Below are 227,947 nucleotides of genomic sequence, written 5' to 3'. Positions count from 1 at the left end.
TGTCCTTGTACTACCTGTTCGGCAACCTGGAGATACTGGGCAAGCATGACGGCATCAACGGCATTCCCGTCATCACCATCGGCAGCGTTGAATTCGGCAATGGCGCATCGATGTACCTGTTGATCTGGGTGGTGCTGATCCTGGCGCTGGTCTCGGTGGTCAACTTTCTCGATTCGCGCGCGGGTCGCGCCGTGCGCGCCCTGCGCTTCGGTACCGTGATGCCCGAAGCCATGGGCGTGGACACGGCCCGGCTGAAGATCGTCATCTTCGTCTATGCCGCCGTGCTGGCCGGCATCTCCGGCTGGCTCTACGCCCACCTGCAACAGGCCGTCAATCCCACGCCATTTGGCCTGAAGTATGGCATCGACTACCTGCTCATGGTGGTGGTCGGCGGTGCTGGTCATGTGTGGGGGGCGATCCTGGGCGCGGGCCTGCTGGCGGTGCTGAGCAACTTCCTGCAGGAGTGGTTGCCTAGCGTGCTCGGCACGGGCGGCAATTTCGAAGCCATTGTCTTTGGCATCGCCCTGGTGATCTTCCTGCAGTTCGCCAACGAAGGACTGTGGCCGCGCCTGCAGGCGCGCTTTGGCCGCCGCCGGCCACGCCGCCTGCCCGCTGACGCCGCGCCGCTGGCGCAGATGGCCAAGCCAGCGCGCGGCGAAGTGATCCTCGAGGTCGAGGCGGCGCGCAAGCAGTTTGGCGGGCTGGTCGCGGTCAATGATGTGAGCTTCTCGGTCAAGGCCGGCGAGATCGTCGGCCTGATCGGACCGAACGGAGCGGGCAAGTCCACCACCTTCAACCTCGTCACGGGCGTGCTCTCCATTACCAGCGGCAAGCTCAATTATCGTGGCCAGTCGCTGGCGGGATTGTCTTCCCGCGACATCTCCAGCCGCGGCATCGCCCGCACCTTCCAGCACGTGCGGCTGGTGCCGGGCATGAGCGTGCTGGAAAACGCCGCCATGGGCGCATTCCGGCGCGGCCAGTTCGCGCCGCAGCGTGGCATCCTGGCCAGCCTCTTGCGCGCCAACCGCGAGGAAGAAGCGCGCATCCTCAGCGAAGCGCGGCGGCAGCTGGAACGCGTCGGCCTCGGTGATCTGGTCGACCGGCCTGCCGGCAGCCTGGCGCTGGGGCAGCAACGCATTCTGGAAATCGCCCGCGCGCTCTGCTGCGATCCGGCCCTGCTGCTGCTCGATGAGCCTGCAGCCGGCCTGCGTCTGAAAGAGAAGGAGGCGCTGGCCGCCTTGCTGGACAAGCTGCGCGGGGAAGGGATGGCGGTGCTGCTGGTGGAGCACGACATGGACTTCGTGATGCAATTGACCGACCACATCGTGGTCATGGAATTCGGCACCAAGATTGCCGAGGGCACGCCGGCCCAGATCCAGGTCCACCCGGCCGTGCTGGAAGCCTATCTGGGAGGAGCCCAATGATGACCGTCGCCACCATGATGCCCCATGCCAGCGCCGAGCCCGAGGTGCGCGCCACGACTGCACCGGTGCTCCTGGAAGTCAGCGGCCTGTCGGCGCGCTATGGCAAGGTAGCGGCCTTGACCGATACGGCGCTGTCGCTGCGCGCCGGCCAGATCGTGACCGTCATCGGCCCCAATGGCGCGGGCAAGTCGACCCTGCTCAACGCCATGATGGGAGCGCTGCCCAGCGGCGCAGCGGCCAGCGGACGGATCGCTTTTCAAGGCGAGGACGTGAGCCAGATGGAAGTGGAAGAGCGCGTGGCGCGCGGGCTGTCGCTGGTGCCGGAAAAGCGTGAATTATTTACCAGCATGACGGTGGAAGACAATCTGCTGCTGGGGGCCTACAAGCGGCGTCGCAATGGCGAGTCGGGCTATCTGGACCAGCAGGATTTCGTGTACACGCTGTTCCCGCGCTTGAAGGAGCGGCGCAAGCAGGCTGCCGGTACGCTCTCCGGCGGCGAGCGCCAGATGCTGGCGGTGGGCCGCGCGCTGATGGCCAAGCCGCAGGTGCTGATGCTGGACGAGCCTAGCCTGGGATTGGCGCCCTTGATCACCAGGGAGATTCTTTCCATCATCAGCCAGCTGCGCAGTACGGGCGTGGCGACCTTGCTGGTGGAACAGAATGCACGGGCGGCCTTGCAGGTGGCCGACTACGGCTATGTGCTGGAGATGGGGGAGATCGTCTGCGCAGGGCCGGCGGGGGTGCTGGCGGAGGATAGGCGGATCGTGGAAAGTTATCTGGGGGTCGGGCGGGAGTCGGCGGAGCTGATTCAGCGCAGGGTGAGTTCGTAACTTGTGCTGCGGCCGCCAGCGGTAGAGCGTTGCAGCAGATCCAGCGCAACCAGTTCATTGAGATCGCGCAGGGCGGTGTCGGAAGAGCATTTCGCCAGCGCCGCCCATTTGCTGCTGGTGAGTTTGCCCTCGAAACCATCCAGCAGACGATTGAGTACTTTGACCTGGCGGACATTGAGTGGCGTACCGGCGATCCTTTGCCAGAAGCGCGCTTTCACCAGCACGCCATCCAGCGTGCGATGGGCCTGGTTCACCGCTGCCAGTAGCGTCTGCAGGAACCACAGCAGCCAGGGGGTGACATCCATGTCGCCCTTTTGCGTGCGCTCCAGGATGTCGTAATAGGCCTTGCGTTCACGCTGGATTTGCGCCGACAGGCTATAGAAGCGCTGGGGGCTGCCATCGGCGCGGGCGAGCAGCAAGTCGCCGACGGCGCGTGCGATGCGTCCGTTCCCATCATCAAAAGGATGCAGGGTGACGAACCATAGATGCCCCAGGCCGGCGCGCAGCAGGGCAGGCTCGGCGGGCTTGGCGGTATTGATCCAGTTGAGCAGGCGCGTCACTTCGCGCGCCAGCCGTCGAGCGGGGGGCGCTTCATAATGGACTTTCTGACGGTGCAGTGGTCCGGAGACCACCTGCATCGGTCCCTGGGCGTCATCGCGCCAGTCGCCGACGATGATTTCGCTCAGCCCCGAATAGCCGGTCGGGAACAAGGCCGCGTGCCAAGCGAAGAGACGTTTGGCAGTCAGTGGCTTGTGATGATGCGTGGTGGCGTCGAAGATCATGTCCACCACCCCTTCGACGTGTCGGTCCACTGGCGCCAGCGCGCCGATATCGACGCCCAGGCGGCGCGCCACGGAAGAGCGCACCGAGGCCAGATTCAACTGCTCGCCCTCGATGGCGCTGGTTTTCAGGACGTCATCGGTCAGGGCCAGCAGGTTGGCTTCGTCGCGCAACCCGAGTCCCACATCGGCCAGCCGGCCCAGTAGTAGACCCTGCGCATGGCTCACCTGGGCCAGTGGCTCGGCCAGGATGTCCAGGTCGTAGCGCCAATGGGGCCAATCGGGAGCCTGCCAGAGGTAGGTATAATCACCGCTATTCATGCGGTGATTATGCGGGGGATTCGCCGCAGAGACAAGGGGCTGCAAAGCGGCTCTGGCGGACAGGAATTTCTTGCTGCGCTACCCAAATGGGAACATCCTCGTGAAAAAAAGGACGTCTCGTGAGCGCCCTTGTGTGTTGATGGAACGGAATCAATCCGCTGTCTGCAAAGTCTTTCCCGCCCGCCCGCGCTGCTGCCACAAGGCATACACCCCCATCGACACCACAAAGGTCAGCGGTGCCGACAGTGACTGCCAGAAGCCCGCCATCTCCATCAGCACGAAGCCCAGCAGTACGCCGCAGAACCAGGCGCCCAGACCGCAGCGGTTGATGCCAGGCGCACCGTCTGCGGCGGCGCCATGATCGCCCACGGTGAGGATATGCGCCAGCGCCACGCCGACCCAGGCCACCACGAACACGCCCTGGTAGGCCAGGGCCTTGAGCAGGTAGGAGAACACGTCCGCCAGCATCAGCGCATAGACCACTGCACCGACGACAATCGCCCACACCAGGCGCGATGCATGCAGGCCCAGCAGGTTGCCGACGAAGGCCTGCATGTTGACGGTGGCCAGGTAGTAGTTGGCGGTGTTGATGCGGGTCTGCGTGACCCAGACGAAGAGCAATCCCCAGAAGCCCATCAGCTTGAGAATGGCCATCACCACCGAGACCTCGGACAAGGGACCATCCTGCGGAATGCTGCTGGCCAGGTAGATGCCGGCTGCGCCATTGAGCAGGATGGTGACCAGGTAGAAGGGCATGCCGAAATTGAAGCGGCCATGATAGGCCGCATCTTCAGGCTTGCCGAAACGGGCATAGTCGAAGGTGAACATCATCAGCACCCATACGCCCATGTAATACGTGAAGCAGCTCCACCAGCCATCGGCCGGCGGCATGGCCGGGCCGAAGTCCAGCCACTGCGGCTGGTAGCCATACTGGCTCACCGCCAGCACCAGCGCCATCAGCAGGCCCAGCAGGTAGAACGGCAGCAGCACCCCATTGAACTTGTCCAGCCAGTGCTGCACGCTGCCGAAGACCAGCGGCACGCTGTAGAGCACCACGATGAGCGCGGCCAGCGGATAGAGCAGAGTGGGATAGAGGTGATGCAGCGCCACCGCGATCACCGAACCCTCGAAGACGGCGTAATAGATCGCCGTGGAAAAGAAGATCAGCGTGGCCAGCGAGGCGCCCAGCCGTCCGAACAGGATGCGCGAGAACAAGGCCACCGAGAGCCCGGTGCGCATGGCGTAACGGCTGATGCAGGCATTGATGAGACCATAGCTGATGACCGAGAGGACCATCCCGATCAAGGCATTGCGCGCCCCATAGGCCAGCGCCAGCGATGCGCCCACGACGATGTAGAAGATCGCGCTGCAGACGGCCCACCAGGCCATCGTCAGCGAGAGCTTGCCCATGCGCGCGCTGGCAGGCAGGCTGTGGGTGGAGAGATCGATTTCCTTGTTCTGTGTTTGTGATAGACCGGCCATGTCAGTTTCTCCAGAGACGTTGAAGCGATGAGTCGATGAGGCGATGAGAGGCAAACGTAACTGCCAGGACGAACTGCGACAGCGAAAGGCGCGTCCTGCCCGGCGGGTGCCGGCAGGCAGCCACCGGGAGATGGACATCCAACGGTTGGATGCGCGGGGTGACGGGCTCAGTTGTCCAGGAAACGGTCCAGACGCTGGAAGCGCTGCTGGTATTGGCGTCTGGCCTCCAGCGCCTGCTCCAGCGTCACGCGGACGAACTGCGCCTTGTGGTTGGGTTGCAGCTGCCCGATCAGATCGAGGTCGGCGCTGATGACGGTGCCGATGGTGGCGTACCCACCGCCGGAGACCGCATCGCGCAACAGCACGATGGGCTCCAGGCCGCCGGGGATCTGGATCGAGCCGATGGGATAGCAGGCATCGACGATGTTGGAGGGGTCCGAGCCCGCACCGAAGGGTTGTTCGCGTGGCCTGAATTGCATCGCCTGGCCGCCCTTGAAGCGGTAGCCGATGCGGTCCGCTTCCGACCCGACGGTCCAGGTATCGGCAAAGAAGCGCTCCACTGCCTCATCGGTGAGACGGCGTATATACAGCCCAGGCACCACGCGCAGCGTGGCTTCGCGGTCGTACACCGGCACCAGCGACAGCGGCAGGGCGCGGCCTTCAATGGCCTTCGATGATGCGCGCCCCAGCGGCAGTTCGTCGTCCTTGGCCAGCTTGCGTCCCTGCCATCCGCCCAGCGCGCCGAGAGCGTAGGTAGAGCGGCTCTCCAGCACCACCGGCACATCGATGCCACCCGCGATGGCGATATAGCTGCGCGCGCCAGTCTTGGGGTAGTCCAGGCTCAGTACCTGTCCGCAGCGCACCATGAAGGCGGTATCGAGCGGGCGTTCGCTGCCATCCACGCGGGGCTGCATGCGCGCACCGGTGACGGCCACCAGGGCATCGCACTGGAATTCCAGCTGCGGTCCCAGCAGGCTGCATTCCAGCGCCGAGGTGGCGGCGGCGTTGCCCACCAGCAGGTTGGCGCTGCGCAGGGCGTACTGGTCCAGCGCGCCGGAGGGCGGGATGCCCAGATGGTAGTAGCCTTCGCGGCCACCGTCCTGCACCGAGGTCGCCAGGCCGGGCTGTTTCACCTTAATGGTCATGGAGGGCCTCCTTGAGAGCGTGGATGCAGGTCTGGGGATCGGCCTGGAAGGCATCGAGATCGAAGCTGGCGGGACGGATGCGCAGGTCGAAGCGACCGCTCTCTACCGCCGCGATGGCGGCGTCATACTCGGTGCGGTCGATGGGCTTGAATTGCACGATATCCCCGGCGCGGAAGAACACCATCGATTCCTGCAGATAGGGCAGGCCCTGTTGCGGATCGTAGATGGGTGCGGGGGTGACGCCGAACATCTGGTATCCACCGGCGCCGCGCACCGAGTAGATGCAGCCGAAGCAGCCGCCGTGGCCCAGTGTCAGCTTGGGCGTGTCGGTGCGCGGGCGCAGGTATTTGGGGACTTGCAGCTGCTTGTCCTGTTCGACCATCTGGTACATGAAGGGCAGGCCGGCCACGAAACCGACCATGGAAACGAACCAGGGCGTGCCGCTATGGGCGGCGATAAAGGACTGCACTTGCTCATAGCCATTGACGCGCGCGGCGTATTGCAGGTCGGTGGAGGCAGGATCCTGATGACGGTCGCGGAAGCGCGCCTGCGTTTCATTGGTCCAGGGATCGTCATACAGTACAGGCACTTCGATGATGCGCGTGTCGATGCGGCGCTCGGCGGTGGTGCTGCTCTCCAGTGCCTTGAGTTGTTCCAGCAGAGCGAGCGGATGGATCAGGTCGGGATTGAAGCGGATCTGGAAGGAGGCATTGGCCAGGCATACATCCAGCACGCCGGGCAAGGCCAGTTTCTCCACTGCGCGGGTGATGGCCATGGCGCGGAAGAAAGCTTCCAGTGACATCGATTCGGAGACCTCCGCAAAGAGGTGTTCGTCGCCCGCAATGCTGTAGCGGATGGGCGTGGCAGGCGTGGTCTGTAGGCGATTCATCTCAGGCCTCCTCAAATTGCGCGGCGCGGGTCGCTGCGCGCTCGGCCAGCCAGATTTCGAGGGTGCCGGTATCGAAGCGCGCTGTCTGCAGGCGTGCATCTTCCAGCAGCCACTGGTGCAGCGGCAAGGTGGTGGCCATACCGCTCAGGCGCGTGGCGGCGACGGCGGCCTGGGCGCGCTCGATGGCCTCGCACCGGTCGTCTCCATGCACTACCAGCTTGGCCAGCAGCGAATCGTAGTAAGGCGGAACGCGATAGCCGGCATAGAGATGGCTCTCCACGCGGATGCCTTCGCCTTGTGGCCAGTGCAGCTCGGTCACTGTGCCGGGGCTGGGGAAGAAGTCGCGCTCAGGATCTTCGGCATTGATGCGCATCTCCAGCGCCGCGCCCCGCATGTGGATGTCGGCTTGCTGCAAGCCCAGCGGCTCACCGCCGGCGATGCGCAGCATGGCCTGGACCAGGTCGATGCCGGTGATCATTTCGGTGACGGGGTGTTCGACCTGGATGCGGGTATTCATCTCGATGAAGAAGAACTCGCCGCTCTCATCATCGAACAGGTATTCCAGCGTGCCCGCGCCGCGATAGTGTAGCCGCTCGGCCAGCCGCACTGCGCTCGCGCACAGGGCCTGCCGCTGTTCTGGCAAGAGGATGGGCGAGGGGGCTTCTTCGAAGACCTTCTGGCGACGCCGTTGCAGCGAGCATTCGCGTTCGAACAGATGGACGGCGCGTTGACCATCGCCCAGGATCTGCACTTCGATGTGGCGCGCCCGGCGGATGAAGCGTTCCAGATACACGGCGCCCGAGCCGAAGGCGGCTTGGGCCTCGCCTTGCGCGATCGGGAATTCCCGCGCCAGTTCGGCGGCGTTGCGCGCCATGCGGATACCGCGCCCGCCGCCGCCCGCCGATGCCTTGATCAGCAGGGGATAGCCGATCCGCTTGGCACAGGCCCGCGCTGCGGTGAGATCGTCGAGTTCTCCGGGCGAGCCCGGCACCACCGGCACACCGGCGGCGGCAGCGGTACGGCGCGCCTCGGCCTTGTCGCCCATGCGGCGGATGGTGTCGGCCTCTGGTCCCACGAAGATCAGTCCGGCGGCAGTCACTGCTTCTGCGAAGGCGGCGTTCTCGGAGAGAAAGCCGTAGCCGGGATGGATGGCGTTGGCGCCACTGTCGCGCGCCGCTTTAAGCAAGGCTTCCACGTTGAGATAGCTGCGGTCGGCGCGGGCCGGACCGATGATGCGGACTTCATCGGCCATGCGGGCGGCCAGCGAATCGGCATCGGCCTCGCTGCAGGCGGCGACCGTCGGGATACCCAGGGCCTGGGCGGCGCGGATGATGCGCACGGCGATCTCGCCCCGATTGGCGATGAGGAGCTTGCGCAGGGATGTCGTCATGGTGCTGTCCTCAGTCGTCGGTCTCGATCTCGGCGACCAACTGACCAGGTTCGACCGGGTCGCCGTTCTCGACGTGGAAGGCTCGCAGCTTGCCGCTGTGCTCGGCCTGCAATTCCGTAAACTGTTTCATCACTTCGATCAGGCCGATCACCGTGCCGGCCTCGATGTGATCACCTGCCTGGGCATAGGGCGGGGCATCGGGACTGGACCGGCGATAGAAGGTGCCGGGCAAGGGCGACTGCACTTCGTGGACTGCCATGACTGCTCTCCTTCTTGATGAATTGAATGGATCAGCGTGGTGCGGCGATGGCGATCTCGGCTGCCTCCAGGCTGCTGCGCGTGGCCTGCACCAGCGCCAGCGCGCCGGGGGTGTCGCTATGGATGCAGACGGATTCGAAGGCAATGGGAATGTCTTGCCCCTGGACCGTGCGCACCACCCCGTCGCGGCAGGCCCGCAGCACCTTGGCGGCCACCTGTTGCGGATCGAGCGCGCCGACGCGGCGGGTGAAGACGATGGAACCGCTGTTGTCGTAATCGCGGTCCGCATAGAACTCGCAGACCACCGCTTGCCCCAGTTCTTGCGCGACGCGCCAGACGGCCGAACCGTGCATGCAGAAGAGCAGCAGGTTCGAGTCCAGCTGGCGCAGGGTCTGCACGAAGACGCGCGCGGTCTCTTCGTCGCGGGCCAGGTGCATGTAGAGCGCTCCATGCGGCTTGATGTGCTGCAGGCTCATGCCGTTGAGGCGGGCGAACTCGCGCAGGGCGCCCAGTTGATAGAGCATGTCGTTGACCAGTTCGATGGCCGGGGCGTTGAGATGGCGTCGGCCGAAGCCGACCAGGTCGCGAAAGCCCGGGTGCGCACCGATGGCCACACCGTGCTGCCGGGCCTGCTCCACCGTGCTGCGCATGATGTTGGGATCGCCCGCGTGAAAGCCCGTGGCGATGTTGGCTGAACTGATCAGGGGCATGATGGCCGCATCGACGCCATCGCCGATGGTCCAGGGGCCGAAGCCTTCACCCATGTCCGAATTCAGGTCGATTTTTCTCATCTTGAAATCTCCTGCGCTGCTATCGTCAGCGCGTGAAAATGAGTATAGAAATCGGCAACAATATTGGACAGATGTATTATCAGAGGGGTAGATATCGAAAAATCCGATAGCTTTTGAAGGATTGCAAACATGGCCATCACCCTTCGACAGATCCGCTACTTCGTCGCCACCGCCGAAGTCGGGCAGATCTCGCAGGCAGCGATCCACCTGCACATTTCGCAGTCTTCGGTCACCAGCGCCATCCAGGAACTGGAGGCCTTGCTGGGCGTGCCGCTGTTCATCCGGTCAGCCCAGGGAATGATCCTGACCGACAGTGGCCGGCATTTCCTCAATCATGCGTATTCGATCCTGCGCAGCGTGGACGATGCGATGAAGAGTCCGCTGCCGGACAACACCGCCAGCGGCAGCCTGCGGGTGGCGGCCAGTTATACGGTGCTGGGCTATTTCCTGCCGCATCACCTGCAGCGCCTGTCGCAGTCCTATCCCCGCATCAAGATCCACATCCACGAGAAGGAACGCGCCGAGATCGAGCAGAGCCTGGTCGAGGGCGAGATCGACATGGCGGTGGTGCTCACATCCAACCTGCGCCATCGCGAGATCGCCTATGAGACCTTGTTCGGTTCAGTACGCCGTTTGTGGCTGCCTGCGCGTCACCGGTTCAATGAACGCACCGTGGTGAACCTGGCCGAGGTGGCCAGCGAGCCGCTGATCCTGCTGACCGTGGATGAGGCCGACAAGACCGCCTTGCGCTACTGGAACCAGAGTGGCCGCAAGCCCAACATCCTCATGCGCACCAGTTCCATCGAGGCCGTGCGCAGCATGGTGGCCAATGGCTCGGGTGTGGCGATCCTGTCGGACCTGGTGTACCGGCCCTGGTCGCTGGAGGGATTGCGGATCGAAACCTTGCTGCTGATGGATCACGTGCCGGCCATGAATGTGGGGCTGGCCTGGCGCAAGGGCGTGGAGTTCACGCCGGCCATGGAGGCGGTGCGGGAGTATTTCAGGCAGTCGTTCCTGGCGCCGCAGTTGAGTAGCGGCAGGCGTTGAAGCAGGGACGGGAGCGCGCAGAAGAGCGTGGAGGAGAGGGGCTGGTGCGCGTGAGCAGCCATCGGCGTGCGCACGACGCAAGGATCAGCGGGGCCGTTACGCCCCGCCTTCGCATGCTGGATCAGGATAAGGATCAGAACGAATGCCGGATCCCCAGCATGGCCACGAACTGGCCGCTGCCGCTGGAGGGCGTGCCGTTCTGCGAATCGCCCACCGAGGCCACCGCATTGACGATGCTGCTGCCCACGCCACCAGCGCGCAGTGTCTGTCCGCTGGCGCGCTGGTAGGCCTGGATCGCGTACAGCGCGGTGCGCTTGGAGAGCGAATAGACCTCTTCCAGCGAGAGCTGGTTGTACTTGGCCGGAGAGGAGATGCCGTTGCGCGCCTTTTCGGCGGTGTAGCTGTAGCCGGCTGCCAGCACCAGCGCCGGGCTGAGGTTGTAGCTGCCGATGAGGCCGACGGTATTGAAGACAGCAGTCTGGCTGAAGGCCGACAGCGCGCCCGCCTTGTACTGCACGTTGGAATAGTTCAGCCCCAGCATCAGGTCGCCCCGGGTATAGCGCGCTGCGGTGGCCAGCAGTTGCGTGCTGTCGGCGGATGCATAGCCGGCATTGACCGGCGAGTTGTTGGCGAAGCTGCCGACGTTGCCGAAGCTGCCGGCGGTGTTGCCGTTGGTCAGGTTCTTGAGCCGCGTATAGCCGGCGCTCCACGAGAAGGCCTGGTAGTCATAGCGCAGGGCCGCGCTCACGCTGGAGCCATTCGCTGCGCTGCCAGCCTGCTCGCCCATGCCGTATTGCACGCCCGCCTGCAGACCGCCCAGCGTGGGCAGGGTGTAGGTGATGGAGTTGTTCATCCGCAGCGTGGTATCGAGCGCGTCGATGTCGCCCGGGTGAGCACCGGTAGCGCCCGTGAGCACATTGGTCGGGCCCAGCGCGCCGACGTACTGGAAGTAGGGCGTGTACTGGCGACCCACGGTGACCTGGCCATAGTCCTTGCTGGACAGGCCGACATAGGACTGGCGGTTGAACAGCACGCCGGCAGTCGATTGGGCGCCGGTGTCGGCATTGAAACCATTCTCCAATCGGAACAGCGCCATATTGCCGCCACCCAGGTCTTCCGTGCCGGTCAGGCCCAGCTTGCTGGCCGCCAGTGCGCCGGAGTTCATGTAGGTATTGGATGCACCGCCCTGGTTGCTGCTGTAGGCCAGGCCGAGATCGACTGTGCCATAGAGCGTGACGGACGATTGCGCCGACGCGGGCAGGGCGATGCCGGCTGCCAGCAGCGCTGCGCAGAGGCAGGCTGGCTTGAAGGCCGATGATTGGCGAGAAATGTCTTTTGCTTGCATGTGGGTCTCCTGGTGTTATTGGGTTGTGGTGGGGGCGTGTTCAATGCAGGGGCATCAGGCCGACAGCGCCAGCGTCAGGCGTCGCCAGCCCTGGCTGTGCTGTTCGCTGACGATGCGCGCCTGCGCTGCCTGCACGGGGCGCTGTTCGCTCGCGGGCAGGAAGATGTCGATGGTCTCGGCTGCCACCGGCAGGCGGCCTTCGCGCACTACTTCCAGCGTTACGGTGGCGGCGTCGGAACGCGCGCGGACTTGCCAGCGCCCTTGTTCGCCATCGCGCCAGGCCTGGCTGTGGCCGTCGTCTTCGACACAGGCGCCGCTGGCTTCGCCCTGTTCCTTGTAGGGGACGACCAGGAAAGCGCGCTCATCGGCACGCACGTCGAAGTGTTGTTGCGCCACGTTCATCGGGATCACGGCCCCTTCGCGCAGCAACATGACCGGTTGGTCCCACGGTGCGGGCAGGCAGATATCTTGGTCGCCTTCGTAGCGTTCGCCGCTCCAGTACGACACCCAGCCTGTGCCCGCGGGCAGGTAGACGCGGCGCTCGGTCTGGCCCTGCTCGACCACGGGCGCGACCAGCATGGCGCTGCCCAGCATCATGTCGTCGCACTCGTCCAGGCAACGGCGGTCATGCGGGAACTCGGCAAAGGTCGGACGCAGCACCGGCTGGTAGTCCTGGGTCGATTGCCACAGCAGTTCGTAGAGATAGGGGATGAAGCGGTAGCGCAGCTTGATCAGCGCGGCGATCTGGGCGGTTACCTCCGGATACATCCAGGGTTCGTTGACGGTCTTGTCGTCGTTCCACGAGTGGATGGAGAAGCGCGGCATGAACACGCCGAAGGCGACCCAGCGCACCAGCAGTTCCGGTGCCGGCGCCGGACCCGAGAAGCCGCCGATGTCATGGCCGATGTTGGACACGCCCGACAGCGCCAGCCCCAGTCCCATCTTCAGGTTGTAGCGCAGGGTTTCCCAGGAGGTGTAGTTGTCGCCCGACCAGGTCTGCACATAGCGCTGCATGCCCGCGCCGCCCGACCGCGACACCAGGAAGGGACGCCGTTGCGGCGCCGCTTCCAGCTGTGCCTGGCGCGAGGCCTGCATCATCAGCATGGTCTGCAGCACCTTGGCCTGGCGCACCGGATATTGCTGGCCGAAGCCGTGGGCGTAGGCGTCGCCGGTCCAGACTTCGAATTCATTGTTGTCGTTCCAGGTGGAGCTCACGCCATAGTCCAGCAGGGCTTGCTTGACGTTGGCGCGCCACCAGTCCAGCGTGGCCGGATTGGTGAAGTCCAGGTAGGCGCCCACCTCATCCCAGAACTGCACCCACGCCGGCTCGCCCTGGCTGTCGCAGATCAGCAGACCGGCCTGGCGGGCCTGTTCGAACTGGGGATGGTCGCGCAACAGGCAGGGCTTGATGTTGGCGCACAGGTGGATGCCCGCCTCCAGATAGCTGCGCACGAAGCCGTGCGGGTCGGGGAATTTCTCGGTATTCCAGTGGAACACGTAGCGCTTCGGGCCGATCGAGGTGTAGCCGGAAGAGAGGTGGAAAGAGTCGCAGAGAATATCGTGTTCACGGCATTTGGCAATGAACTGGCCCATCTGCACCTGGGCGTCGGGCGCATCGGTGTAGCTCATGGTCGAGCCGGAATAACCCAGGCCCCACTTGGGCATCCAGGCCGGACGACCGGTCAGCCAGGTGAAGCGGCGGGTCGCGGCCAGCGGGGTGCCGGGCGAGGCGATGAAGTAGTAGTCGAGATCGCCATGCGGGGCCGTGAAGTAACGGTAGTGGCCGTGATAGTTGTCCAGCTCGCGGCCCATGTCGAACCGGCAATCCGAGAGGGTATCGTAGAAGAGTCCAAAGCCCGCGCCCGTCTTGGGCAGCCAGGTGATGTAGAAGGGGATGTGCTTGTAGAGCGGATCGGTATTACGGGCGCTATAGCCCATGGCATCGATGTTGCGCATCTCGTAGGACTGGCCGGCGCGGTTCATGTCGCCGGCGCGCTCGCCCAGGCCGAAATACATCTCATCAGATTGGCGGCGCAGGTAGTGGTAGACCTGCTCGTCCCAGTAACCGAAGTTGTAGGCCTGGGTCGGGCGATCGGCCAGCACGCTCTGCCACTGTCCCTCATGGCGCAGCTCCCATTGGCAGAAACCACCGTCCAATGCGACGCTCAGGCGGATCAGCGCGGTCTCGATCTGCAACTGGCCGGGCGTGTCGCGCAGGGCGAAGGCAGGCAGGCTGAAACCGCTCAGGTCGCGCCGGTCGCGCCCTTCCAAGGGGACATCTTCGGCCCCTGGAGCCACTGCCCAGGAGGCAGGGCCTTGCAGCTTGCCTTCGGGCAGCACCAGCACGCGGATGATGTCTTCTTCCAGCACGAACAATTCGATGACCGCGCCGGTATCGGCCTTCAGGCACAGATGGTTGCCCTCGGAGGACTGGAGCGCAAAGCGCGGGGGATGCAGCATGGACATGATAGGAACCTCAGCTCTAGACAGATGATTGCAGCGAGCGCGCCGCGCGCTCTTCGGTGGACTGGCCGCGGATCAGGATGATGAGCAGCACCGCACCAATCAGATCGAACGCGCCCAGCATGCCGAACAGCGGACCATAACCCACGGTATCGGCCAGCGCGCCCACCAGCAGCGAGAAGCCCAGGCCGCCGATCCACGCCGACATGCCCGCAAAGCCGCTGGCGGTGCCGACCTCCTCGGGATCGAACACATCAGCCGAGAGCGTATTGACCAGGCCCGAGATCATCTGGTGCGCAAAGCCGCCGACGCAGAACAGGGCAATGGCGACATAGGGAGAGGCCACCAGGCCCACGCAGGCCGGACCGATCATCATCACCGCGCCCAGCACCACACCGCACACGCGCGACCATACCAGAGGGATGCGGAAGCGATTGATCAGGAAGGGTGACAGGTAACCGCCGGCCAGCCCACCCAGGTCCGCCGCCAGGAAGGGCAGCCAGGCGAACATGGCGATGGTCTTCAGGTCCAGGTGACGCTCATTGACGAAGTAGAGGGGAATCCAGAAGCTGAAGGTCTGCCATGCCGGCTCCGCGAAGAAGCGCGCCAGGGCGATGGCCCAGAAGCGGCGTGAGCGCACCACATCCTTGACGGGACGCTTGCCCCGGACCGCGCTGACAGGGCGCAACTGGCCTTTGATGATGGTGTCGCGTTCGCTATCGGAGAGCGCCGCATGGTCACGCGGCGAGCGGTAGAAGGCGAACCACAGCGCCGCCCAGACGAAGCCGAGGATGCCGGTCACCACGAAGGCCGACTGCCAGCCGTAGCGGATCTGCAGGAAGATCACCAGCGGCGGAGCCAGCATTGCGCCCAGAGAAGTGCCCGAATTGAACCAGCCCACGGCGACCGACTTTTCCTTGTCCGGGAACCACTCGGCCACGGCCTTCATCCCCGAGGGAATCGCCGCCGCCTCGGTCAGGCCCATCAGCGCCCGGAAGCCAGCCAGCGAGAGCCAGCCCGTGGCCCCCGCATGCAGCACCCCGGCTACCGACCACAGCACGCCGAAGAGAGCAAAGCCGATGCGCAGGCCGATCAGGTCGACGATGAAGCCGCAGACCGGTTGCATGATCGTATAGCCGACCTGGAAGGCCGCCACGACGTAGGAGTATTGCTGGGTGCTCATCCCCAGTTCGTCCTTGAGGGTGGGGGCCAGCACCCCCAGTGAATTGCGTGCCAGATAGTTGGTGATCGTGCCCAGGCAAACGAGCACGATGATCCACCAGCGCAAGCCCTTGATCGTTTTCAAGATTTGTCTCCTGTTGAGGGGGTACTTTTTTGTTGTCCTGCCGTTAGCTTCCATACTGTTCCGGGGTCGGGGGAACGGGACAAAGGCCGGACGGACGACTTGTATTTTTGCTAGATTGGTAGCGCTACCAAATTTAATTGAGTGAATGGTAGCGGTACCAAAATCGCTTGTCAAGGGAAGCGCGGGTCCTGGTGCTGGAAGCCAAGTACGGGTCGAGTGAGTCACCCATCTGCCGAATGGAGTGCCCCCTACGCTGATTCCTTCCGGCGTCACTCAACAGTGAAAAGCTGCTTTGCTAGCGCCCTTCTGGTAGACTTAAAACGATTTTTAACGATTTTCACTAACAAAGGCAGAGCGCCATCGACATGAGCATTGAACCATGGGTTACTGCCGAAGACGTTGCTCAGCATCTGGGTGTTGCCAAAGACACCGTTTATCGCTGGAGGGAACGCAAGGGGCTTCCCGCGCATCGTGTCGGACGGCTGTGGAAGTTTCAGCTGTCCGAAGTGGACGAGTGGGTGCGAGCGGGAGGTGCCGATGAAGAATCGGGCGATGGGAGCCAACAAAAATGAATGCAGCAGGGGAAGGTGACGCGTGAGCTTGGAAGGGCAACTCCTTGACCAGAAGTCCTTGCGGGCCGTGACCGGCAAGACGGTGGACTGGAACGAAATCGCTAAGGATTGCATTGCCTTTGCCAATGCAACGGGTGGCTGCCTGCTGCTAGGGATTGAGGATGGCCAGAGCGAGCCTCCTGCCGATCAGCGTGTCCCTCCTGATCTGCCTGACACATTGCGTCGCAGGTTGGCAGAGCGCACGGTCAACGTGACGGTGCTGCCGGATATCACCATTGCGCCTAATGGTGGCCAATACATCGAATTGCGCATTCCGCGCGCCATGGCCGTTGCATCCACCACGGATGGACGCTACTTCCTGCGCGTAGCCGATCAAAGCAAGCCCGTGACGGGCGATGACGTGATGCGCCTGGCCAGTGAGCGCTCCGCACTGCCGTGGGAAACACAAACCACCTTGCATGCTCCACGTGCCGAGATTGATGTCGCCAAACGCGACAAGCTCCTTGCAGCCTTGCGCGCATCGGATCGGGTCAAGCCGTCCGTGAAGGAGAAGTCTGACGACGAACTGCTCGATCACTATCAGCTCGCGCAAGGGGCGCACCTCACCAACCTGGGCGTGCTCAGTCTCGGGCGCCAGCATCATCGCGCTCAACTGGCCACAGCACCGGTCATCCAGTTCATCAAATACGACGAGCACGGGCAGAAGGTCAACAAGCTGGTGTGGGACGACCACACGAAAAGCCCGATGGAGTTGATCGAGGCGGTCTGGCTGGAGGTGCCTGATTTCCGCGAGCGCTACGAGCTGCCCGATGGCTTGTACCGCCAGAACGTGCCTGCTTTCGATGAAATCGTTGTGCGCGAATTGTTGGTCAACGCCTTGGTACACCGCCCTTATACCCAGCGCGGTGACATCTTTTTGAACCTGCATCCAGACCGACTGGAAGTGGTCAACCCTGGACCACTACCGCTGGGCGTCTCGCCGCAGAACGTGCTCCACACCACGGTTCGCCGTAACGAACACCTGGCACGCCTGTTCCATGATTTGAAGCTGATGGAGCGCGAAGGCAGCGGTTTCGACAAGATCTTCGAGGTGCTGCTCTCACAAGGCCGCCCGGCTCCCGAATTGATCGAGACCTACGACCGCGTGCAGGTGACGGTGCGCCGCCGTATCCTCAAGCCCGAAGTGATCGACTTCATTGCGAAGGCAGACCAGACCTATCAGCTCACGCAGCGCGAGCGGATCGCATTGGGCCTGTTGGCGCAACACGATGCCCTGACGGCACGCGAGCTGGCAACGTCGCTTGAGCTGCCATCCGTTGAAGCACTGCAACCCTGGCTCAAACGCCTGCTGGATTGGCAGTTGGTGCAAAGCGCCGGACGGACCCAGGCAACACGCTACTTTGTTGACCCCAGCCTGCTGCGCAGCCTCCAGTTCACCGGTGAGACCACCCTCAAGCGCATTGAGCCACACCGCTTGGCCGCGCTGATCTTGGAAGACCTGCAACGCTACCCCAGGTCGGCCATTAGTGCCATTCACCAGCGCATCGGCGGCGAAATCCACCTCAAGCAAGTCAAGCGCGCACTGGAAGAGCTGATCAAGCGCGGGGACGTCCGCTTTGAGGGTGACAAGCGCTGGCGGCGGTATTGGGCAGTGGCATGAGCCGCCTATCGGACAAATTACGTTCTATTGCCGATAGATGGGCGATAGCGGATGGGCGATATGCTGGCAACAGTCGCTCGAATCAAAGACTTCTATCGACCAGTGGCGATAGAAAGTGGGCGATAGACCCGCATGCTTGGCAGGGAGGTACGCATGACACCGGAAACTAAAGCGCGTCAACACATCGATCAGAAGCTGGAGCAAGCGGGCTGGGTCATTCAAGACATGAGGCAGCTCAACCTCGGTGCAGCCGCGGGTGTGGTCGTGCGTGAATATCCCACTGATACAGGACCTGCGGATTACGTGCTGTTCGTCAACCGCAGTCCCGTGGGCGTCATCGAAGCCAAGAAGGATACTGCAGGCGAGAACCTCACTGCGACAGAAAGCCAAACCGAGCGTTACGCCACCGCCAACCTCAAGTGGCGCAAGGACGACAGCCCGCTGCGCTTCCTGTTCGAAGCCACAGGCCAGATCGTTCGCTTTACTGACAATGCCGACCCTGCGCCGCGATCACGCGAGATCTTCCACTTCTTCAAGCCTGAAACGCTGGCCTCATGGCTGGCCCAGCCAGCAAGTTTGCGCCGCCGTTTGGCTGAGCAAATGCCGGCGTTGCCTGAGCTCGATCTACGCGGTTGCCAGATCACGGCCGTGACTGGTCTGGAAAAGTCACTGGCGCAGAACAAGCCGCGTGCACTTGTGCACATGGCCACGGGTGCAGGCAAAACTTTTACCGCAATCACATCGGTCTATCGTCTGCTGAAGTTTGGTGGGGCCAAACGCATTCTTTTTCTGGTTGACACCCGCAACCTCGGCAAGCAGGCGCATCAAGAGTTCATGGCTCACTTGCGCAGTGCTATCAAGTGTTATTCCATGCAACGACCTGAAATGCAAAAGCCCCGTATCCACGGGGCTTTGCGTCGTTTTCAGTGATGCGTCTGCAAGCAGATGCAACCGCCTGAAATGGCTTGCTCGAATCAGACGTTAAACAAGAAATTCATCACATCCCCATCCTTGACCACATACTCCTTGCCTTCGGCCCGCATCTTGCCCGCTTCCTTGGCCCCAGTCTCACCCTTGAAGGCAATGAAATCCTCAAAGGCAATGGTCTGCGCACGGATGAAACCGCGTTCGAAGTCGGTGTGGATCACGCCGGCCGCTTGCGGGCCGGTCGCGCCCACCGGCACGGTCCAGGCGCGCACTTCCTTGACGCCAGCGGTGAAGTAGGTCTGCAGGCCCAGCAGCTTGAATGCCGCACGGATCAGACGATCCAGGCCCGGCTCTTCCATGCCCATGTCGGCCAGGAAATCGGCCTTGTCGGCATCGTCCAGGTCGGCGATCTCGGCTTCGATGGCGGCGCAGATGGCCACGATGGGGGCGTTCTGTTCCTGGGCGTAGGCGGTCAGCTGGTCCAGCAGCGGGTTGTCGGTGAAGCCGCTGTCGGAGACGTTGGCCACGTACATCGCCGGCTTGGCGGTGATCAGGCACAGCGGCTTGATCAGCAGCATCTCTTCGGCATCCAGGCCCAGTGCGCGCACCGGCTTGGCTTCGTCCAGCGCCGGCATGATGCGTTCCAGCAGGGCCACCAGCTTGGCGGCGTCCTTGTCGCCGGAGCGGGCCTTCTTCTGCTCGCGGTGGATGGCCTTTTCAACCGTGCCCATGTCGGCCAGCGCCAGCTCGGTCTGGATCACGGCGATGTCGTCCAGGGGGCTGACGCGACCGGCCACGTGGATCACGTTGGGGTCTTCGAAGCAGCGCACCACGTTGACGATGGCGTCGGTCTCGCGGATGTGCGACAGGAACTGGTTGCCCAGGCCTTCACCCTTGGAGGCGCCCGCCACCAGGCCGGCGATATCCACGAATTCGACGGTGGCCGGCAGGATGCGCTCGGGCTTGACGATCTCCGCCAGCGCCTTCAGGCGCGGATCCGGCACTTCCACGATGCCCACGTTGGGCTCGATAGTGCAGAACGGATAGTTCTCGGCGGCGATGCCAGCCTTGGTCAGCGCGTTGAAAAGAGTGGACTTACCAACGTTGGGCAGACCCACGATGCCGCATTTGAGGCTCATGACAGATTCTTCCGAAAGCAAAACCGCCATTGTAGCAAGCCGCAGGCCCCAACCCTATGCTTATGGTCTTGTTAGGGTTTTCGGTTTGCATTGCAGCAGATGAGCTGTTGCAAATGTTTGCCCATTTATTCTCCTTGTGTCGGGAAAATTTCCTATTTGAAACTATTCCGTTGTGTACACGCTACGGAACGAAAATTTTCTTCCACAGGCAATATTTTACTGACTGAATCGTCATTTAGTTGGTTGCCGGAAATAGAGAACATCTTCGGCGAACCGGTCGTTAATTTGTGAAAATCAAGGCTTTCTACAGCTTGCCATTTACAGGCTGTATTGCCTTCTTGAAAGCGATTTGTAAAATTTGCTCTACAATGTCGCTTTTCCAAAGAACACACAGAATCCCCTTGCCTAATATCGTAGAAATCCGCGATCTGCATTTCCGCTATGGCGACCGGCCTATCCTGTCCGGCCTCCATATGGATTTCCCGCGCGGAAAGGTGGTGGCGGTGATGGGCGGTTCCGGTTCGGGCAAGACCACCATCCTGCGCCTGATCGGCGGCCAGTTGCGTCCGCAGCAGGGCAAGGTGGAAGTGGATGGCGAAAACGTCCCCGACCTGGCCACCAAACAACTGTTCCTGCTGCGCCGCAAGATGGGCATGCTGTTCCAGAACGGCGCCTTGTTCACCGACATGACGGTGTTCGACAACGTGGCCTTCCCGCTGCGCGAGCATACCGATCTGGACGAGACGCTCATCCGCGACCTGGTGCTCATGAAGCTCAACGCCGTGGGCCTGCGCAATGCCGCTTCGCTCAAGCCGGCCGAGATCTCCGGCGGCATGGCGCGCCGCGTGGCGCTGGCGCGTGCGATCGCGCTGGACCCGGCGCTGATCATGTATGACGAACCTTTCGCCGGCCTCGATCCCATCTCCATGGGCGTGACCGCCAACCTGATCCGCCGTCTCAACGACGCGCTGGGTTCGACCTCGATCCTGGTCTCGCACGATGTGAACGAATCCTTCGCCATCGCCGACCATGTCTATTTCCTGTCGGCCGGCAAGATCGTGGCGCAGGGCACGCCCGAAGAACTGCGTTCTTCCCCCGACCCCTACGTCAGGCAGTTCGTGCATGCCGAGGCCGATGGTCCGGTGCCGTTCCACTATCCCGGCAAATCGCTGGCCGAGGACCTGGGCCTGGGAGGTGGCGCATGATCGCCGGTCTCGTCAGCGGCCTGGGCCGCAGCATCCGCGAATTCGCGGTGGGCGTGGGCTTTGCCGGGCGCATGTTCGCCAGCATGCTGGGTTCCTCGCTGGGTCTGCTGCGCCGTCCGCGCCTGATCACCGACCAGATCCATTTCATCGGCAACTATTCGCTGGTGATCATCGCCGTGTCGGGCCTCTTCGTGGGCTTCGTGCTGGGCTTGCAGGGCTATTACACTCTCAATAAATACGGTTCCGAACAGGCGCTGGGCCTGCTGGTGGCGCTGTCGCTGACGCGCGAGCTGGGTCCGGTGGTGACGGCGCTGCTCTTCGCCGGTCGCGCCGGCACCTCGCTGACCGCCGAGATCGGCCTGATGAAGGCGGGCGAGCAATTGTCGGCCATGGAAATGATGGCCGTGAACCCGCTGCAACGCGTGGTGGCGCCGCGCTTCTGGGCGGGCGTGATCGCCATGCCGGTGCTGGCGGCCATCTTCAGCGCCGTGGGCGTGATCGGCGGCTATGTGGTCGGCGTGCTGCTGATCGGCGTGGATGAAGGCGCGTTCTGGTCGCAGATGCAGGGCGGGGTGGATGTCTGGAACGACATCGCCAATGGCGTCCTGAAGAGCGTCGTGTTCGGCGTGGCGGTGACCTTCGTGGCGCTGTTCCAGGGCTATGAGGCCAAGCCGACGCCCGAGGGTGTGGCGCGCGCCACCACCCGGACCGTGGTGATCGCTTCGCTGCTGGTGCTGGGCCTGGACTTCCTGCTGACCGCGCTGATGTTCAGCTGATCGCGGCAAAAGAATGTAGTGCGCCCGGGCTTGGGTGCGACAATGAATAAAGAGGGTTGAACTATGCAACGTAAATCACTGGATGCCTGGGTTGGAATCTTCGTCCTGCTGGGCGTGGCGGCGCTAGTGTTCCTGGCGCTCAAGGCCGGCAACATGAGTTCGATGTCCTTCGGCCAGAAGACCTATACCATCAAGGCCAGCTTCGACAATATCGGTGGCCTGAAGTCGCGTGCGGCCGTCAAGAGCGCCGGCGTGGTGGTGGGGCGGGTGGATTCGATCCGCTTCGATGACCAGACCTTCCGCGCCGTGGTGTCGCTGAACATGGACGAGAGCTACAAATTCCCCAAGGACAGCTCGGCCAAGATCCTCACCTCGGGTCTGTTGGGAGAACAATACATCGGCATCGAGCCGGGTGGCGACACTGCTAACCTGGCGTCGGGCGATACGATTAAGATGACGCAATCCGCTATCGTGCTGGAGAACCTGATCGGTCAGTTCCTCTATAGCAAAGCGGCAGAGGGAAAGGATGATTCCAAATGAACAATAAAACCATCAACGCTGCCTACGCCAGCCGTCTGGGCGCCATCGCCCTGGCGGCTGCGGTCATGACCGGCTGCGCCAGCACCAGCAACAATCCCAACGATCCGCTGGAAGGCTTCAACCGCACCATGTTCAGCTTCAACGACACGGTCGACAAGGTGGCCTTGAAGCCGGCTGCGCAGGCCTATGACGCGGTGGTCCCGAATCCGGTCCAGCGTGGCGTGGGCAACTTCTTCGGCAACATCGGCGACCTGTGGTCGTCGGTGAACCAGCTGCTGCAGGGCCGTATCGAGCAGGGCGTCTCGACCTTCATGCGCGTGGCCATCAACACCACCTTCGGCCTGGGTGGCGTGCTGGACGTGGCGACCGAAGCGCGTCTGCCGCGTGAGAAGTCCGATTTCGGCCAGACCCTGGGCAAGTGGGGCGTGGGTTCCGGTCCCTATGTGGTGCTGCCGTTCTTTGGCCCCTCTACGGTGCGTGACACTGCCGGCTTGCCGGTGGACCTCTACGGCGACTTGTGGACCTACAAGCGTCCGACCCGCTGGCGCAATGTGGGCACCGTGGTTCGCATCGTCGACCGCCGCGCCCAGTTGCTGGATGCGTCGACCCTGCTGGAAGATGCTGCGCTGGACAAGTACGACTTCGTGCGTGACGCCTACCTGCAACGCCGCCAGAGCCAGATCAACGGCGCCGGCGGTAGCGGCAAGGACAGGCCGGAAAACGCCATCCAGCCCTGATCGCCGGATGCTGGCAAGCAAGACCGACATGCTGCCTCTGCAGCCATGGCGGTCTTGAAAAGAACCTGATTTGCACAATCTGTAACACCTGTGCCCATCTGTGACCGGGCGGGAACCCCCGCCCCCGGCGCACTTCGAAGAGATGGCCGTGTCTCGTCTGCGCTCCCGGGCGCGAAGGTCCGGCCTCTCCTGCTGACTCGAATGGAACAAGACTTATGAAGATGCTCAATAAACTTTTCGCAATCGCTGCCTTCGCCGTTCACGCTCTGGCCTTCACCGGCGCCGCTTCGGCCCAGGAAGCTCCTGATGCGCTGGTCAAGCGCATCAGTTCTGAAGTGCTGGATACCGCCAAGAACGACAAGGACATCCAGTCCGGCAACAACAATCGCATCATGCAGCTGGTGGAAGAGAAAATCCTGCCCTACGTTGACTTCCAGCGCATGACCCAACTGGCCGCCGGCCGCTACTGGCGCCAGGCGACTCCGGATCAGCAGGCGCAGCTGGTCAACGAGTTCCGCAGCCTGCTGGTGTTCACCTACTCGGGCGCGCTGTCCCAGGTGCGTGACCAGAAGATCGTCTTCAAGCCCCTGCGCGCAGCGCCTGGCGACACCGAAGTGGAAGTCAATTCCCAGGTGATCTCGGATCGTGGCGGCGAGCCCATCCAGCTGAGCTATCGTCTGGAAAAGAAGGGTGATGGCTGGAAGCTCTACGACGTCAACGTCCTGGGCGCCTGGCTGGTGGAAGCCTACAAGGGCACCTTCTCCAACGAGATCAACAAGGGCGGTATCGACGGCCTGATCAAGGCGCTGTCGGACAAGAACAAGCAGTTGGCCGCTCGCGGCAATGGCAAGAAGTAACCTGACCTGACCCACTGGAAAGCGCACCATGTTCAAGCCCGGCGCCTCGCTGACTTTCACCAATGCCAGTACCGTCCTGCGCGAGGGCCTGGCGGCCATCGCCGCGGGCCAGACCGGCATCGACGTCAGCGCGGTCGCTACCGTGGATTCCTCGGCCGTGGCTACGCTGCTGGCCTGGCGTCGCGCCGCTGTCGAACGCGGTGCGGCGCTGGACTTCGGTGCGCTGCCGGCCAATCTGCAAAGCCTGGCCGACCTCTACGGCGTGACCGCCTTGCTGCAAGGCGTCGCCGCTCCCACTTCCGCCACCGACCGACATCACTGATCAGGTCGCGTCCCTGGGCCGCACGGCCCGGAAAATCGAATTCCCCTATAATCGAAGGTTTTTGCAGGCGCCCACGCTGCGTGGTGTAGCGGATTCCCATCCGCTGGATGCAGCGCCCCGGTCGCCGGGCAAAACCGATCGCTATCCCGATAGCACCAACCACAACACGGCTGCGTGACGATCCATCTCCCAGGCAGGAGGAGGGCGGCGCGGCCAGGGCGAGGTGGACAGTGGACCCGCAGGGCTTGCTGTTTCCTTATTTCCTTCTGGCAACAGACGCAATTAACGAATCGAACGGGCGAGGCAATGGCCGCTCTGCAAATCAATGACATCAAGAAACGCTACCAGTCGCTGCAAGCGCTGGGCGGCGTTTCGCTGGCGATCGAGGAAGGTGAATTCTTCGGTCTGCTCGGCCCTAATGGGGCTGGCAAGACCACGCTGATCTCCATCATCGCCGGCCTGAACCGCGCCGATTCCGGCTCGGTCACCATCCACGGCCACGACGTGGTCAGTGACTATCGCGCCGCCCGCATGAAGCTGGGCGTGGTGCCGCAGGAACTGGTCTTCGATCCCTTCTTCACTGTGCGCGAGACGCTGCGGATGCAGTCCGGCTATTTTGGCCTCAGCAGCAACGACAAGTGGATCGACGAGGTCATGGAAAACCTGGACCTCACCAACAAGGCCGACACCAATATGCGCGCGCTCTCCGGCGGCATGAAGCGGCGCGTGCTGGTGGCCCAGGCGCTGGTGCACAAACCGCCCGTGATCGTGCTGGATGAACCGACCGCCGGGGTGGACGTAGAGCTGCGCCAGACCCTGTGGCAGTTCATCGGTCGCCTCAACCGCGAAGGCCACACCATCGTGCTGACCACGCACTACCTGGAAGAAGCCCAGGCGCTGTGCAACCGCATTGCCATGCTCAAGTTCGGCAAGGTAGTGGCGCTGGATTCGACCGATGCCTTGATCCGCCGTATCTCGGGCTCGCAGATGGTGCTGCGCCTGAAGCGCGGCAGCCTGCCGGAGGGATTGAAGTCTCTGGTCACGCATCCCGAAGAACTGTTGTCGGGCAACAAATATACGCTGCGCGTGAACGACTATCAGGAAGTCGAACCCATCCTGGCCGCACTGCGCGCAGCCGGCGCCGAGATCGATGATCTGCAATTGCAGCAGGCCGATCTGGAAGACGTCTTCATCCAGATCATGGGAGATGAAAAATGATCGGTTTCCGTACCCTGTTCTACAAGGAAATCCTGCGTTTCTGGAAGGTCGCCACCCAGACCATCACCGCGCCCATCGTCACGGCCCTGCTGTATCTGTTGATCTTCGGCCACGTGCTGCAGGACCGTGTGCAGGTCTATCCTGGCGTGAACTACACCGGCTTCCTGGTGCCGGGCCTGGTGATGATGAGCGTGTTGCAGAACGCCTTCGCCAACAGTTCTTCTTCGCTGATCCAGTCCAAGATCACCGGCAACCTGGTGTTCGTGCTGCTGACCCCGCTGTCGCACTGGGAGCTCTTCGGCGGCTACGTGCTGGCCGCCGTGGTGCGCGGCCTGATGGTCGGGGCCGGGGTCTTCGTGGTGACCGTGTGGTTCGGCCATCTGGACTTCGTGGCGCCGCTGTGGATCCTGGTATTCGCGCTCTTGGGCGCGGCCATCCTGGGGACCATGGGCCTCATCGCAGGGATCTGGGCCGAGAAGTTCGACCAGTTGGCGGCCTTCCAGAATTTCCTGATCGTACCCCTGACCTTCCTGGCCGGCGTGTTCTATTCGATACACTCGCTGCCGCCGTTCTGGCAGGCGGTATCGCATTTCAACCCGTTTTTTTATATGATCGACGGTTTTCGCTACGGCTTCTTCGGCCAGTCCGACATTGCTCCCATGACCAGCCTCGGCATCGTCGCCGTGTTCTTCGTGGCGCTGTCCACCCTGGCCGTGCGCATGCTCAAGAGCGGCTACAAGCTGCGCGCAGGTTCGCATTGAACACGCTGCGCCCCGCCATCTCCCCCATTCCCGTGAAGAGCCTCAACATGCTACCCACTCCTGAACTCGTCAAAAGCTATATCGCCGCCGGCCTCGACTGCCAGCACCTGGAAGTGGAGGGCGATGGCCAGCACTTCACCGCTGTCATCGTCGCCGAAGCTTTCGCCGGCAAGCGCCTGATCCAGCGTCACCAGCTGGTCTACGCCGCCCTGGGCGACCGCATGCGCGAAGAAATCCACGCGCTGTCGATGAAGACCCTGACCCCCGAAGAATTCCAGAAATAAGGCAAGACGATGGACAAGCTTTTGATCCGTGGCGGCAAGCGCCTCTCCGGCGATGTCACGATTTCCGGCGCCAAGAACGCCGCCCTGCCCATCCTGTGCGCGGCGCTGCTGACGGCCGATGACCTGGTGCTCTCCAACGTGCCGCACCTGCAGGACGTGGTCACCATCACCGGGCTGATGAAGCAGATGGGCCTGCGCGTGCAGGAAAAGGGCGACCAGATGGTGCTCAATGGCAACGACATCACCCGCCCGGAAGCGCCGTACGAACTGGTCAAGACCATGCGTGCCTCGATCCTGGTGCTGGGCCCGCTGCTGGCCCGCTTCGGCCAGGCCAAGGTATCGCTGCCAGGTGGCTGCGCCATCGGTTCGCGTCCGGTGGACCAGCACATCAAGGGCTTGCAGGCCATGGGCGCTGAGATTCATATCGAAGGCGGCTATATCTACGCCAAGGCCAAGCGCCTCAAGGGGGCGCGCATCGTCACCGACATGATCACCGTCACCGGCACCGAGAACCTGCTGATGGCCGCCGTCCTGGCTGACGGCGAGACCGTGCTGGAAAACGCCGCGCGCGAACCCGAGGTGGGCGACCTGGCCAACCTGCTGGTCAAGATGGGCGCGAAGATCGAAGGCATCGGTACTGATCGCCTGGTCATCCAGGGCGTCGAGCAACTGCATGGCGCCTCGCACGAAGTCATCGCCGACCGCATCGAAACCGGCACCTTCCTGTGCGCAGTGGCCGCTACCGGCGGCGACGTGACCTTGCGGCGCACCCGCGCCGGCCTGCTCGATGCGGCGCTGGACAAGCTGCGCGACGCCGGCGCCATCCTCACTTCCGGCGAGGACTGGATCCGCATCCAGATGGCGCGTCGTCCCAAGGCAGTGAGCTTCCGCACCACCGAGTATCCTGGCTTCCCCACCGACATGCAGGCGCAGTTCATGGCGCTGAACTGCCTCGCCGAAGGCACCAGCCACGTCACCGAGACCATCTTCGAGAACCGATTCATGCACGTCCAGGAGCTCAACCGCCTGGGCGCGGCCATTGACGTGGAGGGCAATACCGCCATCGTCACAGGTGTGGAAAAATTCATCGGCGCACCGGTCATGGCGACCGACCTGCGCGCCTCGGCCTCGCTGGTGATCGCCGGCCTGGCGGCCCAGGGCGAGACGGTGGTGGAACGCATCTACCACCTTGACCGTGGCTATGACCGCATGGAAGCCAAGCTGTCGGCCATCGGCGCTGATATCCAGCGTATCAAGTAAGTTTACGGATTCGAGAAAAAGCACAACATCATGACCCAACAACTGACGCTGGCGCTGTCCAAGGGCCGCATCTTCGAAGAAACCCTGCCCTTGCTCAAGGCGGCCGGCATCACCGTGTCCGAAGACCCGGAGTCCTCGCGCAAGCTGATCCTGCCCACCAATGATCCCGACGTGCGCGTGATCATCGTGCGCGCCTCGGACGTACCGACCTATGTGCAATATGGCGCGGCCGATTTCGGCGTGGCCGGCAAGGACGTGCTGATGGAGCACGGCGGCGAAGGCCTGTACCAGCCCATCGACCTGAACATCGCCAAGTGCCGCCTGTCGGTGGCGGTGCAGGAAGGTTTCGACTACGCCAATGCGGTGCGCCAGGGTGCGCGCCTGCGCGTGGTGACCAAGTATGTCAACACCGCCCGCGAGCACTTCGCCGCCAAGGGTGTCCACGTGGACCTGATCAAGCTGTATGGCTCCATGGAGCTGGGACCGCTGGTGGGCCTGTCCGACGCCATCGTCGACCTGGTCAGCACCGGCGGCACCTTGCGCGCCAACAAGCTGGTGGAAGTCGAGCACATCATTGATATCTCCTCACGCCTGGTGGTGAACCAGGCCGCGCTGAAGTTGAAGCGCGAGCGCCTGCAACCGATCCTGGAGGCCTTCGAAAAAGCCTCCAAGGCCAAGTAATCGATGACCACGACCCCAGATTTCCTCGCAGAGCAGGTGAGACCATGAGCATTGCCATCCGAAAACTCGATTCCGCCGCCGCTGGCTTCCGTGAGCAGCTCTCGGCCGTGCTGGCCTTCGAAGCCAGCGAAGACGAGGCCATCGACCGCGCCGCAGCCACCATCCTGGCCGATGTGAAGGCGCGCGGCGACGCCGCCGTGCTGGAATACACGCAGCGCTTCGACCGCCTGCAGGCCGCTTCCGTGGCGGCGCTGGAGATCGGCAAGGACGCGCTGCAAGCCGCGCTGGCCGGCCTGCCCGAGGCGCGTCGTCATGCGCTGCAGACGGCTGCCGACCGCGTGCGCGCCTATCACGAGCGCCAGAAGAAGGAATGCGGCTCCGATGGCTTCCTCTACCGCGAAGCCGATGGCACCGAGCTGGGCCAGAAGGTCACGCCGCTGGACCGCGTGGGCATCTACGTGCCTGGCGGCAAGGCGGCCTATCCGTCGTCGGTGCTGATGAATGCGATTCCGGCCAAGGTGGCTGGCGTGCAGGAAGTCATCATGGTCGTGCCCACGCCCGATGGCGTGAAGAATGAACTGGTGCTGGCCGCCGCCGCCATTGCAGGGGTGGACCGCGTCTTCACCATCGGTGGTGCGCAAGCTGTGGGCGCATTGGCCTATGGCACCGCGACCATCCCGCAGGTGGACAAGATCGTCGGCCCCGGCAATGCCTATGTGGCTGCGGCCAAGCGCCGCGTGTTCGGCGTGGTCGGCATCGACATGATCGCCGGTCCTTCGGAGATCCTGGTGATCTGCGATGGCGCCACCGATCCCGACTGGATCGCCATGGACCTGTTCTCGCAAGCCGAACACGACGAGCTGGCGCAATCCATCCTGCTGTGCCCGGATGCGGACTACATCGCCAAGGTCGAGGCGTCGATCAACCGCCTGCTGGACGACATGCCGCGCAAGGACGTGATCCGCACCTCGCTGACCGACCGTGGCGCGCTGGTCAAGGTGCGCGACATGGCCGAAGCCTGCGAGATCGCCAACATGATCGCCGCCGAGCATCTGGAGATTTCCGCGCAGGAGCCGCAGCAGTGGGCCGACCAGATCCGTCACGCGGGCGCGATGTTCCTGGGCCGTTTCTCGTCCGAATCGCTGGGGGATTATTGCGCCGGTCCCAATCACGTGCTGCCGACCTCGCGCACTGCACGCTTCTCCTCGCCGCTGGGCGTGTATGACTTCCAGAAGCGTTCCAGCGTGATCCGCGTATCGGAAGAGGGCGCGCAGACGTTGGGCAAGATCGCTGCTGAACTGGCCTATGGCGAAGGCTTGCAGGCGCACGCCCGCTCGGCCGAATTGCGGCTGAAGAAGTAAGATGATGAGGTCCGCCACCGACTCCCTCGCAGGCGCCGGCTGGCTGGACCGCGTATTTTGCGAAGATGCGCTTTCCGCCGTGGCCGGCCTGGCGCGCATCCCCGATGGCAGCGTCGATCTGATGATCGCCGATCCGCCCTATGGACTGGGCAAGGACTATGGCAACGATTCCGACAAGCTCGATACCGCTGCCTACCTAGCCTGGACCGAGCAATGGGTCGATGCCGCGCTGCCCAAGCTCAAGCCCAATGGCAGCCTCTACATCTTCCTGACCTGGCGCAATTCGCCGGAGATCTTCGTGATGCTCAAGCAGCGCATGACCATGATCAACGAGATCATCTGGGACCGCCGCGTGCCCTCGATGGGCGGCAGTACCCGGCGTTATTCGTCGGTGCATGACACCATCGGATTCTTTGCGCGGGCCAAGGATTATTTTTTCGACCTCGATGCCATCCGCATCCCCTACGACGCCCAGACCAAGAAGGCGCGCTCGCGCTCCATCTTCGTGGGCGCGAAGTGGCTGGAGATGGGCTACAACCCCAAGGATGTGTGGAGCGTCTCGCGCCTGCACCGCGAACACAAGGAGCGTGCCGACCATCCCACGCAGAAGCCGCTGGAAGTGGTGGAACGCATGGTCAAGGCCTCCTGTCCGCCGGGCGGCGTGGTGCTCGATCCCTTCATGGGCAGCGGCACCACGGCGGTGGCGGCGCGGCGCTGTGGACGGCATTTCACTGGTTTTGAACTCAATCCCGATTATTGCGAACTGATCCGCCAGCGCCTCGACGCCCTCGCGCCAGCCCACCAAGACGATGAAGCCCTCCGTACCCAAGCCTGAATCTGCGTCCATCGACCAGTTGGTCGCCAATGTCATCCGCCCGGTGGTGCGCGGCTGGCAGTCCTATCACGTGCCGTCGGCCGAGGGCATGGTCAAGCTCGACGCGATGGAAAATCCCTACCTGCTGCCCGCCGAACTGCGCGAGCAACTGGCGCAACGCCTGGCCGCGCTGGAGCTCAACCGTTACCCGGTGCCTGCGTACACTGCCCTGAAGGCCGCCATCTGCGAGCGCCTGGGTGTGCCGGCGGGCTACGATGTCCTGCTGGGCAATGGCTCGGATGAATTGATTACCCTGCTGTCGGTGGCCTGCGCCCAGCCGGGCCGGACCATCCTGGCGCCGGAGCCGGGCTTCGTGATGTATGGCGTCTCGGCCAAGATGGCCGGGCTGGAGTACGTGGGCGTGCCGCTGCGCGCTGACCTGAGCCTGGACCTGCCGGCCATGCTGGCGGCCATGGAGACGCACAAGCCCGTCATCACCTGGCTGGGATACCCCAACAATCCTACCGGCACGCTCTATGAGATGGCCGATGTGCTGCGCATCGTCGAAGCCGCCGCACCGTACGGGCTGGTGGTCGTCGATGAGGCCTACCAGCCCTTTGCCGCCTCCACCCTGATGCCGGCATTGCCGCAGCACAACAACCTGGTGCTCATGCGCACCGTCTCCAAGCTGGGACTGGCGGGCATCCGCCTGGGTTACCTGTCAGCGGCGCCGGCGCTGTTGCGCGAATTGGACAAGGTGCGACCGCCCTACAACGTCAATGTGCTCACCGAAGCCGCTGCGCTGTTCGTGCTGGAGCATCTGGATGTACTGCAGGCCCAGGCCGCACGATTGCGCGAGGCGCGCAGCGCCCTGGCGGCCGAACTGGCGGCGCTGGACGGGGTGCAGGTGTTTCCCTCGGCGGCCAATTTCCTGCTGATCCGCGTCCCGGATGCCGATAAAGTCTGCGCCAGCTTGCTGGCGCACAGGGTACTTGTGAAAAATGCCGGTAGAATGCACGTATTGCTCCAAAACTGTTTGCGCATTACCGTCAGCTCGGATGAAGAAAACGCCACGTTCCTGGCGGCCCTGAAGGCGGCGCTGCGCGAACTGTAGAGCGGCCAGCAAGGGCCAGGCCCAGGCCAGCACAACGCATTACATAACGATAGAACTCCGTCTTACCCTGACCATGTCTACACCGAGAACCGCGGAAGTCGTCCGCAACACCAACGAGACGCAAATCCGCGTTGCGATCAACCTGGATGGCACCGGCCAGCAGAAGCTCGATACCGGCGTCCCCTTCCTGGACCACATGCTGGACCAGATCGCCCGCCATGGCCTGATCGACCTGGATATCCACGCCAAGGGCGACCTCCACATCGACGCCCACCATACGGTGGAAGACGTGGGTATCACCCTGGGCATGGCCTTTGCCAAGGCCATCGGCGACAAGAAGGGCATCCGCCGCTACGGCCACGCCTACGTGCCGCTGGATGAAGCCCTCTCGCGCGTGGTCATCGACTTCTCCGGCCGTCCCGGCCTGGAATACCACATCCCCTTTACCCGCTCCATGATCGGTTCCTTCGACGTGGACCTGACCAGCGAGTTCTTCCACGGTTTCGTCAACCACGCGCAGGTGACCCTGCATGTGGACAACCTGCGGGGCGTGAACGCCCACCACCAGGCCGAGACCGTATTCAAGGCCTTCGGCCGCGCGCTGCGCATGGCCGTCGAACTTGATCCGCGCGCTGCTGGTACGATTCCGTCGACCAAGGGCAGCCTGTAAAAACGCAGGGTATTGCTAAATCATCTGGTTTTCCGGCGCGCGAGCGCCGTTCAATGTCGCCATGAATAAAATTGTTGTAGTCGATTACGGCATGGGCAACCTGCGCTCGGTGGCGCAGGCGCTGCGCCATGTCGCGCCTGAAGCCGATGTGCGCATCTCCGGCGAGGTCGCCGATATCCGCGCCGCCGACCGCGTGGTCCTGCCTGGCCAGGGCGCCATGCCCGATTGCATGCGCAGCCTGCGCGAGTCGGGCGTGCAGGACGCCGTCATCGAAGCATCGCGTACCAAGCCGCTGTTCGGCGTATGCGTGGGCGAGCAGATGCTGTTCGACTGGAGTGAGGAAGGCGACACCCCCGGCCTGGGCCTGCTGCCCGGCAAGGTGGTGCGCTTCGACCTGGAAGGCATGCGCCAGGACGATGGCTCCCTGTTCAAGGTGCCGCAGATGGGCTGGAACCATGTTCACCAGACCATCCGCCATCCGCTGTGGGAAGGCATTGCCGACAACGCCTTCTTCTATTTTGTCCACAGCTACTATGCCGTGCCGGCCGAGACCGCCCACGTGGTCGGGCAGACCCCGTATGGCCGCGACTTCGCCTGCGCGGTGGCCCGCGATAATATCTTTGCAACCCAGTTCCACCCGGAAAAAAGTGCCTCGGCGGGTTTGCAGCTGTATCGGAATTTCGTACACTGGAAACCTTGATTTTTGTCTTTACGGCAAGAATCACCCTGCTGAGCTTCGACAACCCTTCTTTTTTTACTGACTAGTCATCCCCTAGCCATGCTGCTCATACCCGCCATCGACCTGAAAGACGGTCATTGCGTACGCCTCAAACAAGGTGATATGGACCAAGCCACCGTTTTCTCCGAAGATCCGGCGGAAATGGCCCTGCACTGGCTCAAGCAGGGCGCGCGCCGCCTGCACCTGGTGGACCTGAACGGCGCCTTTGCCGGCAAGCCCAAGAACGAGGCGGCGGTCAAGGCCATCCTCAAGGCGGTGGCCAGCTTCGCCGAAGAAAACGAAGTCGAGGAAATCCCGGTGCAACTGGGCGGCGGCATCCGCGATCTCGATACCATCGAACGCTACCTGGACGACGGCCTGTCCTACATCATCATCGGCACCGCTGCGGTGAAGAACCCCGGTTTCCTGCATGACGCCTGCAGCGCCTTCCCCGGCCAGATCATCGTCGGCCTGGACGCCAAGGACGGCAAGGTCGCCACCGATGGCTGGAGCAAGCTGTCCGGCCACGAAGTGGTGGACCTGGCGCAGAAGTTCGAAGGCTATGGCTGCGAAGCCATCGTCTACACCGACATCGGCCGCGACGGCATGATGGGCGGCGTCAACATCGAAGCCACCGTGCGCCTGGCGCAGGCGGTGACCATCCCCATCATCGCTTCGGGCGGCGTCCACAACGTGGGCGACGTCGAGGCGCTGTGCCGGGTCGAGGATGAAGGCATCGAAGCCGTCATCTGCGGTCGTTCCATCTACGAAGGCACGCTGGACCTGCGCAGCGGCCAGGATCGCGCCGATGAACTCACGCGCGAACTGGAAGCCAACCGCCTCTCCGGCAGCAAATAACATGGCCCTTGCAAAACGCATCATCCCTTGCCTGGACGTGACCGCTGGTCGCGTGGTCAAGGGCGTCAACTTCCTGGAGCTGCGCGATGCCGGCGATCCGGTCGAGATCGCGCGTCGCTATGACGAGCAGGGCGCTGATGAGCTGACCTTCCTCGACATCACCGCTTCCTCCGATGGCCGCGACCTGATCCTGGACATCATCGAAGCCGTGGCCTCGCAGGTCTTCATCCCCCTGACCGTGGGTGGCGGCGTGCGCGCGGTGGAAGATGTGCGCCGCCTGCTCAATGCCGGCGCTGACAAGGTCGGCATCAATACCTCGGCCGTGACCAACCCGCAACTGGTAGCTGATGCCGCCAACAAGTACGGCTCCCAATGTATCGTAGTGGCCATCGACGCCAAGCGCGCCGGTGACGGCAAGTGGGAGGTCTACACCCACGGTGGTCGCAAGGCCACTGGCCTGGACGCGGTCGAATGGGCGCGCAAGATGGCGCAACTGGGCGCGGGCGAGATCCTCTTGACCAGCATGGACCGCGACGGCACCAAGAGCGGTTTCGACCTCGACCTGACCCGCGCGGTCTCGGAAGCGGTCAGCATCCCCGTGATCGCCTCCGGTGGCGTGGGCGGCCTGCAGGATCTGGCCGACGGGATCACCAAGGGCAAGGCCGATGCGGTGCTGGCCGCCAGCATCTTCCACTATGGCCAGCACACCGTGCAGGAAGCCAAGCGCTTCATGGCCGACCAGAACATTTCCATGAGGCTGGCATGAGCATCAGCGCCAAATGGCTCAACAAGGTCAAATGGGACGAAGTCGGCCTGGTGCCGGTGATCGCCCAGGAAGTCGGCTCCAATGACGTATTGATGTTCGCCTGGATGAATCGCGAGGCGCTGGCGCGCACCGTGGAGATCGGTCAGGCCGTCTACTGGAGCCGCTCGCGCAAGAAGCTGTGGCACAAGGGCGAAGAGTCCGGCCACTTCCAGAAGGTCCATGAGATCCGCCTGGATTGCGATGAAGACGTGGTGCTGCTCAAGGTCGAGCAGGTGGCCGGCATTGCCTGCCATACCGGACGTCATTCCTGCTTCTTCCAGAAATTCGAAGGCAGCGCCGACAGTGGCGAGTGGGTCACCGTCGAGCCGGTCCTGAAGGACCTGCAACCCGGTGCCGGCGGCGGTCCTGCAGCGACTGCGGCCGCGCCGGAAGCCAAGCCCAAGCGCGTGCGCAAGAGCATCCCCAAGCCCGTGGACAGCGACAAGACCCCATCATGAGTGAAACCCTGAAGCGACTGGCCGAGGTCATCGAGTCGCGCAAGCTGGCCAACGGCGGCAATCCCGAGAAATCCTACGTCGCCAAGCTGTTCTCCAAGGGCGACGACGCGATCCTCAAGAAGATCGGCGAGGAAGCCACCGAAACCGTCATGGCCGCCAAGGATGCCCGCGTCTCGGGCGACAAGTCCAAGGTGCTCTATGAATGCGCCGACCTGTGGTTCCATTCCATGGTGCTGCTGGCGCAGTTCGACTTGAGTCCGCAGGATGTGCTCAACGAGCTGGCCCGCCGCGAAGGCCTCTCCGGCCTGGAAGAAAAGGCTGCCCGCAAGGACTGATCGGCCACCGGCCCTCCCAATTCCCCCTTGTTTCCCCAGGAGTACGGCTTTGGATAATTGCATTTTCTGTAAGATCGCTGCAGGCCAGATCCCCTCGAAGAAGATCTACGAGGACGAGGACCTGATCGCCTTCCACGACATCAACCCGGCCGCGCCAGTGCACTTCCTGATCGTGCCGCGCCAGCATGTGGCGACCCTGGCCGATTGTGGTGAGCAGCATGCCGCCGTGCTGGGCAAGATGCTGGCCCTGGCGCCGCGCCTGGCCGCCGAGCAGGGCTGCGGCTACGGCCTGGACGGCGAGGGCAAGCCCAGCGGCGGTTTCAAGACCATCATCAACACCGGACCGGATGGCGGCCAAGAGGTGTACCATCTGCACATGCATGTCATCGGCGGCCCGCATCCGTGGCGGGTACGGTTCGTGCAACAATAAGGATTCGCCAGCCCGGGGGCTGGCCTGTTTCACACTTGTACACAGGGCAGGGATGTCCGCTTAGGAGAAGAGAATGGGTTCGTTCAGTATTTGGCATTGGCTGATTGTCCTGGTGATCGTGATGCTGGTCTTCGGCACCAAGAAGCTCGGCAACATGGGTTCCGACCTGGGCAAGGCAGTCAAGGGCTTCAAGGATGGCGTCAAGGGCGCAGAGGAAGAGAAGAAGGACGCGGCCGCCATTGACGTGCAGGCCAAGGAAAAAGACAAGTCCGGCACCTGATCAGGCAGCGCCCGGTGCGATATTGCGCCGGGCTGCACCGTTTTGCTGTCCGCGCCTGGTGCGGACGTCCAGCCTCCCGGGCAGCTCTGCTGCCCTTGTCCTTAAAGTCCACACAAGCCCATGATTGATATCGGCCTTACCAAGCTGGCCTTGATTGGCGTGGTCGCGCTGGTCGTGATCGGCCCGGAGCGCCTGCCTAAGGTGGCGCGCATGGCCGGCACCCTGTTCGGCCGCGCCCAGCGCTACATCAACGACGTCAAGTCGGAGGTCAGCCGCGAGATGGAACTCGACGAGCTGCGCAAGATGCGCCAGGACGTGGAGTCAGCCGCCAGCGAGGTCAGCGGCAGCATCCACAAGAGCATGGCCGAGACCGAAGCCTCGCTCAATGACGCCTGGAACGGCGGCGATGATGCTTCCGGCTCGGACAGCGCCGCCACCGGCAACTGGACCCGTCAACCCGATCCCTCGCTGCTGGCCATCAAGGCCAAGGCCTTCCGCCGCAAGAAGCTCTCGCGCACCACCGGTGTGCCCGCCTGGTACAAGCACCAGAGCGGCCACAAGACCCGTGTGATTTCGGCCTCGGCCCGGGTGGCCAAGTACCGTCGACCGGTGGGCGCGGGCAAGTCGGCTGGTTTCTTCTAGTTCTTCTAATCTGGCGCAGCGCGTCCCACTTCATCAGAATGCTCCAATTCCATGGCTGAAGAAAACACCCAGGCCGAAGACACCTTCATCTCACACCTGATCGAGTTGCGCAGCCGCATCGTCAAGGCGACTGCGGTGGTGCTGGTGGTGTTCCTGTGCCTGATGCCCTTTGCGGCCCACATCTTCGATGTGCTGGCCGCGCCGATGATCCACGCGCTGCCCGCCGGCAGCAAGATGATCGCCACCGGCGTGATCACGCCCTTCCTCATCCCCATCAAGGTCACCATGCTGGTGGCGGTGCTGGTCTCGCTGCCCTGGGTGCTCTACCAGCTCTGGGCCTTCGTCGCGCCGGGTCTCTACACGCACGAAAAGCGCCTGATCGCACCGCTGGTGATTTCCTCGTCGGTCTTGTTCGTGGCCGGGGTGGCGTTCTGCTACTTCTTCGTCTTTGGCGTGGTCTTCCCCTTCATCAACAACTTCGCCCCCAAGTCGGTGTCGGTGGCCCCGGACATCGACAGCTACGTCGATTTCGTGCTGACCATGTTCGTTGCCTTCGGCGTGACCTTCGAGGTGCCGGTGATCGTGATCGTGCTGGTGCGCATGGGCCTGGTCCCGCTGGCCAAGCTCAAGCAGATCCGTCCCTATGTGATCGTCGGCGCCTTCATCATCGCCGCCGTGGTCACGCCGCCCGATGTGATGAGCCAGCTGATGCTGGCCGTGCCGCTGGTGCTGCTCTACGAAGTCGGCCTGCTGGTGGCGCCTATCTTCGAACGCGCCACCCAGGCGCCCGCCACCGAAGCGGGCAGTTCGACCACGGACTGATGACAGCGCTGCTGATGCAGCAGGGCAGGTCGGATCCGGCCTGCCTGTCTACCTTCCCACCCGCGCCTGTCGTCCCTTCGCGCATCGCTTATACCGTGCCATTCCCGCGCCCCTTGCTGGCCTGACCGTCCCTGACGGTTGCAGAATCGCGTCAAATCCGCTAACCTGTCTGACAGGTAGATAAGTTTATCTACCTGCCTCTTTTGTCCGATCGTCCGCCGGGGCGATCCGGGCGCTGGATATCGACAATAAGAAATTGACTGGAGACAACAGATGGCAAATTCAAGCCAGGGCAGTGCTGTGCAGTTTGACGGGCTGTACAAGAAAGTGACGTGGAAAATCCTACCCTGGCTGCTGCTGGGCTATGTGATTGCCTACCTCGACCGGGTCAACGTAGGCTTCGCCAAGCTCTCCATGCTGAGCGATCTGGGCATGTCGGAGGCGGCCTATGGGCTGGGGGCGGGCATCTTCTTCCTGGGCTACTTCATCTTCGAAGTCCCCAGCAACCTGATCCTGCATCGCGTAGGCGCCAAGATCTGGATCGCGCGCATCATGATCACCTGGGGCATGATTTCTTCGCTGATGGCCTTTACGGCCCCCATCGCCCAGTGGCTGGGCGTGAGCAACGAGACGGTCTTCTACACCTTGCGCTTCCTGCTGGGGGCCTCGGAAGCGGGCTTCTTCCCCGGTGTGATCCTCTACATGACCTACTGGTATCCCTCGGCCATGCACAGCCGCGTGATGGCGGTAGTGTTGCTGGGCAATCCCTTTTCCTACATCCTCGGCGGTCCCATCAGCGGGGCGCTGATGCAGTTCATGGGCAGCGGCGACTCGCTGGCCGGCTGGCAATGGATGTTCGTCATCGAAGCACTGCCGGCCTGCTTGCTGGGCATCGTCATCCTGTTCGTGCTCTCCAATGACATCGCCAGCGCCAAGTGGCTGACACCGGAGGAAAAGGCCGAGCTGGCCCGTCGCCTGGCCGCCGAGAACAAGGAGAAGGTCAACGTCCCGCTCAAGAGCCTGTACGCCTTGCCCATCCTTTGGTTCCTGGCGCTGGTGTATCTGCTGATGATGATCGGCAGCTACGGCATCAATTTCTGGGCGCCCACCATCATCCGCGACGCCGGCGTGAAATCGGTGCTCGACATCGGCATGATCTCTGCCATTCCCTACATTCTCGGCGCGACCGCCATGGTGTTCATCACCCGTCATGCCGAGAAGGCGGGCAAGCATCGCAGCTATTCGGTGGCGGTCTCCATGATCGCCGGCCTGGCCCTGGTGCTGTGCACGCTGTTCCCGCACAACATCTACATCACCCTGGCGGGCATCGCCATCGCCGTGGGCGGCAGCCTGACCTCGATTGCCTTGTTCTGGGGCTTCCCCGGTGCCTACTTCACCGGTGCCACCGCTGCCGCAGGGATCGCGATCATCAATTCCGTGGGCAATCTCGGTGGCTTCGTCGGGCCTTACCTGCTGGGTGCGTTGACCACCGCCTTCGGCTCGCCCCGTTACGGCCTGATGATGCTGGGAGGCGCCTTGTTCCTGGCCGGTGTGCTGATCGCGCTGGGTGGCCGCAAGCGTGGCCCCGCTGCGGTGACGGCCAGCGCCTGAACGGCGGCAGCCATGCTGTGACCGGCCCGGGTCGGGCCGGGCGGGGTGGCGATCACGATGACGATGGAAAGAAGAACGATGGATGTGATCAGCAAGTTGGAAGCCATCGTCGGCAGCAAGCATGTGCTGACCGGCGATGCGCAGACCCGGCGTTTCCGCCAGGGATTGCGCTATGGCGGTGGTGAAGTCCTGGCCGTGGTGCGCCCCGGACGGTTGCTGGAGATGTGGCGCGTCTTGCAGGTCTGCCATGCGGCCAACATGGTCATCCTCTGCCAGGCTGCCAATACCGGCCTGACAGGCGGCTCCACGCCGATTGCCGAGGGCTATGATCGCCCGGTGGTGCTGATCAATACCATGCGCCTGACGCGTCTGGAACTGCTCGACCAGGGCCAGCAGGTGCTCTCCCAGCCGGGCGTGACGCTGGACCAGCTGGAACGCCGTCTCAAGCCGCTTGGCCGCGAGCCGCATTCGGTGATCGGATCGAGCTGCATCGGTGCTTCCATCACCGGCGGCATCTGCAACAACTCGGGCGGTTCGCTGATACAGCGCGGTCCCGCCTATACGCAGTACGCGCTGTTTGCCCGCATCGATGAGCAAGGACGGCTGGAACTGGTCAATCACCTGGGGATCGACCTGGGCGAGGATCCGGAGAGCATCCTGGAACAGCTCGACGCCGGTCGCATCGATCCGGCGCAGGTGCATCACGTTCCAGGCCAGATGGCCTCGGACCGTGAATATGCCGACCATGTGCGCGATATCAGTTCGCCCATCCCGGCCCGCTTCAACGCCGACCCGCGTCGCCTCTACGAAGCCTCGGGCTCGGCCGGCAAGATTGCCGTGTTCGCATTGCGGCTGGACACCTTTGCGGCGGATCAGGTCACCCAGGTGTTCTACATCGGCGCCAACGATCCTGCGGTGCTGGAAGACCTGCGCCGCCATATCCTGGCCAATTTCCGCGCGCTCCCCATTGCCGGCGAATACATGCATCGCTCCGGCTATGACCTGGCCAGGAAGTACGGAAAGGACCTCTTCCTCTATATCCGCAAGGCCGGTACCGACAAGGTGCCGCTGGCCTTTGCGCTCAAGAGCCGCTTCGACGCCATCACCGAAAAGCTCGGGCTGGGACGCAGCCTCAGTGATCGGCTGCTGCAGGCCCTGGCTGAGCGCTTGCCCGCGCATCTGCCGCCGCGCCTGGAGGACATGCGGGACCGATACGCCCATCATCTGCTGCTCAAGATGGGCGATGAGGGCATCGAGGAGGCGCGCGCCTATCTCCATGCGATATTGCCGACGGAGCAGGCAGGCTTCATCGAATGCGATGCCGAGGAGGCCAGCGCGGCCTTCCTGAACCGCTTCGCCATCGGCAATGCGGCCAATCGCTACCGGGCCGTGCATCAGGATACGGTCGAAGACATCGTTGCACTCGACGTCGCCCTGCCGCGCAATACCTATGACTGGTTCGAAGTGCTGCCCAAGGAACTGGCCGAGGAGATCGAGTTCACCATGTATTGCGGGCACTTCTTCTGCCATGTGATGCACCAGGAATACCTGGTCAAGAAGGGCCGTGACTGCGACGCCGTCAAGCAGCGCCTGCTGGCCATGCTGGAAGCGCGTGGGGCGCGTTATCCGGCTGAGCACAACTTCGGCCATCTCTATCATGCCGGACCTGAGGTGGAGCAATTCTATCGCCGCCTGGATCCGACCAATTCCTTCAATCCCGGCATCGGCCTGACCAGCACGCAGCAGCACTGGGGCCAGTCGTGCTGTCCGGCGCACGCGGCCTCAGAACACAGCAAGACGGCCTGCTGAGGTGGTATGGGCGCAGCGCTCAGTCGTAGCGCTTGTAGGCATCCACGTAATGGATATCGACCAGCCTGCGGGCCGCAGAGGCATTGCCGTTGATGATGGCCGCGGCGATGTTCTGATGGTTCAGCAGCACCGAGTCCCATTCCTGCTGGTTGCGCGTATGCGAATGGACCGAGCGCGTGGAGTCGAACAGGATGGGGCTGATGCCGCTGATGATGGCTGACAGCAGGGGATTCTGGGTGGCCTGCCCGACGGCTTCGTGGAAGGCCGCGTCCAGTGGCGAAAAGGCTTCGACATTGCCCAGCGCCGCCGGCATCTGCGCCACGATGGCGTTGAGCCGGTCGATGTCGGCCGACGTGCGGTGTTCCGCCGCCAGCACGGCGGCCTGCAGATCCAGGCTATGGCGCACTTCCAGGATCTGGATCGGGGTGATCTGCTGGGTGGCCAGCCCATGCTGCGCCAGGTTGGAAAAGGGCACCTTGGACAAGGGCAGCACGGTGGGCGACTTGCCGCTGGAGACCGCGATCAGCCCCCGTCCGGCCAGCGCATTGGTGGCTTCGCGCACGGTGGGGCGGCTCACGCCGAAGAGTCGGGTCAGCTCCCCCTCGCTGGGCAGGCTTTGGCCCGGCTCCAGCTTGTGCTCGGCGATGTAGCGCACGATGTGGTCGGCGATCTGGTCCGAAATGCGCACCTGCTGCAATTGCAGGTTGGGCGGCGTCTTCTTGCTCGTCATGGACTCAGTTGCCCGCACGGATCAGCGCGGCGTTCATTGCTCGGCCTCGTCCTGGACCAGCGGAATATCCCGCAGCCACTGCACCAGCGGATAGGCGTCCTTGAATCCTTCCAGCACGCGCTTGCCGAGGTCGGCCGGAATCTTCTTGCGGATATCCTCTTCGCTCCAGACGATGAAGCTCTTGAGCTTCACGTACTCGATATTGGGCGTGTCCGGATCAAATCCCTTGGGCGGGCGCTGCAGCTTGCCCTCGTCCTGCAGGTCGCCATAGGTCGCCACCAGCTTCTTGTTCTTGCGCATCTTGGTGAAGCCGGCAGCATCTTCCACCACACGATTGCGGATGGCCCGCAGGCGCGGCGTGGGCGGCATGTATTCGCCGCCAGCGATGAGCAGTTGGCCCGCTTCATTGATGTGGAAGTAGTAGGCCGGACCACCGCCCTGGCTGGGCTTCTTCAGTCCGCTGGCCGTGATGGCGGCGGAGAAGTGCGTCTTGTAGGGGCGCTTGTCATGCGAGAAGCGCATGTCGCGGTTGATGCGAAACAGCGCCTTCTTCGGATTGCAGCCCGCGATGGCCGGGTCGAACTTGCTGATCTCGGCGATGAGCTTGATGGTCAGCGCCAGGAATTCCTCGCGCAGGATGTCATAGCGCGGCTTGTTCATGACAAACCAGGCGCGGTTGTTGTTCTCGGACAGTTCCCCGAGGAACTGGATCAGGTCACGCACATGCATGGGCTTGGCTCTCCTGGCTCATTCTTCGTCGGCATCATCGTTCCTGGGCGGCGGCGGACGCTTGCCCACGGTGATGTTCAGCTTGGTTTCCTGCGACTTGCGCAGCACCGTCATGGCGATCTGCTGGCCGGGCGTGAGCTGGGCGATGACGTTGAGCATCTCGGTGGTGTCGGAGACCGGCTTGTCATCGATGCTTACCAGGATGTCACCCGGACGCATGCCCGCACGATCCGCCGGACCACCCTTGAGCACGCCGGCGATGATGGCGCCGGTCTTCTTGCCCAGGCCGAAGCTCTCGGCCAGTTCCGGCGTGATGTCCTGCGGTTCCACGCCGATCCAGCCGCGCACCACCTGGCCGTGGCTGATGATGGCTTCCATCACCGTCTTGGCCGTGGACATGGGAATGGCAAAGCCGATGCCCAGGTTGCCGCCGGTACGCGAATAGATCGCCGTATTGATGCCCAGCAGGTTGCCGTTGGTATCGACCAGCGCGCCACCGGAGTTGCCGGGGTTGATGGCGGCATCGGTCTGGATGAAGTTCTCGAAGGTATTGATGCCCAGGTGATTGCGGCCCAGCGCCGAGACGATCCCCATGGTCACCGTCTGGCCCACGCCGAAGGGGTTGCCGATGGCCAGCACGACGTCGCCCACCGAGCTGTTCTCCGGATGGCCCAGGGTGATGGCGGGCAGGTTGGGCAGGTCGATCTTGATGACCGCCAGATCCGTCTCGGGATCGATGCCGACCACCTTGGCGCTGGCCTTGCGGCCATCGGCCAGGGCCACTTCGATCTTGTCGGCCGCTTCCACCACGTGATTGTTGGTCAGGATGTAGCCTTGCGGGCTGACGATCACGCCCGAGCCCAGGCTGGACTGCTTGTCATCCTGTTGCTGCTCGTCGAACTGGTCGCCGAAGAACTTGCGGAAGAAGGGATCGTTCTGGAACGGGCTCTTCTGCGGCCGCGCTTCGGTGGTGGTGAAGATGTTCACCACCGAGGGCATGGCCTGGCGTGCAGCATGGCGGTAGGAGTCGAGGGCGGGCGCGTTGGGCGTCGCTTCCTGCATCTGTACCGTGGACTGGGCCGGCCTTGCGCGCGAACTGGAGGAACCGGACAGCCAGTCCGGCTTCAAGGTCGCTACAATGAACCACAAGGCCAGACCGACCGTCACGGTCTGGGCAAACAACAGCCATAAACGTCGCATAAAAGAATTCTTGGTTTTGATTTGAAATCGGATAGAGGAAGATATGACCCGCCACATCAACAGGGACGAGTTCTCAGCATATCTGGGACAGACGCTTAACGCCGCGCAATATCGCGATTATTGCCCAAACGGCTTGCAGGTGGAAGGGCGCGCCACGGTAGGGCGCGTGGTCACTGGCGTTACCGCCAGCCTGGCCCTGCTCGAGGCCGCGCTGCAATGGCAGGCGGACGCCATCCTGGTCCATCACGGCTACTTCTGGCGCGGCGAGGACATGCGCGTGATCGGACAGAAACAGCGGCGCCTGAAGCTGCTGCTGTCCAACGACATCAACCTGTTCGGCTATCACCTGCCGCTCGATTCACATCCTGAACTGGGCAACAACGCACAACTGGCCCGGCGACTCGACTTTGACGCCACCGGCCGCTTCGGTGAAAACGACATCGGCTGGCTAGGGCGCTGCCACGCACCCTCGGTCAAGACTGCTGCTGACCTGGCGATGCTGATCGAAAAGCGCCTGGGCCGCATGCCTTTGCTGATCGGCGATCCCCAGCAAGCCGTCGGTCAGGTCGCCTGGTGTACCGGCGCGGCGCAGGGCATGCTGGGCCAGGCTATCGAAGCGGGCGCATCGGTCTACATCAGCGGCGAAATCTCCGAACCCACCGTCCATCTGGCGCGCGAGACCGGTACCGTCTATCTTGCCGCCGGCCACCACGCCACCGAGCGCTACGGCATCCAGGCGCTGGGCGAGCATGTGGCGGCCCACTTCGGCATCGAACACCGTTTCATCGATATCGACAACCCGGTGTGATGCAGCGCAAGGCAGGGTTCAGCCCTGCTTCTTGAGCGAATCGCGGATTTCGCGCAGCAGCAGCACGTCTTCCGGGGTCGGCGCCGGTGCGGCCGGTGCAGCCTCTTCGTGCTTGCTGGCCAGGTCGCGCGCCTTGTTGATGGCGCGCACCATCTGGAAGATGATGAAGGCCAGGATCAGGAAGTTGATCAGGATGGTCAGGAAGTTGCCGTAGGCAAACACCGCGCCCGCCTTCCGGGCCTCGGCCAGCGGCAGCCCGTAGGCCTGGCCGTTGAGCGGCAGGTAGTAGTTGGCGAAATCCAGGCCGCCGAAGATCTTGCCGACGATAGGCATGATAATGTCTTCCACCAGCGAGCTGACGATCTTGCCGAACGCACCACCGATGATCACGCCGACGGCCAGGTCGACCACGTTTCCCTTGATCGCGAAGGCGCGAAAGTCCTTGAGCATGCTCATCCCTGGTTTCTCCTTTGACAATTGCAGTTTACATATGAGGCGATCTTACAACGGGTTATATCCTGCCCGCCCTGAAAAGTAAATCAGACAGGCGCTGACGCCGCAGCGCAAGATAACCGACAAAAAGAGCAGATTGACAATGGGTTGCGCTGCGTCAAATGTTCATTTTCGCAAGTCTGTACCATACCCGCCGTTAGCTACAAAACCCTATTCAGCTTATATATAATCAAAAAGTTGCATGAGGGTCACTTAGAAGGTCCACGCTAACTTACATTTGGAGATTGGGGTCTTTATGACTGACGAGAATCAGGTCGACGCGAGTCGGCGAGGTTTGCTTGTTGCGACTTGTGCGGCCGGAGGTGTAGCGGGGTTGGCCACCGCTGGAGCATTTGTCTCCACCCTGCAACCTTCTGAACGCGCCAAGGCAGCAGGCGCACCGGTTGAGGTGGATATTTCTTCGCTTACTCCCGGTGAAATGCGCACCGTCGAATGGCGCGGCAAGCCTGTCTGGATTCTCAAGCGCACGCAGGAGATGATCGATTCCCTCGCCAAGAACGAAGGTGAACTGGCCGATCCTGATTCCAAACGTACTGATTTCTCCGAAACACCCGACTACGCCGGCAACAAGTGGCGTTCCATTCGCAAGGACATCCTCGTGGTGGTGGGCATCTGCCCGCACCTCGGCTGCTCCCCGAGCTCTCGCTTCCAGAGCGGCCCGCAGCCCTCGCTGCCGGACGACTGGCATGGCGGCTTCCTGTGCCCGTGCCACGGCTCGACTTTCGACCTGGCTGGACGTGTGTACAAGAACAAGCCGGCGCCGGACAACCTGCAAGTGCCGCGCTACATGTTTGAAGGCGACAACAAGCTCGTCATCGGCAAGGACGAGAAAGGGGAGGCCTGATCATGGGAGCATTCCACGAAAAGAAGTTGCCTGACGATGCACCCGTCTCGGCCAAGGCGCTGAACTGGGTGGATTCGCGTTTTCCGCTGACGGCCACCTGGAAAGCCCATCTTTCCGAGTACTACGCTCCCAAGAACTTCAACTTCTGGTACATCTTCGGCTCGCTGGCGCTGCTGGTGCTGGTGATCCAGATCGTCACCGGCATCTTCCTGGTGATGCACTACAAGCCCGACGCCACCCTGGCCTTCGCCTCGGTCGAGTACATCATGCGTGACGTCCCCTGGGGCTGGCTGGTGCGCTACATGCACTCCACCGGCGCCTCGGCGTTCTTCATCGTGGTCTACCTGCACATGGTGCGCGGCCTGCTCTACGGCTCCTACCGCAAGCCGCGCGAACTGGTGTGGCTGTTCGGCGTGGGCATCTTCCTGTGCCTGATGGGTGAAGCCTTCTTCGGCTACCTGCTGCCCTGGGGACAGATGTCGTACTGGGGTGCGCAGGTGATCGTGAACCTCTTCGGCGCCATCCCCTTCATCGGCCCGGACCTGTCGCTGTGGATTCGCGGCGACTACGTCGTTTCCGACGCCACCCTGAACCGCTTCTTCTCCTTCCACGTGATCGCCATTCCCTTGGTGCTCATCGGCCTGGTGGTGGCGCATATCATCGCGCTGCATGAAGTGGGCTCCAACAACCCCGACGGCGTGGAGATCAAGGAAAAGACCGACGAGAAGGGCGTGCCTCTGGACGGCGTGCCGTTCCATCCGTACTACACGGTGCACGACATCTTCGGCGTGTCGATCTTCCTGATGGTGTTCTCGGCGGTGGTGTTCTTCGCCCCGGAAATGGGCGGCTACTTCCTGGAGTACAACAACTTCATTCCCGCCGACTCGCTCAAGACCCCGCCGCACATCGCCCCGGTCTGGTACTTCACGCCGTTCTACTCCATCCTGCGTGCGACCACGGCTGACTTCATGGGCTGGCTCATCGCCGGTGTGGCGGCCTATGTCGCCCTGCTGGTGTTCAAGTCGCGCCTGTCGAGCAAGCTCAAGATCGCCGCCATCGTCATCGGCCTGGCCATCATCGGCGGCATGCTCATCTTCGACGCCAAGTTCTGGGGCGTGGTGCTGATGGGCCTGTCGGTGGTGATCCTGGGCGGCCTGCCGTGGCTGGACAAGTCGCAGGTCAAGTCGATCCGCTACCGTCCGAGCTGGCACAAGTACGTCTACCTGGTCTTTGGCATCGCCTTCGTCATCCTTGGCTACCTCGGCGTGCAACCGCCGACGGCCATCGGCACCACCGTTTCGCAGGTGTGCAGCTTCATCTACCTGGGCTTCTTCCTGTTGATGCCCTGGTGGAGCGCAGCCGGCACCTTCAAGCCGGTGCCCGATCGCGTCGTCTATCATCCGCACTAAGCCAGCCGCCAAAGGACAAGAACATGACATTGCTGAAGAAAGTGATTGCCGCGCTGGCGTTGCTGCCGGCGCTGGCCTGCGCCAACGAGGGGACTTTCCCGCTGGACCACGCACCTGACCGCACCAAGGATGTTTCCTCGCTGCAAAACGGCGCCAAGCTGTTCGTCAACTATTGCCTGAACTGCCACTCGGCCTCGTCGATGCGCTACAACCGCCTGCGCGACATCGGCCTGACCGAAGACCAGATCAAGAACAACCTCATGTTCAGTGGGGAAAAGGTCGGCGACCTGATGAAGATTTCCTTGTCGCCGCAAGACGCCAAGACCTGGTTTGGCGCCGCGCCGCCGGACCTCTCGGTGATCGCTCGCGCCAAGGCATCGGAGGCGGGTAGCGGTCCGGACTGGATTTATACCTACCTGCGCAGTTATTATACGGACGACAGTCGCCCCACCGGCTGGAACAACATGCTCTTCCCCAACGTCGGCATGCCGCATGTGTTGTGGGAATTGCAAGGTATCCGCAAGGCCAAGTTCGTCGAGGAGAAGGATCCTCATGATGCCAGCAAGACCATCCACAAGTTTGCCGGCTTCGAGCAGGTCAAGCCCGGCAAGATGACGACAGCGGAATATGACAACAATGTCGCCGATCTTGTTGCTTATTTGCAATGGATGGCCGAGCCGGCGCAGAACACGCGCAAGCGTCTGGGTGTCTGGGTGCTGCTTTTCCTTGGCATCTTCGCAGTATTGGCGTGGCGTTTGAACGCGTCCTATTGGAAGAACATCAAGTAAAAACGTACAATCACGTATCCGCGCAGTTTTTGCGGAATTGCGTATCGGGGTGAGCGTTATGCGTCTCGCCCCCCTTTTGTTTTTAGGGCTCTGAAAAAATGATGGTTCTCTACTCGGGCACGACCTGCCCATTTTCGCAACGTTGCCGCCTCGTCCTGTTCGAAAAGGGCATGGATTTCGAGATCCGCGACGTGGACCTGTTCAACAAGCCGGAAGACATTTCGGTCATGAACCCCTACGGCCAGGTGCCGATCCTGGTCGAGCGCGACCTGGTGCTGTATGAATCGAACATCATCAATGAATACATCGATGAGCGTTTCCCGCACCCGCAACTGATGCCGGCCGACCCGCTCATGCGCGCCCGCGCGCGCCTGATGCTGTTCAACTTCGAGAAGGAACTGTTCGTCCACGTTCATACGCTGGAAAACGAAAAGTCCAAGGCTGCCGAGAAGAGCCAGGAGAAGGCCCGCAACGAGATTCGCGACCGCCTGACCCAGCTGGCGCCCCTGTTCCTGAAGAACAAGTACATGCTGGGCGACGAGTTCTCCATGCTGGACGTGGCGCTGGCGCCGTTGCTGTGGCGCCTGGACCACTACGGCATCGAGCTGTCCAAGACCGCGGCCCCGCTGATGAAGTATGCCGAGCGCATCTTCTCGCGCCCGGCCTACATCGAGGCGCTGACCCCGTCCGAGAAGGTGATGCGCCGTTAAGCGTCATCCGGAGCAGGCCGCGCATCGGGCCCCGAGCCTGAGCAGGCCTGTTCCGCCAGCAGTCCGATTTGCAGTTCCACCCCGGCCCAGCCGGCAGATGCGGGCATGCCGCGCATCGCACACGACACAGTCATGCAAGAAGTCTCCACCAAGCCCTACCTGCTGCGCGCCATCTACGAATGGTGCACCGACAACGGCTATACGCCGCACATCGCCGTGGTCGTCGACAGCCGCACACGTGTGCCGATGCAGTTCGTCAAGAATGGCGAGATCGTTCTCAACATCAGTTTCGAGGCCACCAGCGGCTTGAAGATGGAGAACGACAACATCCACTTTAGCGCCCGTTTCGGCGGCGTGTCGCGGGACATCCTGATCCCGGTGGAAAACGTCATCGCCATCTACGCCCGCGAAAACGGCCAGGGCATGGCCTTCGAGGCCCCCGCGCCGGCCACTGCCGAAGCCGTGCAGGAGTCGGACGCGCCGCAGGAACCAGAGAGCAGCGCACCGGTACTGTCTTCGGTGCCGCTCTCCGAGCCGGAAAAGAAGTCCGCCGACAGCGAGGAAAAGGGCGATGATGATCCTGAACCACCGAAAAAAGGTGGTCGTCCTGTACTGACCCGTATCAAGTAGGCTATAATCGCCGGCTGAAGTTTTGCTGGCTTAGCTCATCTGGTAGAGCACCTGACTTGTAATCAGGGGGTGGCGGGTTCAAGTCCTGCAGCCAGCACCAGTATTTAAAAGGGATTGCATTCGATTGGGCGCAATCCCTTTTTCATTTTCACGTCGTTTTCAAGGCGATGTAACCGCTGCGTATTCCGCAGAAACAAGCTGCCGATTTGGTGTTGGATGCTCGCCCAGAAGTCCGAGTGCATCGGTTCGAGATGCCGTAAAAAAACTGGTGGCGACTGTTCTCTTCATTATTGATCTTCTCCCGATAATATCCCCAGCGCGCCCATACAGCTCCTTAGGCCGTTGGTTCATTCTGGCCAGGATGCGCAACGCAGACGCGGTTGCGACCTTCTCTCTTGGCGATGTATAGCGCATGATCGGCAGCATTGAGCACATCCTCCATGCGCTGATGTCGCGCGCGGTTCATGGTGGCAACGCCGATACTGACGCTGATCACCCCCAGCGGACTGCCCGAGTGGGGAATCCCTCGGCTGTATATTGCCTCGCACAGCTGCTGCGCCATTAGCAATGCACCTTGTTCATCGGTCTGCTCCAGCAGCACTACGAATTCCTCGCCGCCATAGCGGCCTGCCAAGTCGTTCTGACGCTGAAGATGTTCTCGTAGAACCGCAGCCACTGCCTGCAGGACGGTGTCACCCATTTCATGGCCATAGGTATCGTTGTAGCGCTTGAAGTAATCCACATCGATGAACAGCGTCGAGAAACCCACGGTGGGACTGCGCTGGCTACGTTGCCACACAGCGAGCAACGCTTCGTCGAGGCTGCGCCGGTTCAGTAGGCCCGTCAGGCCATCAGTGCGCGCCAGGTCTTCCAGTTGCTTTTCAGCGGCCACGCGCTTGAGTAGCTCCCTGCGCACCAGCATCAGCAGCACGCCGGCCAGTGCGGTGAAGATGATCAGCAACAGCAGCACGGAATAGAGTGTGTCGTACCAGGTCTTGAAGATGAAGCGCTCAGAACGCCGGAGAAGGACAATCAAGGGGGCGTCTGGAATACGTCGGAACGTATAGAGGCGCTCAACCCCATCGGTATGGGCGCGCGCGAAAAAGTTGCCGTCATTGTCGACGAGCATCGCGCGCAGACGCTGGAAGTTCGGGTTGTTGGTGATTTCACGACCAATGGAGGACGGGTGGTAGGGTACCCGCATGTAGGTCACGCCGTCATCCGAATACAATGACATGATGCCGTCCTCGCCCAATGTCAGCCCGGTGAACAAGTCGCGGAAATAGCTCATGTCCAGCGCCATCAGTACGACGCCATCGAACGATCCGTCCTTGCGGGACAGGCGCTTGGACAGGACAACTACCGGGAGCTCGTTGCCTAGATTGGCCTTGATGGGACGCGAGATGAAGAGGCCGGCGTTTGCGCTGTCCCGATGCACTGTGAAATAGGCGCGTTCGGAGTAATTGATGACGACACTCGGTGAAGCGGAGCGACGCGAGGTCACGCGCACATAGCCATCGGCGTCCAATATGGCCAGGGCAGTGATATGGTGCGCGGCGGCGGTGCTGCCGAAAAGGTAGTTATAACGTTCTTCGTCGCTTGCGTGTGCAAGGTCCAGCGGATGCTGATAGCGGTACGCTAGCGTGTCCATGGCCAATGCGAGGATTTCCATGTTCCGGGAAATGGCGCGCTGGACAATGAGCGTGACATTGTTGGCCTCGGTGATCGCCGATATGCGGGTCTGCCGGTAACCCTCGTAGAGTGAAGCAACACAGATGGTGAGAACCATCATGATGATGACGCCCAGGATGAGCGCCAGATACTTCTGCAACCGCCCCATTTTGTTCCCCCCCGTCGAACATGAATGCACTTTACGCACAGATCCCAGGAACGAAATGGTTCCACAAGCGATTACATATCACGCAATAGCTCGCGTGTGGCCGTTTGTGTACCTGCAGCCTTCTTCACGGGCTTTCCAGATCTGTATGCCGCAGCAAGCTTCTACTGTGGCCGCTCGGCCTAGATTAACAGGAGCTGGGGATCGGTTACAGCGAAAAGCGCAGGTGCAGGAAAGCGGAGGACGGGGCGGAAGGGAGGGATACAACGTGGCGACAACGGGAAGCCCGGAGAGACCGGCAATGCTGCTTGTGCTCGTGCAGCATTAACCGATTCTTGCTTCAACATGGCCGCTGATGTGCGGGTTTGAGAGCTTTCGACGCTGGTCAGGCAGATCGACGCGCGGCCCCTTTCCGCCTGAACCGTTGGGCGCTAAGGAGGAGGGCGGGTCCAAGGCCGGTCGCCTGCACTCGAACGAAAAAGGCGCTCCGCAAGGAGCGCCTTCCTTACTTATCCCAGTGCTGCAGGAGCTCACCCCGGTGCGGGCAGCTTGGGCAATGCCGGGCTGGGCAAGGCATGCGCAGTGTTCCGGTCGTCCATCTCCAGAACAGCTCCCGCTTCCTGCCGCAGCTTGAACACATTCACAGCGCGCTCCAACTGCCGCGCCTGCTCCTGCAGCGACTGCGCTGCCGCCGTTGCTTCTTCCACCAGCGCGGCGTTTTCCTGGGTGCTCTGGTCCATATGGCTGATGGCCTGGTTGACCTGTTCGATGCCCAGGCTCTGCTCGCGGCTGGCGGCGCTGATCTCGGTGACCACGCCGGTTACCCGGCGTACGCTCTCCACCACCTGCTGCATGGTATTGCCGGCGCTCATGACCAGCTGGCTGCCGTTCTCGACCTTGCTCACGGAATCATCGATGAGCTGCTTGATCTCCTTGGCCGCCGATGCACTGCGCTGCGCCAGGCTGCGCACCTCGGTGGCGACGACCGCAAAGCCGCGCCCTTGCTCGCCTGCACGGGCGGCCTCGACTGCGGCGTTCAGGGCCAGGATGTTGGTCTGGAAGGCGATCCCGTCGATCACCGAGATGATGTCGGCAATGTTGAGCGAGGAGCTGCGGATTTCTTCCATCGTCGTCACCACCTGCTTCACCACCTCGCCGCCCTCGACCGCAATACCCGAGGCGGCGCTGGCCAGCTGATCGGCCTGCAGGGCGTTCTCGGCGTTCTGCTTGACCGTGGAGGTCAGCTCTTCGGTGGCCGCAGCGGTCTGCTCCAGCGAGCTGGCCTGCTGCTCGGTGCGCGCCGACAGATCCATGTTGCCCGTGGCGATCTGGCTGGAAGCGGCCGCGACAGTGTTGACGCCGGTGCGCACGGTCGCCACGATGGTGACCAGGTTGCGATTCATCTTGGCCATCGCCGCCATCAGATGGCCGATTTCATCGGTGCTGCTGGTGTCGATCTCGCGGGTCAGGTCGCCTTCGGCAATCGTTTCGGCCAGCTCTACTGCTTCGGCTAGGGAGCGGGCGATCTTGCGTGCGATCAGCAGGCCCATGATGGTCACCACGGCAATCACTGCCGCGCTGATCAGGATGGCGTGCAGTTGCGCCGCCGCCATGGTCTCCTGCGCCCGGTGGGCGCCGGCTTCGCTGATCTTTTCGTTGTAGGCACGTTGTTCTGCTAATGCCTTGTTCAACCTGTCGACAATTGGCTGATTGTTGCCCAGCAGGGCGCGTGCTTCATTCCACTGCCCTACGCTGGCCAGCTTCAGCGCTTGGGCTAACGACTTGTCGAACTCCTGATAACTCGCGCGAACCGCCTGGAGCAACTCCTTGTCGGTCTCGTCGGCAAGCTGTTCCTGTTCATACTTTTGCAGGGCGTCTTCGACCCTTTTCTTTGCGCTGTTGAAGCTACTTTCGATCGTGCCGCGATCCACCGAATCGGTCAGCGCAAGATAACGCCAGGTCGCGATGCGCATGCCGTTGATGCCCTGCGTGATCGCGGCCAGGCTCAACAGGCTGGGCACCACGTTTTCGCTGGCGAAGCTGGCGTCGGTATACGTGCGGTTCATCTTGACCATGTTGGCGCCGGTGAGGACGACGCAACCGATGATCACGGCGCCGATGAGGATATACAGCCGGTTGACGATGGAGAGTTTCATTGTTCTTGTTGTCCCGAAGTGATGAGTTGCAAATGGCCGCCGTGCCGCCGTGCAGATGCCATCGAGATTCGTGCTCTCACGGCAAACGACAGCAGAAAGAAGTCAGGTCAGGTGGTCTCGGCTGCGGTTGCAGCTGGTCAGCCTGCATGGAAAGCAAAATAAATGCAGCTTCACGCTGATAGAGAGACTTGGCAGTATATAGAAACAGATCGCCGCTGATTAGCCGCACATTGCCGAACAGTGTGCTCACCATTTCAGGGTAATTGTTGGTCACATGCAATGCCGGGGATCGGCAAACCGCCGTCTTCATGTGGTCTGACCATTTGACATCTTCATACCTGCTCTCTAGAATAAATCGTCATACAACTTGACCTCTGCAGGCGTGCGCCCGCCAGGCTCGAGCGGTTCATAAAGCAAAAACAAAGCAAAAAGCAGGAAAACGCGGAAGTGCAGGATGTCCGCTTTGAAAGCCAACAACGGAGACAATATGAACGCATTTGTACGGCGCCGCGGCGTCGGGCTGCAACTCGCGGCCATCGCAGCAAGCACCATCCCCCTCATGCTCGCCGCTGGTTCCGCCAGCGCCCAGGTCGCCACCGGCGACACCTCGCAAGCCAAGATCGCGCTGTCCAACAACTACGCTGCCAACGCCTGGCGTCAGTCCATGCTCAAGACCTGGGCGGCCACCGCCGATGATGCGGTCAAGCGCAAGCTGGTGGCGGCCGCACCCGCCTTCACCACCTCCGAGAACCAGCCCACCGAACAGGCCCAGCAGATCCAGAACCTGATCCTGCAAGGCTACAAGGCCATCGTGGTGGATGCGGCGTCTCCTACCGCCCTCAATGGCACCATCAAGAAAGCCTGCGCTGCGGGCGTGGTGGTGGTGTCCTATGACGGCGTGGTCACCGAACCCTGCGCCTATCGCGTCACCTTCGACTTCCGCAAGATGGGCGAGCGCCAGATCGATTACCTGGCCGAGCGCCTCAACGGCAAGGGCAACATCCTTGAAATCCGTGGCCTGGCCGGTGTCTCCGTGGATGGTGAAATCCATGCCGGCATCATGGATGGCCTCAAGAAGCATCCGGGCCTGAAGGTGGTGGGTTCGGTCAATGGCGACTGGGCCCAGACCGTGGCGCAGAAGGCCGTGGCCGGCATCCTGCCGACCCTGCCCAAGATCGACGGCGTGGTCACGCAGGGAGGTGACGGCTTCGGCGTGGCGCAAGCCTTCAAGGCCGCCAACCGCGAGCTGCCCATCATCATCCTGGGCAATCGCGAAGATGAGCTGCAATGGTGGAAGACCCAGATCCCCAGCGGCTACAAGACCTATTCGGCCTCCAACCCGCCCGGCGCGGTGACGGTGGCCTTCTGGGTGGCGCAGCAGGTGCTGGCCGGCAAGAAGATCCCCAAGGATGTCGATATCGTCGCGCCGCTGCTCTACCTGACTGCAGAGCAGTTGCCTGAGGCCCTGGCCAAGACCCCGCAGGGCGGTGTGGCCGACATCGGCTTCTCCCAGGCCGATACCGTCAAGCTGCTCGACGCGCCCAAGTCCAAGTAAGTCCAGCTCCGCCGCCGGTGGTGGCCGTCCCGCCGAGGGCGGCGCACCGGCGTTGCGGGCGCATCCACTGCATCAGAACACAGGTGATCCATCGTGAACGCCAGTCATTCCCCCTCGGCGGCCTTGTGCAGCCTGTCGCACATCCGCAAGTCCTTTGGTCCGGTCAAGGCGCTGCAAGATGTCAGCCTCGATATCCTCCCCGGCCAGTGCTGGGGCCTGGTCGGCCATAACGGCGCGGGCAAGTCCACCCTGATGAACGTGCTGGCCGGCGTGCTGGCCAGCGATGATGGCCAGATCGTCCTGGATGGGCAGGCCCAGCCCGCCTATACCACGCAGACGGCCTATCGCCTGGGCGTGCGCTGCGTATTCCAGGAGCTCTCGCTGTGTCAGAACCTCAACGTGGCCGAGAACCTGTGCGTGTTCCACCCGTCCTTGGAGGGCTGGGGATGGCGTCGCCGGGCGCGGCGGCTGGTCACGGCAAAGCTCGATGAGATCTTCCCCGGCCATGGCATCGATCCCGACCGCATCGTCGGCGAACTCAGCATCACTCAGCGCCAGATGGTGGAAATCGCCTGCGCTTTCGTGGTGGTCGATGCACCGGTGCGCCTGCTCATCCTCGATGAACCGACTTCCAGCCTCGATGCGCAGACAGCAGCCCGCCTGACCACCTATATCCGCCATCGGCTCGAGGACGGCATGAGCCTGGTCTTCATCTCGCACATGCTGGGCGAGATCTTCGACTGCTGCAATTACATCGCGGTCATGCGCGATGGCCAGCTGGTGCTGAGCGACCAGAGCGCCAACCTGAGCCGCGAAGCGCTGGTCCACGCCATGGGCCACGCCGACCAGAAGCAGATCGAGCGCCAGGTCGAACAGCAGGTCGAGCACGTCGAATCCACCGCGCAAAGCCTGCTGGAGATCGCCTTGCCCGCGACCTCGGCGGTGCGCACCCTGGCCGTGCGGCAAGGCCAGGTGATCGGCCTGTCGGGGCTGGCGGGGCAGGGCCAGACCGAGATGCTGATCCAGCTCTTCGAACGCTATCGCGGCAAGATGCGGGTGGCCTTCGTGGCGGGGGACCGCGCCCGCGATGGCAACTTCCCCTTGTGGAGCATCCTGCGCAACCTCAGCATCCGCGAGCTGCCGCACCTGGCGCGCGGCGGTGTGGTGGATCGCGCCGCCGAGCGCGAGCTGGGTCGCCAGTGGCATGAACGCGTGGCCATCCGCACGCCCGACCTGAACAACAACATGTTGTCACTGTCGGGCGGCAACCAGCAGAAGGTCTTGTTCGCCCGCGCGCTGTCTTCCGACGCCGAGCTGATCCTGATGGACGATCCCATGCGCGGCGTGGACTTCGGCACCAAGGTCGACATGTATCGCCTCATCCGCGCCGAAGCCGCGCGCGGTCGCAGCTTCGTCTGGTACACCACCGAGAACGACGAGCTGGAATACTGCGACGCCACCTATGTCTTCTACCAGCAGCAGGTCACCCTGAAGCTGGCCCGTCATGAGCTGTCGGAGGAGCGCATCATCGCCGCCTCCTTCGGCAATGCCCGCGCCGCCGCCGATGCGGCCACGGCGCCCCTTGAAGGAGCCCGAGCATGAGCGCCACCTCTGCCGTCACCGTCACTGCGCAGCGGCGCATGGGCGTGCTGTCCCGCCATGAGATCCAGACCCTGCTGCTGCCCATGGCCACCCTGGCCGTGGTGCTGGCGCCGATCTTCTGGATCAATCCCAACACCATGAGCTACTTCGGCCTGGGCTTGCTGCTGAACCTGGCCGTGCCGATGATCCTGGCCAGCATGGCGCAGTTGTGCATCATTGCCGTCAATGACCTGGATCTGTCCATCGGCGCCTTCATCAGCCTGGTCTCCTGCATCGCCGTGACCTGGCTGCCCGAGCGTCCGGTGCAGGGCGTGGCCGCACTGGTGGCCTGCGTGCTGCTGTATGCGGCCATCGGCGCGCTGATCGAATTGTTTGACCTGCCCTCCATCGTGGTGACGCTGGGCCTGTCCTTCGTCTGGGGCGGCTGGGCGCTGATCCTGCTGCCCATGCCGGGCGGGGCCACGCCGCAATGGATACAGGATGTGATGAACCTGGCCCTTCCCGTCATCCCCACGCCCATCGTCTATGCCGCCCTCATTGCCCTGTGCGCGCACTGGTTCCTGATGCGCTCCTCCACCGGCGTACGCCTGCGCGGCGCCGGAGGCAATCCCAAGGCCATCGTGCGCAGCGGCGGCTCGGTGGTGCGCGCCAAGGCCTTGATGTATGGCCTGGCCGGCGTCCTGGGCATCCTCTCGGCGCTGACCCTGGTGGGCATCACTACCTCGGCGGACGCCAACATCGCCCAGCGCTATACGCTCATCTCGATTGCCGCCGTGATCCTCGGCGGCGGCAGCTTCATCGGCGGCAAGGTCTCACCCATCGGGGCCACGCTGGGGGCGATCACGCTCGGTATCGCAGCATCCTTCCTGTCCTTCCTCAACATTGCGCCCAAGTGGCAGATCGGCCTGCAGGGAGCGATCCTGATCATCGTGCTGTCCATGCGCATCCTGCTGTCGGCGCGGGGAGAACGTCAATGAGCCGCCTGCGCAGCACGCTGGAACAGCGTCCCTGGGTCTGGTCCTTCCTCGGCGCGGCCTTGCTGTGGCTGGCCACGCTGGCAGTGGCGGGGCCGGACGCGGCGGTCAACATCGGGCTCTCGGCGTTTTCCTTCGGCGCGCTGATGGTGCTGGTGGGCCTGGGCCAGATGCTGGTGGTGACCACCGGCCCGGGCAACATCGACCTTTCCATTCCCTCCACCATCGCCCTGGCCGGTGCGCTGGGCTTGCGCACCATGGGTGGCGAGGACGGCGGCATCCTGCTGGGCCTGGTGGTCACGCTGGGCGTGGGTGTCGGGATCGGCCTGGCCAATTACCTGTTGATCCGGCTGTTGCAGATTCCGCCTATCATCGCGACGATGTCCTCGTCCTTCATCCTGCAATCGCTGGCCATCCACGTGGGCCAGGGTTTGAAGATCACGCCGCCGCAACTGCTGGCCAGCTTTGCCACCGGCTGGTTGCTGCATGTGCCGCAGCTGGCCTGGCTGGTGCTGGCCGTGGCGCTGGGCCTGGCCTGGATCCTGGGACGCACCCTGTTCGGACGCTTCCTTTCGGCCGTCGGGCAGAACGCCCGGGCCGCCTGGCTGGCGGGCATCGGGGTGGAGCGCATCCGTTGCCTCTGCTATGTGCTGTGCGCGGTGTTTGCCGCGTTGTGCGCCTTGCTGATCGCCGGCTTTTCCGGTGGCGCGTCGCTGGACATGGGCAATGAGTATCTGTTGATGTCGGTGGCCGTGGTGGTCATCGGCGGCACCAGCGTCACCGGTGGCCGGCCCAGCGTGGCGGGCATCTGGGGCGCGGCGCTGTTCCTGTATTTCACCAATACGCTGTTGAACGTGGTCGGCCTGTCGGCTGGCGAGCGGTCGGTGCTGTCGGGGTTGATCATCATTGCGGTGATCGTGTGCTCCGGCCGCCGTCGCCAGTATCGTTGAGGCGTTCCAACCTGATGATGAGGAAATCCTATGTCCCTGCCTGAGACCCCCTTCCAGCACCTCGATGCGCGCTTTCGCCGCATGGTCATCGACACCGCCCAGGTCGATTGCCTCTACACCGGCTGCCGCTGGGCCGAAGGCCCGGTGTGGCTGCCCGCCACCCAGGAGCTGATCTGGAGCGATATCCCCAACAACCGCCTGATGCGCTGGTCCGAGGGCGCGGGTGCGGGGGTGTTCCGCCAGCCCTCCAACTTCAACAACGGCAATACGCTGGACCGTGAAGGACGCATCGTCGGCTGCCTGCATGGCGGGCGCGCCGTGGTGCGCACCGAGCACGACGGCAGCATCACCACGCTGGCCTCGCACTGGCAGGGAAAACGGCTCAATTCACCCAATGATGTGGTGGTGAAATCGGATGGTTCGATCTGGTTCACCGATCCCGACTACGGGATCAACAGTGACTACGAAGGCTACCAGGCGCAGAGCGAGATCGGCGCCTGCAATGTCTACCGCATCGACGGCGACAGCGGCGAGATCAGCATCGTCGCTAGCGACCTGGAGCGGCCCAACGGACTGGCGTTTTCCACTGACGAGCGTCGTCTCTACATCGCCGATACCGGACTGACCCACCGTGCCGGTGGTCCGCATCACATCCGTGTCTTCGACGTGGTCGATGGCGTCAGTCTCAAGGGCGGGGAAGTGTTTGCCACCATCGATCCTGGCCTGGCCGATGGCTTCCGCCTCGACGCCCAGGGCAATGTCTGGACCTCGGCCGGTGACGGTGTGCATTGCTACGCGCCCGACGGCACGCTCCTGGGCAAGATCCTCATCCCCGAGGTGGTTTCCAACGTGGTCTTTGGCGGACTGCGTGGAAACCGTCTCTTCATCACGGCCACGACCTCGCTGTATGCGGTGTACCTGGCCGTCAATGGGGCCGTGCGTCCCTGAACAACGATGTCACTGCTGCGCCGCTGGGCCCCGCCGCCAGGATTCTTTCGGTTGCTGCAATACAGCATTACCGTTGCGACGGTTTTTCCGGGACGACCAGACCGATAACATGGCTGCATAGGAATGAAGCATTGATAAGCGATACGCATCAAGCCGTATCCGCTGGCATTCCGGGAGCAGATCATGAACAGCAGCATCAAGAAATTCGGCCTGGCCGCAACCCTCAGTCTGGCGGCCATCGTTGCCCATGCCGCCAATCAGGCAGAACCATCGCCAGCGCCGGCCAGCCCGGCGCCCGTCACGGCCAGCGCGGCTCAAGGCGGCCTCACCCGCGCCCAGGTGCTGGAAGATCTGAAGCGCTACCAGCGCGAACACGCCAATCCCAGCTACGCCGAGCTGGTCTTCCTGCGCTGAGGCAGGAGCGCGCAGGGACTGTGCAGGGACTTATTGCGGGAGGAACATCTTCTGCAGCAGGCCGATCAGCTGGGCGCGTTCAGCGTCCGAGAGCATCTCGGTGGCCTTGAGCTCCAGCTCGATGGCCGTCTGTTCGGCCTTGGTACACATGCGCAGGCCCGCTGTGGTCAAGGCCAGCACCTGCGAGCGCCGGTCTTGCGGATTGCGCTGGCGCAGCACCAGGCCGCGCTGCTCCAGGCGGTCCAGCAGGGTCGCCAGGTTGGGCGGGGAAACGTTGATCGCCTTGGACAGGCGTTTCTGGTTGATGTCGGGATTGGCCTTCAAGAGGCTCAGCACCGTGAAGTCCACCGGCCGCAATGCGAACTTGGCCATGCGCTTTTCAAACAGCGGCATGATGGTGATATAGGCGCGGCGGCAGTTGTAGCCGACCAGGCTCAATAGCAGCTGCTGGTCCAGCGGCGCGCTGGACGCCGCATCGTCGTCGGAGTCGAAATCAGCTGGCTTCTTGGGCAGCATGGTGATCCAGGTCGGTGGGAAGAGGCGGCAGCCCGGTGGCCAGGCAAGCTTCGATGACGCTGCTCAACTGCTGGACTTCCGCAAACACAAAGGCGAAATGATAGCACGCGGCATCCCGCTTGCCGCCGTACCAGAGCGGGTCCTGCGCGATCACCGAGCGCGCGCGCCGCCCCGCCCGCAGCCACATCCAGCCCAGCGCGACATGGCCAGTCAGGCGCAGCATTTCGTCGGCCACGTAATAGGGCAGCGCGGGCGCCTGCACTGCGGCGGCAGCGATGCGCGAGGCAAAGGCCCTTAATTTATCCACAGCCTCGCCCAGCAATTGCGCTTGTTCTTCAAGTCCTGACCCCTCTGCAATGTCAGCGCGCACAAGCCCGAGGAAATCGTCCAGTCTCCGACCTTCGTCGCCCAGCACCTTGCGCATCAGGAAGTCGATGGCCTGGATTTCGTTGGTCCCCTCATAGATCATGGTGATGCGTGCATCGCGCATGAACTGCTCGATGCCGGTCTCGACCACATAGCCATGGCCTCCGAAGACTTGCAGGGCGCGGCTGGTGCACTGGAATCCCTGATCGGTGAGGAAAGCCTTGATCACCGGCGTGATGAATTCCAGGCGCTCGTGGTGTCGGCTGCGCAGCGCCGCATCGGGATCATGCTCGGCCAGATCCAGCAGAAGCCCTGCCCAGCACGTCAGCAAGCGCGCACCCTCGATGCGGCAACGTTGTTCCATCAACAGCTTCTGCACGGCCGGGTGGCGCACGATGAGATCGTTGCCGGAACTGCCCGGCGCGCGCGACTGGCGGCGTTCGCGCGCATAGGCGCTGGCGCGCTGGTAGGCGGCCTCCGCCAGTCCCAGCCCTTGCGCACCCACATGCAGGCGCGCTGCATTCATCATCACGAACATGGCGGCCAGACCCCGTCCGGCCTCGCCGACCAGCCAGGCCTGCGCCTGCTCGAAATGCAGGCTGCAGGTGGCGCTGCCATGGATGCCCATCTTGTGTTCGATACCCGTGCAATGCACGCCGTTGCGGCTGCCATCGTCCAGCACACGCGGCGCCAGGAACAGCGACAGTCCCTTGCTGCCAGCGCTCGCATCGGGCAGGCGGGCCAGCACCAGGTGGACGATGTTCGGCGTCAGGTCATGCTCACCGCCGGAGATGAAGATCTTGTCACCGCTAAGGCGATAGCTGCCATCGGCCTGCGGCACGGCGCGCGTGCGCAACTGGCCCAGGTCGCTGCCGGCCTGGGCTTCGGTCAGGCACATGGTGGCCAGCCATTCACCGCTGGCGATCTTGTCCAGGTAGCGCGCCTGCAAGGCCGCTGAACCGTGCGCGGCCAGGCAGGCATAGGCGCCATGCAGCAAGCCGGGATACATGGTCCAGCCATGATTGGCAGCACTGAGCATTTCATAGAGCGCGCAGTCGAGCACATGCGGCAAGCCCTGGCCGCCATGCTCGGGCGCACAGGCCAGCGCCGGCCAGCCGCCGGCGCAGAATTGCGCGTAGGCGCGCTCAAATCCGGGTGGCGTGGTGACCGTTCCATTTTCGAAACGGCAACCCTCGCGATCGCCGATACCGTTCAATGGCGCGACCACCTCGGCGGCGAAGCGTCCGGCTTCTTCCAGCACCTGCATCATCAATTCGCCATCGATCTCGGCGTGCGCCGGCAGGGTGCGCAAGACCTGGGGCGCTTGCAGTACTTCGTCGAGCGCGAAGGCGAAGTCGCGCAGGGGAGGGCTATAGCTCATCGTCATTTCTCTCGCAGTGCATTTTTCTTATGTCGTTTTTGCATACGCTGGTGCAGAAAACGCCAAGGCTCAGGAAGCCCCCACCACCTCGGCTTGCGCCTTCTTGCCAAATCCCAGGTAGGCCTGGATCACCTGCGGATCGTCCGCCAGCTGCGCAGATTCACCTTGCATGGTGACCTTGCCCAGTTCCAGCACATAGCCATAGTCGGCGGTCTGCAAGGCTGCGCGCGCATTCTGTTCCACCAGCAGCACCGAGATCCCCGCCGTGCGCAATTCGGAAACGATATGCAGGATTTCCTTGACGATGCGCGGCGCCAGCCCCAGGCTGGGTTCGTCCAGCATCAGCAGTTCCGGCTTGGCCATCATGGCGCGACCGATGGCCAGCATCTGGCGCTCGCCGCCCGAGAGCGTGCCGGCCTGCTGGCTGCGTCGCTCCTTCAATCGCGGGAACAGCTCGAAGACAGTCGCCAACTGATCCAGCGGCTGCGCCTGCCGCAAGCGCAGCCGGCGAAAGCCCCCCAGCAGCAGGTTGTCTTCCACGCTCATGGTGGAGAACAGTTCGCGCCGCTCCGGCACCAGGGCGATGCCCGCCATCACGCGCTGTTCCAGGCTCCAGCGTTCCACCGGCTTGCCTTGATAACGCACCGTGCCCTGCGCCGGCAACACGCCCATGATGGCGTTGAGCAGCGTGGACTTGCCCGCGCCATTGGGGCCGATGACGGTGGCGATGCTGCCCCGTTCCAGCTTCAGGTGGATGTCGTGCAGCGCCTGCACCTTGCCATAGCTTGCGCGCAGTTGCGCGACGTCGAGGACCAGTTCACTCATTCGATTCCACCCAGGTAGGCTTCGATCACGGCGGGATGCCGCTGGATTTCTTGCGGTGTGCCTTCGGCGATCTTGGCGCCGAATTCCATCACCACGATGTGGTCGGTCAGTTCCATGACGAACTCCATGTCATGTTCCACCAGCAGAATGCTCATGCCATCGGCGCGCAATTCCTGCAGCACCTTGGAGAGCGCCTGCTTTTCCAGGTGGCGCAGGCCGGCTGCCGGTTCATCCAGCAACAGCAACAGCGGATCGCAGCACAGGGCACGGGCGATCTCCAGGATGCGTTGCTGGCCCAGCGCCAGGTTGCCCGCCTGTTCATGCATCAGGTGTCGCAGCCCGACGCGATGCAGGGCGCGTGCGGCCTCATCCAGCAGCGCCTGTTCTTCGGCGCGTTCCAGGTGCAGCATGGCGTTGACCGTATTCTTCAGGAAGCCTTGCTGGCTGCGCATGTGCGCGCCCAGCGCCACATTCTCCAGCACCGTCATGCCCGGCAGCAGGCGCACATGCTGGAAGGTGCGGGCAATGCCCAGCCGGGCGATGGCCCGCGCCGGCAGTCCGGCGATATCGCGGCCATTGAAGCCCACGCGTCCGCCGCTGGCATGCAAGAGGCCCGTCACCAGGTTGAAGGTGGTGGACTTGCCCGCGCCATTGGGCCCGATCAGGCCGACGATCTCGCCCGCCTTGACCTTGAAGGACACATCATTGACCGCCACCAGCCCACCGAAGCGCTTGTTGATCTGGTCCACCTCCAGCAGCGGCGCACCGCGCGCCACGGCGGCGCGCTTGTCCATCGCCGTCGCACTGGCCACCCGCAGCGGCGCCGGTGCAGTCGGGAAAGCGCGCAGCCACAGCGCCCGCACCCACGGCCACAGGCCGCCGCCTGCGTACTTCAGCAACAGGATCAGGATCAGGCCGAAGACGATGCTCTCATAACTGCCGCCATCGCCCAGCAGCGCCGGCAGCAGCACCTGCAACTGGTCCGACAGCAGCTTCAATACGCCCGCGCCCAGCAGCGCACCCCAGATATGGGCAATGCCGCCGACCACCACGATGAAGAGATACTCGATGCCCATGGCCAGGCTGAAGGGCGAGGGATTGACGGTGCGCTGCATGTGCGCAAAGAGCCATCCCGAGACCGACGCCAGCAGCGCGGCGAAGACGAAGATGAGGATCTTGTAGCGCCCCGTATCCACGCCCATGGCCTCGGCCATCGACCGCCCGCCCTTGAGGGCGCGGATGGCGCGGCCCGCGCGCGAATCCAGCAGGTTCAGCGAGACCCAGGCAGCGGCCAGCACGATGGCCCAGATCAGGTAGTAGAGGTGGCGCTCCTTGGCCAGGTCCAGTCCCGCCAGTTGCAGTGCAGGGATGCCGGAGATGCCGTCATACTTGCCCAGGAAGTCCACCTTGCCGAACAGGAAGTACAGGCTGATGCCCCAGGCGATGGTGGCCAGCGGCAGGTAGTGGCCCGACATGCGCAGCGTGATGCGGCCCAGCACATAGGCCGACACGCCCGTGATGAAGAGGCCCACCGGCAGCGTCAGCCAAGGCGACACGCCATGCACGGTAGTGAGATAGGCGGTGGTGTAGGCGCCCATGCCCACGAAGGCCGCCTGGCCGAACGAGGTCATGCCGCCGATGCCGGTCAGCAGCACCAGGCCGATGGCCACCAGCGCGTAGAGCCCGATGTAGTTGGCCTGGATCACCCAGAACTGCGGCGTGGGCAGCACCGGGAACAGGGCCAGCACCACCAGCAGGGCGTAGAGAGGGATTCGTTTGTTCATGATCATTCCTCGTCCTCGTCATGCGCCGGTGTGACCAGCGAGCGCCACAGCAGGATGGGCAGCAGCGCCAGGAACACGATCACCTCCTTGAAGTCGCTGGCCCAGAAGGAACTGAAGGATTCCAGCAGGCCCACCAGCAGCGCGCCTCCTGCGGCCGCCGGGAAACTCGCCAGCGCACCGATGGTGGCGGCGACGAAACCCTTCAAACCGATCAGGAAACCCGAGTCATAAAAAATGGTGCTCATCGGACCGATCAATACGCCCGACAGAGCACCGATAAACGCTGCCACGGCAAAGGACAATTTGCCCGCCAGCGTCGTGGAGATGCCCATCAACCGCGCTCCCAGGCGGTTCACCGCCGTGGCGCGCAGCGCCTTGCCATACAGCGTGTGGCCGGAGAAGAACCACAGCGCCACCAGCAGCGCGGCCGCGGCCACCACTACCACCACGGTCTGGGCGCTGAGCGTCAACGACGCCAGGTTCCAGCGGTCATCCCAGAAGGCCGGCGTGCGGAAGCCTTCGGCTCCGAAGAACACCAGCCCCAGGCCGGTCATGGCCAGGTGGATGCCGACCGAGACGATCAGCAGTTGCAGCACGCTGGCATCGGCCATCGATTCATAGACCACCTGGTACATCAGCGGTCCGAGCGCGGTGATGAGCAGCAGCGTCAGCAGTACCTGCACCGGCAGCGCAAACTGCTGGGGCGCGGCCCACCATACCAGCGCGGCAATGACCAGCGGCACGCCCAGCGTGCCCAGCAGCGCGCGCGGCAACAGCGCCGCCTGGCCGGCGCGCAGCAGCGAGGCGGTCTGCATGCCCGCTGCACAAAGCGCCAGCACCAGCAGCAGCCACAGCGGACCCGGGCGCTGGCCTTGTTGCAGCATGGCCAGGGTGAGCGCGCCATAGGCGACGAATTCCCCCTGCGGAATGAAGAGGATGCGGGTGACCGTGAAGACCAGCACCAGTGCAATGGCGATCAAGCCATAGACGATGCCGTTGGTCAGACCATCCAGGGTGAGGATGGCGGCGATGGAGGAGTCCATGTTTCGGGTGTGGTGCAGAAAACGTCAGGCTGGAAAACGGCGGCGCAAGCTGGAGACCTCGCGCCGCCGCGCGGACAGGACAAGGCGGATTACGGATTGACCGCCTTCCAGTTGCCGTTCTGGATGGTCAGCATGATGCGGGCGTCGTCACCCAGGCCGAAGTGGTCCTTGGGCGAATAGTTCAGCGTGCCCTGCGTGATCTGGATCGGTCCCGAGGCTTCCAGTGCCTCCTTCAATGCAGCGCGGAAGGCGGGCGTGCCGGGCTTGGCCTTCTTCAGCGCTTCCGGCACCACCTTCTGCAGCACCAACTGGGCATCATAGGTGTGCGCTGCGAAGAGATTGCGGCTGCCCGCGCCGAACTGCTTTTCGTAGCGGGTGACGAAATCCATGGCCAGCTTCTTGGACGCATTGCTGTCCGGCAGCGCTTCGGGCACCACGGCAGGACCGGAGATGACGTAGGAGCCTTCCACATCCTTGCCGCCCAGGCGGATCAGGTCGCGCGAGGCGGCGCTGTGGGTCTGGAAGATCTTGCCCTTGTAGCCGCGTTCGATCAGGGCCTTGTGCGGCATGGCCGCACCGCTGCCGGAGGCCACCACCAGCACGGCGTCCGGATTGGAGCTGACCACGCGCAGGGCTTGCGCAGTGACGCTGGTGTCCGCGCGGGAGAAACGCTCCACCGTGCCCATCTTCATGCCCGCCGCAGTGGCCAGGCGCTGCACCTCCTTGAGCCAGTTCTCGCCATAGGAGTCCGAATAGCCGAGGAAGCCGATGGTCTTGACGCCCATCTTCTTCATCTGGTTCACCACGCCACCGGCCATCACCGCCGTGGACTGCGGCAGGCGGAAGGTCCAGGCATCCTTGCCCTCGGCGGTCTCGATGGGGGAGATGGCCAGCTGCACCGTCTGGGTTTCCAGCGCCACGTCGGCAATGGCCAGGGTGGGCGGCACGGCGGCCGAACCGATGATGAGGTCAACCTTGTCCTCGGCCACCAGGCGGCGCGCATTCTTGCTGGCCTGGGTCGGATCGGTGGCGTCATCGAGGATGATCATCTTGACCTTTTCGCCCGCGATGGTCTCGGGCCAAAGCGCAAAGCCGTTCTTGGCCGGGATGCCCAGGCCCGAGCCCGGACCGGTCAGCGACATCACCACCCCGATGGTCAGTTCGGAATGCGCGATGCCTGCACAGGCCAGCATCGCTGCCAGCGCACCTGCCTTGATTGCCAGTTTCGTCTTCATCTCCGTCTCCTTTGTATTTATGTATCGAATGCTCGATTTATGACGGGCAGGGCTTATATGTCCTGCCTCGGTTGCTGCTGACTTTCTGGTACCACCAATCCTTTGACTCCCGTTCGGACTGAGTAGCGGCGCAGCCGCGTATCGAAGACGCGCCGAAGATGCGCCGAAGATGCGCCGGAGCGTCTTCGATACGGCCCTTGCGGGCCTACTCAGTCCGAACGGAAGGAGGGTTGCTGTTCAACTGCACATCTCCCTGATATCTTCCGGAATGGGAATGGCCTTGATGCGCGCAGGATCGTCCGGATGACGAATGGCAAAGACGCGCACATCCCGCCCTTCGCACAGCAGTTCGCCATCGCGCTTGATCTCATGCTTCATCACGAAGGTCTTGTCATTCCATTCGACGATGGTGGAATGCACTTCGATGCGGTCGCCATAGGTGGCCGGGCGCACGAAGCGCGAACTGATATCCACCACGGGCGTGCCGATGATGCCGCGTGTCTTTTCGGTATCGCGCCACGGCGGCACGCCGCACTCATGGAAGAAGTTGCGCGAGGCCGCGTCATACCAGCGGAAGAAATTGGGAAAGTAGACGATGCCGGCCGGATCGCAATCGCCGAACTCCACGCGCACTGGATGAATGATGGTTTTGCTCATGCGTGCTCCTCGGTGCTCAACGCGGTGCCAGGCGCAATGCGCCATCGAGTCGGATCACTTCGCCGTTGAGCGAAAGATTGGTGGCGATATGCAAGGCCAGCTGCGCATATTCCTCCGCCTTGCCCAGGCGCTTGGGGAAGGGGATGGACGACGCCAGTGATTGCTGCACCTCTTCCGGCAGCTTGTAGAGCAGTGGCGTCAAGAACAGCCCCGGCGCAATGGTGACCACGCGGATGCCGTATTGCGCCAGGTCGCGCGCCAGCGGCAGGGTCATGGCGGTGATGCCGCCCTTGGAGGCGGCATAGCCGGCCTGCCCTACCTGGCCATCGAAGGCTGCTACCGAGGCGGTAGCAACGATGACGCCGCGCTCGCCCTCGGCCAGCGGTTCTGCGGCAGCCATGCGCGCGGCGGCCAGGCGGATCACGTTGAAGGTGCCGATCAGATTGACGTTGACGATGCGGCTGAAATCCTCCAGCGGCATCGGCTTGCCATCCTTGCCCACCATGCGCTTGGCGCCGCCGATGCCGGCGCAGTTGATGAGGATGCGCGGTGCGCCGTTGGCTTGCTGGGCTGCCTCCAGCGCAGTCTCGACCGAGTCGCTGTCGGTGATGTCGCAGCGCACGGCATGGCAGCGCAGTTCATCGGCCAGGGCCTGGGCCACTTCCATGTTGACGTCCAGGATGGAGACGCGCGCGCCGGCCTGCACCAGCTGGCGCACAGTCTCAGCACCCAGTCCCGAGGCGCCCCCGGTGACCAGGGCGGCTTGTCCTTGCAGTTGCATGAAGTCTGTCCTTGTTGAACGAGTTGATCAGTGGGAAGCCGAGGGATTTTCCAGCAGCAGCGCAATGCCCTGGCCGCCGCCGATGCAAGCCGACGCCACGCAGTAGCGCGCACCCCGGCGATTCATCTCGCGCGCGGCGGTGATCGACAGACGCACGCCGGTCGCCGCCAGCGGATGGCCCAGGGCGATGGCGCCGCCGTTGACGTTGAGGCGTTCGCGATCGATGCCCAGCTCACGTTCCACCGCCACGATCTGTGCGCCTTGCGCTTCATTGATCTCGAAGCAGCCGATGTCGGCCACCGTCAGGCCGTTGCGTTCCAGCAGGGTGCGGATGGCTGGCACCGGGCCGATGCCCATGATCTCCGGCGGCACGCCCGCGACCGCCGCCGCGACGACGCGGGCCAACGGCGCCTTGTCATTGCGGCGCAGGTAATCGCCGGAAGCGACGATGGTGGCCGCCGCCGCATCCACCAGCGCCGAGCTGTTGCCGCCGGTCTGCACGCCATCCGGATAGAGGGTGCGCAGCTTGGCCAGCACTTCCACCGGCGAGGGGCGCGGATGGGTATCGGTGGCGGCCTCGTTGATCTTGCCCTGCAGCTTGATGTGGCGGTCGTTGTAGCCCTCGAGACGGAAGGTCTCATTGACCACCGTTACGATCTCGCCCGCATGAAAGCCCGCTGCCTGCGCCTTGAGCGCGCGCTCGAAGGAATACGCCGCGTATTCATCGACCTCGGCGCGGGTGATGCCGTACTTCTTCGCCAGATTTTCTGCCGTCTGCGGCATGGTGATGCCGGGAGCCGGGTCCACCAGCGCCTCCCACATGTAGTCCTGGAATTCCACCGGCGCACCCAGCTTAAAGCCGCTGCGATGACCGAAGGCGGCAATGGGATTGCGCGTCATCGATTCGCTGCCCACGATCAGCGCCGTCTCGGTATAGCCGCGCTCGATCTGGTCGCCGGCCTGGCGGATCAGTTCGAAGCCGGTGCCGCAGATGCGCTGGACCATGATGGCCGGCGTGCTGATGGGCACCCCGGCATACAGGCCGATGTGACGCGGCAGCATGTACTGGTAGGCGTCGCCGGGGGCCATGTTGCCGGCCACCACCGAGCCGATGTCAGCCGGGGCAATGCCGGTGCGCGCCAATACCTCACGCGCCACCTTGATGCCCATGTCGGTGGGCGAGAGCGGGCTGAAGCTGGTGCAGTAATCCACCATGGGCGTACGCACGCCGCCGACGAGCCAGATGTCCTTGAAGCTGGAGTAGAACGCTGCTTGTGCCATGTCTGATGCTTCCTCAATGAGCGGGTGAGAGCGCAGCCTGTACGGTCAGCACGGCTGGATCGGTACCCGCGTAAAGTGTCTCCACCAGGGCGGCGCGATGGGTCAGCACCGCACGCTGGTTGATGGAGCCCTTGTCGGTGATTTCGCCGCGGTCGAACGAGGGCGGATCGACCAGCACCAGCGCCCGTGTCACCCGGTTGGAGCTGCCGGTGGCGTGGCTATGCAGGCGATCCAGCACGCCCTGGAAGAAGTCCCGCACCGGCGCCGCATTGAGCACCTCGGCGCGCGACGCCTCCGCTGGCAGGCGCGCCAGCTGGCGGCAGCGCTCGATGTTGGGGACGATCAGCATGCCGATTTCCTTGCGGTCCTGGCCGGTGATGACGGCGTCCTGCAGATAGGGCGCGCCTTCGTGCGCGATCAGTGCGCGCAGCGGGCCCACGCTGACCCAGGTGCCGGTATAGAGCTTGAAGTCCTCGGCCACGCGGCCATCGAACATGAAGCCGCGATCCGGATGGGCCGGGTCCAGCCAGCGCACCGCATCACCCGAGCGGAAGTAACCTTCCTCGTCGAAGGCCTCGGCGGTCTGCTCCGGCGCGCGCCAGTAACCGGGCGTCACATTGGGACCGCGATAGCGGATCTCGATCTTGTCGCCATTGGGGACCAGCTTGATTTCCATGCCCGGCGTGGGAATGCCGATCTGGCCGGCCTGCACCTCCAGATCGGCCACGAACAGCGCCGAGGGCGAGGTTTCGGTCATGCCCAGCCCGCAGCACATGACGATGCGCTCGCCGCAGGTCGCTTCCGCAGTGGCGTGCAGCTTGTCCCACACGGGTTGCGCCAGGGCCGCGCCGGCATAGAACTGCATGCGCAGGCGGCTGTAGAATTTCTCGCGCAGGGCCTGGTCCTTCTCCAGCGCGTGGGCGATGCCTTCCCAGCCCACCGGCACGTTGAAATACACGGTCGGGGAGATGTCATGCAGGTTGGCCAGGGTGGTGGCCAGGCCTTGCGGCGTGGGCTTGCCCTCGTCGATGTACATGGTGCCGCCGTTGTAGAGCACGATGCCCACGTTGTGGTTGGCGCCGAAGGTATGGTTCCAGGGCAGCCAGTCGATCAGGATGGGCGGCTCTTCGCCCAGGAAGGGGAAGGTCTGCACGATCATCTGCAGGTTGCTGCACATCATGCGCTGGGTGTTGATGACCGCCTTGGGCATCTTGGTCGAGCCCGAGGTGAAGAGGAACTTGACGATGGTCTCCGGACCGGTGGCGGCAAAGGCGCGCTCGACTTCGTCGCCGGCGCGGGTGGCTTCCAGTTCGGCGTAGAGCGTGCATTCGCGCCCGGCCGGCGGTGCTTCGGTGACGACGAATTCGATATCCGGAGCCACCGCATTGACGGCGGCGGCGAACTTCTCGCCATGGGCGGCGAAGATCAGGCCGGGGGTGAGCAACTGCACTGCGTGGCGCAGCTTGGCGTAATCCTTGGACAGCAGCGAATAGGCCGATGACACCGGCGCATACGGCACGCCCGCATAGTGGCAGCCCAGCACCAGCATGGCGTGCTCGAGGTCGTTCTCGGAGAGGATCAGCAGCGGACGTTCCGCCGACAGGCCCCGCTGCAACAGCGCCTGGCCGATGCGGCGCGCGCTTTGCAGCGCCTGGCCATAGCTGATGCGACGCCATTGTCCATCCTGGTCACGGCGGGCCATGTAGGTGCGGTCGGGATCGACCGTGGCCCAGTGGATCAGTCTGTCGGTCAGGCGCGCCGGATAGGCGTCCAGCGGTTGGCGGGTCTTGACGATGGAGACGCCGTCGGCGCCCGGCACGACGTCAACACCGCCGATGCCGAACCTGAAGCTGCGATAGCGAGGTGGAGTGTTCATACATGTCTCTGTTGTGTGATTCTCCCGGTCATTGCCGGGAGATGTGTTGTTGTCTGCTGCGCTGTATTACTGACTTGCTCAATGCTCGATGCTCACTGCTCACTGCTTTATGCCTGCTGCCCGACCTGCTGCGCCCTGAGCGCTCCCAGGGATCAGACCGGCTTGACCTTGTTCTGCTTCAGGTCGAGGAAGGCCGCCAGCCGTCCCTTGGTATCGGGATCGCTGCCGGCCACGGCGGCCATGAGCGATTCGGTCATCAGGCCGTCCTGGATCGACTGGTCATGGATGCGCGGCAGCACATGCATGACGCCATAGTTGGTCATGGGCGCATTGCGGGCGATGCGTTCGGCCAGCTCGCGCGCCTTGTCCATGCCGGCGCCGGCGTCCACGCTGTATTGCGGGATGCCGGCCTGATGGCCTTCTTCCGCCGAGAGCACGCGTCCGGTCAACATCATGTCGGTCATGCGCGCCACGCCGATGAGGCGCGAGATCCGCACCGAACCGCCACCGCCGACGAAGAGACCGCGCTGGCCTTCCGGCAGGCCATAGAAGGTGCTCGGTTCGGCCACGCGGATATGGGCTGCCGCCGCCAGTTCCAGGCCGCCGCCGATGACGGCGCCATGCAGCACCGCGATGACCGGCACGCGGCCAAAGGCGATCTGTTCGAAGGCGGCGTGCCACATGCGCGAATGGTGCAGGGACTCGGTGGTGTCGCGCTCGCGCAGTTCGGACAGGTCCAGGCCGGCGCAGAAGTGCTCGCCATGGCCACGCAGGATGGCGACCTTCACGCCCTCGGGCAGGTTCTCGAAACAATCGCGGATGGCGCGCACCAGCGGATCGTTCAAGGCATTGCGCTTGGCGGCGCGGTTGAGCGTGATCTCGGCGATCGCGCCATGCTGCTGGATGTCAAGGAGCTCGCTGGGCTGGTTCATTGTCTCTGGTCGTTGGCTTTGATTGTTCTGATGATGCTGGAGGTCGCCAGTCGTGGCGTCGTCACCGGTCTCGAAATTAGTTATAAGTTAGAACTGTTTTTCAGTATAAGTAAATGTCCGGTAAACGCAAGCGCCATCTGTGTTTTTGTCTGTGCGATAAAAATAAAACCGGGCGGTAACCGAACAAAAAAAGCAGGGCTGCCATGTTGCGCCGCATCGCATCGACGGCCTTGCAGAGGTGAAGGCTTGCGTCGGCCCGCGTGCCTGGCGCAGACGCAAACAAAAACGCCGGTGTGCGCTGCATCACCGGCGTTTCCGTGGAGTAAGGAGGGGCGTTTATTTGCCGGTGTCCTTCATGTTCTCGAACTTGTCGAACTCGACGTTGTAGGCTTCATTGCCGATCTTCTCGACCTTGCGCACATAGACCGTCTGCACGATGTCGCGCGTGGCCGGGTCGATGGCGATCGGGCCGCGCGGGCTGGTGAACTTCATGGTCTTGAGGATGGCCATGGCGCGGTCGCCGTCGATCTTGCCGTTCAGTTTCTTGCTGACCTCGTAGATCGCGTTCATGCCGTCATAGGCCGCCACCGCCATGAAGTTGGGCCGGCCCGCGCCCGGATTGGCGGCGGCAAAGCTTTTCAGGAAGGCCTTGTTCTCCGGCGAATCATGCGCGGCCGAATAGTGGAAGGTGGTGATCACACCCAGCGTGGATTCGCCCATGGCGGGCATGACGTGGTCATCGGTGAGATCGCCCGTGGCGATGACCTTGATCCCGGCCTCGGCCAGTCCGCGTTCGCGATAGCCCTTCATGAAGGCAATGCTCTGCTCGCCGGCCGGCACGAAGATGAACACCGCCTCTGGCTTGGCGTCCTTGATGCGCTGGATGTACGGCGCGAATTCAGGATTGCGCAGCGGCACCCGGATCGATTCCAGAACCTGGCCGCCACCGCCCAGCAGATTGGTCTTGAAGGCGGTCTCGGCGTCGATGCCCGGGCCGTAATCGGCCACCAGCGTGACCACCCGCTTGATGCCGTTCTTCAGCGCCCAGGTCGCCATGGGGCCGGAGACCTGCGGCAGCGTCATCGAAAAGCGCGCGATGTAGTTGGACTTGGTGGTGATCACCGAGGTGGCGGCGTTCATGATGATCATCGGCTTCTTGGCCTGCTCGGCGATGGGCGCCACCGCCAGCGCTTCGGGCGTGAGGCCGAAGCCAGCCAGGAAATCCACCTTCTCGCGCACCACCAGTTCCTGCGCCAGGCGCTTGGCGATCTCCGGCGAGGGGCCGGTGGTGTCCTTGATGATGATCTGGATCTTCTTGCCCGCCACCTGGTCGCCGTGCTGCGCCATGTAGGCCTTGATGCCGCCTTCCATCTGCTTGCCGTAGTCGGCGAAGGGGCCGGAGAAGGCGGCGATGAGTCCGACCTTGATGGTTTCCTGGGCTTGCGCCAGCGACGCCAGCAAGCCGCCCGACGCGGCCATCACGGCCAGCAGTGCAATCTTCTTGAACCTCATGTTTGTAGTCTCCTTTGTGATTGTGTTGTGTAGCAATGAGTGAGCGGTTCTGCTGCCGTCCTGATTGTCTCATCGCTGGTCCGACTGTTGCAGGCGGACGACGCATCGATTTCCCTTCCTTGGCTCGCCTTGTTGACAAAGCTTCGGTGCGGACAATAGTATCGCACCATCTGTTCGGTTAACAAACTGATGTGCGATAAACGAACAGCCAATAAAAAGTTATAAAAAATAAGCAAAGAGACGCTTCATCCTGCGACGCCTGATTTGTGGTGTCGATCAATCCGTTTTCTTGACGTGACGCCACTGGCGTTGCGGCAGCAAGCATGCCGATGGCCTGAGCCATGGGGCGGGGTCTTCCTTTGGCCTCCGCCTGCCATATCACTCGCCTTGGCATCGTGGTATTCGCAACAGGCAATATCAGCAGCACCAGAAGGCGTGGGCGTACCCAAGCCCACCCGGCAGGCGAGCAGCGAATCGCCCGCGCGTCATGAGGAGGGATGCGCAGGCAGCAGACCAGCCACTCATCTTTCATTGAAATCAGGAGGAGACAGTAATGACAAGAAAAATCAGCTTGCACGCAGTAGCCTTGGCCGCTGCCTTGTGCGCCAGTTCGGCCATGGCGCAGAGTTCGGTGACCATCTACGGCATCATCGACACCGGCGTGGTCTATACCACCAACGCCAACGCCAACGGCAACTCGGTCTTCAAGATGCCTTCGCTGACCGGCAGCTTCCCGTCGCGCATCGGCTTCAAGGGAACCGAAGACCTGGGCGGCGGATTGCAGGCCATGTTCGTGCTGGAGTCCGGCTTTGCGCCTGACACTGGCGCCATGGGCCAGGGCGGCCGCCTGTTCGGACGGCAATCCTATGTGGGCCTGAAGAACAGCTGGGGCCAACTGATGCTGGGCCGGCAAGTCAACATGACCTATCTGTCGCAATTGAAGACCGACGTCATGGGCCCCAACCTCTTCGCCATCGGCAGCATCGACGCCTATCTGCCCAATGCGCGCAGCGACAACGCCATCGGCTACCTGGGCAACTTCAGCGGCTTCACCGTCGGCGCAACCTACAGCTTCGGGCGCGACGCGGCGGGTCCGGCTGGTCCGGCGGCGACCAACTGCCCTGGCGAAGTGGCCGGCAACAGCAAGGCCTGCCGCCAGGTCACGGCCTTGCTCGGCTACGATGGCAAGGGCTGGGGCGTGACCAGTTCCTATGACATCCTCTACGGCAATACCGGTGCATCCAATGGCATGACCAGCAGCGACAACACCGACCAGCGCGTGACCCTGAACGGCTACTTCATGCTGGGCGATGTCAAGATCGGCGGCGGCGTGGTGGACCGCCGTACCCGTGCAGCGGCCAATACCAATACCGATTCCGATCTCTACTACCTGGGCGTGAGCTATCCGCTGAGCGTGGCGCTGGTGCTGGATGCGCAGGTCTCGCGCCTGGATGTGAAGAACAGCCCCAACGACGTGACCCTGTCGGTTGCGCGCCTGACCTACAACCTGTCCAAGCGCACGGCAGTCTATGGCTCGCTGGGCTACATCAAGAATGGCGGCACGTCCAGCGTCGCCCTCGATGCGGGCGGCACGGTCGGTGCAGGCAAGAACCAGCTGGGCGTGATGACGGGCATCCGTCACACCTTCTGATGGCGTGAATGTCTGCGCGTCTGAGCTGAAACGCTCTTGAGGAGGATGGCGCACCCGGAAGCCAGCGAGGGTGCGCCGACATCCGCAGTATCGCAAGGGCAGTCGCTGCCCTTGCCTTCGGTCCGGCTGCCGCAGGGGAGCCGGACCGGTTTTTTCAGGGCAGCAGCACCGACAGTTCCTGCGCGCCGCGCAAGAGCACGGGAAGGATCTCCTCCTCCATCTGCGCCACCGAGACGCGCGCGGCCTGTGCGCCTACGTTGAGTGCGGCCAGCACATTGCCCGATGCGCCACGCACCGGCACGGCGATGGAACGCAGGCCCACTTCCAGCTCTTCATCGATGACCGCATAGCCATTGGCGCGCACGCCGGCCAGGATATCGCGCAGGCGTTTCTGCGACACCACGGTCTTCTCGGTCAGGGCGCGCAGCTTGACCTTGTCGAAATAGGCCTTGAGCTGATCCTCCGGCAGGTGCGCCAGCATGGCCCGGCCCAGCGAGGTGCAATAGGCCGGCAAGCGGCTGCCAGTATTGAGCGCCACCGACATCACCCGCGAGGCCGCCGAGCGTGCCACATACAGCACTTCATGGTCGTCCAGCACCGCCAGCGAGCAGGACTCGCCCAGGGTGCGGCTGATGTTGTTCAGATAGGGCTGTGCCGAAACGGTCAGCGGGGTGGACGACAGGTAGGAGTAGCCCAGCGTGAGGATCTTGGGGCGCAGCGAGAAATTGTTGACGTCCGAATCGGCATAGCCCAGCTGTTTCAAGGTATGCAGGCAGCGCCGCACGGCCGCGCGCGGGATGCCGGTCTTCTGGCTGATCTGGGCGATGGTCAGGCTGCGGCGCGAATCGCTGAAGGCGCGGATCACCGCCAGCCCGCGCGCCAGCGAGGTCATGAAGCTGGGATCGGTGAGGGCGTCGATCTCTTCGGCGATGGTCAGCTCGCGTTCGGCTTCAGCTTCGGCGGCCGGCTCGGGCGCCGGCTTGCGGGCCTTGCGGACGGGCTCGGCGGCAGCGCGCTTGGGCGCGCTCTTGCGGGGCTTGGCGGCGGGAGTGGTGGGCATGGGCGCGGATGGGCTCAGGTTGGAGTTGGACAAGAGTGCGTCAGGATTCTAACGGTTTGTGCGGCAAGCGAACACATCCTGCGGGTTTTTCTTGACGGCCGTCAAGCCGGATCGCTAAACTCTTTTTGTGCGAAAATCAAACATTAGTTCGGTGATCGAACATCGCGGTGCAGAAAAAGTCAGCCCGCGCATGGCCGCCCACACCGACGCAGACGAGCCCGTAACCCGCCTGGCTGCACCTTCTGAACGCGTGCGACGGGCATCCAGCAGGCGCAGTTGCACGCGCCGCATCTAAAGTGAGAGCAACGTGATCAATAAAATTTCTGACTCCCTGGAGCAGGCGGTGGCCGACATCCATGACGGCGCCACCATCATGATCGGCGGCTTCGGCAATGCCGGCATGCCCTCGGCCCTGATCGATGCGCTCATCGCCCAGGGCGCGCGCGACCTGACCATCGTCAACAACAACGCCGGCAACGGCGAAACCGGCCTGGCCGCATTGCTCAAGACCAAGCGTGTGAAGAAGATCGTCTGTTCCTTCCCGCGCCAGAGCGATTCGCAAGTGTTCGACGCCCTCTACCGCAGCGGCGAGATCGAACTGGAACTGACCCCGCAGGGCAACCTGGCCGAGCGCATCCGCGCCGCTGGCGCGGGCATCGGCGGCTTCTTCAGCCCGACTGGCTACGGCACCATGCTGGCCGAAGGCAAGGAAACCCGCGAGATCAATGGCCGCCACTACGTGCTGGAGTCGCCCATCCACGCCGACTTCGCGCTGATCAAGGCGCTGCGTGGCGACCGCTGGGGCAACCTGGTGTATCGCAAGACGGCGCGCAACTTCGGTCCCATCATGGCCATGGCCGCCAAATGCACCATCGCGCAGGTGAGCGACGTGGTGGAGCTGGGCCAGCTCGATCCGGAAAACATCGTCACGCCCGGCATCTTCGTGCAGCGGATCGTGCAAACCAAGGAGGCACAGCAATGAAGCGCTTTACCCGCGAAGAGATCGCCGCCCGCGTGGCGCAGGACATCCCTGAAGGGGCTTACGTGAACCTGGGTATCGGTCTGCCCACCAAGGTGGCCAACTACCTGCCGGCGGACAAGGAAATCTTCCTGCACAGCGAAAACGGCGTGCTGGGCATGGGCCCCGCGCCCGCTCCCGGCGAGGAAGACGAAGACCTCATCAACGCCGGCAAGCAGCCGGTCACGCTGCTCACGGGCGGCTCCTACTTCCATCACGCCGATTCCTTCGCGATGATGCGCGGCGGCCATCTCGACATCTGCGTGCTGGGCGCTTTCCAGGTCTCGGCCAAGGGCGACCTGGCCAACTGGCACACCGGTGCGCCCGACGCCATCCCCGCCGTGGGCGGTGCGATGGACCTGGCCATCGGCGCCAAGCAGGTGTTCGTGATGATGGACCACCAGACCAAGACCGGTGAGAGCAAGCTGGTGGAAGCCTGCACCTATCCGGTCACCGGCATCGGTTGCGTCAACCGCATCTACACCGACCTGGCCGTCATCGACGTGACTCCGCAAGGCCTGCAGGTGCGCGAGATCGTAGAGGGTCTGTCCTTCGACGAACTGCAGAAGCTGACCGGCGCGCCGCTGCGTCCGGCGGCCTGATCCCGTGACCCGTATCGTTATCGCTGTGAGGAACGCATGAAAGACGTATTTATCTGTGACGCCATCCGCACCCCCATCGGCCGCTACGGTGGCGCCCTCAAGGATGTGCGCGCCGACGACCTGGGAGCGGTGCCGCTGCGCGCCCTCATGGAGCGCAACCCGCAGGTGGACTGGAAGGCCGTCGATGACGTCATCTATGGTTGCGCCAACCAGGCCGGCGAAGACAACCGCAACGTGGCGCGCATGTCGCTGCTGCTGGCCGGCCTGCCGCAGGAAGTGCCGGGCAGCACCATCAACCGCCTGTGCGGCTCCGGCATGGATGCGCTGGGCACGGCCGCGCGCGCCATCAAGTCCGGCGAGACCCAGCTGATGATCGCCGGCGGCGTCGAATCGATGACCCGCGCGCCCTTCGTGATGGGCAAGGCCGACAGCGCCTTCTCGCGCCAGGCGGCGATCCAGGACACCACCATCGGCTGGCGTTTCGTCAACGCGCTGATGAAGCAGAAGTATGGCGTGGACGCCATGCCCGAGACGGCCGAGAATGTCGCCGTCGACTTCAAGGTCAGCCGCCAGGACCAGGACCAGTTCGCCGTGCGCAGCCAGGCCAAGGCCGCCGCCGCGCAAGCCAATGGCACGCTAGCGCAGGAGATCGTGCCGGTGGTGATCCCGCAGAAGAAGGGCGACCCCATCACCGTGAGCCAGGATGAACATCCGCGTGCGACCAGCATGGAAGCGCTGGCGCGCCTGAAGGGCGTGGTCAAGCCCGACGGCACCGTCACCGCCGGCAACGCCTCGGGCGTCAACGATGGCGCCTGTGCCTTGCTGCTGGCCAGCGCCGAAGCAGTGGAAAAGTACCAGCTCAAGCCGCGCGCCCGCATCCTGGGCATGGCCACCGCCGGTGTGGCGCCGCGCATCATGGGCATGGGTCCTGCCCCGGCCAGCAAGAAAGTGCTGGCGCAGCTGGGGATGACCATCGACCAGATGGACGTGATCGAACTCAATGAAGCCTTTGCCTCGCAAGGCCTGGCCGTGCTGCGCGAACTGGGCGTGGCCGATGATGATGCACGTGTCAACCCCAACGGCGGCGCCATCGCCCTGGGCCATCCGCTGGGCATGAGCGGCGCGCGCCTGGTGACCACTGCCACCTACCAGCTGGAACGCACCGGTGGCCGCTACGCGTTGTGCACCATGTGCATCGGCGTGGGGCAGGGGATCGCGATGGTGATCGAGCGCGTGTGATGGACCGATGATGAAGATCACCAATGTCTTCGTGAAAATTGATCAAGCATGGAGTGAGGCAGACGCAGCACAATAGGGAAATAATTTATATCCATTACCAAGCGGCCACAAAAAACAGAGCTGCAGGCCAGAAGGAGACAAGCCGCATCATGCATCTGCATCATGAAGGCGCGCCGCGTACGCGCGCCCATTCTCGCCTTTGCTGCCGGGGAGACGCCTCATGCTAGGCAACTTCCTCGGCGTCCTCTTCGATGGCATTGCCTACGGCAGCCTGCTCTTTCTCATCAGCGTGGGCCTGTCGGTGACGATGGGCATGATGAACTTCATCAACCTCGCGCACGGCGCCTTCGCCATGCTGGGCGGCTATGTCTGCGTGACCCTGCTCAATGGCATGGGCGTCCCCTTCCTGGCGACCTTGCCGCTGGCCTTCATCGCTGCGGCCATCGTTGGCCTGGTGCTCGAGCGTTCGCTTTACCGCCGCCTCTACAAGGCCAGCCACCTGGACCAGGTGCTGTTTTCCATCGGCCTGACCTTCATGGCCGTGGCCGGCGCGACCTGGCAGTGGGGGCCGACCCAGCAACCGGTGGTGCTGCCGGATTGGCTGCGCGGCCAGATCTCGTTGCTGGGGCTGGATGTGGGCGCGTACCGGGTCTTCCTGATCGGCGTGGTGGTGGTCGTCACCGTGGCGCTGGGCCTGTTGATCGAGCGCACCCGCTTCGGTGCGCAGATCCGCGCCTCGGTCGATAACCAGGTCGCCGCCGCCGGTCTGGGCATCAATGTCAGCCGCGTGTTCAGCCTGACCTTCGCGCTCGGCTCGGGCCTGGCCGGTCTCGGCGGCGGGCTGGGCATCGATGTGCTGGGACTGGACCCGACCTTCCCGGTCAAGTACATGGTCTACTTCCTGCTGGTGGTGGCCGTGGGCGGGGCCGGCACCATCAAGGGGCCGCTCTTGGCCGCGCTGATCCTGGGCGTGTTCGACGTGGCCGGCAAATACTATGTGCCGGAGATCGGCGCCTTCGTCATCTATGGCCTGATGGTGGTGCTGCTGATCCTGTTCCCGGCCGGCCTGATGCGGAGGCGCGGATGAAGAGCGTCAACACCCCTATCTCGTCCAGCATGCAGCCTGTGCTGCGGCTGCCCAATGACCGCTGGACGCCGCTGGAGATCGTCTTCTGGCTGTTGCCGGTGGCGGCTTACTTCATCTTCCCCGATTACCTGGTGCTGATCAGCCAGATCATGATCGTGGGCCTGTTTGCGGTGTCGCTGGATTTGATCCTGGGCTATGCCGGCATCGTCTCGCTGGGCCATGCCGCCTTCTTCGGCCTGGGCGCTTACACAGCGGGCCTGTTGGCTGTGCATGGCTGGGGCGAGCCGATCACCGGCCTGCTGCTGGCCGCCGTGGTGGCGGCGATCGCCGGTTTCCTGGTGAGTTTCCTGGTGGTGCGCGGGGCCGACCTGACGCGCTTGATGGTGACCCTGGGCATCGGCCTGATGCTCTTCGAGGCAGCCAACAAGGCGGCCTTCATCACCGGCGGCGTGGATGGCCTGTCCGGCATGGTGATGAGCAAGATCTTCGGCGTCTTCGAGTTCGATCTCAATGGCCGCGTCGCCTATGGCTACAGCTTTGCGGTGCTGTTGGTGCTCTTCGTGATCCTGCGGCGGCTGGTGAATTCGCCCTTCGGCCTGGGCCTGCGCGGCATCCGCGAGGGTGGCCGCCGCATGCCGGCCATCGGCGCCGACGTCAATCGTCGCCTGGTGGTGATCTTCACCGTGGCGGCGGCGGTTGCTGGTGTGGCCGGTGCGTTGCTGGCCCAGACCACGCAGTTCGTCGGACTCGATGTGCTGGGTTTCCCGCGCTCGGCCGAGCTGCTCATCATCCTGGTGCTGGGCGGCACCGGGCGCCTCTATGGCGGGCTGGTCGGGGCGCTGGTCTACATGCTGGCGCAGGATTACCTGTCCGGGCTCAACCCGGCCTACTGGCAATTCTGGATCGGCCTGTTGCTGATCGTGATCGTGCTGTTCGCACGTGGCGGCCTGCTGGGTGGATTGGCCGTGCTGCGTGACAAGTTCTTCAAGGGAGGTCGCGCATGAGTAAGCAGCATCAGGCCGATACCACACTGCGCACCGAAGGCCTGAGCAAGCGCTGGGGCAGCTTCGTGGCCAATAGCGACATCTCGCTGACGTTTGCGCCCGGCGCGCGCCATGCGCTGATCGGGCCCAATGGCGCGGGCAAGACCACTTTCATCAACCTGCTCACGGGCGGCTTTGCGCCCAGCAGCGGCCGGGTCTGGTTCGGTGGCGAGGACATCACCGCGCTGCCCCAGCATGAGCGCGTCAAGCGCGGCATGACCCGCACCTTCCAGATCAATACGCTCTTCGCCGGTCTCACGGTGCTGGAGTCGGTGGTGCTGGCCATCCAGGAACGGCGCGGCCTGCAATACAAGTGGTACCAGACCGTGGCCCGCCAGACCGAGGTGGTGGACGAAGCCATGGCCTTGCTGGCGTCATTGAAGCTGGCCCAGGAAGCCAACAGCCTCACCCGCAACCTGGCCTACGGCAAGCAGCGCCTGGTCGAGATCGCGCTGGCGCTGGCGACCCAGCCCAAGGTCTTGCTGCTGGACGAACCGGCGGCCGGCATTCCCTCGGCGGAAAGCCGCGAGCTCTTCGAGGTGATCGCGCAATTGCCGCGCGAGGTCACCATCGTCTTCATCGAACATGACATGGGTCTGGTCTTCCGCTTTGCCGAACGCATCACCGTGCTGGTGGGCGGCAAGGTGCTGGTGGAGGGGACGCCCGCCGAGATCGCGGCCGACCCGCGCGTGAGAGAAGTCTATCTGGGGGAGGCCGAACATGCCTGAGCTGCTGGCACTGGACAGGGTAAGCGCCGGTTACGGCCAATCCATTGTCCTGGAAGACGTGTCCTTCACGATGCAGGAGGGCGAGAGCGTGGCCCTGCTGGGACGCAATGGCGTGGGCAAGACCAGCCTGCTCATCACCCTAATGGGACTGACCCGCCTGCATGGCGGCAGCATCCGCTGGCGCGGCGGCGATATCGCCCGCGTGCCCACCCACAAGCGCGCCCATGCGGGCCTGGGCTGGGTGCCGCAGGAGCGCTTCATGTTCCCCTCGCTGTCGGTGGAGGAACACCTGACGGTGGTAGAGCGCGGTGGCAAATGGGACCTGCAAAAGATCTACCAGATCTTCCCGCGCCTGCACGAGCGCCGCCACAACATGGGCAACCAGCTCTCGGGCGGCGAGCAGCAGATGCTGGCCATTGCGCGCGCGTTGATGGTCAGCCCCAGCCTCCTGCTGCTGGATGAACCGATGGAAGGGCTCGCTCCCATCATCGTGCAGGAACTGCTGAAGGTGATCCGTCGCCTGGTCAGCGAGGAGGGCATGTCGGTGATCGTGGTGGAGCAGCATGCGCGCATGGCGCTGTCGCTGACCCAGCGCGCCATCGTGCTTGATCGCGGACGCATCGTGCATGCCTCGGATAGCCAGAGCCTGCTGGCCGATGGCGACAAGCTGGACCGGCTGGTCGCGGTGGCCTGAGCCGCCGTAGCCTGCGCCCACCGGATGATGGTCCGCAGTTAGGGTTGGCTAGCAGGAGCGCTGCTGGTCCGCTGCGTCGTCGCGCCGTCGCGCGGTCGGTGCGCATGGGCCGGATCCTGCTGGCGCAGGCGCGTCCATTCTTCATCGCCGCGTCCGATGATGGTGTCCGTGCGCGGCCAGGCCATCAGGTCGAGCACGCCGCCGATGGTGGTCTCATGCGGTCCCTGCAGATGCAGGACCTTCAACACGGGCCGTGTCAGGTCTGCCGGGTTCTGGCGGATTACCACCCCTGATACGCCCGACTCCAGCCGCACCAGCGAACCCACCGGATAGATCCCCAATGTCTTGACGAAGGCCAGCAGCAGGCGGCGGTCGAAGTGACCTTCCCATCGGGCCATCTGCGAGATCGCTTCGGCCGGATCCCAGCCATGCTTGTAGGGCCGCTCCGAGGTCAGGGCGTCATAGACATCACAGACCGCCGTCATGCGCGCATACAGCGTGATCGCCTCGGCCGGCAGCGCATCGGGATAGCCGCGTCCATCCAGGCGCTCATGGTGATGGCGGCAGACATCGCTGGCATAGGCCGGCATGTCCGGCGTCTGGATCAGGTATTGGTAGCCCAGTTCCGGATGCTGCTTGATGAGGGCGAATTCTTCTTCGGTCAGCTTGCCGGGCTTGTTGAGGATCTCGTCATCGATGAAGGCCTTGCCTACGTCATGCAGGTAGCCGCTCAGTCCGGCTTCGCGGCAGGCCGCCTCGCTTAGTCCCAGGGTGCGGCCCAGGCCGATCACCAGCGCGCAGACCGACACCGAATGCAGGTAGGTATATTCGTCATTGAGCTTGAGCCGCAACACGCTGAGCAAGCCGTTCGGATCGCGCAATACCGAGCAGGCGATCTCCTCGACCAGCGCCACGCACTGCGGCAGTTCCACCATCTTGCCCATGCGGGCGGCGTTGAACATCTGGCGGGTGACTTCGCGTGCATGCTCGCGCAGAGCCACGGCGCTGGCCCGATCGGGTTCGGCGCCTGCGGCCGTTGCGGCGCTCTGGTCCGGCATGGCCGGCGTGACTGCTCCATCTGCTAGCGCAGCGCCTGCCACGTCCAGTCCGCGTGAGACATCGATCCAGCAATAGGTAATGCCGCTCTCGCGGGCGCGCTGCAGATCGCCCTGGCGACTGAGCAGGAAACGGGTCTTCCAGAACGGGTGCGCCAGCCAGCTGGCCTCGAAACCGCAGAAATACATTCCGAGGACCAGGTCCCCGACCTTGATTTTCTTGAGCATTTTTTTATCTGTCGGAACCTGCACAGGAAGTCCCGGCGGGTAGCTGGTGAACAAAGGCCTGGCCGGCAGGGCGGGGTGCGTGTGGCCTTGCAGAGCCGGCTGGTTGCCCGGATTTCGCGGTGGCCTGGCCGGGCCGTTGCGGCTGCGCTTGTGGTGGAGCGTCGCCGCGCAATGCTGGAATGTATCCATGCGGAAACTACATCGCGTAATCATACATTTATCAGTTTTTTTGAAAATCCATTAACTACGAATAACGTTTATTCGATATTGGAATTGGTATCCGTTTTCAGGCGAGGTATGTTCGGCATCTTTCATCTGGGGAATGGAGGAGAGATGGCCAATTTCGATCTCAACCTGCTGCCGATCGCCTTGGCGGTCTTCGAAGAGCGCAGCGTGAGTGCGGCCGCAAGAAAGCTGGACATGAGCCAGCCAGCGGTGAGCGTGGCGCTCAACAAATTACGTACTGCGCTGGGGGACCCGCTGTTCGTGAAGACCGGCCGCGGCATGCAACCCACCCCGCGGGCGATCACCCTGATCGGGCCCACCCGCGAGATCCTGCAGCGGGTGCATGCCGAAGTGCTGGCCAGCGACCAGTTCACGCCGGCCACCACCACCAAGCGTTTCGTGCTGGCGCTGTCGGACATCGGCGAGTTGCTGCTGCTGCCCCCGTTGCTGGAGCGCATCCGCGATGAAGCACCACACGCCTCGGTGGTGACGGTGACCATGGCGCCGGCCGAGCTGGTGGCGGCGCTGGAGAGTGGCGAGGTGGATCTGGCGATTGGCTATTTTCCCGACCTCAGGAACAGGAATTTCTTCCAGCAGCGCTTGTTCTCGCAAGACTTCGTCTGCCTGCTGCGCGCCGGGCATCCCTTGCCGGCGCAGAAGATCAGCCTGGAGCACTATCAGGCGGCAGGGCATATCGTGGTCAAGGCCGAGGGGCGCGACCAGCCCATGTGCGAGCGCTTCCTGCTACGCCGCAAGATCCGCCGGCGGGTGGTGCTCTCGACCGCGCACTTCCTGGCCATTCCCTTGCTGGTGGCGACCTCCGATCTGATCGCCACGGTGCCGCGCGCCTTCGGCGAGTTTGTCGTGCGCTTTGCCGGGATCCGGCTGGTCGAACCGGGCTTCGAGATGCCCTTGCTGGACCTGAAGCAGCACTGGCACCGCAAGTATCACAAGGATGCCGGCAATGCCTGGTTGCGTGGCCTGGCGGCCGCCCTGTTCCCTGACGGCACACAGCGTGTGCTGTGTCAGTCCTCGTCGCAGCGCTCGTCCTGCAACCGGGCCAGCGGTGCGCGGCTCTGAGGATTGTTCAACTGCACCAGCTTGTCCAGCAGCGCCATGAACTGCCGCTGTTCGGCCTCATCGAGCGGGGCCAGGAGACGCTTGCGCAGCCGCTGCAGGCCAGGCGTCAGTTCTTCCAGCAAGGCTTCGCCGGCCGCCGTGGTGCGCAGTGCGCGCTGGCGGCGATTGTGCGGGATCACTTCGCGCAGCAGCAGGCCTTTTTCTTCCAGCCGGGCGCAGACCGTCGCGCCGGTGGAGGTATCGATGGCCACCAGTCCGGCCAGCGTGACCTGGTCGATGCCGGGGTGATTGGACAGCATGCGCAGGATCGCATACTGCACCGGCGTGACCACCCCGCCGATCTCGTCATGGAAGATCGATACCGAGATCTGTTGCGCCCGCCGCAACAAGTGGCCGGGATGCTCGTAGAGATCGGTCAGGGGGCTTTCGTCGCTGTGGCTGGGAGGTCTGGACATGGTGGCAAGGATCAGTGCATGGGCCTGGGTAGGGCGGTGGGCGCGGCGCGGGCAGGGCATGCGCAACAGCGTTGCCGCCGTTGCGCTTGCCGGGCATCAATTGATGCGGCGCGCAATGAAAAAACAGCGAAAAACCGGTGTGAATGAGTTTACTTGCAGCGCCGATTGGCGGATACTTTTCTCGTACATTCAGTGCACTGAATATTAAAACAAAAAACCAAGAGACCCGACAGGATCTGGATCAACAGAACTGCGGAATGATCGACACAGAGTTCGATACATCGAGAGACCGAAGACTGATCAAGGCGCCGGCTATGGCCCACGCGCCGATTGAGGAATTCACCCAAGAGGAGACCGTCATGTTCCCCAAGAATGCCTGGTACGTCGCCTGCACGCCCGACGAAATCGACAGCAAGCCCCTGGGCCGCCAGATCTGCGGCGAGAAGATCGTGTTCTATCGCGGCGCCGAAGGCAAGGTCGCGGCGGTGGAGGATTTCTGCCCGCACCGCGGCGCGCCGCTGTCCCTGGGCTTCGTGCGCGAGGGCCAACTGGTCTGCGGCTACCACGGCCTGGAAATGGGCTGCGACGGCAAGGCCATCAGCATGCCGGGACAGCGGGTGCGCGGTTTTCCCTGCATCCACAGCTATCCGGTGGAAGAACGCTACGGCTTCATCTGGGTCTGGCCCGGCGACAAGGAACAGGCCGACCCGGCCCGGATCCATCATCTCGAATGGGCCGACAATCCGGAGTGGGCCTATGGCGGCGGCCTGTATCACATCAATTGCGACTACCGCCTGATGATCGACAATCTCATGGACCTCACTCACGAGACCTACGTCCACGCCTCCAGCATCGGTCAGAAGGAAATCGACGAAGCGCCCGTCAACACCCGCGTCGAGGGCGAGCAGGTCATCACCAGCCGCTTCATGGACAACATCATGCCGCCGCCATTCTGGCGCATGGCCCTGCGCGGCAACGGCCTGGCCGATGATGTGCCGGTGGACCGCTGGCAGATCTGCCGCTTCTCGCCGCCCAGCCACGTGATGATCGAAGTCGGCGTGGCCCATGCCGGTCATGGCGGTTACGAAGCCGGGCCGGAACACAAGGCCTCTTCCATCGTGGTCGACTTCATCACCCCCGAGACCGAAACCTCGCACTGGTATTTCTGGGGCATGGCGCGGCATTTCCGTCCCCAGGACAAGGAGCTGACCGACACCATCCGCGAAGGCCAAGGCAAGATCTTCGGCGAGGATCGCGAGATGCTGGAGTTGCAGCAAGCCAATCTGCTGCGCCATCCCGAGCGCCGTCTGCTGGCGCTCAACATCGATGCCGGCGGCGTGCAATCGCGTAAGGTGCTGGACAAATGGCTGGCGCGCGAAGCCGGCGACGGCCAGCCCGCCGCAGCCTAAGGAGCGGCCATGACGACATTGCAGGTCAAGGTCGCGGCGCGCCGCGAGGAAGCCCATGACATCATCGGCCTGGAGCTGGTCACCGTGGATGGCGCAGCCTTGCCGGCCTTCACCGCTGGCGCGCATATCGACGTGCATCTGCCGGGTGGACTGGTGCGCCAGTATTCGCTGTGCAATGCCCCGCACGAGCAGCACCGCTACCAGATCGGCGTGCTGCGCGATGTCAATTCGCGCGGCGGTTCGGCGGCGGTGCATGAGGCACTGAAGGTCGGCGACATCCTCACCATCAGCGCGCCGCGCAACCAGTTCGCCCTGGTCCCCGCGCAGCACAGCCTGTTGCTGGCCGGCGGCATCGGCGTCACTCCCATCCTCTGCATGGCCGAGGCCTTGGCCGCCGCCGGCGCTTCCTTCGAGATGCATTACTGCGCCCGTTCTCCCGCGCGCCAGGCGTTTCGCGAACGCATTGCCGCGTCGGGATTTGCGGCCCGCGTGGTCCATCATTATGACGACGGCGAAGCGGCGCAGAAGCTCGATCTCGATGCGCTGCTCGCGCAGGCTGATCCTGCCACGCATCTGTATGTCTGCGGTCCCGCCGGCTTCATCGCCCACGTCGTCGATACCGCCCGCGCGCGCGGCTGGCCGGACGCACAGGTGCATTTCGAATACTTTGGCGCCGCGCCGGTCAAGGCCGATGGCAATGGGACCTTTGAGGTCAAGCTGGCCAGCAGCGGCCAGGTCTACACCATTCCTCCCGAGCGCACGGTCATCCAGGTGCTATGCGAGCATGGCGTGGACGTGCCGGTCTCCTGCGAGCAGGGTATCTGCGGTACCTGCCTCACCCGCGTGCTGGAAGGCGAGCCTGATCATCGCGACCAGTACCTCACCGATGAAGAGCGCGCCGCCAATGACCAGTTCACGCCTTGCTGTTCACGCGCCAGAAGTGCCTTGCTGGTGCTGGATCTGTAGCTGATGCAATACGCTGTAAATCATTTATACCAAATAGAACGAGAGGAGACATGATGAGCGAGATGATCAACACCCGGCGTCGCCATGTGATGCTGGCAGGGACTGCGCTGGCCGCAGGGGGAGCGCCCTTGCTGGCGCGTGCAGCCGATGCGCTGAAGGTCGGGCTGATCGTGCCCATGTCGGGGCCGTTTGCCTCTACGGGTCGGCAGATCGAAGCGGCGGTGAAGCTGTACCAGCAGAAATATGGCGACAGCGTGGCCGGACGCAAGGTAGAGATCGTATTGAAGGACGATGGCGGCGTCTCGCCCGATGTGACCAAGCGCCTGGCGCAGGAGCTGGTGTCGCGCGAGAAGGCGCAGGTGCTGATGGGCTTCGGCCTGACGCCGCTGGCGCTGGCGGCTGCGCCCATTGCGACGCAGGCCAAGGTGCCGATGATCGTGACCGCAGCGGCGACTTCGATCATCCCGCAGCGTTCGCCCTACATCGTGCGCACCGGCTTTACGCTGGCGCAGGTGACTGCGCCGCTGGCCTCGTGGGCGGCGAAGAATGGCATCAAGAGTGTGGTGACCTTTGTTTCCGATTACGGGCCGGGACTGGATGCGGAGAAGGTGTTCGTGAAGACCTTTGGTGAAGCCGGCGGGAAGGTGATGGAGAGTGTGCGGGTGCCCTTGCGCAATCCGGACTATGCGCCCTTCCTGCAGCGGGTCAAGGACGCCAAGCCGCAGGCTTTGTTTGTCTTTGTGCCTTCCGGTGAGGGGGCGGCGGTGTTGAAGCAGTTCACCGAACGTGGGTTGGCGGCGGCGGGGATTCGTCTGATCTGTACCGGCGATGTGCTCGATGATGATCTGATGGCGGGCATCGGTGCTGCGGCCAAGGATGTGGTGAGCAGCCATCATTATTCGGCGGCGCATCCTTCTGCGGCCAACAAGGAGTATGTGGAGGCGATGGCCAAGGCGAACAAGGGAATGCGGGCCAACTTCCATTCCGTGGGGGCTTATGACGGGATGCATCTCCTGTACGAATCCCTCAGGAAGACCGGTGGAGATGCGGATGGGGACAAGCTGCTGGCGGTGATGAAGGGGATGAACTGGGAGAGTGTGCGGGGGCCGGTTGCCATCGATGCGGCGACTCGGGATATCGTGCAGACCGTTTATATGCGCAAGGCTGAGTTGCGTGGGGCCGAGTTCTATAACGTGGAGTTTGATCAGGTGGAGAAGGTGCGGGATCCTGGGGTTTGATTTTTATGTTGCAAGCCGCTGCTTTGTTTTTATTTTTTGTTTTGGGCTGCGGCGTATGTTTTGTGGTTTGGGGTAGTCTGCACGGAATTTCTTCCTGCGCTCTAGCTTAATTCTTATCTTTCTCCGGCCGTAGCGGAGCGCCGGGGGCGGCACGGCAGCCGCTCACTTTTCTTGTCTCGCCAAGAAAAGTAAGCAAAAGAAGGCGACCGCTACTGCCCCGCCCTCCTTCGGAGGGTCCCCGCGCCAGCGCGCATAAAAACGGGAAAAATAGAGTCGCTTCGCTCCGACTATTTTTCTGATCCGTTTTTATGCACGCTGACGCGGCGGGTCAGAAGCGGACGGCTGATACGGCTCGCCTTCGGCCTCGTGGGGCTCTTACTCGCCTGCGGCTTCGGATTTCGGGATGTCCAGTTCTGGTTGTGATTGCGCCGTAGCGCGGACTCTGCTGGGTTTAGCCGATCACTACATTGGCGAGGCATCTGATGCTCAATGGTTGATATCTGGAAGTGGTCGATAACTGACTATCTCTGAAAGATAAGGGGTAATGGGTCGGCATGTCGCAATTCAGATTCTAACTCCAGCACCGAAACCATCAGGCGGTCAACAAGATACCGTCGATCAATCACTGAAGCCGGTGATAGGCGGATCGCGGTAACTCTCGTCGATTGCAACGTTTTCCTTCTTCAGCGCATCTTCCGCCTGGTTGCGCAACTTCCTTTGCGCATTGATTACGTTGGCCAGTTCAGATCTCCAGTACAAGCGTTTCATGGGATCGATCATTGCTCTCAACCTATCATCCTCACTTCTGAATGAATAGAAGATCAAGTAGGCGCCCGGTTTGTCTATATCGTTCCGGGTTCGTTCGCGCGTAATGCTGATGTCAAGGTATGCGCGGTCTGCATAGAGGCTCCACGTCGTTTTGTCTTTCAATGCCATCCACTCGTCCAACGGTAAGACATAAGCCGGGTCAAGCGTGTAGGTCGGAGATCGAGTTTTCAGATAATGCAGCGCAGCTTCACCCTTGAGCCGAGGATCAGCCAAGGGAATCGCACGCACCCATCCCGCATCGAGAAATGATTGAAGGATGCCGAAAAATCGCCGCCTGGCTTCGTCATGACCGATCAATCTTGTTTGAGCGATGCCGGTGGCAATTTTCCAATCAGTAATACGTTCGCTGGTAAAGGCGGAGTCCTCTTTTCCCATTACACCGGATACGTCATGAAGTGTTACGGTATGACCTGGTTGCCCGATGATCACCGTGCCACGCGCATCGTTATTCCAGTTGGCGTTAAAAAACCTCAGACTGGTCTTTCCGCTGCTGACGGTAAATAATCCGGGATGCTCTTTTAAAAGTTCATTGCCATTCTGCTTGACGCTTAATTCAATCGGGGCATTGTCTTTCGATCCATCTTTTTGCAAATGCACGTCGCAACCGCTCAATAAGATCAGCGGAAACAGCAAGGAAGGAATAAGTTTTTTGAAATGGGATCGCACGATGGTCGGGAGATTCTCTGGAAAACGATTTCAGGAAAATGGGAAAGCTGGACAGCGGCCCCTATCAGAATGACGCGAAGTGGATAAAGTTGCATATCAATTTGTTTGTCGTTATTGCAACAACGTCGTCGAGCAGTGCTACACCGAAACGCAAATGCGCAGATAATCACTCGCGCCCGTTTCCACGAAGGACTCCATCATGACTATCACCGCTGAACGCTGGGAATCGACCTGGAACAAGCTGGGTCTTGTCTGTCCCGACCCCCGGTTATTTGATTCAGTCATCGAAAACTACAGCCAGCCGCATCGCCATTACCATACCGTTCAGCATCTTGAAGAGTGCTTTGCCAAATGGGAAGAGTTGCGTGCGCAATCGCGCCATCCGGGTGAAGTCGAATTGGCGCTATGGTTCCATGACATCATCTATGACGTCATGCGTCATGACAACGAAGAGAAGAGCGCGCAGTGGGCTCATCGCTGCCTGCGAGGAGCCGGAGCATCGGAAGAGCTGGCGCAGCGCGTGCATACGCTCATCATGGCGACCCGGCGTCATGAAACGAGGGACGATGTGGATCCGACGATATTGGTGGATGTCGACCTGTCTATCCTTGCCGCCCCGCCTGATCGTTTTCGGGAATACGAACGACAGATTCGCGCCGAATATGGATACGTACCGCAGCCATTATTCACGCAAGAGCGAAGCAAGATCCTGCGAGGATTTTTGAATCGACCGAGGATTTTCAATACGGCGACGTTCTTTGAGAGGTATGAGGCGAAGGCGCGCGGCAATCTTGAAGATGCGTTGCAATCGAATCAATGAACATTGGGGGCAGCAAAACGGAACAAGCCGAAGCCGAAGGCGAATAGTACAAAGCGCGATGCCGAAGGCGAGCCGGACCAGCCGTCCGCTTCTGACCCGCCGCGTCAGCGCGCATAAAAACGGATCAGAAAAATAGTCGGAGCGAAGCGACTCTATTTTTCCCGTTTTTATGTGCGCTGGCGCGGGGACCCTCCGAAGGAGGGCGGGGCAGTAGCGGTCGCCTTCTTTTGCTTACTTTTCTTGGCGAGACAAGAAAAGTGAGCGGCTGCCGGGCCGCCCCCGGCGCTCCGCTGCGACCGGAGAAAGATAAGAATTAAGCTAGAGCGCAGGAAGAAATTCCGTGCAGACTACCCAAAAACGGTAAAACATCAAAGCCCATCAATAAACCCACAGACCAGTTCAGCAAACAAACCAGGCTGCTCAACAGCACTGACATGAGAAGCCCCGGCAATGACTTCCAGCCGCGCGCCGGAGATGCCATCCACCAAAGCCTGCGCCATGGCCACAGGCGTCCCCTGATCCAGCTCCCCCGCAATGACCAGCGTCGGCACCCGGATAGACCCAAGCCGGGCCGCAGTATCCACCGTCCCGACCGCATGACAGCACCCCACATAGCCCACCGCATCGGTAGTGACGAGCCGATGCCGATAACGCGCCACAGTAGCCGCCTGTGCAGAACGGAAACCGTCATGGAAGTAGCGCCCCATGACCGCATCGGCAATCACCTCGATCCCCTCCGCGCGCACCGTCGCAATGCGCTGCTGCCAGGCCTCACGCGCCGCCTCAGGATAAGCCGAGGTCGTATTGGCCAGCACCAGCGCCCGCACCAGCCCCGGATGCCGCAAGGCCAGCTCCTGCCCCACCATGCCGCCCATCGACAAGCCCACCCACACCACCGGCCCGCTATCGAGCTCACGCAAGAGCCGCGCCGCATCATTGGCCAGGTCAGCCATGCTGTAGAGCCCATCGGCCTTCTCCGAGCTGCCATGCCCGCGATGATCGTAAGCGATTACCCGGCAGTCGGCCGCCAGCAGATTGGCCAGCCCATCCCACATCATCAGGTCAGTGCCTAGTGCATGCGACAGCACCACCGTATGACGCGGCGCCTTGCCATTGCGCGGTTCGCGCACGGTGTAGTGCAGCGCTGGTGAGGAAGCCGTCCGGCCCTCGCGACCCACGCCCGGATGCACGCTCGCAGCAGGCGCTTGCGGCGCCACTGCGTAACCGATCTGCTCGCCCACTTCACGCAGGATCTTCTGCGCATGCGTGAAGGCGGTATTGCCCGCCGGGACACCCGCATAGACCGCAGCCTGGATCATGACTTCCTTCATCTCGTCGGGCGTCAAGCGTGTAGCCGGATCAGCGGTCAGGCCGGCGCGCACGTGCAGCTCGAATTCTTCCCAGCGGCCCAGTGCAATGGTGATGGCCAGCACGATGATGCGGCGGGTCTTGTGGTCCAGACCGGGACGGCCCCAGATCTCGTTCCAGGCGAAGCGCGTGATCAGGTTCTGGAAATCGGCATTGAAGTTGGTGGCATTGGCCACCGAGCGGTCTACCCATTGGTCGCCCAGCACACTGCGGCGGTTGCGCATGCCGCGCTCGAAATCGTGGTCCAGCGGATCGTAGCTCATGGTGTGTTCTCTTGGTCTCGGTGTAGGGGGTGGAGGTGGAGAATGCAGCGGGTCAGTACGCCAGCATTGTGCGCAAATGCTCAAGCTGCCCTTCGGCGATGCGGCGGGCGGGGCGGGTGGCCTGCACCGGATCGAACAGGCTGCGCAACATGGGCAGGTCGATTTCCTTGCGCAGCTGCGCATCGGCCTGCACGGCATCGACCAGTACATCGACCAGTTGCGCGCCATCGGCCACGGCCTTGCGCGTCAATTGTTCCAGCAGGCTGTGCGCACGCGGACGGCCGATCACGCCGGCCAGAGAGATGGAGGCCGATTCGGCAAAGACCAGGCCCTGCAAGGCATCGATGTTGCGCAACATGCGGGCTTCATCGATGACCAGTCCGGCAAAGGCATCGTTGAGCGCACGCAGCGCGCCATGCACGCCCAGGAATAGCGCCGGCCATTCGGCCAGTTCGGCCTGCCAGTTGCCCAGGCCGCGTTCGTGCTGCTGCGACATCGCAGCCAGCAGGGCGGCTGCCTGTTGCGGGGCGCGTGCGGCAGCGGCCAGCGCGATCATGGAAGACACCGGATTGCGCTTGTGCGGCATGGCCGAGGAACCGCCACGGCCATTGCCCGAGGGTTCGGCCAGTTCGGCGATTTCTCCTTGCGCCATCAATGACAGGTCGGTGGCGATCTTGCCTAGGCTGCCGGCCAGCACGGCCATCTCGGCGCCCAGACGGATCCATTGGTCGCGCTGGGTATGCCAGGCTGCGTCGGGCGTCTTCAGTTCCAGCGCGGCGGCCATGCGGGCCGCCACTGCCGGGCCTTTCTCGCCCAATACCGCCAGCGTGCCGACCGCGCCGCCCAGTTGCAGTTGCAGGGCGCGTTCGGCCAGCGCCTGCAATTGCGCGCGCGAGCGCAGCAGCGGCGCGGCCCAGTTGCAGAACTTCAAGCCCAGGCTGGTGACCTGCGCCGGTTGCATCAGGGTGCGCGCCAGCACCGGCGTGTCCAGATGCGATTGCGCCAGCTCCAGCAGGCGGCGTGAGAGTTGGTCCAGTTCGCCCTCCACCAGGCGCAGCGCTTCTCGCGTGACCAGCACCATGGCCGTATCGAGCACGTCCTGGCTGGTGCTGCCCCAGTGGACGTGGGTGGCGGCTGCTTCGCTGTAGAGGGCGACGGTGCGCTGCAATTCCTTGACCAGTGGGATGGCCAGGGCGCCGGCGCGGCGGCCGGCGACGATCAGGGCCGGGATGTCATAGAGCGGGGCGCGGCAGACGCTGGCAATGGCGCGGGCGGCAGCGTCGGGGATGACGCCTTCGGCGGCCTGGGCCTCGGCCAGCACTTGCTCGAAGCGCAGCATGGCTTGCACCACGGCCTGGTCGTCGAACACCGCGATCATCTCGGAAGTGGTGAGGAAGCTGTCGAAGATCGAAACGCTCATGAAGTCTCCAGTGCTTGCCCGCCCGGCGCGATCCAATGCAAGCGGGATCCGACAGGCCATGGCCTGTGGATCCCCAGGATCGTCACGCCGGATCGGGCGTTCAGATGTAGTCGAAGAATACCGTCTCGCGGGCGCCCTGCATGTGGATATTCCACAGGTAGCTGCCATCGGGTTGCTTGCGGGCGATGAGCGTCTCGCGGCGGGCTGGCGGGACTTGTTCCAGCAAGGCCGATTGCGCCAGCGCCGGATCGTCTTCCAGGAACACGGCGGTGAACTGGTGCTTGACCAGGCCGCGCGCAAACACGGTCACGTAGGCCACCGGCTTGCCGGCCGGCGCCTGCGGCTGCGAGATCGAGAAGGCGAAGCCGCCTTCTTCATTGGTGGGCACGCGGCGGTAGCCGGGGATGGCGTGTGCGCTTTCCACCGGGGCGCTGCCGGGCAGCCAGGCTTCGGCCCAGGCGTCATTGATGGGGACGCCGTCGCCGTCGAGGATGGCGCCGTTGATCTTGACCTGCGGCGCGCTGCTCTCCACGCGGGCGGTCAGTTCCACGGCCCAGGCCCAGGCTTCGTGCGGGAAGGGGCCGATGGTTTGCGAAGTGGTGATATTGCTCATGTGGTCTCCTGCCTCGTTCTCAGATGCCCATGGGCGTGGCGTTGCGGCCGCGCAGGACGATGTCGAATTCATAGCCCAGCATCTTGTCGTCCACCGTTTCTTCCAGCGAGAAACGCGAGATCAGGCGCTGGCGCGCGGCTTCGTCGGGGATGCTCTGGAAGATCGGGTCATAGGCGAACAGTGGGTCGTTGGGGAAGTACATCTGCGTCACCAGGCGCTGCGCATAGACGTTGCCGAACAGCGAGAAGTGGATATGCGCCGGACGCCAGGCCTTGTGGTGATTGCCCCAGGGATACGGACCTGGCTTGATGGAGACGAAGCGGTAACGCCCGTTATCATCGGTAAGCATCTTGCCGAAGCCGGTGAAGTTGGGGTCCAGCGGGGCGTCGTGCTGGTCCTTCTTGTGGAAGTAGCGGCCAGCGGCATTGCATTGCCAGACTTCGAGCAGGGAGTTGCGCACGGGCTTGCCATCTTCATCGAGCACGCGGCCGGTGACGACGATCTTTTCACCGAGCGGCTCGCCCTTGCCCTGCTTGGTCAGGTCCATGTCGTGCGGCAGGATCAGCTTGGGCGAGGCGAACAGGTTGGTGCCGGTGGCGGTCTCGTCGCGCACGCGCAGCGGCGCTTGCGTGGGGCCGCGTTTGACGGTGGACTTGTAGGGGGGATAGATCAGTTCCGGATAGACACCGGGTTCGATGGCATCGAATTGCATGAGGTCTCCTCAGGTCGGTGGTGATGACGCGGCGTCGTCCTCGGATTCCTTGCTTGCCGGAATGTGCGATTGGCGCGCCGTGCTTGGGTGTGGACAGATAGTAGGCAAGCAATGCGCTGCTCTCAAGGCCGACGCAGCGCAGCATATGCGCCCTGCGCACGCTTTGTGCGAGAATCGCACAAATGGCCGATTTTCTGCATAAGACGGGAAACGCGCAGGTCAGCTTGTTTGAGTCAGCTTGTTTTATCCACAGGGCAGGGAAGGAAGCATGCAAGAAGAGCGTATCGATGAAGAGCCGGGCGATGCCGACGAGGGACCTCTCAAGCGCGACCTGGTCGCTGGCCTGGAAAAGGGCCTGCAGGTCATCGAAGCCTTTGACCAGGAGCGCTCGCGCCTGACCATTGCCGAGGTGGCGCAGTTGACGGGCCTCACCCGCGCGGCCGCGCGCCGCTATCTCATCACGCTCACGCACCTGGGCTACATGCGGCACGACAACAAGACCTTCTCGCTCACCCCCATGGTGTTGCGGCTGGGCCAGTCGTATCTGCATTCGGCGCGCCTGCCGCGCATCGTGCAGCCGCTGCTGTACCGGCTGGCCTACTCGCTGGGCGAGGCGGCTTCGTGCGGGGTGCTCGATCATGACCAACTGGTCTGCGTGGCGGCGGTCAGTGCCGGGCAACTGGTCTCGACCACCTTGCAGCCCGGCACGCGGGTACCGGCCTACTGCACCGCCAATGGCCGCATCCTGCTGGCCAACCTGCCGCCGGCGCAGCTGGAGGCCATCCTCGCACGCGCCCAGCCGGAAGCCATTACGGCCCATACCATCACCGATGTCGAACGCCTGGGACTGGAAATCGCGCGCGCCCGCGTGCAGGGTTATGCATTGGTGGATCAGGAGCTGGAACTGGGCCTGCGCACCATGGCCGTGCCGGTGCGCAATTTCCGTGGTGAGGTGGTGGCGGCCATGAATATCAGCGTGCATGCGGGACGGATGAAGCTGGAAGACATGGTCGAACGTTGTCTGCCGGCGATGCTGAAGATACAGGTGGAATTGGGGGCATTGCTTTAGCGGCAGCAGGGAGAGTCATTCCTCCACATGCGTGCGGCGATATTCCTTGGGCGTCACGCTCATGTGCCGCTTGAAGAGCCGGCTGAAGTAGGCCGGGTCCTGGAAGCCCAGTTCATAGGCGATGGTGGCCACGCCCGAGGGCACATAGGTGAGCTTGCGGCAGGCCTCCAGGATCAGCCGCTGCTGCGCCAGGTCGAAGGCGGAGTGGCCGGCCAGCTTCAGGCACAGGCGGTTGAGGCGGCTGGGCGTGATGCGCAGCTTGTCGGCATACACTGCGACTTGCCACTGCTGCTTGAAATGCTGCTCCACCAGGGCGCGGAAGCGGCTGAACAATTCAAAGTCGCCGCGCCCGGTCAGCTCGGCCGAGCGGTGGTCTGCCTCCAGCCGCACCAGCAGCAGCATGACGCTGCGCGCCAGCCATTCCAGCATCAGCGTATGGCCGGTGCGGGGTGCGGCGGATTCGGCGATGAGCAGGCGCAGCAGGGTTTCCATGCGCTCGCGCAACTCCGGCACGCGCCCCAGTTCGATGGCCATGGGCCGCAGGAACAAGGGCGAGAACAACTCGCCATGTCCCTCGCCAGCCCCGGCTGAGAACACCACGTGCGGGTCTACCGTCAGCACGAAGCCCACCGCCTGTTCCGAAAAATCGAAGCCATGTACCAGCGAGGGATGGATGGTGAGCACCACCGGGCCATCGTATTCCCAGACCTGCTCTTCCATCAAGGCGCTGACATGGCCGGACATTAAAAAAAGTACCTGAAACAGGCCGGCATGGGTGTGCGGTGCAATATGCCAGTCGTGCACGCGGCTGCGCGTCTCGATCAGTTCGATATGGACAGACTCGGCATCCTCCGGTCTGGAAGCCTCGCCGTACAAGGAGAATTGCGGCACGTCGCTGGTGCGGGGTTTGCTGCGGGGCAAGGGCATGGGGTCTCCGTCCTGTGCGCGGGGCTCGTGTCTTGTTGTCGTGCGCTGTAAAAATAGTACAAGTATTTGGCGGGATCATCCATTTTTTATTCAGCGGCTGGCGACTAAGATTCCTGCCAGATCAAGAAAAAACAAATGACCTCTCGCCGTTTCCGGGCCTCATGCAATCGGGCGTGAAGAGCGGAGACGGCATGTGATCCTTACCCGGAGACCTCCACCATGCGTACCCAAGTCGCCATCATCGGCGCCGGCCCCGCCGGCTTGTTGTTGTCCCACCTGTTGCACCTCAAGGGCATTGAATCGGTCGTGCTGGAAACACGCAGCCGCGAAGAAATCGAATCCACCATCCGCGCCGGCGTGCTGGAACAAGGCACCATGGACATCCTCACCGAGACCGGTGTGGGCGAGCGCATGAAGCGCGAAGGCGCGCTGCATCATGGTATCGAACTGGCCTTCGGTGGCCGCCGTCATCGCATCGACCTCACCGAACTGACCGGCCAGGCCATCACCGTCTATGCCCAGCATGAAGTCATCAAGGACCTGGTGGCGGCACGTCTGGCGGCGCAGGGGCAGTTGCTGTTCAGTGTCAGCGGCACCAGCATCGAAGGCGTCGAGACCGACAAGCCGCGCGTGCGCTTCATGCACGAGGGCGAGCAGCATACGCTGGAGGCCGATTTCATCGCCGGTTGCGATGGCTTCCATGGTGTCTCGCGCCCGGCCATTCCCGACAGCAAGCGCCAGGATTACCAGCGCATCTATCCCTTCGGCTGGTTCGGTGTGCTGGTGGAAGCACCGCCCTCTTCGGATGAGCTCATCTATGCCCAGCATGAGCGCGGTTTCGTGCTGGTCAGCACACGTTCGCCCACGGTGCAGCGCCTGTATTTCCAGTGCGATCCCAAGGACAGCGTGGACAACTGGAGCGATGATCGCATCTGGAATGAATTCCACACCCGCCTGGAGAACGGCGATGGCTGGCGCCTCAAGGAAGGCAAGATCTTCCAGAAGGGCATTATCGGCATGCGCAGTTTCGTGTCCACGCCGATGCAGCATGGCCGTCTGTTCCTGGCCGGCGATGCCGCCCACATCGTGCCGCCGACCGGGGCCAAGGGACTGAACCTGGCTGTGGGCGACGTCAAGCGTCTGGCCCAGGGCATCGACGACTTCTACCGTAGCGCCAGCGAGGCAGGTCTGGCTTCCTACACCGAGCAGGCCTTGAAGCGCATCTGGCGCGCCGAGTATTTCTCCTGGTGGATGACTAGCATGCTGCATACCTTCGAGGATGCCTCGCCCTTCCAGCGCCAGATCCAGCGCGCCGAGCTGGAGAACGTGGTCAATTCGCGGGCGCTGTCGACCGCGCTGGCGGAAAACTACGTCGGCGCATTCTGAGGTCGGCACGGCGAGGGGCGATGACAGTGCCACTGGATCGCCCCGCAAGGCCTGCTTGCGTCAGGCCTGCTTGCCTCAGGCCAGCGCCGGATAGGTAAAGCCGATGAAGTGCACTGCATTGAGCGCGAAGTGCAGCACGATCGCCGCCTCGATGCGGCCCGCGCGCTGGAACACCCAGCCATAGCCGGCCCCGGCCACGGTGGCCAGCGCCGCATAGGCCAGCCCACCGCCCAGGTGGGCCGCGCCGAATAACAAAGCCGACAAGATCAACGCCATTACCGCGCCGCCGCGCAGCCCCTGCCAGGCCTGCTGCAGGCGATGCTGGATCACGCCACGGAAGAAGGCTTCTTCGGCCACCACCGTCAGCAACAGGTTGATGGCCAGGAATGGCGGCGTGAAGCCAGGCCACTTCAGGTTGGGGCCGACCAGCCCGATGAGCCAGCCCAGGCCCATCACCAGGGCGATGGTGGCCAGACCCGGCAGCAGCGTCAGGCGCAACGCGCCCTGCCATTCCCTCCACGCATGGCAGCGTGGCGCCAAGAGGGCGAGCAACAGCAGCCCGGCCACACCCTTGTCGAAGTTGGCGTACAGCATGAAGGGCCGAGCATCGGTCGTGATGCGCGTGGCGGGCACGACCAGCGTATTGATGAAGCCAGGCCAGCGATGCAGCGCCATCAAAAGTGCCAGCAATAGCGCCAGCGCCAGGAGGCTGCGGCGTTGCCATGCGTGGGGCGCATGGGTCGATCCCCATGTCAGCGTTCCCAGTATCACTATGCCCAGCACCGCGACGGCCTTGAGCTGGCCGTCGAGCCAGCCCATGGTCACGGCCAGCAACAGCAGCGGCAGCCAGGGCGGAATGGACAGGCGGCTGCTGAGGCGCAAGGCCGGCAGCCAGACGGCACAGATGGCCAGCATCAGCACGATGAAGGAAGGCATGGGCGAAAAGACGGGTGGCGGCAAAGCCGGTGTTTTAACATGACGACCATCACGGCGGCCAGCCCCGGCATCAAGGATGCAGCAGAATGCGCAGTTTCGGTCAGGATTTGTGCCGCCAATTCTTGCACAGTACGTCCCGTGAACCGAGGACACCATGAGTGACGACCGCAAAAAAGCCTATCAAGCTCGATTCGAGCGCGTGCTCGACTATATCGAGGCGCATCTCCATGCATCGCTGGAGGTGGAGCAGTTGGCGGGCGTCGCGTATTTTTCGCGGTTCCATTTCCAGCGGCAGTTTGCCGATTTCACCGGCGTGGGGGTGGCGCGCTACATCCTGCTGATGCGCTTGAAGCATGCCAGCCTGCAACTGGCCTTCCAGCCGCAGCGGCGCATCATCGAGATCGCCCTCGAAGCCGGTTTCGAAAACCCGGAATCCTTTACGCGCGCCTTCAGGGCCGCCTTCGGTCAGTCGCCTTCGCAATTCCGGCGCGCACCGGACTGGCCTTCCTGGCACGAGCGTTTCGTATTCCGCATCCCTGAAAGGAAAGTGGACGTGCAAGTCGACATCACCCAAGTAGAACCCATCCGCATCGCCATGCTGGCCCATCGCGGGCCGGTCAATGCGCTCAATGCCACGGTGGCGCAATTCATCGCCTGGCGCAAGGCGTCGGGCCTGTCGCCGGTGGACCGTTGCCGCACCTTCGGCCTGGCCTGGGACAATCCTGATACCACCCCGCCGGAGCAGTTCCGCTTCGGCATCTGTGGCGAGCTCGAAGGCGATCTGCCGGACAATGTCCAAGGCGTGGTGGAATCGCTGATCCCGGGTGGACGCTGCGCGCGCGTGCGGCACGTCGGCGCGCATGAGCGGCTGGGCGACAGCATCTACCCGCTGTATCGCCAGTGGCTGCCGGAGAGCGGCGAGGAGCTGCGTGATTTTCCGCTCTACTTCCACTATCTCAACCTGCTGCCCGACACGCCCCCGGGCGAGCTGTTGACCGATATCTACCTGCCGCTGAAGTAGGTGCAGGCGCTGCGGACATTGCCCTGGGGGAATTCTGGCGGGGCTCAGGAATTTCCCGATGTCAAGGGAGCGGGCAGTCCTGTAAAACGTTTGCTATTGCCATGCCGAAGCTCGCCATGGCCGTTGCGGTACGACAGGGTTTGCCTAGCAGAATGAATTTCCCCAGCATTGTCATGATCGATCCCAGCCCGGAGGCGGCTGAACTGGCGCGGTTCGCCTTGTGGCGAGCCGGCCTGCATTGCGCTTTCCGCGCTTGCCAGGATGTGGCGACGGCGCGCCGCTGCCTGTTGAGCGGCCGGCGTAGCGGCGATTGCGCCACGCCCAGCCTGATCCTGCTGGAGTCCGACATGGAATGCGGCGATGGCCTGGAACTGTTGCGGGAGTTGCGCGCCAGCAGCCATCTTGCAGAGGCGCCGGTGGTGGTTTTCCCCTCCCATGACACCGATGGCGAACGCGAGGCGCTGGATGCGGGCGCCACGGCCTACCTGCCCAAGCCCATCGATGGCGAGCGCTATGCGCGCTGCGTGGTGGAAATGGTGGAGCGCTGGTGCGATGTCAGCGAGGCTGTCGCGCCGGTGCAGGAAGAGCTTACGCGTGAGGCGTTGGACGGCCTGCCCGGTCATCCGCGCCGTCGCCGCGATGACCTCGTGCCGCCAGGGGGGAAACGCTCGCGTTTATCGTAGGCGCCTTAGTGCTTTACTGACCAGTGCCTACCCACTATCCACTGCGGGCTACCGTTCGACCTGAGTAGCGGCGTAGCCGCGTATCGAAGGCACGCCTGCGTATCTGCTTCAACTACCAGGCTCAAAAGCGCCTTCGATACGGCCCAAGGGCCTACTCAGTCCGAACGGTTTCTGATGATGGTGAGAACAGCTTGTTGGCAAAATCGCCGCTGCCGGCTTATCCGGGGCGGCGATTTTTCTTGGGCGCAACGCGATTCAATGTAATTCAACGTGATTCATTGTTACTCGATGGTACAGGCTCTCATCGTTTACCGCCCAGCATTGCCCATGCTCATCGACGCGTCTTGATCTTGGGCGTGGGCAGGGCGGTCTTGTACTTGATCTGCTTGAGCGCAAAGCTGGAGCGGATATTCTTGATGCCGGGAATCTTGGTCAGGTGATCGACAATGAAATGTTCCAGCGTCAGCAGGTCCGGCACCACGATGCGCAGCAGGTAATCCTCGTCACCGGTCATCAGATAGACTTCCATGACCTCATCGAAGGCGCTCACCGCCGTCTCGAACTGGGCCAGTGCTTCGGCGCCCTGGCGCTCCAGGATCACCTTGACGAAGACGTTGACCTTCAAGCCCAGCAGGTGCGGATCGGCCAGCGCCACGTAGCGCGAGATGATGCCTTCCGATTCCAGGCGCTTGACCCGGGCCAGGGTCGGCGAGGGCGAGAGATTGATGCGGCTGGCCAGCTCCAGATTGCTGATCGAACTGTTCTCCTGAAGAATGTTCAGGATGCGCAAATCGGTGGTATCGAGTTCCATTATCGAAATTTAATTCTGTCAGTTTCAGTTTTACAGCACTGGATGCTGAATATTGTAAGGCAACTTCCTGTTTTAAGTGACTCATGCCGGAGCATCCGGCGTATCGTAGTCCGGTAGTCCCATAGTCCCATCATGCAAGCAAGCCCTCAACCAAGATCAGACCGAAAAGGCGTCGGGCGCTAGGAGACGGATGGCGCGGCCTGTGTTTTACCGGCTTTTTGTCTCTTTGCATAGCAGCGATTGCAGTGGCTGCAGTTTTTGTGCCTACCGCGATGCGCCGGCCCGGCGCGCACAGACAGGAGAACAGGAAGTGGACATGTCCCGCCCCAGTGACAGCGATATTGCGCGCGATATCGACATCGATTCCCAGGAAACCCAGGAGTGGCTGCAAGCCCTGCAAAGCGTGCTGGCCGAGGCGGGGCCGGAACGTGCGCGCTTCCTGCTGTCGCGGCTGTCGGCCGCAGCCCAGCAATGGGGCGTGAACTGGCGCGATGCGCGCAATACCCCTTACGTCAACACCATCCGGCCCGAACAGGAACCGCCTTTCCCCGGTGGCTCCGACGCCCAGGCCATCGAGGAGCGTATCGCCAGCATCATGCGCTGGAACGCGCTGGCCATGGTGGTGCGCGCCAACCGCGCCTATGGCGAACTGGGCGGGCATATCGCCAGCTTTGCCTCGGCCGCGGACCTCTTCGAGGTCGGCTTCAACCATTTCTTCCGCGCCCGCGATGAGCAGTTCGCCGGCGACGTCGTCTATTTCCAGCCGCACTCGGCGCCCGGCATCTATGCGCGGGCCTTCCTCGAAGGCGCATTGAGCGAGGATGACCTGGCCTACTATCGCCGCGAGATCGAGGCCAAGCGGGTGGGACGGCAGGGCTTGTCATCCTATCCTCATCCGTGGCTGATGCCGCAGTTCTGGCAGTTCCCCACCGGCTCCATGGGCATCGGCCCCATCAATGCCATCTACCAGGCGCGTTTCCTGCGCTACATGGAGCATCGCGGCCTGTTGCAGGATCAGGGCCGCAAGGTGTGGGGCGTGTTCGGCGATGGCGAGATGGATGAGCCCGAGTCGCTGGCCGCGCTCTCGCTGGCCTCGCGCGAGAAGCTGGACAATCTCATCTTCGTGGTCAACTGCAATCTGCAGCGTCTGGATGGTCCGGTGCGCGGCAATGGCCATATCGTCGATGAGCTGGAAACCCTCTTTGCCGGGGCTGGCTGGAATGTCATCAAGCTGCTGTGGGGCTCGGACTGGGACGGCCTGTTCGCCCGCGACCAGGACGGCGAGCTGGTCGATGCCCTGAACCGCACGGTGGACGGGCAATTGCAGACCTTCGCCGCCAACGATGGGGCCTTCAACCGCCAGCATTTCTTCGGCCAGACGCCGGGCACGCGCGCCATCGGCGCCACCCTCACCGATGAGGAAATCAATCGCCTGCGCCGGGGCGGCCACGACATGAAAAAGATCTATTCGGCCTATCAGGCTGCGGCCCGGCATCGCGGCCAGCCGACCGTGATCCTGGCGCAGACCAAGAAGGGCTATGGCATGGGCGCGGCCGGTGAAGGCAAGATGACCACGCACCAGCAGAAGAAGCTGGATGAAGAGAGTCTGCTGCAATTCCGCGACCGCTTCAAGCTGCCGCTGAGCGATGAACAGTGCCGTGAGTTGGCCTTCTATAAGCCGGCTGATGACAGTCCCGAGATGAAGCACCTGCACGCGCGCCGCGCCGCCCTGGGCGGTTACCTGCCGCGCCGTCATGCGGGACAGGCGCGACGTGCAGTGCCGCCGCTGGCGGCGCACAGCAAGTTCGCGCTCGAAGCCGATGGCAAGGAGATGTCGTCCACCATGGCGCTGGTGCGCCAGCTCGGCAACCTGTTGAAGGACAAGGACTTCGGCCAGTACGTGGTGCCCATCGTGGCCGATGAGGCGCGTACCTTCGGTATGGCCAACCTGTTCCGCCAGGTCGGCATCTATTCGTCGCAGGGGCAGTTGTATGAGCCGGAAGATATCGGCTCCATCCTCTACTATCGCGAAGCCAAGGATGGCCAGATCCTCGAGGAGGGCATCACTGAAGCCGGAGCGATTTCCTCCTGGACCGCCGCGGCCACTGCCTACTCGGTGCATGGCACGCCGATGCTGCCCTTCTACATCTATTACTCGATGTTCGGTTTCCAGCGCATCGGCGACCTGATCTGGGCGGCAGCGGACCAGCGTGCACGCGGCTTCCTGATCGGCGCCACCTCGGGTCGCACGACCTTGGGCGGCGAGGGCCTGCAGCACCAGGATGGCAACAGCCTGGTGACGGCGGCCTCGATTCCCAACTGTGTTTCTTACGATCCGGCCTATGCGTATGAGCTCGCGGTGATCCTGGATGAGGGCATGCGACGCATGATGGAACGCGGTGATGACGTGTTCTACTACATCACCGTCACCAACGAGAACGAGGCCCAGCCCAGCCTGCCTGAAGGCGTGCAGGACGGCATCCTGCGCGGCCTCTACTGCCTGGCGCGCAAGCCGCAGGCGCAGGCGCGTCTGCTGGGTTCCGGCCCTATCCTCAAGGAAGCCGTGGCCGCGGCAGCGCTGCTGCAACAGCACTGGCAGATCGAGGCCGAGGTCTGGAGCGTGACCAGCTACACCGAACTGGCCCGCGATGGCGTGGCCGCGCAACGTGCGCAGCGGCTGGTGGGGCTGGTGGGCAGCGAGGCGTTGCCGTACGTGACGCAGCAGCTGCAGGGTAGCCCAGCACCGGTCATTGCGGTGAGCGACTATATCCGCACCTTGCCCGAGAGCATCCGCGCCTTCGTGCCGGCGCCGTATGTGACGCTGGGGACGGATGGGTTTGGCCGCAGCGATACGCGGGTGAACCTGCGCGACTTCTTCGAGATCGATGCGCGCTGGATTGCGTATACGGCCTTGTGCGAAGTGTGGGGTGATGATCGTGCGCGGCTGCAAGAAGCAGCGCGTACATTGGGTATCGATACGGCCAAGCCCTTGTCGTCCACGGTGTAGGCCGATAGATGAACAACGGCTGGCCGGATTGAAAATCTCTCATCTGGTCGTGCTGCGTGTTTGCTATAGTGAAAACCGCCTGTGCATCACAGGCGGTTTTTTTATCGCCGTTCGTGATGCACCCCGTCCATGAGCCACATTGAGGAGTACACCCGATGGCAGCACCCCAAGCACCCAAACGCATCGCGCTGGTCACCGGCGCAGGTTCCGGCATTGGCCGGCAGATTACCCTGGCGCTGCTGCGCGAAGGCTACGGCGTGGCCCTGGCCGGCCGCCGCCAGGATGCCCTGGAAGAGACCGTCAGGCTGGCCGGCGAAGACGGCCCCAATGCGCTGGTCGTGGCCGCCGACGTGACCGACCCGGCGTCGGTCAAGCAGCTCTTCGCCAAGACCCGCGAGCGCTTCGGCCGTCTGGACATGCTCTTCAACAATGCCGGCATCTTCGCGCCGCCCGTGTCACTGGAAGAGCTGAGCGTGGAGCAGTGGAAGGCCGCCGTGGACATCAACCTGACCGGCGTCTTCCTGTGCACCCAGGAAGCCTTCCGCATCATGAAGGAGCAGTCGCCACGCGGTGGCCGCATCATCAACAATGGTTCCATCTCGGCGCATGCACCGCGTCCGTTCTCGGCTTCCTATACCGCGACCAAGCACGCCATCACCGGCCTGACCAAGGCCACTTCGCTGGATGGCCGCGCCTACGATATCGCCTGTGGGCAGATCGATATCGGCAATGCCTCCACCGACATGACCACGCTGATGAAGAAGGGCACGCTGCAGGCCGACGGCTCCACCAAGGTCGAGCCGACCATGGATGCCGAACATGTGGCCCGCGCCATCCTCTACATGGATAGTCTGCCGCTGGAGGCCAATGTGCAGTTCATGACGGTGATGGCGACCAAGATGCCCTATATCGGGCGTGGTTGATGGGACTTGATGAGGCTTGATGGCGCTTGCCATTGCCAGATGAACAGATGGCCGCAGTGACGAGCTGTGGCCATTGGCATGGAGGGATGAAGAACAGGAACCGGTGCTGGCTAGTCGATGAAGACTGCAGGCCCCACGCCGAAGCGCTCGGCCAGTGCCTTGACCTGGCGCAGGTTCAGTTCGCGCTTGCCACGCAGGATTTCGGAGACCACGCCTTGCGAGCCGATCTCGGGCAGATCGGATTGGGTCAGCTGATGTTGCTCCATCAGGAACTGCAGAACCTGCACCGGTGAGACCTGCTTCAGCGGAAAATGCTTGTCATCGTATTCGGCGATGAGGCTACCGAGGGTGTCGACCAAGTCCGCAAGGGGATGGCCTTCATTGCTGGCGCCGGCATCGAGCAACTGGTTCAGCGTGACGACGGCGCGGTCATAGTCATCATCGGTACGGATCGGTCGCAGCGGAATGAGGGACGACAATGCCGCAAAGTGCGAGGTGATGTCGTCCATCACATGCTTTTCCATCAAGGCTTCCATTTGTCCATGGTTGAGGAGATGCAGCAATGGCCTCAGGCCCAGAGCGTTTCAGTCCGCTCCACCTTTCATGCCCTGCCACTCCGGCGTAAGCTGCATGGAGATCCCGAACATGTCCAGCACGCGTCCCAGCGTATGGTCCACCATCTCTTCCATGGAAGCCGGGCGCTGGTAGAAGCCGGGCAGGGGCGGGAAGATCACGCCGCCCATCTCGGTGACGGCGGTCATGTTGCGCAGGTGGGCCAGGTTGAAGGGGGTCTCGCGCACCATCAGGACCAGGCGGCGGCGTTCCTTGAGCACCACATCGGCCGCGCGGGTGATGAGGTTGTCGGACAGGCCATGCGCCACGGCCGCCAGGGTCTTCATCGAACAGGGCGCCACCACCATGCCGGTGGAAGCGAAGGAACCGCTGGCGATGCAGGCACCCACATCACGCACGTTGTGCACCACATCGGCCAGCGCTTCCACATCCCTGCGCCGCATGTCCAGCTCCTGGTGGAGATTGAGCACGCCGGCTTCGGAGACCATCAGATGCGTTTCGATCTGGCCATGCTTGCGCAGGTGTTCCAGCAAGCGCACGCCATAGATGGCGCCGGTCGCGCCGGTGATGGCGACGATCAGGCGCTGGCGCGGCTGGCTGGAAGAAACGCTCACGGGAGCTTCAGGCGCGAAAAAGATCAGCCCTTGATCAGGGTCTGCAGTTCGCCCGAGGCGTACATCTCGCTCATGATGTCGGAGCCGCCGACGAATTCACCCTTGATGTACAGCTGGGGAATGGTGGGCCAGTTCGAGTACTCCTTGATGCCCTGGCGCACGTCCGGGCTTTCCAGCACGTTCACGGTGACGATGTTCTCGGCGCCGCTGGCCTTGAGCAGCTGGATGGCCTTGCCCGAAAAGCCGCATTGCGGGAATTGCGCAGTGCCCTTCATGAACAGCACGACAGGGTTTTGGGTCACGGTTTCTTTGATCCAGGATTGGACGTCGCTCATGGCTATGCCTTTAAAAATGGGATTGCCGACATTATAGGGAAAAGCCGTCGCGCGCGTTGGAGTCGGACGGGCGACTTGTCTTGCGTTTGCGGAAATATTGTTTTCGGGAAATGCTTTATATCAAATCATTTTCCTGATCCGAAGGGCTGTGGAAAAGATAAGGCCGCCATCTGCTTCTTCAAGCCGGTCCCATGGATGAGGGAAATTATTTATATCCTATGCGGATTTTCTGCCGGGAAATGACCGCCGGTGCGAAGAAATGAAAAAGGGCGCTTGCGCGCCCTTTGCTCATGAAAGGTTGAAGATCAGGGCATCATGCCGCGCCGGCGACCGCGTCGTCCGGGGCTTCTTCAGGCAGGCGCTTGGCCATGGAGTGATGTTCCTGCAACTTGTCCTTGTGCTTGATGACCTGGCGATCGAGCTTGTCGATCAGCGCATCGATGGCTGCATAGAGGTCGTGCGCAATGCTTTCCGCATGTAGATCCTTCCCCTTGATGTGGACGTTGATTTCCGCTTTTTGGCGCTTTTCCTTTTCTGTGAGTTTATCTACGCTCAGGATCACGCTGACGTCGATCACGTTGTCGAAATGGCGCTTGATACGGGCCAGCTTGCTTTGCACGTATTCCCGGATGGCGGGGGTCAGTTCGAGGTGGTGTCCACTGATGGTCAGATTCATACAAGACTCCTATCGTGAAGTCACTGGAGGTTCGTGCAATTCATCCTTGCTGCAGCTGTACCACGGGCACGGTCTTCGTGTCCGATGGCATGGGCATCAGCGGGATGCTTGCCGGAACACAGCAACGGTACTACAGAAAAACTGAGGAAAAACTCAGAGGGACTTGCGGAGATTGACTGGCGGAATCTTCAACACTTCGCGGTATTTGGCGACTGTGCGTCGCGCGACCACCATGCCTTGTTCTGCCAGCATATCCGCAATCTTGCTATCGGATAATGGGGTCTGCGGGTTTTCGGCTCCTATCAACTGTTTGATCAGCGCCCGTATCGCGGTGGAGGAAGCTTCGCCTCCGGTTTCAGTCGCGACGTGGCTACCGAAGAAGTACTTCAACTCAAACATGCCATGCGGTGTGAGCATGTATTTCTGAGTTGTCACGCGAGAGATAGTGCTCTCGTGTAGACCCAGTGTATCAGCAATTTCACGTAGCACAAGGGGGCGCATGGCGACTGCCCCATGTGAAAAGAAGTTTCTTTGACGTTCCACAATAGCCTGCGCGACGCGCAAAATTGTATCGAAACGTTGCCGCATGTTCTTGATGAGCCACTTGGCTTCCTGCAACTGCGAAGACAGCGATCCCTCGCCCTTGGCCTGCTTGAGCGCGCTGGCATACATGGCGTTGACGCGCAGCTTGGGCATGACTTCATGGTTGAGCATGACCTGCCAGCCATTCTTTGTCTGTTTGACAATCACGTCCGGCACGACATAGTCCGAGGCATCGCGGGCGAATTCCGCGCCGGGGTGCGGACGGCACTGGCGGATCACGGCCTGCGCTTCACGCAGGTCTTCGTCGTCGCAATCGAGCGCCTTCTTGATCTTGTTGAAGTCGCGTTGCGCAAACAGCGGCAGGTAATCTTCCACGATCTTCAGCGCCAGCCGGCGCGTGACGAAGGGCACCTTGGGCAGGCGGCGGATCTGCAGGGCCAGGCATTCGCCGGCGCTGCGCGCCCCTACGCCTGCCGGATCCAGGCTTTGCAGCAGCTTCAGTGAAATGGAGAGCTCTTCCAGGTCCACGCCCAGCTCTTCGGGCAGGCGCGCGAGGATGTCTTCCAGCGGCTCTTCCAGATAGCCGCTGTCGTCCAGCGCATCGGTGAGCAGTTCCAGTAGGGCGCGGTCGCGTTGCGTGCGCGCGGTGACGCGGATCTGCTCCAGCAGATGTTCGCGCAGCGTGATCTCGTGGGCTTCCAGTTGGGGACGGGCGTCTTCGTCATCGGGCGACTTGCCGCTGCGGGCCACATCGTCGAAGCTCCAGTCGGAGTCGCCGCTCACGCCCTCGGGGGCGGTGTCCTGGTACTCGAAACTGGATTCGCCATCGGCCGCTGCGGGCGCGGCTTCGCTGCTGGCTTCACTGCCGGTGGTCTCGCTCACGCCGCTTGAGGGCGCGGAAGAGACGGCGCCATCGGCCAGCAGGCGCACCGAATTGTCGAGCGCATCGTCCAGGCGTTCCAGCAGGGGATTGTCGCTCAGTATCTGCTCCAGCTCCTGGTGCAATTCCAGCGTCGACAGTTGCAGCAGTCTGATCGACTGCTGCAATTGCGGCGTCAATGCGAGATGCTGCGAGGTACGTAACTGGAGCGACTGTTTCATCTTTCTTTCTGGAAGCGGCGTGGCCCGCTGGTTGCAATGCCGGTGTGCTGGTCGGTTGCGCCTGTGCCTGGGTTACATGCGGAAGTGCTCGCCCAGATAAACGCGGCGCACTGATTCGTTGGCGATGATCTCTTCCGGGTTGCCGCTGGCCAGCACGGTGCCCTGGTTGATGATGTAGGCGCGATCGCAGATGCCCAGGGTCTCGCGCACATTGTGGTCGGTGATGAGTACGCCGATGCCGCGTTCCTTGAGGAAGCGCACGATGCGCTGGATCTCGATCACGGCAATCGGGTCGATACCGGCAAAGGGTTCATCCAGCAGCACGAAGCGCGGATCGGTGGCCAGTGCGCGGGCGATCTCGACGCGCCGGCGTTCACCGCCCGACAACGACAGGGCCTGGCTCTCGCGCAGCTTCTCGATCTGCAATTCGTGCAGCAGGTTGTTCAGGCGCCCTTCGATCTCGTCGCGGGAGAGCGGCTTGCCGTCTTCCTGGCGCAGTTCCAGCACGGCGCGGATATTGTCCTCCACGGTCAGCTTGCGAAATACCGAGGCTTCCTGCGGCAGGTAGGACAAGCCCAGCGTGGCGCGCTTGTGGATGGCCAGGCGCGAGATGGGTTCTCCGTCCAGATCGATTTCGCCACCATCGGAAGGCACCAGGCCGACGATCATGTAGAACGAGGTCGTCTTGCCAGCGCCGTTGGGACCGAGCAGGCCGACCACTTCGCCGCTGCGCACCTCCATGGAAACGTCGCGCACCACCTGGCGCGCGCCATAGCTTTTCTTCAGGCCGCGCACGACCAGCGAGCTTGCTGCCATCTTACTGATCCTTTCCGGGCTGGGTGGGCTGCGGGGTGGCAGGCTGAGCGGGCTGGCCCGGCTGCGCCGGCGGCGCATTGCGCGGCTGGATCACGGCGGTGATGCGGCCCGCGCCCGGCTTGCTCTGGCCGCTGGCGGTGTTGTTGACCGAATAGAATTCGGCGCGACTGTCGTAGGAGATGAATTCGCCATTGACTTCGTCGGTGATGCGCTTGCCATCCATGCGCTGGATATGGGCGCGCTGGAACAGCTTGGAGACTTCGGTCTGCTCCGAGTATTCGATGCGTTCGGCCTGGCCTTCGATCCACAGGTCGGGGCCGCCGTCACGCTTCTGGCGGAAGGTCGCCAGCGATCCGGGGGCGGCGTAGAGCACGGCGTTTTCATAACCGTACTGGTCGGTGGTGAGCACCACGCGGCCGGCCTTGATGATGAGGGTGCCGCGGGTCATGACGACGTTGCCGGTGAAGGTCTTCACCTGGCGCACGTCATCGTAGACCATCTGGTCGGCTTCGATGTTGGTGGGCTTGGTGGTGTCGGCCTTCTCGGCGCGCGCCACGCCACTGAGGGCAGCCAGCATCAGCAGCGGAAGTAGGAATGAGCGTTTCATAAAATCCTGTCTGGTCGGGTCTTGGCGTTATTGTTCTGACGGAATATCGGGGGGCGCGAATCGGTGTTATCAGCGTTTCTTCGGGGTCGGTTCGTAGTAGCCGCGCACATTGCCGAACAGCTGCACCACCTGGGTCGCATTGTTGGCCACCATGCCGACCCCGTTGAGGCGGGTCGTGCCCATGGTCATGGCCACCGGCTTGTCGGTCTTGACGATCTCGTCGTCCGGCAACAGCAGCAGGTAGTCCGAGACCACCCGCATCTGTTCGCGCCCCTTGTAGGGCGCGCGGATGGCGTTGGCGTTGCCGTACATATGGATCTGGGTCTGCTCATCGGTGACGCGCGCGGTATCGGAATAGAGCTCCATGGGTGGCTTGCCCTGATCCAGATTGTGGACCACCGGCTTGGTGATCTCGAAGGAATCGTCGGTCGGGTAGTGCACCATCTTCACGCCCGACATGTCGTAGCGCGGCAGGCCGTTCGGCCCCATTTTCACGTAGCTGAAGTTTTCCAGGTAATAGTCGGGCTTGCCGCGCGGACGTTGCGCGGCCTGCTGGTCGCCCGCCGCGCGCATGGATTGCAACACCCACACGCTGCCCAGGGCAGCGCCGATGAGCAGCACCAGGATCACGCCGATGCGGATGCGGTCGGCCGCACGTTCGCCGCTGCGCCCGCTCATGCCAGGTACGGCGCCAGCGCCGCCTCGTAATTGCCCTGCGCGGCCAGCACCAGGTCGCAGATCTCGCGCACGGCGCCATTGCCGCCGCTGGCCTGAGTCACGTAGTGACTGCGCAGCTTGACCTCGCGGTGGCCATTGGCCACGCAAGCCTTGAAGCCCACCCGCGTGAGCACCGGCAGGTCGATCACGTCGTCGCCGAGATAGCCGCATACACTGGCGTCGAGGCCGGTGTGCTGCAATAGCTGTTCGAAGGCCTGGCGCTTGTCATGCACGCCCTGGAATACATGGGCGATACCCAGATCGCGCGCGCGCCGCAGCACATAGGGCGACTGGCGCGCGGTGATGATGGCTGCGGCCGTGCCGAACTGCTGCATCATCTTGATGCCATGGCCATCGAGCGCGTTGAAGCGCTTGAAGGCCTCGCCTTCTTCGCCATAGAACAGACCGCCGTCAGTGAGCACGCCATCGACGTCGAAGATCATCAGGTGGATACCGGCGGCCTTCTCGAGGGCGGCTGCCGGCAGGGTGCTGGCGAAGGAGGGCGCGGTCATCAGATCACCTTGGCGCGGGTCAGGTCATGGATATGCAGGGCGCCGGTCAGCACGCCCTGGGCATCGGTGACCAGCAACTGGTTGATGCGGAATTCTTCCATCAGCTGCACTGCGTCCACGGCCAACTGGTCCTGGTTCACGGTGCGTGGATTGGCGTGCATGATCTCGGCAATGCGGAACTGGCTGAAGTCCTGGCCGCGTTCGAGCAGGCGGCGCAGGTCACCATCGGTGAACACGCCGATGGGGCGGAAGTCCGCATCCACCACGGCGGTCATGGCCATGCCCTTGCGCGTGATCTCCATGAGCGCCTGCGACAGCGAGACGTCCGGGCTGACCGCCGGAATGGCGTCGCCGCTGCGCATGACGTCGCGCACATGGGTGAGCAGGCGGCGACCCAGCGCGCCACCCGGGTGGGAGCGGGCAAAATCTTCTTCCAGGAAGCCGCGCGCATCCAACAGCGAGACCGCCAGCGCATCGCCCATGGCCAGCGTGGCCGTGGTGCTGGCGGTGGGAGCCAGGTTGAGGGTACAGGCTTCCTTGTCCACGCCCACGTTCAGATGCACGTTGGCTATGCGCGCCAGGCTGGAATGGTCGTTGCCGGTCATGGCGATGATCACCGCGCCCATGCGCTTGACGATGGGCATGATGGCCATGAGTTCGCCCGTTTCCCCGGAATTGGAGATGGCGATGAACACATCATTGGGCGTGACCATGCCCAGGTCGCCATGGGCAGCCTCGGCCGGATGCATGAACAGCGAGGGCGTGCCGGTCGAGGCCAGGGTGGCGGCGATCTTGCGGGCGATATGGCCGGATTTGCCGATGCCCGAGACAACGGCGCGGCCATTGCACTGCAGCAACAGGTGAACGGCCTGGGCCAGCGGTTCGCTGGCGTCGTCGCCAAGGCGGTTCTTCAGGGCCAGGATGGCATCGGCTTCGATCTGCAGGGTCTGGCGCGCCAGTTCGATGGCGCGGCGGGCGGCCTCGGCCGAAAAAGATGCAGGCGTGGTTTTGTCATCGGTTACACTCATAACCGAAGTATAAACGAATTAGCAAAGCAAAAAACTTGCCAGACAACTGGCCAGATGTAAGGAAATGCTGACATGCGAGTCCGTGGCACCCCGCCGCATCGCAGCGCAGCAGCGCGCCACCGGGGATTGCCGGCCATTGGAAGCGGTGGATGACGACCGTGCCGAGGCCGTCCGGAAGGCGTTGCGAAAATGACGGCTACCCAATGGTTGCATGAAGCAATATGCTTCCGACCTGGACTGGCGATGAAGTAAAGCGCTTCATCCCGGTGCGTGCCGCCGGCAGCCGCAAGGGGGGGGGCGATGGCGGCCGTGCAACAGTCAAAATAATTATCATCGTTACAAGAAACTGAACCAGACATGTTTTCCGGACTGGAACTGACCTTATTCCTGCTGGCTGCCGCGGTGCTCGGCGTGGTGGCCTTCCGCATGATGCAATTGCCGCCGATGCTGGGGTACCTGGTGGTGGGCATCGTCATCGGTCCGCACGGCCTGGGCTTTGCCGAGGACAATGAAACCACCCACGCCCTGGGCGAGTTCGGCGTGGTGTTCCTGATGTTCTCCATCGGCCTGGAGTTTTCGCTGGCCAAGCTCTCGGCCATGCGCCACATCGTCTTCGGACTGGGCGTGGCGCAGGTGGCCACCACGATTGCGGCCACCATGGTGCTGGGATGGGGCGCGGCGACCTTCCTGCCGCAGTTCTTCAATATCAGCTGGCAGGCCGCTTTTGCCCTGGGCGGCGCGCTGACCATGTCGTCCACGGCCATCGTCTCCAAGCTGCTCACCGAACGGCTGGAGCTGGAGACCGAGCACGGTCGCCGCATCCTGGGCGTGCTGCTGTTCCAGGACCTGGCCCTGGTGCCGCTGTTGATCGTGGTGCCAGCGCTGGCCAACGAGTCCGGCAACATCATGGTCACGCTGGGCTGGGCCGCAGCCAAGGCCCTGGTGGTGCTGGCGCTGCTGCTGTTCTTCGGCAGCAAGCTCATGCGCGGCTGGTTCCGCATCGTGGTCAAGCGCCGCTCGCAGGAACTGTTCATGCTCAACCTGCTGCTCATCACCCTGGGCGCGGCGTGGATCACCGAAAAGGCCGGTCTGTCGCTGGCGCTGGGCGCCTTCATCGCCGGCATGCTCATTTCCGAGACCGAGTTCAAGCACCAGGTGGAAGAAGACATCAAGTCCTTCCGCGATGTGCTGCTGGGACTGTTCTTCATCACCATCGGCATGCTGCTCAACGTGCGCACCGTGATCGACCACTGGTTCCTGGTGCTGTTGCTGCTGACCGGACCGGTCTTGCTGAAGTTCGGCCTGATCGCGGCGCTGGCGCGGCTGTTCGGGTCCACGCCCGGGGTGGCGCTGCGGGTCGGCCTGGGGCTGGCGCAGGCGGGCGAGTTCGGCTTCGTGCTGCTGAGCCAGGCGGGCGGCCTCAAGCTGGTCGATCCCATGCTCATCCAGGTGATCCTGGCGGCGATGGTGCTGTCCATGCTGGCCACGCCCTTCATCCTGGCCAAGTCCGACGCCATCGTCATGAAGTTCTCGGCCAATGAATGGATGCTGCAATCGCTGGCCCTCACGCAACTGGCCACGCGCACCATGGGGGTCCAGAAGCACGTGATCATCGCCGGTTTCGGCCGCAGCGGCCAGAGCCTGGCGCGCCTGCTGGAAGAGGAAGGCATCGCCTACCACGCCCTCGAGATGGACCCCGAGCTGGTGCAGGACGCCCGCAATGGCGGGGCCAATGTCTCCTATGGCGACGCCGCCCGCCGCGAGAGCCTGGTGGCCGCCGGCATCCACCGCGCTGCTGCGCTGGTGGTGACCTATGCCAGCACGCCCTCGGCGCTGAAGGTCTTGCACCATGCCGCCGAACTGGAGCCGGAACTGCCAGTGATCGTGCGCAGCCACGATGATGCCGATCTGGAAAAGCTGCTCGCTGCCGGCGCCACCGAAGTCGTCCCCGAGGCGCTCGAAGGCAGCCTGATGCTGGCCTCGCATGCGCTGGTGATGCTGGGCGTGCCGCTGCGGCGGGTGGTGCATCGGGTGCAGGAGGCGCGTGACGAGCGCTATGCCTCCCTGCGCGGCTACTTCCACGGCATGTCCGATGGCGAGGCCGACGGCGTCGGCATGAACGTGCGCTTGCAGGCGGTGACCCTGATCGGTGGCGCCAGCGCGCTGGGCCACACCCTGGCCGAGATCGACCTGGGCGCGCACTGCGGCGCCGAAGTGGCCAGCCTGCGGCGCAACAAGCAGCGTATCGAACCACCTGAAGAGGCCGTCTTGATGGCCGGCGACATCGTGGTGTTGCGCGGCAGTTCGGAAAGCCTGCTGCGTGCCGAGAAACGCCTGCTGAGCAAATAGCCGACAGCGTCGCCCCGTCAGGATGGGTCAGCAAATGTCAGCAAGCTTTCCGCGCCCTTGAGTAATACTCCTTTGGTCATCCATGTCACGACCATAGGAGAGGGTGTTGAACAAACTGTCGATCAAGATTCGGCTGATCCTGGCGATCAGCTTTCTGACCATCATGCTGCTTGCCTCAGGTATCGTCGGTCTGGTCTCGCTCCATTCCACCAACGAGCAGATGCGTTCGCTCTATGAGGACCGGCTGGTTGCCTATTCCTATCTGGAAAAGATCGATGCTACCCTCGAGTCGGCCCGCTCCGGCATCTACGGCATCATCACGCTGGACTCCAGCGAGGGCTGGGATCCCAACGAGATCGACCGGCGCCTGGACCTCATCGTCAAGAACCTGGCGACGGCAGAGCCAGTCATCAGGAGCTACCAGGCCACCTACTTGACGCCGGAAGAGTCCACCCTGGTCGAGCGTCTGCTCAAGCAACGCCAGCACTATGCCGACGAAGGCGTGATGCCGGCGGTGGAGTCCTTGCGCAAGCGCAGCTTCCAGGGTGCTGACGATATCTACGCTGGTGCCATGCGCAAGCAGTGGGAGGCCGTCCATCAGACCTTGGCCGAACTGAAGGAACTGCAGATCCGCGTAGGACACGAACTCTACGAGCACGAACAGCAACACTACCGGCAACTGATCCTGATGGCCTTGCTCGCCATGGGCGCAGGCCTGATCGTGGCCGTGCTGGAAGCCTTCCTGCTGGTGCGGGCCATCTCCCAGCCGCTCACCCAGGCTGTGGGTATTGCCCAGGCGGTGGCCGGCGGCGACCTGAGTCGGCAAATCGAGGTGCACAGCCAGGACGAAACCGGCCAGCTGATGCAGGCGCTCAAGGACATGACCCAGCGGCTGTACCAGATCGTGGCCGTGGTACGGCAAGGCACCGAGACCATCACCACGGCGTCCAAGGAAATCACCAGCGGCAACCTCGACCTGTCAGCCCGCACCGAGCAGCAGGCCGGTTCGCTGGAAGAGACTGCCTCGGCCATGGCGCAACTGACCTCCACGGTGAAGCAGAATGCCGACAATGCCAGCCAGGCCAATCAACTGGCGGCATCGGCCTCGGAGGTGGCGGTGCGCGGCGGCGAGGTGGTGCGCCAGGTGGTCGATACGATGACCTCGATCAACCAGTCGTCCACGCGCATCGTCGATATCATCGGAGTGATCGATGGCATCGCCTTCCAGACCAATATCCTGGCGCTCAACGCCGCCGTGGAAGCGGCCCGGGCGGGTGAACAAGGGCGCGGTTTCGCAGTGGTCGCGGCCGAAGTGCGTTCACTGGCCCAGCGCGCGGCCTCGGCAGCGCGCGAGATCAAGGACCTGATCGACGATTCGGTGGAAAAGGTCGGCAAGGGCAGCGCCCTGGTGGACCAGGCCGGGCAGACCATGGAAGAAGTGGTGACGGCAGTGCGCAAGGTCACTGACATGGTCGGCGAGATCAGCTCGGCCAGCCAGGAGCAGAGCCAGGGTATCCAGGAGATCGACCGCGCCATCGTGCTCATGGACAGCTCGACCCAGCAGAATGCCGCCCTGGTGGAGCAGGCCGCTGCGGCCGCACGTGCACTGGAAGATCAGGCCGAGAAGCTCAGTGTGGCCATGAGCGCATTCCGGCTGGGCAGCGCTCACAGCGTTGAGCGCCTGGGCGCGCCGCCCGTGGCCGGTCAGTCCTCCAGCGGCAAGTCTTCGGAAGCTGCCGAACGGGTGCCGGCCAGCGGAGGATTGCTCGCGCCGTGATAGGCGAACACGGCTGAACACTTGACCTGGTCGCTATCGTTGCGGCCAGCCGCGTGGAACAGACCGCTATGGAACAGCACCACGTCGCCCGGCTCCAGCGACAGTGCGATGCCCTGCGCGAACAGGGCCTGGTTGGCTGCCACATCGGGCCGCAGGAAGTCCAGTTCATCCATCTGCTCCGGCTGCAGCTTGAGCTTGTGCGAGCCGGGGATGAACTTGAGTGCACCGTTTTCCGGCGTTTCCGCACCCAGCGCCAGCCACACCGAAATCAGTTCATTGCGCGGGAAGGACCAGTAACGGATGTCCCGATGCCAGCCAGTGGCCGTGCCAAAGGCGGGGTGCTTGGTCATGACGCAGTTGTGGTGCGCCAGCGTGATGCAGACCGGCTCTTCGAACAACTGGTGCAGGATGGCGACCAGTTCGCGGCTGCCGGCCCATTCACGGTAGACCGGATCGCGCTGCCAGGCCGCGCGCAGCCGCCGGGCGGTGCGGCCACCCTCGGCCTCCAGCGACGCGGGCGCGCCTTCGTAGCCGACCTCGGCTTCGTATTCCAGGGGCGCAACGGCGCGTTGCAGGTGGTCCCGGGTGACGGCAAGCATGCGCTCGCGCAGATCGGCAGGGACCATGCCCTTGAGCAGGAGGTAGCCTTGTTCGCGGAAGAAGGCGACCTGGGTGGGTGAGAGCGGCTTGGACATGGAAGACTTTCGGGGTTGCACGGCAGCCCCCTCCTGGTGGACGGGACGGCCTTCATTGTGCGCCGGATGGCGGCCAGGTGCATGACTGTATGCCATGGCCGGCGCCGCGCAAGATACAGATGCAGGCAAAATCTGTATCGTTTGCGCACGCGCAAGTCCGGACTTCTTTTTTTATTTCGACTTCTTCTTCAACAGCGGCGCAAGATACTTGCCGGTGACGCTGGCCGGATTCTTCGCCACGTCCTCGGGCGTGCCGGCGGCGACGATGCGACCGCCGCCCGCGCCGCCCTCGGGACCGAGGTCGATGATCCAGTCGGCCGTCTTGATGACATCCAGGTTGTGCTCGATGATGGTGACCGTATTGCCCTGGTCGCGCAGGCGGTGGATCACCTTGAGCAGCAGGTCGATATCGTGGAAGTGCAGGCCGGTGGTCGGCTCATCCAGGATATAGAGCGTGCGGCCGGTATCGCGCTTGGACAGCTCCAGCGACAGCTTCACGCGCTGCGCCTCGCCGCCCGAGAGGGTGGTGGCGCTCTGGCCCAGCTTGATATAGCCCAGGCCCACATCCAGCAGCGTCTGCAGCTTGCGGGCGATCAGCGGCACGGGTTTGAAGAACTCGTGCGCGTCTTCCACCGTCATGTCGAGGATCTCGGTGATGTTCTTGCCCTTGTACTGCACTTCCAGCGTTTCGCGGTTGTAGCGCTTGCCGTGGCAGACGTCGCAAGGCACGTACACGTCCGGCAGGAAGTGCATTTCCACCTTGATCACGCCATCGCCCTGGCAGGCTTCGCAGCGGCCGCCCTTGACGTTGAAGGAGAAGCGTCCGGCGCTGTAGCCGCGTTCCTTGGCCATGGGCACGGTGGCGAACAGGTCGCGGATCGGCGTGAACAGGCCCGTGTAGGTGGCCGGGTTGGAGCGCGGGGTGCGGCCGATCGGGGCCTGGTCCACGGCGATGACCTTGTCGAAGTGCTCCAGTCCGCCGATGGCTTCATGCGCGGCCGGTTCGGTCTGCGAGCCGTAGAGGTGGCGCGCCGCCGACAGGTACAGGGTGTCGTTGACCAGCGTCGACTTGCCCGAGCCGGACACGCCGGTCACGCAGGTCAAGAGGCCCACCGGCAGTTCCAGATCAACGTTCTTGAGGTTGTTGCCGGTCGCGCCGCTGATGGTCAGCATGCGCGACTCGTCGCAGGGCGTGCGCTTCTTGGGTACGGCGATTTCCAGCGAACCGTTGAGGTACTTGGCGGTCAGCGACTTCTTGTTCTTGAGGATGTCCGCCAGCGGACCATGGGCGATCACGTCGCCGCCATGCACGCCGGCGCCGATGCCCATGTCCACCACGTAGTCGGCGGTGCGGATGGCGTCTTCATCGTGTTCCACCACCAGCACGGTGTTGCCGATGTCGCGCAGGTGCTTCAGGGTATCGATCAAGCGGTCGTTGTCGCGCTGGTGCAGGCCGATGGACGGTTCGTCCAGCACATACATCACACCGGTCAGGCCCGAGCCGATCTGCGAGGCCAGGCGGATGCGCTGGGCTTCACCGCCCGAGAGCGTATCGGCGCTGCGTTCCAGCGAGAGATAGTCAAGGCCGACGTTGTTGAGGAAGGTCAGGCGCGAGACGATTTCCTTGATGATGCGGTCGGCGATTTCCTTCTTGGCGCCGGTCAGCTTCAGGGTCTCGAAGAAGGACAGGGTCTCGCGCAGGGGCGTGGCAGCGACTTCGTAGATGGCACGCTGCTGCTTGCCGCTGCCCACCTTCACATAGCGCGCTTCCACGCGCAGGCGCGCGCCGTGGCAGGACGGGCATTGCTTCTCGTTGATGAACTTGGCCAGCTCTTCCTTGACCGCCATCGAATCGGTTTCGCGATAGCGGCGCTGCAGGTTGTTGACCACGCCTTCGAAGGTGTGCTCCTTGACCACGGTGCGGCCACGCTCATTGACGTAGGCAAATGGAATGGTCTGGCGGCCGGAGCCATAGAGCACGGCTTGCTGGGCCTTGTCGTCGAGCTGCTCGAAAGGCACATCGAGGTCGAAGCCGTAGTAGGCGGCGATGCTGGTCAACATCTGGAAGTAGAACTGGTTGCGACGATCCCAGCCCTTGATCGCGCCCGAGGCCAGCGACAGGTTGGGAAAAGCCACGATGCGTTTGGGATCGAAGAACTCGATATGGCCCAGGCCATCGCATTCCGGGCAGGCGCCCATGGGGTTGTTGAAGGAGAACAGGCGCGGCTCCAGCTCCTGCAGCGAATAGCCGCAGATGGGGCAGGCGAACTTGTTGGAATAGAGGTGTTCCTTGCCGCTGTCCATCTCCAGCGCAATGGCGCGGCCATCGGCCAGGCGCAGCGCGGTCTCGAAGCTCTCGGCCAGGCGCTGCTTGATCTCCGCCTTGACCTTGACGCGGTCGATGACCACGTCGATGGTGTGCTTCTCGGTCTTCTTCAGCTTGGGCAGGTCGTCGACCTCATACACCTTGGCCGTGCCGGTGCCGCTCTGGATGCGGAAGCGCACGAAGCCCTGGGCCTGCATCTCCTCGAACAGGTCGGCATGCTCGCCCTTGCGGTTGGCCACCACGGGCGCCATGATCATCAGCTTGGTGTCTTCCGGTAGCGCCAGCACGGCATCGACCATCTGCGAGACCGATTGCGCCTCCAGCGGATGTTCGGGGTGGTCCGGGCAATAGGGCGTGCCGACGCGGGCGTACAGCAGTCGCAGGTAGTCGTGGATCTCGGTGACCGTGCCCACGGTGGAGCGCGGATTGTGCGAGGTCGCCTTCTGCTCGATGGAAATCGCCGGGGAGAGGCCCTCGATCATGTCCACATCGGGCTTTTCCATCAGCTGCAGGAACTGCCGCGCATAGGCCGACAGCGACTCCACGTAGCGGCGCTGACCCTCGGCATAGAGCGTATCGAAGGCCAGCGATGACTTGCCCGAACCGGACAGCCCGGTGATGACGATGAGCTTGTTGCGGGGGAGGTCTAGGTTGATATTCTTGAGGTTATGCGTGCGCGCGCCGCGAATGCGAATTTCTTCCATGGATGCCTTCAGCTAGGGGGTTTCCTGCCGCCGCGTGGAATGACGCCTTGCGCGGAGCAGCGGTGGGACAACATGTAACTATAACAGGACTGGGCAGGGCCGACAGGCGCGGCCACAGTGGCAGAAATCCCATGTGGGAACGGCAGTCAAAAATGAAAGCACAGCCATGAAAAAAGCCGGCGCGAGGCCGGCTTGCGGAGTGTTGCCAATGGCTGTCGTCAGTCGGCGCGCCGGTAGACCTTGAGCAGTTGCCCATCGTCACCATCGCGGCGGCCTTCCCAGAACAGCTTCCACTGGCCCTGCGGCAGCGGCGTGTTGCCCGGTGTTTCCAGCAGCACCCAGCGGCACTGGGTCTGATAGACGCCATCGATGGGCTGGTGCAGGATGCCGGTGTAGTAATACAGCATCGGCGCCTCGGATTCGCCCAGGTTCTCGCTGGCCATGCAGTCGCCGTCCTGCCATTGGCCGGCGATCTGCTGCCTCAGGTCGGTGTAGACAAATTCATAACTCTTGCCATAGTCGGCCCAGGGCAAGAGCAGGGTGAAGGCCAGGCCCCACATCAGCGTGATACCGGCAAACCAGCTCAATGCACCGCGCCACTGGCCGGCCAGGCGCAACTGGCCCAGACCCCACAGCCACAGCGTGCTCATGCCGACGGCGGCGGCCAGCGCCAGTGGTTGCAGGGGCGTGACGAAGTTCAGCGGCAGCCACTGGCCCATGAAGTCGATCCAGTGATGATCAGCCGCCGGCAGGGACGAGACCACGTAGATCGCCCAGATCGCCGCCGCCAGCGCACCGAAGGCGATGCGCGAGAACCAGTCCCAGCCCAGGTGGAAGGCGTTGGGCAGCCGCACGATGGCGCGCGCGCCCAGCAAGGCCAGCGGCAACAGCACCGGCAGCAGATAGAGCTGGCGCGCCGTGGCCGAGCTTTGCAGCACCGCCAGGCTGATGGCCGCAAAGGCCAGCGGCAGCGCCACGCGCGGCGAGCCGGTCTGACGCCAGTCGCCGGTGGCCAGCGCCAGCACGGCCAGTACCGAGCCCGGCAGGGCGAAGCCGATCAGGGCGCGCAGGATCACCGTGTGGTCGTTGTCCGAGCCCAGCTTGTAGACCGAGAAACCGAAGAAGCGGCCGACGTTGTTGTCCCAGAACCATTCCATGAAGAGCGGCACCGAATGCTGCGCCAGCAAGGCCGGCCAGACCACGAAGAAGGGCAGCGACACCAGCACGGCTGCACCCACCATCTTCCAGTACGACAGGCTGCGGCAGGGGCGCACCAGCACACCCACGGCCATGGCCGTGGCGGCGAAGGTCAGCGGCACGAACAGGCCCTTGGTCATCTCGGTGATGCCTACCCCCAGGCCGAACCAGAAGGCGGCCGACCACGACGGCCTGCCACGCTCTTCATTGAGGGCAATGGCCAGCAGGCCATAGATGGCCATGACGCCACCGGTGACCAGGGCCACATCGGTGAACATGTCGTGGGCGTGCTTGATCATGCCCGGGGAGCCGGCAAACAGGGCCACCGTCCCCAGCACCGGCAGGCTCAGCACCCGGCGCTCGTTCCACATCAGCTGGGCGATGCGCGCCACGAACACCAGCGTGACCAGGTTGTAGAACACGCTGGCCAGCCGCGCACCCTCGTGATAGGGCAGCAGCGGGTAGAGCAGCTTGGCCAGCAGCATGGCCGTCCAGTAATACAAGGGCGGCTTTTCCATGAAAGGCTGGCCCGCATTGGTGGGGACCAGGTACTCGCCCGAGACCAGCATGTGATGGATGACGCCGAAGGTATAGGTCTCGTCCTGCTTCCAGGGACCGTGTCCGAAGATGCCCGGCAGCAGCCAGGCCAGGCCGGCCAAGACCAGCAGCAGCCAGCCGAAGCGAGCGAAGGTGGCCCGTTCACCGTAGGTCGATGCGGGCGTTGCGCTAACAGATGGGCCTACCTTGTTGATGGCGGGCGATTTGATCAAGAACATACTGGACACTGAATGCGAGCCAACAGAGGGCCCGCGGGAAAAATTGCAATATGGAAAACCGCGGCGACGTAGCACGAGCGTCTAGCTCGCTGCGTCGAACAGGGTCTTCTCCCCCTCGATACACGTGATCGGCTTATTTTTCTTGGCGGGGTGTGTTGCTTTGCGAAAAGTCAATCGTTGACGCCGCAAGCTTTTATAGGAAATGGCAGGAAAAATGAGCAGTTCGATATTTTGGCATAAAGAATCTACTCACTGACAAATTTGTCAGTTCATGCCAGCATAATTCGGCCATGGTTAACCTGTCGTCCCTTGAAGTGTTGGTTTGACGCACCACAATTCACTGAGAACAATCGACCGGGCGGTCCTAGCTCAACCTGACGGCGGGCTGGCCGATGCTGTTACCATAGCGTCTTTGCTCGCCAGTGCCGCCCTCATGAAAGGCGGCACGGCCGCCAACGCCAGTCTTTACCTGTATGTCTCACGCCACGAGTTCATCCGCACAGCCCGCCAAAGCCGGCATGTCGCGCGCCGAAGTGCGCGCCAGCGCCTCCCTGGCTTCCATCTTTTCCCTGCGCATGCTGGGTCTGTTCCTGGTCTTGCCGGTCTTTGCCGTGCACGCCCACAGCCTGCCCGGCGGCGACAACGACACCCTGGTCGGCATCGCCCTGGGCATCTACGGCCTGGCCCAGGCCTTCGGCCAGATCCCCTACGGCATCGCCTCGGACCGCTATGGCCGCAAGCGCATCATCGTGATCGGGCTGCTGCTCTTTGCGCTGGGCTCCTTCGTCGCCGCCGCCGCCACCAGCGTGATCTGGCTGCTGGTGGGGCGGGCCTTGCAGGGTTCCGGCGCGATCTCGGCGGCCATCACGGCCTTCATCGCCGACTCCACCCGCGAAGAGCACCGTACCAAGGCCATGGCCATGGTGGGCGCGTCCATCGGCGTGACCTTCGCGGTCTCGATGGTGGCCTCGCCGCTGCTCTACAAGTCCATCGGCATGGGCGGCATCTTTGGCCTGACCGGCGTGCTCTCGCTGATCGCCATCGCCGTGGTGGTATGGGTCGTACCGGCCGCGCCGCTGGTCCAGGCCCGGCGGGTGCCGCTCAGGGAAGTGCTGCGCCATGGCGAGCTGATGCGCCTGAACTTCGGCGTATTCACGCTGCACCTGACCCAGGTGGCGATGTTCATGGTGGTGCCCGGCGCGCTGGTGCAACTGGCCGGCCTGCCGCTGGGCGAGCACTGGAAGATCTACCTGCCGGTGGTGCTGGCGTCCTTCGTATTGATGCTGCCGCCGGTCTTCGTGGCCGAGAAGTATGGCCGCATGAAACAGGTCTTCCTGGGCGCCATCGGCCTGATGTTGCTGGTGCAGCTGGGCTTCTGGGCGGTGCTGTCCCATCCGCTGGGACACTGGTGGATGCTGGTGGCGCTGCTGTTCCTGTTCTTTGTGGCTTTCAACATCCTGGAAGCCTCGCAGCCCTCGCTGGTGTCGCGCATCGCACCGCCCGCCGCCAAGGGCGCCGCCCTGGGCGTCTACAACACCCTGCAGGCGCTGGGACTGTCCTGCGGCGGCGCCCTGGGGGGATGGATCAAGCAAAATGTCGGGATTTCGGAGGTCTTTGCGTTATCGGCTGTGGTCACGCTGACCTGGCTTATAATCGCGGCTAACATGAAAAACCTGCCGCGCCGCTCTGCGCCGGCGGCGGGTGCAACAGCCTAAACGTATTCAGGAGAAACAATGGCATCGGTCAACAAAGTCATCATCGTCGGTAACCTCGGACGCGATCCGGAAACGCGCTACATGCCCAATGGCGAAGCCGTCACCAACATCGCCGTGGCCACGACCGAGAGCTGGAAGGACAAGAACACCGGCGAAAAGAAGGAACTCACCGAATGGCACCGCATCACCTTCTACCGCAAGCTCGCTGAAATCGCCGGCCAGTACCTGAAGAAGGGTTCGCAGATCTACGTCGAAGGCCGCCTGCAGACCCGCAAGTGGCAGGACAAGGAAGGCGTGGAGCGCTACACCACCGAAATCATTGCCGACACCATGCAGATGCTGGGCAGCCGCCAGGGTGGCGGTGGCGGCGGCATGGATGAGGGCAGCTACGGTGGTGGTGGTGGTGGTGGCGGCAGCTACGGCGGCGGCGCCCCGCGTCAGAGCGCCGGTGGCGGCGGTGGTGGCGGCGGCAGCAGTGCGCCGCGCCAGCAGCCGGCCCAGCGTCCGGCGCCCAACTTCTCGGATATGGATGACGATATTCCGTTCTGAGGTATACCAAGCAGGTTGATGTAATTAAAACCCCATAACTTATTGAAGTTGTGGGGTTTTTCATATGGCTAAGCGAAATTCTGCAAATCGTACGATCTTACGAGAAATCTCTCTGCCTTCGAGCTGGCGGGCTATGCACACCAGAATCATGCGAACACAAGTCATTTCATATTAAGTAAATTGATACCCTACATTTTATTAGGCTATACTTTGACTTATTCGCCGGACTGCAGGGTAAGGCCCAAGGAGTTGCATGATGAACAAAATGGAGGCCATCAACAAACTAGCCGCGCTAGATCGGATGGGGATTTACGTTCTTGCCAAGAGCGATCTAGCTAAGGCATTCCCGGACGAGAAAGAAAAGGCTTTCGAGAAATCCCTGCAGCGCTTGGTCGCCGATGGAATTCTGCAGCGAGTGGCCAAGGGAATCTACGTCAATGCGTTGGCGAGATCCAAGAAGGGCAACGTCATCGAGGATATCGCCGCGGTTTTGCGCCGGGGCCATTACTCCTACGTAACGAGAGAATCCATGCTCTCCGAATACGGGGTTATTTCGCAAGTACCGATGAGTCGCATCACGCTCATGACAACGGGGGCGAATGGTATTTACGATACGCCGTACGGCACCATTGAATTTACCCACACGAAACGTCGACCGGCAGAGCTCATTCAGAGAACGATCACCGTGAAAGGCCGGCCGCTGCGCCTTGCCACTAAGCAGGCCGCAGTCGCTGATCTGGTGCGCGCCGGCCGCAATACCAGCATGATCGACACAAAGGAGCTTGACGATGCCTGAAGACTTCAAAGAGCTCGTCGACGTTGCGATGCAGCAGCCCGGCCGTACGGCCATGCGGCCTGTGGTGGAAAAGGAGATTCTTCACTACGACATCTTCTACGCCCTTGACGCGGCAGGTCTGCTCAAGGACCTGGTTTTCCAAGGCGGCACATCGTTGCGATTGTGTCGAGGGTCCAACCGCTTCAGTGAGGACCTTGATTTCGCTGGCGGACGCGACTTCACTTCGCAGAAGATGGACGCCATCAAAGCGTGCATCGAAAAGCACATCGGCGAACGGTACGGCCTGGTGGTGGAAGTGAAGGAGCCAAAGGAGATGGCCACCTCTCCTAATTATGAAAATGTACGTGTCGACAAGTGGCAGGTAAGTGTCGAGACGTCCCCTCAGCAGAGCGACATGCCGCGCCAGCGGATTAAGCTTGACATTGCAAACGTCCCAGCGCACACCAGCGAGCTCGTTCCTTTGCGGCAAAACTACGATTTCCTACTGGGTTATGGCTCAGTGCTCGTTAATGCCGAGACCATCGACGAGATCCTCGCAGACAAGTTGGTGGCATTCCCTGCATCGATAAAGAACATCCGCTACCGCGATATTTGGGACATTGCGTGGCTCATGCAGCAGGGCGCCAAGCTGGATCCAACGCTCGTTGAACGCAAAATAGAGGACTACCACATCGAGAACTACGAGCAGCTGCTTGATGATGCGATCGAAAGGCTACCTGGCCTCATCGACGGGAAGCCCTTTATCGATCAGATGATCAGGTTTATTGATGCGGAAACTATCGCCAGAACATTGCGTGAGCTGAAGTTTGCAGATTATCTCAAGGGCACAGTGGGGGGCGTACTGAAGGGGATGGCAGCGCATCTCAAGGATGTTCGCGATGACCAAGGGTACAGTTTCAGGATGTAGCACGCGGCATGCCCAATGCTCTTGGGGCAGGATTTCTTGTTTTTCTTGTGTTATTTGCAAAACTGACTAACGCAGCAAAGCTGATTTACCAAAAGTCCGTGGTTGCTGTTCCCTGCAGTTTGGCCTTCCCCCGGCATGACGTCCACTTCCCAGGCAACCCCTGGCTTCCTCCTGGAACGAGGGATTTGTCTTTTTTTCCGGGTGCGCTGGATGTCTGAGGCCAAACGCTAACTGCACCCCACCTGCCGTGCATTGGCGCTGCCCGGCGCAAAGAACTCCACCGCCTGCCAACGTTCCTGGTAGCGCAACAAGGTATAGCGCGGATGGGCATTGGCCCCAGCGGCGTCGAAGCTCAGCGTTCCATGCAGCCCCGCATGGCGCATCCGGTGCAGCGCAGCGGCGATCCTGTCGCCATCGTCGCTGCCAGCCTGGACAATGGCGGCGGTCAGCACGCTGGCGGCATCGTAGGCATAGAAGGAGTAAGTCGTGGGCGCGGCGCCGAAGCGGCGCTGGTAGGTCTGCGTCATGGCTTTCCATTGCGGGCAATGGGGGCGGGCGATTTCGTATTCCAGCACATGCAGGCGTAGTTCCAGCGGCGCTGGCAGGCTCAGGTTGCTGGCGCCGCCGGTGAGCAGGAGGCGCGCCGTCGTGCGGGTCCGGTTGGCTCCGTCGATGAAGGCCCGCGCCTGCGGATACAGGCCCACGAAGACGATGACATCGGCCTGGTGCGCTTGCGCCGCCTTCAGCGCGGCATGGAAATCGGTGCTGCGGCGGCCCACCTGGTAGCGCGCCAGTGCGATCTGCTGGGCGCTGCCGCCCAGGTTCCCGACCAGCGTATCGGCCAGTGCGCGGCTATAGGCCGCGTCGCTCTGGATCACGAAGATGCGTCGCCCCTGCAGCGAACGCGTGGCCACCTCGGCCAGCGTGGCGGCCAGCTCGCGGGTGCCGCCCACGACACGGAAGGGCATGCGGTTGCCCATGCCGGTCCATTGGCTGCTGGTGGCGGTAAAGCCGATCTGCGGAATCTGTGCGCTTTCATAGATCGCGGCAGTGGCCAGGGCGGCATCGCTGCTCCACGGGCCGATGACGCCAGCGACCTTTTCCTTGACGTAATAGCGGGCGATATTGACGGCGAAGTTCTCGTTGCCGTGATCGTCCTGCGGCAACAGCTCGAAGCGCAGCGGCGAGCGTCGCTTTGCCGCCAGCGCATTGGCCTCGTCGATGGCCAGTTGCGCGCCCTGCAGCGCGCTCTGGGCGATCGGCTCGGACAAGCGGCCGGTGAAACCTAGTGCGATGGTCTTGCGCTCCTGCGCCCATGCGGCCTGCATGAACGCACACAGCAACAACACGCCCGCCAGCATCCGCCTTGCTCCGGCTCTGCGCATGGTGTCCCCCCTTGGTCCGCCGAGTTTGTCTGACCCCTCTGATGTTCGTGAACTTTGTGATCTTTGTGAGCTTTATGTGCTCATTCTTCAAGCCAACTGCCTGAGGAAAATATACACATCATTGCTCAATGAGGCCAGCGCACTTCGAAGCAAGCGCCCCCCAGCTCGGAGGAGCGGCAATCGGCCGTGCCATGATGCGCGCTGGCAATGGCGCGCACCACGGCCAGCCCCAGGCCGCTGCCTTTCTGCTGGGCGTCGCCGGTACGCGCGCCGCGATGGAAGGCGTCGAAGATCATCTGTGCATCGCTGGCGGCAATACCGGGGCCGCTGTCTTCCACGCACAGGCTGTGCATGCCGGCGAGGCTGCGCGTGCTGATGCGCAGCAGCCCGGGAGAGGCGTGCTGCAAGACGTTTTCCAGCAAGGCCAGGAGCGCCTGGCGGATGCGCACCGGATCGCAGCGGCTGCGCTGCACGCTGGTCTCCAGCTGTAGCCGGAAGCCCCTCTCCTGCAGCGCCGGTTCGCAGGCCTTGAGCACGGTCATGATGTCGGCCTGCAGGTCGGTTTCCTGCAGCTGTACGCGCAGATGCCCGCTCTCGGCCAGGCCGACGATGCGCAGGTCCTCGATCAGCCGACCCAGGCCTTCGACCTGGGCCAGCAGGCTGGAGAAGAGCGCAGGTTCGGGCTGGAACACGCCATCCGACAGTCCTTGCAGGCGGCCGCGCAGGATTGTCACCGGCGTGCGCAGTTCATGGGCGATGGCGGCGTTCCAGAAGATGCGTTCCTGCTGGACGCGCTCCAGCCGCTCAGCCATGGCGTTGAAGTCATTGATGAGCTGCCAGGCCTCGTCCAGCGGTTGCCGTTCGGCGGCGGCACGCGCCGACAGGTCGCCCTGCGCGACCCGGCGCAGGCTGGTGGCCACCGAATTGAGGGGCGTGAGGATGCGGCGCGACAGCCGCACCGCCACCCACAGCGCGATGGACAGGCCGATCAGGGTGGTGGCCAGGATCCAGCCCCACTCCACCGGCGAGGGCAGCCAGCTGTCCGGCGCCGACATGGCCGTGGGGAAGAAGATGAACATGGTCGAATAGAAGGCATACGAACCCAGCAGCACCATGAGCATGATGGCCACCGCCAGGACCACGACCGCGGTGACGATCTGGCGCGCCAGTCCTTTGCTGCGCCAGATCGAGAAGAAGGTCCCGTGCTTCACCAGCCTCTCCTCAACTGCCTTGCTGGAAGCGGTAGCCCACGCCGCGTATGCTCACCGGGATGCCGGCGATGCCCAGGTCTTCCAGCTTCTTGCGCAGCTTGCTGACGTGGCTGTCCACGGTGCGCTCCAGCGTATCGCCCTCGGGCAGGCAGGAGGCCAGCAGCTCGGCGCGGCTGAACACGCGCCGGGGCGCACGCGCCAGCTGGGCCAGCAGCTTGAATTCGGTCAGGGTGAGCACCAGGGTATGGCTCACCCCCTCGATCTCGGCCACCACCTCGTGCTGCTCGAAGTCGATCACGAAGGGCGGAACACGCAGCACCTGGCGGTCATCGCGCTCTTCGCGCGGCAGGCTGCGGCGCAGGACTGCCTCCACCCGCGCCACCACCTCGGCCGGGTTGAAGGGCTTGACCACGTAATCGTCAGCGCCGATGCGCAGGCCGGTCAGCTTGTCCACGTCCTGGTCCAGGGCGGTGAGCAGGATGACGGGGGTATTGTCGCGCTGGCGGATCTGCGACAGCACCTGCCAGCCATTGACCTGCGGCATCTGGATGTCCAGCAGGACCAGGTCGGGCTTGAGCGCCAGGTGCAGCTCCAGCGCCCTCGCGCCATCGGCGGCATGCACGCTGCGCATGCCATTGCGGGCCAGGTAGGCGGCCAGGATCTCGGCGATCTCGGGCGCATCCTCGGCAATGAGGATCAGTGCGCCAGCCGCTGGGGGCGCTGTGGTCGGGGCCGGTTCACCGGTGTGCATGGGGGGGGACAATCTTTCCTTCTCCATCAAAACTCCATCGTTGTATCGCGCAATCATCACGCTCATCGCCCAGACTCCGCCTTCGCTCGCGATTGTACTGTCGGCTTGCCCAAAGGGGCAAAAATGCTGTCTTCCCCCGAAGCCGGCGCTTACCGCGTGCCTGACTGATGGAGTTTCTGCATGCCTCGTTTTTTCATTGACCGTCCCATCTTCGCCTGGGTGGTCGCCTTGTTCATCGTGCTCTTCGGCGTGATCGCCATGAGCCAGCTGCCCATTGCGCGCTATCCCTCGGTCGCCCCGCCGTCGGTCTCGATCAACGCCACCTATCCGGGCGCCACGCCGCAGACCATGAACGACGGCGTCATCAGCCTGATCGAGCGCGAGCTCTCGGGGGTGAAGAACCTCTTGTACTTCGAATCCTCGGCCGATACCTCGGGGACCGCCCAGATCAGCGTCACCTTCAAGCCCGGCACCGATCCCGAGCTGGCCCAGGTGGACGTGCAGAACAAGCTCAAGGCCATCGAAGCCCGCCTGCCGCAGACGGTGCGCCAGAACGGCGTGACGGTGGAATCGGCGGCCTCCAGTTTCCTGCTCATGGTCAGCCTCACCTCGGTGGATGGCCGCTATGACGAAGTGCGCCTGAACGACTACCTGGCGCGCAACATCGTGGAGGAACTGCGTCGCACGGAAGGTGTGGGACGGGTGCAACTGTTCGGGGCCGAACAGGCCATGCGCATCTGGATCGATCCCTTCAAGCTCAACGCCTACGGCCTGACCGTGACCGATATCAGCACGGCCGTCAGCCAGCAGAACGCCCAGATCGCCCCGGGCCGGCTGGGCGACACACCGGCCGTGCGCGGCCAGCAGATCGCCATGCCGCTGACGGTCCAGGGGCAATTGCAGTCGCCGGCGCAGTTCGCCGCCATCGTGCTCAAGGCCAAGGCGGATGGCTCGCGCGTGCTGCTGGGCGATGTCGCCCGGGTGGAACTGGGTGCGCAGTCTTATGCCTTCGCCAACCGTGAGAATGGCAAGCCCGCGGGCGTGGCCGCCGTGCAGCTCTCGCCCGGGGCCAATGCGGTGCGCACTGCGGCGGCCATCCAGGCGCGCATGGAAGAGTTGCGCCCCAGCCTGCCGCAGGGCATGGCCTTCTCGCTGCCTTACAACACGGCGCCCTTCGTCAAGATCTCGATCCAGAAGGTGGTACAGACCCTCATCGAGGCCATGGTGCTGGTGTTCCTGGTGATGTACCTGTTCCTGCAGAACGTGCGCTATACGGTCATTCCGGCCATTGTTGCGCCTATTGCGCTGCTGGGGACGCTGGCGGTGATGCAGTTGGCCGGCTACTCGGTCAACGTGCTGACCATGTTCGGGATGGTATTGGCCATCGGCATCATCGTCGATGACGCCATCGTGGTGGTGGAAAACGTCGAACGCATCATGGCGCATGAAGGCCTGGGACCGCGCGAAGCCACCATCAAGGCCATGGGCGAGATCACCGGCGCCATCATCGGCATCACCCTGGTGCTCACTGCCGTCTTCATCCCCATGGCCCTGGCCGGTGGCTCGGTGGGTGTGATCTACCGGCAGTTTTCCGTGGCCATGGCGGTGTCGATCCTGTTCTCGGCCTTCCTGGCGCTGAGTCTGACGCCGGCCCTGTGCGCCACGCTGTTGCGCCCGGTTCCTGCCGGTCATCACGACAAGCGCGGGTTCTTTGGCGCCTTCAACCGCGCTTTCAATCGGCTTACCGCCCGCTATGAATCCGCGCTGGGCCGCCTGATCGCACGCGGTCTGCGCATGATGCTGGTGTATGCGGCCCTGTCGGGCTTGCTGGTGGTGGGCATGCAGGCCTTGCCCTCGGCGTTCCTGCCGGAAGAAGACCAGGGCTATTTCATGACCTCCTTCCAGCTGCCGGCTGACGCCACCACCGAGCGCACGGCGCGCGCCGTGGACCAGTTCGAGCGTTATCTGAAGGGGCGCGAGGATATCGGGGCGAACCTGTCGGTGCTGGGATTCGGTTTTTCCGGCTCAGGCCCGAACGCGGCCATGGCCTTTACCGAACTGAAGGACTGGAAGGAGCGCAAGGGCTCTACTTCGGCCGCCGAAGCCATGTCGGCGCAGGCGGCCATGCAGTCCGGCGTGGATGGCATGGTCATGAGCCTGCTGCCGCCGGCCATTGAAGAGCTGGGCAATTCCTCCGGCTTCGCCATGCGTCTGCAGGACCGCGCCAACCAGGGCTATGCCGCGCTCAAGGCGGCCGAGGCCCAGTTGCTGGCGCTGGCGGCCAAGAGCCGCAAGCTCAGCGGCGTCTATTCCGATGGCCTGCCGGCAGGCGCCAGCATCCAGCTGGAGATTGATCGCCACAAGGCCGCTGCGCTGGGCGTGTCGTTCTCCAGCATCAGCGATACCTTGTCGGCGGCCATGGGGTCCTTCTATGTCAATGACTTCCCCAATGCCGGGCGCATGCAGCAAGTCATCCTGCAAGCCCAGGCCAGCTCGCGCATGCAGCTCGAGGATGTGATGAAACTGTATGTGCGCAACCAGAGCGGCGGCATGGTGCCGCTGGCCGAACTGGTCAAGGCTTCCTGGCGCGAGGCGCCCACGCAGTTGCAGCGCTACCAGGGTTTCCCGGCAGTGCGCATCTCCGGCAGCGCCGCCCCCGGCGTAGCCAGCGGCGAAGCCATGGCCGAGATGGAAAGACTGGCGCAGCAGTTGCCGCCGGGCTTTGCCGTGGCCTGGACCGGCCAGTCCCTGCAGGAACGCCTGTCGGCTGCGCAGGCGCCCATGCTGATGGCCTTGTCCATGTTGGTGGTGTTCCTGGTGCTGGCGGCGCTCTACGAGAGCTGGAGCATTCCGCTGTCGGTGATGCTGGTGGTGCCGCTGGGCCTGGTGGGGGCAGTGGCGGCGGTGATCCTGCGCGACATGCCCAATGACGTCTTCTTCAAGGTGGGCATGATCACCGTCATCGGCCTGTCCGCCAAGAACGCCATCCTCATCGTCGAGTTCGCCCGCCAGCTGCGCAGCGAAGGGATGGGGCTGGTGGAGGCGGCGATCAAGGCCTCGGTGCTGCGCCTGCGCCCCATCCTGATGACTTCGCTGGCCTTTGCGCTGGGCGTGGTGCCGCTCATGCTGGCCTCGGGCGCCAGCGCCGAGACGCAGCGCGCCATCGGCACGGGCGTCTTCGGCGGCATGGTCAGCGCCACGGTGTTGGCGGTGCTGTTCGTGCCGGTGTTCTTTGTGCTGGTGCTGGGCTTTGCGCAGCGCCTGGCGCGCAAGGGGCGATGATGTGCCCGCGCGCCGACCTGCGCCTGTATGGCAAGCGCCTGCTCAACGACCGCGAGCAGATCCATCACGCACAGTATCGCGGGCATGACATCCGTGTCATCGGCGTCCAGGGCCTCAATGGCTGGACCCTGGCCCTGCGCATCTTCCATGAGGGCAAGCGGCTGGTGCGGTATCGCCAGGACAGCCCGCTCTACCTCGACTTCGAACATGCGCGCATCGCCGGCCTCCTGCGCGCCTATGAACTGATCGAGCGGCGGTTGGCGGGCTGAGTTTTTCCCTCCTTATCGTCAGCGTTGCGTCAGCAACTGAGGCCGACCCGCCACAGCGCGGGCCGGCTCTTGCATTTTCTTCATCGGCCCCGCGCCACGCCGTTTTCTTCCGCCCTACAATCGTTTGCACTGATGCAGCGGCCCTACCTGGACGGCACGACCTAGCTGCCAATTTGGGTTAAAGAAAACAGCCGCACCTCTCTAGAATGCCATCACCCCTCACGCTGCCCGCCGGGCGCGGAAGACGCCGATGATCGCTTGCCTCGCTGCAAGCACGAGACGATCACGGCGATGACGAGACGCAAGTGTTTTTAGATAAGGTAAGGGTCCGATGAGCCAGGTCGATTGCACTACCCAAGACAAAGAAGAGAATGCGCTGCGCAAGAACGCCCTGGGCGTGGGTTTCATCATCTTCTTCGTGGTCTCTGCCGCCAGTCCGCTGAGCGTCATCGCCGGTGGTTTTCCCATCGGCATCATGCTGGGCAACGGCGCCGGCACGCCGGCCTTGCTGGTGCTGATTCTGCTGCTGTTGCTGGCCTTCTCGGTGGGCTACACCACCATGGCGCGCCACGTCACCAATGCCGGCGGTTTCTACGCCTTCTCCAGCGCCGGCCTGGGCGGCATCGCCGGCGGCGTGGCCGGGGTGCTGGCCATGTTCGCCTACAACATCCTGCAGATCGGGCTCTATGGCATGTTCGGCGGCGTGATGTCGGCCACCTTCTCGGACATCTTCGGCATCCACCTGGCCTGGTGGGTCTACGCCGCCGTGGCCATGCTGAGCGTGGCCGTCCTCGGCTATCGCAACATCGACCTGTCGGCGCGGCTGCTCTCGGTGGTGGTGGTGGCCGAGTACCTGGCGGTGCTGGTGCTGGATTTCTGTATCCTGCGTTCGGGCGGCGATCATGGCGTCAATCTGGATTCCTTCTCCCCCGCCAACGTCATGAGCGGCACGCCTTCCATCGGCCTGCTCTTTGCCTTTGCCGCCTTCATCGGTTTCGAGGCCACCACCATCTATGGCGAAGAAGCCAAGAACCCCAAGCGCGCCATCCCCATCGCCACCTATACCTCGGTGCTGCTGATCGGCGGCTTCTACGGCATCTCGCTCTGGTCGCTCATCATCGGCGCCGGCAGCGACAAGGTGGTCAAGCTGCTCGAGGGCATGCAAGACCCGACCGCCTTCATCTACCTGATGTCGGATCACTACGCGGGACCGGGATTGACAGCCGTCATCCGCATCCTCTTCGTCATCAGCATCTACGCCGGCCTGCTGGCCTTCCACAGTTCGGCTGCGCGCTACTTCTACGCCGTGGGCCGCGATGGCCTGCTGCATCGCCTGCTGGGCACCACCCACCGCACCTACCAGAGCCCGCACATGGGGTCCGCGCTGCAGAGCGTGATTGCTGCGGTGGTCGTCACGCTCTTCGCGGTCTTCGACGCTCATCCCATCCTGCACCTGTTCGCCTGGTTCTCCAGCCTGGCCGCGCTGTGCCTGATGCTGCTCATGATCATGACCTCGGCCGCCGTGATCTGCTATTTCCGCCGCCGCCCCGAGGCCTGCAACAGCGCCTGGCGCGTGCGCATCCTGCCGGCCGTGTCGCTGCTGGCGCTGCTCTACATCCTCAGCACCGCGATCCTGCATTTCGATGTCCTCACCGGCGCCAGTCGGTCCATGTCCTATGCCTTGTGTTCGATGATCCCGCTGGCCATCGTGCTGGGTGTGATGCTGGCCACGCGCCTGCGCCGCTGTGCACCCTTGCGCTTTGCCGCCCTGGGCAGCCACAAGCTGTAAGCGCGCCCAACCGCGTCGTCACAAGAAAGACGGGCCTTGCAATTCAATATTTCAAGGCCCGTCTTGTTGTTGCTGCATCCACACCAACGTGCGTTCACTCAAGGTAGTGACGGCGATAGCGATGGCGCAGGCTGGTCAGGATCTCATAGGCATTGGTGCCGGCCTGCACGGCCAGGGCGTTGATGTCTTGCTGCGCATCCAGCACATCGAAGAGCAGGCCAGGACACAAGCGCGCCGGATCGATGGCGCTGAGGTCCACGGTGATGCTGTCCATCGAGACCCGCCCGATCAGCGGCGCCTCGACCCCCTCCAGTCGCAGCACGCCGCGATTGCTGGCGCTGCGCAGATAGCCATCGGCGTAGCCCAGTGCAATCGTGCCCACGCGGGTCGGTCGGCTGGCTTGCCAGGTGTGGTTGTAGCCCACCGATTCGCCGGCCTGGAGGTCGCGCCACTGGATCAGCGGCGCCTGCAGGCGCAATACGGGACGCATGGGATTGGGTCCCGCTCCGCCCGGATGCACCCCGTACAAGGCCGCCCCTGGCCGCACGCAGCCGAAATGGAAATCCGCACCGAGGAAGATGCCGGAGGAATTGGCCAGGCACCCAGGAATCTCGGGCCAATGCTGGCGTATCGCCAGGAAGCGTTCCAGCTGATGCCGGTTCAGCGGATTGGTAGTTTCCTCGGCGCTGACCAGGTGGCTCATCAGGAAGGTAGGCGCGATGCCCGCCAGCCCCAAGCGCGACCCTGCCAGCTGCGCCACTTCTGCCGGAGCCAGCCCCAGTCGCGCCATGCCGGTATCGACCTGCAGCGCTGCGGCCAGCGGGAAGTCCAGTTGGCGGGCATAGGATTGCCAGCTGCGCACCTGCTCCAGGCTGTTGAGCACGGGCGTGAGGCCGTAGTGCAGACAGAGCAGTTCGTCCCCCGGCAGCGTTCCGTTCAGGATGTGCAGTCGCGCACCCTTGGGCCAATGATCGGCCAGTGTCTGTTTCAGGCTCACGCCCTCGCTGACCAGGGCCACGAAGAACTCGCGGCAACCCGCCGCCAACAGGGCGCGCACCACCATGGTCGCCCCCAGTCCATAGGCATCGGCCTTGACCACCGCACCACAGCGCGCCGGCGCCACCCGTGCGGAAAGCGTCTTCCAGTTGGCCACGATGGCGGGCAGGTCGATGGTCAGCGAGGCAGTGGGATGAGTGGACATGTCAGCAGCAGGGCAAGGATGAAAAAAGGACGCAGCGCAGCTCGCACCGCGTTGCGTCCATCAGGAGGAAGAAGAGGGCAAGGCTCAGGAAGCCAGCAACACGGTCACGGTCTTTTCTTCGGTGTAGGCCAGTGCACCGGCCAGACCGCCTTCGCGTCCCATGCCGCTATCCTTGATGCCGCCCCAGGGCAGGTTGGCGTCCAGCGGGCTCCAGCAATTGACGCCCACCGCGCCCACCTTCACGCCCGCGGCCACGCGATGCGCGCGCGCCAGGTTGTTGGTCCAGACCGTGGCGGCCAGTCCATACTTCGAATCATTGGCCAGGGCGATGGCTTCTTCTTCGGTATCGAAGCTGATGATGGTGCCCACCGGCCCGAAGATTTCCTCGCGGGCGATGCTCATGCCATTGTTGGCGTCGGCAAAGATGGTCGGCTGCACGAACCAGCCCTTGTCCGGACGCGAGACGCCGCCGGCCAGCAGCGTGGCGCCCTCATCCAGGCCTTGCTGGATGTAGCGGTTCACGCGTTCGAACTGCGCCTTCTTGGCCACCGGCCCCATGCGCACACCCGGCTGGCTGGGATCGCCCACCGTGATGCCGGCGGCGGCCTCGGCCAGCGCCTTGGCGAAGCGCTGCGCCAGGCTGCGCTGCACCAGGATGCGCGACCCCGCCGCGCACACCTGGCCCTGGTTGACGAACAGGCCCAGGGTGCAACCAAAGAGCGCGTCCTCGAAGGGCGCATCCTCAAAGACGATCTGCGGACTCTTGCCGCCCAGTTCCAGGGTCACGCGCTTGAACTGTTCACCGGCAATGCGCTGGATCGCGCGGCCCGCTTCGGGGCTGCCGGTAAAGCTGATCTTGGCCACATCGGGATGCTCGCACAGAGCGCGTCCGACGCTGTTGCCATAGCCGGTCACCACATTGATCACGCCATCCGGGAAGCCCGCCTCCTGCGCCAGGCGCGCCAGGTGCAGCGCCGACTGCGGGGTTTCCTCGGCCGGCTTGATCACCACCGTGCAACCGGCCGCCAGCAGCGCCGCGACTTTCCAGCTGGTGATCATCAACGGCGCATTCCACGGCAGGATCGCCCCGACCACGCCAATCGGATCGCGCACCGTATAGGACAAGGTGGGCTTGCCCATATAGCCAGCGGTGGGAATGGTGCGGCCTTCCATCTGGTTGGCCCAGCCGGCGGCGGCGCGCAGGTGGCTGATGGCATTGGGCACATCCATCATGCGCGGCTCCATCGGCGAGCGGCCGATGGCGCGGGCATCCATGTCGGCCAGCAGCTCGGTATCACGCTCGACCAAGGCCGCCAGCTTGTGCAGCAGTTGTCCGCGTTGCAGGCCCGAGAGCTTGCTCCAGGCCCCGCCTTCCAGTTGCGCCTTGGCCGCCGCGACGGCGCGCGTCACATCGGCTGCCGTGCCTTGCGCTGCACTGGCGTAGATTTCCTCGTTGATGGGATTGACCAGGTTCATGCGCTGGCCGTCGGAGGCCTCGGTGGCCTCGCCTGCAATAAAGTGCTGAAGATGGAGAGACATGCTCATTCTCGTGTTGGCGGTTGTCGAGGGATACGGCGTGCGGCAGCTTGCGCGCCGCTTACGCTGGGAGTTACGCAGATGCGCCTGCATGCAGCCAGAATGTAGCGAGTGCAGGGCGGCGCAGTTAGCCCAAATGAGCAATTCGGCGCAGCGGAGCAGCGGGGTATTGCTGCGCAGAAATGATTGACTGCCCAATAGTTGCCCGGCCTGCATTGATGTTGTGCATAAAAAACTAAAGTTGCACTATTTTGAAAAGTGCGTCCCCAAAGCTTGGAAAATTGTAAAAGTATTTGCTAAATTTTGGCTTTGAGATAAATTTGCACAAAACAGATATGCAAGAAGACAAACAAGCAGAAGCCGCACGGCCTCCGGACCCGATGCCATCGTGGTTCTTGATACCGATGCAGGCCACAAGCAAAACAATTAAAAATGCAGGCACGTTAAATGCATAGAGACAGAGCCACGCTAGCCGGGAGCAAGCGCGGTTCACTTGGAGAGAGACCATGTTGCAAAGCATTCACCGTTTTCAGGACGTGCATGTGCATGCCGCCGCCATTGGCGCATGGAAGCAGACCTATGCACAGATTTCCGCGGGCAAGCTGGAGAGTTCGCTGATGCAGTTGTCGACCCGGCGTTGCCACGCCTTCCGCGAGCGTATCAACAAGCGCGTCGTGCAGCATGGCGAGGCGCCCAGGGACCAGATCTGCTTTGCCTTCCCCATCGCCGCCCCGGGTGCCGCGCATGTGCAGGGACGCGAAGCCGATGACAAGAGCATCCTGTTCCTGCAGGGCGGCGAGGAGTTCATGTTCCACATGCCCATGGACACTGACCTGCTCTCGCTGACCTTCGACCGCGACCTGTTCGAAGAGCATCTGCACCAGATGCCCGATCCCGACCGCATCGTCGCCTTGCTCAAGCAGCCCGTCATCAAGGTCCCGCCCAAGGGGCTGCGCGCCTGCCGCGAACGGCTGCTGACGCTGTTTTCGCATGCCATGCTGCAGTTCGACGACGGCCCGCGCCAGGCCGATATGCCGAGCGTGCAGACCCTGCAGCGCGAGCAGGCGCTGGAGTCGTCGTTGCTGGGCGAACTGCTGGGTTTGCTCTCCACCCCCGACTGCGACCCCGTGCGCCAGATGAGCACCACCCGCAGCTATATCGTGGAGAAGCTGCACCGCCAGACCATCGTTGACGCCGCCAATGTGCCCAGCATCTTCGAGGTCTGCCAGCGCCTGCAGGTGAGCCGGCGCACGGTGCAGAACAGTTTCCAGACGGTGGCCGAGACCACGCCGTTGAATTACCTGCGTTGCGTGCGCCTGAACGGCGTGCGGCGCGAGCTGTTGTCCACCACCCACCAGGAAGCCTCGATTGGCGACATCGCTTCACGCTGGGGATTTTTCCACCTCAGCCATTTTGCCGAGGATTATCAGGCCTTGTTTGGGGAGTTGCCGTCGCAGACGGCGCGGCGAGCGCCACAGAAGATATTCCAGTAGGAACGCCTGTTGCCAGGCCAGTAACGCCGGTCGATGGACCGGCGTTTTTTTGTGTGCGCTTCAGCCCGCAATCCGCGCCGTAATCTTGCGCGCCGCATCCGTAATCAGCCCGGACAGAAATTCCCGATTGAAGGCATTGACCCGTTCCGTATTGCCGGCCAGCGTGATGCTGCCCAGGATGCGCTGCTTCTCATCGAAGATGGGCGCGGCAATACCGGTCTTGCCGGGGTCCAGTTCGCCTTCGCTCACGCAATAGCCATCCTTGCGGATCTTCAGCATCACCTTGGAGAAATCGCGCCAGTTGCTGCCCACCAGCCGCAGCTCTTCGGCGCTGGCGCCGTCGAAATGCTTGCGCAACTGGCGCGGCAGCAGATAGGCCAGGATCACGCGCGCGGTGGCGCTGTGGAACAGGTCCATGGGCGTGCCGCGGCCGAAGTTCAGGCGCGCATCGCTGCTGCCCGACTCCTGCAGGATGGTGATCACAGTCGAGCCATACAACTCGCTGATCAATAACTCCAGCCCGGTCTGCGCCACCAGGTCGCCGACGATGTCTCGGCTGGCCGAGAGCAGCGGGTCGAACTGCGTCATGTGGCGATCCAGCTCGATCACCTTGGGCCCCACTGCATAGCCGCGCGGCATCTTCACCAGCAGACCGGCATTGCCCAGCTCCCGTACATAACGATAGGCGCTGGCTGGGGTGTAACCCAGCTGCGCACAGATGAGTTCGATGTCGATGACGGGTTGGCTGGGCTTGAACAAGGTCAGGACTTCCAGCATGCGGCTCAGGCTATTCATGGTCTAGGGCAGTGAAGACGACAGGGCAACAAGGGCAAGGGCGGCAACCGGCAGGCCGGCGGCTGGCTATTGTACGGCCACCCACGTCGCGGGAACGCGCGGCGGCCACCAATTGCCGATTTGGGCTCAAGCCTATTGCACAAATCTCTTATATTCAAAATCAAGCAATAAATCATTAATCCGGAAAAGCCGAATTATGGACAAATTTCGTCTATACGAGAATACATGATTTTATTTCGGATTGATTGCGATGCCGCAAACCAGCCTGCCGCAGCGGCCTGGCTGGTCTGTTCAACCCCGTAGAAGCGCCTGCGCGGCGCTGGCCGCTGGCGGCAAAGGAAGAGAGATGACCCGATACACTGGAGCGCACGCCCTATGGGCCGGTCTGCTGGACCAAGGCGTGGACACCTGCTTCGCCAACCCCGGCACCACCGAACTGGACCTGGTCCGTGGCCTGGAGAGTTTCCCCAAGCTGCGCTGCGTGGTGGCGCTGCAGGAAAACGTCTGCACCGGCGCGGCCGATGGCTATGGCCGCATGCTGGGCCGCCCGGCCAGCACCCTGCTGCACCTGGGGCCGGGCTTTGCCAATGGCATCGCCAACCTGCACAATGCCCGCCGCGCCCGCACGCCCATCGTCAACATCATCGGCGACCATACCAGCTGGCACCTGCCCTACGACGCGCCGCTGAGCTCGGATATCGAATCGCTGGCGCATCCGGTCTCGGGCTGGGTCCACCGCATCACCGGCACCGCCGACATCGCCCCGGCCGCCGCAGAATCGGTGCGCCAGAGCACGGCCGCTGGCGGGCAGGGCAGCACGCTGATCTTCCCGGCTGATTTCCAGTATGCGGAAATGGCGGCGGCGAGCCCTGCTGCGGTCACTGAAAAAGACACCCAGCAAGCCGACGACTACCAACCGGACCAGGCGCTGGCGCGCCTCCAGGGCACGCAGCGCGTGGTCTTCCTGTTGGGCGGCGGCGGTGAAGAGAGCGGCCTGGGCGCGCGCGCCCAGCGCGCCGTGGCGCGCATCGCCGCGCACACCGGATGCAGTGTCTACGCTGAAACCTTCCCGGCGCGCGCCGAGCGCGGCCAGGGGCTGCCTTCCTTCGACCGTCTGCCCTATTTCCCCGAGCCGGCCCGCAAGGTCCTCGATGACGCGGACCTGGTGGTGCTGGTGGGGGCGCTGCCGCCGATCACCTACTTTGGCTATGTCGGCCATCCCAGCGCCCTGGTCGCGCCGGAGCGTCTGCTGACCATCAGCCTGCCGGGGCGTCCTGCTGCCGGGCGCGTAGAACAACTGGCCGATGCGCTGGGTGCGCCGGCCTACGTGACGCCGCAGCACGCGCTGCCGCCGCTGCCCGAGGGCGAGCTGACGCCGCAGAAGATCGCCGCCGTGCTGGCGCGCGAGCTGCCGGAGCGCGCCATCGTGTCGGTGGAGGGCGGCACTTGCGGCTATCCCTTCTATGCCGTCTCGGACGCGGCCCGTCCGCATACGGTGTTGACCAATACCGGCGGGGCCATCGGCCAGGGCTTGCCGGTGGCGCTGGGGGCGGCGGTGGCTTGCCCGGAGCGCACCGTGGTCGGCCTGCTCTCGGATGGCAGCACGCAATACACCATCCAGACCCTGTGGTCGCTGGCGCATGAAAACGCCAGGGTGGTGGTATTGATCGCCGCCAATCACCAGTACGCGATCTTGCGCAACGAACTGCGCCGCGACGGCGCCACCCTGGGTGAGCGCGCCGCGCAGATGACGGCGCTGGACCATCCGCGCATCGACTGGGTGGGGCTGGCGCAGTCCTATGGCGTGCCGGCCTCGCGTGCCGAGACCGCGCAGCAATTGCAGCAGCAGCTGCAGGCGGCCTTTGCCGGCACGGGGCCTGCGCTCATCGAGATGGCGCTGTAAATCATTTTCCTCATCACAGGCATGACCTGGCATTGAACAAGGAGCAAGCATGGAACTGAAACTGCAAGGCAAGGCCGCCGTCGTCACTGGCGGCAGCCTGGGCATCGGACGGGCAGTAGCCGAAGCGCTGGCGCGTGAAGGCGTGCGCGTGGCCATCGTGGCGCGCAGCAAGGGCAAGCTGGAAGAAGTGGCCAGTGAGCTCAGCCAGAGCACCGGCACCGAAGTCATCGCCGTGGCCGCCGACGTGAGCAATACCGAACAGGTGGAAGCGGCCGTGGCGCAGGCGGCGCAGCACTTTGGCCGCATCGACATCCTGGTCAATGGCGCGGCCCATCCGGGTGGTCTGGTGCGTTCGGAAATCCAGCATGCCAGCCCCGAAGGCCTGCTCGAAGACATCAACATCAAGGTGGTCGGCTACATGCGCTTTGCCAAGGCAGTCGCCCCGCACATGCGTGCTGGCGGCTATGGCCGCATCATCAATATCGGCGGGCTGACCGGTCGCGGCAGCAAGCAACTGTCCGGCATGCGCAACGTGGCCATCTGCCATCTCACCAAGACCCTGTCGGACCAGCTGGGTCCGGACGGCATCACCGTCAATGTGATCCATCCCGGCGTGGTCGAGACGCCGCACATCCACGAGCTCTACGAGAAGGAGGCCAAGCTGCAAGGCCTCACCCCCGAGCAGGTCGAGCAGAACTACGCCAAGGCCACGCCGATCCGCCGCGTGCTGCAGGTGGAGGAGATCGCCGATGTCGTGCTGTTCCTGGCGTCCCCGCGTGCGGCGGCCATCACCGGCGAATCCATTGCGGTGGATGGCGGCATCACCCGTGGCATCTACATCTGACCCGATACCGACATTCCGAATGACTGAAGAGGACACCATCATGCAAGGAACCATCCTGGTCGGCACCGCCGGCCAAGGCATCGTGCGCAGCGTCGACAATGGCGCGACCTGGCACCGCCTGGGCCTGAAGGAAGCCATCGAATTCGACGGCGTGGTACGCAGCCTGGCCGTCGATCCCTCTGATCCTGCCCGCGTACTGGCCGGCGCCGATGCGGGCATTTGCCTGAGCATCGACGGCGGCGCGCACTTCAAGCGCATCGCCTCTCCCGCTGACGACCAGACCGTCTGGTCGATCGCCTTCAGCCCCAGCAACCCCAAGCTGGTCTTCGCCGGCACCGGCGCACCTTCGCGCGCCCGCATGTATCGCTCGCGCGATGGCGGCCTGTCGTGGCAACAGCTGGATGTGGAGTTGCCGGAATTCTGCTCGGGCGTGCACAAGCCGCGCATCCTGACCATCTTCGTGCGTCCCGATGCGCCCCAGGAAGTCTGGTTCGGCGTGGAAGAGGGCGGTGCCTGGCGCAGCAATGACGAAGGCGATACCTGGACCCGCATCGATACCCCGGGCCGCGGCATCAACAATTCCGACATCCACGCCATCACCGTGCTGCCAGCGACCGCTGATGCGCCGGTCAAGCATGTGGTAGTGACCGTCAACTCCGTCTGCGAGAGCACCGACGATGCCGCCAGCTTCACGGCCAAGGCCTCCAAGGAACGCTTCGACGGCATGTACTACACCCGCACCATCCAGGCGCTGGACCCAGCGGGCAATCAATTGCTGCTGGCCATCGGCGACGGCACGCCCGGCACGCGCACCCGCATCTACCGCTCGGAGGATCGCGGCCAGAGCTGGCAGGCCAGCGTGCTGCATACCGCACCCAATTCCACGGTGTGGGCCTTTGGCGGCCATCCGTCGGACCCACAACTGCTCTTCGCTGGCACCAAGTACGGCTACCTGTTGCGCTCCACCGATGGCGGCCGCAGCTGGTACAAGGAATGGCGCGACTTCAGCGAAATCACCTCGGTGGCGTGGACGCCCTTCGTGGCGCCGGTGCACGCCCATCCGCAATCGATTGACTAGACAAAGGAGGCGTCATGTCCGCAACCGCCACCCCCACCGCTGCTGCAGCTACGGCGATCAAGCCGCGCATCCGCCGCACCCACCTGGCCCTGTTCGTCAAGGACCCGCATGGCTCGGCGCCCTGGTACGAAGACGTGCTGGGCATGACGGTCACGGCCCGCGCCGAGCGCTGGGTGTTCCTGTCCTTCGGCAAGAAGCACCACGACATCGCACTCATCCGCGTGGAAGAACCCAGCCAGGCCGTGCGCGGCGAGGTCAACATGCAGCACTACGGCCTGGAGGTGGAAGGCGACATGGAGGAATTCCGCCGCCTCTACGGCATGTTGCTCGCCAAGGGCATCGAGATCTTCAAGATCACCGATCACAAGGTCGGCTACGGCATCTATTTCCACGACCCCGACGGACACCGTTTCGAATTCTTCTTCGAGACCACGCACGACGACGAAGAAGGCAAGCGCCTGCTGGGCCAGTACAACGCGCCCAGCGACAGCTTCCATCTGGATCCGCTGTAAGGCCGCGTCCCGTATCCGCGTTCCTGCATCCCATTGCACTGTATTGCATCGTTCAAAGGACATTCCATGAAGAGCCCCAATTTCGCCAACTTCCACATCCGCAAGTGGTTCCTGCAAATCGAAGACACCCTGGCCGGCGAGAGCGGCAAGGAGGCCGATGGCGCGCCGCTGCGCAAGATCGTCATCGCCGCCTGCCTCCACAATCCCTTCGCTGGCAAGTATGTCGAAGACCTGTCGTCCTGGATCGAACCTTCGCCGCTGCTGGGCCAGGAATTCGCCCGCCGCATCCGCGAGGCGGCCCAGGGCCAGGCCATCGAGAGCTATGGCAAGGCTTGCCTGGTGGGGGTGGATGGTGAATACGAACACGGCAATGCCTTGCTGACCAACCCGGCCGCCAACCCGGTGCGCGAAGGCGTGGGCGGGGCCAAGTCCTGGGTGCCGTCGACGGGCAAGCGCGGCGGTCCCGGCACCATCATCGATATTCCGCTTGCGCACAAGGATGCGCTCTATGTGCGCTCCCATTACGACACCGTCAGCGCCCAGTTCAACGATGGTCCCAACCGCGACGAAGTGGTGCTGATCTGGGCCTTTGCTACCCGTGGCCGCCTCAACGCCCGCCTGGGCGGGCTGAAGGCTTCCGAGGTGAAGGGGCAGGACGGCCTGGTCTGAGGACCCTGGGCGCATCCGCTACGGAGACCATCATGCAGCGCAGAGATTATTTGCTGACCCTGTCGGGGTTGAATTTCCACATCACCGAATGGGGTGATCCGCAAGGTTTTCCGCTGCTGCTGCTGCATGGCATCCGCGGCTATGGCGAGACCTTTGGCGACCTGGCGCAACGGCTGCCGCCAGGCTACCGCTGCATCGCCCTGGACCAGCGCGGACGCGGCCAGAGCGACTGGGACGCCGGCGCCAATTACTACACCGACGCCTACGTGGCCGACATGGAAGCGCTGGTGGCGCGCCTGAACCTGCGCCAGTTCGACCTGCTCGGCCATTCCATGGGCGGCATCAACGCCATCGTCTATGCCGCCCGCCATCCTGCCAAGGTGCGTCGGCTCATCATCGAGGATGCCGGTCCCGGCGCCTTCGAGAACAGCCCTGGCGCTACCCGCATCCGGCGCGAACTGGCCACCACGCCCAGCCACTTCGCCAACTGGGACGAGGCCAGCGCCTTCATGCGCGCGCTGCGTCCGTCGGTCACCGAAGAGGCGCGCCAGCAGCGCCTGCACAACATGCTCAAGCCGGTCGAGCGCGGCGGCTACACCTGGCGCTATGACCACGTCGGCATCAGCAGCACGCGGCTCTCGCCGGACCTCAGCCGCGTGGTCGATCTGCGGCCGCACATCATGGCGCTGATGTGTCCCACGCTGGTGGTGCGCGGGGAGCGCTCCGACTATCTGTCGGCCGAGATGGCGGCCGAGATGCGCCAGCTCAATGCGCGCATCCTGACCAGCACCATCGCCGACGCCGGCCACTACATCCATGATGACCAGCCGGAAGCCTTCGCCGAGGTGGTGCGGCAATTCCTGACACAAGAACAACACGAGACGGTAGAGGAGAACCCATGATCCACGAACTGCGGACCTATACGATGGTGCCGGGCGGGGTGCGCGACTACGTGCGCATCTACAACGAATGTGGCCGCGAGCACCAGGTGCGCATCCTGGGCAATCTGGTGGCGATGATGATTCCCGAGAGCGGCGACCTGAACCAGCTGGTCTACCACTGGGCCTTCGATAGCCTGGAAGAGCGTTCGCGCCGGCGCACCGCGCTGTTGGCTGATCCGCAGTTTGCCGAGTTCCGCAAGCAGGTGCGTGGTCTCCTGGTGCAGCAGGAAAGCCGCCTGCTCACCAGTGCGCCGGCCCCCTCGGGCGGGAGTGCTTCATGAGCGCAGTGGCACAGGAGCAGGCCGTGCCAGCACAGGTCATGCAAGCGCAGGTGCTCATCGTCGGCGCCGGCCCGGTCGGCGTGACCCTGGGCAATCTGCTGGGCACCTATGGCATCTCGACCCTGCTCATCGAGCGCAATCTCGATGTGCTCGATTATCCGCGCGCCGTCGGCATCGATGATGAAGCGCTGCGCACCTTCCAGTCCGCCGGCATGGCCGACGCCATCGTGCGTGACGTGATCCAGAACGTGCCCATGCGCATGTACACCGCCGACCGTCGCTGTTTCGCCGAGATCCAGCCGACCACGCGCGAGTTTGGCTGGTATCGCCGCAACCTGTTCTCGCAGCCGCTGGGCGAGGCGACCTTGCGTCTGGGCCTGCGCCGTTTTGACCACGTCAGCCTGCGTTCGGGCGTCGAACTGCTGGACCTGGTGCAGGACGAAGAGGGCGTGCAGGCGAGCATCATCGATGAACACGGCGCGCAGCGCACGCTGCGCGCGCAATACGTGGTGGGTTGCGATGGCGGTCGCAGCACCGTGCGCGAAAAGATCCTCAAGCTGCCCTACGAGGGCAAGACCCATCCGGCCAAGTGGGTGGTCATCGAGTGCGATGGCGATCCGCTGGATGCACCCTATACGGCGCTGCACTGCGAGCCGCAGCGCCCCTATGTCTGCCTGGCCCTGCCCTATGGCGTGCGGCGCTGGGAATTCATGCTGTTCCCCGGCGAGGATGGCGAGCAGATGCTGGCGCCGGAAAAGGTGCGCGAGCTGCTGCGTGAACATGTGCGCGATGTCGATGCGCTCAACATCATCCGCGCGCGGGTCTATACCCACAATTCGCGGGTGGCGGGTTCGCTGGTGTGCGGACGCATTTGCCTGGCCGGCGACGCCGCCCACATCACGCCGCCCTGGATCGGGCAGGGGCTCAATGCCGGTCTGCGCGATGCCTTCAACCTGGCCTGGAAGCTGGCCTGGGTGCTGCAGGGCCGGATGAAGCCCGAGCTGCTGGCCAGCTATCACGAGGAGCGCCATGCCCACGTGAAGGCCATGATCGACCTGGCCGACCTGTTCGGTGCCGTGCTGTCGCAGAAGAACCGCCTGCTGGCCTGGTGCCGCGACAAGTTCTTCCTGGCCATCAAGGATATTCCGCGCGTGCGTGACTACGTGCTGCAGATGAAATTCAAGCCCATGCCCAGCTTCAGCAGCCAGGCCGTGATGCAGGACGATGCGCGCAATCGCAACGACCTGGTGGGACGCATGTTCCTGCAATCGCTGGTGGAGAACGGTGCGGGCGAGGTGATGCGGCTCGATGACCTGTGCGGCGGCCGCTTCGTGCTGCTGAGCTGGCGCTGCGATGTGCTGGCCGCGGCCGAACCTGGCTTGCGCAGCCGCATGCAAGCGTTTGGCTGCGATTACCTGCAGGGTGTGCGTTCGCGTTCTGGTCCGCGTGGGCAGGTGCTGGCCGGCTCGGGCGTGGTGGTCCAGGACTATGAGAACAAGCTCAATGCCTGGTTCAAGGAAAAGGGCGTGGACTGGGTCTTGCTGCGTCCTGACCGTTTCATCGCCGCCGCTGGCCGCGCCGGCGATGCGCCGCAGGTGGTGGCGCGCTACCTCGACCAGGTCGCCGCCTAGGCCGCCTCTTTTTGCCATTTTCAAGGTGATACCCATGTATCCAGATCTACAGCTCTATATCGATGGACGTTTCCATGGCGTCGAAGGCCGGCGCTACCAGGAGGTGCGCGATCCGGCCACCGGTGACGTGCTGGGCCGCCTGCCCTGGGCCGAGCGCGCCGATATCGAGGAGGCCATCCAGGCCGCCCACCGCGCCTTCCAGCAGTGGCGCCAGGTGTCGCCGCTGGAGCGCTCCGACATCCTGCGCCGGGCCGCCACGCTGGCGCGCGAGCGTGCCCAGGTCATGGCGCCGGCCATCACCATGGACAACGGCAAGCCGCTGGCCGACGCCGTGGCCGAGATCATCAATGCCGCCGAACACCTGGACTGGCACGCCGAGGAAGGCCGCCGCCTGTATGGCCGCGTGGTCGGGGCGCGTCATCCCGAGGTGCGCCAGCTGGTGGTGCGCGAGCCGGTCGGTGTGTGCGCGGCCATCAGTCCCTGGAATTTCCCCTTCGGCCAGGCGATGAAGAAGGTCGCCGCCGCGATGGCGGCGGGCTGTACGGTGGTGCTCAAGGGACCGTCGGAGTCGCCGGCGGCCATCGTGCTCATGGCGCAGCTGTTCCACGATGCCGGGGTGCCGGCGGGCGTGTTCAATATCGTCTCGGGGGTATCGTCGGAGATTTCGCAGCACCTGATCGAGTCGCCGCTGGTGCGCAATATCTCCTTTACCGGCTCGGTGCCGGTGGGCAGCAAGCTGGCCGCGCAGGTGGCGCTGCACATGAAGCGCATGAGCATGGAGCTGGGTGGCCATGCACCGGTGCTGGTGTTCGACGACGCCGAGGTGGAGCCAGCGGCCCGTTTGCTGGCCCGGCTGAAGACCCGCAATGCGGGCCAGGTTTGCGTTTCGCCCTCGCGCTTCTATGTGCAGAAGGGAATCTATGCGCGCTTCGTGGCGGCCTTTGCCGAAGCGCTGCTCCAGGTCAAGGTCGGCCCCGGCCATGAACCCGGCGTGCAGATGGGACCGCTGATCCATGGTCGTCGCTTCGAGGCGGTGCAGGGCCTGATCGACGACGCCCTGGCCCAGGGCAGCGAGCTGGTCACGGGCGGCGCGCGCCTCGGCCAGCGTGGCCATTTTTATGCGCCCACGCTCATTACGGGCGTGCCGCCCTCGGCGCGGGTGATGCAGGAAGAACCCTTCGGCCCCATCGCCGCGGTGACGCCCTTCAGCCAGCCGGAGGAAGCCATCGCCATGGCCAATGCCTTGCCGCTGGGACTGGCTTCCTATGTCTTCACGCAATCGCTGGACACGGCGCACCGCGTCTCCCGCGACCTGCAGGCCGGCATGGTCAATATCAACCATTCGGGCATGGCGCATCCCGAGCTACCCTTTGGCGGCATCGGCGAGAGCGGTTTCGGCAGCGAGGGTGGGACGGAAGGTTTCGAGAGCTTCCTGATCACCAAGATGATCAGCCAGATCACCCACGTGCCAGCCTGAACAACGCGCATCCAAGCAGGGGGGAAGGAACATGAGGCAGTGGTTCGCGGGGTTCAGCATCGCCGCCAGGTTGCGGCTGGCGTTTTGTCTGCTGTTGCTCATGCTCATCGGCATGGCTGTCTTTTCCTATGACCGCATGAGCCGCATCAATACCCAGGTGGATCAGCTGGGGCGTATCAATGTCCCGGCCATGGAATCGGTCTCGGGCATCCGCATCGGCATGGCGCAATACCGCATGGGCGTGACGCTGTCGCTGCTGCCCGATGATGGCAGCGGCGGCAAGGCCGCCGAAGAGGCCAGGCGTGATGGCCTGGCCTATGCCGAGAAGTACCTGCAGATCCTGGTCGATTTCGCCAGCAATGACGACGAACGCGCCACCAGCCGGCAACTGGTGGCCAGCTGGAAAGCCTATCGCGAACTGGCCGGCAAGGCCGTGGCGCTGGCCCAGGCTGGCCAGTCGTCGGAAGCCCTGATGCTGGCCGCTGACAGCGCCCAGCCTTATGAGCAGATGGCCAGCATCCTCAAGTTCATCAGCGATTCGGTCTCGCAGGAATCCGCCGCTTCGGTCGTCGATGGCGAGCAGGCCTACCGCTCCGCCTGGCGCGCGCTCTTGGCCGTGAGCGTGGCGGCGCTGCTGTGTACGCTGGGGCTGGCGCGGCTGTTGATCCGTGGCATCGCCACGCCGTTGCGGCGGGCGGTGGAGGCGGCCAACCGCATTGCCGAAGGGGCGCTCGACCAGGACATCGTCGTCCACGGACGTGACGAGATCGCGCAACTGCTCTCGGCCATGCAGCGCATGCAGTACGCGCTGGTGGGCATCGTCGCCGGGGTGCGGCGCGAAGCCGAGCACGTGGCCACGGCCAGCGTCGAGATCGCTTCCGGCAACGCCGACCTCTCGACCCGCACCGAGGCCCAGGCCGCTGCGCTGGAAGAGACGGCCGCCACCATGAACGAACTCAACGCCACCGTCCAGAAGAATGCCGACGATGCCCGCGAGGCCAGCAGCACGGCGCAGCAGGCCAGCGCCGTGGCCTTGCAGGGCGGACAGGTGGTGCAGCAGGTGGTGCAGACCATGCGCGGCATCGAAGACAGTTCGCAGCGCATCTCCGAGATCGTCGGCACCATCGATGGGATCGCCTTCCAGACCAATATCCTGGCCTTGAATGCCGCCGTGGAAGCGGCGCGGGCGGGCGAGCAGGGGCGCGGTTTTGCGGTGGTCGCCACTGAGGTGCGCTCGCTGGCCCAGCGCAGCTCGCTGGCCGCGCGCGAGACCAAGACCCTGATCAATGAATCGGTGGCGCGCATCCAGACCGGTGCGCGCCTGGTGGACCAGGCCGGGCAGACGATGGAAGAGATCGTGGCGGCGGTGCGCAGCGTCTCGGCCATCGTGGCCCAGATCAGCCAGGCCAGCCTGGCTCAGAGCGGTGATATCGCCGAGGTCGAAGGGGCCATCCGGCAACTGGATGACGCCCTGCAACAGAATGCCGCCCTGGTCGAGCAGAGCGCAGCGGCCAGTGAAAGCCTGCGCCAGCAGGCCGGCAACCTGCTGGGGACGGTGTCGGTATTCCGCATTGCCGCCAGCCCGGTGCAGGACACGCTCCCGGCGATGACTCCGGGCTTGCCCTTGCTGGCGCAATGACATGATTTCTGGTGGTTGGATGTGAGTCCACGGCGCTTGACTGTGCCTTTGATGACGGCCTAGGCCGTCATTTTTTTTGCCTTGTCGGGCCTTTTTCTGTGCTTATTTCTCGCCGGAGAAGAGCGCCGCCACGTGCCGCCAGGCTGCACCGATATCGTGCGCCGAGGCCGGGATGGCGGGCCGGCGCAAATTATTTCCGTCCCCGTCCGGCTGCTCTTGATGACTTGCTCATTTGGGCTAATGGCTAATCCGGCGCAAGGGTTTTAATCCAGTCATGCCGCAAGGAGCAGATTGTCCGCCTCCTCGCGGCGCGGTTCCCGGTATCTCGCTTGCCACTGGCGCAGGCGGACACTCTCCCGAAAACGCTATGGAAAGGTAATTGTATGATCGAAGCAGAACTGGAGTCGCTCAACTTCGCCGACGCTCCCAAGATGGTAACGCCCAACTATCCCGGTCCCAAGACCGCAGCGGCGCTGGAACTGTCGGCACGCACCGAATCGATGGCGCGCGGCGGCGGTCGCATGCCCATCGCCATGGACCAGGCCTTCGGCGTGACCTTCAAGGACCCGGACGGCAATACCTTCATCGACCTTTCCGCTGGCGTGGGCGTGAGCAGCGTGGGGCGCTGCAATCCGCGCGTGGTCGAAGCCATCCGCAAGCAGTCCGAATCGCTGATGCACTCGATGGAAGTCAACAGCTCCAAGCGCACCGAGCTGGCCGCCAAGATCTCCGAGATCATGCCCGATGGCCTGCGCGGCGATTGCATCACCTTCTTCACCCAGGGCGGCAGCGATGCCCTGGAAGCCGCCGTCAAGTTCGCCAAGCGCGTCACCGGCCGGCACCAGATCATCGCCTTCCACGGCGGCTACCATGGCATCTGGAACGCCTCCAATGCGCTCACCACCGGCACTGCCTACCGCAAGGGCTTCGGTCCCTTCATGGGCGGCGTGATCCATGCGCCGTATCCCTACGCCTACCGCTTCCCCTTCGACACCAGCAACAAGAGCGCCGAGCAGATCGCCGGTGAATATGTCGATTACCTGCTCAACACCCCCTATACCGCGGCTGATGACGTGGCCGCCGTGATCGTCGAGCCGGTCCAGGGCGAGGGCGGTTACGTGCCGCCGTCGCCGGAGTTCCTGCAGATCCTGCGCAAAGCCTGCGACCGCAGCGGCGCACTGCTGATCGTCGATGAAGTGCAGGCTGGCGCTGGCCGCACCGGCAAGATGTGGGCGGTGGAACATTCGGGCGTGAAGCCCGACATGCTGACCTTCGGCAAGGGCATCGGCGGCGACATGCCCATGGCCGGCCTGGTGATGCGCTCGGACCTGGCCGCCAAGATCCCCGACGGTTCGCAGCCCAATACCTTCGCCGCCAATTCGATCTCGGCGGCGGTGGCGCTGACCAACATCAGCATCCTGCAAGACCCGCGCCTGGACCTGGTCAACCGCGCCCACACCCTGGGCCTGGAAGCACAGGAACGCATCCGCAGCTTCAACAGCCCCTGGGTGGGCGAGGTGCGCGGACGCGGCCTGATGATCGGCATCGAGCTGGTGGAAAACCGCGAAACCCGCGAACCGCTCTCGCGCGAGAAGCTGGGCAAGCTGATGGATTACGTGGTCGGTCATGGCGTGCTGATGATTCCTTGCGGCCGCTATACCAACGTCATGCGCGTGATGCCTTCGCTGACCATTCCGCGCTCGCTGATGTTCAAGGGGCTGGACATCTTCGGCGCGGGTCTGGCTTCGCTCTGAACCTGACAGGCAGGATGCCGGGCCGGGGCCGGGCATCCTGCCGGATTCCTCATCAATCGCAACAGGCTTGAGTCAATTGGAGAAAGTGGTCATGAAGAGAACGATCCTCGGTTTGTCCATCCTGGCGGTGGGCGCGACGCTGGCGCACGCTGCTTCGGTGCAAGATCTGGGCACTACCCTGACACCGCTGGGCGGCGACAAGGCCGCTGGCCAGGGCGTGCCGGAATGGAAGGCGGAAAACGTGGAACTGCCGGGCTGGTCCTATGGCAAGCTGCGCAAGGACTATTTCAAGTACAAGGATGAAAAGCCCACCGAGGTCATCGATGCCTCCAACGTGGACAAGTACGCCGACCATCTCACGCCGGGACAGGTGGCCCTGATCAAGCAGGTCAAGGGCTACAAGATGGATATCTATCCCACCCACCGCTACTGTGCGGCGCCGGACTTCGTGGTCGAGAACACCAAGAAGAACGTGGCCGATGGCAAGATCGGCGCTGACGGCTGGAGCCTGGCCGAAGCCAATGTGCCGGGCATTCCTTTCCCCTTGCCCAAGACCGGCCTGGAAGTGATGTACAACAGCAAGATGCGCTATCGCGGGATCGGTGTGGACTTCCCCAATACCATCACGGCAGTCTCGCCGCGCAAGGGCAGCAATGAGTGGATCAAGGCCAGCCAGCAGTTGACGCTGTTCTATCCCTCCAACGTCAAGGGCAGCACCAAGCTCTCCACGCTGGGCGGGGTCGAGTTCTACACCTACGTCGCCTATTCTTCGCCCACCGCACTGGCCGGCCAGGCGCTGACGGTGACCACCTACCTGAACCGCCCCGGCGCCGAGACCTTCTACTACTTCCCTGGCCAGCGCCGCGTGCGCCGCATGCCGTCGTATGCCTACGATGCACCGCAGATCGGCATGGAAAACCAGTACACCATGGATGAGCCGACCGTCTTCAACGGCACCATGGACCGCTTCGACTGGAAGCTGGTCGGAAAAAAAGAAATCTATATCGCCTACAACAGTTTCGGGGCCAACAACTTCAAGGCCAATTTCGACGACATCGCCAAGCCTGACTTCGTAGCCGAGAACGCCCGCCGCTACGAGCTGCACCGCGTCTGGGTGGTGGAAGCCACGGTCAAGCCGGGTGTGCGCCACCTGGCACCCAAGCGCACCTTCTATGTCGATGAGGATAGCTGGAACCTGGTGCTCTCCGATGACTACGACGCCCAGAACAAGCTGTGGAAGCACCGCGAGGGTTACATCATTCCGGTCTATGAGACCGGCGCCTGCGACCTCGCCGGCTTTGCCCAGTACAACCTGGCCGAAGGCCGCTACCTGATGGATTCGCACTCGGCCGGCACCGGCAAGGACATCCACTGGGAAACCGAGGCCAAGGACAATGCGCGCCTGCGCGACAACTTCTATAGCGCCGACAACCTGCGCGCCATCAGCGACCGCTGAGCCCAGCGCTCCGCTCTTTGACATACCTTACGGGGAAGGGAAAACCATGAAGATGCAATTGCGTAAGAAGCTGCGGCGCACGGGATCGGCGCTGCCACGGATGTTGCCGGTGGTGTTGCCGTTGATGGGGGCCTGTCTGTATTCGGGCAACGCCCAGGCCTTTACCTTCGAGACCGAATCGGTCTCGGGCAACTTTGACTCCACGGTCACGCTGGGCGTGGGCATCCGCGCCGCCAAGCCGGGTTGCAGCAGCATCATCGGCACGGTCAACGGCGGCCAGCCCTCCGGTCCGACCGGCGCCGGTGCGCCGGCGGGCTGTGCTGACTCGCTGTCGCAGTACAACGACCAGGGCAACCTGAACTATGACCGGGGCAGCGCCTTTACCACCTATCTCAAGGGCACCCACGAGCTGATGCTGAAGCTGCCGGACGATTTCAAGTTTCTGGGCCGGGTGAGCTGGATGCGCGACTTCGCCGCCGCCACCAGCACCACCGGCTATGTCAGCGGCGGTGGTGGCAGCACCTTCCCCGGCAATGCGTCCGGCCAGGTCAGCAACAAGACACGCTTGCTGGACCTGTGGGTGAGCAAGGAGTTTTCCATCGGTGACCAGCGCGCCCGCCTGCGTGTGGGTAACCAGGTGGTCAACTGGGGCGAGAGCCTGTTCATCCCGGGCGGTATCAACCAGACCAACGCGCTGGACCTGATGCGCCTGTCGCAACCGGGTACGCAGATGAAGGAAGCGGTATTGCCCGCACCGATGGTCAACTTTGCTACCGGCCTGGGCAAGGGCTTCAGCATCGAGACCTATCTGCAGCAGGGCTGGCAGCGCAACTACTTCCCGCCGGTGGGCAGTTACTGGTCGATTGGCACCATCGGCAACGGCGCGACGGAGCTGGGCGTGCCGACCACCAGTACGCCGCGTTCCAGCGGCCAGTATGGCGTGGCGCTGCGCTATAGCCCCAAGGACAGCGAGATGAACTTCGGCCTGTACCTGATGAACTACCACGACAAGTCGCCGGTGATGTCCACCTCGACCTCGTCGCTGTCGGGCTTCGGCTATTCCTACCTGCAGGACCGCAAGATGATCGGCGCCAGCATGAACTTCCCGGTGGGTAACTGGGCGGTGGGCACCGAATTGTCGTATCGCCCCAAGGACCCGATCACGCTCAACACCTCCACCGCCGGCAACAGCCCCACCACCAACGGCACCGGCTGCCTGGCCAATGGCAATTGCTACGTCGAGACTGCCAAGTACCAGCTGGCCGTCACGGGCATGTTGAGCATGACGCCCAGCGACAATCCGACCATCCTGAAGGCACTGGGCGGGGCTGATACCGCTACGCTGATGGCCGAAGCGGTGGGGATCTACTATCCCAACATGAAGAGCGCCTACCAGGGCATCCCGGTGGCCGCCGGCAACTGGGGCTGGGGTTACGACACCTCCGCCAACGCGCGCGCCACCGGTGCCGGTACGCCGCCCAGCGTCGGTACTGCGCTTTCCTATGGCTACAACCTGGACTTCAGCTGGGTCTATGACGGTTCGCTGATCCCGGGCTGGCAGGTGGTGCCGGAGATCTTCTACTTCCAGGCCTTGCATGGACGCACGCCCAACTTCGCGGGCACCTTCATGCAGGGGGCGAAGTCGGCCAACTTCATCGTCAGCTTCATCCAGAACCCGGCCAAGTGGCAGTTCTCGCTCAACTACGCCATGTTCTGGGGCGGCGACACGATCTTCGACCAGCCGCTGCGGGGTCGCAATTTCGTGGGCGCCACCGCGACCTACAACTTCTGATCCCGGTCGGACTGCGCCCTCTCGGAGGGCGTAGTCCGTTCCGGTCGTGTCATGTCTTTCCTGCTGGACTAGGATCACTATGCGTTTTCTCAACGGCTTTCTCAGCCTGGCGCGCCTGGAGGCGCTGGCGTTCCGCGCGCGGGTCGCCATCCTGCTGGCGCTGCTGGCCTTCACGGCGCTCATGGCGGTGTTCTCGCTGCAACTGCGCATGGACGCCGGCTTCGAGAAACAGATTCCCTCGGACCATGAATACGTCGCCACGCAGCATCAGTACCGCGACGAACTGTTCGGGGCCAATCGCTTGAACATCGTGCTGCGCGCCCGCCACGGCAGCATCTGGACCAGGGAAGGGCTGACGCGCCTGAACGCCATGACCCAGGCCGTCATGTTCCTGCCCAACGTCAATCGCCTGGGCGTGCAGTCGCTGTGGACGCCCAATACCTTCGTCAACGAGATCACTGAAGAAGGCTTTCGCGCCGATCCCGTCATCGCGGGCACTGTCACGCCTGAGAGCTTGACGCCCGAGGTCATCGCCAGCATTCGCGACAGCGCCAACAATGGCGGTTTCGTCGGGACGCTGGTCTCGCGCAAGCAGGACAGCGCCATGATCATTGCCGAGATCAATGAATTCGACGCCAACGGCAAGAAGGTCGACTACCTGGCCTACAACAAGCTCTTGAACGACCTGCGCGCCAAGTACGAGAACGCCGACTTCGAGGTGCAGATCATCGGCTTTGCCAAGCAGATCGGCGATGTGGCCGATGGCGCCCAGGGCGTGCTCAAGTTCTGCATCATGGCCTTGCTGCTGACGGCGCTGGCGGTGTACTGGTATTGCCGTTCGCTGCCCTTTACGCTCTTGCCCATCCTCTGTTCGCTGGTGTCGCTGGTATGGCAGTTCGGTACCTTGCACCTGCTGGGTTACGGGCTGGACCCACTGGCGGTGCTGGTGCCTTTCCTGGTATTTGCCATTGGCGTGTCGCACGGGGTGCAGCAGATCAATTACATCGTGCGCGGCATCGCTGCCGGCATGGGCTGCGAAGAGGCGGCGCGCGCCAGCTTCCGTGGCCTGCTGGTGCCGGGCGTGCTGGCGCTGGTGACGGCCTTCGTCTCCTTCATCACGCTCACGCTCATTCCCATACCCATGGTCAAGGAGCTGGCCATCACCGCCTCCATCGGCGTGGGCTACAAGATCATCACCAACCTCTTCATGCTGCCGCTGGCGGCCTCGCTGCTGAAGGTGAACAAGGCCTATGCCGACGCCGCCATGCGCGCCCAGCAGAAGCGTGCGCGCTGGCTGCAGGTGTTTGCTCGCGCTGCCCATCCGCGCAATGCCCGCGTGATCGTGGTGGTGACGCTGGCGCTGTTTGCGGCCTCGGTCTGGTACAGCAGCGATCGCCTGGTGGGCACCTTGCAGGCGGGGGCGCCCGAACTGCGCGCCGATTCGCGCTACAACCTCGATGCCAAGTCCATCTCGGACAACTATGACACTGGCCTGGACTGGCTCTCGGTGATCCTGGCCACGCCCGAGAATTCCTGCGACAAGGTGGCCTTCGGGCGCTACCAGGAGCAGTTCGATGCGGCCATGCGCCATGTGCCGGGAGTGATGTCGGTGAGCTCCTTCGCCGAGCAGATGAAGATCTACAACGAAGGCTACAACGAGGGCAATCCCAGCATGTATTCGGTGCCGCTGGACCCGGCCAACTATGCGGCGCTGGCGGTGGAGATCGGGCGGGTGCGCGGCTTCCTCTCCAAGGATTGCAGCATGCTGGCCACCCACCTCTACCTGACCGACCACAAGGCCTCGACCATCAACGGCATCATCGCGGCGGTCAAGCAGTATCGCGCCGCGCACCCGCTGCCGGGCCTGACCATCCGCCTGGCTGCGGGCAATGCGGGCGTGATCGCGGCCGTCAATGAAGAGGTGGAAAAGTCGGAGCTGCCGATGATGCTGTATGTCTATGCCGCCATCATCGTGCTGGTGTTCGCGGTCTATCGCGACCTGCGCGCCGTTGTGGCCTGCTGCCTGCCGCTCACCGTGGCCACCTTCATCGGCTATGCCTTCATGAAGCAGTTGCAGATCGGGCTGACCGTGGCGACCTTGCCGGTGATGGTGCTGGCCGTGGGCATCGGTGTGGACTATGCCTTCTACATCTATAGTCGTCTGCAGATGCACCTGGCCGCTGGCGAAGCCATCGCCGTGGCGCTGGAGAAATCGATCCAGGAGATCGGCGTGGCCACCATCTTCACGGCCATCACACTGGCCATTGGCGTAGCGACCTGGTCCTTCTCGCAGCTGAAGTTCCAGGCCGACATGGGCAAGCTGCTGGCCTTCATGTTCATCGTCAACCTGATCATGGCCATGACCGCCTTGCCGGCCTTCGCGGTGGTGCTGGAACGGATGTTCCCGCGCAAGGGCAAGATCAAGGTCAACAGCATGATGAACCATTGAGGCGGCAGGGCAAATGATGATGCACGGGAGAATCGATGTGATGAACGTCTGTAAGACATTGCTGTGGCTGGCGCTGGCGGGTTGCAGCGCGCTGGCGGCGGCGCAGGGAATGGAGCCGGTGCCGGTGCGTGCTGCCGTGGCGGATCGCTTTGCCGATCGCGCCATGATGCTCGATGCCGCACTGGCCGGCGAGCGTGTGGTGGCGGTGGGGGCGCGCGGGGAGGTGATCCTCTCCGACGATGGCGGCAGGCAATGGCGGCAGGCGCGCCAGGTGCCGGTGGATTTCACGCTGACCGCGGTGAGCTTTGTCGATGACAAGGAGGGCTGGGCGGTCGGACATGGCGGCGTGGTGATCCATACCGCCGACGGCGGCGAGACCTGGCAATTGCAGCGCAGCGCCACCGATGTGGACCAGCCCTTGTTTACGGTCTATTTCCGCGACCGCCAGCATGGCTGGGCGGCGGGCTTGTGGTCCTTGCTGTTGCAGACCGAGGACGGCGGCAAGACCTGGACCACCCTGCACCTGCCGGTGGCCGCCGGCAGCAAGCGCAGCGACCTGAACCTGCTGCGCTTCTTCCCTGGCAGCGGCGACACGCTCTATCTGGCCGCTGAGCAAGGCACGCTGTTCCGCACCACCGATGCTGGCCAGCACTGGGACCTCCTGGCTACCGGCAGCAAGGCTTCGCTATGGAGCGGGGCGGTGGTGCAGCCTTCGGGGGCGCTCATCGTGGCCGGCCTGGGCGGCAAGCTCTTGCGCAGCACCGATGGCGGCAGCCAGTGGCAGACCGTGGCGCTGCCCACCAGCGGCTCCATTACGCGGGTGCAGGCCACGCAGGGATTGCTGACTGCTTCCTCGCTGGAAGGCAAGATTCTGCAAAGCCGTGACGAGGGCGCGACCTGGCAGGTCTTGTGGAGTGCGCCGCAGGGCTTGACGACGATCCTGGTGAACCGCCTTGGGCAGGTGCTGCCCTTTTCCAAGGAGGGCGTGCTCAAGCCCGTTGAAGGCGTGGCGGCCAAGCCTTGAGACGCTGCGCATCGTCTTTTGCATAAAAGATATAAGCGATATAAACGGTATAAACGATATAAATAATTTCAATTCTTTGATTGATGGATGACCATGAAACTCCTGCATCTCGACACCAGCATCCTGGGTGAACATTCCGTAAGTCGCCAGCTTTCGGCCGATATCGTGGCGCGCCTGCGCAGCCTGCATCCGGACCTGGAGGTGATCTATCGTGACCTGGCCGCTGCTGCACCCCGGCACCTGTCGACACAGCACCTGGCCGCCTTCGGTGGGGCCGAGGTGGAAGATCCGGCCTTGCGCGCTGACCTGGCGCTGGGCCAGGCCTGCCTGGACGAATTGCTGCAGGCCGACCTGCTGGTGATCGGCGCGCCGATGTACAACTTTTCGCTGCCCTCGCAACTGAAGGCCTGGATCGACCGCGTGGCCGTGGCCGGCACTACCTTCGCCTATACCGATGCCGGTCCGGAAGGCTTGCTCAAGGGACGCCGCGCCTACATCGCCTCGGTGCGGGGCGGGCAATATGCGGAGGGCACGGCCGAGGCGGCGCTGGATCATCAGGAGCGTTATCTGCGCGACCTGCTGGGCTTCCTCGGCATCGTGGATGTGAGCGTGGTGCGCGCAGAAGGGGTGGCCATGGGCGACACCGAGAAGGCGCAGGCGCTGGCAACTGCCGCCGAGCGCATTGCTTCGCTGCGCATGGATTAAACTGGCGCCGCATTTGCGCAGAAGAGGGAAGATCATGCTGAAAAACACCACCGAGCGTTTCGGTTCCATCGCCAAGCTGTTCCATTGGTCCATGGCTGCGGCCTTTATCCTGGCCTACATCGTGGTCTATTACGTGATCTGGTTCATCGATCCGGAGACCAGCATCAAGCCGGCCTTGTTCGGCATCGAACCCAATGGCGCGCTGGTGATTCCCTTGCTCAATATCCACTGGGTGCTGGGCGTGAGCATCGGGGTGCTGGTGGTGCCGCGGCTGATCTGGCGCATCATCAATGTGGAACCGGCGCCGGTGCCGGGCAGCGCCCTGGAGCACCTGCTGGCGCGGCTGGCGCACTGGGCGTTGTACCTGTTCATGATCGTCATGCCGTTGACGGGCTATCTCAATACCTACGATCCGACCAATTTCGGGCTGTTCGTCATTCCGGCCTTCCGCGAGACGGCGCTGTTCGCCTGGATCGCCAGCACCTGGCAGCTCACGGCTGAGCAGGTGGAGACGCCCATCTTCGCGGTCCACAAGTTCCTGGGCGACTGGGTGGTGTGGGTGGTCGTGGCCCTGCATGTGGCGGCGGCGATCTTCCACCACCGCGTGCGCAAGGACGCGACCTTGACGCGCATGCTGCCGGCGGCCTGGGATGGCCAGGCCGGGCAGAAGCGTGACTGAGTGCGGCTGATGCGCCGCTGAGTGCTTGGGACAGCGCTAGTTCAGGCTCCTACGGGCGGCGCGAAATCGCCGTCCTTGCGCGCAGTGGCATCGGCCGTGGCGGGTTGTGACGGTGCGGCGCTGTTGGGCGTGTGCTGCTGGGCGGGAGGGGCGACCATGCTGCTTTCCTGCGCGACGGCTTGCATGTCTTGTTCACCCAGGGTACGCGGCATGCCGGCGTCGGTCTCGGCGCGGCGGCGACGGTTGATGTCGTCGTACTGGCGCTTCACGGGTCGGGCGCAAGCCAGCATGGCCAATGACCCGGCAGCCAGCATGAAGAGGGAGAGCTTTTTCATCGCGGCTCCTGTACAGAGGTAGAGGGAAGGGGAGCCTTGATTATCGCCAGCGGGGCGGTTTGCGCATGTCGGACGACGGCGCAATCGCTCGTCGGTGAGCGCGAGACATTGAGGATGAGCTTGGCGGTGATGCGCAAAACAAAAAAGGGCCCATCTTGCGATGGACCCTTTTTTTACTACATATGGTGCGGCTGGCAGGAATCGAACCCACGACCCCTTGGTTCGTAGCCAAGTACTCTATCCAGCTGAGCTACAGCCGCGAAAGAACGAGATTATAAGGAGCTTTTCTAAAAAGTACAAACATTTTTTCGAGGGCAGGTAAAAAATATCTTCAAGCGCTTCAACAGCCTCAATACACTTCGCGCGCAATGAAGGGATGGTACTGGAACAGCCAGGTCTCGCTCAGCGCTTGCCCCTGGTGGCGCAGGAACAGACGCAGCTCAACGGCCTCTTCTCCTTCTGCGGTGAGATCGAACTGCGCGCGCCAGTGGCCCGGCACGCCATTGGGCAGGGCTTCCGTGTAGACATAGGAAATGCTGCCGCGTGAGGTGCTGATGACGGCCTCGGGCTTTACCCCGAAAGGCAGGGCTTGCAGCGGCGGCCCCTTGAACTCGACCATGAACTTGCGCACCTGCGGCGGACGCGGCTGTCCCGGCTGGCCGCCGCGTCCCAGCCGCGTGGCCACGCAGCGCGCCAGTGCGCTGGGGAAGGGCGTCTCGCTCTGCCAGTGCAGGCGGTAGCGCAGGTGATATCGGTCTCCGGCCCGGGCGGCAGCCTTGGGCACCCACATGGCGACGATGTTGTCGTGGATCTCGTCATCGGTGCGCAATTCGATCAGTTGCACCTGGCCTTCGCCCCAATCTCCCAATGGCTCTACCCAGAGGCTGGGGCGGCGCTCGTAGTGGACGCCGTCGAGGTAATGGTCGAAGTCGCGGTCGCGCTGCATCAGTCCGAAGCCGCGCGGCTGGCGGTCGGCGAAGGTCGAGGCCATCGTGCGCGGCGGGTTGTTGAGCGGTCGCCACAGGTGCTCGCCGGCGCCGTTCCAGATGGCCAGGCCGTCGGAATCATGCACTTCCGGCCGCCAGTCCACGCCGGTGCCTTTCACCGTTTCCGAATACCAGTACATGGAGGTGGCCGGGGCCAGTCCCAGCCGTTCCACGTCGCGGCGCAGGAACAGCTGCTTGTCGATCTCCATCGTCACGCCCTGGCCGCGCTGCATGGCGAAGCGGTAGGCCCCGGTGATGCTGGGGCCGTCCAGCAGGGCATAGACCACCACGGTATCGCTGCCGGGCGCGCCGGGCTCGAAGAAGAACTGGGTGAAGTCGGGGAATTCCTCGCTCTTGCCGGCCACGGCCACGTCGATGGCCACGCCGCGCGCGGACAGGCCGTATTGGTAGAGGTCGCCGATGGCGCGGAAATACGAGGCTCCCAGGAAGGCCACCCAGTCGTTCTTGCGCCAGTCCTTGGCCTGCTGGTCACCCAGCCGGCTTTCCTGGAAGCGGAAACCGGCAAAGCCGCTGCCCGGGGGCAGGGCGTGGGCGGGACTGTCGGCGGGCATGTCGAAGTAGTCGTCGCGGTAGCGCAGCTCGCGCGCCTGGGTTGGCGCCGTGGCGTCGCCCGCTCCCTCCAGCAGGAACATGCGCACCGGGACGCGGAAGAATTTGCCGAGGTGGAAGAAGGTCAGCGGGAAGGGGCCTGGTCCGGTGGCGAAGGCGGCCCGGTCGGGCTTGAAGCGGATCTTGCCGTGGGCGTCGTAGTCGATGCGGTCGAGGATGGCCGCCGGCGCCGCAGGCGCTGGCTGGTAGGGCGTGGCCGCCATCTGGCGGGCGCGTTCGATCAGCTGCGCCAATGAAAAGGGCTGGGGCGCGCTGGTTTGCATGCCCTGCGCGGCCACTGCGCCGGACGGCAGGCCCAGGGCGGATAAGGCGGCAGCGCCGGCAGTGGCGCTGAGGAAACGGCGGCGGCTGGTCATCATCTTCTCCTGTGGTCGTGCTCGCCGGCCTGGCCGGGATAAATTGACTCTGGTGAGTTCTGGCGAACTCTACAGAGTGAGCATGGAGGAGCTTGGTTCCACCCAAGCGGCCGCCCAATAAAAAGCCCGCTGCACAGGCAGCGGGCCGGGACCAGCACGGTGATGCGTCAGGCGCGCGCAGCGCCTGGCCGGATCAGTACTCCCAGAACATCTTCTGGATTTCCTTGGTGTCGGTGGTCTTGGTCAGGGCCAGCATCAGCAGGATGCGGGCCTTCTGGGCGTTGAGGGTGTCGGAGACGACGAAGTCCAGCTTGTCGTCGTCAGCTTCGCCATTGCGCGCCACGATGCCTTGGCCCACGCGGCTGGAACGCACGATCACGACGCCCTTCTTGCGGGCTTCGGTCAGCGACGGCACCACGGTGTTGTTCAGGCTGCCATCGCCCACGCCAGCGTGGATGATGCCCTGTGCGCCGGCGGCCACGAAGGCGTTCAGTGCGATCGGGTTCATGTTGGCGTAGCCGTAGACGATGTCCACTTGCGGCAGCTTGTCCAGGTTCATGATGTCGAACGGGGTGTCGACAGTGTTCTTGCGGGTGGACTGGCGATAGAAGTACGGCTTGCTGCCCTGGATGTAGCCCAGGAAGCCCAGTTCAGGCGTCTTGAAGGTATCCAGGGTGGAGGTGTTGGTCTTGGTCACTTCGCGGCCAGCATTGATCTGGTCGTTCAGGGTCACCAGCACGCCCTTGCCGATGGCTTCCTTGGAGCCGGCCAGCAGCACGGCGTTGTACAGGTTGATCGGGCCGTCAGCGCTGATGGCGGTGGAGGGACGCATGGCGCCCACGATCACCACCGGCTTCTTGCTCTTGACCACCAGGTCCAGGAAGTAGGCGGTTTCTTCAATGGTGTCGGTACCGTGGGTGATCACGATGCCGTCCACGTCGCTCTGCGCCAGCAGGGTGTTGACGCGCTTGCCCAGCTTGAGCCAGGCGTCGTTGTTCATGTTCTCGCTGGCGATCTGCATGACCTGCTCGCCGCGCACGTTGGCGACCTTCTTGAGCTCGGGAACGGCGGCGATCAGGGCGTCCACGCCGACCTTGGCGGCGGTGTAGCCGACCGTGGTGGTGGTGGTCGCGCCGGTGCCGGCGATGGTGCCGCCGGTGGCCAGGATCACCACGTTGGGCAGGTTTTGCGCTTGCGCGGCCGCGGCGGCGACCAGGCAGAGCAGGACCAGGAAGGGTTGGAAGATTTTTCTGATGAGCATGTGTGCCTCTGACTGTGGATTGGATATTGTTGTATGGACTGCGCCAGCCGGTCTGATCCGCTACTGCCCTGGATGGATGAGCCGTTCCACGGCGCAGCGCCCACACGATAGCACTGGCTCGCGTGAGGATCAAAGGTTTTTTTAGAGGGTGAGAAAGCTGCACCGGGAGCGGGATTGCCTGCACCTTGATGAGCCTTTGCGGCACCATTGCAGAGCGTGCCGATGCTGTCTGACTCGCAACTGACAGGGCACTGACGGCGCTCTGGTGCGGCCCTTGCCTTGCACTGCCGGAGAAGTTGCACTCTCGGGTAAGATGGTGCTGCGCACAGCAATTCCGATGAATGACCGGCCACGACCGGCCGCGCCGTGCCAGCGCACGCCACACCGGGTACGGCGCGCGGCGATGATGGAGAATCATGATGTTTGCCACCGAAAAATTTACCGACCCCGACGCCGCCTATGCGCGCGTGCTGGAGATCTACGAGCACAACACGGCCATCCTGCGCGATGCCTTCCGCCAGTTCTCCAGCGGACAGCCGATGGATCAGCAGCGGGTGCGGGCCTGCTATCCCTTCGTCCGCATCACGACCGAGAAGTCCACCCATACCGATACCCGGCAGTCCTTCGGCTTCGTCGCCGGCCCTGGCTGCTACCAGACTACGCTCACGCGTCCCAAGCTGTTCCATCAATACCTGCTGGCGCAGTTCCGCCTGATCTTGCAGAACCATGAAGTGCCGCTGGAGGTGGGCGTGAGCGACATGCCCATCCCCGTGCATTTCGCCTTCCCTGAAGGCATCCACGTCGAGGGCAGCCTGGACCCTGAACACCTGCGCACGCTGCCGGATCATTTCGATCTGCCTGACCTGGCGGCCATGGATGACCGCATCGCCAACGGGACCTATGAGGTGGACAACGGCGCCTGGCGCGAAGGTCCGCATCCGCTGGCGCTGTTCACGGGGCCGCGCATCGATTATTCGCTGCACCGGCTGCGCCATTACACGGCGACCTCGCCGGACCAGTTCCAGCGTTACGTGCTCTTCACCAACTATGCCTTCTATGTCGATGAGTTCGTGCGCCTGGGCCGCCGCCTGATGGAGCCCACCGACGATCCGGACGAGCTGGCCTATCGCCGCCAGTACACCGCCTTTGTCGAGCCCGGCAATGTCACCACCTGGAGCGCCAACCAGGAAGGCGCCGAGACCCGCGCCGCTTCCGGCGTGGCGCCGGCGCGCCAGCCGCAGATGCCGGCCTATCACCTGCAGCGCGCGGACGGTAGCGGCATCACCTTGGTCAATATCGGCGTGGGTCCCTCCAATGCGAAGACGGTCACCGACCACGTCGCCGTGCTGCGTCCGCACGGCTGGCTGATGCTGGGCCACTGCGCCGGCCTGTCGGCCTCGCAGCGCATGGGCGACTACGTGCTGGCGCATGCCTATGTGCGCGATGACCATGTGCTGGACGACGACTTGCCGCTGTGGGTGCCGATCCCGGCGCTGGCCGAAGTGCAGCTGGCCTTGCAGGACGCCGTGGCCAGCATCACCCGGCTGGATGGCTATGAGTTGAAGCGCATCATGCGTACCGGCACGGTGGCTTCGGTGGATGACCGCAACTGGGAACTGCGCGACCATCGCACGCCGTTGTTGCGCTTCTCGCAGAGTCGCGCCATTGCGCTGGACATGGAGAGCGCTACGGTGGCGGCCAACGGCTTCCGCTTCCGCGTTCCCTACGGCACCTTGCTGTGCGTGTCGGACAAGCCGCTGCATGGCGAGATCAAGCTGCCCGGCATGGCCAATACCTTCTACGAGCAGCGCGTGGCGCAGCACTTGCAGATCGGTATCCGCGCGCTGGAGCTGTTGCGCAACAATGGCATCGAGCAGGTCCACAGCCGCAAGCTGCGCAGCTTCGCCGAGCCGGCCTTCCGCTGACGCTTTGCTTCTTGGTGGTCGCTGATGGTCGCTGACGCCCGCACCCCATCGGGGTGGCGGGCGTTATTTTTTGGTGGACGCGGCGGGACTCAGTGGCGTGGCAGGCGGTGGGTGCGCGTGAGCCGATAGTAGAGCGCGGCGCCGATGAGCAGGGTGATAGCCGCCACGCACAGGGAAGGCGTGAAGGAGCCACTCGCATGGACCAGCGAAGTGGCCAGCGGCGGGCCGGCGATCTGGCCGATGCCGTAGGCGGCCGTCATCAGGGCCATCAGGCTGCTGGCCTGTTCGCGGCGCAGGCGACGCGCCTCCCGCATGCCGAACAGGGTGATGGCCGTGAAGGGCAGCCCCAGCAGCAGGCAACTCAGCGCAAAGCCCCAGGCGTTGGGGACGAGGATGGAGAGCAGCACGCCCGCTGCCTGCATCAGGTAGGCTGCCGTGAGCAGCAGGCGTTGGTCAGTGTGGACCGACAAGCGGGTGGCGCTGAAGGCCCCCGCTGCTACCGACAACCCGAAGATGGGCCAGAAGTAATCCGGCCAGGCCGAACCCGGCAGCGCCTGGCGCGCGATCACCGGCAGGAAGGTGGCGGTGATGATGTAGCCGAAGCCGGCGATGCCATAGGCAATGACTTGCACGGTGACTTCCCGTTTCTGTCGGGGGGACTCCTGTGCGCTGGCATCGGGGGTGGTCGCCGTGGCGCTGGCCTGGCCCTGCCCGGCGTCGAAGCGGAAGGTCTGCCAGACCAGGGCGGTCAGTCCCAAGGCGATGATGCCGTAGGCGATCCAGCCGCCTGCGGCCACCCAGCCGGCCGAGATCATCGGTCCGGTCAGCAGGCCCGTGAGCGCAATGCCCAGTCCAGGACCGCAGAAGATCACGCCGCCCAGCTCGGGACGCTGCAACTGCGTGAGCTGGTGCAGGCACCAGCCTGCGGTGTAGACGAAGACGTAGGCGCTGGCCACGCCCGAGAGGAAACGCATCATCAGCCACAGCCAGTTCCATTGCAGCAGGCCCATGCCCAGCGTGAGCAGGATGGTGGCCACCAGGCCGATGCGCAGCATGCGCACGCCACGCTTGCTGCGATGCAGCGCGCAGGCCATGGCGCCGACGAAATAGCCCAGGTAGTTGGCCGTGGCCAGCCACCCACCCATCTGCAGGTTCAGGCTGCCTTCGTGCAGCATCAGCGGCAGCAAGGGCGTGAAGGCGAAACGCCCGATTCCCATCGCCACCGACAAGGCCACCATGCCGGCCAGGCAGACCTTCCAGGACAGGCGGTTGCGCTGCGCCGGCGAGCGCGGCAAGGAAGAGGCTGGGGCGGTGGAAGACTGGGGCATGGCGAGCTGGGCATGAACAATGAGCGACTATGCTATCGTGTTTCAATCATTCGAAAAAATGAATAATAAGGATGAATCCATCTTTATTGGAGATAGATATGGAACTGGCCGAACTGGAGATCTTTCGTACCGTGGTCGCCGAGGGCGGGGTCACCCGCGCGGCCGAGCGGCTCAACCGGGTGCAATCCAATGTGACCACGCGTATCAAGCAACTGGAGCAATCGATGGGGGTGCCGTTGTTCGTGCGGGATCGCCGCCGCATGGTGTTGACCGCTGCCGGCGAGGCGCTGCTGGACTATGCCGAGCGCATCCTCGACCTGGCCCAGGAGGCCAGGCAGGCCGTGGCTCCGCAAAGTCCGCGCGGACGTCTGCGCATCGGTTCCATGGAGAGTGCTGCCGCCAGCCGTCTGCCGGGGCCGCTGGCCGAGTTCCACCAGCGCTGGCCGGAGGTGCGGCTGGAACTGTCCACCGCGCCCACCGACGTGCTCATGGCCCAGGTGCGCGCCTGCAAGCTCGATGCAGCGCTGGTGGCCGGGCCGGTGAGCGATCCGGCCTTCGACGCCACGCCGCTGTTCCGGGAAGAGCTGCTGCTGGTCACGCCGCGCAGCCACCGGCGCGTGCGCGCGCCCGAGGAGGTGATGCTCGATACGCTGATCGTCTTCGAACAGGGGTGCGCCTATCGCCGTCATGCCGAGGCCTGGTTTGCCGGTCACGGGGCCGGCCGCCAGCTGCCGCGTACGCTGGAACTGGCCTCGTATCACGCCATCCTGGCCTGCGTGTCGGCCGGGGCGGGCGTGGCCGTGGTGCCGCGCTCGGTGATTGCCATGCAGATGGAGCCGCACGGCTTCGCCACCCACTCATTGGGTCGCGATGGCCGCATCACCACCTTCCTGATCAGCCGGCGCGAGCGTTACAGTGCATCCTTCCTGGCATTGCGTTCTTTACTTATCGCCAGCGTTTGATATATTTGATTCATAGTGGCGGTTGTAAATATGTGTTTTTTTGCAGCATGCCTGCAGCATATGAAGAGGGTGTAACCATTTGTAAAAAGCGCTGCCTCGGACGTCTGATTTTCTTATATTGAAGTTCCCCCTCCATTCTCCCCCCCGAGAATGGGATTTACCCCACGGACAGCAATGGACGTGGGGTTTTTCTTTTCTCCCGACGCTTTTCATTTCCTCGTTTGCCCGCTTCCCGCCTGGGTTTGCGGCGCACCAATGTCCATTGTCAGGGTTTTGTCAACTTGAGGGTGTCAGCCTTGTCCTGTTGTGTGGGAATGCATTCTCACGCTGGTCTGATCACGGTATCTGTTAGGAAAATGGCCCGCCCTTGTTACAGGCAGCGCAGTCATCGTCCTGCTTTCAGCGGCTCAGCGCACACTGCCCACGATGAGATTGCCGCGCGCGGCCGACTGGATGGCCAGCACGGCGGGATGGGTCAGCTTGCGCTGTACCGAGATGGCGTAGAACTGTTCGCGGATGGCGTCAGTGCGGCCGATCTCCACCAGTCCGTATTGCTTGCGGATCTGCGCCGCAATGGCGGCAGGTGCGGCGAAGATGCCTGCGCCAGCGTCGCCGAAGGCCAGCAGCAGGGCGCCGTCATCGAATTCGCCGGTGATCTGCGGGCGGATCTTTTCCTTCTCGAACCAGCGCAGCAGGCGCGGGCGCACGGCCGCATCTTCGCCGGGCATGAGGAAAGGCGCGCCATCGAAGCTGGCGGGGAAACCCTTGCGGTAGCGCCTGGCCAGCTCAGGGGTGGCGAAGAAGCTGGTGTCGCATTCGCCCAGCAGGTGGTGGTAGCCGCGCACGTCGACATTGGGCGGCATGGGACTGTCGGCGATGATGATGTCCAGCTTGTGCAGCGCCAGATCGGCCAGCAGCACATCGAGCTTGCCTTCGCGGCAGATGATGCGGATCGGGTCCTCCATGGCCAGGGCGCTTTCCAGCAGCAGGTAGGCAATCGCCTTGGGCACCGCATCGGCCACCCCCACCCGCAGTTGCAGGGCGCGGCCGCCCGGGCGCAGGCGCAGCGCCTCTTCCAGCTCCTCGCCGATGCTGAAGATGCGTTCGGCATAGTCAAACACCATGCGACCTTCATCGTTGAGTTCCAGGCGGCGGCCCACGCGGCGAAACAGCGGGTAGCCCAGGCTTTCTTCGAACAGGCTGATCTGGCCGCTGATGGTCTGCGCCGTCAGGTGCAGCCGCTCGCTGGCGCGCGCCACGCCACCGGTCTTGGCGACGGTCCAGAAATAGTGCAGGTGCTTGTAGTTCAGGCCAGCCATCAGGATTCCTTTTGCGCAAGCTTGCGTGATGTCACGCAAATCTGATACTTCGGATTTTCCGATGGATTATCTCAGAATATTCGAATTTTCATTCGTATCGATTTCACCTAGAGTAGCGCCATTGTCCGCAGCCGATATCGCCGCGCATCGGAGCGGAACGGCCACTGTCATGAAAGGAGAAGCCTGATGAAATGTCCCGTCTGTACATCCCAGCATCTGCTGATCTCGGAACGCCAGGGCATCGAGATCGACTATTGCCCGCAATGCCGCGGTGTCTGGCTTGATCGCGGCGAGCTCGATAAGCTCATCGAGCGTTCGGCGACAGCCACAGCGGCACCGGTGCCGGCCCAGCGTCCTGCGGCGCCTGCGCAGGATATGCGCTTCGGGCATGGCGGTCGTGGCGGTGAACACGCGGGCTACGAGCGTCGTGAGCATCACGGACAGAGCCATCATCACGGTGGTGGCTATGGCTACGATGCCAAGCGCAAGAAGAAGGGTTTCCTGGGCGAGATCTTCGATTTCGACTGAAGGCGTCGCCGGAAGCCATCAACACCAAGCTGGATAGATAAAACAAAGAAGAGAGGTCAATCGTGAATGGCGTAGAAAGCTTTGCCAGCTGGCCCATGTGGGCTGGTTTCATCCTGTTCGTGCTGGGTATGCTGGCGGTGGACATGTTCGCTCTGGGCGGTCGCAATGCCCACCGTGTTTCGCCCAGGGAGGCGCTGGGCTGGTCGGCGGTGTGGGTGTCGCTGGCCTTCCTGTTCGCTGGCCTGATGTGGTGGTATCTCGATGCCAACGTGGGGCGCGAGTTCGCCAACCAGAAAGGCGCCGAGTTCCTCTCCGGCTACCTGATCGAGAAGGCGCTGTCGGTGGACAACATCTTCGTCTTCCTGATGATCTTCAGCTACTTCGCCGTGCCGCCTGAAATGCAGCGCCGCGTGCTGCTGTATGGCGTGGTCGGCGCGATCGTGATGCGCGCCGTGATGATCCTGCTGGGCGCCTGGATGATCGCGCAGTTCAGCTGGATCCTGTACGTGTTCGGTGCGTTCCTGGTCTTTACCGGCGTGAAGATGCTGATCTTCGCCGACAAGGAAGCGGACCTCGGCGACAACCCGCTGCTGCGCTGGCTGCGCGGCCACCTGAAGATCAGCAATGACTACGACGGCGAGAAATTCACCACCCGCGTCAATGGCGTGCGTTACTTCACCCCGCTGATGCTGGTGCTGCTGTTGATCGAGATTTCCGACGTGATCTTCGCGGTAGATAGCATTCCGGCCATCTTCGCCATCACCAAGGATCCGTTCATCGTCTTCACCTCGAACATGTTCGCCATCATGGGTCTGCGTGCGCTGTACTTCCTGCTGGCTGATTCGGCAGAACGCTTCCACCTGCTCAAGTATGGCCTGGCGCTGGTGCTGCTGTTCGTGGGCTGCAAGATGCTGGCGTCCTACTGGTTCCATGTGCCGGTGGTGTGGTCGCTGTCCATCGTGGGTGCCATCCTGGTGGTCTCCATCATTGCCAGCCTGGCGCTGAGCAAGGACAAGAAGAAGGAAAACACCGCCGCCTGATCGGCGCTTGTCAACAATTCAACGTGGGGCTTACCCGGCTGGAGCAATCTGGCCGGTTTTTTTTCATCCGGATTTCCTCCCAAATCCTCCGTCCACATTTTTCGTCATTCCGATGCCAAATTGGCATGGTGATGGCAGGATGGTTTTATTGGGGACGGAGTGCATTAGAATGTGCGCTCCTTTCTTCAGGTTGCTAGCGTATCGGTCATGGCCCGCCTTCCCCGTCTCGTTGTCCCTCATCAACCTCATCACATCATCCAGCGTGGCCATGATGGTCTGCTCGTGTTCCGCGATGCGGACGACCACCTGGCCTTCCTGGGCTGGCTCAAGGATGCTGCGCGCCAATTCAAGGTAGCCGTGCATGCCTACGTGCTCATGCCCGATCACCTGCACCTGCTGGCCACGCCCAGCGACGACCAGGGCCTGGCACGGATGATGCAATGGGTGGGGCGGCACTATGTCCCGTATTTCAACCAGAAGCATGGCCGCAGCGGCACCCTGTGGCAGGGGCGTTACCGCGCCACCGTCATCGATCCTGAGTTGTATCTCTTGCCGGTGTGCCGCTACATCGAGCTCAATCCGGTGCGCAGCGGGCTGACCGTCAGCCCCGGCGACTACCCCTGGTCCAGTTACATGCACCACATCGGGGCCAAGCAGGACGGGTTGATCACGGATCACCCGCAGTATTGGTCGATTGGCAACACGCCCTTCGACCGCGAGATCGCCTATCGCCAGCTCACCGAAGAAGGCCTGCCGTCGGCCGAGGTGCAACGCATCACCGACGCCACCCTCAAGGGCTGGGCGCTGGGATCGGATGAATTCAAGCATGGCCTGGAGCGCGTGACGCGGCGACGGGTCAGTCCGGCCAAGCGCGGCCGGCCAGCATTGGGCGTGACGGAAATCGACACCGAGGATGATGCCGACCAGCAAGAGTAACTGCTGATCCTGAAATAATCCTTTGAAATCAAGTACTTGGCTGCGCTTGATTTCACTGTGTCCCCAATTTTAAAATCCTGAAAATTTTAGGGAATTTAATTTCACTCCGACCCCTTTTATTTTCATTGAACTATTGGGTGCAGTGCACTATTCTTCAAATCCTTACTGTCAAAGTGGTGGAGCACCGTTATGCACGCGCAAGGCCTTTACGACCCAGCAAATGAACATGACGCCTGTGGCGTCGGTTTCATCGCCCACATCAAGGGCAAGAAATCCCATTCCATCGTGGACCAGGGCCTGCTGATCCTGAAGAACCTGGATCACCGGGGTGCAGTCGGTGCCGATCCCTTGATGGGCGACGGTGCAGGTATCCTGATCCAGATCCCCGACCAGTATTACCGTGAAGAGATGGCCAAGCAGGGCGTGGACCTGCCGCCGCCCGGCGAATACGGCGTGGGCATGGTCTTCCTGCCCAAGGAAAACGCATCTCGCATCGCCTGTGAACAGGAAATCGAGCGCGCGGTGCTGGCCGAAGGCCAGATCGTGCTGGGCTGGCGAGATGTCCCCGTGGACCGCGACATGCCGATGTCCCCGACCGTGCGCGAAAAAGAACCGGTGATCCGCCAGATCTTCATCGGCCGCGGCCCGGACGTGATGGTCACCGATGCGCTGGAACGCAAGCTCTACGTGATCCGCAAGTCTTCCGGCCACGCCATCCAGGCGCTGAACCTGTTGCACGGCAAGGAATTCTTCGTGCCCTCGATGTCGGCCCGCACCGTGGTCTACAAGGGCCTGCTGCTGGCCGACCAGGTCGGCGTGTACTACAAGGACCTGCAGGACGAGCGCTGTGTCTCCGCGCTGGCCCTGGTGCACCAGCGCTTCTCCACCAACACCTTCCCGGAATGGCCGCTGGCCCACCCGTACCGCCTGATCGCCCACAACGGTGAAATCAACACCGTCAAGGGCAACTTCAACTGGATGCGCGCCCGCGAAGGCGTGATGCAGTCGGCCGTGCTGGGTGCGGACCTGAAGAAGCTGTTCCCGCTGATCTATGAAGGCCAGTCCGACACCGCCAGCTTCGACAACGCGCTGGAACTGCTGGTCATGGCCGGCTATCCGCTGCCGCAGGCGATGATGATGATGGTCCCCGAAGCCTGGGAAAACCACACCTCGATGGACGACAACCGTCGCGCCTTCTACGAATACCACGCCGCCATGATGGAACCGTGGGACGGCCCCGCTGCGCTGGCCTTCACCGACGGCCGTCACATCGGCGGTACGCTGGACCGTAACGGTCTGCGCCCGGCACGCTACATCGTCACCGATGACGACCTGGTGGTGATGGCTTCCGAATCGGGCGTGCTGCCCATTCCCGAATCCAAGATCATCCAGAAGTGGCGCCTGCAGCCGGGCAAGATGTTCCTGATCGACCTGGACGCCGGCCGCATCATCGACGACAAGGAACTGAAGGACACCTACGCCAACGCCAAGCCCTACAAGCAGTGGATCAACTCGGTGCGCGTCAAGCTCGATGAGTTGAAGGAAGAGCCGCGCCAGCCGTCGTCGTCCCTGAAGCTGCTGGACCTGCAGCAGGTCTTCGGCTACACCCAGGAAGACGTCAAGTTCCTGATGGCCCCCATGGCCAGCGGTGGCGAGGAAGCCATCGGCTCCATGGGCAATGACTCGCCGCTGGCGGTCATGTCCAACAAGAACAAGCCGCTCTACAACTACTTCCGCCAGCTGTTCGCGCAGGTGACCAATCCGCCGATCGACCCGATCCGCGAAGCGCTGGTCATGTCGCTGGTGTCCTTCATCGGCCCCAAGCCCAACCTGCTGGACACCAACAACATCAACCCGCCGATGCGCCTGGAAGTGTCGCAGCCGGTGCTGGACTATGACGACATCGCCAAGCTGCGCAACATCAGCGCGCACAGCGGCGGCAAGTTCAAGTCCTACGAACTGAACATCTGCTATCCCGTCGCCTGGGGCAAGGAAGGCATCGAAGCCCGCCTGGCTTCGCTGTGCGCCAAGGCGGTCGATGCGGTCAAGTCGGGCCACAACATCCTGATCATTTCGGACCGCAAGGTCGATGCCGAGCAACTGCCGATCCCGGCACTGCTGGCCACCTCGGCCATCCACCAGCACCTGGTCAGCAAGGGGCTGCGTACCTCCACCGGTCTGGTGGTGGAAACCGGCTCGGCTCGTGAGACCCATCACTTCGCCCTGCTGGCAGGTTATGGCGCCGAAGCGATCCACCCGTACCTGGCGATGGACACCCTGGCCGACCTGGCCAAGGGCCTGCCGGGCGACCTGTCGCCTGAGAAGGCCATCTACAACTTCCAGAAGGCCGTCGGCAAGGGTCTGCTGAAGGTCATGTCCAAGATGGGCATCTCGACCTACATGTCCTACTGCGGCGCGCAGATCTTCGAAGCCATCGGCCTGTCCAAGGCGCTGGTGGACAAGTACTTCAAGGGCACCGCGTCCAACGTCGAAGGCATCGGCGTGTTCGAAGTGGCCGAAGAAGCGCTGCGCCTGCACACCGCCGCCTTCAGCGCCGACCCGGTGCTGGCCAACGCCCTGGATGCCGGTGGTGAATACGCCTTCCGCATCCGTGGCGAAGAACACATGTGGACCCCGGACGCGATCGCCAAGCTGCAGCACTCGACCCGTTCGAACAGCTACAACACCTACAAGGAATACGCCCAGATCATCAACGACCAGTCCAAGCGCCACATGACGCTGCGCGGTCTGTTCGAGTTCAAGATCGACCCCTCCAAGGCGATCTCGATCGATGAAGTGGAACCGGCCAAGGAAATCGTCAAGCGCTTCGCCACCGGCGCCATGTCGCTGGGCTCGATCTCGACCGAAGCCCACGCCACCCTGGCCATCGCCATGAACCGTATCGGCGGCAAGTCCAACACCGGTGAAGGGGGTGAAGACGTCAACCGTTACCGCAACGAGCTGAAGGGCATCCCCATCAAGCAAGGCGCGACCCTGGCTTCGGAAATCGGCAAGGAACACATCGAAGTCGATATCCCGCTGCTGGAAGGCGACTCGCTGCGCTCGCGCATCAAGCAGGTGGCCTCGGGCCGTTTCGGCGTCTCCGCTGAATACCTGATCTCGGCCGACCAGATCCAGATCAAGATGGCCCAGGGCGCCAAGCCTGGCGAAGGCGGCCAGTTGCCCGGCCACAAGGTCTCGGAATACATCGCCAAGCTGCGCGTGTCGGTGCCGGGCGTGGGCCTGATCTCGCCGCCGCCGCACCATGACATCTACTCCATCGAGGATCTGGCGCAACTGATCCACGACCTGAAGAACGTCAACCCGCGTGCTTCCATCTCGGTCAAGCTGGTCTCCGAAGTGGGTGTCGGTACCGTTGCTGCCGGCGTGGCCAAGGCCAAGTCGGATCACGTGGTCATCGCCGGTCACGATGGCGGTACCGGTGCTTCGCCGCTGTCCTCGATCAAGCATGCCGGTTCGCCGTGGGAACTGGGCCTGGCTGAAACCCAGCAGACCCTGGTCCTGAACGGCCTGCGCAACCGCATCCGCGTACAGGCTGACGGCCAGATGAAGACCGGCCGTGACGTCGTCATCGGCGCCATGCTGGGCGCGGACGAATTCGGTTTCGCCACCGCCCCGCTGGTGGTCGAAGGCTGCATCATGATGCGCAAGTGCCACCTGAACACCTGCCCGGTGGGCGTGGCCACGCAAGATCCGGTGCTGCGCGCCAAGTTCTCCGGCAAGCCGGAACACGTGGTCAACTTCTTCTTCTTCATCGCCGAAGAAGCACGCCAGATCATGGCGCAACTGGGCATCCGCAAGTTCGATGACCTGATCGGCCGCGCCGACCTGCTGGACCGCTCCAAGGCGATCGCCCACTGGAAGGCCAAGGGCCTGGACTTCAGCCGCATCTTCCATCAGCCCGAATCGAAGCTGCCGGTGTACCACACCGACCACCAAGACCACGGCCTGGACAAGGCGCTGGACCACAAGCTCATCGCGCAAGCCAAGACCGCGCTGGAAAAGGGCGAGAAGGTGTCCTTCATCTCCCCGATCAAGAACCTCAACCGCACCGTCGGCGCCATGCTCTCGGGTGAAGTGGCCAAGCGTTACGGCGACGAAGGTCTGCCGGACGACACCATCCACATCCAGCTGCAAGGCACTGCGGGCCAGTCCGCCGGCGCCTTCCTGGCCAAGGGCGTGACCCTGGACCTGGTCGGCGAAGGCAACGACTACGTCGGCAAGGGCTTGTCGGGTGGCCGCATCATCGTGCGTCCCAACACCGAGTTCCGTGGCCGTGCGGTGGACAACATGATTTCCGGCAATACCGTCCTGTACGGCGCCATCAGCGGTGAAGCCTTCATCAACGGCGTGGCTGGCGAGCGTTTCGCTGTGCGTAACTCCGGCGCCACCGCGGTGGTGGAAGGCACCGGCGACCACGGTTGCGAATACATGACCGGCGGCACCGTGGTGGTGCTGGGTAACACCGGCCGCAACTTCGCCGCGGGCATGTCCGGTGGTATCGCTTACGTGTATGACCCGGAAGGCGATTTCGCCGGCAAGTGCAATACCTCGATGGTCAGCCTGGAGAAGGTCCTGTCCGACACCGAGCAGGAGCAGACCCTGGGCCGCGACATCTGGCACAGTCTGCTGCGCGGTGGCGAACGCCAGACCGACGAAGCCATCCTGCGCGGCTTGATTGAACGCCACTTCAAGTACACCGGCAGCACGCGTGCGCGCTACCTGCTGGATAACTGGGCGGCGTCGCGCGCCAAGTTCGTCAAGGTGTTCCCGACCGAGTACAAGCGTGCGCTGGCCGAACTGGCCGCCGCTGCCGAAACGAAGAAGGAAAAGGTCGCTGCCTGATCCATCGTCAGGCAGTGATCGGACTAGTCAATCAAGCACGCCGGCGGGCGTGGCGCCACCCAGAGTGAGAGCGCAGCCCGCCGCAATCCTTAGCGAGAATGTGAGAGGAAAATGGGAAAAGCAACCGGTTTCATGGAGTACCAGCGCCTGAAAGAGGCCAGCGAGGCGCCTGCCACGCGTACCAAGCATTACAAGGAATTCGTCCTGCACTTGAGCGACGCCGATGCCAAGATCCAGGGTGCACGTTGCATGGACTGCGGCATCCCCTTCTGCAACAACGGCTGCCCGGTCAACAACATCATTCCCGACTGGAATGACCTGGTCTATCGCGGCAACTACAAGGAAGCCCTGGACACCCTGCACCAGACCAACAACTTCCCCGAGTTCACCGGCCGCATCTGCCCGGCGCCCTGCGAAGCGGCCTGCACCCTGGGCATCAACAATGACGCCGTGGGCATCAAGTCGATCGAGCACTTCATCATCGACAAGGGCTGGGAAAACGGCTGGGTGGTGCCGCAACCGGCCGCCATCAAGACCGGCAAGAAGGTCGCCGTGGTCGGTTCCGGTCCTGCCGGCCTGGCCGCTGCCCAGCAGCTGGCGCGCGCCGGTCACGATGTGACCGTGTTCGAAAAGAATGACCGCGTCGGCGGCCTGCTGCGTTATGGCATCCCCGACTTCAAGATGGAAAAGTCGCACATCGACCTGCGCGTGGAGCAGATGAAGGCCGAAGGCGTGACCTTCCGTACCGGTGTCTTCGTCGGCAAGGAATTCCCCGAGACCGTCAACAACTGGTCCAAGGAAAGCGTCACCCCCGAAGAGCTGAAGAAGGAATTCGATGCGGTGGTCATCGCCGGTGGTGCGGAGTCCCCGCGTGATCTGCCGGTGCCGGGCCGCGAACTGAAGGGCGTGCATTTCGCCATGGACTTCCTGCCGCTGCAGAACAAGGTCAATGCCGGCGACAAGCTGAAGAACCAGATCATGGCCACCGGCAAGAATGTGGTCGTCATCGGCGGTGGCGATACCGGTTCGGACTGCGTGGGTACCTCCAACCGTCACGGCGCAGCCTCGGTGACCCAGTTCGAACTGATGCCGCAGCCGCCCGAGTCGGAAAACAAGCCGCTGGTCTGGCCCTACTGGCCGATCAAGCTGCGCACCTCTTCCTCGCACGAGGAAGGCTGCCAGCGCGATTTCGCCGTGACCACCAAACGCCTGGAAGGCAAGGGCGGCAAGGTCGAGAAGCTCATCGCCGCACGCGTCGAGATCAAGGATGGCAAGATGGTCGAAGTGCCGGATTCGGAATTCGAGATCAAGGCTGACCTGGTGCTGCTGGCCATGGGCTTCGTCTCGCCGGTGCAGCAGGTGCTGGATGCCTTCGGCGTCGAGAAGGACGCGCGTGGCAACGCCAAGGCCACCACCGACGGCGAAGGCTGCTACAAGACCTCGGTGGACAAGGTCTTTGCGGCAGGCGACATGCGCCGTGGCCAGTCGCTGGTGGTGTGGGCGATCCGCGAAGGCCGCCAGTGCGCACGCGCAGTCGATGAATTCCTGATGGGTTCCTCGCTGCTGCCGCGCTGATCCGCTGTGTGGATGGCTGAAAACGATTTATATGATTTAAATGATTAGAGCGATTAGAGTGATGAGAACGCTTTAACGGTTAAACGGTTAGCTTCATTTGACCCTGGACCCGGGCCGACGCAAGTCGGTCCGGTTTTTTTTCGTCCATGGCAGGTGCGCCATGCGCTGCGGCCGCGCGTGTAAAATGGGCCATCGCCGCCTGCCGGCACCATCCCTACCGCATATCGCAATGGCAACCCCGATCCGCTACCGCATCACTTCCCTCGATCCCGCCTCCCACCTCTTTGACGTCAGCGTGACCGTCGACACGCCAGCGGTCGAGGGGCAGGTCTTCTCGCTGCCGGCCTGGATTCCGGGCAGCTACATGATCCGCGAATTCGGCAAGAACATCGTGCAATTGCGCGGTGAATGCAATGGCCGCAAGGTCGCCGTGAAGAAGCTCGACAAGCACACCTGGCAAGCCGCTCCCTGCAAGGGAGCACTGACGCTGCACTACCAGGTCTATGCCTGGGATCTGTCGGTGCGCACTGCGCATCTGGACCGCACCCACGGCTTCTTCAATGGCACCAGCGTCTTCCTGTGCGCACATGGCTTCGAACAGGGTGAACACGTAGTGGAGATCGTCCGCCCCGAAGGCGAGGAGTTCAAGCGCTGGCGCGTGGCGACGGCCATGTCCGAGCTCAAGGCCAAGCGCTATGGCTTCGGCACCTACGGGGCGCAGAACTATGACGAACTGATCGATCATCCGGTGGAGATCGGCGATTTCGCCCTGGCGACCTTCCAGGCGCATGGCGTGCCGCATGACGTGGTCATCACGGGCCGCGTTCCCAATCTGGACCTGGCGCGCCTGTGCGATGACCTCAAGAAGATCTGCGAAGCGCAGATCGCCTTCTTCGAGCCGCGCAGCAAGCGTGCGCCCATGGATCGTTATGTCTTCATGACGCTGGCCGTGGGCGATGGATACGGCGGCCTGGAGCATCGCGCCTCGACCGCGCTGATCTGCGCGCGCGCCGACCTGCCGGTCAAGGGCAAGCCGGAGCAGACCGATGGCTACCGCACCTACCTGGGCCTGTGCAGCCATGAATATTTCCACACCTGGAACGTCAAGCGCATCAAGCCGGCGGTGTTCGCCCCCTATGACCTGAGCCAGGAGAACTACACCTCGCTGCTGTGGCTCTTCGAGGGCTTTACCAGTTATTACGACGATCTGTTCCTGGTGCGCACCGGCGTCATCGATACCGACAACTACCTCAAGCTGGTCGGCAAGACCGTCACCGGCGTGCTGCGCGGCACGGGCCGCAAGAAGCAGAGCGTGGCCGAGTCCAGCTTCGATGCCTGGGTCAAGTATTACCGCCAGGATGAAAACGCCAGCAACGCCATCGTCAGCTACTACACCAAGGGTTCGCTGGTGGCGCTGGGGCTGGACCTGACGATACGCGCGCAGACCCGTGGCCGCCGTTCGCTGGATGATGTGATGCGCGGCCTGTGGACCCGTTATGGGCGCGACTTCTACAACGGCAAGCAGCAGGGCGTGCCGGAAGAGGGCATCCTCGCCCTGATCGAAGAATTGAGCGGCGCCGACCTGAAGCGCTTCCATGACCGGCACATTCGCGGCACTGAAGATGTACCGCTGGAAGAATTGCTGCCAGCCTTTGGGGTGAGCTACGAGACGAGCCTGCCGGCCGATGCCAAGCCCTGGCTCGGTGCGCGCATCGCCAAGGAGGGCGGCGACGCCAAACTGGCCGCTGTCTACGAGGGTGGTCCGGCCATGCAGGCAGGGCTGTCGGCGGGTGACAAGCTGGTGGCCATCGATGGCCTGCGCGTGCCGGCCTCGGGGCCGGATGGCTTGCTGGCCCGCTATCGCCTCAATGACACCGTGCGCATCCACGCCTTCCGCCGTGACGAGCTGATGGAATTGAGCGTCAGGCTCAAGGCCGATACCGCTCCCCAGGTCAGCCTCAAGGCGTTGGCCAAGCCGGTGGCCACGGCGCGCCAGCGGGCGGCCTGGCTTCATCAGGGCAAATAAGCACGCCTGGGCGGGATACCTCGCTTCTTCTTTGGGCAGAGAATTGCGTTAAAGAAAATTTCTTGTAGGATGAGAGCCTCGCAGAATCTGTGCTGATGCTGAAAGACCTCGTCGAAGGTCTGGCGTACATGCAATTTCTGCCGTCCGGATGAGTCCAAGCTCATCCGTCTTTCATCCACAAGGAGAGGTATGAATAATCTGAATATCCTGGAGTTGGGTCTGATCGCGGCGGCGGCCCTGCTGCTGATCGCGATCTTCATCATCGCCGTCACCCTGCGGCGCGTCGTGCCGACCAACATGGTGCACATCGTCCAGACGTCGCACTCCAGCACCCCCTATGGCCGTGGCAAGCCGGCCGGCAACACCTACTATGCCTGGCCTAGCTGGGTGCCCAAGCTGGGTATCACGGTGACCGAATTCCCGGAAAGCATCTTCCAGGTCGCCCTGAACAACTACGAAGCCTATGACAAGGAGCGCCTGCCCTTCGTCATCGACGCCGTGGCCTTCTTCCGCGTCGACAATGCCGAGACGGCCGCCCAGCGCGTGGCCACCTTCGACGCCTTGCACACCGACCTCAAGGCCGTCTTGCAGGGTGCAGTGCGCCGCGTGCTGGCCACCAATGCGCTGGAAGACATCATGCAGTCGCGCGCCGAGCTGGGCGCGCAGTTCACGGCGGAAGTACAGGAGCAGATTTCGCAATGGGGCGTGCTGCCAGTCAAGACCATCGAGTTCATGGACCTGCGCGACGCCAATGGCAGCAATGTCATCAACAATGTGATGGCCAAGGAAAAGTCGCGCATCGACATGGAAAGCCGCGTCAAGGTCGCCGAGAACCAGCGCCAGGCCGAGCTGGCCGAGATCGATGCCAAGCGGACCGTGGAAGTGCAGCGCCAGGATGCAGCCCAGCAGATCGGTCTGCGCACGGCGGAAAAGGAAAAGCAGGTCGGTATCGCCAACGAGCAGGCCCAGCAGGAAATCAAGGCGGCCGCCAAGACCACCACCGAGCGCGATATGGACGTGAAGAAGGTGCAGGAAGTGCGCGGCGCCGAGATCGCCCGCGATGTGGCGGCGGTGCGGGCCGAGCAGGAAAAGCAGGTGGCCGTGGTCAATGCGGATGCGCAGAAGCAGGTGCAGGTCATCAATGCCGATGCCCAGAAGCAGGCCGTCACCACCAAGGCCGAAGGCGACCTGGCCGCCGCGCTCAAGGAAGCCGATGGTATCCGCGCCCGTGGCGAGGCGGCAGCCGCTGCCGAGCAGGCCATGCTGATGGCGCCAGTGACCACGCAGATCCAGTTGGCCAAGGAGATCGGCGCCAATGCCGGTTACCAGCAATACCTGATCACCATCAAGCAGGTCGAGGTGGGCCGCGATGTCGGCCTGGAAATGGCCCGCGCCATGCAGCATGCCGACCTGAAGGTGATCGCCAACGCCGGCGACATGCAGCAGGGCGTGGCTAGCCTGGGCGACTTGTTCACCCCGGCCGGCGGCACCAAGCTGACCGGCATGCTGGCGGCATTGAGCCAGACGCCCGAGGGCCGACAGTTCCTCGATCACGTCACGCCCTTGCTGGCCAAGGGCGCCACGACCGGCGCGCTGGTGGGCGCGGCCTCGGGCAGCGCGACTGCTGGCGCAGTGGCGGGTGAGGCGGCACAGAAGTAAGTCCGGTGAGCGTGGCGCGCAGAAGCGCGCGCCGTCGTTCATTCTCCACAATAAAAAAAACCCGCAGGCTTGCGCTTGCGGGTTTTTTCTTGCAGCGGAAAAAGCGGATTACTTGGCTTCTTCAGCGCCGCCAGCAGCAGCTTCACCTTCAGCGGCCACTTGACCAGCCGGCACGGTGGCGGTGGCGATGGTCAGGTTTTCCTGGGTCACGGCGGTCACGCCGTTGGGCAGCTTCAGGTCAGCCAGGTGGATCGATTGACCGACGTCCAGCTTGGCCAGGTCGACTTCGATGAACTCAGGCAGGTTCTTCGGCAGGCAGGTCACGTCCAGTTCAGCAGCCACGTGGCTGATGATGCCGGCGTGCAGCTTGACGGCCGGCGAGATCTCGGCGTTCACGAAGTGCAGGGGCACCTTGGTGTGCAGCTTCTGGGAAGCATCCACGCGTTGGAAGTCAACGTGCAGGACCAGTTGCTTGAAGGCGTGGACTTGGAAGTCACGCAGCAGCACTTGCTCGACCTTGCCGTCGATTTCCAGGTCCAGGATGGACGAGTGGAAGGTTTCCTTCTTCAGGGCGTGGTACAGCGCGTTGTGGTCAACAGCGATGTTCAGCGGGGCAGCGGTGCCACCGTAGACGATACCCGGGGTTTGACCCGCGCGACGCAGGCGGCGGCTCGCTCCGGTGCCCTGTTCATTACGCGGAAAGGCGATGACTTTCATGTGATAACTCCAATGTTGGCGGGGCTCGTCGTGGAATCATTCCATGGACGGTTGCCCCGTGAGATAAATATTCCCCGCGACCAGGGAATACGAAAAAACCTCGCTGCGACTACAAGCTACTACAACGCAACAACGCCGCAGCGAGGCGAATGCAAAATCTTACTCAGCAAACAGCGACATCACCGAGTCACCCTTGGTGATGCGCTTGAAGGTCTCGGCCAGCAGGTCGGCGCAGGTCAGCTGACGCACCTTCGGGCAGCCGCGTGCAGCAGGCGACAGCGGGATGGTGTCGGTGACGACCAGTTCGTCCAGCGGCGAATTGGCGATGCGATCGATGGCCGGGCCGGACAGCACCGGGTGCGTACAGTAAGCCACGACCTTCTTGGCGCCACGTTCCTTCAAGACTTCAGCGGCCTTGGTCAGGGTACCGGCGGTATCGACCATGTCGTCCATGATGACGCAGTTGCGGCCTTCGACTTCACCGATGATGTTCATCACTTCGGAGACGTTGGCCTTCGGACGGCGCTTGTCGATGATGGCCAGGTCGCAGTTCAGGCGCTTGGCCAGCGCACGGGCGCGCACCACGCCGCCGACGTCGGGCGAGACCACCAGCAGGTCGTCGTAGTTCTTGTTGACCAGGTCGCCCAAGAGGATCGGCGAGGCGTAGATGTTGTCCACCGGGATATCGAAGAAGCCCTGGATCTGGTCTGCGTGCAGATCCATGATCAGGACGCGCTCAACGCCGGCTTCCTGCAGCATGTTGGCCACGACCTTGGCCGAGATCGCAACACGCGCCGAACGCGGGCGGCGGTCCTGGCGGGCATAGCCGAAGTAGGGGATGGCGGCGGTGATGCGACCGGCCGATGCGCGCTTCAAGGCATCGACCATGATCATGATTTCCATCAGGTTGTCATTGGTCGGTGCGCAGGTGGACTGCAGCACGAAGACGTCCTTGCCGCGAACGTTTTCATTGATCTCGACCATGACTTCGCCGTCGGAGAACTTGGAAACATTGGCCTTGCCCAGCGGGATACCGAGTTTCTCAGCGACGCCGCGCGCCAGTTCGGGGTTGGCGTTGCCAGTAAAAACCATGAGGTTTTCAAGTGCCATGTGGGTATCCCTGAATGCAATCGTTAAAAAGTCGAAAAGCCGACAATGCTTGACTTGTTCGGTCTCACATTGACGGCTTATTTTTCTGACTGGACCCGGGCCTGAACTGAAGGCCTGTCCGAATTAAATGGCAGGGGAACAAGGATTCGAACCTTGGAATGCCGGAATCAAAATCCGGTGCCTTAACCAGCTTGGCGATTCCCCTACGCAACTTGCTGTTTGCCGTGCCGGCGCGCTCATCATCAGGCGCTGCGTCTTCGTCAAACCAATTCTCAATTCTCTTTACGACTGCACTAAATGGGCGAGAGGATGTTCCTGCATCGCTTTGGCTTTCCAGCCGATCCAGCGCGAAGGCAATTGCTTGAGCACTTCGTCTGCCTGATGTTCGTGTTCGAATGCACAAAACACACAGGCGCCAGATCCGGTCATTCTTGCATTCCCGAATTTGCCCAGCCATTCGACTGCTGCTGCAACTTCGGGGAAATGCGCGGTTGCCACCATTTCCAGATCGTTTTTCCCGAAGCTGGAAGCAACTTGTTTCGTCGCATCAGGAAAGTCCGTTATTCTGACGGGTTGCGTATCCCTTGTCAACAACTTTGATGAAAAAATTATTGAAGTTGGAACAGATACGCCCGGCTCGATCACCACATACCAGCACTCGGCGGTATGCAGCACCGACAATTCTTCACCCACACCTTCGGCGAATGCATTGCGGCCGAACAGGAAGAAGGGAACATCAGCACCCAGCTTCAGGCCCATCTCCATCAGCGAGGCGCGATTGTAGCCGCATTTCCATAAATGATTCAAGACCAATAAGGTCGTGGCCGCATCGGAAGAACCGCCACCGACTCCGCCGCCCATGGGCAGGACCTTGTGCACTGTGATGTCCGCCCCCAGCTCCGGGCGGCCTGCGGCGTCGCGCAGGAGATGCGCGGCGCGGATCACCAGGTCCGATTCAGCGGGCACGCCTGGTACGTCATTGGTACGGCGGATATTTCCATCCTCGCGCAGGCTGAAGTCCAGGGTGTCGCAGCGGTCGATGAGCTGGAAGGCCGATTGCAGCAGATGATAGCCATCCGGTCGGCGGCCGGTCACATGCAGGAACAGGTTCAGCTTGGCCGGCGCCGGGCAGGCGGTGAGGGTGGTGGTCATGCGCAGTGCGGATTGTTCGGTTGAGGGTGAAACGTGATGCTGGATGAAGAAGAATCAGGGCTTCTTCCAGTTGTCGATAGCAATGCGGATCGATACCTTGCCGGCCTGCGTGGTGCTGCGCACGAGGTCGATGCGCTTGGGCCGCACCTGGCCACTGGCGGCATCGCTCTCCCAGTTGGCATAGGTGACGCGCCAGCCATCGCGGGTGGCGAAGCTGGCGTCGTTGTCACCGGCCTTGGCCACGAAAGGCTTGCCGGTGGCATCGATGCCGCTGCCTTGCAGCCACTGGCGCATGCCCGAGACCGGCAGCGGCCAGCCCAGCGATTGCGCCGCCAGGGCATCGACGTCAGCGGCCACCTGCGGCGCGCGGCCCGACTGCACCAGCGTGGCGATGCCGGGCTTGACGTTGATGGTGGCCACCGTCTGGCCCAGCGGCGAGAACATCTCCAGGTTCAGCTCCTGCGCAGTCTGCTTCCAGAAGAAGCTGCCGTGCAGCGATTGCGGACGATCATCCTGCTCGTACTGCACCGAGATGCGGCCATCGATCTCGATGCTGTTCTGGTAGGCGGGCGCCGAGGCGTTGGTTGGCACGGCATCCTGCGACACCGTGGCGCAACCGGCCAGCAATGCAACCACGCAGGCCGCACTGGCCTGCATCAGCAAGCGGCTGCGGCTCATAGCTTCACATTGAGCCGCGTGAGCGTGCTTTTGAGGACTTCGTTGGAGGGGTCCTTCAGGGTGACTTCGCGCCAGACCTTGCGCGCCTCATCCTGCTTGCCGCGAGTCCACAAGACTTCGCCGAGGTGCACGCCGATCTCGGCGTCGGCGCGCAGGCCATAGGCGCGGCGCATCTGCGTCTCGGCCTCATCCAGCCGGCCCATGCGGAACAGCACCCAGCCCAGGCTGTCGGCGATGAAGGCGTCCTCGGGCGCCATCTCGGCGGCCTTCCTGATCAGTTCCAGCGCTTCGGGCAGGCGTACATTGCGATCGGCCAGCGAATAGCCCAGCGCGTTGTAGGCATGCTGGTTGCCGGGGGCGAGCTTGATGACCCGGCGCAGGGACGCTTCCATCTCGTCGTACTTGCCCAGCTTGTCCAGCACCATGGCGTAGTCATAGAGCAGGTCGGTATTGTTGGGGAAGCGCTCCAGGCCGGCCTTGATGACCTCGGCGGCCTCCTGGTTGCGGTTGGCGTCGCGCAGCAGGGCCGATTCGGCCTGCAGCAGTTGCAGTTGCTCACCGTCGTTGGTCGATTCCGATTGTGCCGCTTCCAGCGCCTTGCGCGCACCTTCGATATCGGCCTTGCGCGCCAGCAGTTGGGCGCGGCGGACCTGGATGTTCACATAGCCTTCGGTGCCGGGTTCACCCCGGTCCAGGTAGCGCAGCGCGCCATCGATGTCGCGGCGCTCCTCGGCGATGCGCGAGAGCAGCAGGATGGCCTGGCTGGGATCGCGGTCTTCCTCGGGCATGGCCGAGAGCACCTGCAGGTAGCGCTGCAGGTAGTACTCGGCGTCCTTGAGCTGATCGGTCTGGGCCGACAGCACGCCCAGGGCGAACAGGGTGGTCGGGTCTTCGCCGTCTTCCTTGAGCAGGGCTTCGAACTGGGTGCGGGCGTCCTTGTAATCCTTCTGCTCGACCAGGGTGCGGGCGTAGGCCACGCGCACTTCACGCGCATCCGGATACTTGCGCAGGAACTCGGTGACCAGCTTGGTGGCTTCCTTGTTGTCCGACGCGACCTGGGCGGCGGTCAGCACGGCCAGTTCGGAATCGGGCTTGATCTTCATGGCGGCGCGCGCCTCGCGCTGCGCATAGGTGGAGTCCCCCACGCTGAAGGCGCCCTGGGCCAGGGCCAGGTGGGTTTCCATCAGGTCGCCGTAGGGCTGGCTGATCTTTTGCAGGATGGCGAAGCTGGCCTGCTTGTCCTTGGCGCGCACCAGCAGGCGCTGGATCTGCAGCAGCATCGGCCCACGCGCTTGCGGAGCGGCCTCGGCCAGGCGCTGGGTCAGCAGGGGCTCGATCTCGTCCACGCTGTCCGAGAGCATGATCAGGCCCAGGTAGTTTTGCAGGGCTTCATCCGAATGCGGGGCCAGTTCGGTCCACAGGCGCACCGCCACCAGTGCTTCGCTGGGCTGGCGCGCCGTCACCGCCATCTCGGCGGCGCGCTTGGCCAGGCGCGGATCGCGTGTCTGCTGGGCTGCCGCCAGCATGGTCACGTAGGCCGGCTGCCATTGGCCGCGCTGGAAGGCGATCTCGGCGGTGAGCACCTTGTAGAGGATGTCCTCGCTCAGTTCGACGGCCGGCAGCGCATCTTCCTGCTGCTGGACCTTGGCCTTGGGCGTCTTCTTGCGGGCGGCCGCCTTGGCCGAAGCGCTCTTCTGGTCCTGGGCCGCCGTGGCGCTCGCCTTCTCGCCGGACGGCTGGAAGCTCGCGCAGGCCGTCAGCAGCAGGGAACTGGTGAGGAGGGCGATGGTTTTTTTCAAGATGTCATCCTGATGATTCGGAGGGTTTCGATTTTACGCGCAACAACTGCGGCTATGCTGACAGCGCAGTGTAATCCATCTTTGACAAGCCGCCTTGTGCAGCTTGCAATGCTTGCACCAAGGTCTTGTTTTCGGCATCTGCATTATCATATGGGCCTTCCCGGCAATGCTTGCCAGTCGTCCCGTCAAAACAGCCAGATGCCAGAATTACCAGAAGTCGAAGTCACCCGTCGCGGTGTTGCGCCCCACCTGGAGGGGCGCACCGTCAGCGGCGTCGTCATGCGCCATAGCGGCCTGCGCTGGCCCTTTCCGGTCGGCCTGGAAGCCTTGCTGCGCGGGCGCGTCATCCGCAGCACCGGCCGGCGCGGCAAGTACCTGCTGATCCATTTCGACCATGGCACGCTCATCGTGCACCTGGGCATGTCGGGCCACCTGCGCATCCTGCCGCCGGGCATCGCCCCGCAGAAGCACGATCACTTCGACCTCGAAGTCGGCGGACAGGTCATGCGCATGACCGACCCGCGCCGCTTTGGGGCCATCCTCTGGCACGACTTGGCCGATGGTGCGGTGGAAGAGCATCTGCTGCTGCGCAGCCTGGGGCTGGAGCCGCTGGAAGAAAAATTCACTGCCCGCGAGCTGTTCAAGCAGACCCGGGGGCGCAGTGCTCCCATCAAGCAAGTGCTGCTGGCCGGCGACATCGTGGTGGGCGTGGGCAACATCTATGCCTCGGAAAGCCTCTTCAAGGCGCGCATCAATCCCAAGACGGCGGCCGGCAAGATCAGCCTGCCGCGCTACGAACGCCTGGCCGAAGCCATCCGCGAGACCCTGGCCGCCGCTATCGAGCAGGGCGGCAGCAGCCTGCGCGACTTCATTGCCGTCAATGGCCAGTCGGGGTATTTCCAGCAGAATTACTTCGTCTACAACCGTACCGGCGAAGCCTGCCGCATCTGCGCCACCCCGATCCGACAGATCAAGCAGGGGCAGCGTTCCACTTTTTATTGCGTGAGCTGCCAGAAATGAAGGGTGTCGTCGAATCACGGCGCAAGGCGCCAGCCTCGGACGAGGCCGGGCAGTATGAAGACCCATCCTTCTCGGCGGCGGTCATCGCCTGGCAAAAGCAGCATGGCCGCCACAAGCTGCCCTGGCAGAACACCCGCGACGCCTATCGCGTCTGGCTCTCCGAGATCATGCTGCAGCAGACCCAGGTGGCCGCGGTCATTCCCTATTACCAGCGCTTCCTGGAACGCTGCCCGGATGTATTTGCCCTGGCCGCCGCGCCCAGCGAGGATGTCATGGCCTTGTGGAGCGGGCTGGGCTATTACACGCGCGCGCGCAACCTGCACAAGTGCGCCCAGCGCGTGGTGGAGCAATATGGCGGGCGCTTTCCGGATGATCCCGAATTGCTGGCCGACCTGCCCGGCATCGGCCGTTCCACGGCGGCGGCCATTGCGGCGTTTTCCTATGGGCGGCGCGCCGCCATCCTGGATGGCAACGTCAAGCGGGTCTTTGCGCGGGTGTTCGGCATCGATGGTTATCCGGGCGCCAAGCCCATCGAAGACAAGCTCTGGCTGCGGGCCGTGGCCTTGCTGCCTGACCAGGATATCGAATCCTATACGCAAGGCCTGATGGACCTGGGCGCGACCCTGTGCGTGCGCGGCAAGCCGGCCTGCGAGCGCTGTCCGCTGGCCGGGCGCTGCGTGGCGCTGGCGCAGGACCGCGTGGCCGAACTGCCGGTCAGCAAGCCCAGGAAGGCGGTCCCGGAAAGAGAGACGGTGATGCTGGTCATCACCCATGGTGCGGATGTCTTGCTGGAGCAGCGTCCGGACAGTGGCATCTGGGGCGGGTTGTTGTCGCTGCCCGAGATCGCCGTGGGCGCTGCGGCGCAGTTCGATACTGCCGTGCGCACGCTGGTGGCTCCCTACGGCGAGCTGCAGGGCTGCCGCAAGCTGCAACCGTTCTCGCACGTCTTTACCCACTTCAAGCTGCATGTGGCGCCTTTCCAGGTTGCCATGCAGAGCCGCAGACAGCGCATCGCCGAGGGCGGGCTGGTCTGGTATCCGGTGGCGCGGCTGGGCGAGGCGCCCCTGCCGGCCCCGGTCAAGAAACTACTGCTGGGGGCTTTGCGCAGCGACGACCTGCTGGCGGCGGTCTAGCTGGCGGTGGCGGCACACCACCTGCTCGGTGGCGCGGAAGTGGCTGGCCAGACGCTCGGCCAGGTAGACCGAACGATGCTGGCCGCCGGTGCAGCCGATGGCCACGGTCAGGTAGCTGCGGTTGTCGCGCTTGAAGGACGGCAGCCACTTTTCGACGAAGCGGCGGATGTCGTCGAACATCTCCGCCACCTCGGCATCGGCATCGAGGAAATCGATGACCGGCTGGTCGCGTCCGGTCAGCGGGCGCAGCGCCAGGTCATAGTGCGGGTTGGGCAGCATGCGCACGTCGAAGACCAGGTCGGCATCCAGCGGCAGGCCGTGCTTGAAGGCGAAGGATTCGATGAGCAGTGTCAGCGGCGAGCGCTCCAGGTCCACCAGGTCCTTGATCCAGCCGCGCAGCTTGTTGGAACTCAACTGCGAGGTATCCATCACCAGCCCGATATCCTGCATGTCGGCCAGCATTTCCTTTTCGAGTTCGATACATTCGGAGAGCGTCAGGCGGTCGCTGGGATTGCCTCCCGGCAGCAGGCGGTGTGACAGCGGGTGGCTGCGGCGGGTCTCGGAAAAGCGGGTGATCAGGGTTTCGCTGGAGGCGGTCAGGAAGAAGACCTTGACGTCGTGGCCGTCGGCGCGCAACTGGTCGATGTCCTGGCGCAGGGTGGCCAGGGAATCGGCACTGCGTGCATCGGTGGCCACGGCCAGCATGCTGGCGCCTTCCTGGATGCGGGTCTGCACCAGGTCGCTCAGCAGGGCGGGGGGCAGGTTGTCGACGCAGAAATAGCCGGCGTCTTCGAGCACGTGCAGTGCCACCGATTTGCCGGAGCCGGAGATGCCGGTGATCAGAACGATTCGCATGCCGGCAATAATAACGCATTGCGCGAGCTGTTCGCAGGGCGCGCATCCATTCCCGGTGCGCGGGAGGGATGGCGCTTATTCGCCGTTCATGGCGCGGCGCTGGCGCTCGATGAATTCCTTCAAGGTATCGATGCCGCGCAGCTGCAGGATGGTGTTGCGTACGGCGGCTTCCAGCAGCACCGCGATGTTGCGGCCCGCCGCCACGGGGATGACCACCTTGCGGATGGGCAGGCCCAGCACTTCTTCGTATTGGGCGTCCAGCGGCAGGCGCTCGTAGTTCTCTTCCAGGGTGCTGCGGCGGACCAGGTGGACGATCAGCTTGAGGCGCATCTTGCGACGCACGGCAGTCTCGCCGAAGATGGCCTTGATGTCCAGCAGGCCCAGGCCGCGCACTTCCAGCAGGTTGGCCAGCAGCGGCGGGCAGCGGCCCTCGATCATGTTGGGAGCGATGCGGGCGAATTCGACTGCGTCATCGGCCACCAGGCCGTGACTGCGCGAGATCAGTTCCAGGCCCAGTTCGCTCTTGCCCAGACCGGATTCGCCAGTGATCAGTACGCCCACCCCCAGCACATCCATGAACACCCCGTGCATGGTGATCTGCTGTGCCAGCTTCTTGGACAGGTACACGCGCAGGTAGTCGATCACCTGTGCCGCCGGCAGCGGCGTGGAAAACAGCGGGATGTTCTTTTCGTCGCAGACCGCCAGGATATCGGGCGGAGTGGACAAGCCCTGGGCGATGATGAAGGCCGGCGGCTCCCCGGTCACCAGTTCGGCGGTCTGGTAGGCGCGCGAGGTGTTGGAGAGCCGGTCGTAGTACTCGATTTCCTGGTGGCCGAAGACCTGGATACGGCCAGGGTGGATCAGGTTCAGGTGGCCGACCTGGTCAGAGGCCGAGACGGCGTCGCCGGAGATGAGGCGCTCACCGCCGGGGAAGCCGGCGAACCATCCCAGTTGCAGGGATTCACGGTTTTCTTCGTAGAGCTGCTGGATCGACAACGCGGAATAGGTGGGCATGGAGCTCCGGTCTGACTGGCGTGGCGGTGAAGGGAGGAGGGCGGCCTCAGCCGGCCTTTTCCATCGACGTCTGCCAGGTCACGATGCGGGCGTGGACCACGGCAGGATCGGGTTCATTGGTGAGTTCATGGCGGAAGGCATCGTCGGAGAACATCTCGGCGATTTCCGACAGGATTTCCAGGTGCTGCTGCGTCACGTGGTCGGGAATGAGCAGGAACACCAGCAGCTTGACCGGCTGGCCATCGGGCGACTCGAAGGGAATCGGCGCGGCCAGGCGCATGAACAGCGCCAGCGGCGCCTTCAATCCCTTGATGCGTCCGTGCGGCACGGCCACGCCATGCCCAAGCCCGGTGGAGCCAAGGCGCTCGCGAGCAAACAGGTTTTCGGAAACGGTGGAGCGGGCGATGCCGCTGTTGTTTTCGAAGGTCAGGCCGGCTTGTTCGAAAGCTCTTTTTTTGCTGGAGACTTCCAGATCCAGAACAACGTTTTCTGGAGACAGGATTTTTGCAAGATTAGTCATGACGCTCAAGGAATTGCTACAGGCTGAAGCTTTGAGCTGGATTATAGGCCTGTTTGGGAGGCAGGTAACGCTTTGAAAACGCCGAACAGGAGGTGAATTCGGGCTGAATGAAGGGAATTGCCGCAAGATGCGCCATCTGCGGCGATGATGCGCGGAAACTTGTTGCCAATCAAGTCAGTTTCCGGTGTTTTTTGAGGACTTTTCTAGAAAAATTTCGAGAGCCCCGTGTATGCAAGCGGACACACAGGCGGCACAGCGGGGCGAGCCCCGCCATGCCCGCTGATATTACATTTCGATGCGGCCGAAGATCAGCAGTACGTCGCCGTTGTTCTTGTTGGCCGACAGGCGCGGCACGTAGGCGAACATGATCTTGCCTTTCTTGGTGCCGATGGAAGCCAGTGGCAGCGGCACCGGGAAGGGCACGCTGTGGAAGTAATCCTGGCGGCTCATCAGCATGGCCGTGCCGCCCAGCCCGACTTCCAGGCCGGTCTTGGCGATCGGGAAGACCCATTCATAGGCATAGCCAGCCATGTATTGCGGGTGGCGATGTGAATCCTTGAGCACGAAACCGTACAAGGATTCATCGTTGCCCTGTTCATTGCGCAGGGTCTTGCCGTAGCCCAGGCCCCAGGCATGTTCGTTGAGCTCGTTGAGCTTTTCCTTGGTGTAGGTGCCGCGACCGTGGTGGGCGACGCCGGACAGATACAGCTCGCTTTCACCCTGGTTCCAGATGTTGGCGGCGTGGTCCTTGGTCTGTTGCCACAGGCTGTACTGGTTGTCTTCGGCGTGCGCGGCGGGGGCCAATGCGATGGCGGCGGTGGCGGTGGCCGCCAGCGCCAGGCGGCGGCAGGCGCGCAGTGGCGAAGCAGCGGTCTTGATGCGCGGATGCGAGGAGGTGGTGGTTGTCATATTTATTATCAACTACAGGGCTAAAGCCCCACGCTTCCGGTAAAGCGGAGCAGGAGCGTGGCGATGGCAGGATTGCTAAAAACGATGGTGGGACATTGCACGCCCAGGCAAGCTCATGCATGGGCCATGCAGGATTGACAGGGATTGTGCCAAAAGTTTCCCGTTATCCTTCATATTGCAGAAGGGCAAGATGTTACCAAATATGCGGCACGGCGGCAGTCCGCCAAAGGTGACAAACGTGCTTTTGCAAGATTTGCTAACAATTTTGTGACGGTGTGCGGTCCTCGATGAGGCCGCGCACCGGCAATGGGCTGCTTGCTGACCAGGGCTTATTGGCGCGCGTTGCGCAATTGCGAGGGCGGCTTGGCGCTGGAGAAATTGCTGCGCCAGGGATTGATGTCCAGCCCGCCGCGCCGCGTATAGCGGGCGTACACGGCCAGTTTCTGTGGTTTGCAGTAACGCAGGATGTCGGTGAAGATGCGTTCCACGCATTGCTCGTGGAATTCGTTGTGCTCGCGAAATCCGATGATGTACTTCAGCAGCCGCTCCTGGTCGATGGGCGCGCCCACGTACTGGATCTGCACGCTGCCCCAGTCAGGCTGGCTGGTCACCGGGCAGTTGGACTTGAGCAGGTGCGACACCAGGGTTTCTTCCACGGTGGCTTCCTCGGTATTGGCGCGCAACTGGTTGCCATCCGGATGAGCGCCGCTGGCGGCGGCTTCGATCTCCACATCCAGGCGGTCCAGCAGCAGGCCGGAGAGTTCACCGAACTGCAACTGGCCGAACTGCGCCGGTTCGGTCAGCGTCACCTGCACATGGGCGCCGGCCGCGGCGGAGAGGTCGGTGCGCATCTTGTCGATCAACTGGTCGGCGCTTTCCAGGCGCTCCTGGTTGAAGGAATTCAGATACAGCTTGAAGGACTTCGATTCGATGATATTCGGTGAATCGGCCGGCACCATGAAGGTGGCGATGGCGATCTGCGGCTTGCCGCGCAGGTTCAGCCAGGAAATTTCGTAGGCCGTCCAGAGATCCACGCCGAAGAAGGGCAGGGTGCCGCTGATCTGCAATTCGGCGCGCTTGGGCGCGCGCGGGATCGGGAACAGCAGGCTGGGGTCGTAATGGGTCGGATATTCCGAACTCTTGCCCAGGGGCGAGCTTTCTGGCGAATGGCTGGCGGGGGATGCGGACGGGTTGGTGTGGTCCATGTGAATACTCCTGCGGTGCTGCTGATGACGTTCAGTGATGCTGCCGCGGCGCGCCGCCGCTGGGGTGGCGCGCCGCGTCCGGTCTTAGCCGAGGAACAGCTTGTACAGCGGGTTCTTGCTTTCGTCCCAGTGACGATAGCCCAGTTGCGCCAGGAAGGCGCGGAATTCCTTCATTTCCTTCTTCGGCACCTGCAGGCCGATCAGGATGCGGCCCACGTCACCACCCTGGTTGCGGTAGTGGAACAGGCTGATGTTCCAGCCCGGGTTCATGCTGGAGAGGAACTTCATCAGCGCACCCGGGCGTTCCGGGAATTCGAAGCGGTACAGCAGCTCGTCGCCGGTCAGGTCGCTCTTGCCGCCGACCAGGTGGCGGATGTGGACTTTGGCCAGTTCGTCATGGGTCAGGTCGAGCACGCCAAAGCCGGCCTTCTCGAAGTTGCGGGCGATCTTGCCGGCCTCGTCGGCTGCCGACACCTGGATGCCGACGAACACGTGCGCCGCCTTGGCGTCGCTGATGCGGTAGTTGAATTCGGTGACGTTGCGCGGACCCACGGTTTCGCAGAAGCGGCGGAAGCTGCCGCGCTCTTCCGGAATGGTGACCGCGAAGACCGCTTCGCGCGCCTCGCCCGCATCGGCCATCTCGGCCACGAAGCGCAGGCGGTCGAAGTTCATGTTGGCGCCGCAGGCGATGGTGATGAGCGATTCACCCTTGATCGGCTTCTTGCTGGCCTTGGCGCGTTCCACGTAAGCCTTGGCGCCAGCTACCGCCAAGGCGCCGGCAGGCTCCACGATGCTGCGGGTATCCTGGAAGATGTCCTTGATGGCGGTGCAGACGGCGTCGGTGTCGACGATGATGACTTCGTCCACCAGCTCCTTGGCGATGCGGAAGGTTTCTTCACCGACCAGCTTGACCGCCGTGCCGTCGGAGAACAGGCCCACGTCCGGCAGCGCCACGCGGCGGCCGGCTTTGAGGCTGCGCGCCATGGCGTCCGAATCGGTGGTTTGCACGCCGATGATCTTGATGTCCGGGCGCACTGCCTTGACGTAGGAAGCCACCCCGGCAATCAGGCCGCCGCCGCCGATGGCCACGAAGATGGCGTGGATAGGGTCCGGATGCTGGCGCAGGATTTCCATGCCCACCGTGCCCTGGCCGGCGATCACGTAGGGGTCGTCGAAAGGGTGGACGAAGGTCAGCTTCTGCTTCTTTTCCAGCGTCAGCGCGTGTTCGTAGGCATCGGTGAAGGAGTCGCCGAAGAGCACCACCTCGCCGCCACGGGCCTTGACGGCGTCGATCTTGACCTGCGGGGTGGTGGTGGGCATGACGATGACCGCCCGGCACCCCAGGCGCGCGGCCGACAGCGCCACGCCCTGGGCGTGGTTGCCGGCGGAGGCGCAGATGACGCCGCGCTTCAATTGCGCCGGCGTCAGGTGGGCCATCTTGTTGTAGGCGCCGCGCAGCTTGAAGCTGAACACGCTCTGCATGTCTTCACGCTTGAAGTAAATTCGATTATCAATCCTTTGCGACAGCGTATTCGCCAGTTCCAGCGGGGTTTCTTGGGCGACGTCGTAGACGCGGGCGGTCAGGATCTTTTTCAGATAATCGTTACTCATGTTGGTCATCAGTGAAGTGAAGTCAGGCGAGCAGCAGCGGGTTCAGGCGCGGTCATATCGCAATCAGGTAAAGGGAAAAAAGGCTGGGTAAGCCGCTTGGGATTCCTGCTGGGCCGGGTCGGGCGGTAGCCGGTCGGGGCCAGGGGAACTGGACATTATAAAGGAGCCGGGGGCGGCGTCGGCAAGCGGGCGTGGCGGGCGGGGGAGAGTGAAACTTCCTTCGCTTCTTGAATTCGGGCCCGGCGGCACCAGCTAGAATGCACGCTGTGCCATTCTTCAGACAGAGTGTGAGGGATGGCGACTCGCCTGGCTGCGGCCAGCCTTCAATCTATCTTCCCGCCTGCATGATCGAATCCGCCGTCCTCTGGCTGCTCAACATCCTCGCCATTCCCACGGTGGGCCTGACCTCCGTCTTCCTGATCAGCTTCGTCTCGGCGACCTTGCTGCCGCTGGGCTCGGAGCCGGCCGTCTTCGCCGTCATCAAGGCCAGCCCGGACATGTTCTGGCCGGTGATCCTCATCGCCACGCTGGGCAACACCCTGGGCGGCATCGTCGATTACTGGATGGGCTATGGGGCCAAGCAGGCCTTCGCCAAGGAGCGCTCCACACGCTGGTTCCACTGGCTGGAACGCTTCGGCGCCAAGACCATGCTGCTGGCCTGGCTGCCCGGCATCGGCGACCCCATCTGTACCCTGGCAGGCTGGCTGCGCCTGCCGTTCTGGCCGTCGGTGGTCTATATGGCCATCGGCAAGTTCATCCGCTACGTGCTGATGACTTGGCTGCTGCTGAATGTGCCGGATGGCTTCTGGCACCGGGTGGGTGACTGGCTGGCGTAGATTGCGGCCAGCAGAATGCAGGACGGCGCCGCCAGGGCGCCGTCGTCGTCTGCAGTGCAGGTGATGGCTTCAGCCTGCCAGGGTCGGGGCCAGGCTTTCGACCAGGCGGATGGCCAGGAAGGTGGCCGTCACGCCCAGTACGGCGAAGTGGCGCGTCTTCAGCTTCATGGCCAGGCCGGTGTCTTCATTGAGGATGGCGGTGTGCATGGTGATCTCCTTGGTATGTGATCCGGCCTGCTTCAGGCCTTGCATTGGGCATAGTCGGCCAGGGTGATGGCCAGGTTTTCCAGGAATTCGGTCATCAGGGTCTGCAACATGGGATCCTCCTTGTGGGAATGGGTTCAGGGCATTTCCCTGATGTCTGGATGGATTATAGATTTTTGCAATCAATTATTAGAAATTGATTGTTTTTATAAATTCAATTGGCTAAGCCTATCGCCGCGCTAGTCGCCGCAAACGTCGCCGATCAGCCTCACAAGGCCCCGCAAAGCTCATGCAAGCCCGGCCAAAACGGGCAGCGGCCATCGCGAGTTTTGCCAATAGGCTAAAATGCACCTCCGGCAGCAGATTTACCTCATACATCGATGAACGCCCCCGCACAGATCCAGGCCTTGCTTACAGACGCGCCGCATGGCGCCACGCCCCCGCGCTTGCGCGAAATCCCGTACAACTACACTTCCTTCTCCGATCGCGAGATCGTGATCCGGTTGTTGGGCGAAGAGTCCTGGTCCCTGTTGGACGAGCTGCGCGGCAAGCGCCAGACCGGTCGTTCGGCGCGCATGCTGTATGAAGTCCTGGGCGACATCTGGGTGGTGCGCCGCAATCCCTATCTGCAGGATGACCTGCTGGACAACCCCAAGCGTCGCGCCGCACTGATCGAAGCGCTGAACCATCGCCTGAGCGAAGTCGACAAGCGCCGCCTGGCCACCGACCAGGCCGAGGCCGGCGACGCCGAGGCCCAGCGCCGCAGCGCCAGCGTGGAAGCCCTGCTGAAGGCGGCCAAGAAGGCCATCGCCGACTTCGCCGAAGAATTCCGCCAGACCTACGATTTGCGCCGCCGCGCCACCAAGGTCCTGGGCCGCTTTACCGCCAAGGACAACATCAAGTTCGACGGCCTTTCGCGTGTTTCGCACGTGACCGACGCCACCGACTGGCGCGTCGAGTACCCCTTCGTGGTGCTCACCCCCGATACCGAGGACGAGATGGCCGGCCTGGTCAAGGCCTGCATCGAACTGGGTCTGACCATCATCCCGCGCGGCGGCGGCACCGGCTATACCGGCGGCGCCATTCCGCTCACGCCCCTGTCGGCGGTCATCAATACCGAAAAGCTGGAACAACTGGGCGCGGTCGAGATGGAAATCCTGCCCGGCCTGGACAAGCCCTACGCCACCATCTACTCGGGCGCGGGCGTGGTCACCAAGCGCGTCTCGGACGCGGCCGAAAAGGCCGGTTTCGTCTTCGCGGTGGACCCGACTTCGGCCGAAGCCTCCTGCATCGGCGGCAACGTCGCCATGAACGCCGGCGGCAAGAAGGCCGTGCTGTGGGGTACCGCTCTGGACAACCTGGCCAGCTGGCGCATGGTCGATCCGCAGGGTGACTGGCTGGAAGTGACCCGCCTGGACCACAACCTGGGCAAGATCCACGACGTGGAAGTGGCGCGCTTCAAGCTGGAGTGGTCGCACCCCGGCGAAAAGGGCCAGAAGACCGAAGTCTTCAAGACCGAGATCCTGGAAATCTCCGGCAAGAAATTCCGCAAGGAAGGCCTGGGCAAGGACGTCACTGACAAATTCCTCTCGGGCCTGCCCGGCGTGCAGAAGGAAGGCTGCGACGGCCTGATCACCTCGGCCCGCTGGATCCTGCACAAGATGCCCAAGCAGACCCGCACGGTCTGCCTGGAGTTCTTCGGCCAGGCGCGCGATGCGATTCCCTCGATCGTGGAAATCAAGGATTACCTGGACGCAGAGACCAAGAAGGGCGGCGCCATCCTGGCCGGCCTGGAGCACCTGGACGAGCGCTACCTGCGCGCGGTCGGCTATGCCACCAAGTCCAAGCGCGGCGTGCTGCCCAAGATGGTGCTCATCGGCGACATCGTCGGTGATGACGAGAATGCCGTCGCCGCTGCCGCTTCGGAAGTCATCCGCATGGCCAACAACCGCGTGGGTGAAGGCTTCGTGGCCGTGAGCCCGGAAGCGCGCAAGAAATTCTGGCTGGACCGCTCGCGCACGGCGGCCATCGCCAAGCACACCAATGCCTTCAAGATCAACGAAGACGTGGTCATTCCGCTGAACCGCATGGGCGAATACACCGACGGCATCGAGCGCATCAACATCGAGCTGTCGATCAAGAACAAGCTGCAACTGCTGGCCGAACTGGACAGCTTCTTCGTCAAGGGCAGCCTGCCGTTGGGCAAGAGCGACGACGCCGAGGGTGATGACATCCCCGCCGCCGAGATGCTGGAAGACCGCGTCCACCAGGCCGAAAGCCTGCTGGAGCAGACCCATGCGCGCTGGTCCTACCTGCTGGCCAACCTGGACAAGCCGCTGGGCCAAGCCAAGGGTGAGCTGGCCGCACTGGGCCTGGAAAAGATGCTGCCGGTATTCGAGCAGCGTCTGGTCGACCAGCCCGAAGCGGCGGTCTTCCACGTGGTGCAGGACCGCACCGTGCGTATCTCCTGGAAGCAGGAAGTGCGCGCGCAGCTGCGCCAGATCTTCTCGGGCGCGGCCTTCAAGCTGATCCTGGAAGAATGCCAGGCCATCCACAAGCGCGTGCTGCGTGGCCGCGTCTTCGTGGCGCTGCACATGCACGCCGGTGATGGCAACGTCCACACCAACCTCCCGGTCAATTCCGACCATTATGAAATGCTGCAGGATGCCCACGTCGCCGTGGCGCGCATCATGAAGCTGGCCCGTTCGCTCAATGGCGTCATCTCGGGCGAGCACGGCATCGGCATTACCAAGCTGGAATTCCTGACCGAAGACGAGATCGGCGAATTCCGCGAATACAAGAAGCGCGTGGACCCCGAAGGCCGCTTCAACAAGGGCAAGCTCTTGAACCTGCCCGGCATGGAAGCCGACCTGTCCAATGCCTATACGCCTTCGTTCGGTTTGATGGGCCACGAGTCGCTGATCATGCAGCAGAGCGACATTGGTGCGATTGCCAGCAGCGTCAAGGACTGCCTGCGCTGCGGCAAGTGCAAGCCGGTCTGCTCGACCCACGTGCCGCGCGCCAACCTGCTGTACTCGCCGCGCAACAAGATCCTGGCGACCTCGCTGCTGGTGGAAGCCTTCCTCTATGAAGAGCAGACCCGTCGCGGCGTCTCCATCAAGCATTGGGAAGAGTTCGAGGACGTGGCCGACCACTGCACGGTGTGCCACAAGTGCGTCACGCCTTGCCCGGTCGATATCGACTTCGGCGATGTCTCGATGAACATGCGCAACCTGCTGCGCAAGATGGGCAAGAAGTCCTTCAATGCCGGCACCAATGCGGCCATGTTCTTCCTGAACGCCACTGACCCGGCCACCATCAACGCCACCCGCAAGGTGATGACGCAGTGGGGCTTCAAGGCGCAGCGCCTGGGCAACGACCTGATGAAGAAGTTTGCCAAGAAGCAGACCCAGAAACCGCCCGCCACCGTCGGCAAGCCGCCGGTCAAGGAGCAGGTGATCCACTTCATCAACAAGAAGATGCCGGGCAACCTGCCCAAGAAGACCGCGCGCGCGCTGCTGGATATCGAGGACGACAAGATCGTCCCCATCATCCGCAACCCCAAGACCACCACGGCCGATACGGAAGCGGTGTTCTACTTCCCGGGCTGCGGATCGGAGCGCCTGTTCTCGCAGGTCGGCCTGGCCACGCAAGCCATGCTGTGGAACGTCGGCGTGCAGACCGTGCTGCCGCCGGGCTACCTGTGCTGCGGTTATCCGCAACGCGGGACCGGCGACTTCGAAAAGGGCGAGAAGATCATCACCGACAACCGCGTGCTGTTCCATCGCATGGCCAATACGCTGAACTACCTCGACATCAAGACCGTCGTGGTGTCCTGCGGTACCTGCTACGACCAGCTGCAAGGCTATGAATTCGAGAAGATCTTCCCCGGCTGCCGCATCATCGACATCCACGAATATCTGCTGGAGAAGGGCGTCAAGCTCGAAGGCGTGACCGGTACCCGCTACATGTACCACGACCCCTGCCACAGCCCGATGAAGCAGCAGGATCCGCTGAAGACCGTCAACTCGCTCATCACCACGGTGGATGCGCAGAAGATCGAGAAGAACGATCGCTGCTGCGGCGAGTCGGGCACCTTCGGCGTATCGCGTCCGGATGTCTCGACCCAGGTCCGCTTCCGCAAGGAAGAGGAAATGCGTAAGGGCAGCGACAAGGTGCGCGCCGATGGCTTCACCGGCGACGTCAAGATCCTGACCTCCTGCCCGTCCTGCTTCCAGGGCCTGTCGCGCTACAACGAGGATGCCGGTACCACGGCTGATTACATCGTGGTCGAGATGGCGCGTCACCTGCTGGGCGAGAACTGGATGCCGGAATACGTCGAGCGCGCCAACAATGGCGGCATCGAACGTATCCTGGTGTAAGCCATGAGCGCATCTGTGGTCCCCGCCTGCGAGCTGTGCGCCGGAGACGGCGGTGAAGTGCTGTGGCAGCACCCGGCTTTCCGGGTGGTGCTGGTGGACGAAGCCGATTACCCGGGCTTTTGCCGTGTGATCTGCCATGAGCACGTCAAGGAAATGACCGACCTCGCTCCGGCGCAGCGCACCTTGATGGCCAATGCGGTGTGGGCGGTGGAAGCTGCGCTGCGCGAAGTCATGCAGCCCGAGAAGGTCAACCTGGCTACGCTGGGCAATATGACGCCGCACGTGCACTGGCATGTGATTCCGCGCTTTACCGACGACCGTCATTTCCCCAGCCCGGTCTGGGCCGAGCCGCGCCGGCCCGCTGACGCCCCCAGCATTGCAGCGCGTCGTGCGCTGCTGCCGCAGTTGCGCGAAGCCGTGCGCCGGCAGCTCGATGCGGCGGGTTTGACGGCCTGATCTGCACCTGCAATCCCGGTCTGGAATGACCAGGCCGGGATTGCGTTTCCTCTCACGAATTTCACAAGGGAGAGCCCATGAGCGCCCCGTCTTCTCCGGTTCCCGTTTCCTTCAAGGTGCGCAAGCTCTCGCGCGTGGTCGAAGTCGAGTTCGATGATGGCGTGATGTATGCGCTGCCTTTCGAACTGATGCGCGTCTATTCGCCCTCGGCTGAAGTGCGCGGCCACGGTCCTGGTCAGGAAGTACTGCAGACCGGCAAGCGCGATGTGGAAATCCACGGCATCGAACCGGTCGGCAACTATGGCGTCAAACCGCTGTTTTCCGATGGTCACGCCAGCGGCATCTTCACCTGGGATTACCTCTACCAGCTCGGCCGCGACCAGGCCGCGATGTGGGAAGCCTATCTGCAGAAACTGGAAGCCGCCGGTTTTACGCGGGAAAGCGGGCGCGATCATCAGCCCGAGGCGGTTGGCGGCCACGGTTGCGGTCATTCGCACTGAGCCTCAAGCCCTGCTGCTGATCCAGGGCAAGCTCTGCGCTGGCCCGTCTCTTATAATGTCGTCTTCATCGTTACAGGCCCAGCCATGACCAACACCACCCATTTCGGTTACGAAACCGTCAAAGAAGAAGAAAAGGTCCGCAAGGTCGCGGAAGTGTTCCACTCCGTCGCCGCCAAGTACGACGTGATGAACGATTTCATGTCGGCGGGCCTGCATCGCATCTGGAAGGCATTCACCATCGCCCAGGCTGGCATCCGTCCTGGCTTCAAGGTGCTCGACATTGCCGGCGGCACTGGCGACCTGTCCAAGGCCTTTGCCAAGCAGGCCGGCCCCAGCGGTGAAGTCTGGCATACCGACATCAACGAATCCATGCTGCGCGTGGGCCGCGATCGCCTACTCAACCAGGGCATCGTCACCCCCACCATGCTGTGCGATGCCGAGAAGCTGCCCTTCCCGGACAACTACTTCGACCGCGTCTCGGTGGCCTTCGGCCTGCGCAACATGACCCACAAGGATGCCGCCCTGGCCGAGATGCGCCGTGTGCTCAAACCTGGCGGCAAGCTGCTGGTGCTGGAATTCTCCAAGGTCTGGGAACCGCTGAAGAAGCCCTATGACGTCTATTCCTTCTCGGTCCTGCCATGGCTGGGCAAGAAGGTGGCCAACGACGCCGACAGCTATCGCTACTTGGCCGAATCGATCCGCATGCACCCCGACCAGGAAACCCTGAAGCAGATGATGGAACAGGTGGGCCTGGAGCGCGTGCAATACTTCAACCTGACTGCCGGTGTGGCCGCGCTGCATACGGGCATTAAGATGTAAGAAATGCTGGGCGCAGCGGCATTAAGACTGGCTTAATTCTGCCCGGCGACAATGACCGCTCCGAATCGACGGGCTTGCTTTTTCATTGGCCGCCCGCCATCTCGGCATCATCCACAAGAGGCAAGCCCATGAAAAAACTCCTGCTCGCACTGCTGCTGTCGATCACCTCGCTATCCCTGATCATGTCACCCGCCGAGGCCAAGCGCCTGGGCGGTGGCGGCTCCTTCGGCAAGCAATCGTCCAATTACTCGCGCCAGGCGGCGCCGTCCTCGCCGTCTTCGCCCTCCTACAGCCAGCCTTCGGCCACCCCGTATCGTCCTTCGACGCCGGCGGCCACGCCGCAAAGCGCGCCCATGCCCAAGCCTGCCAGTCCCTGGCGCAATGTGCTGGGCGGCGCCTTGCTGGGCTTTGGCCTGGGTGCGCTGATGTCGCACTTCGGCATTGGCGGCGCCATGGGCGGCATGCTGGGTTCGCTGCTGACCATCGCGCTGCTGTGCGCGGCGGTGATCTTCCTGATCCGCATGTTTGCCCGGGGCCGTGAGGCGCAGAACAATAATCCCGCCTATGCCACGCCCATGCCTGGTGTGAGCCCGATCGGCAGCGCTGCCGGCGCGACCCCCGAAATCGGTTCCGGGCTGCGCGACGTCAACCCGCCGCCCGCCCTGCAAGGCAACGCCTATGGCACTGCGGCCCAGCCAGCGCAGATCCAGCAATGGGGCATTCCGGAAGGGTTTGATACGGCCGGCTTCGTGCGCAATGCCAAGACCTATTTCATCCGCCTGCAGGCGGCGTGGGATCGCGCCGATGTCAACGACATCCGCGAATTCACCACCCCCGAGATGTTTGCCGAGCTGCGCATGCAATTGACCGAACGGGGACCCGCCCCCAATGCCACCGACGTGGTCCAGCTGGATGCGCAACTGCTGGGCATCGAGACCATGGCCTTCGATTACCTGGCCACGGTGCGCTTCCAGGGACTGATCAAGGAAGCCCCGGATGCCTCGGCCGAACCCTTCGCCGAAATCTGGAACCTGTCCAAGCCGCTCAACGGCAGCGGCGGCTGGGTGCTGGCCGGCATCCAGCAGGTGTAGCCTGTAGCTGGTGGCCGGTGCCGGATCAAGGAACCCGCCTGGTGCGAACCTTGCCTGCCGGCCAAGCTGTTACACTTGAAACCGCCCGGCTTTTGCGGGCGGTTTTGTTTTTGCGGCGCTGATTGCCCGGCTGACCGCGTTTTGTCTTTGTCCTTGTTATTGAATCTGGCCTAACCCGCCTTTGGAATCCATGTCCGTGCTGCCCGATCCCGCCACGTTTGCCCTCGACCCGATGAAACCCGCCGCAGCGGCGATCAACCATCTGCTGGCGCAGGAGCCGTGGGCGCGCAACACGCTCATCGCCCATGCCGGCAAGGTGGCCTGCATCGATACCGGCGTCATGCAGCTGCGCCTGAAAGTGGCCGGCGATGGCTATCTGCAGGATGTGCCCGCTGATGCGCCCGCCAATGTCACCATCCGTATCAAGCTTTCCGACCTGCCGCTGATCGCCGCCAACCGCGAGCGCGCCGTGTCCTACGTCAAGCTGGAAGGCGATGCCGATTTCGCCAATGCAATCTCGCAACTGAGCCAGAAGCTGCGCTGGGATGCCGAGGATGACCTGTCCCGCGTGGTCGGCGACGTCGCCGCCACCCGCATCGTCTCCGGCGCGCACGGCCTGTTCGAGGCGGCCCGCACCACCGGCCGCAAGCTTACCGAAAACCTTGCCGAGTATTTCCTGGAAGAACAACCGATGCTGATCCGCCCCCGCCAGTTGCAGGACTTTTCCGCCGATGTCGTGCGTCTGCGCGATGATCTGGAACGCCTGTCCAAGCGCATCGAGAAGCTGGAGCGTCGCTGATGCTGCTGCGTTCCATGCGTCTGCTCAAGATCATCCGCGTGGCCATTCTCTATGGCCTGGATGAAATCATCGCCTCTGAATTCGCGCCGCCGCGCATTGCCCGCATCATCAACCGCATCTTCTTCTGGCGCGACCTGTCCGCGCCGCGCGGGGAGCGCTTGCGTCGCGCGCTGGAAGACCTCGGTCCTATCTTCATCAAGTTCGGCCAGGTGCTCTCGACCCGGCGCGACCTGATGCCGCCAGACATCGCCAACGAGCTGACCTTGCTGCAGGATCGCGTGCCGCCCTTCGATTCCGAACTGGCGGTCAAGCAGATCGAGAAATCGCTGGGCGCGCATCCGGACCTGCTCTTCGCCACCTTCGAGCGCACTCCGGTGGCCTCGGCCTCGATTGCCCAGGTCCACTTCGCCACCCTGAAGGATGGCAAGGAAGTCGCCGTCAAGGTGCTGCGTCCTGGCATGCGCGACATCATCGACCACGATATCGGCCTCATGCACGTCGCCGCCGACTGGCTGGAACGGCTGTGGGCCGATGGCCGGCGCCTGAAGGCCAAGGAAGTCGTGGGTGAGTTCGACAAGTACCTGCACGACGAACTCGACCTCATGCGCGAAGCCGCCAACGCCAGCCAGTTGCGCCGCAATTTCGCCGAGTCCACGCTCTTGATGGTGCCGGAGATGTACTGGGATTATTGCTCGTCCTCGGTGATCGTGATGGAGCGCATGCATGGCATCCCCATCTCGCAGACCGAGCGCCTGCGCGCTGAGGGTGTGGACCTGTCCAAGCTCTCGCGCGATGGCGTGGAGATCTTCTTCACCCAGGTGTTCCGCGACGGCTTCTTCCATGCCGACATGCACCCCGGCAACATCCTGGTGTCGGTGGCGCCGGAGAGCTTTGGCCGCTATATCGCGCTGGACTTCGGCATCGTCGGCACGCTCAATGATTTCGACAAGGATTACCTGTCGCAGAATTTCCTGGCCTTCTTCCGCCGCGACTACAAGCGCGTGGCCGAGGCGCACATCGAGTCCGGCTGGGCGCCCAAGGATACCCGCGTCGATGAACTGGAAGCGGCGGTGCGCGCCTGCTGCGAACCGATCTTCGATCGGCCCTTGAAGGACATCTCCTTCGGTCAGGTGCTGTTGCGCCTGTTCCAGACCTCGCGCCGCTTCAATGTGGAAGTGCAGCCGCAACTGGTGCTGCTGCAGAAGACCTTGCTCAACGTCGAAGGCCTGGGTCGTCAGCTCGATCCCGACCTCGACCTGTGGAAGACCGCCAAGCCCTACCTGGAACGCTGGATGAGCGAACAGATCGGCTGGCGCGGTTTCGTCGAACAGCTGAAGGTGGAAGTGCCGCGCTACAGCCGCCTGCTGCCCGAGCTGCCGCGCCTGGTGCATCAGGCCTTGACGCGCTATACCGAAGGCGAGAGCCAGCCGCAGAATACCGAGCTGATCCGCAAGCTGCTGGCCGAGCAGCGGCGCACCAATATGCTCCTGGGTGTGATCGTCTATTTTGGTGGCGGGCTCATTGGTGGTGTCATCGTGATCCAGCTGCTGGTGCACTTCCTGAAGTTCTATTGATATTGATATAAATAATTTTGGGAATATAGATCATTCTCCTCATGCAAGCGCCGGCACATGCCGGCGTTTCGCATGGGACTTCCAAAAGACAGAGGCGGAAACAACGTGGGAACCAACGACAACAGCCAGACCGATGCACGCGTGCGCATGTTGCCCTACATCGTGGCGGCGACCTTCTTCATGGAATACCTGGACACCACCATCATCGCCACGGCCCTGCCGCAGATGGCGCAGTCCTTTGGTGTCGGCCCCAACGAACTGAGCCTGGGCATGACCGCCTACATGCTTACGCTGGCGGTCTTCATCCCCATCAGCGGGTGGGTGGCGGACCGCTTCGGTTCGCGCACGGTGTTCGGCATGGCCATTGCCATCTTCACGCTGGCGTCCATCCTGTGCGGCTTTTCCCAGAACGTCTGGGAGTTCACTGCCGCCCGTGTGCTGCAGGGGCTGGGCGGGGCAATGATGGTGCCGGTCGGGCGCATGATCGTGGTGCGCAGCACCGGCAAGGAGAGGCTGATGAAAGCCATCGCCACCATCACCTGGCCGGCCATCGTGGCGCCGGTGGTGGGGCCGTCCATCGGTGGCTTTATCACCACCTATGCCTCGTGGCACTGGATATTCCTGATGAACGTGCCGTTCGGTCTTGCTGCCTTCACTGCGGTGATGATGGTGGTGCGCAATGAACATGGCGTGAGCAAGCGACCGCTGGACCTGGTCGGCTTCCTGCTCTCGGGCGCGGCGCTGACCTCGCTCTTGTATGGCACCGAAATCGCCAGCCACATGGAATCCAACATCAAGGTGGCGCTCGGCTTCGTGGCGCTGGGTGTGGTGTTGGGGTATGGCGCTTGGCGTCACATGCAGCGCATCGAACATCCACTGCTGGATTTTTCCAACTTGCGCATCCCGACCTATTCGGTGACGGTGCTGACCGGTTCGCTCACGCGCATCGGCGTGGATGCCGTGCCTTACCTGATGCCACTGATGTTCCAGATCGGTTTCGGCCTGACCGCCTTCCAGTCGGGCTTGCTGCTGCTGGCCACCGCCCTGGGCAACCTCGGCATGAAGGCCTTTACCACGCGCATCCTGCAGCGCTTCGGTTTTCGCAGCGTGGCGGTCAACAATGCCGCCATCGCGGGTTGCCTCATCATCGCTTGCGGCTTGTTGACGCCCGCGACACCGTTGCCGGTGATCCTGGGCGTGATCTTCTGTTACGGCTTGTCACGCTCGATGCAGTTCTCGACCTTGGCCACGCTGGCCTATGCGGATATCAGCGATGCCCGCAAGTCTTCGGCCAGCACGCTCTGGAGCGTGGCGCAGCAGATGACCATCGGCATGGGCATCGCCTTCGGCGCGCTGGCCTTGCGCATCGCCGCTGCACTGCGTGGCGAGGAGATCGATGCCAGCGGTGCGCATTTCACCCTGGGCGATTTCCAGTGGGCCTTTGCCATGGCTGGCGTGGTGACCTTGATATCGGTGCTCGGTTATCGCGGCCTGGCGCGCGATGCCGGCAGCAATATCGGCGGCGGCATGCGGGCCGCGCAGGGCAAGCGCTGAACAGCCCCTAGCGCTGTGCGGAAAAGCGCTCGGCCAGCCGCTCGCGGCGGAAGTGCTCCACCACGAAGTCGACGAAGACGCGGGTCTTGGCCGGCAGCAGTCTGGCTGCCGTGAAGTAGAGCGAGAGCATGCCGGTGTCGACATACCAGTCCGGCAGCACTCGTACCAGCGTGCCGCGGTCCAGATAGAGCAGGGCGTGCGGCATCGATACCAGCGTGATGCCCAGTCCGGCCTCGGCCACTTCGCAGGCGGCATTGGCGTCGCTCATCGTCATGCGTTGCTGCAGCGTGACCGGGGCCTGCTGGCCGCTGCGGTCGCGCAGCGAGAAGGGCCGCACGCGGCCGGTCTGCGGCGAGCGGATCAGGATGCCGGCATGCTCGGCCAGATCGGCCGGCGAGTGCAGCGGTGGGTGCGCATCCAGGTAAGCGGGCGACGCCAGCAAGACCCGGTGCGCCGGCGCCAGCTCACGCGCCACCACGCCGGGTGACAGCTCGGTACCGCCGGCGATGGCGGCGTCGAAGCCTTCGCTGATGAGATCGACCGGGCGGTTCTCGAAATGCCAGTCCGGCTGGATGCCCGGATATCTCCCCAGGAACTCCCCCAGCAACGGCACGATGTATTGCCGCCCGAACCCCGTCCCCATGCTGACCTTGAGCGTGCCGGCCGGCTGCCCGCCCGCGCTGGCCAGGTTGGCTACGGCACTGCGGATGGCTTGCAGGCCGCCGCCGACTTCTTGCAGGAAGCGTTCGCCTGCTTCGGTCAGCGAGAGCTTGCGGGTGCTGCGATGAAACAGTCGCACGCCCAGTGAAGTCTCCAGCCGCGCCACGTTCTTGCCCACCGCCGCCGAGGTCAGGCCGAGCTGGCGCGCCGCCGCCGAAAAGCTGCCGGCGTGGGCCGCAGCGACGAAGCATTCAATGCGGGTCATGGTTTCCATCGCTCGATTCTAAACCAATGGTTTAAAAAGAAGATAGGGATTGCCGGCTAGTCGTCACATAATCAAACGCCGATACTTGCTTCAACCCGGACGCACACAGCAGCCCACAGAACACACAGGCGCAGGCCGACGGGGTCAACCCATCACCTTCAAGGAGCAAGATCATGAGCAAGCAAGACCAACAAGCCGCCGTTTCCCCCTCCACCCTGGTTTCCAAGGTTGCCTTCGTGCAAGGCGGTTCACGCGGCATCGGCGCGGCCATCGTGCAGCGCCTGGCCGCCGAGGGCGCGACCGTCGCCTTCACCTACGTCAGCTCGCCGGACAAGGCGCAAGCGCTGGTCTCCAGCGTGCAAGCCAAGGGCGGCCGCGCCCTGGCGATCCAGGCCGACAGCGCGGATGCTGCCGCCCTGCAACAAGCCATCCGCTTGGCCGCCGAGACCTTTGGCCGCCTCGATATCCTGGTCAACAATGCTGGCGTGCTGGCCATGGGGCCGCTGGACCAATTCAAGCTGGAAGACCTGGACCGCACCCTGGCCGTGAATGTGCGCAGCGTCTTCGTCGCGACCCAGGAGGCGGCGCGCTACATGGGCGAGTGTGGCCGCGTCATTAGCATCGGCAGCACCAATGCCGACCGCATTCCCTTTGCCGGCGGCGCGGTCTATGCCATGAGCAAGTCAGCGCTGGTCGGTCTGACCAAGGGCCTTGCACGTGACCTGGGTCCGCGCGGCATCACCGTCAACAATGTCCAGCCCGGCCCGGTGGATACCGACATGAACCCGGCCAGCGGTGACTTCGCCGCCTCCCTGACGGGCTTGATGGCGCTGCCGCGCTATGGCAAGGCCGACGAGATCGCCAGCTTCGTGGCTTACCTGGCAGGCCCTGAAGCGGGTTACATCACGGGCGCCAATCTCATGATTGATGGTGGTTTCTCGGCCTGATCGCCTGAGTTGCAGGAATAAAAAAACCTCGCGCCGGCAATCACCGGGCGAGGTTTTCGTTGCGTGTACGCGGATCAGGCGAACAGCCGCGCCAGCTCCACGCCCGGTTCAGGGGCGCGCATGAAGGCCTCACCGACCAGGAAGGCATGCACGTCGGCGTCGCGCATGCGCTTGACGTCGTCCGGTGTGGCGATGGCCGATTCGGTCACCACCAGTTTTTCCGGCGGGATGCGCGGCAGCAGGTTCAGGGTGGTATCGAGGGTGGTCTCGAAGGTGCGCAGGTTGCGGTTGTTGATGCCCAAGAGACGCGTCTTCAGCTTCAGCGCCGCATCCAGCTCGGCGCTGTCGTGGACTTCCACCAGCACGCTCATGCCCAGCTCATGGGCGCAGGCTTCCATGTCGGCCATGAGGCCATGGTCCAGCGCCGCCACGATCAGCAGGATGGCGTCCGCCCCCCAGGAGCGCGCCTGATAGATCTGGTAATGGTCCATCACGAAATCCTTGCGCAGCACCGGTAGGGCGCAGGCGGCCCGTGCTTGCTTGAGGTAGTCCGGCGAGCCCTGGAAGAACTGTTCATCGGTGAGTACCGACAGACAGGCCGCGCCATGTTCGGCATAGCTCACGGCGATCTCGGCGGGCTTGAAGTCGGGACGGATCACGCCCTTGGAGGGCGAGGCTTTCTTGACTTCGGCAATCACGCCGGCCTGGCCGTTGGCGATCTTCTCGCGCAGGCTCTCTTCGAAGTTGCGCAGTTCGGAACGCAGCTCGCTGTCGGTTTCGACATCGCGGCGCAGGCTGGCGAGGTCGCGCTCTTTCTTGGCGATACGGACTTCCTCGGCCTTGACGTCGAGGATCTTGTTGAGGATGTCGGACATGGGGCTCCTGTCAGGTATCGGGTATCTGGTATCGGATGTCGGCTCAGTGCTTGCCACCGAGCTGGCGGGTCACCTGGACGAACTGGTCCAGCTTGGCGCGCGCCGCGCCGGAGGCGATGGTGGCGCGCGCGGTCTGCAGGCCTTCGGCAATCGAGGGCGCAACACCGGCCGCATACAGAGCGGTGGCGGCATTGATGACTACGATGTCGTGTACCGGACCGGGTTCCCCGCGCAGGGCTTCGAAGATCTTTTCCTTCGATTCGGCCGCATTGCCGACCTGCAAGTTGCGGCTGGCAAACATGGACAGGCCGAAGTCTTCCGGATGGATCTCGTACTCGCGGATTTCGCCATTGATGAGCTCGCCCACCATGGTGGCGCCGCCCAGCGTGACTTCATCCAGGTTGTCGCGGCCCCAGACCACGATGGCGTGCTGCGCGCCCAGGCGTTGCAGCACGCGCACCTGGATGCCGACCAGGTCGGGGTGGAACACGCCCATGAGGATGTTGGGCGCCCCCGCCGGATTGGTCAGCGGACCGAGGATGTTGAAGATGGTGCGCACGCCCAGCTCCTTGCGCACCGGCGCGGCGTGCTTCATGGCGGCGTGGTGGTTGGGGGCGAACATGAAGCCGATGCCGGTCTGGGCGATCGATTGCGCCACTTGCTCGGGTTGCAGGTTGATGTCCGCACCGAGGGCTTCGAGCACGTCGGCGCTGCCGGACGAGGACGACACGCTGCGCCCGCCATGCTTGGCCACGCGCGCACCGGCCGCCGCGGCCACGAACATGGAGGCGGTGGAAATGTTGAAGGTGTGCGCGCCATCGCCGCCGGTGCCGACGATGTCGAGCAGGCGCGAGGTATCAGCCATTGGCACCTTGGTAGCGAATTCGCGCATGACCTGGGCGGCGGCGGCGATCTCGCCGATGCTTTCCTTCTTCACGCGCAGGCCCATGGTGAGGGCCGCGATCATCACCGGCGACATCTCCCCGCTCATGATCTGGCGGAACAGGGTCAGCATTTCATCGTGGAAGATTTCGCGGTGTTCGATACAGCGCAGCAGCGCTTCTTGGGGAGTGATGGACATATCTTGTCTCGTCTCGTGTAGTGGTCTCAGCCGCGGGCGCTGCCGGTCAGGAAGTTCTTGAGCAGGGCGTGGCCGTGTTCGGAGAGGATGGATTCGGGGTGGAACTGCACGCCTTGCAGGTCGAACTCCTTGTGGCGCACGCCCATGATCTCGCCATCATCGGTCCATGCCGTCACTTCCAGGCAATCCGGCAGGGTGGCGCGTTCGATGGCCAGCGAGTGGTAGCGGATCACGGTGTAGGGGGTGGGCAGGTCCTTGAAGACACCCACGCCGGTGTGGGCGATCTTGGAGGTCTTGCCATGCATCACCTGCTTGGCGCGGATGATGTTGCCGCCGAAGGCTTCGCCGATGGCCTGGTGGCCCAGGCACACGCCCAGGATGGGCAGCTTGCCCGAGAATTCCTTCAGCAGGTCCACGCAGATGCCGGCTTCCTTGGGGCTGCAGGGGCCGGGGGAGAGGCAGATGCGCTCGGGGTTCAGTTTCCTGATGTCATCCAGCGTGATCTCGTCATTGCGGATGGTCAGCACCTCTTCGCCCAGCTCGCCGAAGTATTGCACCAGGTTGTAGGTGAAGGAGTCGTAGTTGTCGATCATCAGCAGCATTTAGATTTCTCCGTCCAGGCCATCTTGCACTTGTTCAGCAGCGCGCAGTACGGCACGCGCCTTGTTTTCGGTTTCTTCCCATTCCATTTCCGGCACCGAGTCGGCCACGATGCCGGCGGCGGCCTGCACGTAGAGCGTGCCATCCTTGATGACGCCGGTACGGATGGCAATGGCCACATCCATCTCGCCACCGAAGGAGAGATAGCCGCAGGCGCCGCCATAGATGCCGCGCTTGGTCGGCTCCAGTTCGTCGATGATTTCCATGGCGCGCACCTTGGGCGCGCCCGAGAGGGTGCCGGCCGGGAAGGTGGCCTTGAGCACATCCAGGTTGGACATGCCGGGCTTCAAGATGCCTTCGACGTTGGAGACGATGTGCTGCACGTGGGAATATTTTTCGATCACCATCTGGTCGGTGACCTTGACGCTGCCGGTGGTGGCGATGCGGCCAATGTCGTTGCGGGCCAGGTCGATGAGCATCACGTGTTCGGCGATTTCCTTGGGATCGGCCAGCAGTTCGCGCGCCAGTTGCTCATCGCGCTCGATGGTGGAGCCGCGCGGACGGGTGCCGGCCAGCGGGCGGATGGTGATCTTCTTCTGTCCTTCGCCGATGGATTCGTTGCGCACCAGGATTTCCGGCGAGGCGCCGACGATCTGCATGTCGCCGAAGTTGTAGAAGTACATGTAGGGCGAGGGGTTCAGCGAACGCAGTGCGCGGTACAGCATCAGCGGCGAATCCACATAGGATTTCCTGAGGCGCTGGCCGATCTGCACCTGCATCAGGTCGCCGGCCATCACGTATTCCTTGGCGCGCGCTACGGCCTTGAGGTATTCGTCCTTGGGGAATTCGCGGATGGTTTCGGTGCGCACTGAACCGGTGGTCACCGGTGCATCGGCCGGGCGGCGCAGCATGGCGCGCAGGTCGCGCAGGCGCTGGCGGCCACGGGAGAAGGCTTCCGGCTGGGTAGGGTCGGCGTAGACGATCAGGTAGAGCTTGCCGGAGAGGTTGTCGATGACGGCCAGTTCTTCGGTCAGCAGCAGCTGGATGTCGGGCAGGCCCAGCGTATCCTTGGGAGCGCTGTCTTCCAGGCGTTTCTCGATGTAGCGCACGGCGTCATAGCCGAAGTAGCCAGCCAGGCCGCCGCAGAAGCGCGGCATGCCGGGGCGGATGGCGACCTTGAAGCGGGATTGGTACTCGGCGATGAATTCCAGCGCATTGCCTTCGGCGGTTTCGATGACCACGTCATTCTTCAGCACTTCGATCTGCTTGCCGCTGCAGCGGATCTTGGTCGAGGCGGGCAGGCCAATGAAGGAATAGCGGCCGAAGCGCTCGCCGCCCACGACCGATTCCAGCAGGAAGGTGTTCTTGCCGGTGTGGTGGCTTTGGGCCAGCTTGAGATAGAGCGTCAGCGGGGTTTCCAGGTCGGCGAAGGCTTCGGCGATCAGGGGGATGCGGTTGTAGCCTTCGGTGGCCAGCGATTTGAATTCGAGTTCGGTCATGTTTCACTCCAGACCGCCATTGTAGGGTACGCGGGCTTGCCCACTGGCGGTGTGCAGGCGCAATGCGCGATGCACACGATGACCGTGGACAGCGGCGGACTCTCGTCAGCGGTGTCGTTAAGGAAAATACGGGGGATGCGGGTACTACAACAAACGACCCGGCACGCAGGTGCGGCCAGGTCCAGGCCTCATTTACAGAGCCTGGAATTGCCAGCGTCGCCACAGCCAGGCCTCAGGGGCGGCTGTCGGTTGAGCGGTTCGTTTGTTGTTACGAAACATTGATGTGGGGTCGCGGTTGGATCTTCGGTCTATCGACCGGCAGGCTGACAGGGCGTCAGTCCACCGAGATTTGCTGCGCTGCTTCTACAAGCGTCGAAACTATACCATCCGAATCGACGTCGTGTATAGATTCTCCGTGGTTGTATCCATACGGAACATTGAGGACCCGGCAACCCGCCGCGCGGGCGGCCTGGGCGTCGTTGCTGGAGTCGCCGATGGCCAGCACCTGCGCCGGCTCGAGGGCGAAATCCTGGCACACCTGCAGCAGCGGCATGGGATCGGGCTTCTTCTTGGGGAAGGAATCGCCCCCGTAGACGATCTCGAAGAAATCACGCAGGCCCTTCTTCTGCAGCAGCGGTACGGCAAAGGCCAGCGGCTTGTTGGTCACGCAGGCCAGGCGCAGGCCCTTGCTGCGCAGGGCTTGCAGGCCTTCGAGCACGCCCGGGTAGAGCGAGGAATAGTCGCCGTTGATGGCCAGGTAGTGCTCGGTATAGGCCGTCAGCGCCTGCTGGAAGTATTGCGCGGCCTCGTCTTCGGCGTAGTCCACGGCCAGCACGCGGCGGATCAGGTTCTCGGTGCCCTTGCCGACGAAGTTGACGATGGTTTCCTGGGACAGGGGCGTGAGACCCAGGTCGTCACGCATGCGGTTCACCGCCACGTGAAAGTCGGCGGCGGTATCCAGCATGGTGCCGTCGAGGTCGATGATGGCGGCCTTGATATTGGTCAGCTTGCTCATATGCCTGGGAAACCTTGTCGTCTGTTCGTGGAAGGGCAGGCCGATCAGACCTGGGCCAGCTCGGCGCGCATGGCGTCGATGACGGCCTTGTAGTCCGGCTTGCCGAAGATGGCCGAGCCGGCCACGAAGGTGTCCGCACCGGCGCGGGCGGCGGCGGCGATGTTCTCGACTTTGATGCCGCCATCGACTTCCAGCAGGATGTCGCGGCCGGACTCATCGATGCGGCGGCGCACTTCGGCGATCTTCTTCAGGGCTTCGGGAATGAAGGACTGGCCGCCGAAACCGGGGTTGACCGACATGATCAGGACCATGTCCAGCTTGTCCATCACGTGATCCAGGTAGTGCAGCGGCGTGCCGGGGTTGAACACCAGGCCGGCCTTGCAGCCATTGTCGCGGATCAGTTGCAGCGAGCGGTCGATGTGCTCGGAGGCTTCCGGGTGGAAGGTGATGAGGTTGGCGCCGGCCTTGGCGAAATCGGGAATGATGCGGTCCACCGGCTTGACCATCAGGTGGACGTCGATGGGGACTTGCACATGCGGGCGGATCGCCTCGCACACCAGCGGGCCGATGGTGAGGTTGGGGACATAATGGTTGTCCATCACGTCGAAGTGGATGAAATCGGCGCCGGCGGCGACGACATTGCGCACTTCCTCGCCCAGGCGGGCGAAATCGGCGGACAGGATGCTGGGGGCGATACGGTAGGTCGGCATGGCTGTAAAGAAAGGATGGCTGAATCGACGGCGGCGCCGGCGGCAAAGGCGTTATTCTACCTTGTCGCGAGCCCCTGACGAGCTTGGCTGGCGTGGCGGCTTGCGCTGGGTGCGGAATTCGTGTGCAATCGGGGGTGGCTGCCCCGATGCTTCATCGATGGGCGGCCAGCCACATTCACAAGACAGGAAATTCCATGGCAGCGTATGAGTTCACGGTGACGGTCAAGACCCAGTACCTGGAGGAACAATCCGATCCATCGCGTTCGCACTACGTGTTCGCCTATGCGATCACCATCGTCAATACCGGCACCGTGCCGGCCCAGCTGATCTCGCGCCACTGGGTCATCACCGACGCCAACAACCACGTCGAGGAAGTGCGCGGGCTGGGCGTGGTGGGGCACCAGCCCTTCCTGCAGCCGGGCGAACAGTTCGAATACACCAGCGGCACCTCGCTCAAGACGCCCCAGGGCAGCATGCACGGGGAATACTTCTGCGTGGCCGAGGATGGCGAGCAGTTCGACGTGCGCATTCCAGAATTTGTCCTCTCGCTGCCGCGCACCCTGCACTGACGTGCAGGGTTTGGCGCAGGCCAGCGGATTTTTCAGCGCGGTCCGCTGTCTGTGGTCTCGCGCGCTGTCTTCTGTTGCCTGCCCACGGGTCTGCCATTCTTTTCCTTGCGGCCCGAGAACATGGTCCACCAGACGATGAAGACCAGCACGAAGAAGGCGGCGCAAGCCTCCAGGATCAACCACAACATGAATCTGTCTCCGATGTCATTGAATCGTTTCACCAAGCTTTCTTCGCTCCGGCGTCTCAGTGTACCCGCAATGGCCATCTCGGTCGCGGTCCTGCTGGCGGCCTGCCAGACCACCCCCGTCACCACGCCCGGCGTGAGCCAGCCCTCACCCCGCCCGACGGCCCAGCCCGGCCCGGCCATGCGCGCCACCAGCTTCTCGCAGTTGCCAGGATGGAACAATGACGACCTGCGCGAGGCCTGGCCGGCAGTGCAATCGTCCTGTTCGGTGATGATCCGCAAGCCGGAGTGGCGTGCCGCCTGCGGTGCGGCCCAGCAGGTCAATGGCAGTGACCTCGGCCTGCTGCGTCAGTATTTCGAGACCTACTTCACGCCTTACCAGCTCTACAACCAGGACGGCACCGATACCGGCCTGGTCACCGGCTACTACGAACCTCTGCTGCGCGGTTCGCGCCGACGCAGCGGCCCCTACCAGACACCGCTGTACCAGGCCCCGGACGACCTGTTGACCATCGACATGGCCAGCGTCTATCCGGAATTGAAGAACCTGCGCCTGCGCGGCAAGGTGGTCGGCCGCAAGGTCGTGCCTTACCCCGCCCGGGCCGAGCTGATGCAGGGCAATGCGCTGGCCGGCAAGGAAATCGTCTGGGTGGATGATCCGGTGGAGGCCTTCTTCCTGCAGGTGCAGGGTTCGGGCCGTGTCTATCTGCCCGAGTCGCGCGAGACCATTCGCCTGGCCTATGCCGATCAGAATGGCCGTCCTTACAAATCCATCGGGCGTTATCTGGTAGACAAGGGGGAGATGGAACTGTCACAGGCCTCGGCCCAGAACATCAAGGCCTGGGTCCAGGCCAATCCCGCACGCAAGGAAGAGTTGCTCAACGCCAACCCCAGCTATGTCTTCTTCAAGGAAGAGAAGCTGCCTGATCCCTCGAAGGGGCCGAAGGGCGCGCAGGGCATCCCGTTGACGCCGCAGCGCTCCATCGCCATCGATCCGCAGCATGTGCCGCTGGGCGCGCCGGTATTCCTGGCTACGACCCTGCCTAATAGCGATCGTCCCCTGCAGCGACTGGTGGTGGCGCAGGATACCGGCGGCGCCATCCGTGGGGTGGTGCGGGCAGACTATTTCTGGGGCTTTGGCGACGAGGCCGAGGATCGCGCTGGTTCGATGAAGCAGCGCGGGATGATGTGGGTGTTGCTGCCCAAAGGAATGACGCCGCCGTCGGGTAATTGATCGATATTTCTTCCCGGAAATGAAAAAGCCTGATCTCATCCGGGATCAGGCTTTTTTTGCGTCGCGGTGACGGCCGGCTTTGCTTAGCGCAACACCAGCACCGGAATGGTCGAATGGGTCAGCACCTTCTGCGTCTTGCTGCCCAGGAAGATGCGCGAGAGTCCGCTGCGACCGTGCGATGCCATGAAGATCGCGTCGCAGCCGTGCAGTTGCGCCGCCTTGATGATTTCCTCATCGGGATTGAAGGACATGACGATCTCGGTCTGGCAGGGAACGCCAGCCGCTGTGGCGGCATCGGTGATTTTCTTGATGTGCTGTTGGGCCAGGGTCTTGACGTTCTCTTCGTAGAGCGCCGGGTCGATGGCCATGGAGCTTTCGGCCAGCGGCGAGAAGGGGTAGGGTTCGGCCACCGTGATGCCGATCAGGCTTGCGCCGCTGTTTTTGGCATAGTCCACCGCAGTGGCAATGGCCTTGTCCGAGCGTTCGGAGCCGTCGGTGGGAACGAGTATGGTCTTGAACATGGTGGCCTCCTTATATAGATCAATGATGCGCCACAGGGGACGCTGATGGGATGACTCAAATATAGTCTTGCACCGCCGCGCCTGCATGAAATTATGGACAGTCATTGCGCCAGGTCGGACTTCCTCCCGATTTTTGCCTTATTCTTGCGGTTCGCCATGACGGTTTGCTGCCACGCCGTCACCGCCACCCGATTCATCGATAAGAAGGAGACCCTATGAGCTACGAAAATATCCAGGTCGAGACCCACGAGAAGGTCGGCCTGATCCGCCTGCACCGCCCCAAGGCCCTCAATGCTCTGAGCGACGGCCTCATGACCGAGCTGGGCGAGGCCCTGCTGGCCTTCGACGCGCAGGAAGAGATCGGCTGCATCATCATCACCGGCAGCGAGAAGGCCTTTGCCGCAGGCGCCGATATCAGCGCCATGGCCGGCTATGACTATATGGATGTCTTCAAGGGTGAGTTCATTACCCGCAACTGGGAAACCCTGCGCCGCATCCGCAAGCCGGTGATTGCGGCGGTGGCCGGCTACGCGCTGGGTGGCGGCTGCGAACTGGCGATGATGTGTGATTTCATCATTGCCGCTGACAACGCCAAGTTCGGCCAGCCCGAGATCAAGCTGGGCATCGTGCCCGGCGCCGGCGGCACCCAGCGCCTGCCGCGTGCGGTGTCCAAGGCCAAGGCCATGGATCTGGCCTTGACCGGACGTATGATGGATGCCGAGGAGGCCGAGCGCGCCGGGTTGGTCTCGCGCATCGTGGCCGCGGACAAGCTGCTGGAGGAAGCCATGGCTGCAGCGATCATCATTGCCGAGATGCCACGCCAGGTGGCCATGATGGTGAAGGACTCGGTCAATCGCGCCTATGAGACTACGCTCTCGGAAGGGATGAAGTATGAGCGGGCGCTCTTCTATAGCTGCTTTGCTACTGAAGACCAGAAGGAGGGGATGAAGGCCTTCCTGGAAAAACGCCAGCCGGTATTCAAGCATTCCTGATCGATTACCGTGATCGATAATGGCCGCCCGCCAGGGCGGCCATTATTTTTTTGTGAGGAGGTGGGCCCTAGCGCAGCCCGCAAAGCCTTGTCTCTTCTGGATTTGCGAGCGATGACGGTGAGGGTGTCGGGGCTGTTTTCTAAATTATTTCAATTATTTTTCAAAAAGGGCTTGCGCGGCTGCAGGTGGGTTGCTATAGTTCGCCCCCTGCTGACGCGACACACGAAGCGAAGTTGAAAAACAAAGCGACAGATGTCGGCGAAGCAATGAGTAGTGGGGCAGTTTGTAGGGCGTTTTAAATGGAAGTAGTCGAAGCGGTAAGTTCAGCGAAGACGAAAAAATTTAAAACGAATCGCAAAAAAGTAGTTGACGCGATAAACAAGCTGCTACATAATCTCGTTTCTCTGCTGCTGACGAACAAAACGATTCGCAGCGATGCAAACAGCGCCAAGCGCGTTTGCGACAGACAAGATCTTTAAAAATTAACAGCCGATAAGCGTGGGCGTTTAATGAAGTGCGACAGAACTTCGGTTCTGGAAACTTTAAACATTAAATGCTCACAAGAAATATAGGTAAGATCGCAAGAAATTACCTGTCAGTATTTTGAGAGAGCGATGCCCTTCGGGGTAGCCAGAAATGGCACAAAACAGAGATTAAACTAAAGAGTTTGATCCTGGCTCAGATTGAACGCTGGCGGCATGCCTTACACATGCAAGTCGAACGGCAGCATAGGAGCTTGCTCCTGATGGCGAGTGGCGAACGGGTGAGTAATATATCGGAACGTGCCCTAGAGTGGGGGATAACTAGTCGAAAGACTAGCTAATACCGCATACGATCTACGGATGAAAGTGGGGGATCGCAAGACCTCATGCTCCTGGAGCGGCCGATATCTGATTAGCTAGTTGGTGGGGTAAAAGCCTACCAAGGCAACGATCAGTAGCTGGTCTGAGAGGACGACCAGCCACACTGGGACTGAGACACGGCCCAGACTCCTACGGGAGGCAGCAGTGGGGAATTTTGGACAATGGGGGCAACCCTGATCCAGCAATGCCGCGTGAGTGAAGAAGGCCTTCGGGTTGTAAAGCTCTTTTGTCAGGGAAGAAACGGTAGTAGCTAATATCTATTACTAATGACGGTACCTGAAGAATAAGCACCGGCTAACTACGTGCCAGCAGCCGCGGTAATACGTAGGGTGCAAGCGTTAATCGGAATTACTGGGCGTAAAGCGTGCGCAGGCGGTTGTGTAAGTCAGATGTGAAATCCCCGGGCTCAACCTGGGAATTGCATTTGAGACTGCACGGCTAGAGTGTGTCAGAGGGGGGTAGAATTCCACGTGTAGCAGTGAAATGCGTAGATATGTGGAGGAATACCGATGGCGAAGGCAGCCCCCTGGGATAACACTGACGCTCATGCACGAAAGCGTGGGGAGCAAACAGGATTAGATACCCTGGTAGTCCACGCCCTAAACGATGTCTACTAGTTGTCGGGTCTTAATTGACTTGGTAACGCAGCTAACGCGTGAAGTAGACCGCCTGGGGAGTACGGTCGCAAGATTAAAACTCAAAGGAATTGACGGGGACCCGCACAAGCGGTGGATGATGTGGATTAATTCGATGCAACGCGAAAAACCTTACCTACCCTTGACATGGATGGAATCCCGAAGAGATTTGGGAGTGCTCGAAAGAGAACCATCACACAGGTGCTGCATGGCTGTCGTCAGCTCGTGTCGTGAGATGTTGGGTTAAGTCCCGCAACGAGCGCAACCCTTGTCATTAGTTGCTACGAAAGGGCACTCTAATGAGACTGCCGGTGACAAACCGGAGGAAGGTGGGGATGACGTCAAGTCCTCATGGCCCTTATGGGTAGGGCTTCACACGTCATACAATGGTACATACAGAGGGCCGCCAACCCGCGAGGGGGAGCTAATCCCAGAAAGTGTATCGTAGTCCGGATTGGAGTCTGCAACTCGACTCCATGAAGTTGGAATCGCTAGTAATCGCGGATCAGCATGTCGCGGTGAATACGTTCCCGGGTCTTGTACACACCGCCCGTCACACCATGGGAGCGGGTTTTACCAGAAGTGGGTAGCCTAACCGCAAGGAGGGCGCTCACCACGGTAGGATTCGTGACTGGGGTGAAGTCGTAACAAGGTAGCCGTATCGGAAGGTGCGGCTGGATCACCTCCTTTCTAGAGTGCGCACGAAGTTAAGCGTCCACACTTATCGGCTGTAATTCAAAGAACAGTTATTTGGTGAAGCGCGGTCCGTGACACAACGTCATCGACTGGCTACTGATACTGATCCAAGCGGGTCTGTAGCTCAGCTGGTTAGAGCACCGTGTTGATAACGCGGGGGTCGTTGGTTCGAGCCCAACCAGACCCACCAAGGTTTCGGGGGTTTAGCTCAGCTGGGAGAGCACCTGCTTTGCAAGCAGGGGGTCGTCGGTTCGATCCCGTCAACCTCCACCAAGAAATATCAAACCTAAGTCAGCGTCGCCAACGCAAGACGTAGTGATTTAGGTTTGATCTTTTACGATCAATGGCTGTTTTTGTTCTTTAACAATCTGGAAGAAGTAAAGATTCATTTAAACGATCGCCAGGACTTCGGTTCTTGCGAAAGTAAAAATGGGTGTGATTGTATCAATCAAAGTATTACGAAGTGATCTTAGCAATTAGAAGACTTACTTTGGAATACGGCAAACGCTAAAACTCAACGCTTCTTTATAACGCTCTTGCAAAAGAGGCTAACGTTATAGGAACAAGCGAATAAGTGCACATGGTGGATGCCTTGGCGATTACAGGCGATGAAGGACGTAGTAGCTTGCGATAAGCTGCGGGGAGCTGGCAAACGAGCTTTGATCCGCAGATTTCCGAATGGGGAAACCCGGCCGTAAGGTCATCGTTATCTGAATACATAGGGTAACGAAGCGAACGTGGCGAACTGAAACATCTAAGTAGCTACAGGAAAAGAAATCAACCGAGATTCCCAAAGTAGTGGCGAGCGAAATGGGATCAGCCTGCAAGATTTAGCATCAACGATAGCAAAACGGAATGGAAAGTCCGGCCATAGAGGGTGATAGCCCCGTATGCGAAATCGATGGTGTGGAACTAGGCTTGCGACAAGTAGGGCGGGACACGTGAAATCCTGTCTGAACATGGGGGGACCATCCTCCAAGGCTAAATACTCGTAATCGACCGATAGTGAACCAGTACCGTGAGGGAAAGGCGAAAAGAACCCCGGAAGGGGAGTGAAATAGATCCTGAAACCGTGTGCATACAAACAGTAGGAGCCCTGTAAGGGGTGACTGCGTACCTTTTGTATAATGGGTCAGCGACTTACATTCAGTGGCAAGCTTAACCGAATAGGGAAGGCGTAGAGAAATCGAGTCCGAATAGGGCGTTCAGTCGCTGGGTGTAGACCCGAAACCAAGTGATCTATCCATGGCCAGGTTGAAGGTGCGGTAACACGCACTGGAGGACCGAACCCACTAATGTTGAAAAATTAGGGGATGAGCTGTGGATAGGGGTGAAAGGCTAAACAAACTTGGAAATAGCTGGTTCTCTCCGAAAACTATTTAGGTAGTGCCTCAAGTATCACCATCGGGGGTAGAGCACTGTTATGGCTAGGGGGTCATCGCGACTTACCAAACCATTGCAAACTCCGAATACCGATGAGTGCGAGCTTGGGAGACAGACGCCGGGTGCTAACGTCCGACGTCAAGAGGGAAACAACCCAGACCGCCAGCTAAGGTCCCAAAGATTGGCTAAGTGGAAAACGAAGTGGGAAGGCTAAAACAGTCAGGAGGTTGGCTTAGAAGCAGCCATCCTTTAAAGAAAGCGTAATAGCTCACTGATCGAGTCGTCCTGCGCGGAAGATGTAACGGGGCTAAGCCAGTCACCGAAGCTGCGGATATCCGTAAGGATATGGTAGGAGAGCGTTCTGTAAGCCTGTGAAGGTGTCTTGTAAAGGATGCTGGAGGTATCAGAAGTGCGAATGCTGACATGAGTAGCGATAATGCGGGTGAAAAGCCCGCACGCCGTAAGCCCAAGGTTTCCTGTTCAACGTTCATCGGAGCAGGGTGAGTCGGCCCCTAAGGCGAGGCAGAGATGCGTAGCTGATGGGAAGCAGGTTAATATTCCTGCACCGTCGTTAGATGCGATGGGGGGACGGATCGCGGAAGGTTGTCCGACTGTTGGAATAGTCGGTTTTTGCATCGAAGAAGGCTGTTAGGCAAATCCGGCAGCGTAATTCAAGGGTGTGAGACGAGCGAACTTGTTCGCGAAGCAATCGGAAGTGGTTCCAAGAAAAGCCTCTAAGCTTCAGTCTAACGAGACCGTACCGCAAACCGACACAGGTGGGCGAGATGAGTATTCTAAGGCGCTTGAGAGAACTCGGGAGAAGGAACTCGGCAAATTGGTACCGTAACTTCGGGATAAGGTACGCCCAAGTAGTTTGACTGGCCTGCGCCAGAAGGACAAAAGGGTTGCAATAAAATGGTGGCTGCGACTGTTTAATAAAAACACAGCACTCTGCAAACACGAAAGTGGACGTATAGGGTGTGACGCCTGCCCGGTGCTGGAAGATTAAATGATGGGGTGCAAGCTCTTGATTGAAGTCCCAGTAAACGGCGGCCGTAACTATAACGGTCCTAAGGTAGCGAAATTCCTTGTCGGGTAAGTTCCGACCTGCACGAATGGCGTAACGATGGCCACACTGTCTCCTCCCGAGACTCAGCGAAGTTGAAATGTTTGTGATGATGCAATCTACCCGCGGCTAGACGGAAAGACCCCATGAACCTTTACTGTAGCTTTGCATTGGACTTTGAACCAATCTGTGTAGGATAGGTGGGAGGCTTTGAAGCAGGGACGCTAGTCTCTGTGGAGCCAACCTTGAAATACCACCCTGGTTTGTTTGAGGTTCTAACCTTGGTCCGTTATCCGGATCGGGGACAGTGCATGGTAGGCAGTTTGACTGGGGCGGTCTCCTCCCAAAGTGTAACGGAGGAGTTCGAAGGTACGCTAGGTACGGTCGGACATCGTGCTAATAGTGCAATGGCATAAGCGTGCTTAACTGCGAGACTGACAAGTCGAGCAGGTACGAAAGTAGGACATAGTGATCCGGTGGTTCTGTATGGAAGGGCCATCGCTCAACGGATAAAAGGTACTCTGGGGATAACAGGCTGATTCCTCCCAAGAGTTCATATCGACGGGGGAGTTTGGCACCTCGATGTCGGCTCATCACATCCTGGGGCTGTAGCCGGTCCCAAGGGTATGGCTGTTCGCCATTTAAAGTGGTACGTGAGCTGGGTTTAAAACGTCGTGAGACAGTTTGGTCCCTATCTGCCGTGGGCGTTGGAAGTTTGAAGGGGGCTGCTCCTAGTACGAGAGGACCGGAGTGGACGAACCTCTGGTGTATCGGTTGTCACGCCAGTGGCATTGCCGAGTAGCTAAGTTCGGAAGAGATAACCGCTGAAAGCATCTAAGCGGGAAACTCGCCTTGAGATGAGACTTCCCGGGAACTAGATTCCCCTAAAGGGTCGTTCGAGACCAGGACGTTGATAGGTCAGGTGTGGAAGCGCAGTAATGCGTTAAGCTAACTGATACTAATTGCCCGTGCGGCTTGTTCCTATAACATTAGCTCTGTTATAGACAAGTTGAGCATATATTGTGTTTGCCCTAGTGCATCACACCCCAAGAATCTATTAAATACTTCTTCCAGTTTGGGTTAGTTGCTGCTCGATCGAGAGCAACTGACTTTACAAGTTATGCCTGATGACTATAGCAAGTTGGTACCACCCCTTCCCATCCCGAACAGGACCGTGAAACGACTTCGCGCCGATGATAGTGCTGCAACCAGTGTGAAAGTAGGTCATCGTCAGGCTTGTTACTCCCAAGAACCCTCGTTACGAAAGTA

Annotated in this window: 201 protein-coding genes, 5 tRNA genes, 3 rRNA genes and 1 pseudogene (1 of these 210 cut by a window edge); 121 read left to right on the top strand and 89 right to left on the bottom strand. The window is 62.9% G+C overall.

What is annotated here, in order from left to right; translation table 11 throughout:
* Together BGK68_RS01035 and BGK68_RS01030 are read left to right on the top strand one after the other, a co-directional pair.
* On the top strand, window positions 1-1,424 hold the 3' portion of the coding sequence (locus BGK68_RS01035) for a branched-chain amino acid ABC transporter ATP-binding protein/permease (protein WP_075255540.1). It extends 367 nt beyond the left edge of the window; only the last 1,424 of its 1,791 coding nucleotides appear in the window; its start codon lies beyond the left edge, outside the window; the stop codon is at window positions 1,422-1,424.
* Window positions 1,424-2,254, top strand: a complete 831-nt coding sequence (locus tag BGK68_RS01030; protein ID WP_083657697.1) for an ABC transporter ATP-binding protein — start codon at window positions 1,424-1,426, stop codon at window positions 2,252-2,254. The genes BGK68_RS01035 and BGK68_RS01030 overlap by 1 nt, the downstream gene beginning before the upstream one ends.
* Here BGK68_RS01030 and BGK68_RS01025 read toward each other — a convergent pair.
* From BGK68_RS01025 to BGK68_RS00995, 7 genes are all read right to left on the bottom strand, one after another.
* Window positions 2,233-3,354, bottom strand: a complete 1,122-nt coding sequence (locus tag BGK68_RS01025) for a Fic family protein (RefSeq protein WP_075255539.1) — start codon at window positions 3,352-3,354, stop codon at window positions 2,233-2,235. The two genes, BGK68_RS01030 and BGK68_RS01025, sit on opposite strands and share 22 nt — an antisense overlap.
* Window positions 3,355-3,504: 150 nt before the next feature.
* A complete protein-coding gene (locus tag BGK68_RS01020) occupies window positions 3,505-4,836 on the bottom strand; it encodes a purine-cytosine permease family protein (RefSeq protein WP_075255538.1) in 1,332 nt (443 codons plus the stop codon).
* Between the two features lie 167 nt (window positions 4,837-5,003).
* Window positions 5,004-5,981, bottom strand: a complete 978-nt coding sequence (locus tag BGK68_RS01015; RefSeq protein ID WP_075255537.1) for a 5-oxoprolinase subunit C family protein — start codon at window positions 5,979-5,981, stop codon at window positions 5,004-5,006.
* Window positions 5,971-6,870, bottom strand: a complete 900-nt coding sequence (locus BGK68_RS01010; protein ID WP_075255536.1) for a 5-oxoprolinase subunit B family protein — start codon at window positions 6,868-6,870, stop codon at window positions 5,971-5,973. The genes BGK68_RS01015 and BGK68_RS01010 overlap by 11 nt, the downstream gene beginning before the upstream one ends.
* A gap of 1 nt (window position 6,871) precedes the next feature.
* A complete protein-coding gene (locus BGK68_RS01005) occupies window positions 6,872-8,260 on the bottom strand; it encodes an acetyl-CoA carboxylase biotin carboxylase subunit (protein WP_075255535.1) in 1,389 nt (462 codons plus the stop codon).
* A gap of 10 nt (window positions 8,261-8,270) precedes the next feature.
* The gene (locus BGK68_RS01000) at window positions 8,271-8,519 is read right to left on the bottom strand and encodes an acetyl-CoA carboxylase (RefSeq protein ID WP_075255534.1); all 249 of its coding nucleotides are present in this window, start codon (window positions 8,517-8,519) and stop codon (window positions 8,271-8,273) included.
* A gap of 31 nt (window positions 8,520-8,550) precedes the next feature.
* Window positions 8,551-9,309: a 5-oxoprolinase subunit PxpA gene (locus BGK68_RS00995; protein ID WP_075255533.1), complete on the bottom strand. Its 759-nt coding sequence runs from the start codon at window positions 9,307-9,309 to the stop codon at window positions 8,551-8,553.
* Window positions 9,310-9,438: 129 nt separating this feature from the next.
* Between BGK68_RS00995 and BGK68_RS00990 the strand changes: the two genes are divergently transcribed.
* Entirely contained in the window at window positions 9,439-10,356 is a 918-nt protein-coding gene (locus BGK68_RS00990) for a LysR family transcriptional regulator (RefSeq protein WP_075255532.1), read from the top strand.
* 133 nt (window positions 10,357-10,489) lie between these two features.
* Here BGK68_RS00990 and BGK68_RS00985 read toward each other — a convergent pair whose 3' ends face one another.
* From BGK68_RS00985 to BGK68_RS00975, 3 genes are read right to left on the bottom strand one after another with little or no spacing between them, the layout of a single operon-like run.
* Window positions 10,490-11,701 carry a porin gene (locus tag BGK68_RS00985; protein WP_075255531.1) on the bottom strand — a complete coding sequence of 404 codons (1,212 nt, stop codon included), beginning with the start codon at window positions 11,699-11,701 and terminating at the stop codon, window positions 10,490-10,492.
* Between the two features lie 54 nt (window positions 11,702-11,755).
* Window positions 11,756-14,167 carry a glycoside hydrolase family 31 protein gene (locus tag BGK68_RS00980; protein ID WP_075255530.1) on the bottom strand — a complete coding sequence of 804 codons (2,412 nt, stop codon included), beginning with the start codon at window positions 14,165-14,167 and terminating at the stop codon, window positions 11,756-11,758.
* Between the two features lie 16 nt (window positions 14,168-14,183).
* Window positions 14,184-15,470 carry an MFS transporter gene (locus BGK68_RS00975; RefSeq protein WP_075255529.1) on the bottom strand — a complete coding sequence of 429 codons (1,287 nt, stop codon included), beginning with the start codon at window positions 15,468-15,470 and terminating at the stop codon, window positions 14,184-14,186.
* A gap of 359 nt (window positions 15,471-15,829) precedes the next feature.
* On the opposite strand from BGK68_RS00975, the gene BGK68_RS00970 reads away from it, so the two are divergent.
* The 3 genes from BGK68_RS00970 to BGK68_RS00960 all read left to right on the top strand — a co-directional run bounded on the left by BGK68_RS00970 (window position 15,830) and on the right by BGK68_RS00960 (window position 18,632).
* Window positions 15,830-16,042 carry a helix-turn-helix domain-containing protein gene (locus BGK68_RS00970; RefSeq protein ID WP_257785571.1) on the top strand — a complete coding sequence of 71 codons (213 nt, stop codon included), beginning with the start codon at window positions 15,830-15,832 and terminating at the stop codon, window positions 16,040-16,042.
* A gap of 22 nt (window positions 16,043-16,064) precedes the next feature.
* Window positions 16,065-17,702, top strand: coding sequence for an ATP-binding protein (locus tag BGK68_RS00965; protein ID WP_075255527.1), 1,638 nt, complete (start codon window positions 16,065-16,067; stop codon window positions 17,700-17,702).
* 153 nt (window positions 17,703-17,855) lie between these two features.
* Window positions 17,856-18,632 carry a DEAD/DEAH box helicase family protein gene (locus BGK68_RS00960; RefSeq protein WP_198937150.1) on the top strand — a complete coding sequence of 259 codons (777 nt, stop codon included), beginning with the start codon at window positions 17,856-17,858 and terminating at the stop codon, window positions 18,630-18,632.
* 44 nt (window positions 18,633-18,676) lie between these two features.
* Here BGK68_RS00960 and ychF read toward each other — a convergent pair whose 3' ends face one another.
* Window positions 18,677-19,768, bottom strand: a complete 1,092-nt coding sequence (gene ychF, locus BGK68_RS00955; protein ID WP_008332485.1) for a redox-regulated ATPase YchF — start codon at window positions 19,766-19,768, stop codon at window positions 18,677-18,679.
* 401 nt (window positions 19,769-20,169) lie between these two features.
* Between ychF and BGK68_RS00950 the strand changes: the two genes are divergently transcribed.
* From BGK68_RS00950 to dld, 26 genes and pseudogenes are all read left to right on the top strand, one after another.
* A complete protein-coding gene (locus BGK68_RS00950) occupies window positions 20,170-20,973 on the top strand; it encodes an ABC transporter ATP-binding protein (RefSeq protein ID WP_198937149.1) in 804 nt (267 codons plus the stop codon).
* On the top strand, window positions 20,970-21,749 hold the full coding sequence (gene mlaE, locus BGK68_RS00945) for a lipid asymmetry maintenance ABC transporter permease subunit MlaE (RefSeq protein ID WP_075255525.1): 780 nt from the start codon (window positions 20,970-20,972) through the stop codon (window positions 21,747-21,749). The genes BGK68_RS00950 and mlaE overlap by 4 nt, the downstream gene beginning before the upstream one ends.
* A 63-nt stretch (window positions 21,750-21,812) precedes the next feature.
* Window positions 21,813-22,289 carry an outer membrane lipid asymmetry maintenance protein MlaD gene (gene mlaD, locus BGK68_RS00940; protein ID WP_013236006.1) on the top strand — a complete coding sequence of 159 codons (477 nt, stop codon included), beginning with the start codon at window positions 21,813-21,815 and terminating at the stop codon, window positions 22,287-22,289.
* Window positions 22,286-23,026 carry an MlaA family lipoprotein gene (locus BGK68_RS00935; RefSeq protein ID WP_075255524.1) on the top strand — a complete coding sequence of 247 codons (741 nt, stop codon included), beginning with the start codon at window positions 22,286-22,288 and terminating at the stop codon, window positions 23,024-23,026. The genes mlaD and BGK68_RS00935 overlap by 4 nt, the downstream gene beginning before the upstream one ends.
* A 215-nt stretch (window positions 23,027-23,241) precedes the next feature.
* Window positions 23,242-23,883, top strand: a complete 642-nt coding sequence (locus BGK68_RS00930; RefSeq protein WP_075255523.1) for an MlaC/ttg2D family ABC transporter substrate-binding protein — start codon at window positions 23,242-23,244, stop codon at window positions 23,881-23,883.
* Window positions 23,884-23,911: 28 nt separating this feature from the next.
* Window positions 23,912-24,205, top strand: coding sequence for an STAS domain-containing protein (locus BGK68_RS00925; RefSeq protein ID WP_075255522.1), 294 nt, complete (start codon window positions 23,912-23,914; stop codon window positions 24,203-24,205).
* 306 nt (window positions 24,206-24,511) lie between these two features.
* Window positions 24,512-25,423, top strand: a complete 912-nt coding sequence (locus BGK68_RS00920) for an ABC transporter ATP-binding protein (protein WP_075255521.1) — start codon at window positions 24,512-24,514, stop codon at window positions 25,421-25,423.
* A complete protein-coding gene (locus BGK68_RS00915) occupies window positions 25,420-26,184 on the top strand; it encodes an ABC transporter permease (protein ID WP_075255520.1) in 765 nt (254 codons plus the stop codon). The genes BGK68_RS00920 and BGK68_RS00915 overlap by 4 nt, the downstream gene beginning before the upstream one ends.
* A 47-nt stretch (window positions 26,185-26,231) precedes the next feature.
* Window positions 26,232-26,468, top strand: a complete 237-nt coding sequence (locus BGK68_RS00910) for a BolA family protein (RefSeq protein WP_017453768.1) — start codon at window positions 26,232-26,234, stop codon at window positions 26,466-26,468.
* Window positions 26,469-26,477: 9 nt separating this feature from the next.
* Window positions 26,478-27,728: a UDP-N-acetylglucosamine 1-carboxyvinyltransferase gene (gene murA, locus BGK68_RS00905; protein WP_075255519.1), complete on the top strand. Its 1,251-nt coding sequence runs from the start codon at window positions 26,478-26,480 to the stop codon at window positions 27,726-27,728.
* 30 nt (window positions 27,729-27,758) lie between these two features.
* Window positions 27,759-28,409 carry an ATP phosphoribosyltransferase gene (hisG, locus tag BGK68_RS00900; RefSeq protein WP_075255518.1) on the top strand — a complete coding sequence of 217 codons (651 nt, stop codon included), beginning with the start codon at window positions 27,759-27,761 and terminating at the stop codon, window positions 28,407-28,409.
* A 44-nt stretch (window positions 28,410-28,453) separates the two neighbouring features.
* Window positions 28,454-29,770 carry a histidinol dehydrogenase gene (gene hisD, locus BGK68_RS00895; protein WP_075255517.1) on the top strand — a complete coding sequence of 439 codons (1,317 nt, stop codon included), beginning with the start codon at window positions 28,454-28,456 and terminating at the stop codon, window positions 29,768-29,770.
* Window position 29,771: 1 nt separating this feature from the next.
* Window positions 29,772-30,605, top strand: a complete 834-nt coding sequence (locus BGK68_RS00890; protein WP_075255516.1) for a DNA-methyltransferase — start codon at window positions 29,772-29,774, stop codon at window positions 30,603-30,605.
* Window positions 30,580-31,698, top strand: a complete 1,119-nt coding sequence (gene hisC, locus BGK68_RS00885; RefSeq protein WP_075255515.1) for a histidinol-phosphate transaminase — start codon at window positions 30,580-30,582, stop codon at window positions 31,696-31,698. Before BGK68_RS00890 ends, hisC begins: the two co-directional genes overlap by 26 nt.
* A 73-nt stretch (window positions 31,699-31,771) precedes the next feature.
* Window positions 31,772-32,368 carry an imidazoleglycerol-phosphate dehydratase HisB gene (gene hisB, locus BGK68_RS00880; RefSeq protein ID WP_013235995.1) on the top strand — a complete coding sequence of 199 codons (597 nt, stop codon included), beginning with the start codon at window positions 31,772-31,774 and terminating at the stop codon, window positions 32,366-32,368.
* 61 nt (window positions 32,369-32,429) lie between these two features.
* A complete protein-coding gene (gene hisH, locus BGK68_RS00875) occupies window positions 32,430-33,068 on the top strand; it encodes an imidazole glycerol phosphate synthase subunit HisH (protein ID WP_075255514.1) in 639 nt (212 codons plus the stop codon).
* Between the two features lie 78 nt (window positions 33,069-33,146).
* A complete protein-coding gene (gene hisA, locus BGK68_RS00870; RefSeq protein ID WP_013235993.1) occupies window positions 33,147-33,944 on the top strand; it encodes a 1-(5-phosphoribosyl)-5-[(5-phosphoribosylamino)methylideneamino]imidazole-4-carboxamide isomerase in 798 nt (265 codons plus the stop codon).
* A gap of 1 nt (window position 33,945) precedes the next feature.
* Entirely contained in the window at window positions 33,946-34,710 is a 765-nt protein-coding gene (gene hisF, locus BGK68_RS00865; RefSeq protein WP_008332445.1) for an imidazole glycerol phosphate synthase subunit HisF, read from the top strand.
* Window positions 34,707-35,090: pseudogene (hisI, locus tag BGK68_RS00860) on the top strand (phosphoribosyl-AMP cyclohydrolase); the annotation flags it as partial. The gene hisF and the pseudogene hisI, both read left to right, overlap by 4 nt.
* Window positions 35,091-35,203: 113 nt before the next feature.
* Window positions 35,204-35,542 (top strand): phosphoribosyl-ATP diphosphatase, encoded by a 339-nt coding sequence (locus tag BGK68_RS00855; RefSeq protein WP_069374928.1) that lies wholly within the window; start codon window positions 35,204-35,206, stop codon window positions 35,540-35,542.
* 49 nt (window positions 35,543-35,591) lie between these two features.
* A complete protein-coding gene (locus BGK68_RS00850; RefSeq protein WP_075255512.1) occupies window positions 35,592-35,972 on the top strand; it encodes a histidine triad nucleotide-binding protein in 381 nt (126 codons plus the stop codon).
* A 73-nt stretch (window positions 35,973-36,045) separates the two neighbouring features.
* Window positions 36,046-36,252, top strand: a complete 207-nt coding sequence (gene tatA, locus BGK68_RS00845) for a Sec-independent protein translocase subunit TatA (RefSeq protein WP_075255511.1) — start codon at window positions 36,046-36,048, stop codon at window positions 36,250-36,252.
* 120 nt (window positions 36,253-36,372) lie between these two features.
* Window positions 36,373-36,894: a Sec-independent protein translocase protein TatB gene (tatB, locus tag BGK68_RS00840; RefSeq protein ID WP_075255510.1), complete on the top strand. Its 522-nt coding sequence runs from the start codon at window positions 36,373-36,375 to the stop codon at window positions 36,892-36,894.
* A 51-nt stretch (window positions 36,895-36,945) separates the two neighbouring features.
* Window positions 36,946-37,716, top strand: coding sequence for a twin-arginine translocase subunit TatC (gene tatC / locus BGK68_RS00835; protein ID WP_075255509.1), 771 nt, complete (start codon window positions 36,946-36,948; stop codon window positions 37,714-37,716).
* A gap of 273 nt (window positions 37,717-37,989) precedes the next feature.
* Window positions 37,990-39,327 (top strand): MFS transporter, encoded by a 1,338-nt coding sequence (locus BGK68_RS00830; protein ID WP_075255508.1) that lies wholly within the window; start codon window positions 37,990-37,992, stop codon window positions 39,325-39,327.
* Window positions 39,328-39,390: 63 nt separating this feature from the next.
* A complete protein-coding gene (gene dld / locus BGK68_RS00825; protein ID WP_267889701.1) occupies window positions 39,391-41,136 on the top strand; it encodes a D-lactate dehydrogenase in 1,746 nt (581 codons plus the stop codon).
* A gap of 19 nt (window positions 41,137-41,155) precedes the next feature.
* Here dld and BGK68_RS00820 read toward each other — a convergent pair whose 3' ends face one another.
* From BGK68_RS00820 to BGK68_RS00810, 3 genes are read right to left on the bottom strand one after another with little or no spacing between them, the layout of a single operon-like run.
* On the bottom strand, window positions 41,156-41,866 hold the full coding sequence (locus tag BGK68_RS00820) for a FadR/GntR family transcriptional regulator (RefSeq protein ID WP_075255506.1): 711 nt from the start codon (window positions 41,864-41,866) through the stop codon (window positions 41,156-41,158).
* Between the two features lie 33 nt (window positions 41,867-41,899).
* Complete coding sequence (locus tag BGK68_RS00815) at window positions 41,900-42,595, bottom strand: DUF2461 domain-containing protein (protein WP_075255505.1); 696 nt, start codon at window positions 42,593-42,595, stop codon at window positions 41,900-41,902.
* A gap of 18 nt (window positions 42,596-42,613) precedes the next feature.
* On the bottom strand, window positions 42,614-43,795 hold the full coding sequence (locus BGK68_RS00810) for a Do family serine endopeptidase (RefSeq protein WP_075255504.1): 1,182 nt from the start codon (window positions 43,793-43,795) through the stop codon (window positions 42,614-42,616).
* Between the two features lie 43 nt (window positions 43,796-43,838).
* Here BGK68_RS00810 and BGK68_RS00805 point away from each other — a divergent pair, with 43 nt between their 5' ends.
* On the top strand, window positions 43,839-44,603 hold the full coding sequence (locus BGK68_RS00805) for a Nif3-like dinuclear metal center hexameric protein (RefSeq protein WP_075255503.1): 765 nt from the start codon (window positions 43,839-43,841) through the stop codon (window positions 44,601-44,603).
* A gap of 18 nt (window positions 44,604-44,621) precedes the next feature.
* Here the strand turns inward: BGK68_RS00805 and mscL are convergent, their stop codons facing one another.
* The gene (mscL, locus tag BGK68_RS00800; RefSeq protein ID WP_013235979.1) at window positions 44,622-45,059 is read right to left on the bottom strand and encodes a large conductance mechanosensitive channel protein MscL; all 438 of its coding nucleotides are present in this window, start codon (window positions 45,057-45,059) and stop codon (window positions 44,622-44,624) included.
* Between the two features lie 292 nt (window positions 45,060-45,351).
* On the opposite strand from mscL, the gene petA reads away from it, so the two are divergent.
* From petA to BGK68_RS00770, 6 genes are all read left to right on the top strand, one after another.
* On the top strand, window positions 45,352-45,960 hold the full coding sequence (gene petA, locus BGK68_RS00795) for a ubiquinol-cytochrome c reductase iron-sulfur subunit (protein ID WP_075255502.1): 609 nt from the start codon (window positions 45,352-45,354) through the stop codon (window positions 45,958-45,960).
* A gap of 2 nt (window positions 45,961-45,962) precedes the next feature.
* Entirely contained in the window at window positions 45,963-47,369 is a 1,407-nt protein-coding gene (locus BGK68_RS00790) for a cytochrome b (protein WP_013235977.1), read from the top strand.
* Window positions 47,370-47,392: 23 nt separating this feature from the next.
* Window positions 47,393-48,157 (top strand): cytochrome c1, encoded by a 765-nt coding sequence (locus tag BGK68_RS00785; RefSeq protein ID WP_075255501.1) that lies wholly within the window; start codon window positions 47,393-47,395, stop codon window positions 48,155-48,157.
* A gap of 98 nt (window positions 48,158-48,255) precedes the next feature.
* Window positions 48,256-48,867 (top strand): glutathione S-transferase N-terminal domain-containing protein, encoded by a 612-nt coding sequence (locus BGK68_RS00780; RefSeq protein ID WP_008115639.1) that lies wholly within the window; start codon window positions 48,256-48,258, stop codon window positions 48,865-48,867.
* A gap of 132 nt (window positions 48,868-48,999) precedes the next feature.
* On the top strand, window positions 49,000-49,497 hold the full coding sequence (locus BGK68_RS00775) for a ClpXP protease specificity-enhancing factor (RefSeq protein WP_075259640.1): 498 nt from the start codon (window positions 49,000-49,002) through the stop codon (window positions 49,495-49,497).
* A 24-nt stretch (window positions 49,498-49,521) separates the two neighbouring features.
* A tRNA-Thr gene (locus BGK68_RS00770) sits at window positions 49,522-49,597 on the top strand.
* A gap of 234 nt (window positions 49,598-49,831) precedes the next feature.
* Here BGK68_RS00770 and BGK68_RS00765 read toward each other — a convergent pair.
* The 3 genes from BGK68_RS00765 to BGK68_RS27255 all read right to left on the bottom strand — a co-directional run bounded on the left by BGK68_RS00765 (window position 49,832) and on the right by BGK68_RS27255 (window position 53,800).
* Window positions 49,832-51,337, bottom strand: a complete 1,506-nt coding sequence (locus tag BGK68_RS00765) for a sensor domain-containing diguanylate cyclase (protein WP_075255500.1) — start codon at window positions 51,335-51,337, stop codon at window positions 49,832-49,834.
* A 527-nt stretch (window positions 51,338-51,864) separates the two neighbouring features.
* The gene (locus BGK68_RS00760; protein WP_075255499.1) at window positions 51,865-53,490 is read right to left on the bottom strand and encodes a methyl-accepting chemotaxis protein; all 1,626 of its coding nucleotides are present in this window, start codon (window positions 53,488-53,490) and stop codon (window positions 51,865-51,867) included.
* A 76-nt stretch (window positions 53,491-53,566) separates the two neighbouring features.
* Window positions 53,567-53,800: a hypothetical protein gene (locus BGK68_RS27255; protein WP_143432925.1), complete on the bottom strand. Its 234-nt coding sequence runs from the start codon at window positions 53,798-53,800 to the stop codon at window positions 53,567-53,569.
* A gap of 177 nt (window positions 53,801-53,977) precedes the next feature.
* Between BGK68_RS27255 and BGK68_RS00755 the strand changes: the two genes are divergently transcribed.
* The 6 genes from BGK68_RS00755 to BGK68_RS00730 all read left to right on the top strand — a co-directional run bounded on the left by BGK68_RS00755 (window position 53,978) and on the right by BGK68_RS00730 (window position 59,933).
* Window positions 53,978-55,045, top strand: a complete 1,068-nt coding sequence (locus tag BGK68_RS00755) for a substrate-binding domain-containing protein (RefSeq protein WP_041311229.1) — start codon at window positions 53,978-53,980, stop codon at window positions 55,043-55,045.
* Between the two features lie 93 nt (window positions 55,046-55,138).
* Window positions 55,139-56,647, top strand: a complete 1,509-nt coding sequence (locus BGK68_RS00750) for an ATP-binding cassette domain-containing protein (protein ID WP_075255498.1) — start codon at window positions 55,139-55,141, stop codon at window positions 56,645-56,647.
* 38 nt (window positions 56,648-56,685) lie between these two features.
* Window positions 56,686-57,624, top strand: a complete 939-nt coding sequence (locus tag BGK68_RS00745; protein WP_075259639.1) for an ABC transporter permease — start codon at window positions 56,686-56,688, stop codon at window positions 57,622-57,624.
* Window positions 57,621-58,571, top strand: coding sequence for an ABC transporter permease (locus BGK68_RS00740; protein WP_013235952.1), 951 nt, complete (start codon window positions 57,621-57,623; stop codon window positions 58,569-58,571). Before BGK68_RS00745 ends, BGK68_RS00740 begins: the two co-directional genes overlap by 4 nt.
* 30 nt (window positions 58,572-58,601) lie before the next feature.
* The gene (locus BGK68_RS00735; protein WP_075255497.1) at window positions 58,602-59,519 is read left to right on the top strand and encodes an SMP-30/gluconolactonase/LRE family protein; all 918 of its coding nucleotides are present in this window, start codon (window positions 58,602-58,604) and stop codon (window positions 59,517-59,519) included.
* 183 nt (window positions 59,520-59,702) lie between these two features.
* Window positions 59,703-59,933: a hypothetical protein gene (locus tag BGK68_RS00730; RefSeq protein WP_075255496.1), complete on the top strand. Its 231-nt coding sequence runs from the start codon at window positions 59,703-59,705 to the stop codon at window positions 59,931-59,933.
* 30 nt (window positions 59,934-59,963) lie between these two features.
* On the opposite strand, the gene BGK68_RS00725 is transcribed toward BGK68_RS00730, so the two are convergent.
* The 13 genes from BGK68_RS00725 to BGK68_RS27765 form a co-directional block, all read right to left on the bottom strand.
* Window positions 59,964-60,449, bottom strand: coding sequence for a MarR family winged helix-turn-helix transcriptional regulator (locus BGK68_RS00725; RefSeq protein ID WP_075255495.1), 486 nt, complete (start codon window positions 60,447-60,449; stop codon window positions 59,964-59,966).
* Window positions 60,427-62,202 carry an acyl-CoA dehydrogenase gene (locus BGK68_RS00720; RefSeq protein ID WP_075255494.1) on the bottom strand — a complete coding sequence of 592 codons (1,776 nt, stop codon included), beginning with the start codon at window positions 62,200-62,202 and terminating at the stop codon, window positions 60,427-60,429. Before BGK68_RS00720 ends, BGK68_RS00725 begins: the two co-directional genes overlap by 23 nt.
* Before the next feature lie 63 nt (window positions 62,203-62,265).
* Complete coding sequence (locus BGK68_RS00715; protein ID WP_075255493.1) at window positions 62,266-63,021, bottom strand: ABC transporter ATP-binding protein; 756 nt, start codon at window positions 63,019-63,021, stop codon at window positions 62,266-62,268.
* Window positions 63,018-64,811 carry a branched-chain amino acid ABC transporter ATP-binding protein/permease gene (locus tag BGK68_RS00710; RefSeq protein ID WP_075255492.1) on the bottom strand — a complete coding sequence of 598 codons (1,794 nt, stop codon included), beginning with the start codon at window positions 64,809-64,811 and terminating at the stop codon, window positions 63,018-63,020. The genes BGK68_RS00715 and BGK68_RS00710 overlap by 4 nt, the downstream gene beginning before the upstream one ends.
* Window positions 64,808-65,848 carry a branched-chain amino acid ABC transporter permease gene (locus BGK68_RS00705; RefSeq protein WP_075255491.1) on the bottom strand — a complete coding sequence of 347 codons (1,041 nt, stop codon included), beginning with the start codon at window positions 65,846-65,848 and terminating at the stop codon, window positions 64,808-64,810. Before BGK68_RS00705 ends, BGK68_RS00710 begins: the two co-directional genes overlap by 4 nt.
* Window positions 65,849-65,937: 89 nt before the next feature.
* A complete protein-coding gene (locus BGK68_RS00700) occupies window positions 65,938-67,083 on the bottom strand; it encodes an ABC transporter substrate-binding protein (RefSeq protein ID WP_075255490.1) in 1,146 nt (381 codons plus the stop codon).
* A 237-nt stretch (window positions 67,084-67,320) separates the two neighbouring features.
* Window positions 67,321-67,740: an acyl-CoA thioesterase gene (locus tag BGK68_RS00695; protein WP_075255489.1), complete on the bottom strand. Its 420-nt coding sequence runs from the start codon at window positions 67,738-67,740 to the stop codon at window positions 67,321-67,323.
* Between the two features lie 16 nt (window positions 67,741-67,756).
* Window positions 67,757-68,521 carry an SDR family NAD(P)-dependent oxidoreductase gene (locus BGK68_RS00690; protein WP_075255488.1) on the bottom strand — a complete coding sequence of 255 codons (765 nt, stop codon included), beginning with the start codon at window positions 68,519-68,521 and terminating at the stop codon, window positions 67,757-67,759.
* Between the two features lie 27 nt (window positions 68,522-68,548).
* On the bottom strand, window positions 68,549-69,802 hold the full coding sequence (locus BGK68_RS00685; RefSeq protein WP_075255487.1) for a thiolase family protein: 1,254 nt from the start codon (window positions 69,800-69,802) through the stop codon (window positions 68,549-68,551).
* 13 nt (window positions 69,803-69,815) lie between these two features.
* Window positions 69,816-71,678 (bottom strand): feruloyl-CoA synthase, encoded by a 1,863-nt coding sequence (locus BGK68_RS00680; RefSeq protein ID WP_075255486.1) that lies wholly within the window; start codon window positions 71,676-71,678, stop codon window positions 69,816-69,818.
* A 152-nt stretch (window positions 71,679-71,830) separates the two neighbouring features.
* Window positions 71,831-72,610 (bottom strand): crotonase/enoyl-CoA hydratase family protein, encoded by a 780-nt coding sequence (locus BGK68_RS00675; protein ID WP_075255485.1) that lies wholly within the window; start codon window positions 72,608-72,610, stop codon window positions 71,831-71,833.
* A 336-nt stretch (window positions 72,611-72,946) separates the two neighbouring features.
* Window positions 72,947-74,122: an ABC transporter substrate-binding protein gene (locus BGK68_RS00670; protein ID WP_013235936.1), complete on the bottom strand. Its 1,176-nt coding sequence runs from the start codon at window positions 74,120-74,122 to the stop codon at window positions 72,947-72,949.
* Window positions 74,123-74,300: 178 nt separating this feature from the next.
* Window positions 74,301-74,465 carry a hypothetical protein gene (locus tag BGK68_RS27765; protein WP_158035400.1) on the bottom strand — a complete coding sequence of 55 codons (165 nt, stop codon included), beginning with the start codon at window positions 74,463-74,465 and terminating at the stop codon, window positions 74,301-74,303.
* A 210-nt stretch (window positions 74,466-74,675) separates the two neighbouring features.
* Here BGK68_RS27765 and BGK68_RS00665 point away from each other — a divergent pair, with 210 nt between their 5' ends.
* Window positions 74,676-75,773 (top strand): porin, encoded by a 1,098-nt coding sequence (locus BGK68_RS00665; RefSeq protein ID WP_013235935.1) that lies wholly within the window; start codon window positions 74,676-74,678, stop codon window positions 75,771-75,773.
* A gap of 154 nt (window positions 75,774-75,927) precedes the next feature.
* On the opposite strand, the gene BGK68_RS00660 is transcribed toward BGK68_RS00665, so the two are convergent.
* A complete protein-coding gene (locus BGK68_RS00660) occupies window positions 75,928-76,833 on the bottom strand; it encodes an IclR family transcriptional regulator domain-containing protein (protein ID WP_075255484.1) in 906 nt (301 codons plus the stop codon).
* Between the two features lie 307 nt (window positions 76,834-77,140).
* Here BGK68_RS00660 and BGK68_RS00655 point away from each other — a divergent pair, with 307 nt between their 5' ends.
* The 7 genes from BGK68_RS00655 (at window position 77,141) to BGK68_RS00625 (ending at window position 83,244) form a co-directional block, all read left to right on the top strand.
* Window positions 77,141-77,815, top strand: coding sequence for a 3-oxoacid CoA-transferase subunit A (locus tag BGK68_RS00655; protein ID WP_075255483.1), 675 nt, complete (start codon window positions 77,141-77,143; stop codon window positions 77,813-77,815).
* Window positions 77,812-78,453: a CoA transferase subunit B gene (locus BGK68_RS00650; RefSeq protein ID WP_075255482.1), complete on the top strand. Its 642-nt coding sequence runs from the start codon at window positions 77,812-77,814 to the stop codon at window positions 78,451-78,453. The genes BGK68_RS00655 and BGK68_RS00650 overlap by 4 nt, the downstream gene beginning before the upstream one ends.
* Window positions 78,454-78,489: 36 nt before the next feature.
* A complete protein-coding gene (pcaF, locus tag BGK68_RS00645; RefSeq protein ID WP_075255481.1) occupies window positions 78,490-79,692 on the top strand; it encodes a 3-oxoadipyl-CoA thiolase in 1,203 nt (400 codons plus the stop codon).
* A gap of 220 nt (window positions 79,693-79,912) precedes the next feature.
* The gene (locus BGK68_RS00640; RefSeq protein WP_075255480.1) at window positions 79,913-80,779 is read left to right on the top strand and encodes a branched-chain amino acid ABC transporter permease; all 867 of its coding nucleotides are present in this window, start codon (window positions 79,913-79,915) and stop codon (window positions 80,777-80,779) included.
* Complete coding sequence (locus BGK68_RS00635; RefSeq protein ID WP_075255479.1) at window positions 80,776-81,783, top strand: branched-chain amino acid ABC transporter permease; 1,008 nt, start codon at window positions 80,776-80,778, stop codon at window positions 81,781-81,783. Before BGK68_RS00640 ends, BGK68_RS00635 begins: the two co-directional genes overlap by 4 nt.
* Entirely contained in the window at window positions 81,780-82,550 is a 771-nt protein-coding gene (locus BGK68_RS00630; RefSeq protein ID WP_075255478.1) for an ABC transporter ATP-binding protein, read from the top strand. The genes BGK68_RS00635 and BGK68_RS00630 overlap by 4 nt, the downstream gene beginning before the upstream one ends.
* A complete protein-coding gene (locus BGK68_RS00625; RefSeq protein ID WP_075255477.1) occupies window positions 82,543-83,244 on the top strand; it encodes an ABC transporter ATP-binding protein in 702 nt (233 codons plus the stop codon). Before BGK68_RS00630 ends, BGK68_RS00625 begins: the two co-directional genes overlap by 8 nt.
* Before the next feature lie 38 nt (window positions 83,245-83,282).
* Here BGK68_RS00625 and BGK68_RS00620 read toward each other — a convergent pair whose 3' ends face one another.
* On the bottom strand, window positions 83,283-84,527 hold the full coding sequence (locus BGK68_RS00620; RefSeq protein WP_075255476.1) for an HD-GYP domain-containing protein: 1,245 nt from the start codon (window positions 84,525-84,527) through the stop codon (window positions 83,283-83,285).
* Between the two features lie 333 nt (window positions 84,528-84,860).
* Here BGK68_RS00620 and BGK68_RS00615 point away from each other — a divergent pair, with 333 nt between their 5' ends.
* Window positions 84,861-85,832, top strand: a complete 972-nt coding sequence (locus BGK68_RS00615; RefSeq protein ID WP_075255475.1) for a LysR family transcriptional regulator — start codon at window positions 84,861-84,863, stop codon at window positions 85,830-85,832.
* On the opposite strand, the gene BGK68_RS00610 is transcribed toward BGK68_RS00615, so the two are convergent.
* The gene (locus BGK68_RS00610) at window positions 85,778-86,287 is read right to left on the bottom strand and encodes a MarR family winged helix-turn-helix transcriptional regulator (RefSeq protein WP_075259638.1); all 510 of its coding nucleotides are present in this window, start codon (window positions 86,285-86,287) and stop codon (window positions 85,778-85,780) included. The genes BGK68_RS00615 and BGK68_RS00610 overlap by 55 nt on opposite strands.
* Window positions 86,288-86,646: 359 nt before the next feature.
* On the opposite strand from BGK68_RS00610, the gene BGK68_RS00605 reads away from it, so the two are divergent.
* The 3 genes from BGK68_RS00605 to BGK68_RS00595 are packed head-to-tail and all read left to right on the top strand — an operon-like array spanning window position 86,647 to window position 89,900.
* On the top strand, window positions 86,647-87,696 hold the full coding sequence (locus BGK68_RS00605) for an aromatic ring-hydroxylating dioxygenase subunit alpha (RefSeq protein WP_075259637.1): 1,050 nt from the start codon (window positions 86,647-86,649) through the stop codon (window positions 87,694-87,696).
* A gap of 9 nt (window positions 87,697-87,705) precedes the next feature.
* Complete coding sequence (locus tag BGK68_RS00600; protein ID WP_075255474.1) at window positions 87,706-88,662, top strand: PDR/VanB family oxidoreductase; 957 nt, start codon at window positions 87,706-87,708, stop codon at window positions 88,660-88,662.
* A 53-nt stretch (window positions 88,663-88,715) separates the two neighbouring features.
* Complete coding sequence (locus tag BGK68_RS00595) at window positions 88,716-89,900, top strand: ABC transporter substrate-binding protein (protein ID WP_198937148.1); 1,185 nt, start codon at window positions 88,716-88,718, stop codon at window positions 89,898-89,900.
* 618 nt (window positions 89,901-90,518) lie between these two features.
* Here BGK68_RS00595 and BGK68_RS00590 read toward each other — a convergent pair.
* Window positions 90,519-91,394 carry a hypothetical protein gene (locus tag BGK68_RS00590; protein ID WP_233149214.1) on the bottom strand — a complete coding sequence of 292 codons (876 nt, stop codon included), beginning with the start codon at window positions 91,392-91,394 and terminating at the stop codon, window positions 90,519-90,521.
* Window positions 91,395-91,593: 199 nt separating this feature from the next.
* On the opposite strand from BGK68_RS00590, the gene BGK68_RS00585 reads away from it, so the two are divergent.
* A complete protein-coding gene (locus tag BGK68_RS00585) occupies window positions 91,594-92,214 on the top strand; it encodes an HD domain-containing protein (protein WP_075255472.1) in 621 nt (206 codons plus the stop codon).
* A gap of 368 nt (window positions 92,215-92,582) precedes the next feature.
* Here BGK68_RS00585 and pcaCD read toward each other — a convergent pair whose 3' ends face one another.
* From pcaCD to pcaH, 4 genes are all read right to left on the bottom strand, one after another.
* Window positions 92,583-93,845: a bifunctional 4-carboxymuconolactone decarboxylase/3-oxoadipate enol-lactonase PcaCD gene (gene pcaCD, locus BGK68_RS00580; protein ID WP_075255471.1), complete on the bottom strand. Its 1,263-nt coding sequence runs from the start codon at window positions 93,843-93,845 to the stop codon at window positions 92,583-92,585.
* A 52-nt stretch (window positions 93,846-93,897) separates the two neighbouring features.
* Complete coding sequence (gene pcaB, locus BGK68_RS00575) at window positions 93,898-95,265, bottom strand: 3-carboxy-cis,cis-muconate cycloisomerase (RefSeq protein ID WP_075255470.1); 1,368 nt, start codon at window positions 95,263-95,265, stop codon at window positions 93,898-93,900.
* Between the two features lie 100 nt (window positions 95,266-95,365).
* Window positions 95,366-95,878, bottom strand: a complete 513-nt coding sequence (locus tag BGK68_RS00570; RefSeq protein ID WP_075255469.1) for a peptidase associated/transthyretin-like domain-containing protein — start codon at window positions 95,876-95,878, stop codon at window positions 95,366-95,368.
* 19 nt (window positions 95,879-95,897) lie between these two features.
* The gene (gene pcaH, locus BGK68_RS00565; protein ID WP_075255468.1) at window positions 95,898-96,590 is read right to left on the bottom strand and encodes a protocatechuate 3,4-dioxygenase subunit beta; all 693 of its coding nucleotides are present in this window, start codon (window positions 96,588-96,590) and stop codon (window positions 95,898-95,900) included.
* A gap of 268 nt (window positions 96,591-96,858) precedes the next feature.
* Here pcaH and BGK68_RS00560 point away from each other — a divergent pair, with 268 nt between their 5' ends.
* Window positions 96,859-97,659, top strand: a complete 801-nt coding sequence (locus BGK68_RS00560) for an IclR family transcriptional regulator domain-containing protein (RefSeq protein WP_075255467.1) — start codon at window positions 96,859-96,861, stop codon at window positions 97,657-97,659.
* Between the two features lie 15 nt (window positions 97,660-97,674).
* Here BGK68_RS00560 and BGK68_RS00555 read toward each other — a convergent pair whose 3' ends face one another.
* Window positions 97,675-98,586 (bottom strand): helix-turn-helix domain-containing protein, encoded by a 912-nt coding sequence (locus BGK68_RS00555; RefSeq protein WP_075255466.1) that lies wholly within the window; start codon window positions 98,584-98,586, stop codon window positions 97,675-97,677.
* A gap of 219 nt (window positions 98,587-98,805) precedes the next feature.
* Here BGK68_RS00555 and BGK68_RS00550 point away from each other — a divergent pair, with 219 nt between their 5' ends.
* A complete protein-coding gene (locus BGK68_RS00550) occupies window positions 98,806-99,972 on the top strand; it encodes a 4-hydroxybenzoate 3-monooxygenase (RefSeq protein ID WP_013235914.1) in 1,167 nt (388 codons plus the stop codon).
* 75 nt (window positions 99,973-100,047) lie between these two features.
* On the opposite strand, the gene BGK68_RS00545 is transcribed toward BGK68_RS00550, so the two are convergent.
* Complete coding sequence (locus BGK68_RS00545; protein ID WP_083657696.1) at window positions 100,048-100,908, bottom strand: CPBP family intramembrane glutamic endopeptidase; 861 nt, start codon at window positions 100,906-100,908, stop codon at window positions 100,048-100,050.
* Window positions 100,909-101,062: 154 nt separating this feature from the next.
* Between BGK68_RS00545 and BGK68_RS00540 the strand changes: the two genes are divergently transcribed.
* Together BGK68_RS00540 and BGK68_RS00535 are read left to right on the top strand one after the other, a co-directional pair.
* On the top strand, window positions 101,063-101,929 hold the full coding sequence (locus BGK68_RS00540) for an AraC family transcriptional regulator (protein ID WP_075255465.1): 867 nt from the start codon (window positions 101,063-101,065) through the stop codon (window positions 101,927-101,929).
* Between the two features lie 173 nt (window positions 101,930-102,102).
* Window positions 102,103-102,612 (top strand): response regulator, encoded by a 510-nt coding sequence (locus tag BGK68_RS00535; RefSeq protein ID WP_233149213.1) that lies wholly within the window; start codon window positions 102,103-102,105, stop codon window positions 102,610-102,612.
* A gap of 331 nt (window positions 102,613-102,943) precedes the next feature.
* On the opposite strand, the gene BGK68_RS00530 is transcribed toward BGK68_RS00535, so the two are convergent.
* A complete protein-coding gene (locus BGK68_RS00530; RefSeq protein WP_013235910.1) occupies window positions 102,944-103,423 on the bottom strand; it encodes an Lrp/AsnC family transcriptional regulator in 480 nt (159 codons plus the stop codon).
* A gap of 316 nt (window positions 103,424-103,739) precedes the next feature.
* On the opposite strand from BGK68_RS00530, the gene mdeB reads away from it, so the two are divergent.
* Both mdeB and BGK68_RS00520 read left to right on the top strand, forming a co-directional pair.
* Entirely contained in the window at window positions 103,740-106,430 is a 2,691-nt protein-coding gene (mdeB, locus tag BGK68_RS00525) for an alpha-ketoglutarate dehydrogenase (RefSeq protein ID WP_075255463.1), read from the top strand.
* Between the two features lie 155 nt (window positions 106,431-106,585).
* Window positions 106,586-107,353, top strand: a complete 768-nt coding sequence (locus BGK68_RS00520; RefSeq protein ID WP_075255462.1) for an SDR family oxidoreductase — start codon at window positions 106,586-106,588, stop codon at window positions 107,351-107,353.
* Between the two features lie 110 nt (window positions 107,354-107,463).
* Here the strand turns inward: BGK68_RS00520 and BGK68_RS00515 are convergent, their stop codons facing one another.
* From BGK68_RS00515 to BGK68_RS00470, 10 genes are all read right to left on the bottom strand, one after another.
* On the bottom strand, window positions 107,464-107,877 hold the full coding sequence (locus tag BGK68_RS00515; RefSeq protein WP_233149212.1) for a helix-turn-helix domain-containing protein: 414 nt from the start codon (window positions 107,875-107,877) through the stop codon (window positions 107,464-107,466).
* Between the two features lie 60 nt (window positions 107,878-107,937).
* Window positions 107,938-108,540: a UbiX family flavin prenyltransferase gene (locus tag BGK68_RS00510; protein ID WP_075255460.1), complete on the bottom strand. Its 603-nt coding sequence runs from the start codon at window positions 108,538-108,540 to the stop codon at window positions 107,938-107,940.
* 23 nt (window positions 108,541-108,563) lie between these two features.
* Window positions 108,564-108,875, bottom strand: coding sequence for a Grx4 family monothiol glutaredoxin (gene grxD / locus BGK68_RS00505; RefSeq protein WP_013235906.1), 312 nt, complete (start codon window positions 108,873-108,875; stop codon window positions 108,564-108,566).
* A gap of 313 nt (window positions 108,876-109,188) precedes the next feature.
* The gene (hpf, locus tag BGK68_RS00500; RefSeq protein ID WP_048348626.1) at window positions 109,189-109,551 is read right to left on the bottom strand and encodes a ribosome hibernation-promoting factor, HPF/YfiA family; all 363 of its coding nucleotides are present in this window, start codon (window positions 109,549-109,551) and stop codon (window positions 109,189-109,191) included.
* 153 nt (window positions 109,552-109,704) lie between these two features.
* Window positions 109,705-111,195 (bottom strand): RNA polymerase factor sigma-54, encoded by a 1,491-nt coding sequence (locus tag BGK68_RS00495; RefSeq protein WP_075255459.1) that lies wholly within the window; start codon window positions 111,193-111,195, stop codon window positions 109,705-109,707.
* Between the two features lie 72 nt (window positions 111,196-111,267).
* Window positions 111,268-112,011 carry an LPS export ABC transporter ATP-binding protein gene (gene lptB / locus BGK68_RS00490; RefSeq protein ID WP_013235903.1) on the bottom strand — a complete coding sequence of 248 codons (744 nt, stop codon included), beginning with the start codon at window positions 112,009-112,011 and terminating at the stop codon, window positions 111,268-111,270.
* 1 nt (window position 112,012) lies between these two features.
* Window positions 112,013-112,618: a lipopolysaccharide transport periplasmic protein LptA gene (gene lptA, locus BGK68_RS00485; protein WP_075255458.1), complete on the bottom strand. Its 606-nt coding sequence runs from the start codon at window positions 112,616-112,618 to the stop codon at window positions 112,013-112,015.
* Window positions 112,619-112,687: 69 nt separating this feature from the next.
* Window positions 112,688-113,296, bottom strand: coding sequence for an LPS export ABC transporter periplasmic protein LptC (gene lptC / locus BGK68_RS00480; protein ID WP_075255457.1), 609 nt, complete (start codon window positions 113,294-113,296; stop codon window positions 112,688-112,690).
* Window positions 113,293-113,847, bottom strand: coding sequence for a KdsC family phosphatase (locus BGK68_RS00475; RefSeq protein WP_075255456.1), 555 nt, complete (start codon window positions 113,845-113,847; stop codon window positions 113,293-113,295). The genes lptC and BGK68_RS00475 overlap by 4 nt, the downstream gene beginning before the upstream one ends.
* Window positions 113,847-114,875: a KpsF/GutQ family sugar-phosphate isomerase gene (locus BGK68_RS00470; protein ID WP_075255455.1), complete on the bottom strand. Its 1,029-nt coding sequence runs from the start codon at window positions 114,873-114,875 to the stop codon at window positions 113,847-113,849. The genes BGK68_RS00475 and BGK68_RS00470 overlap by 1 nt, the downstream gene beginning before the upstream one ends.
* 357 nt (window positions 114,876-115,232) lie before the next feature.
* Between BGK68_RS00470 and BGK68_RS00465 the strand changes: the two genes are divergently transcribed.
* Together BGK68_RS00465 and BGK68_RS00460 are read left to right on the top strand one after the other, a co-directional pair.
* Complete coding sequence (locus BGK68_RS00465) at window positions 115,233-117,224, top strand: cation:proton antiporter domain-containing protein (RefSeq protein WP_075255454.1); 1,992 nt, start codon at window positions 115,233-115,235, stop codon at window positions 117,222-117,224.
* Between the two features lie 103 nt (window positions 117,225-117,327).
* The gene (locus BGK68_RS00460) at window positions 117,328-119,001 is read left to right on the top strand and encodes a methyl-accepting chemotaxis protein (protein ID WP_075255453.1); all 1,674 of its coding nucleotides are present in this window, start codon (window positions 117,328-117,330) and stop codon (window positions 118,999-119,001) included.
* Here BGK68_RS00460 and BGK68_RS00455 read toward each other — a convergent pair.
* From BGK68_RS00455 to BGK68_RS00445, 3 genes are all read right to left on the bottom strand, one after another.
* Window positions 118,929-119,696 (bottom strand): phytanoyl-CoA dioxygenase family protein, encoded by a 768-nt coding sequence (locus tag BGK68_RS00455; RefSeq protein WP_075255452.1) that lies wholly within the window; start codon window positions 119,694-119,696, stop codon window positions 118,929-118,931. The genes BGK68_RS00460 and BGK68_RS00455 overlap by 73 nt on opposite strands.
* Window positions 119,697-119,867: 171 nt before the next feature.
* Window positions 119,868-122,726, bottom strand: coding sequence for an excinuclease ABC subunit UvrA (uvrA, locus tag BGK68_RS00450; RefSeq protein ID WP_075255451.1), 2,859 nt, complete (start codon window positions 122,724-122,726; stop codon window positions 119,868-119,870).
* 218 nt (window positions 122,727-122,944) lie between these two features.
* Entirely contained in the window at window positions 122,945-124,699 is a 1,755-nt protein-coding gene (locus BGK68_RS00445; protein ID WP_075255450.1) for an ArnT family glycosyltransferase, read from the bottom strand.
* Window positions 124,700-125,217: 518 nt separating this feature from the next.
* Between BGK68_RS00445 and BGK68_RS00440 the strand changes: the two genes are divergently transcribed.
* The 4 genes from BGK68_RS00440 to BGK68_RS00425 all read left to right on the top strand — a co-directional run bounded on the left by BGK68_RS00440 (window position 125,218) and on the right by BGK68_RS00425 (window position 128,666).
* Window positions 125,218-126,414 (top strand): MFS transporter, encoded by a 1,197-nt coding sequence (locus BGK68_RS00440; protein ID WP_013235893.1) that lies wholly within the window; start codon window positions 125,218-125,220, stop codon window positions 126,412-126,414.
* Between the two features lie 18 nt (window positions 126,415-126,432).
* Entirely contained in the window at window positions 126,433-126,963 is a 531-nt protein-coding gene (gene ssb, locus BGK68_RS00435) for a single-stranded DNA-binding protein (RefSeq protein ID WP_075255448.1), read from the top strand.
* 253 nt (window positions 126,964-127,216) lie between these two features.
* Window positions 127,217-127,759 (top strand): type IV toxin-antitoxin system AbiEi family antitoxin, encoded by a 543-nt coding sequence (gene abiEi, locus BGK68_RS00430; protein WP_233149211.1) that lies wholly within the window; start codon window positions 127,217-127,219, stop codon window positions 127,757-127,759.
* A complete protein-coding gene (locus BGK68_RS00425; RefSeq protein ID WP_075255447.1) occupies window positions 127,752-128,666 on the top strand; it encodes a nucleotidyl transferase AbiEii/AbiGii toxin family protein in 915 nt (304 codons plus the stop codon). Before abiEi ends, BGK68_RS00425 begins: the two co-directional genes overlap by 8 nt.
* Before the next feature lie 227 nt (window positions 128,667-128,893).
* Here the strand turns inward: BGK68_RS00425 and BGK68_RS00420 are convergent, their stop codons facing one another.
* The 3 genes from BGK68_RS00420 to BGK68_RS00410 form a co-directional block, all read right to left on the bottom strand.
* On the bottom strand, window positions 128,894-130,051 hold the full coding sequence (locus BGK68_RS00420; protein ID WP_075255446.1) for a branched-chain amino acid ABC transporter substrate-binding protein: 1,158 nt from the start codon (window positions 130,049-130,051) through the stop codon (window positions 128,894-128,896).
* Between the two features lie 125 nt (window positions 130,052-130,176).
* A complete protein-coding gene (locus tag BGK68_RS00415; protein ID WP_075255445.1) occupies window positions 130,177-131,262 on the bottom strand; it encodes an ATP-binding protein in 1,086 nt (361 codons plus the stop codon).
* Between the two features lie 10 nt (window positions 131,263-131,272).
* Complete coding sequence (locus tag BGK68_RS00410; RefSeq protein ID WP_048348624.1) at window positions 131,273-132,013, bottom strand: response regulator; 741 nt, start codon at window positions 132,011-132,013, stop codon at window positions 131,273-131,275.
* A gap of 180 nt (window positions 132,014-132,193) precedes the next feature.
* Here BGK68_RS00410 and BGK68_RS00405 point away from each other — a divergent pair, with 180 nt between their 5' ends.
* From BGK68_RS00405 to BGK68_RS00395, 3 genes are all read left to right on the top strand, one after another.
* Window positions 132,194-135,295, top strand: coding sequence for an efflux RND transporter permease subunit (locus BGK68_RS00405; protein ID WP_075255444.1), 3,102 nt, complete (start codon window positions 132,194-132,196; stop codon window positions 135,293-135,295).
* Window positions 135,292-135,564 carry a hypothetical protein gene (locus BGK68_RS00400; RefSeq protein ID WP_233149210.1) on the top strand — a complete coding sequence of 91 codons (273 nt, stop codon included), beginning with the start codon at window positions 135,292-135,294 and terminating at the stop codon, window positions 135,562-135,564. Before BGK68_RS00405 ends, BGK68_RS00400 begins: the two co-directional genes overlap by 4 nt.
* Before the next feature lie 331 nt (window positions 135,565-135,895).
* Window positions 135,896-137,353: an APC family permease gene (locus tag BGK68_RS00395; protein ID WP_075255443.1), complete on the top strand. Its 1,458-nt coding sequence runs from the start codon at window positions 135,896-135,898 to the stop codon at window positions 137,351-137,353.
* Window positions 137,354-137,447: 94 nt separating this feature from the next.
* Here the strand turns inward: BGK68_RS00395 and alr are convergent, their stop codons facing one another.
* A complete protein-coding gene (gene alr, locus BGK68_RS00390; protein WP_075255442.1) occupies window positions 137,448-138,554 on the bottom strand; it encodes an alanine racemase in 1,107 nt (368 codons plus the stop codon).
* A gap of 84 nt (window positions 138,555-138,638) precedes the next feature.
* Window positions 138,639-140,093 carry an aldehyde dehydrogenase family protein gene (locus BGK68_RS00385; RefSeq protein WP_075255441.1) on the bottom strand — a complete coding sequence of 485 codons (1,455 nt, stop codon included), beginning with the start codon at window positions 140,091-140,093 and terminating at the stop codon, window positions 138,639-138,641.
* A 503-nt stretch (window positions 140,094-140,596) separates the two neighbouring features.
* On the opposite strand from BGK68_RS00385, the gene BGK68_RS00375 reads away from it, so the two are divergent.
* Window positions 140,597-141,583 carry a helix-turn-helix domain-containing protein gene (locus tag BGK68_RS00375; RefSeq protein ID WP_075255439.1) on the top strand — a complete coding sequence of 329 codons (987 nt, stop codon included), beginning with the start codon at window positions 140,597-140,599 and terminating at the stop codon, window positions 141,581-141,583.
* Between the two features lie 60 nt (window positions 141,584-141,643).
* Here BGK68_RS00375 and BGK68_RS00370 read toward each other — a convergent pair whose 3' ends face one another.
* Complete coding sequence (locus BGK68_RS00370; RefSeq protein ID WP_075255438.1) at window positions 141,644-142,378, bottom strand: IclR family transcriptional regulator; 735 nt, start codon at window positions 142,376-142,378, stop codon at window positions 141,644-141,646.
* Window positions 142,379-142,724: 346 nt separating this feature from the next.
* Between BGK68_RS00370 and BGK68_RS00365 the strand changes: the two genes are divergently transcribed.
* The 17 genes from BGK68_RS00365 to BGK68_RS00285 all read left to right on the top strand — a co-directional run bounded on the left by BGK68_RS00365 (window position 142,725) and on the right by BGK68_RS00285 (window position 163,212).
* Window positions 142,725-144,281: an acetolactate synthase large subunit gene (locus tag BGK68_RS00365; protein WP_075255437.1), complete on the top strand. Its 1,557-nt coding sequence runs from the start codon at window positions 142,725-142,727 to the stop codon at window positions 144,279-144,281.
* Between the two features lie 49 nt (window positions 144,282-144,330).
* Window positions 144,331-145,125 carry an SDR family NAD(P)-dependent oxidoreductase gene (locus BGK68_RS00360; protein ID WP_075255436.1) on the top strand — a complete coding sequence of 265 codons (795 nt, stop codon included), beginning with the start codon at window positions 144,331-144,333 and terminating at the stop codon, window positions 145,123-145,125.
* Between the two features lie 40 nt (window positions 145,126-145,165).
* Window positions 145,166-146,203 carry a WD40/YVTN/BNR-like repeat-containing protein gene (locus BGK68_RS00355; protein WP_075259632.1) on the top strand — a complete coding sequence of 346 codons (1,038 nt, stop codon included), beginning with the start codon at window positions 145,166-145,168 and terminating at the stop codon, window positions 146,201-146,203.
* A 14-nt stretch (window positions 146,204-146,217) separates the two neighbouring features.
* On the top strand, window positions 146,218-146,715 hold the full coding sequence (locus tag BGK68_RS00350) for a VOC family protein (protein WP_075255435.1): 498 nt from the start codon (window positions 146,218-146,220) through the stop codon (window positions 146,713-146,715).
* Window positions 146,716-146,781: 66 nt separating this feature from the next.
* Window positions 146,782-147,384, top strand: coding sequence for an amino acid synthesis family protein (locus tag BGK68_RS00345; RefSeq protein ID WP_013235878.1), 603 nt, complete (start codon window positions 146,782-146,784; stop codon window positions 147,382-147,384).
* A gap of 32 nt (window positions 147,385-147,416) precedes the next feature.
* Window positions 147,417-148,286: an alpha/beta fold hydrolase gene (locus BGK68_RS00340; protein ID WP_075255434.1), complete on the top strand. Its 870-nt coding sequence runs from the start codon at window positions 147,417-147,419 to the stop codon at window positions 148,284-148,286.
* Window positions 148,283-148,606 carry an NIPSNAP family protein gene (locus BGK68_RS00335; RefSeq protein WP_075255433.1) on the top strand — a complete coding sequence of 108 codons (324 nt, stop codon included), beginning with the start codon at window positions 148,283-148,285 and terminating at the stop codon, window positions 148,604-148,606. The genes BGK68_RS00340 and BGK68_RS00335 overlap by 4 nt, the downstream gene beginning before the upstream one ends.
* Window positions 148,603-150,237, top strand: a complete 1,635-nt coding sequence (locus tag BGK68_RS00330) for a bifunctional 3-(3-hydroxy-phenyl)propionate/3-hydroxycinnamic acid hydroxylase (protein ID WP_083657694.1) — start codon at window positions 148,603-148,605, stop codon at window positions 150,235-150,237. Before BGK68_RS00335 ends, BGK68_RS00330 begins: the two co-directional genes overlap by 4 nt.
* A 34-nt stretch (window positions 150,238-150,271) precedes the next feature.
* Complete coding sequence (locus BGK68_RS00325) at window positions 150,272-151,714, top strand: NAD-dependent succinate-semialdehyde dehydrogenase (protein WP_075255432.1); 1,443 nt, start codon at window positions 150,272-150,274, stop codon at window positions 151,712-151,714.
* A 31-nt stretch (window positions 151,715-151,745) separates the two neighbouring features.
* On the top strand, window positions 151,746-153,353 hold the full coding sequence (locus BGK68_RS00320) for a methyl-accepting chemotaxis protein (RefSeq protein ID WP_075255431.1): 1,608 nt from the start codon (window positions 151,746-151,748) through the stop codon (window positions 153,351-153,353).
* Between the two features lie 383 nt (window positions 153,354-153,736).
* Window positions 153,737-155,107 (top strand): aspartate aminotransferase family protein, encoded by a 1,371-nt coding sequence (locus BGK68_RS00315; protein WP_075255430.1) that lies wholly within the window; start codon window positions 153,737-153,739, stop codon window positions 155,105-155,107.
* Window positions 155,108-155,198: 91 nt separating this feature from the next.
* On the top strand, window positions 155,199-156,563 hold the full coding sequence (locus BGK68_RS00310; RefSeq protein ID WP_075255429.1) for a DUF1329 domain-containing protein: 1,365 nt from the start codon (window positions 155,199-155,201) through the stop codon (window positions 156,561-156,563).
* Between the two features lie 46 nt (window positions 156,564-156,609).
* Window positions 156,610-158,355, top strand: coding sequence for a DUF1302 domain-containing protein (locus tag BGK68_RS00305; protein ID WP_075255428.1), 1,746 nt, complete (start codon window positions 156,610-156,612; stop codon window positions 158,353-158,355).
* 79 nt (window positions 158,356-158,434) lie between these two features.
* A complete protein-coding gene (locus tag BGK68_RS00300) occupies window positions 158,435-160,804 on the top strand; it encodes an efflux RND transporter permease subunit (protein WP_075255427.1) in 2,370 nt (789 codons plus the stop codon).
* A 40-nt stretch (window positions 160,805-160,844) separates the two neighbouring features.
* Window positions 160,845-161,828, top strand: a complete 984-nt coding sequence (locus BGK68_RS00295) for a WD40/YVTN/BNR-like repeat-containing protein (protein ID WP_233149209.1) — start codon at window positions 160,845-160,847, stop codon at window positions 161,826-161,828.
* A gap of 93 nt (window positions 161,829-161,921) precedes the next feature.
* Window positions 161,922-162,533 (top strand): FMN-dependent NADH-azoreductase, encoded by a 612-nt coding sequence (locus tag BGK68_RS00290; protein ID WP_198937146.1) that lies wholly within the window; start codon window positions 161,922-161,924, stop codon window positions 162,531-162,533.
* A 34-nt stretch (window positions 162,534-162,567) separates the two neighbouring features.
* Window positions 162,568-163,212, top strand: coding sequence for a cytochrome b (locus tag BGK68_RS00285; RefSeq protein ID WP_075255425.1), 645 nt, complete (start codon window positions 162,568-162,570; stop codon window positions 163,210-163,212).
* Between the two features lie 41 nt (window positions 163,213-163,253).
* Here BGK68_RS00285 and BGK68_RS00280 read toward each other — a convergent pair whose 3' ends face one another.
* From BGK68_RS00280 to BGK68_RS00265, 4 genes are all read right to left on the bottom strand, one after another.
* Window positions 163,254-163,547, bottom strand: a complete 294-nt coding sequence (locus BGK68_RS00280; protein ID WP_075255424.1) for a hypothetical protein — start codon at window positions 163,545-163,547, stop codon at window positions 163,254-163,256.
* A 183-nt stretch (window positions 163,548-163,730) separates the two neighbouring features.
* A tRNA-Arg gene (locus BGK68_RS00275) sits at window positions 163,731-163,807 on the bottom strand.
* An 89-nt stretch (window positions 163,808-163,896) separates the two neighbouring features.
* Entirely contained in the window at window positions 163,897-165,519 is a 1,623-nt protein-coding gene (locus BGK68_RS00270; RefSeq protein ID WP_083657693.1) for a glucan biosynthesis protein, read from the bottom strand.
* Between the two features lie 193 nt (window positions 165,520-165,712).
* Entirely contained in the window at window positions 165,713-166,780 is a 1,068-nt protein-coding gene (locus BGK68_RS00265) for a type II asparaginase (RefSeq protein ID WP_139972075.1), read from the bottom strand.
* A 419-nt stretch (window positions 166,781-167,199) separates the two neighbouring features.
* Between BGK68_RS00265 and BGK68_RS00260 the strand changes: the two genes are divergently transcribed.
* A complete protein-coding gene (locus BGK68_RS00260) occupies window positions 167,200-168,705 on the top strand; it encodes an AMP nucleosidase (protein ID WP_075255422.1) in 1,506 nt (501 codons plus the stop codon).
* An 89-nt stretch (window positions 168,706-168,794) separates the two neighbouring features.
* Here BGK68_RS00260 and BGK68_RS00255 read toward each other — a convergent pair whose 3' ends face one another.
* Window positions 168,795-170,033 (bottom strand): YbfB/YjiJ family MFS transporter, encoded by a 1,239-nt coding sequence (locus tag BGK68_RS00255; RefSeq protein ID WP_075255421.1) that lies wholly within the window; start codon window positions 170,031-170,033, stop codon window positions 168,795-168,797.
* Between the two features lie 98 nt (window positions 170,034-170,131).
* On the opposite strand from BGK68_RS00255, the gene BGK68_RS00250 reads away from it, so the two are divergent.
* Window positions 170,132-170,995, top strand: a complete 864-nt coding sequence (locus tag BGK68_RS00250; RefSeq protein WP_075255420.1) for a LysR substrate-binding domain-containing protein — start codon at window positions 170,132-170,134, stop codon at window positions 170,993-170,995.
* Between the two features lie 407 nt (window positions 170,996-171,402).
* Here BGK68_RS00250 and nhaR read toward each other — a convergent pair whose 3' ends face one another.
* Window positions 171,403-172,314, bottom strand: a complete 912-nt coding sequence (nhaR, locus tag BGK68_RS00245; RefSeq protein ID WP_075255419.1) for a transcriptional activator NhaR — start codon at window positions 172,312-172,314, stop codon at window positions 171,403-171,405.
* Between the two features lie 186 nt (window positions 172,315-172,500).
* On the opposite strand from nhaR, the gene BGK68_RS00240 reads away from it, so the two are divergent.
* From BGK68_RS00240 to BGK68_RS00210, 7 genes are all read left to right on the top strand, one after another.
* Window positions 172,501-172,842 (top strand): TFIIB-type zinc ribbon-containing protein, encoded by a 342-nt coding sequence (locus BGK68_RS00240; RefSeq protein WP_075255418.1) that lies wholly within the window; start codon window positions 172,501-172,503, stop codon window positions 172,840-172,842.
* A gap of 62 nt (window positions 172,843-172,904) precedes the next feature.
* Entirely contained in the window at window positions 172,905-173,882 is a 978-nt protein-coding gene (locus BGK68_RS00235; RefSeq protein WP_075255417.1) for a TerC family protein, read from the top strand.
* A 207-nt stretch (window positions 173,883-174,089) separates the two neighbouring features.
* Window positions 174,090-174,818, top strand: a complete 729-nt coding sequence (locus BGK68_RS00230) for a transposase (protein ID WP_075255416.1) — start codon at window positions 174,090-174,092, stop codon at window positions 174,816-174,818.
* A 189-nt stretch (window positions 174,819-175,007) separates the two neighbouring features.
* The gene (locus BGK68_RS00225) at window positions 175,008-179,684 is read left to right on the top strand and encodes a glutamate synthase-related protein (protein WP_075255415.1); all 4,677 of its coding nucleotides are present in this window, start codon (window positions 175,008-175,010) and stop codon (window positions 179,682-179,684) included.
* A gap of 111 nt (window positions 179,685-179,795) precedes the next feature.
* Complete coding sequence (locus tag BGK68_RS00220; RefSeq protein WP_075255414.1) at window positions 179,796-181,259, top strand: glutamate synthase subunit beta; 1,464 nt, start codon at window positions 179,796-179,798, stop codon at window positions 181,257-181,259.
* Between the two features lie 229 nt (window positions 181,260-181,488).
* The gene (locus BGK68_RS00215; RefSeq protein WP_198937145.1) at window positions 181,489-183,285 is read left to right on the top strand and encodes a M61 family metallopeptidase; all 1,797 of its coding nucleotides are present in this window, start codon (window positions 181,489-181,491) and stop codon (window positions 183,283-183,285) included.
* 189 nt (window positions 183,286-183,474) lie between these two features.
* Window positions 183,475-184,944, top strand: a complete 1,470-nt coding sequence (locus BGK68_RS00210) for an SPFH domain-containing protein (RefSeq protein WP_233149208.1) — start codon at window positions 183,475-183,477, stop codon at window positions 184,942-184,944.
* Between the two features lie 108 nt (window positions 184,945-185,052).
* On the opposite strand, the gene BGK68_RS00205 is transcribed toward BGK68_RS00210, so the two are convergent.
* The 6 genes from BGK68_RS00205 to BGK68_RS00180 form a co-directional block, all read right to left on the bottom strand.
* Entirely contained in the window at window positions 185,053-185,661 is a 609-nt protein-coding gene (locus tag BGK68_RS00205) for a 50S ribosomal protein L25/general stress protein Ctc (RefSeq protein WP_075255413.1), read from the bottom strand.
* A gap of 159 nt (window positions 185,662-185,820) precedes the next feature.
* Window positions 185,821-186,771 (bottom strand): ribose-phosphate pyrophosphokinase, encoded by a 951-nt coding sequence (locus BGK68_RS00200; protein ID WP_008332043.1) that lies wholly within the window; start codon window positions 186,769-186,771, stop codon window positions 185,821-185,823.
* Window positions 186,772-186,899: 128 nt separating this feature from the next.
* Window positions 186,900-186,976 (bottom strand) — tRNA-Gln (locus tag BGK68_RS00195).
* Between the two features lie 77 nt (window positions 186,977-187,053).
* Entirely contained in the window at window positions 187,054-187,923 is an 870-nt protein-coding gene (gene ispE / locus BGK68_RS00190) for a 4-(cytidine 5'-diphospho)-2-C-methyl-D-erythritol kinase (protein ID WP_075255412.1), read from the bottom strand.
* A gap of 54 nt (window positions 187,924-187,977) precedes the next feature.
* On the bottom strand, window positions 187,978-188,601 hold the full coding sequence (gene lolB / locus BGK68_RS00185) for a lipoprotein insertase outer membrane protein LolB (protein ID WP_075255411.1): 624 nt from the start codon (window positions 188,599-188,601) through the stop codon (window positions 187,978-187,980).
* Complete coding sequence (locus tag BGK68_RS00180) at window positions 188,598-190,400, bottom strand: tetratricopeptide repeat protein (RefSeq protein WP_075255410.1); 1,803 nt, start codon at window positions 190,398-190,400, stop codon at window positions 188,598-188,600. The genes lolB and BGK68_RS00180 overlap by 4 nt, the downstream gene beginning before the upstream one ends.
* A 198-nt stretch (window positions 190,401-190,598) precedes the next feature.
* Between BGK68_RS00180 and mutM the strand changes: the two genes are divergently transcribed.
* On the top strand, window positions 190,599-191,420 hold the full coding sequence (gene mutM / locus BGK68_RS00175; RefSeq protein ID WP_075255409.1) for a bifunctional DNA-formamidopyrimidine glycosylase/DNA-(apurinic or apyrimidinic site) lyase: 822 nt from the start codon (window positions 190,599-190,601) through the stop codon (window positions 191,418-191,420).
* On the top strand, window positions 191,417-192,553 hold the full coding sequence (gene mutY, locus BGK68_RS00170) for an A/G-specific adenine glycosylase (protein WP_075255408.1): 1,137 nt from the start codon (window positions 191,417-191,419) through the stop codon (window positions 192,551-192,553). The genes mutM and mutY overlap by 4 nt, the downstream gene beginning before the upstream one ends.
* Here the strand turns inward: mutY and rapZ are convergent.
* From rapZ to ilvA, 6 genes are all read right to left on the bottom strand, one after another.
* Entirely contained in the window at window positions 192,506-193,408 is a 903-nt protein-coding gene (gene rapZ / locus BGK68_RS00165; RefSeq protein ID WP_198937144.1) for an RNase adapter RapZ, read from the bottom strand. The two genes, mutY and rapZ, sit on opposite strands and share 48 nt — an antisense overlap.
* Window positions 193,409-193,483: 75 nt before the next feature.
* Window positions 193,484-194,422: an HPr(Ser) kinase/phosphatase gene (hprK, locus tag BGK68_RS00160; protein ID WP_013235845.1), complete on the bottom strand. Its 939-nt coding sequence runs from the start codon at window positions 194,420-194,422 to the stop codon at window positions 193,484-193,486.
* Window positions 194,423-194,468: 46 nt separating this feature from the next.
* Window positions 194,469-194,942 (bottom strand): PTS sugar transporter subunit IIA, encoded by a 474-nt coding sequence (locus BGK68_RS00155; RefSeq protein ID WP_075255406.1) that lies wholly within the window; start codon window positions 194,940-194,942, stop codon window positions 194,469-194,471.
* A 285-nt stretch (window positions 194,943-195,227) separates the two neighbouring features.
* A complete protein-coding gene (locus BGK68_RS00150) occupies window positions 195,228-195,851 on the bottom strand; it encodes a hypothetical protein (RefSeq protein WP_075255405.1) in 624 nt (207 codons plus the stop codon).
* Between the two features lie 329 nt (window positions 195,852-196,180).
* A complete protein-coding gene (gene queF, locus BGK68_RS00145; protein ID WP_075255404.1) occupies window positions 196,181-197,056 on the bottom strand; it encodes an NADPH-dependent 7-cyano-7-deazaguanine reductase QueF in 876 nt (291 codons plus the stop codon).
* A gap of 84 nt (window positions 197,057-197,140) precedes the next feature.
* Window positions 197,141-198,676, bottom strand: a complete 1,536-nt coding sequence (ilvA, locus tag BGK68_RS00140) for a threonine ammonia-lyase, biosynthetic (RefSeq protein WP_257785549.1) — start codon at window positions 198,674-198,676, stop codon at window positions 197,141-197,143.
* A gap of 335 nt (window positions 198,677-199,011) precedes the next feature.
* Here ilvA and BGK68_RS00135 point away from each other — a divergent pair, with 335 nt between their 5' ends.
* A complete protein-coding gene (locus BGK68_RS00135) occupies window positions 199,012-199,503 on the top strand; it encodes a YqaA family protein (protein ID WP_013235840.1) in 492 nt (163 codons plus the stop codon).
* A 69-nt stretch (window positions 199,504-199,572) separates the two neighbouring features.
* Here BGK68_RS00135 and BGK68_RS27945 read toward each other — a convergent pair whose 3' ends face one another.
* Window positions 199,573-199,710: a hypothetical protein gene (locus BGK68_RS27945; RefSeq protein ID WP_198937143.1), complete on the bottom strand. Its 138-nt coding sequence runs from the start codon at window positions 199,708-199,710 to the stop codon at window positions 199,573-199,575.
* Window positions 199,711-200,087: 377 nt separating this feature from the next.
* On the opposite strand from BGK68_RS27945, the gene BGK68_RS00125 reads away from it, so the two are divergent.
* The 8 genes from BGK68_RS00125 to BGK68_RS00090 all read left to right on the top strand — a co-directional run bounded on the left by BGK68_RS00125 (window position 200,088) and on the right by BGK68_RS00090 (window position 210,882).
* Entirely contained in the window at window positions 200,088-204,089 is a 4,002-nt protein-coding gene (locus BGK68_RS00125) for a DUF3683 domain-containing protein (RefSeq protein WP_075255402.1), read from the top strand.
* A gap of 3 nt (window positions 204,090-204,092) precedes the next feature.
* Window positions 204,093-204,545, top strand: a complete 453-nt coding sequence (locus tag BGK68_RS00120) for an HIT family protein (protein ID WP_075255401.1) — start codon at window positions 204,093-204,095, stop codon at window positions 204,543-204,545.
* Between the two features lie 77 nt (window positions 204,546-204,622).
* Window positions 204,623-205,045: a gamma-butyrobetaine hydroxylase-like domain-containing protein gene (locus BGK68_RS00115; protein WP_075255400.1), complete on the top strand. Its 423-nt coding sequence runs from the start codon at window positions 204,623-204,625 to the stop codon at window positions 205,043-205,045.
* 84 nt (window positions 205,046-205,129) lie between these two features.
* On the top strand, window positions 205,130-205,864 hold the full coding sequence (gene ubiE, locus BGK68_RS00110; protein WP_075255399.1) for a bifunctional demethylmenaquinone methyltransferase/2-methoxy-6-polyprenyl-1,4-benzoquinol methylase UbiE: 735 nt from the start codon (window positions 205,130-205,132) through the stop codon (window positions 205,862-205,864).
* A gap of 128 nt (window positions 205,865-205,992) precedes the next feature.
* Window positions 205,993-206,955: a Tim44 domain-containing protein gene (locus BGK68_RS00105; protein WP_075255398.1), complete on the top strand. Its 963-nt coding sequence runs from the start codon at window positions 205,993-205,995 to the stop codon at window positions 206,953-206,955.
* Between the two features lie 190 nt (window positions 206,956-207,145).
* Window positions 207,146-207,754, top strand: a complete 609-nt coding sequence (locus BGK68_RS00100; protein ID WP_083657692.1) for a ubiquinone biosynthesis accessory factor UbiJ — start codon at window positions 207,146-207,148, stop codon at window positions 207,752-207,754.
* Window positions 207,754-209,328: a ubiquinone biosynthesis regulatory protein kinase UbiB gene (ubiB, locus tag BGK68_RS00095; protein WP_075255397.1), complete on the top strand. Its 1,575-nt coding sequence runs from the start codon at window positions 207,754-207,756 to the stop codon at window positions 209,326-209,328. Before BGK68_RS00100 ends, ubiB begins: the two co-directional genes overlap by 1 nt.
* Before the next feature lie 57 nt (window positions 209,329-209,385).
* Complete coding sequence (locus tag BGK68_RS00090; protein WP_075255396.1) at window positions 209,386-210,882, top strand: MFS transporter; 1,497 nt, start codon at window positions 209,386-209,388, stop codon at window positions 210,880-210,882.
* Between the two features lie 7 nt (window positions 210,883-210,889).
* Here BGK68_RS00090 and BGK68_RS00085 read toward each other — a convergent pair whose 3' ends face one another.
* Window positions 210,890-211,816 (bottom strand): LysR family transcriptional regulator, encoded by a 927-nt coding sequence (locus tag BGK68_RS00085; protein WP_075255395.1) that lies wholly within the window; start codon window positions 211,814-211,816, stop codon window positions 210,890-210,892.
* A 164-nt stretch (window positions 211,817-211,980) separates the two neighbouring features.
* Between BGK68_RS00085 and BGK68_RS00080 the strand changes: the two genes are divergently transcribed.
* Window positions 211,981-212,754 carry a 3-oxoacyl-ACP reductase family protein gene (locus BGK68_RS00080; RefSeq protein ID WP_075255394.1) on the top strand — a complete coding sequence of 258 codons (774 nt, stop codon included), beginning with the start codon at window positions 211,981-211,983 and terminating at the stop codon, window positions 212,752-212,754.
* Between the two features lie 74 nt (window positions 212,755-212,828).
* On the opposite strand, the gene trpC is transcribed toward BGK68_RS00080, so the two are convergent.
* The 6 genes from trpC to rpe form a co-directional block, all read right to left on the bottom strand.
* Window positions 212,829-213,629: an indole-3-glycerol phosphate synthase TrpC gene (trpC, locus tag BGK68_RS00075; protein WP_075255393.1), complete on the bottom strand. Its 801-nt coding sequence runs from the start codon at window positions 213,627-213,629 to the stop codon at window positions 212,829-212,831.
* A gap of 43 nt (window positions 213,630-213,672) precedes the next feature.
* A complete protein-coding gene (gene trpD / locus BGK68_RS00070; protein ID WP_075255392.1) occupies window positions 213,673-214,710 on the bottom strand; it encodes an anthranilate phosphoribosyltransferase in 1,038 nt (345 codons plus the stop codon).
* Window positions 214,711-214,736: 26 nt separating this feature from the next.
* On the bottom strand, window positions 214,737-215,312 hold the full coding sequence (locus BGK68_RS00065) for an aminodeoxychorismate/anthranilate synthase component II (protein ID WP_075255391.1): 576 nt from the start codon (window positions 215,310-215,312) through the stop codon (window positions 214,737-214,739).
* Window positions 215,313-216,809, bottom strand: a complete 1,497-nt coding sequence (gene trpE, locus BGK68_RS00060; RefSeq protein ID WP_075255390.1) for an anthranilate synthase component I — start codon at window positions 216,807-216,809, stop codon at window positions 215,313-215,315.
* Window positions 216,810-217,143: 334 nt separating this feature from the next.
* Window positions 217,144-217,824: a phosphoglycolate phosphatase gene (locus BGK68_RS00055; RefSeq protein ID WP_075255389.1), complete on the bottom strand. Its 681-nt coding sequence runs from the start codon at window positions 217,822-217,824 to the stop codon at window positions 217,144-217,146.
* Window positions 217,825-217,868: 44 nt separating this feature from the next.
* Window positions 217,869-218,534 (bottom strand): ribulose-phosphate 3-epimerase, encoded by a 666-nt coding sequence (gene rpe, locus BGK68_RS00050; RefSeq protein ID WP_006465098.1) that lies wholly within the window; start codon window positions 218,532-218,534, stop codon window positions 217,869-217,871.
* Window positions 218,535-218,728: 194 nt separating this feature from the next.
* On the opposite strand from rpe, the gene apaG reads away from it, so the two are divergent.
* Window positions 218,729-219,103, top strand: a complete 375-nt coding sequence (gene apaG, locus BGK68_RS00045) for a Co2+/Mg2+ efflux protein ApaG (RefSeq protein WP_013235822.1) — start codon at window positions 218,729-218,731, stop codon at window positions 219,101-219,103.
* Window positions 219,104-219,135: 32 nt separating this feature from the next.
* Here the strand turns inward: apaG and BGK68_RS27940 are convergent, their stop codons facing one another.
* Window positions 219,136-219,291, bottom strand: a complete 156-nt coding sequence (locus tag BGK68_RS27940) for a hypothetical protein (RefSeq protein WP_198937142.1) — start codon at window positions 219,289-219,291, stop codon at window positions 219,136-219,138.
* Between BGK68_RS27940 and mltA the strand changes: the two genes are divergently transcribed.
* A complete protein-coding gene (gene mltA, locus BGK68_RS00040; RefSeq protein ID WP_075255388.1) occupies window positions 219,290-220,522 on the top strand; it encodes a murein transglycosylase A in 1,233 nt (410 codons plus the stop codon). The genes BGK68_RS27940 and mltA overlap by 2 nt on opposite strands.
* Window positions 220,523-220,605: 83 nt before the next feature.
* On the opposite strand, the gene BGK68_RS00035 is transcribed toward mltA, so the two are convergent.
* Window positions 220,606-221,043, bottom strand: a complete 438-nt coding sequence (locus tag BGK68_RS00035; RefSeq protein ID WP_075255387.1) for a universal stress protein — start codon at window positions 221,041-221,043, stop codon at window positions 220,606-220,608.
* Between the two features lie 215 nt (window positions 221,044-221,258).
* Here BGK68_RS00035 and BGK68_RS00030 point away from each other — a divergent pair, with 215 nt between their 5' ends.
* The 7 genes from BGK68_RS00030 to rrf all read left to right on the top strand — a co-directional run bounded on the left by BGK68_RS00030 (window position 221,259) and on the right by rrf (window position 227,914).
* On the top strand, window positions 221,259-222,035 hold the full coding sequence (locus tag BGK68_RS00030) for an enoyl-CoA hydratase (RefSeq protein WP_013235819.1): 777 nt from the start codon (window positions 221,259-221,261) through the stop codon (window positions 222,033-222,035).
* Window positions 222,036-222,334: 299 nt separating this feature from the next.
* The gene (locus tag BGK68_RS27250; RefSeq protein WP_143432923.1) at window positions 222,335-222,514 is read left to right on the top strand and encodes a hypothetical protein; all 180 of its coding nucleotides are present in this window, start codon (window positions 222,335-222,337) and stop codon (window positions 222,512-222,514) included.
* 176 nt (window positions 222,515-222,690) lie between these two features.
* Window positions 222,691-224,223 (top strand): 16S ribosomal RNA (locus BGK68_RS00025).
* A 119-nt stretch (window positions 224,224-224,342) separates the two neighbouring features.
* Window positions 224,343-224,419, top strand: a tRNA-Ile gene (locus BGK68_RS00020).
* Window positions 224,420-224,426: 7 nt separating this feature from the next.
* Window positions 224,427-224,502 (top strand) — tRNA-Ala (locus BGK68_RS00015).
* 287 nt (window positions 224,503-224,789) lie between these two features.
* Window positions 224,790-227,661 (top strand): 23S ribosomal RNA (locus BGK68_RS00010).
* A 140-nt stretch (window positions 227,662-227,801) separates the two neighbouring features.
* Window positions 227,802-227,914, top strand: a 5S ribosomal RNA gene (gene rrf, locus BGK68_RS00005).
* Together the 16S, 23S and 5S rRNA genes with 2 tRNA genes alongside form the textbook arrangement of a ribosomal RNA operon.
* Window positions 227,915-227,947 lie beyond the last annotated feature (33 nt).

Origin of the sequence: Herbaspirillum camelliae (assembly GCF_001929405.1) — a bacterium.
Taxonomy (GTDB): Bacteria; Pseudomonadota; Gammaproteobacteria; order Burkholderiales; family Burkholderiaceae_D; genus Herbaspirillum; species Herbaspirillum seropedicae.
Note: the sequence above shows the minus strand (reverse complement) of the source record. Positions and strands in the feature narration are given on the sequence as shown.

Excerpts from the sequence above, each read along its gene's own strand:
- BGK68_RS01030 (WP_083657697.1), top strand. The coding sequence starts at position 1,424 with ATGACCGTCGCCACCATGATGCCCCATGCCAGCGCCGAGCCCGAGGTG.
- BGK68_RS01025 (WP_075255539.1), bottom strand. The coding sequence starts at position 3,354 with ATGAATAGCGGTGATTATACCTACCTCTGGCAGGCTCCCGATTGGCCC.
- BGK68_RS01020 (WP_075255538.1), bottom strand. The coding sequence starts at position 4,836 with ATGGCCGGTCTATCACAAACACAGAACAAGGAAATCGATCTCTCCACC.
- BGK68_RS01015 (WP_075255537.1), bottom strand. The coding sequence starts at position 5,981 with ATGACCATTAAGGTGAAACAGCCCGGCCTGGCGACCTCGGTGCAGGAC.
- BGK68_RS01010 (WP_075255536.1), bottom strand. The coding sequence starts at position 6,870 with ATGAATCGCCTACAGACCACGCCTGCCACGCCCATCCGCTACAGCATT.
- BGK68_RS01005 (WP_075255535.1), bottom strand. The coding sequence starts at position 8,260 with ATGACGACATCCCTGCGCAAGCTCCTCATCGCCAATCGGGGCGAGATC.
- BGK68_RS01000 (WP_075255534.1), bottom strand. The coding sequence starts at position 8,519 with ATGGCAGTCCACGAAGTGCAGTCGCCCTTGCCCGGCACCTTCTATCGC.
- BGK68_RS00995 (WP_075255533.1), bottom strand. The coding sequence starts at position 9,309 with ATGAGAAAAATCGACCTGAATTCGGACATGGGTGAAGGCTTCGGCCCC.
- BGK68_RS00990 (WP_075255532.1), top strand. The coding sequence starts at position 9,439 with ATGGCCATCACCCTTCGACAGATCCGCTACTTCGTCGCCACCGCCGAA.
- BGK68_RS00985 (WP_075255531.1), bottom strand. The coding sequence starts at position 11,701 with ATGCAAGCAAAAGACATTTCTCGCCAATCATCGGCCTTCAAGCCAGCC.
- BGK68_RS00980 (WP_075255530.1), bottom strand. The coding sequence starts at position 14,167 with ATGTCCATGCTGCATCCCCCGCGCTTTGCGCTCCAGTCCTCCGAGGGC.
- BGK68_RS00960 (WP_198937150.1), top strand. The coding sequence starts at position 17,856 with ATGACACCGGAAACTAAAGCGCGTCAACACATCGATCAGAAGCTGGAG.
- ychF (WP_008332485.1), bottom strand. The coding sequence starts at position 19,768 with ATGAGCCTCAAATGCGGCATCGTGGGTCTGCCCAACGTTGGTAAGTCC.
- mlaE (WP_075255525.1), top strand. The coding sequence starts at position 20,970 with ATGATCGCCGGTCTCGTCAGCGGCCTGGGCCGCAGCATCCGCGAATTC.
- mlaD (WP_013236006.1), top strand. The coding sequence starts at position 21,813 with ATGCAACGTAAATCACTGGATGCCTGGGTTGGAATCTTCGTCCTGCTG.
- BGK68_RS00935 (WP_075255524.1), top strand. The coding sequence starts at position 22,286 with ATGAACAATAAAACCATCAACGCTGCCTACGCCAGCCGTCTGGGCGCC.
- BGK68_RS00930 (WP_075255523.1), top strand. The coding sequence starts at position 23,242 with ATGAAGATGCTCAATAAACTTTTCGCAATCGCTGCCTTCGCCGTTCAC.
- BGK68_RS00925 (WP_075255522.1), top strand. The coding sequence starts at position 23,912 with ATGTTCAAGCCCGGCGCCTCGCTGACTTTCACCAATGCCAGTACCGTC.
- BGK68_RS00920 (WP_075255521.1), top strand. The coding sequence starts at position 24,512 with ATGGCCGCTCTGCAAATCAATGACATCAAGAAACGCTACCAGTCGCTG.
- BGK68_RS00915 (WP_075255520.1), top strand. The coding sequence starts at position 25,420 with ATGATCGGTTTCCGTACCCTGTTCTACAAGGAAATCCTGCGTTTCTGG.
- BGK68_RS00910 (WP_017453768.1), top strand. The coding sequence starts at position 26,232 with ATGCTACCCACTCCTGAACTCGTCAAAAGCTATATCGCCGCCGGCCTC.
- murA (WP_075255519.1), top strand. The coding sequence starts at position 26,478 with ATGGACAAGCTTTTGATCCGTGGCGGCAAGCGCCTCTCCGGCGATGTC.
- hisG (WP_075255518.1), top strand. The coding sequence starts at position 27,759 with ATGACCCAACAACTGACGCTGGCGCTGTCCAAGGGCCGCATCTTCGAA.
- hisD (WP_075255517.1), top strand. The coding sequence starts at position 28,454 with ATGAGCATTGCCATCCGAAAACTCGATTCCGCCGCCGCTGGCTTCCGT.
- BGK68_RS00890 (WP_075255516.1), top strand. The coding sequence starts at position 29,772 with ATGATGAGGTCCGCCACCGACTCCCTCGCAGGCGCCGGCTGGCTGGAC.
- hisC (WP_075255515.1), top strand. The coding sequence starts at position 30,580 with ATGAAGCCCTCCGTACCCAAGCCTGAATCTGCGTCCATCGACCAGTTG.
- hisB (WP_013235995.1), top strand. The coding sequence starts at position 31,772 with ATGTCTACACCGAGAACCGCGGAAGTCGTCCGCAACACCAACGAGACG.
- hisH (WP_075255514.1), top strand. The coding sequence starts at position 32,430 with ATGAATAAAATTGTTGTAGTCGATTACGGCATGGGCAACCTGCGCTCG.
- hisA (WP_013235993.1), top strand. The coding sequence starts at position 33,147 with ATGCTGCTCATACCCGCCATCGACCTGAAAGACGGTCATTGCGTACGC.
- hisF (WP_008332445.1), top strand. The coding sequence starts at position 33,946 with ATGGCCCTTGCAAAACGCATCATCCCTTGCCTGGACGTGACCGCTGGT.
- BGK68_RS00855 (WP_069374928.1), top strand. The coding sequence starts at position 35,204 with ATGAGTGAAACCCTGAAGCGACTGGCCGAGGTCATCGAGTCGCGCAAG.
- tatA (WP_075255511.1), top strand. The coding sequence starts at position 36,046 with ATGGGTTCGTTCAGTATTTGGCATTGGCTGATTGTCCTGGTGATCGTG.
- tatB (WP_075255510.1), top strand. The coding sequence starts at position 36,373 with ATGATTGATATCGGCCTTACCAAGCTGGCCTTGATTGGCGTGGTCGCG.
- tatC (WP_075255509.1), top strand. The coding sequence starts at position 36,946 with ATGGCTGAAGAAAACACCCAGGCCGAAGACACCTTCATCTCACACCTG.
- BGK68_RS00830 (WP_075255508.1), top strand. The coding sequence starts at position 37,990 with ATGGCAAATTCAAGCCAGGGCAGTGCTGTGCAGTTTGACGGGCTGTAC.
- dld (WP_267889701.1), top strand. The coding sequence starts at position 39,391 with ATGGAAAGAAGAACGATGGATGTGATCAGCAAGTTGGAAGCCATCGTC.
- BGK68_RS00820 (WP_075255506.1), bottom strand. The coding sequence starts at position 41,866 with ATGACGAGCAAGAAGACGCCGCCCAACCTGCAATTGCAGCAGGTGCGC.
- BGK68_RS00815 (WP_075255505.1), bottom strand. The coding sequence starts at position 42,595 with ATGCATGTGCGTGACCTGATCCAGTTCCTCGGGGAACTGTCCGAGAAC.
- BGK68_RS00810 (WP_075255504.1), bottom strand. The coding sequence starts at position 43,795 with ATGCGACGTTTATGGCTGTTGTTTGCCCAGACCGTGACGGTCGGTCTG.
- BGK68_RS00805 (WP_075255503.1), top strand. The coding sequence starts at position 43,839 with ATGACCCGCCACATCAACAGGGACGAGTTCTCAGCATATCTGGGACAG.
- mscL (WP_013235979.1), bottom strand. The coding sequence starts at position 45,059 with ATGAGCATGCTCAAGGACTTTCGCGCCTTCGCGATCAAGGGAAACGTG.
- petA (WP_075255502.1), top strand. The coding sequence starts at position 45,352 with ATGACTGACGAGAATCAGGTCGACGCGAGTCGGCGAGGTTTGCTTGTT.
- BGK68_RS00790 (WP_013235977.1), top strand. The coding sequence starts at position 45,963 with ATGGGAGCATTCCACGAAAAGAAGTTGCCTGACGATGCACCCGTCTCG.
- BGK68_RS00785 (WP_075255501.1), top strand. The coding sequence starts at position 47,393 with ATGACATTGCTGAAGAAAGTGATTGCCGCGCTGGCGTTGCTGCCGGCG.
- BGK68_RS00780 (WP_008115639.1), top strand. The coding sequence starts at position 48,256 with ATGATGGTTCTCTACTCGGGCACGACCTGCCCATTTTCGCAACGTTGC.
- BGK68_RS00775 (WP_075259640.1), top strand. The coding sequence starts at position 49,000 with ATGCAAGAAGTCTCCACCAAGCCCTACCTGCTGCGCGCCATCTACGAA.
- BGK68_RS00765 (WP_075255500.1), bottom strand. The coding sequence starts at position 51,337 with ATGGGGCGGTTGCAGAAGTATCTGGCGCTCATCCTGGGCGTCATCATC.
- BGK68_RS00760 (WP_075255499.1), bottom strand. The coding sequence starts at position 53,490 with ATGAAACTCTCCATCGTCAACCGGCTGTATATCCTCATCGGCGCCGTG.
- BGK68_RS27255 (WP_143432925.1), bottom strand. The coding sequence starts at position 53,800 with ATGAAGACGGCGGTTTGCCGATCCCCGGCATTGCATGTGACCAACAAT.
- BGK68_RS00755 (WP_041311229.1), top strand. The coding sequence starts at position 53,978 with ATGAACGCATTTGTACGGCGCCGCGGCGTCGGGCTGCAACTCGCGGCC.
- BGK68_RS00745 (WP_075259639.1), top strand. The coding sequence starts at position 56,686 with ATGGGCGTGCTGTCCCGCCATGAGATCCAGACCCTGCTGCTGCCCATG.
- BGK68_RS00740 (WP_013235952.1), top strand. The coding sequence starts at position 57,621 with ATGAGCCGCCTGCGCAGCACGCTGGAACAGCGTCCCTGGGTCTGGTCC.
- BGK68_RS00735 (WP_075255497.1), top strand. The coding sequence starts at position 58,602 with ATGTCCCTGCCTGAGACCCCCTTCCAGCACCTCGATGCGCGCTTTCGC.
- BGK68_RS00730 (WP_075255496.1), top strand. The coding sequence starts at position 59,703 with ATGAACAGCAGCATCAAGAAATTCGGCCTGGCCGCAACCCTCAGTCTG.
- BGK68_RS00725 (WP_075255495.1), bottom strand. The coding sequence starts at position 60,449 with ATGCTGCCCAAGAAGCCAGCTGATTTCGACTCCGACGACGATGCGGCG.
- BGK68_RS00720 (WP_075255494.1), bottom strand. The coding sequence starts at position 62,202 with ATGACGATGAGCTATAGCCCTCCCCTGCGCGACTTCGCCTTCGCGCTC.
- BGK68_RS00715 (WP_075255493.1), bottom strand. The coding sequence starts at position 63,021 with ATGAGTGAACTGGTCCTCGACGTCGCGCAACTGCGCGCAAGCTATGGC.
- BGK68_RS00710 (WP_075255492.1), bottom strand. The coding sequence starts at position 64,811 with ATGATCATGAACAAACGAATCCCTCTCTACGCCCTGCTGGTGGTGCTG.
- BGK68_RS00705 (WP_075255491.1), bottom strand. The coding sequence starts at position 65,848 with ATGGACTCCTCCATCGCCGCCATCCTCACCCTGGATGGTCTGACCAAC.
- BGK68_RS00700 (WP_075255490.1), bottom strand. The coding sequence starts at position 67,083 with ATGAAGACGAAACTGGCAATCAAGGCAGGTGCGCTGGCAGCGATGCTG.
- BGK68_RS00695 (WP_075255489.1), bottom strand. The coding sequence starts at position 67,740 with ATGAGCAAAACCATCATTCATCCAGTGCGCGTGGAGTTCGGCGATTGC.
- BGK68_RS00690 (WP_075255488.1), bottom strand. The coding sequence starts at position 68,521 with ATGCAACTGCAAGGACAAGCCGCCCTGGTCACCGGGGGCGCCTCGGGA.
- BGK68_RS00685 (WP_075255487.1), bottom strand. The coding sequence starts at position 69,802 with ATGGCACAAGCAGCGTTCTACTCCAGCTTCAAGGACATCTGGCTCGTC.
- BGK68_RS00680 (WP_075255486.1), bottom strand. The coding sequence starts at position 71,678 with ATGAACACTCCACCTCGCTATCGCAGCTTCAGGTTCGGCATCGGCGGT.
- BGK68_RS00675 (WP_075255485.1), bottom strand. The coding sequence starts at position 72,610 with ATGAACCAGCCCAGCGAGCTCCTTGACATCCAGCAGCATGGCGCGATC.
- BGK68_RS00670 (WP_013235936.1), bottom strand. The coding sequence starts at position 74,122 with ATGAGGTTCAAGAAGATTGCACTGCTGGCCGTGATGGCCGCGTCGGGC.
- BGK68_RS27765 (WP_158035400.1), bottom strand. The coding sequence starts at position 74,465 with ATGGCTCAGGCCATCGGCATGCTTGCTGCCGCAACGCCAGTGGCGTCA.
- BGK68_RS00665 (WP_013235935.1), top strand. The coding sequence starts at position 74,676 with ATGACAAGAAAAATCAGCTTGCACGCAGTAGCCTTGGCCGCTGCCTTG.
- BGK68_RS00660 (WP_075255484.1), bottom strand. The coding sequence starts at position 76,833 with ATGCCCACCACTCCCGCCGCCAAGCCCCGCAAGAGCGCGCCCAAGCGC.
- BGK68_RS00650 (WP_075255482.1), top strand. The coding sequence starts at position 77,812 with ATGAAGCGCTTTACCCGCGAAGAGATCGCCGCCCGCGTGGCGCAGGAC.
- pcaF (WP_075255481.1), top strand. The coding sequence starts at position 78,490 with ATGAAAGACGTATTTATCTGTGACGCCATCCGCACCCCCATCGGCCGC.
- BGK68_RS00640 (WP_075255480.1), top strand. The coding sequence starts at position 79,913 with ATGCTAGGCAACTTCCTCGGCGTCCTCTTCGATGGCATTGCCTACGGC.
- BGK68_RS00635 (WP_075255479.1), top strand. The coding sequence starts at position 80,776 with ATGAAGAGCGTCAACACCCCTATCTCGTCCAGCATGCAGCCTGTGCTG.
- BGK68_RS00630 (WP_075255478.1), top strand. The coding sequence starts at position 81,780 with ATGAGTAAGCAGCATCAGGCCGATACCACACTGCGCACCGAAGGCCTG.
- BGK68_RS00625 (WP_075255477.1), top strand. The coding sequence starts at position 82,543 with ATGCCTGAGCTGCTGGCACTGGACAGGGTAAGCGCCGGTTACGGCCAA.
- BGK68_RS00620 (WP_075255476.1), bottom strand. The coding sequence starts at position 84,527 with ATGCTCAAGAAAATCAAGGTCGGGGACCTGGTCCTCGGAATGTATTTC.
- BGK68_RS00615 (WP_075255475.1), top strand. The coding sequence starts at position 84,861 with ATGGCCAATTTCGATCTCAACCTGCTGCCGATCGCCTTGGCGGTCTTC.
- BGK68_RS00610 (WP_075259638.1), bottom strand. The coding sequence starts at position 86,287 with ATGTCCAGACCTCCCAGCCACAGCGACGAAAGCCCCCTGACCGATCTC.
- BGK68_RS00605 (WP_075259637.1), top strand. The coding sequence starts at position 86,647 with ATGTTCCCCAAGAATGCCTGGTACGTCGCCTGCACGCCCGACGAAATC.
- BGK68_RS00600 (WP_075255474.1), top strand. The coding sequence starts at position 87,706 with ATGACGACATTGCAGGTCAAGGTCGCGGCGCGCCGCGAGGAAGCCCAT.
- BGK68_RS00595 (WP_198937148.1), top strand. The coding sequence starts at position 88,716 with ATGAGCGAGATGATCAACACCCGGCGTCGCCATGTGATGCTGGCAGGG.
- BGK68_RS00585 (WP_075255472.1), top strand. The coding sequence starts at position 91,594 with ATGACTATCACCGCTGAACGCTGGGAATCGACCTGGAACAAGCTGGGT.
- pcaCD (WP_075255471.1), bottom strand. The coding sequence starts at position 93,845 with ATGAGCTACGATCCGCTGGACCACGATTTCGAGCGCGGCATGCGCAAC.
- pcaB (WP_075255470.1), bottom strand. The coding sequence starts at position 95,265 with ATGAGCGTTTCGATCTTCGACAGCTTCCTCACCACTTCCGAGATGATC.
- BGK68_RS00570 (WP_075255469.1), bottom strand. The coding sequence starts at position 95,878 with ATGAGCAATATCACCACTTCGCAAACCATCGGCCCCTTCCCGCACGAA.
- pcaH (WP_075255468.1), bottom strand. The coding sequence starts at position 96,590 with ATGCAATTCGATGCCATCGAACCCGGTGTCTATCCGGAACTGATCTAT.
- BGK68_RS00560 (WP_075255467.1), top strand. The coding sequence starts at position 96,859 with ATGCAAGAAGAGCGTATCGATGAAGAGCCGGGCGATGCCGACGAGGGA.
- BGK68_RS00555 (WP_075255466.1), bottom strand. The coding sequence starts at position 98,586 with ATGCCCTTGCCCCGCAGCAAACCCCGCACCAGCGACGTGCCGCAATTC.
- BGK68_RS00550 (WP_013235914.1), top strand. The coding sequence starts at position 98,806 with ATGCGTACCCAAGTCGCCATCATCGGCGCCGGCCCCGCCGGCTTGTTG.
- BGK68_RS00545 (WP_083657696.1), bottom strand. The coding sequence starts at position 100,908 with ATGCCTTCCTTCATCGTGCTGATGCTGGCCATCTGTGCCGTCTGGCTG.
- BGK68_RS00540 (WP_075255465.1), top strand. The coding sequence starts at position 101,063 with ATGAGTGACGACCGCAAAAAAGCCTATCAAGCTCGATTCGAGCGCGTG.
- BGK68_RS00535 (WP_233149213.1), top strand. The coding sequence starts at position 102,103 with ATGATCGATCCCAGCCCGGAGGCGGCTGAACTGGCGCGGTTCGCCTTG.
- BGK68_RS00530 (WP_013235910.1), bottom strand. The coding sequence starts at position 103,423 with ATGGAACTCGATACCACCGATTTGCGCATCCTGAACATTCTTCAGGAG.
- mdeB (WP_075255463.1), top strand. The coding sequence starts at position 103,740 with ATGTCCCGCCCCAGTGACAGCGATATTGCGCGCGATATCGACATCGAT.
- BGK68_RS00520 (WP_075255462.1), top strand. The coding sequence starts at position 106,586 with ATGGCAGCACCCCAAGCACCCAAACGCATCGCGCTGGTCACCGGCGCA.
- BGK68_RS00515 (WP_233149212.1), bottom strand. The coding sequence starts at position 107,877 with ATGGAAAAGCATGTGATGGACGACATCACCTCGCACTTTGCGGCATTG.
- grxD (WP_013235906.1), bottom strand. The coding sequence starts at position 108,875 with ATGAGCGACGTCCAATCCTGGATCAAAGAAACCGTGACCCAAAACCCT.
- hpf (WP_048348626.1), bottom strand. The coding sequence starts at position 109,551 with ATGAATCTGACCATCAGTGGACACCACCTCGAACTGACCCCCGCCATC.
- BGK68_RS00495 (WP_075255459.1), bottom strand. The coding sequence starts at position 111,195 with ATGAAACAGTCGCTCCAGTTACGTACCTCGCAGCATCTCGCATTGACG.
- lptB (WP_013235903.1), bottom strand. The coding sequence starts at position 112,011 with ATGGCAGCAAGCTCGCTGGTCGTGCGCGGCCTGAAGAAAAGCTATGGC.
- lptA (WP_075255458.1), bottom strand. The coding sequence starts at position 112,618 with ATGAAACGCTCATTCCTACTTCCGCTGCTGATGCTGGCTGCCCTCAGT.
- lptC (WP_075255457.1), bottom strand. The coding sequence starts at position 113,296 with ATGAGCGGGCGCAGCGGCGAACGTGCGGCCGACCGCATCCGCATCGGC.
- BGK68_RS00475 (WP_075255456.1), bottom strand. The coding sequence starts at position 113,847 with ATGACCGCGCCCTCCTTCGCCAGCACCCTGCCGGCAGCCGCCCTCGAG.
- BGK68_RS00470 (WP_075255455.1), bottom strand. The coding sequence starts at position 114,875 with ATGAGTGTAACCGATGACAAAACCACGCCTGCATCTTTTTCGGCCGAG.
- BGK68_RS00465 (WP_075255454.1), top strand. The coding sequence starts at position 115,233 with ATGTTTTCCGGACTGGAACTGACCTTATTCCTGCTGGCTGCCGCGGTG.
- BGK68_RS00455 (WP_075255452.1), bottom strand. The coding sequence starts at position 119,696 with ATGTCCAAGCCGCTCTCACCCACCCAGGTCGCCTTCTTCCGCGAACAA.
- uvrA (WP_075255451.1), bottom strand. The coding sequence starts at position 122,726 with ATGGAAGAAATTCGCATTCGCGGCGCGCGCACGCATAACCTCAAGAAT.
- BGK68_RS00445 (WP_075255450.1), bottom strand. The coding sequence starts at position 124,699 with ATGTTCTTGATCAAATCGCCCGCCATCAACAAGGTAGGCCCATCTGTT.
- BGK68_RS00440 (WP_013235893.1), top strand. The coding sequence starts at position 125,218 with ATGTCGCGCGCCGAAGTGCGCGCCAGCGCCTCCCTGGCTTCCATCTTT.
- ssb (WP_075255448.1), top strand. The coding sequence starts at position 126,433 with ATGGCATCGGTCAACAAAGTCATCATCGTCGGTAACCTCGGACGCGAT.
- abiEi (WP_233149211.1), top strand. The coding sequence starts at position 127,217 with ATGATGAACAAAATGGAGGCCATCAACAAACTAGCCGCGCTAGATCGG.
- BGK68_RS00425 (WP_075255447.1), top strand. The coding sequence starts at position 127,752 with ATGCCTGAAGACTTCAAAGAGCTCGTCGACGTTGCGATGCAGCAGCCC.
- BGK68_RS00420 (WP_075255446.1), bottom strand. The coding sequence starts at position 130,051 with ATGCGCAGAGCCGGAGCAAGGCGGATGCTGGCGGGCGTGTTGTTGCTG.
- BGK68_RS00410 (WP_048348624.1), bottom strand. The coding sequence starts at position 132,013 with ATGCACACCGGTGAACCGGCCCCGACCACAGCGCCCCCAGCGGCTGGC.
- BGK68_RS00405 (WP_075255444.1), top strand. The coding sequence starts at position 132,194 with ATGCCTCGTTTTTTCATTGACCGTCCCATCTTCGCCTGGGTGGTCGCC.
- BGK68_RS00400 (WP_233149210.1), top strand. The coding sequence starts at position 135,292 with ATGATGTGCCCGCGCGCCGACCTGCGCCTGTATGGCAAGCGCCTGCTC.
- BGK68_RS00395 (WP_075255443.1), top strand. The coding sequence starts at position 135,896 with ATGAGCCAGGTCGATTGCACTACCCAAGACAAAGAAGAGAATGCGCTG.
- alr (WP_075255442.1), bottom strand. The coding sequence starts at position 138,554 with ATGTCCACTCATCCCACTGCCTCGCTGACCATCGACCTGCCCGCCATC.
- BGK68_RS00385 (WP_075255441.1), bottom strand. The coding sequence starts at position 140,093 with ATGTCTCTCCATCTTCAGCACTTTATTGCAGGCGAGGCCACCGAGGCC.
- BGK68_RS00375 (WP_075255439.1), top strand. The coding sequence starts at position 140,597 with ATGTTGCAAAGCATTCACCGTTTTCAGGACGTGCATGTGCATGCCGCC.
- BGK68_RS00370 (WP_075255438.1), bottom strand. The coding sequence starts at position 142,378 with ATGAATAGCCTGAGCCGCATGCTGGAAGTCCTGACCTTGTTCAAGCCC.
- BGK68_RS00365 (WP_075255437.1), top strand. The coding sequence starts at position 142,725 with ATGACCCGATACACTGGAGCGCACGCCCTATGGGCCGGTCTGCTGGAC.
- BGK68_RS00360 (WP_075255436.1), top strand. The coding sequence starts at position 144,331 with ATGGAACTGAAACTGCAAGGCAAGGCCGCCGTCGTCACTGGCGGCAGC.
- BGK68_RS00355 (WP_075259632.1), top strand. The coding sequence starts at position 145,166 with ATGCAAGGAACCATCCTGGTCGGCACCGCCGGCCAAGGCATCGTGCGC.
- BGK68_RS00350 (WP_075255435.1), top strand. The coding sequence starts at position 146,218 with ATGTCCGCAACCGCCACCCCCACCGCTGCTGCAGCTACGGCGATCAAG.
- BGK68_RS00345 (WP_013235878.1), top strand. The coding sequence starts at position 146,782 with ATGAAGAGCCCCAATTTCGCCAACTTCCACATCCGCAAGTGGTTCCTG.
- BGK68_RS00340 (WP_075255434.1), top strand. The coding sequence starts at position 147,417 with ATGCAGCGCAGAGATTATTTGCTGACCCTGTCGGGGTTGAATTTCCAC.
- BGK68_RS00335 (WP_075255433.1), top strand. The coding sequence starts at position 148,283 with ATGATCCACGAACTGCGGACCTATACGATGGTGCCGGGCGGGGTGCGC.
- BGK68_RS00330 (WP_083657694.1), top strand. The coding sequence starts at position 148,603 with ATGAGCGCAGTGGCACAGGAGCAGGCCGTGCCAGCACAGGTCATGCAA.
- BGK68_RS00325 (WP_075255432.1), top strand. The coding sequence starts at position 150,272 with ATGTATCCAGATCTACAGCTCTATATCGATGGACGTTTCCATGGCGTC.
- BGK68_RS00320 (WP_075255431.1), top strand. The coding sequence starts at position 151,746 with ATGAGGCAGTGGTTCGCGGGGTTCAGCATCGCCGCCAGGTTGCGGCTG.
- BGK68_RS00315 (WP_075255430.1), top strand. The coding sequence starts at position 153,737 with ATGATCGAAGCAGAACTGGAGTCGCTCAACTTCGCCGACGCTCCCAAG.
- BGK68_RS00310 (WP_075255429.1), top strand. The coding sequence starts at position 155,199 with ATGAAGAGAACGATCCTCGGTTTGTCCATCCTGGCGGTGGGCGCGACG.
- BGK68_RS00305 (WP_075255428.1), top strand. The coding sequence starts at position 156,610 with ATGAAGATGCAATTGCGTAAGAAGCTGCGGCGCACGGGATCGGCGCTG.
- BGK68_RS00300 (WP_075255427.1), top strand. The coding sequence starts at position 158,435 with ATGCGTTTTCTCAACGGCTTTCTCAGCCTGGCGCGCCTGGAGGCGCTG.
- BGK68_RS00295 (WP_233149209.1), top strand. The coding sequence starts at position 160,845 with ATGAACGTCTGTAAGACATTGCTGTGGCTGGCGCTGGCGGGTTGCAGC.
- BGK68_RS00290 (WP_198937146.1), top strand. The coding sequence starts at position 161,922 with ATGAAACTCCTGCATCTCGACACCAGCATCCTGGGTGAACATTCCGTA.
- BGK68_RS00285 (WP_075255425.1), top strand. The coding sequence starts at position 162,568 with ATGCTGAAAAACACCACCGAGCGTTTCGGTTCCATCGCCAAGCTGTTC.
- BGK68_RS00280 (WP_075255424.1), bottom strand. The coding sequence starts at position 163,547 with ATGAAAAAGCTCTCCCTCTTCATGCTGGCTGCCGGGTCATTGGCCATG.
- BGK68_RS00270 (WP_083657693.1), bottom strand. The coding sequence starts at position 165,519 with ATGACCAGCCGCCGCCGTTTCCTCAGCGCCACTGCCGGCGCTGCCGCC.
- BGK68_RS00265 (WP_139972075.1), bottom strand. The coding sequence starts at position 166,780 with ATGCTCATCAGAAAAATCTTCCAACCCTTCCTGGTCCTGCTCTGCCTG.
- BGK68_RS00260 (WP_075255422.1), top strand. The coding sequence starts at position 167,200 with ATGTTTGCCACCGAAAAATTTACCGACCCCGACGCCGCCTATGCGCGC.
- BGK68_RS00255 (WP_075255421.1), bottom strand. The coding sequence starts at position 170,033 with ATGCCCCAGTCTTCCACCGCCCCAGCCTCTTCCTTGCCGCGCTCGCCG.
- BGK68_RS00250 (WP_075255420.1), top strand. The coding sequence starts at position 170,132 with ATGGAACTGGCCGAACTGGAGATCTTTCGTACCGTGGTCGCCGAGGGC.
- nhaR (WP_075255419.1), bottom strand. The coding sequence starts at position 172,314 with ATGGCTGGCCTGAACTACAAGCACCTGCACTATTTCTGGACCGTCGCC.
- BGK68_RS00240 (WP_075255418.1), top strand. The coding sequence starts at position 172,501 with ATGAAATGTCCCGTCTGTACATCCCAGCATCTGCTGATCTCGGAACGC.
- BGK68_RS00230 (WP_075255416.1), top strand. The coding sequence starts at position 174,090 with ATGGCCCGCCTTCCCCGTCTCGTTGTCCCTCATCAACCTCATCACATC.
- BGK68_RS00225 (WP_075255415.1), top strand. The coding sequence starts at position 175,008 with ATGCACGCGCAAGGCCTTTACGACCCAGCAAATGAACATGACGCCTGT.
- BGK68_RS00220 (WP_075255414.1), top strand. The coding sequence starts at position 179,796 with ATGGGAAAAGCAACCGGTTTCATGGAGTACCAGCGCCTGAAAGAGGCC.
- BGK68_RS00215 (WP_198937145.1), top strand. The coding sequence starts at position 181,489 with ATGGCAACCCCGATCCGCTACCGCATCACTTCCCTCGATCCCGCCTCC.
- BGK68_RS00210 (WP_233149208.1), top strand. The coding sequence starts at position 183,475 with ATGAATAATCTGAATATCCTGGAGTTGGGTCTGATCGCGGCGGCGGCC.
- BGK68_RS00205 (WP_075255413.1), bottom strand. The coding sequence starts at position 185,661 with ATGAAAGTCATCGCCTTTCCGCGTAATGAACAGGGCACCGGAGCGAGC.
- BGK68_RS00200 (WP_008332043.1), bottom strand. The coding sequence starts at position 186,771 with ATGGCACTTGAAAACCTCATGGTTTTTACTGGCAACGCCAACCCCGAA.
- ispE (WP_075255412.1), bottom strand. The coding sequence starts at position 187,923 with ATGACCACCACCCTCACCGCCTGCCCGGCGCCGGCCAAGCTGAACCTG.
- lolB (WP_075255411.1), bottom strand. The coding sequence starts at position 188,601 with ATGAGCCGCAGCCGCTTGCTGATGCAGGCCAGTGCGGCCTGCGTGGTT.
- mutM (WP_075255409.1), top strand. The coding sequence starts at position 190,599 with ATGCCAGAATTACCAGAAGTCGAAGTCACCCGTCGCGGTGTTGCGCCC.
- mutY (WP_075255408.1), top strand. The coding sequence starts at position 191,417 with ATGAAGGGTGTCGTCGAATCACGGCGCAAGGCGCCAGCCTCGGACGAG.
- rapZ (WP_198937144.1), bottom strand. The coding sequence starts at position 193,408 with ATGCGAATCGTTCTGATCACCGGCATCTCCGGCTCCGGCAAATCGGTG.
- hprK (WP_013235845.1), bottom strand. The coding sequence starts at position 194,422 with ATGCCCACCTATTCCGCGTTGTCGATCCAGCAGCTCTACGAAGAAAAC.
- BGK68_RS00155 (WP_075255406.1), bottom strand. The coding sequence starts at position 194,942 with ATGACTAATCTTGCAAAAATCCTGTCTCCAGAAAACGTTGTTCTGGAT.
- BGK68_RS00150 (WP_075255405.1), bottom strand. The coding sequence starts at position 195,851 with ATGACAACCACCACCTCCTCGCATCCGCGCATCAAGACCGCTGCTTCG.
- queF (WP_075255404.1), bottom strand. The coding sequence starts at position 197,056 with ATGGACCACACCAACCCGTCCGCATCCCCCGCCAGCCATTCGCCAGAA.
- ilvA (WP_257785549.1), bottom strand. The coding sequence starts at position 198,676 with ATGACCAACATGAGTAACGATTATCTGAAAAAGATCCTGACCGCCCGC.
- BGK68_RS00135 (WP_013235840.1), top strand. The coding sequence starts at position 199,012 with ATGATCGAATCCGCCGTCCTCTGGCTGCTCAACATCCTCGCCATTCCC.
- BGK68_RS27945 (WP_198937143.1), bottom strand. The coding sequence starts at position 199,710 with ATGCACACCGCCATCCTCAATGAAGACACCGGCCTGGCCATGAAGCTG.
- BGK68_RS00125 (WP_075255402.1), top strand. The coding sequence starts at position 200,088 with ATGAACGCCCCCGCACAGATCCAGGCCTTGCTTACAGACGCGCCGCAT.
- BGK68_RS00120 (WP_075255401.1), top strand. The coding sequence starts at position 204,093 with ATGAGCGCATCTGTGGTCCCCGCCTGCGAGCTGTGCGCCGGAGACGGC.
- BGK68_RS00115 (WP_075255400.1), top strand. The coding sequence starts at position 204,623 with ATGAGCGCCCCGTCTTCTCCGGTTCCCGTTTCCTTCAAGGTGCGCAAG.
- ubiE (WP_075255399.1), top strand. The coding sequence starts at position 205,130 with ATGACCAACACCACCCATTTCGGTTACGAAACCGTCAAAGAAGAAGAA.
- BGK68_RS00105 (WP_075255398.1), top strand. The coding sequence starts at position 205,993 with ATGAAAAAACTCCTGCTCGCACTGCTGCTGTCGATCACCTCGCTATCC.
- BGK68_RS00100 (WP_083657692.1), top strand. The coding sequence starts at position 207,146 with ATGTCCGTGCTGCCCGATCCCGCCACGTTTGCCCTCGACCCGATGAAA.
- ubiB (WP_075255397.1), top strand. The coding sequence starts at position 207,754 with ATGCTGCTGCGTTCCATGCGTCTGCTCAAGATCATCCGCGTGGCCATT.
- BGK68_RS00090 (WP_075255396.1), top strand. The coding sequence starts at position 209,386 with ATGCCGGCGTTTCGCATGGGACTTCCAAAAGACAGAGGCGGAAACAAC.
- BGK68_RS00085 (WP_075255395.1), bottom strand. The coding sequence starts at position 211,816 with ATGGAAACCATGACCCGCATTGAATGCTTCGTCGCTGCGGCCCACGCC.
- BGK68_RS00080 (WP_075255394.1), top strand. The coding sequence starts at position 211,981 with ATGAGCAAGCAAGACCAACAAGCCGCCGTTTCCCCCTCCACCCTGGTT.
- trpC (WP_075255393.1), bottom strand. The coding sequence starts at position 213,629 with ATGTCCGACATCCTCAACAAGATCCTCGACGTCAAGGCCGAGGAAGTC.
- trpD (WP_075255392.1), bottom strand. The coding sequence starts at position 214,710 with ATGTCCATCACTCCCCAAGAAGCGCTGCTGCGCTGTATCGAACACCGC.
- BGK68_RS00065 (WP_075255391.1), bottom strand. The coding sequence starts at position 215,312 with ATGCTGCTGATGATCGACAACTACGACTCCTTCACCTACAACCTGGTG.
- trpE (WP_075255390.1), bottom strand. The coding sequence starts at position 216,809 with ATGACCGAACTCGAATTCAAATCGCTGGCCACCGAAGGCTACAACCGC.
- BGK68_RS00055 (WP_075255389.1), bottom strand. The coding sequence starts at position 217,824 with ATGAGCAAGCTGACCAATATCAAGGCCGCCATCATCGACCTCGACGGC.
- rpe (WP_006465098.1), bottom strand. The coding sequence starts at position 218,534 with ATGCCGACCTACCGTATCGCCCCCAGCATCCTGTCCGCCGATTTCGCC.
- apaG (WP_013235822.1), top strand. The coding sequence starts at position 218,729 with ATGGCAGCGTATGAGTTCACGGTGACGGTCAAGACCCAGTACCTGGAG.
- mltA (WP_075255388.1), top strand. The coding sequence starts at position 219,290 with ATGAATCTGTCTCCGATGTCATTGAATCGTTTCACCAAGCTTTCTTCG.
- BGK68_RS27940 (WP_198937142.1), bottom strand. The coding sequence starts at position 219,291 with ATGTTGTGGTTGATCCTGGAGGCTTGCGCCGCCTTCTTCGTGCTGGTC.
- BGK68_RS00035 (WP_075255387.1), bottom strand. The coding sequence starts at position 221,043 with ATGTTCAAGACCATACTCGTTCCCACCGACGGCTCCGAACGCTCGGAC.
- BGK68_RS00030 (WP_013235819.1), top strand. The coding sequence starts at position 221,259 with ATGAGCTACGAAAATATCCAGGTCGAGACCCACGAGAAGGTCGGCCTG.
- BGK68_RS27250 (WP_143432923.1), top strand. The coding sequence starts at position 222,335 with ATGGAAGTAGTCGAAGCGGTAAGTTCAGCGAAGACGAAAAAATTTAAA.